This window comes from Agrobacterium salinitolerans (assembly GCF_027498475.1).
Lineage (GTDB): Bacteria > Pseudomonadota > Alphaproteobacteria > Rhizobiales > Rhizobiaceae > Agrobacterium > Agrobacterium salinitolerans.
Window position 1 is genome coordinate 342407 of record NZ_JAPZLN010000001.1, and the last position, 226471, is coordinate 568877.

The window sequence follows — 226471 nt, forward strand, 5'->3', positions numbered from 1 at the left end:
CTTGCTAGCTGAAGGCGAGACCATTTCCGACGAAAAGCTCTTGCAAGTGCTGGGAGCCGACTACGCGTATATCAGGGGGTTGAGCTATCGGCAGATGTTCCAGCGTCTTGAGGACTTGGTTGGCCTCCGCAGGCTGCGCGGTATGGGCAATCCGACCACCGCAAAGGCCAAGTTGTCGTGAAACACGACAAATCCGGGGTCAAATGGCCCCGGAGCCCCTTTCACACAAACCTTCACTTTTTCAACGGAGCAATTTCATGCTTAGCGACACATTAGCCGATGCCGAGAGCGCCATCTACCAATACCAGACCGAATGGGCTGAAATGTACCGGCCTTTGACCGCCGAAATCAACGAAATCCGTTGCCGGATGGTCCTGCTTCAAATGAAGCTCGATCAGATGGTTCCCAACGAGTGGCTTGAACGCAATCCGATCTATGCAGCCGCGAAACAAGGAAATCCCGAGCTTCATGACCGATTTATGCATTGCAAAGACGACAGCGTGCTTGAAGACTACCGGCGAGACTATGCAGTGTATCTTTCAGGTCACTCGAAGGCTTAGCCTCGTAGATCGTGCAATTCGGTGGCCTCGCCATCTCCCGGTGCAGCACACTACGCGGATACTAAGGCGAGTGATGGCGAAGGCGGCCATCTGAATAGCCGCTTTAAGCAAACCTCAATCACCGCCAGCTATGGGGACCGGAGCAATTCGGTTCCCATTCGGCATAAGCGGATATTCGCAATGACACCATCAGAACTCAAAGAACGCATCGCACGACTGCAAAAGCCGCTGGCCTATTTGGAGGGCGGTGTCTCCCTATACGCGGGAGCAGCCACATATACCGCGATGTTCAGCATGGACCGTTCTAAAAGGATCAATTCGTATTTCGTGCGCCCTGACCTGAACTTGCGGAAAAAGGTATTGCCGGAACCGCAGTTTTACGCGCAATTGAATGCAATTGTCGGTTTCGAATTCATCACCCGGCAGGATCGGATAGCGTCGGACCTCTTGGCCCGCAAGCATAAGCCGGAGACGAGCAAGTTCGCCGATGATGCGGAGTACGAGGAAAGCGAGCGCCAGAGGCTGTCCGACTTGACGCTCGAACACAATGTCCCGATCCTCCGGTATGCGTTGCGTTGGGAACAAGACGGCTCGGAAGAGAAGTTCGCAGGTGCATTGCTGGCGACACAGCAACAACAGTTTATTTTTGAGTTAGCGAACAAGGGCTGATCTTTCGCCCGAAGAAATCGCAAATCGACGTGTAGGTCGAAAGCACTTAGAAGCCATAGTCCTCGTAGATCGTGCGATCTCGCAGCTTCTCCAATGCCGAATTTTCAAGGCATTGCTGATTGAAGATGCTTTGAACGGCCTTCGATGATGGCGGGGTTGCAAGCCGAGGAATAGTCCCGGTGAGCGGCAAACCGGAAAGCTCCGGCTCTTCGACAATCCGTCCAGTCATCGCGGTTGCTTCCAGATATGCGTTAACCGGCATTGGGGCCGAGAACGTCTCATCGCGGACAAGCTCGATGCCGAGCATGGGACGCAGCGCCATGATGTCGGAAATCCACAGCGGTTGAAACACCGGCCCGCCATCGCTGAGATTATGCAGGGCATCGACGGCATGCCCGCAGAGCCGGCTCCGTGTCAGTAGCATGACGGCTTTGCCATTGGGCTCGTACAGCCGAACAACCGGCGGGAAATTCGCATTCGGTCGTGCATGCCATTGAAGGCGGCGCAGCAGGGTTTTCGGGAACACGCGCCGGTATCGCCCCGCCTGGTCCATCTCGTGAACGGCGACATTTTTGCCCTCGGTCAGCGCAAACAACAAAATAGCCCGCCACGACACCGCCGACAGATAGCTGCGCTGGTGCATTTCTCCGTCGATTTCGTAGCGCAAGCTCAGCGATGTGCCTTTGCGTTTGATCTTGTAGAGGCGTTCGGCCCCCACATGTAGGTCGGTCATGAACAGCATGGCCAGGTCAATTTGCGCCTGCGTAAGCTTGTCGGCGTGATCGCCGGGTGAATGGTCTTGCATCAGGTCTCCGCTCGGTTTAGGCGGAAACAAAATTCCAGATGGCTCAAAGGGCGAGTTCAAAGACACGACCGGACAAATGGCAGAGGTTGCGCATGCTTGCGGGGGGCAGGCCCGGCGGGCGACGCATGTCAAGCAGAAGCACAGAGGCATCAAGGAATGCGGCCCAGCCCGAAAACAGTGTTGCGCAGCGCCCCGCACCGAACGCGCGTCCGTGACGCTCTTTGATGACATTACAGCAACGCCGGAACGCACGAAGGGCATGGGATCATTTGATCCCATGCCCTTCGGATGCTTGCCCGGTAAAAACTGCGCAGTTTATGCGGACTTGCGCAGCATCTTGCCGCGTTCGACGGCGGCGGCGGTCAACTGCGCGTCAAGCTCGCCAGCCCGGACAGCCTCAACGAGCGTGTCGATGACCTTCGGCAGCGCCGAAAGCTCGCCGATCTCGACAGCGTTCTTGTCCTTGGCGAATTCGATGGTCTTGCCCGCATAACGCAGTGCGAAAAACACCTTGCCGTTGCCGTCGATGAACCAGCCCTGGCGCACGCGCTTGGGTGCTTCGAGCTCGACACGGACACCTTCGGCGTTCTTCTTGCGCACGACATGCGTCGGCGTGAATGCCTGACCGGCGATCTTCGCTTCCGCCATCTGCTTCTGCTCGGCCAGTGCGGCAATCATCTTTTCCCGCGAACGCTGCACCGGATCGGCGGTTGCGCGAGCCGGAACGGCAGAAGTGAGCTTGAGAGCCTTGAGGTGAGACATGCTGTGATCCTTTCCGAAACCATTGAACGTGTTTCCCGGATACAGCCGTCTGCCAAAAGGGCGAGCAAAGAGTTTCTGGAAAATCCATCCACTTGGGAGACATGGTACGCGGCTTTGGTGTATTTAGAGCACCAAAGGGGTCGTACATGACAAAGCAGTTCTACTCGGTAAGAACCGGAAAGAATAAGAACGCGGCTGGCTTTCCGCTTGAAGTCATCAGAGATTTGTTTTTTCGATTGTTCAAAGATCTCCGGGCTGAAGGTTATTTCAATGAATATCTCGGCTGGTACTGCGTCGATCAGGGGGATGTGCCGGGTCTGATATTATCTCCCGATCTTGACATGATGCTGAAGCTTCGAAAAGACGGACTTTGGCCCATTGACGAAAAGTACGCCTTCTACACGGAAGACGATTTACTTGACATCATCGAGTACCTTTTTTCCGTTGTCTCCAAGCCAATAGATGGGACATATCACTCGTTTAGCGACTGCGGCATGCATTGGGAGACCTTCAACAAGCATGAGGGCGAGAAAGTCTTCCGTGAAAAAATCAACGACCTTCTCAACCTCTATCAGGGAAAGTTTGAGTTATCAGAAGTTGGCGATGTTCTGCACAAGCCCGATCGGGGGTTTGAGGCCATTTTTGCAGCCGACACACCGACCAACGACAAAAATATCCGCGGTCGCATTGACGCGGCGATTACGCAGTATCGTCGCCATGGGGCAAGTCTCGATGACCGGCGACAAGCAGTTCGTGATCTGGCCGATGTCCTTGAGTACCTTCGGCCGCAGGTGAAAACTGTTCTCGACAACAAGGACGAGAGCGACCTGTTCAATATCGCCAACAATTTCGGCATCAGACATCATAACGATAAACAGAAAACCGGCTACGACGCTGCCCTGTGGCTAAGCTGGATGTTTTATTTCTTTTTGTCGACCATTCATGTCGTGCTGCGAAAGATGAACCGTGACAATGAAGAGCGGGAAAGCGCGCGAAAATAATCTCGATGTGGTTGCGCTGTCAGCGAGACGCATAGACGCCACAGGAACGACGTCCTGCCATTTCAGCAGCCCTAGCATGTTTGCGCTACGACGCGCGTCCGTGAGCGGATCAGTTCTTCGCCGGAGCTGGATGCTCATCGATCATTGAAATAATTGTAGGATACTCTCCGCATTGCTGTTAGCGATCTGCAGGGACTGGATCGCAAGTTGTTCCTGCGTCTGGAGTGCTTTGAGCCGCGTAGACGCCTCGTTCATGTTGGCATCGACAAGACGGCCAATCCCCTTGTCTATGCTGTCCATGAGCGTCTGCGCGAAATCCTGCTGCATGTCGATGCGTGTCTTGACCGCGCCGAGCGTGCTAGCACCGGCTATGACCTTTTGCAGCATGGCATCCACGCCGGTCAGGTAGTTGTCGAGGTCGTTGGCGGGGTCAGTGATATCCACGTCGAGAATATCAAAATCCGGAGCAGGGCCGATGTTGTCGGTGACGTTGCCGATCTGAACGAACGCCCGTCTCCCTGCATCGGGATAAAGGGTCTTGTCGATCTCGAACAGGATGGATGCGCCGCTCGCCGTCACGTCGAGCCCTTCGCCGTCAAGCGCGTAGTCCAGCAGTGCCGCCATGTCGGCGGCTGACGCGATTTTGCCGTCCGATGTGCCGAGCGCCGTATCCACCATGTCCCGCGTGACGGTGACGGTCGTGGCCGGATCGCTCCCTACCTGAATGTCGAAGCTGAATTCGACATCGCGATAGACGGTGAAGGGGCCTGAAAAGCCGAAACTCCATTGCGGATAATCGTCTGCAAGCTCCGAGGTTGCGCCGTTCTCAAGTCCCGCGCCGAAATTCCCCGGAGCGAAATTCGATGTGACCCCGGAAAGCTCGATGCTCGAATTGGACGAGCCGGTTGCCTCGACGCTCTGGATACGCACGCCGTTGAACAGCGTGATAACTCTCGCCACATCGTTGATGGTGCCGAATGCGTATCGCAGCACGTCGGCGAACTCCGCATCATTCGACACCGTGCCATCTGATTTCGAGAGAGCCGAATTGATCGTGTTTGCGTCGATGGTGACGGTATAGCTATTGCTGCCATCAACCAGTAGGTCGAAGCTGATCGTATCGGTTCCCGACAAGCTAAAAGCGCCGGTTAAATCGAAATCCTGATATCCAGGGTCTCCATACGTCGTGACATTGCTACCGCGAAACCCGCCAATAGCGCCGAGCGAGCGGATATCTTTCTGCAAGACACCGCCGCCGCCGACATTGAACAGGCTGAGATCGGCAACATCGATATCCGTGGTGCCGACCCGCACGGAGCCATCAGAAGATCGTATAAACGATGACGTGATGCTCGTCGACAGCGAGGACAGTTCCCACAGGTTCTCCGGTGCATCCGTATTCACCCAGTTCACGCCGTTGAAGCTCGCCGATGTCGCGATGGAAACGAACTGGCCCTTGAACTGGTCAAGCTCGGTCTGGATTTTGGCTCTGTCCACGCCGTCTTCCTTGGCCGCAACCAGCTTCGCCCGGAACTCGCCAAGTGCATCAATCGTGCTTTCCATGCTCGCATAGGCGACATCGACCTTGGCGGCACCAAGACCCAAAGCGTCCGACACGGCGGCGAGCGCCATGTTATCCGAGCGCATTGTCGTGGAGATCGACCAATAGGCCGCGTTGTCCGCTGCGGTTTGCACGCGAAGCCCTGAACTTACCTGTCGCTGTGTGTCGGCCATATTGCTGCCAATCATGCGAAGGGTTTGCAGCGCTGCCAGTGCCGAGGTGTTCGTCAGAATGCTGGTCATATGATGGGCCTGCGGTGGATGTTGCCGTTATCCGTCAGCCGCACCAGTGTCCCGCTAAATGTCTTTGCACTCGACGGAAATTAACCTCTTGTTAACCGTACAGGCCGCAGTAATCTCAACGAAACCTGCGGTGATTTGCGCCGTAGATTTACAACTCATTCCCGCAAGCCAAACCCTTACGCTGGTGTAGACATTTGCACCCGGCGCTCCTCACGCTCGCCCGCTCGATAGCTCCATGTTAGCGGATTGCAACATGAGGAGGCCGCTATGGGCACCGAAGACAGCAACAACAGCACCTTTCCGATCCGGGCCTATTCCTATGTGCGTATGAGCACCCGCAAGCAGCTTCGTGGTGATAGCTTACGCCGACAGCTTGAACGGTCGAAGGCGTTTGCGGACGAGCACTCTCTGCTTCTGGACGACAGCTTGCAGGACTTGGGTGTCAGCGCATGGAAGGGTAGGAACTTCAAAACCGGCGCGCTTGGCCGGTTCCTTGCGATGGTCGAGAGCGGGCAAATCCCCAAGGGTAGCTATCTGCTGATCGAAAGCCTCGACCGGCTATCGCGCGAAGCCGTGCCGGATGCGCTGACGCTGTTCATGGCGATCATCAACGCGGGCATCGTCATCGTGACACTCGGTGAGGACCGGCAGATTTACAGCCGCGACCGGCTTAATGGGGATTGGACCAAGCTAATTATCGGGCTTGCGGTGATGTCGCGGGGCCACGAGGAGAGCCAGACCAAGAGCGAGCGCATCAGCGCGGTCGCAAAACGGAAGCGGCAACAGGCCCGCGAAGGCAAGGGCCAGATCACCGGCATCACGCCCGCATGGATCGACGCCGAGCGGATCGATACGAACCGTTACGCCTTCACGCTGAACCACCATGCCGCAACGCTGAAGGCAATCTACGAGATGGCGGCGTGCGGACTTGGTGCGACGGTGATCGCCCGCAAGCTCAATGCCGATGGCGTGCCGGCCTTCAAGAGCAAGGATGGCTGGTATCAGAGCATCATCAAGGCGCTTCTAACCCGGCACGATGTCATTGGCACATTCCAGCCGCACCGGATGCAGAACGGCAAGCGCGTGCCGGATGGTGATCCAATTGAGAATTATTTCCCTGCCGCTATCGACAAAAATTTGTTCCTGCGCGTTCAGACCATGCGAAGCAACCCCGGCAGACCGGGCCGCAAGGGCAACGCATTCGCCAACCTGTTCACCGGGCTTTGCCATTGCGCCCATTGTGGCGGGACGATGACGATGAAGATGAGCCGAGTCAAAGGTAATGAAAACGGCCGCTATCTGGTCTGCGCGAACTATGTGCGCGGTCATCGCTGTGCCGATGGCAATCGGCATTTCCGATACGAGCCGCTGGAGGTCGCGATCCTTGATCACGTCAGGGAGATCAACCTGGCCGAAACGCTGCAAGCGGAAAGGTTCGATGATGTGCGCCGGGAGCTTGATGAGACCATTGCCGGATTGACGCTTGAACTGGAAGAGCTTCGCAGAAAGGAGCAGCGTCTGGCACAGTCTATCGAAGACGAAAGCAAGCCGCTGGATGCCATCGTGGCGTTGCTGAAGGCCCGGCAGGCCGAGCGTCAGCTTGTCGAAGCCGAGCTACGGCACCAACAGGCAGAACGCCAGCGCCGGACAATTCGGCACGAACAGTCCTCGGAAACCTGCGACCGCATCGGTAGGCTGCGAGACGCGTGGGAGCGGGCCGATGACGTGACCCGATACGACCTTCGCTCGGAGGCGCATGCTGCCATCAGGGAAATTATCACGGAAGTCAGCTTTGACAGCGGCGATTATTCCGCAACATTGATCGTGGAAAATGGGATCGCCGCCTACGGCATCAAAGGAGGCCGCATCAGCGGATGCTTCCCGGCGTTTGCGGCGTGACGCCGATGCTCACCATTCCTTGTGATCGGGTCTCAATTGATCCTTGCGGCGCTCAGTGCTGACCTGACCATAATGCTTGTCGATCATGGCAATAGAGGTGCGGGTGTTGCGGGCGATATCATAAACATCGACACCGCGAGCGATCATCTCGGAAATATAATAGTGCCGCAACGAATAGGTGGTGCGTGCCACGCCACGGAAATCCTGCTGCAAGTCGCATACTTTCAGTAGCTCGGAAAAGCCCTTCTTGAAGCTTTCGATGCGTTTCCCGGTATGATCGGCGAAAACGGGATCATCATCACGCGGTTCCCGGCCAACTTCCCTTTCGAACGCATCCCACAGCGCATGAAGCCATGGGATGACGGACAATTGCGGGACGACGGCACCGTGCTTGCCTTTGCCCTGAACCTGAAAGCGAACATCCTGATCTTGCAGTTTGCCCTGTCGCGCCGAGCGGAAGCCGACGACATGACCCCAATCGAGGTTTTTAAGCTCCGTTGGCCGCATTCCACTGCCAGAAGCGATTTCGATATGGGCGTGCAGTTTCAGCCTGTCGGAAATGACATGCATATTTTGCCGGAATTGCCGCCATACACGGCCATCCCTACCACGGATTAATTTTCCCTGCCCGCTATGATCTGGATAGATGCGTTGCAGGCTGGTGCCGATAAGAGTTTCGAATTCTTCCGGCGTAAAGCTTGGACGGCTATTATCGATGCGTTTGCGAACCTTGATGTCGGCTATTTCCAGCTTGCCGCAATAGCCCCATTTGAGAGCCTGCTGAAACAAGGCCCGTACGATGGTCAATTCACCCCTCTGCCGACTGATCGACGGCACCTCATGGCGCGCTGTGCGACGGAGGATTTTGCCATTGCGCTCATAACGGATGAACTCGATATCCTTGCCGGGGCCGCTGACCCAATAATTCCGCCGCCATTCCACATAGCGTTCGATATCCGGCTCGCGGATGGTGTCGATGGGCTTGCTGCCGAAAAAGCCGACGAGATATCGACGAATGACCGGGGGCCAGTCGCGAGGGTGGTACTCGCTGCGGTCGTTACGTTCGCTTTCCGCGACCACGAGCTTGATGAATTCCTCGGCCACCTCTGCGAATGGGCGCACAACAGCGGTGAAACCATTCTTCACGCGATAGTTCGCCTCGCTCCATATCTGGTAAGCCCGGTGATGCGCTTCGTCGTAATTGTCTGTTTCGAGGCTTTTTCGAACTTGCTTACCGCCTGCGGAAAACCGCACCGACCAGATGGTGCCACCGGGGCGCTGAAAGAGGGTAAAGGGTTGTTTGGGCTGCTTTGCACGCTGCAACATGACGCTCTCCGAAATCGGTTACGTTGCTAGCACGCCTGCGTTAAAGCTGCGCTAACCTGCAACCGCAGAAGGCGTGACGGGCCTTGAAGGAAAAGAGCAATTTTGCGGGCTGTGCTAGACGTGTGCTAGCGTATTTCCAGCACAAGCTAGATCAAAGGACTTTTCAAAAACTTAGCGTTTTCAGCAAGTTAATGGTGCCCGGAGGCGGATTTGAACCACCGACACGCGGATTTTCAATCCGCTGCTCTACCAACTGAGCTATCCGGGCACTTCAGGTCCTTGAAGAACCTCCGCTTTTGGCGGGCGGGGCTGTTTGGTGCCCCGAAAGTGAGCGGGGTTATAACATCTTGTTCGGACATGGCAAGCGCCCTTGCGAAGTTTTTTGACAGTTTTTTCACGGCGCCTGTGGATGGCTCGAAAGTCTACCCGGCGAAGGCCGGATTGCGGCGGAAAACCCGCTCCTGGGCATCCGCCGGGCCAGCGGGTGCCGGCGCGGCAGGTAGCGACTTACGCCCCCTCATTGCGTCGTGCGGCAAGGCCAAGCGCGAAAGGCACAACGGCCACCAGCGCCGCCATGACGGGCGAGGAAGCGAAGATGCGGCTGGCAAGCGAGGTGACGGCCACGGAGCGCACCACCGTCATCAGGCGGGAATTCTCGCCGTCGCGCTCTTGGTGGGGCCGTGCGGGCGCGTGGCGGGAATGCTGGGCAGCCTCCAGCCGTTTGACATCGCGGCGGATCTTGTCGACCTGTTTGCGAAGCTCGTCCAATTCGGCGCGCAGCGACGGGTCGATGGTATTTGCGGTCCGCGTTCTCCTGGCTGCGGGTTTTTCCGCCTTTGCTTCGGCAGCTACAGCTTCGGCCTCTTCCTCCAGTTCGGCCAATTCGTCGTCCAGGTCGGATGGCTTGTCGAAACCGTGGGATCGCAGTGGTGCTTTCATCGTTGTCTCCTGACGCATGCTAAATTGCTGCGGCGGGCAGTTTTGCCCGGTCAGCCCCTTCAACGTCTCAACTGAGCAAAGGATGCACGGAAAGCGGGGAGGCAGACATAATAAAACAGGCCCCGAAGGGCCTGTTCAATGTCTCGCGTGAAGCCTCAGGCCGCCTTGGCGGCGCTGGCATAAGGATCGAAGCGACCGTAGAAGGTCTCGCCCTTGGCGGCCATCTCCTTCAGCAGCGGCGTCGGCCTGAAGCGTGGGCCATAGGTCTTGCTGAGCTTTTCGGCGAGTGCCACGAAGGTCTTGACGCCCATGCCATCGATGTAGGACAGCGCGCCGCCGGTATAAGGTGCAAAGCCGAAACCGAGGATGGAGCCGACATCTGCCTCACGCGGATCGGTGACGATGCCTTCTTCCACCGTGCGGGCGGCTTCCAGCGCCACGGTGACGAGGAAGCGCTGTTTCAGTACCTCCATATCCACCGCTTCAGGCTTCTGCTGCGGATAGAGGTCCTTCAGGCTGGGCCAGAGGGATTTCTTGGCGGGCTTTTGCGGATAGTCGTAGAAGCCCTTGGCGTTCTTGCGGCCGAACCGGCCCTCGCCTTCCACCAGCTTCTTCACGAGTTCCATATGGCGCGGATCAACCGCCTTTTCGCCGAGATCGGCGACGGTGGCTTTCAGGATCTTGTAGGAAAGATCGATCGCCACCTCGTCGTTCAGCGCCAGCGGGCCGACCGGCATGCCGGCGAATTTAGCGGCATTTTCGATCATGGCGGGCGGAACGCCTTCGATCAGCATGTCGTAACTTTCCGCCATATAGCGCAGCACGCAGCGATTGACGAAGAAGCCGCGTGTATCGTTGACGACGATCGGCGTCTTTTTGATTTTCGCCACGTAATCCAGCGCGACGGCGAGCGCCTTGTCGCCCGTTTCCTTGCCAAGGATGACTTCCGTCAGCATCATCTTCTCGACAGGCGAGAAGAAGTGGATGCCGATGAAATCCACCGGGCGCTTGGAGTTCTTCGCAAGACCAGTGATTGGCAAGGTAGAGGTGTTGGAGGCGAAGATCGCTCCTTCAGGCAACACGGCTTCCACGGCCTCGATGACGGCCTTCTTCACGTCGCGGTCCTCGAACACGGCTTCGATGACGAGATCGGCGTCGGAGAGCGCGGCGTAATCCGCTGTCGGGGTAACGAGGTCGAGCAGGGCCTTGCCTTCATCCTGCGTCAGCCTGCCCTTGGTTATGGCGGCCTTGACGCTTTCCTCGCAATGGCCCTTGCCCTTGTCGGCGGCTTCCTGATCGCGATCCACCAGCGTGACGGGGATACCGGCTGCGGCGGTGACATAGGCCACGGCAGCACCCATGAAGCCCGCACCGACGACGCCGACCTTCTTGAACTCCGTCTTCGGCTGGCCGGCCGGGCGGCGTGCGCCCTTGCCCAGTTCCTGCATGGAAATGAACAGCGAGCGGATCATGCCGAAGGCTTCCTTCGAGCGCAGGATTTCGGTGAAATAACGCTGCTCCACCTTCAACGCGGTATCGAAGGGCAATTGCAGGCCTTCATAAACGCATTTGAGGATGGCGAGGGCGGCCGGATAGTTACCGGCGCTTTCCCGACGCAGGATCGCCGGAGCGGCAGGCCAGAGCTGGGCTGCGGCCGGCGTCCAGATGCCGCCGCCGGGGGCCTTGAAGCCCTTTTCATCCCAAGGTGCGACCGGCTTCAGGCCGTCCTTGATCATCTGCTTTGCGGTTGCGACCAGCTGATCCGGCTCCACCACCTGATGAACCAGCCCCATGGCCTTGGCGCGCGCGCCGGTCAGCGACTGGCCGGTCGTCATCATCTGCAAGGCGGATTGCGCGTCCGTCAGGCGCGAGACGCGCTGGGTTCCGCCGGCACCGGGGAAGATGCCGACCTTAACTTCCGGCAGAGCGATCTTGAGGCTCTTGGCACTGGAGGCCACGCGGCCATGGCAGGCGAGCGACAATTCGAATGCGCCGCCCATGCAGGTGCCGTTGATGGCCGAGACCCAGGGCTTGCCGTTGGTCTCGACCTTGCGGAACAGGCCATTCATTCTGCCGACGAGATCAAACAGCTTTTGGGCCGCTTCGTCCGGATTCTTCGCCTTTTCCTCGTGGTAAAAGGAGAACATTGATTTGATCATCGAGAGATCGGCGCCCCCGGAAAAGGTGCTCTTGCCTGACGTGAAGACCACGCCTTTCACGGCGGCATCGGCTACTGTGGCATCCACGATAGCGTTCAGTTCTTCGAGAACGTCTGACGTGAAGACATTCATGGATTTTTCCGGCATGTCCCAGGTGACGAGGGCAATGCCGTCTGCGTCCGTCTCGATGGTGAAATTGGTGTAAGTGCTCATTTGGGATTCCTCTTCCCTCAAATTTCCCTGCGGTTACGACAGTCCGATTGCAAGGCCGATACAACTGACCACAAGAACGAGAAACACGATCAAGCCCCAACGCTCTGCCCGGAGCCGTCGGATGTGGACAGGGGAAACAGGGCGGATGGACGCCCTATGATCCTGTGCCATATCCTTTTCCAGATTGTGCCGCGCCAGTTGCTGTTCGATCTCATTCTTGGGCCGCTCGTAAACCTCGCGCCTCATGGCCTGCCTCAAACCCGCTCGATAACCGTCGCCGTGCCCATGCCCGCGCCGATGCAGAGTGTGACGAGCGCGGTGTTCAGATCGCGCCGCTCCAGCTCATCCAGGACAGTACCGAGGATCATCGCGCCGGTTGCGCCGAGCGGATGGCCCATGGCGATGGCGCCGCCATTGACGTTCATCCGATCATGGCTGATGTCGAAAGCCTGCATGTAGCGCAGGACGACGGCGGCGAAGGCTTCGTTGAGTTCGAAAAGATCGATATCGGCAAGCGACATGCCGGTCTTTTTCAGAAGCTTTTCGGTGACGTCCACCGGGCCGGTCAGCATCAGCGCCGGATCGGAACCGATATTGGCGAAAGCCCTGATGCGGGCGCGGGGTTTCACACCCATCGCCTCGCCGCCCGCCTTGGAGCCGACCAGCACGGCGGCGGCGCCATCGACAATGCCGGAAGAGTTGCCAGCGTGGTGCACGTAGTTGATCCGCTCCACCTCCGGGTGGGCCATGATGCCGACGGCTTCAAAGCCACCCATTTCACCCGGCATCTGGAAGGAAGGATTGAGGGAGGCAAGCGCCTGCATATCCGTGCCGGGGCGCATGTGCTCGTCGCGATCAAGGATCGTCAGACCGTTCTGGTCCTTCACCGGAATGACCGACTTGTTGAAATAGCCCTTTTCCCAGGCATGCGCCGCGCGCTTCTGGCTCTCGACGGCATAGGCGTCGACATCGTCACGGGAGAAACCGTATTTGGTGGCGATGAGATCAGCCGATACGCCCTGCGGCATGAAGAAGGCCGGGAAATTGACCGAGGGGTCCATGTACCAGGCGCCACCGGACATGCCCATGCCGACGCGCGACATGCTTTCCACCCCGCCGGCGATGACGATATCGTCCGAGCCGGCCTTGACCTTGCCGGCTGCGAAGTTGATGGCATCGAGACCCGAGGCGCAGAAGCGCGAGATCTGCATACCCGGCGCCTTGTTGGAGTAACCCGCCTCAAAGGCGGCGGCTTTCGGGATCACCGCGCCGGCATCCATGACAGGATCGACGCAGCCCATGATGATGTCATCGACAGCAGAGGTGTCGAGCCCGTTGCGATCGCGGATGGCTTCCAGCGTCTTGGCGGCCAGGCGAACGGAGGGCACCTCATGCAGGCTGCCATCCTTCTTGCCGCGTCCGCGTGGGGTGCGGACATGGTCGTAGATAAATACGTCGGTCATAAACTCTCTCCCTGCGGCGTGTTTACCGCCAACCTTCTCAGAATGCTTCCGCAGCCAGTTCCATCATGGTGTCCGCGCCGGTTTCGATGCGGGCCTTGCGCAGCGCCGTTTCCGGCATGATGCGCTCCATGTAAAACTTCGCCGTGACAAGCTTGGTCTTGAGGAAATCCTCGTCCGAAGTGCTGCCTGCCGCTAGCGCTTCACTGGCGGCTTTCGCCATGCGCGCCTGCATGTAGCCCAGCACCACGATGCCGAAGAGATGCATATAATCGGTCGAACCGGCCCCGGCATTGTCGGGCTTGGCCATGGCGTTCTGCATGAACCACATGGTTGCGGCCTGCAGGTCGTTCAAGCCCTTCTTCAGGCCCTTGGTGTAAAGGCTGAGCTTTTCATCAGCGCGGTTTTCCTCACAGAAATCGCCGATTTCCTTGAACAGTGCCATGACGGCGCGGCCGCCATTCATGCCGAGCTTGCGGCCCACCAGATCGAGCGCCTGAATGCCGTTGGCACCTTCGTAGATCATGGTGATACGCGCATCGCGGACATATTGGCTCATGCCATGTTCTTCGATGTAGCCATGGCCGCCGAAGACCTGCTGCGCCATCACGGCGTGGTCGAAGCCCTTGTCAGTAAGCACACCCTTGAGTATCGGCGTGACGAGGCCGAGCAGGTCATCCGCTGTCTGGCGCTGTTTTTCATCAGCGGCGCGGTGGGCGATATCGGATTGCAGCGCCGTCCACAGCAGGAAGGCGCGGCCCGCCTCGTTATAGGCCTTGATGGTCATCAGCGTGCGGCGGATATCCGGATGCACGATGATCGGATCGGCCTTCTTGTCCGGGAATTTCGCGCCGGAAAGCGAGCGGCCCTGAATGCGCTCTCGGGCATATTCGACAGCGTTCTGATAGGCGATCTCACCGACGGAAAGACCCTGCAGGCCGACGCCAAGGCGGGCCTCGTTCATCATCACGAACATGGCCGACAGGCCCTTGTTCTCCGCACCCAGGAGATACCCCGTCGCACCATCATAGTTCATGACGCAGGTGGCGTTGCCGTGAATGCCCATCTTGTGTTCGATGGCGCCGCAGGTGACGCCGTTGCGCTCGCCGAGCGTGCCGTCTTCCTTGACCAGGAACTTCGGCACGATAAACAGCGAAATGCCCTTGGTGCCTTCTGGCGCACCTTCGATGCGGGCGATCACCAGATGAACGATATTGTCAGTCATGGAATGTTCGCCGGCGGAGATGAAAATCTTCTGGCCGGAAATTTTGTAGCTGCCGTCAGCCTGCGGCACCGCCTTGGTGCGCAGAAGACCGAGATCGGTGCCGCAATGGGGTTCGGTGAGGTTCATGGTGCCGGACCATGTGCCACCCACCATATTCGGCAGATAGGTTTCCTTCTGTTCCTGCGTGCCGTGCACGAGGATCGCAGCGATCGCGCCCTGCGTCAGGCCGGGATACATCATCAGCGACAGGTTGGCGGACGACATATATTCCCCGATGGCGGCATGCAGCGTGTAGGGCAAGCCCTGTCCGCCAAATTCCGGCGGCACGGCAAGACCGATCCAGCCGCCCTCGCAATAGGCGTCATAGGCATCCTTGAAACCATCCGGCACCGAAACCGAACCGTCATCGGCGCGCTTGCAGCCCTGTTGATCACCGGAAAGGTTGAGCGGGAAAAGCCGCTCTTCGGCAAGCTTTGCGGCTTCACCGGTAATGGCCTCGATCATATCGGGGGTTGCGTCCTCGAAGCCGGGCAGGTTGTTATACCGCTCGAGGCCAAGAACGTCGTTCAGGATAAAAAGCGTGTCTTTAACTGGGGCCTTGTAAACAGGCATTACCGATGTTCCTCCGCATCGTGGGCGCCGGCGATAATCCGGCCGATATGGGATGACAATATTTGACGTGCGCGTAAACGTCAAATAAATTTCGGCGGAATATTCCTTCTCCTTTTTCGCGCAACGTATATCCGGCCCGGCGTCAGGCGGCCATGCGCCGTAAAAGTTAAAAAATTCCGACCATAGTTAACCACTTCTTTACCACGTTTCGTGAATTCTCCCGACAGAGGTAACTGCTTCGTACTCGGCGCATTTTCCTCAAACGGGGGCAAATACCGGCTCTGGAATTGCTGCATGTTGCGGCGACGGCGTGTTCAGGCAGGCCACGTCGCGACATATAACCGGGCACAGCGGGCGGAAGCGAAGCGAGCGAAAAGATGAACGGATTGCGATCGAAAAACCAACAGCCAAGCGACAGGTCGTCTCTTGATGCTCTCAATCGCACCATTGAAGGCCTTGAAGCCCGCATTGAGGGGCTGATGAGCCAGAAATTCCCGCGCGATCCGCGATCCGCGAGCGCTCAGGCAGAGCCCAAGACCGAGGCCTATGCCGCGTCGCGTGAGCCCCGCGCTGCCGTTACGCCACCGCAGCTTGATCCCGTCAACGAAATCCGCCAGCGCCAGCGTCTTCTCGAGGCAAGCTTCCAGCGCCCGCAGGAACCCGCCGTCCGCCCGGAACGGACGATTACCCGGCCGCTCGCGCCGGCATATGGCTCGAGGGAAACCCAGCAGACGGCCGCTCCCGCGCCGCGCGCCCGTGCCATGCCGCCCCATCAGGAACCGCAGCGCGATGACGCAGCCCTGCAGGAGATCGCCCAGGCGCTGGTCAATCTGCGGCACGAGCTGAAGCACGATATTGCCGAGGGCGTTGCCCGCGAAGCGCAGGGACTGCGTGCCGAAATCCGCAATATCCGTGCGGTGGCGGAAGACCAGCAATTCATCGGCGATCTGCGCGACGACATTGCGCGGTTGGCCGGCAGCATCGACCAGCTCGGCAATCTGGCGTCCCCTGACGCTTATGGCCTGCGCAACGAATTCGAGGACCTGCGCGCCACCATCGACCAGCTGGCACGCGAAGACAGCGTACACCGGATCGAAAACCGCTGGAACAATGTGGAAGACACGCTGCGCGGTTTCGACGCCGGCGCGTTGCAGGATGAGATCGTTTCGCTCGCTTATCGTCTCGATGACATCAAGACGCAGCTTGGCGGCATGAGCAACAATCCGGCCGTGCGCGTGCTCGAAGACAAGCTGATTGCGATTGCCAGTGCCGTGGAGCAGCTCGGCAAGCACATTCAGCCGAACGAAGCGGCCTTTACCGAACAGTTTTCCGGTCTCGACCAGCGGCTGGATGAAATCAGCCGCGCCATTGCCGCATCCGGCACGCGCGCCAATGCGCAGGCAACGGACAATGCGCTGGCGCAGCGTCTGGAGAACCGGCTGAACGGCCTTGCCGAACAGCTTGGCGACATCAACCGCCTTGCCGCCGCAAAACCTGAACCGGCGCCGGACCTCACCGCCCGCCTTGAAGCGCTGGCCGGCAAGATCGACGAACTCAGCACCGCCCGCGACGCCGCGCAGTTACATGAGCGGCTAGACCAGCTGTCGCTGCTTCTGGAACGGTCGCAGCGCCCCTCGCAACAGGCGGAACTGACCTCTTTCCTCAGCGATATTTCCCGCAAGATCGACGCGCTGGATCACGGCGCCGTCAATGACGGCTTGGCCGAGCGGCTCGACCTGCTCTCCCGGCGGATCGAGGACCTCGATTATCGTTACAGCCAGCCGCAGCCGGCATCGGACCTCAGCGAAAGCGCTTTCTCGCGTCTGGAAGAGCGGCTCGGCAACATTGCCGCCCGCCTCGACGAGACCGCCCATGCCGCGCCCGCCGACAGCCATGCGCTCGCAAGCCTCGAAAACCAGATCGCCCATCTCTCGACGCTGATCAGCCAGCCGGTGCAGATGCAGGCCGCGGCCATGCCGCCTGAACTCGACGCCCGCATGGCGGCCATCGAAGACTACATGGCGTCCAACGACGAATATATCATCGAGGCAGCCCGGCAGGCGGCCGAGGCCGTTTTGGACGCCTATACCCGCAACAATCTCTCGGCCGGCGCAAGCCTTGCCGACATGAGCATGCTGACCGATCTTGCGACCGATCTGCGCAGTCTCGAAGCCTTGAGCCGCAATACCGAAGAACGTACGCACCGCACATTCGAAGCGCTGCATGAGACGCTGGTGCAGATTGCCGGCCGGCTGGACAACCTCGACAATGCTCCCGTCTACCGCGAACAGGCCGCGCAGCGCAGCGTTGCGCAACCTGGGGCAGTCCCCGCGCGCGAACATGTGTCCATGCCGGCCGCCATCTTCCCGGAAGAGGGTTATATTGCCGAAGAACAGGCCATTCTCGACGCCGACGAGAAGGATGCGGACGCCATCGTGCCTCCTGCTGCAGCGAAACCCGCGAAGGTGGAAAAAAAGAGCCTGCTCGCCGGCCTGACGAAGCGTTTCAAAACGGGTACTGCAAAGACCGTCAAAGCCGAAAAAGAACCGATATCGGCCTCCTCCTCCTCCCGCACGCAGGTTGAGCCCGCCCCGTCGCTCGATCCGATCGACGTTCTGCCTGCCGGTCAGGAGAACGAACTTCTGGAGCCTGGTTCGGGCGCGCCCGATATCAAGAAAATCCTCGAGCGCGTTCGCGCCAGCCAGGTGGCCGCCAGCGGCAAGGCCGCAGACGCTGAAGGACGGACGGATTTCATTGCCGCCGCCCGTCGTGCAGCGCAGGCCGCCGCCATGGAAACATCGCCGGAGAAGCTGGACACAGGCAAGAAGAGCCGCAAGACCGACACCTCCACGCTTTCGCGCTATCGTCGCCCGTTGCTGCTCGGCATCGGCGCCATTCTTCTGGCAATGATGGCCATGCCGCTCGTCAAGACGCTGATCGGCGGCGCGGAAGCTCCGGCGCCGATCATCGAGCAGAAGACGGACCAGGGCCCGGTTTCCGCGCTTCCCGAAACGGGTGAGAAGGCCGTGACCATTCCGTCCGATCTCGCCATCGATCCGGAACAGGCCGCATCCGCCGACAGCATCGAAAACACCGCACCGGCGGAAAATATCATCGATCCACGCACCATCGGCGGCGCGCCGCTGCCTGACGAGCCGCCGGTTGCCGACGTTCCCGCCGTGGATGCGGCAAATTCCGGCACCGTCGCGCAGAACGAACCCTCGGCTCCGGCACAGGTTGCCGCCACGACTGTTCCCGTCCAGGACGCCATCACCGTTCCCGCCGGCATCGCACCCGCTTCGCTTGCCGAAGCGGCCGCCAAGGGGGACACGCAGGCGCTGTTCGAGATCGCAGCCCGTTACACCGATGGCCGCGGCGTTGCCGCCGACCGCACCGAGGCGGCAAAGTGGTACAAACTCGCCGCAGATCGCGGCCTCGCACCCGCGCAATATCGCCTCGCCAATCTTTACGAGAAGGCGAACGGCGTCGAACGTAACCTTCCCGAAGCCAAGCGCTATTACACGCTGGCCGCGGAACAGGGCAATGCGGGCGCCATGCATAATCTCGCCGTCCTGCTCGCTTCCGATGCGGCCGGTCAGCCGGATTTCGCCGCCGCCGCGCAATGGTTCATCAAAGCCTCCGACCTCGGCGTTCGTGACAGCCAGTTCAATCTCGCTATTCTTTATGCACGCGGCAGCGGCGTGAAGCAGGACATCGAGGAATCCTACAAGTGGTTCGCCATCGCAGCCAAGGATGGTGACGCCGACGCCGCCCAGAAGCGCGACGAAGTGGCGGGGGCCTTGAACCCGCAGCAGCTTCAGAGCGCAAAGGCCAAGGTGGACGCCTGGAAGGTCAAGCCGCTTTCGGAAGACGCCAACAGCGTCAACCCGCCTGAGGAATGGGCTGGCAAGGAGGGCGTGAAGACCGCCTCCGTGGACATGGAAAAGGCGATCCGCAACATTCAGGCGATCCTGAACAAGAACGGTTTCGATGCCGGCCAACCTGACGGCAAGCTCGGCAAGAACACCGTGACGGCCATCAAGGACTTCCAGAAATCCGTGGGCCAGACCCCGGACGGGCGCATTACCAACGAACTGGTCACCGCGCTTCTCGCCCGCAACAAATAAACATTCAAGAACCGGCGAAGCGGCCCTTTGGCCGCTTTCGCTCAGCCCGGCGCAGGAATGTGGTCCGTTGCCGACACACGGCCGCTATCTTTCCAAATTATCAACGTATTTGCCGTTGAATGTTGACAGGTCAGGCCCTCGTGGGCATGACGGATGAAGATCGGGCATGCCCGGTCTTTTCAGACAGAAAGTGTAAATCGCGGCGCGGCCCCCTCACCCGGACAAGCCATGCCGCCCGGAACCATTTGCCCGAGGTCCGAGCCGTGACTGTCTATCTGCCGATCGCAGAACTGTCGGTGAATATTTTCATCATTCTCGGCATGGGCGCGGCCGTCGGTTTTCTGTCCGGCATGTTTGGCGTGGGCGGCGGCTTTTTGATTACCCCGCTTCTGATTTTCTACAATATTCCGCCTGTGGTGGCCGTGGCGACGGGCGCGAACCAGGTGGTGGCTTCCTCCGTTTCCGGCGCGATCACGCATTTCCGGCGCGGCACGCTCGATGTCAAGCTCGGCACCGTCCTGCTCGTCGGCGGTCTTGTGGGCGCGACGGTCGGCGTCTGGATATTCTCATTCCTGCGCAGCATCGGCCAGCTCGATCTCATCGTTTCGCTCCTCTATGTCATCCTGCTCGGCGCCGTCGGCGGCCTGATGCTGAAGGAAAGCATTTCGGCGCTCCGCCGCGCTGCACGCAACGAAGCCGTGACGTTGCGCCGGCCGGGCCATCATAATTGGGTGCACCGCCTGCCGCTGAAAATGCGGTTCAAGAAATCGAAGATCTATCTTAGCATCATTCCCGTCGTCACGCTGGGTTTCGCCATCGGCATCCTCACCTCCGTCATGGGTGTCGGCGGCGGCTTCATCATGGTGCCGGCACTGATCTATCTTCTGCGTATTCCGACCAATGTGGTCGTCGGCACCTCGCTGTTCCAGATCATTTTCGTGACCGCCTATACGACCGTCGTTCAGGCAGCGACCAACTATTCCGTCGATGTGGTGCTGGCCTTCATCCTGATGGTGGCGGGTGTCATTGGCGCGCAATATGGCGTGCGCGTCGGCCAAAAACTGCGCGGCGAACAGCTGCGCGCCCTGCTGGCGCTTCTCGTCCTCGCTGTTGCGCTTCGCCTTGCCGTGTCGCTGGTGGTGCGCCCGGAAGACCTGTTTTCAGTCGCCGTTGGGGGGTTAGGTTATTGATCCGCCATTTGCTGCTTGCCGCCCTTGCGCTGGCCTCATGTCTTTCCCTCGGACAACCGGCTTCGGCCCAGACGCCGCCGCTTGCCCTGCCGCCCGGTCCGCAGCAGCCGCCGCTGCAGGAAAACATCGAAATCGGCGCATCGACCACCGAAATTCCCATCGCTTCGGATTTTCGCGGCGCGGATTTCACCCTCTTCGGCGCACTCAACAATACCGACCAGCTGCTGCTGGCCATCGGACAATATGACATTGTCGTAACACTGGAAGGGCCGAGCGACTATATGACCGTGCGCAAGAAACAGCGCGTGGCGGGCATATGGATCAATACCAGTGCCATCACCTTCACGCCGCTGCCGGAATCCTATTCCATGGCCAGCACGCGCAATACCGCCGACATCGCCTCGCCCGGAACGCTCCGCGCCATGGGGCTCGGCGTCGACCATCTGTCACTGAAAAGCGCGGTCTTCTCCGGCGTGCCGGACAATGTTTTCGACTTTCAGGAGGCTTATCGGCGTCTGAAGCTTTCCAGCGGCATCTATCGCAACGACACAACCGGGGTGCGGCTGGAACGCACCGGCCTGTTCTGGGCGACTTTGCGCCTGCCGGCCAACGTGCCGAATGGCGTGCATACCGCCCGCGCCTATCTCTTCAAGAGCGGCAAATTCATCGCCCAGCGCGAACTGAAACTGCGCGTCGTCAAGACGGGCATGGAACAGGCGATCACCGATGCCGCGCATCAGACGCCGCTTGCCTATGGCGCGCTCTGCGTTCTACTGGCAGTCGTGACCGGCTGGGGCGCCAGCATCATCTTCCGCAAGGACTGATCCTTTTTTCCCGAAAAAGAGAGTGTCTGCCTTCCCAGCCGGCGAAGATAGCATTCGCTTCCGCCAACGGTTTGCGGTAAAATTCAAGGCGTTACAACCCCGCACCCAGGTTATGGCGGTATGTGCGGTTGTGACGGGGATGAAAAGGAGAAATGTCATGTTCAAGCACATTCTCATTCCCACCGATGGCTCGCCGCTGGCGCAGATCGCAATCGACCAAGGGTTCGCTCTCGCCAGGGAGGCAGGCGCAAAGGTGACCGTGGTGACGGTATCGGAACCCTTTCACGTGATTGCCAGCGATGTCGAGGACATTGCCGCCATTGCAGAAGAGGAATTTCACCGCTGCGAGGAAGCGGAACATCTGCTGAGGGATACGCAGGCGCACGCCGCCGCCATGGGGCTCGATTGCGAGGCCCTGCTTGCGCGCGCGGGGCGGCCGGACGAAGCGATTATCGAAATCGCCGACAAGAGCGGCTGCGATCTCATCGCCATGGCCTCGCACCGACACAGGCGCTTCGTGGAGTTGCTGCTCGGCAGCGTCACGGCCAAGGTGCTCAAGAATTCGAAGATACCGGTGCTGGTCTACCGGCAATAGAGCGTTTCCGGTAACTACGTAGCGGTCTTACGTTCGGAAAATACGCTCAGCCGATGAGATTTGAAAATCGCACAGAATAGATGCGGTCCCGCCCCATCAGATGCGCGACGAGCGCGGAGTGATCGAAGAGGCCGCGCATCGCCTTATGGCGCAAATCCAGCCCGCCGCTCATCACCCCGAAAGCCGGCATCAATAGACGCGAACCGTCTGTGGCGAAACAGGGCCGTCGCACCGTCTTTTCGCGGCGGCGGACCGTGGCGGAGGGATGCAGGTGCCCGGCGATTTCGCCGGCGGCATCTCCCGGTTTCGGCTCGTGGCGGAAGACGAGAGCGCCGTAAAACATCTCGTCCACCGAAGAGCCCGGCAGATCGACCGTACCATCGGGATCATGGTTGCCGTTTATCCATATCCATTCGCGGCCACGCGCCATCTCGCGAATGAGTTCGCGCAGCGGCAGCGGCAGATGCTGCGAGCCGACGCGATCATGGAAATTGTCACCGAGGCTGACGACGATCCTCGGATCGTAGCGGCTGATCAGCGAGGACAGGATTTTAAGCGTGGCGATGGTGTCGTAGGGCGGCAGCATGGAGCCGCGCCGGGCAAAGGCCGCGCCCTTTTCCAGATGCAGATCGGAGACGACCAGCAGCGAGAGGTCAGGCAGATACAGCCCGCCCAGCGGGTCGCACCAGGCGGCAACGCCATTGATGACGGTCTCGCTGCCAAGGCATTCGAAGCCATTGGAAAATCTGTCGCTCAATGTCAGCCGGCTCAGCAATGTTGTCGTCGTTCCTTCAATGGGTCTTTCAGGACATCGCCTCGGCGATCAGCTCATCGGCAGCTTCCGCCAGCACATCGTCCATCGCTTCGCCCGCCACCGTCTCCCGGCCGATTTCCAGCATGACCGGAACGGCAAGAGGTGAGACATGCTCCAGCGCGCGATGCGTGGTGTGTCCCTTGATTCGCTTCAGCATATCTCCAAGACGGCCAATGTCCAAAAGTCCTGCCGCGGCATCGCGCCGCGTGGCTTCCAGCAGGATATGATCCGGCTCATGGCTGCGAAGAACGTCATAAATAAGATCGGCCGACACGGTCACCTGCCTGCCGGTCTTTTCCCTGCCCGGATGGCGGCGTTCAATGAGGCCGGAGATGACGGCGCAGTTGCGGAAAGTTCGTTTCAGCATGAAGGATTCGTCGAGCCACGCCTCCAGATCGTCGCCCAGCATGTCCTCATCGAGCAGGTCGGCGAGCGACAGCCGGTTGGATTTCAACCGCATGCCGATATCCGCCATGGCCCAGATGGCGAGCGAGTAATCTGTGGCGACGAAACCCATAGGCTTGGCGCCCGCGCGTTCCAGCCGGCGGGTCAGAAGCATGCCGAGCGTCTGATGCGCCAGCCGCCCCTCGAAGGGATACATGACCATGAAGAACCGCTTGCGGAATGGGAAGGTCTCGACCAGCAGCTCATCGCGCTTGGGAATGATGGACTTTTCCTTCTGGATTTCCAGCCAGTCGCGCACCTGATCCGGCAGCGCCTGCCAGCGGGCAGGATCGGCAAGCATGGAGCGCACCTGATCCGCCAAATAGGTGGAAAGCGGAAACTTGCCGCCAGCATAGGAGGGGATTTTCGGGTCCATGGAAAAGGCCTGCGAGACCAGGCATTCGTTCTCGCGGATACCTTCAAACCGCAGCACCTTACCGGCGAACAGGAACGTATCGCCTTGCACCAGCTGCTCGAGGAAATGTTCTTCCACCTTGCCGAGCGACATGCCGCCGCGCCCGACCGTGCCCTTGGCGTTGCGTTTGACCATGCGGACATTGAGTTCCGCGGCCTCAACGATGGTGCCGAGGTTCAGGCGATATTGCTGGGCGACAGCCGGATTGGAAACGCGCCAGCGGCCATCCTTCATCTGGCGGATGCGGGCGTAACGTTCATAGGTGCGCAGCGCATAACCACCGGTGGCGGTAAAATCCACCACCCGGTCGAAGGTGGGGCGCGGCAAATCGGCATAGGGCGAGGCGCTGGTCACTTCTCGATAGAGCTCATCCGCATCGAAGGGTTCGGCGCAGGCCATGCCGAGCACATGCTGGGCGAGAACATCGAGCGCGCCTTCGGCAATGGGCGGGGTATCCTGCGCGCCGATGTAATTGGCATCCAGCGCGGCCCGGCACTCCATCACCTCGAAGCGGTTGGCGGGAACGAGGATCGCCTTTGAAGGCTCGTCCATACGGTGATTGGCGCGCCCGATACGCTGGGCAAGACGGCTTGCGCCTTTTGGCGCGCCGACATGCACCACCAAGTCCACATCGCCCCAGTCTATGCCGAGATCGAGCGTAGAGGTCGCGACAACAGCGCGCAGCTTGTTTTCCGCCATCGCCGCCTCCACCCTGCGGCGCTGGCCGGCATCCAGCGAACCGTGATGCAGTGCAATCGGAAGGTTGTCGTCATTGACGGTCCAGAGTTCCTGGAAGACCCTTTCCGCCTGTGAGCGCGTATTCACAAAGACCAGCGTGGTCTGATGCCGCTTCAACGCCTCGTACAAGTCCTTGCCGGCATAACGCGCAGAATGGCCGGACCACGGAATGCGCTCTTCCGTTTGCAGAATGGAGATATCCGGCTTTGCGCCCCCTTCGACCGTGATGAGGCCGGCCGGCGGCTCGCCCTGTCCCTGCGGCGCAAGGTAACGGCGCAAATCCATCGGATCGGCGACCGTGGCCGACAGGCCGATAAAACGCACATCCGGCGCGTGCCTGCGCACCCGCGCGAGCGCCAGCGACAGCAGATGGCCGCGTTTGGATGTGACGAGCGAGTGCAACTCATCAAGCACCACATATTTCAGGTCGCGGAAAAAGCGCTCCGCCTCCTTATTGGCAAGCAGCAGTGAGACCTGCTCCGGTGTCGTCAGCAGGATATCCGGCGGCCTCACCTTCTGGCGCTGGCGTTTCGCCTGGGGCGTATCGCCGGTGCGGGTTTCGATGACAATCGGCAGACCCATTTCGGAAACGGGTTTGGTGAGATTTCGCTCGATATCGACTGCAAGCGCCTTCAGCGGCGAGATGTAGAGGGTGTGCACGCCGACAAAGCCGGAGCCGGGCGGAACCTTGCCGCGCTCTGTGAGAGCGGTGAGCGAGGCCAGGAAGCCACCCAGCGTTTTGCCTGCGCCTGTTGGGGCGATCAGGAGCATGTTTTCCCCGCCCCTCGCCCGTGCCATCAGCTCCAGCTGATGGGCGCGCGCAGACCACCCTTTTTCGGCAAACCATTTCTGGAATGGAAGGGGCAAGGTGCCGACATGCGTGCCGGACGTGGGAGACTCGGTATGTTTCACCCCTTCAAGGTAGTGAAAAACCTGAGAAAAAGAAGAGCGCTCCAGCGACGCTTGACAGGAAATCAGAATCGTGGATAAATAATATCCACGACACAGCAACAAGACGTGAGGAACTAATGAAACTCGGCGACGGCGTTGAACAGGCCATTCACAGCGTGGGCATGCTGGCGGGACTTTCAGAAGGCGGCGTGTTATCGGCAGCGGCGCTGGCGGAATTTCACGGCGTTTCCACGAGCTATCTTCTGAAGCACCTGCAATCACTGTCCAGCGCGGGTATTGTCGCCACGGTGCCGGGGCCTAAGGGCGGATATCGTCTGGCGCGACCGACCGACAAGATCACCCTGCTTGACATCGTTCTGGCGGTCGAAGGACCGCAGCCGGCGTTTCGTTGCGCGGAAATCCGCCAGCGCGGGCCGAACCCGCTGCCCGGCCGTTATTTCACCAAGCCCTGCGGAATCAATGCCGCGATGTTGAAAGCAGAGAAAGTCTACCGGGCCGAACTCGCCAAAACCACCATCGCCGATATTCTGGGTGATCTTGCTGCCAATGATGATGGCGGGATTGCCGCGCGTGGCTGCGCCTTTCTGGACATGAATGAGCGCAAGACGACGATGCGCTGAACCCGAAAACGAGACCCGGAATAACCACCAATCACGTTCCCGGATGGCATTGCCGCTTCCCGGACCGATGACACACGCCTTAAACCAACCCAACCAACGGAGAAACACATGAAAACCCGCGTCAACTATGCCAAAGCATCCCCCGAAGCTTTCAAGGCCATGATGGCTTTTGAAAATTATGTTCAGACCAGCGGTCTTGAGCGCCGCTTCATCCACCTCATCAAGCTGCGTGCCTCGATCATCAACGGCTGCGCCTTCTGCGTGGACATGCATGTGAAGGAAAGCCGCCATGACGGGCTTTCCGAACAATGGATCAACCTGATGAGCGTCTGGCGCGAATCCCCCGTTTATACCGAACAGGAACGGGCTCTGCTTGGCTGGGTGGATGCGGTGACGAAGATTGCCGAAACCGGCGCTCCGGATGATGCCTTCGAGACGTTGAAAGCGCATTTTTCCGATGAGGACATCGTGAAAATCACGGTTGCGATCGGCGCAATCAACACCTGGAACCGCATCGCGGTCGGCTTCCGCTCGCAGCATCCGATCGACGCGGCTGCGAAGGCGGCCTGAGCACCCTTGACCGCCTCGAACGACCGCTACATGGCGATGTAGCGGTCGTTTCTGTGGTTGACGGCGAGCGTGAGGTTCATGACCAGCGCGCCGAGAATGGAACAAAGGATAACGAAAGGCGTCGCAACGAAGAAGGAGCAGGCGAGAACCATGCCGTCAAAGGCGAGCTGCACGAGGCCGGCGCGCCAGCCGAAGCGATCCTGAAGATAGAGCGCCAGGATGCCGAAGCCGCCGAGGCTGGTGCGATGCCGGAACAGCGCCAGCATGCCGGCCGCCACCGTCAACCCGCCGAACAGTGCCGCGGCAATCGGGTTGATGCTCTCAAAGGCAAAGAAGCCCGGCATATATTCGGAAAGCAGCGCCGTCATGGCGATGGCGCAGAAGGTCTTGACCGTGAATGCAAGGCCGAGGCGACGGAAGGCGAGATAATAAAACGGCAGATTGACGAGGAAGAAGACCGTACCGAAGCTGAGATCTGCGCCGTAATGCACGAGAAACGCCAGACCGACCGTACCGCCCGTCAAAAGGCCAGCAGCGGAAAACAGCGTGACGCCGAGCGAAACCAGCATGCTGCCCGCGAGAACGCCCTGCGCGTCCTCCAGCAATGAATGACGATCCGGCGCGGAGGCCCAAAGGTTCAGTCTCCTGCCTGCGCTCGTATCATCCATGCACTTTTCCCCGAATTTTGGTCTCTACCGAGCTATTGCGCTGAAGTGCTCCGGATTTCAACCACCTTTGCTCAACGCACGACGATGTATCTATCCGAGCGGTGATTGATGGCCAGAAACATGTTGAGGACAAACGCGCCGACAATCGAATAAACGACGGTCGCCGGATCGATGACGAGGAAGGCGCAGAGCATCACGAAGGCATCGAAGGCGAGCTGGATGAGACCGGCGCGAATGCCGAAGCGATCCTGAATATAGATGGCGAGAATGCCGATACCGCCAAGGCTGGCGCGGTGGCGATAGAGCGCCAGCAATCCATAACCTAGCAGCAGGCCGCCGAGCAACGCCGCCCAGAGCGGATTGATGCTATCGATCACCATCCAGCGGGCTTCCACTTCCGTCAGCACAGAAACAAGGCCGATGGCGATGAAGGTCTTGAAGGAAAAGGCAAGACCGAGGCGGCGGAACGACAGGTAATAAAACGGCAGATTGACGAGGAAGAACAGGAGGCCGAAGCTGATGCCGAAAGCATAATGCAGGAGAAAGGCGACGCCGGCGGTGCCGCCGGTCAGAAGGCCGACCTTGTTCAGAAGATAAAAGCCGAGCGCCGAGACGATGGCGCCGGTGACGATGCCCTGCACGTCCTCCACCGGCGCATGTTTGGCCGGATCGGAACTCCACATGCCGTAAACGCTTCTCGTTCTGCTCACGCTTTTTTCCTCAGCTTCAGGCATATTTTGCACTGCAAAAAACATCTGAGCAAGATGGATATGTAAGGAAGCCTGACCTATCGCAAAAATGGCAAGAAACGAAATGTTCAGGCTTTGGCACGGGCAAGAAAAAGAATGCCGGAAAGGGGTTTTCCGGCATCCTTGCGAATGGTGGTTTTACGGATTTCGATGAGGGAAAAGCCGGCCCGCTCAAGAAGGTCGGTCACGTAGCTCTTAGAATGGGCGTAACGAAGGGATTCCCGAAGCACGAAACCGTCTTCCTCCCCCGCATCCTCCACCGAAAAGGCGAAAAAGCCTGAAGGCGCAAGCAGGGCGGAAACGAGCGGCATGACAGCCTCGAGACTGCCGAGATACATCATCACATCGGCGGCGGCGACGAGGTCGGCACGGTGCTGCGCGAGCGTGGATGTGAAGAGCCCCGAGGCCTCCGGCTCCAGCGAAAGATCGGCCTGGTCGAGATGATCGTAAAGCCCCTTTTCCTCCGCCTTGCCAAGCATGTTCTGGGAAATATCGAAACCTTCCAGCCGGTTTGCGAAAGTGCGGATTTCAACGCCAAGGAGACCGGTGCCGCAGCCAATATCGACAATAGTATCGAAGACGCCGCCTTTCGCCGCCTTGCCGATCAGTTTCGCCAGCTTTTGCGGCACGCTGTAATCCAGCTTTTCCACGAGCGAGGTTTCGAAACGGTCGGCGTAATCGTCGAACAGCCCTTCCACATAGCGGCTGGGCGGTTGCTCCGGCGTTTCGGCGGCGCCGAGAACCGCGAGTTTCAACTCGGCTGCAAACAGTCCTTCGGCGTCCAGTTCAGCGACTTTCCCGTAAGCCGCCACGGCTTTTTCAGTTTCGCCCGCTTTTTCGTGATATTCCCCGAAGCGAAACCAGCCCGCCGTCCACTGTGGCGCAAGTTCAAGCGCCTGCTCCATGAGTTCGGCGGCGGCGGGATAGTCACCGCTCTCCGCCAGCATGCGAGCATAGTCAGCCCGGCGGTCGGCAATGACGTCACCGGAAGAAAACTGGTTTGGGGCCATTCAAGATTCCTGAGAAGATGCCGGCTGTCATTTATCAAGCCACAAAAAAACTCAAGTCCTATTTCATGGGCCTGCGTGGAATTGACGAATATGACGCGATATAGTCGCCGAAACTTGCATCGAAGCGTCGTGCTTTATATGTCAGGATAAAATAGGAGACGTGCTGATGGCCGGTGAGGTCAACAAAATGCTGGGTGACACGGTGGCCCGTACCGTGGTGAAACTGCTGGTGGTTTCATTGCTCGTCGGCTTTCTGATGGCTATCTTCGGATTGACGCCATGGAACATCATTTACGGCGCGCGCGATTTCGTTGTCGACCTGTGGCGCAGCGGTTTCCATGCGCTGGGCGCAATCGGCGACTATCTGATCCTCGGGGCAACGATCGTCATTCCGGTTTTCATCATCCTGCGCCTCCTGAGCTACCGCCGCTGACATGACCGATACTTCGCTTCACACGCTTACCCGGCGCGGTTTCGTGCTGCTTTCCGCCGGCTCCGTTCTTTCCGCCTGCGTGTCCATGCCCACCAACAAGGGCATCCCCTCCGGCACCCGTGACGAGACGGCCGCGGCGCTTCCCATGGTCAACGATCTGCGCCGATCCAAGGGGCTTTCGCCGCTTGCCATCAATGGCGCGGCAAGCGGTGCCGCCGCCTATCAGGCCGGCCGCATGGTCAAGGCGCAGAAAATGGCGCATCTTATCGGCCTGACCGACAGTTTCCTGGTTCGCATGAAGGAAGGCAATGTGCCGCTTCCGGCAGCGGAGAACGTGGCCGCCGGGCAGGACAGCGTCGAGCGGGTGGTCAAGGCCTGGATCGGCTCACAACATCACCTTGAAAACATGCTTGGGCCTTATAACGGCCTCGGCGTCGCGGTCGCCTATGATACGGCCAGCCGCAACCGGCCCTATTGGGCGATGGTGCTCTGCGCCTGAGGCAAAGCGGCGGGAACCACCATCTTCCCTCATTCCTGTTCCCCGGAACAAGCCCGAGGATGTCACAGGGATGAGGAAGGAGAACCTCCTGAGGAAGCGCTACCTCAACCGTCCAGATCCGCTCTCAACCGAGCTTGCGATCCGCCCAGCGGTCCACCGCGCTATCACGCAAGTCGCGAATGGACTGTACGCCCTCGCGGGCGACCAGCTTCGACAAGCCCTTGACGATGGCCGAGGGCAGGCCGGGGCCTTCATAGACCATGCAGGAATAGAGCTGCACGAGATCGGCCCCTGCCCTCACCTTTTCCAAAGCGGTCTCGGCCGATGACACACCGCCGACGCCGATGATCGGCAGGTTGCCGCCGACGCGACGGCGCATCTTGGCGAGAACCGTGGTGGAAAGCTCGAAGAGCGGCTTGCCCGAGAGACCGCCTGCCTCGCCCTTGTGCGGGCCCGGCCTCAGGCCTTCTCGGGAAAGCGTGGTGTTCGAAACGATCAGGCCATCGAGATCATGAGCGAGCGCCTCTTCGGCGACATCGTCCAGCCCCTCTTCGGTGAGATCCGGCGCGATCTTGAGGAAGACCGGGATGCGTTTGCCGAAGCGTTCGGCTTCCACTTTTCGGCGTTCCAGCACGGCGGCGAGAAGCGCGGCAAGGCTTTCGCGGGCCTGAAGATCGCGCAGGCCGGGCGTGTTGGGCGAGGAAATATTGACGGTGAAATAGGATGCCACCGAATAAAACGCTTCGATGCCCTGCACATAATCGGCGATGCGGTCTTCGCTATCCTTGTTGGCGCCGATATTGACACCGACGATGCCGCGCAGCTTTGCCTGCTTCAGGCGCTCCAGCGCAGCGGCGTGGCCTTCATTGTTGAAGCCAAGGCGATTGATGACACCTTCGTCCTCGACCAGACGGAAGATGCGCGGCCTGGGATTGCCGGATTGCGCCTTGGGCGTGACGGTGCCGATTTCGGTAAAGCCGAAACCGAGCTTGAGGAGCGGCCCCGGCACTTCCGCATTCTTGTCGTAACCCGCCGCCATGCCGAGCGGATTGGGGAAGACGAGGCCAGCTACCGTCTGCTGCAGACGCGGATCGTGCGGCACCATGCAGGTGGGCAGGAAGCCGCTTTTCAGCGCAGCAACGGACAGGCCATGGGCCTTTTCCGGATCGACCAGAAACAGGCCCTTGCGGCCGACCGAGGAAAATAATCCGCCCATCACAAAATCTCCGGAAACTGGTGCTGGCCGTCGTGACCGAGCGAAAGCGGCGTTTCCCAAAGCACGGCGGTCAAGGGAAGAGGCGCATAAAGATGCGGGAAAAGATCGCCGCCTCTGGAGGGTTCATAGACCAGCTTGTCGCCGAGGGCCGCGCCGTCGACGGCGATCAGAAGCAGATCGACCTGGCCGGAAAAATGCCGCGCGGCGGTCTCTGCCGCCTGTTTCGCCGTTGAAAAATGAATGAAGCCGTCAGTCAGGTCGATGGCCGCACCTTCGAAGACGCCCTTCGCCTTGGCCGCGCTCCATAATGTCTCCGGCACGATTTTATAGATGATCGCGGACGTTTCCTGCATAGGGCTCTCCAAGGCTTTCCACTCAGCGGGATTTGCCGCAAAGCTCGAAGATTGTCCACAGTTTCCACGGCATTTTATTGCGGAGAACCTGAAAGACCGCCTGTCCACAAGCTTTTCCTTGTAATGCGGGACCGATTGGCGCAACCTTTGGCGGAGGAGCCGGATGTGTTTCGACCATCGGCAAACGGGAGTGAGCCAGTATCAGAAAAAGAACCGCATAACGCCCTTGGGAGGGGGCCAGAATGTCGGAACTTGTCATTATCATAGCAGATGACCACCCGCTTTTTCGCGGTGCCCTGAAACAGGCCGTATCCGGCCTCGACGGGCAACAGAGCATTATTGAAGCCGGGGATTTCGAGGCCGCCCGCAGTGCAGCCGCAGCGCGCAACGACGCCGACCTCATGCTTCTCGACCTCGCCATGCCGGGGGTCAGCGGATTTTCAGGCCTGATGGCGCTCCGGGCGGAATTCTCCAGCCTGCCGATCGTCATCGTTTCGGCAACGGACGATGCGACCACCGTGCGCCGCTCCATCGAACTCGGTGCTTCCGGTTTCATTTCCAAATCCTCGGGTATCGACGATATCAGGGACGGCATCCGCGCGGTTCTGGAAGGCGATGTCTGGATACCGTCGGGCCATCAGGGCGACAAGGAACAGGATCCTGACGTGGCCGATCTGATCGGCCGGCTCAGAACGCTGACGCCACAGCAAAGCCGGGTTCTGGGCATGCTGGCCGAAGGGTTGCTGAACAAGCAGATCGCCTACGAGCTCAATGTTTCCGAAGCCACCATCAAGGCGCATGTCTCCGCCATCCTGCTGAAGCTCAAGGTCGACAGCCGCACCCAGGCGGTGATCCAGCTCGCCAAGATAAATACATCGGCCATGGTGGCGTAGAAAAGGATTTTATTCCTTTCCTTGCTTTACTTCTGACCGGATATGGTCTAGATTCCGGTCAGTAAAGGACAGGAGCTTTCCGCTATCGGCTCCACTTGCGGGCTTTCTATCATGCTGTCACACGAGACGATCTGGAGCGCCATCGATACGCTTGCCGAACGCCACCAGCTAACGCCTTCGGCATTGGCGAAGCGCGCCGGCCTCGATCCCACCTCGTTCAATAAATCGAAACGCTTCGGGCCGGATGGCCGCAAACGCTGGCCTTCGACGGAATCCGTCTCCAAGGTGCTGGAAGCGACCGGGGCAAGTGTCGACCAGTTTTTCGGTTATGCTTTCGGCAGGGCGCAGGCCATGCAGCCTTCCGGTGCCGACAATGCCATTCCCCTGCTCGGTTTTGCGCAGGCAGGCTCCGGCGGTTTTTTCGACGATGGCGGTTTTCCGGCGGGTCAGGGCTGGGATGTGGTGGAGTTCCCCTCGTCTCCCGAGCGCAAGCAGGGCGTCTATGCGCTGGAGGTGCAGGGCGAGAGCATGATGCCGCTCTACCGCGACGGCGACATCCTCATCGTGGAACCCGGCGCACAGGTGCGGCGCGGTGACCGCGTGGTGCTGAAAAGCCGCGACGGCGAAGTGATGGCCAAGGTGCTGGCGCGGCAAAGCCCCAAAAACATCGAGCTTCTTTCGCTCAACCCGGAACATCCCAACCGCAGCTTCGACATGGCGGACGTGGAATGGATCGCCCGCATCATCTGGGCCAGCCAATAGGCCGGCAATTGCCGGCGATATCGGTCTACAGGCCGAGCGTTCTGACCGCTGCTTCGACAGTCATGATCTTCGCACCACCGGAAGATGCCCTGCGGATGAGAGCCTGAAGCCTGTCTTCCGGGCAACCGTAAAAAGTCGGTTTCAGTGAAACATCATGGGTGAAGATGACGAGCCAGCCACCCTTTTCCAGAACATCTTCGAGCCATCTGCCGGCAGCATCCAGATAATGCGGGTCCGGCCGCAATTCAACGGCGGCGAGATTATGCGGATCGACGCTGCCGCGATTGATCCCCGGCATAATGCCGCGGGCGGTCTTGAACCGTCGACGCAACAGGGGCTGCATGAGCGGCGAGGCCATGCCGAAAGGAATTGAGAAATTCCGCCCGTGACGGCCTCCATCGAACGATCCGAGCACCCTTTCGTTGCGGTCGAAATCCTCTTCAAGCCCGCGCCGTGAAAAACTCGACAGTTTGCGATGAGAAAAGGTGTGACAGGCAAGCTCGTGACCGGCCGCCGCCAGTTCCAAACAGCCTTTTGTGGAAATCATCTCCTGCTGTTCGTCGTACCTGTCGATGAAAGTGCCCGCGATGTAAAACGTCCCGCGAGCACCCTCGTCTTCCAGAATACGGGCGCCCTTTGTCCAAGCGCTCGCCGGCACATCGTCGAATGTGAAGGACACGATCGGCTCGGACGTTTCGATCCGCACCGCCGGTCCGGGGAAATAGCGCACCAGCCGGTTATTGATCCGGTCTCTAAAAGTCCCGATTTTTTGCGTCATACAAAGCCCCCCGGCCTGTCTGCAAATTACTGTCCCTCTTCGAGTATGTCGTAAGCCTGATGCCTCAAACAATAGATTGCAATCAGAAGAGAAGACCAGATAGGCCCGGTTCCGGTAAAGAAATTACTCTCTAGACACGAAGAAAGTAGCGCATACACCCAAATTCTCGCAAAAAGTCGGGTCAGGCCCGAATCCGCGCCCTTGTCCACCGCCGTGCGGAAATCATTCGCCGGTATAATGACCAGCCAGATGACGGTGAGAATGAAGGCAGGCAAGCCGCCGTTCAGCAAGCTTTCGACATAACCATTATGGGCATGGAAGGCTGAGACCGCCCAGGTGCCGGCAATATCAGCCTGCGACAGGAGCCGGTCACTCATCCAGAAGGCCTGAAACCCCTGACCGAAGATCGGCGATTGCGCGAAAGTGTCGAAGGATAGCCGCCAGATGTCTGTCCGCCCGGTGAAGGTGGAATCGATGCCCAGACTTTCGACAAAATTTTGTATGCTCGGGAAATAGGTGGAGCCGACCGCGGATATGTTGATGAAGGCCAGAAGACCGCCAATCATCAGTAGAGTGCGGTGGGCATGTCTTTCCATGATCCAGATCAGCGCTACGGTGACGGGCAGCAGCATGGCCGCGGTTTTTCCGTTGGTCTTCCAGAGGAAGAACCCTGAAAGCAGCGTGATGGCCAGGCCGCCCAGCGTCGACCAGGCGTTGCGCAGGTAAAGCCCGATCATGAAGAGAATGATCATGGCCGGAGCGGCGGCATTCTTGTGATTGAAGATACCGCGCCAGTCACCCGCCAACGCTTTTTCATCGAGATCATAGGGCTGATGGATCGAGCGCGAGCTGAGGAAGATCACACCCAGATAACACAGCGCCAAGAGAATGATGGCGAAGATGGCCATCATCCGGTCGAACTGCCGCCGGTCGCGCGGCATGACGACAAGGACGCTGGTGATGAAGCATAGGAGCGCCGTGAAGATCAGGCGTTGCAGCGACGTGCCGGGCTGGGTTCCAACCACCGAGCATATGGCCAGCCAGAAGAACAACAGCAGAATGGGCAGCCGCGGCCGCAGCAGAAGCCCTGTCAGCCGGTGGCGCAGCGCAAAAACGCCGAGGATCAATGCAATCACGAGGCCGGTCAGCTGGTTTGCGGCGGCGTGCGGCACGGGCGGTACTGCTAGATTTTCGAAAGGCGCGACGGAAATCCAGATATAGAGCATGGTGGCGACGAAAAAAAACGCGTCGCGCCGGCTGCCGGTAAAGGATATGGCGCCGCCTTGCGCAGAGACGGGCTGCGGATCAGCCAAACGCGGCATGGTCGCCTGCATCGGAAATGGATCGTCGGATCATTGGCCTGCCTTGTGACGAAGAACGAAACCCTTCTGATACAGGGCCATGTCCAAATAACCATAAACAGTCATTATCGTCATTATTATGCAATTGCTTTAACCCTCTCTTACCTCAAGAGGGATAAGACAGGATAAACTGCCATTCATACGGATCGCGGACTTTCACATTATTGGCCAGTTGCGGCTTTTTCAGTTCGCTGAATTCTAAAAAAGCAGCACAGCCATTTTTGAATTCGTCCGGCAATGCCGGAAAACATGGAGAATGAGGTGTCGTTCAATACGCCGCGGCTCGGCCATCTAGTCAGACTGGGATTGACCTACATGGCGTCCGGCGGGGCGCTCCTCATGTCCAGCGCCGCCCAGCTTCTGACCTTCGCGCTGCTTGCCCGCCATCTCGGCGTCGAACAATTCGCGCTTTATGCCTCCATCACGGCCGTCACCAATCTCGGCGTCCAGATCTGCGGCATCGGCTCGCAGGAATCGCTGATCCGCCGCGTCGCGCAGGATCGCAGCATGTTTCCCGTCATGCTCGGCCACAGCTATCTCTTGAGCGCCGCGACAGGCGTCGTGCTGACGATCGTCGGCATGGTGACGATCCCGGTATTTTTCCCGACCTCGGAAACATTGCTGCACACGCTGATCACCACCTTCCTGATTCTGTTCACGAACCTCGTCCTCCTGAAAGTCATCTCGCTTTCCACGCAGAGCTTCATCGCCCATTCCGACTTCGCCTCCGCCAACAAGCTGGAAGTGATGTTTGCCGTCGCCCGAACCATTGCCGCGGTGGTCGCCTGCCTCATCTTCAAGGTAGAGACCGTAGAAGCCTGGGCGCTGTGGAACCTTGCGGCCCACACCATTGCGGCCATGATCTCGGTCAAGGCAATAGCGAGACTCGGCAGCCCGGTGTTCCGCATCGTGCGCGAGGAAATCCGCATCGGCATCCTGTTTTCCACCCAGTTCCTGTTCAAGGCCGTGCGCGGCAATGCCGATATTCTCGTTCTCGGCGCCATTGCCAGCGCCGAGGTGCTGGGCAGCTACTCCATCGCCCGGCGCATTCTCGACAGTTCCTATCTCTCCGTCGAGGCCCTCAACCGGCTGATCTATCCCGGCTCGGCTTCCGCCGCCCTGCAGGGCATCAGCAAGACCATAGAGCGCGCCTATAACGTGCTGAAGGCCGCGCTTTTCATCGCGACCGGCAGCGCGTTCGTCATTTTCATCATCGCGCCATTCCTGCCGCTTTTGTTCGGCGATGAATATGTTTCGCTGCCCATCATCACCCGCGTGCTTTGCTGGGCGGTTCTGCCCATGGCTGTTGCCGCCACCGCGCTCGAGGCGCTCGGCGCATCCGGACGGCAGGATATTCGCGCGAAGATCTGGAACAGCGGCAACCTCATCGGCTCCGTCGTCGTCGCCTTCTTCACATGGTCCTTCAGCATTTCGGGAACGATCGGCAGCTATTTCATGGTGGAAACCGCCATCGCCGCCGCCGTGTGGATCGCGCTTCTGCGCCTGCGCCGCAATGAAGAGGTTTTCGCGCCAGCCAAATAAGAGCTGGCATAGGAGCCGATCTGGTGGCCGGCTCTCCCTAATAGAGCCCATAAGGGAAATAACGCCGGTAGATTTCTTCCAGCCTGCCGTTACGGGAAAGGGCCGCCAGCGCTTGATCGAAAGCCGGAACAAGCACGTTGTCGGGATCGACGGTCATGATGGATAGGCCTTCACCGAGAAACCTGTCGGACATGTAGGGACCGCCGTAGAGTGCGCAGCAGCCTTCGGACGCGCTTCCGGAAACCCAGAAAGGCAGACGCAGACCGTCGGCGAAAATGGCGTCTACCTTGCCTTTCTTCACCGCGTCATACATCGGTTCGTAGCCGTCGAAGCCCTCAGCCGCGGCCTTTGGAAAGAAAGCCTTCAGCATCTGTTCGTGCCGCGAGCCAGCAACCACACCCACCTTCTTTCCCGAAAGCGCATCAGCACCGGAGCCGGTGAATTTCGCCGCCTTGTTCACCGCAAGACGGGCGGGCATCAGGAGATAGGGCCGCGAGAAGGTAAAACTCTTGCGCAGGTCGGCGGTAGTGGCGAGGCCGGAAATCACAGCTTCGCCCTCGCCCAATTCCAAAGCCGCCTCCAGCTCGTCAAATGGCAGCGCCTGCACCTGGCATTTGCTTTCGACCTTCAACTGAGCGCAGATTTCACGCACCAGATCGACATGGAAACCCGCAAGCCGGCCTTCCTGATCGGTAAAATTGAAGGGCGGGAAATCGACCGACATCAGAAATCTGATGCGGGGAACGGAAGAAAGATCGCCGCCCGGAAACCGCTCCTGCGCATCGAAAAGCACCGGCATCCGGTTCCCGTCCGACAGGCCTTCTGCACGCACATCGCTAAAAAAACCAGTAAATTGTAAAGCGAAAGCTAAAGTAAATCCGAAACTTATATTCCGCGTTACATTCGTCATTCTCATCTATACTATCCGTGGCAGGAAGTTGGGCGTTACCATGACGGCGGCGGCGATGCATGGATTATTTTAGGCAATATACACGAGATTCGTTTCGCATGACGCCGGCGACACGAAAAATTGCATTTTCCCACGCCAGTGAAAATCCACTCCCAACCGCTTCCGAACAGGACCAGACCGGACAGGTCCGCTTTCTCTCTTCGCTGGGATTGGGCGGACCCTATATCGAGGCATTCGAACAGCGGGCTCTGGAAAATGGCTCAACTTTGGAGGAGGAATTGCTGGCAAGCGGTCTCGTCACGGCGGATGCCTATTTCGGCGCTTTCGCCAGATTCCTTCGGTTGCCGTTTCTCCCGGAAATCGGCCCGGATCGCGTGACGGACTTGAACGGGCTGGACACTCAGCTCTCCGAACCAAGGTTCCTGCGGCTGACACCGCTGAACGGCACGCCAACGCTGCTGATTGTGCCGGAACTGGCGCGGATGGCGTCGCTGAAAAACATGCTGGATCAGCGCCCGCGTCTTCTCGACGATTTTGCCGTGACAACCCCGCAGGCCATGCGCGGCGCAATCTGGAAAGCGGGCGAGACCCGTCGCTTGGCGGAAACCCAACAGCTGCTTTTCAACACGGCGCCACACCATTCCGCCAGGATCACGCTTCACGGCGAGCAGGGTTTTTGCAGCGGCGTTCTCCTTACCCTGCTTATTCTGTCGCTGGTGTTTTATACGGAAGCGGCATTTACGTACCTGCATGCCACCCTGACGATGCTTTACCTCTTGACCCTGCTTTTCAGGCTGTTCGCGCTCTTCCATCTATCCATGGAAAAGGACGCCACCTTGCCTCTTCGGCAGGAAAGCCAATTGCCTGTCTATACTGTTCTGGTGGCGCTTTACCGGGAGGAGGACGTCGTCGGGCAGCTCATCGGCGCATTGGAGCGTCTGGACTGGCCCAAATCCCGACTGGACATAAAGCTTGTCTGCGAGGCAGACGACGGTGCGACAATTGAGGCGATCCAGCGGATGAATCCCGGGCCGCATATAGAGGTTGTCAGGGTGCCGCCCTCCTTACCGCGCACCAAACCAAAGGCCCTGACTTACGCGCTTTCCGGCGCACGCGGCGCATTCGTTGTCATCTATGACGCCGAGGACCGGCCCCATCCGCAGCAATTGCGCGAAGCCTATAGCGCCTTCCGCAACCAACCCGACGAGCTAGCCTGCCTGCAGGCCCCGCTTATCATCAGTAATGCTTCTTTCTCCTGGCTCAGCGCGTGTTTCGCATTGGAATATTCCGCCCTCTTCCGCTGCATCTTACCTGCCCTTGCCGCACATGGCTTGCCGCTGCCGCTTGGCGGCACCTCCAATCATTTCCGGACCGCCGTGCTGCGGAAGGCTGGCGCCTGGGACCCCTATAATGTAACGGAAGACGCCGATCTCGGCCTCCGGCTGCATCGGCTGGGTTATCGTTGCGGCGTTATCCGGCGACAGACGCTGGAGGATGCGCCGACCTCACTATCCGTGTGGCTGAACCAGCGAACACGCTGGTACAAGGGCTGGCTGCAAAGCTGGCTGGTGATGACCCGTGCGCCCTTTGCGACCGCGCGCGGCATGGGATGGTTTGCCTATGTGGTCTTTCAACTGCTGATCGGAGGTATGCTTCTGTCGTCGCTGGCGCACCCCCTGCTCTTCGTTTCGCTGGCATTCATGACCATCGCTCTTCGGGAAAATGGCGCCGACCTGTTGCTCTCCTGGCAGGGTCTTCTGTTTTTTATCGATGTGCTGAATATCGTCGGAAGCTACACGATCTTCGTCCTGATGGGCCGCAGCAGAATGATCGCCTATGAAAGACGGCATGTCGGAAGGCGGTGGCTGGCAATGCCCGCATATTGGCTGATGCTGTCCATCGCGGCCTGGCGGGCCGTGGTGGAACTCAAGACCAAACCCTTTGCATGGAACAAGACGCCACACGCGCCAGCCGTCAAAAATACCTCATGATCCGGTATCTTCGATAGAACCAAAACAATCGAGATACTTGTTTCGAGTAACGGCGGCTCACGGCTCCTATCACATTGCCGCTGCCAGCAAAGCCGCCTCAGGCCTTACGTTACCGCCGTCATCGATAACGCGAGCCGTTCCTTGCCGAACAAAGCTCCTCCTTCGGCAAGGTCCTTCATTTCATCTTGAAGGCGACCGAACCGCTCTACTTGGCAACGAGCTTGTTCTTAATCAGGCCGACGATGATCTGCACGATCAGACCGCCGACACCGCCGCCAACCAGCTGGCCGGCGAGAGCGCCGATATCCACGCCACCGGCTGCCGCGTCTCCCGCCGCGCCGAGCAGCGAACCGAGCACAGTTCCGCCGCCGAGTCCGCCGATGGCGCCCGCAATCAGATTGCCGAGCGAACCAAGATCGGAGTCCTTCACTATCTTTCCGCCCGCCGTGCCACCTACCGCACCGCCGACGATCTGGGCCAATATCGAAGCAAGATCCATGTCATCCTCCTCAGTCGTTTCCCCGACCATTCGAGGAAACAAAGCCTCTTATTCATGTCTGGGCAGGTTGAACCGAACCGGCATGGCCGGCCTTCTCTTCCTCGCCGAAGATTTTCCAGATCGCGGCTCCGATGGCGCCGCCGAGGATCGGAGCGAGCCAGAACAGCCAGAGCTGCTGCAGCGCCCATCCGCCAACGAACAATGCCTGTCCCGTGGAGCGGGCCGGATTGACAGATGTGTTGGTGACCGGAATGGAAATCAGATGAATAAGGGTAAGGGCAAGACCGATGGCGATCGGCGCGAAGCCGACCGGAACCCTGCCATGTGTCGAACCCAAAATAACGATCACGAAAAACGCCGTCAGGATGACTTCGATCAGCAGCGCCGATACGAGAGAATATCCACCCGGCGAGTGTTCGCCATAACCATTGGCGGCAAAACCGCCAATGTCAGCCCCCGCCTTGCCGGTGAAGATGACATAAAGCGCCGCAGCTGCGACGATCGCCCCCAGAACCTGCCCCACGATGTAAGGCAAGAGGCTCGCCGCCGGGAATTTACCCGCAACGGTGAGGCCGACTGAAACGGCCGGATTGAAGTGACCGCCCGAAATGCCGCCTACCGCATAGGCCATGGTCAGAACCGTCAGACCGAAAGCGAAAGCGACGCCAAGGAAGCCGATGCCGAGCTCTGGAAAGGCTGCGGCAAAAACCGCACTGCCGCATCCCCCGAACACGAGCCAAAAGGTTCCCAGAAATTCCGAAAGAAGTTTGCGACTCATAACACTTCCCCTATGTTACGACCGCATCAACTATTACGTGCAATTTAATTGTAGTCAAGCTAAATCACATATTCGCTCGGTCCGCGAATGTAACGGCGGCAAGAGGCCTATTATTTGCTGGGGTGGAATTGGAGCGGGTGAAGGGAATCGAACCCTCGTATTCAGCTTGGGAAGCTGCTGCTCTACCATTGAGCTACACCCGCACCGCGCATAAGACATCGGATAGTTCGCAGCGGGTGTCAAGCACCCGCCGGGTTCGTTATTCGGCGCGGAAATGCTTGGAGAGCTTCAGTCCTTGGGCCTGATAGTTGGAGCCGAGGCCGGTTCCGTAGAGGCCTTCCGGTTTTTCCAGCATATGCTCGTAAACAAGCCGACCGACGATCTGCCCGTGTTCGAGGATGAAGGGCACTTCGTGGCTGCGCACTTCGAGCACGGCGCGGCTGCCGGTGCCGCCCGCCTGCGCATGGCCGAAGCCCGGATCGAAGAAGCCGGCGTAGTGCACACGGAATTCGCCTACCAGCGGGTCGAAGGGCGTCATTTCAGCCGCATAGAGCGGCGGAACGTGGACAGCTTCGCGCGAGACGAGGATATAGAATTCGTCCGGGTCGAGGATCAGTTCGGCGCGGCCGCGCGCGTAGAGCGGCTCCCAGAAATCGAGAACGTCATGCTGGGCCTTCTTGTCGACATCCACCACCGCCGTGTGATGTTTGCCGCGATAACCGATCAGTCCGTTTTCGCCGAAACCCTTGAGGTCGATCGAAAGCGCGATGCCGCCGCCGGTCACGTTGGGCGTGTCGCTGGCGACCAGCATTTCCGTCTCGTGCAGCTTCAGCAGTTCACTTTCGTTGAGCAGCGAATGGCCGGTGCGGAAGCGGATCTGCGACAGGCGCGAGCCGCGTCGCACGACGATCGGGAAGGTGCGCGGGCTGATTTCCAGATAGAGCGGGCCGGCATAACCCGCCGGTATCTTGTCGAATTCCTGCGCGCCGTCAGTCATGACGCGGGTGAAGATATCGAGGCGGCCGGTAGAGCTTTTCGGATTGGCCGACGCCGACATGTCCGCCGGCAGCGCGAGGCTTTCCATCAAGGGGACGATATAAACGCAGCCGGTTTCCAGCACCGCGCCCTGGGTGAGATCGATCTCGTGCAGGCTCAGACGATTGAGCTTGTCGATCACCTGGGTTCCCGGACCGGGCATGAAGCTGGCGCGCACGCGATAGGCCTTCGAGCCGAGCCTGAGATCGAGGCTGGCGGGCTGGACCTGATCAGCATCGAGATCGGCCTCGCTCTTCAGCTTGCCGCCCGCAAACAGCGCCCGGATTGCGCCATCCGCCAAAATGCCCGTGGTTCTGGTCATGGTTGTCATTCCTTTTTACGGCGACAAAACCAAAAGGAAAGCATTGACGCAAGCCGATAACGGCAGTATGGCAAGCTTATCCCGTGGTGATTTGGCCGGTCGGCTTGCAGCCACGTTAAACAAGTGGCTAAAAAGACCGGGTGCTAGGAACCGGTCTGCTTTTGCGGCCGGTTTTTTTGTTTTGAAGGGGATCACATGAGCAATAAATGGCGCCCGGCAACCCAGCTGGTTCACGGCGGTACGCTACGCTCACCGTATGGTGAAACGTCGGAAGCAATCTATCTGACCCAGGGTTTCGTCTACGAAAACTCCGAGGCCGCCGAAGCGCGCTTCAAGGGCGAAACAGACGGTTTCATCTACGCCCGCTATGCGAGCCCTACCAATGACATGTTCGAAAAACGCATGTGCCTGCTGGAAGGCGCTGAAGACGCCCGCGCGCTTGCCTCGGGCATGGCCGCCGTCACCGCCGCCATCATGTGCCAGCTACGCGCCGGCGATCACATCGTTGCCGCACGCGCCCTCTTCGGCTCCTGCCGCTGGGTGGTCGAGACGCTTGCGCCGAAATACGGCATCGAATGCACGCTGATCGACGGACGCGATCTCGGCAACTGGGAAAAGGCGATCCAGCCGAACACCAAGCTGTTCTTCCTCGAAAGCCCAACCAACCCGACGCTCGAAGTGGTTGATATTGCCGGTGTGGCGAAACTCGCCAACCAGATCGGCGCGAAAGTGGTGGTCGACAACGTCTTTGCGACGCCGCTTTTCCAGAAGCCGCTCGAACTCGGCGCGCATATCGTCGTGTATTCGGCAACCAAGCATATTGACGGTCAGGGTCGCTGCCTTGGCGGCGTGATCCTTTCCGACAAGAAATGGATCGAAGAAGAACTGCAGGATTATTTCCGCCATACCGGCCCGGCCATGTCGCCTTTCAATGCCTGGACGCTTCTGAAAGGTATCGAGACGCTGCCGCTGCGCGTCAAACAGCAGACGGCCAATGCCGGCAAAATCGCCGATTTTCTCGCGGAGAACGACAAGGTCGCCAAGGTCATCTATCCCGGCCGCGCCGATCACCCGCAGGCGGACATTATCGCCCGGCAGATGTCGGGCGGTTCGACGCTTGTGGCTTTCGAACTGAAGGGCGGCAAGGAAGCGGCCTTCAAGCTGCAGAACGCGCTTGAGATCGTGAAGATTTCAAACAATCTCGGCGACGCCAAGAGCCTCATCACCCACCCCGGCACGACGACGCACAAGAACCTCACTGACGAGGCGCGCGCCGAGCTCGGCATTTCCGGCGGCACTCTGCGCCTTTCCTGCGGCATCGAGGATACCGACGATCTCCTGGAGGATCTGGCAAAGGGTCTTGCGGCCGTTTCGGCCTGAGAATTCAATCGGCAAGTCGCCATGGCCTGACCGCGTGTCGGGCCATGGTTCGCCTGTCCAGCCCGAAAGACCGCATCAGGCAACCAATATTTACCTTTACCGTTATCCCTAACGGTGGAAAAAAGCGCATCAGGAGACGCCTCCTGCCCGTCAAGTCATTCATTTTCTTGACGATAGCCAGAGCCTATAGTGTAGGATACGGCGGCAGGCATAATATCGAGGTGTGGCGCGTATGTATCGTGCTCTGACAAGGGATATCGAGGTAACGGTCGATCCGTATTATCTCGAGGAACAATCCGACCCGGATGACGATCGTTACGTCTGGGGCTACAAAGTCGTGATCGCGAACAATTCCGATATTCCGGTCACCCTCGTCAATCGCTACTGGCACATCACCGATCAGAACGGTCAGGTGGATGAGGTCTATGGACCGGGCGTCGTGGGTGAGAAGCCGCATCTGAAACCGGGCGACAGCTACGAATATTCCTCCGGCTGCCCGCTGGATACACCTTCCGGCCTGATGTTCGGCCATTATGAAATGGAAACGGAAAATGGCGAGGTGTTCAACGTCACCATACCCGCCTTTTCGCTGGATTCACCGGGTCTGATGCGGGTTCTGAACTGACCACGCGCCCGGCAAATGAAAAAGCCGCACTCTTTATAGGGCGCGGCTTTCTATTCAGGCATTTTCAAATTCGCTGACATCGTAGCGATAGGTGGTGGAGCAGAACTCGCAGGTCACGGCGATAGCGCCGTCTTCCTCGCTCGCCTTGATCTCCTCGGCAGTGAAGCCTGACAGCACACCCTTGATCTTGTCCCGCGAGCAGCTGCAACGGTCGAAAACCGCCTGCGGATCATAGATGCGCACGCCACTCTCATGGAAAAGCCTGAAAAGCAGGCGTTCCACCGGCACCTGTGGATCGGTCAGTTCGTCGGTATCCACCGTGTTCAACAGCGTGACGGCTTCCGTCCAGGCATCGTCCTCCTGCACCTCGTGACCGCTTTCATCGCCGTCACCGCCATGCAGGTCACGCATACGCAGCCGTTCGGGCGCCTGCGGCAGGAACTGCGCGATAACGCCGCCCGCACGCCAGCCATGACGCGGCTTGCCTTCGCCATCACGGTCGAAGAACTCGGCAACGCCCAGCCGCACGCGGGTGGGAAGCTGTTCCGACTGGCGGAAATAGACGCCGGCAATGTCTTCCAGCGAGGAGCCATCGAGCGGCACAATGCCCTGATAGGGCTGCATGCCCGCACCCTGATCGATCGTGAAGGCCAGAATGCCGTTGCCGAGCAATTGCTCCGGCGAGGTTGCACCTTCCGCAACCGCCGCCGCCAGCCGTTCCTCATCGAAACGGGCATAAGCGCGCATGCTTTCCGGCGCGGTGAAATCCGCGACCAGAAGATCGACCGGACCATCGCCCTTGGTCTGAAGCGTGAGCTTGCCGGAAAATTTGAGCGAGGTGCCGATCAGCGCCGTCAGAACGGTCGCTTCCGCCAGCAGGCGGGCGACCGTCGGGGGATAGTCATGCCGCTCGAGAATGGCGTTCAACAGCGGACCCACCTGCACGGCGCGACCGCGCACATCCAGACCTTCGACCTGAAAGGGCACTACCTTATCGTCGCCAGCAAAATCGAGATCGTCCAGTTCAACCGTTACATCTGCCATGTCATACTCCTTGGCGCAGCCGTGGCGCCGCTACCGTCCAAAAGTCCGGCTTTCGAAATGTGCTTTTTTCGCTTGTCGCACAGAGACCCGGGAAGAGAAACCGCTTCCGGGGAAAAACGTGCAAATCGTGATGATGGCCCGCCAGCAAAACCGACGAGCCTCTTCGAAGTCCCACAGATGGTAATCTATACGGTCAAGTTCAAGCACCCGGCGTGACGCGTGTCAGGCCGGGCGACTGCTCATCAAATGACGCCCATGCACCATGCGATGATGGACTTCTGCGCGTGGAGGCGGTTTTCCGCCTCGTCGAAGACGACGGATTGCGGACCGTCGATCACGGCATCCGTTACTTCCTCTCCGCGATGGGCCGGCAGGCAATGCATGAACAGCGCATCTTTTTCCGCCTTGGCCATCAGAGCTTCATTGACTTGATAGGGCTGGAAAATGTTGTGGCCGCGCGCCTTGTGTTCCTGGTTCATGGACACCCAGGTATCGGTGACGACACAGTCCGCACCCGCAACGGCCTTGTCAGCGTCGTGGCACAGCATGATCTCGCCGCCATTATTGCGCGCCCAGTTCAGGAACTTGTCATGCGGTTCGGAGCCCATCGGTACGGCCATCGTCATGCGGTAACCGAAACGGGCCGAGCCTTCCACAAAGGAATGCAGGACGTTATTGCCGTCACCTGTCCAGGCAATGGTCTTGCCTTTGACTGGGCCGCGATGTTCTTCGAAGGTCATGATATCCGCCATGATCTGACAGGGGTGCGTGTCATCCGTCAGGGCGTTGATGACCGGTACCGTCGCATGTTCGGCAAGCTCCAGCAGGCGCGAATGATCCGTCGTGCGGATCATGATGGCGTCGACGTAGCGCGACAGCACCTTGGCCGTGTCACCGATCGTTTCGGCGCGACCGAGCTGCATTTCCGTACCAGAGAGGAAAAGCGTCTCGCCGCCGAGCTGGCGCATACCGACATCGAAGGAGACGCGCGTGCGGGTGGACGGCTTTTCGAAGATCATTGCCAGCATCTTGCCAGCTAGCGGCTTTTCCGCCGTTCCGGCCTTGGTGGCGGCCTTGCGTGCGCGGGCATCGTCAAGAATTGCCCGCAGATCCTGCGAGCTGACGGCCGACAGGTCGAGAAAATGTTTAGGTGAAGCCATTTCAAACTGTCCCATGCTCGCGAGCCTCGGGGAAGAGGCCCGCTATTTATTGTTTCCTCAGGCGATCTTTGCCTGTTTCACTGTCAGTGAAGCGGCGGCCGCTTCCACGCGCGCCAAGCCCTCGCGGGCCTCTTCCGCCGTGGTGACGAGCGGCGGCAAAAGACGGATGACGTTGTCGCCCGCCGGCACACCCAGCAGATGCTCGGCGCGCATGGCCTGCAACAGCTCACCCGAGGGAACCTTCGCCTTGATGCCGAGAAGCAGGCCTTCGCCGCGAATCTCCTCGATGACATCGGGATAACGATCTTTCAGCGAAGCAAGGCCCTGACGGAAAACCAGCGCGACATCACGAACCTTTTCCAGGAAGCCCTCGGAGAGGACGACATCAAGTACGGCGTTACCAACAGCCATGGCCAGCGGGTTGCCGCCATAGGTGGTGCCATGCACGCCTGCCGTCATGCCGGAAGCGGCATCCGCCGTCGCAAGGCAGGCGCCGAGCGGGAAGCCGCCGCCGATACCCTTGGCAACCGCCATAATATCCGGCGCAACACCTGTCTGCTCATAGGCAAAGAGCTTGCCCGTGCGGCCGACACCAGTCTGGACCTCGTCGAAAATCAGCAGCATGCCATGCTCATCGCAGAGCGACCGCAGCAGCTGCAGGAATTCCTTGGCTGGTGCGCGAATACCCCCCTCACCCTGAATGGGTTCGATCAGCAGCGCGGCCGTCTCGTCCGTGATAGCGGCTTTCAGCGCATCAACGTCACCGAAGGGCACCTGGTCGAAACCCTCGACCTTGGGACCGAAACCTTCGAGATATTTCTGCTGGCCGCCGGCGGCGATCGTCGCGAGCGTGCGGCCGTGGAAGGCGCCTTCGAAGGTGACGATGCGGAACTTTTCCGGATGCCCCTTGGAATAATGATAACGGCGCGCCGTCTTGATCGCGCATTCCAGCGCTTCCGCGCCGGAATTGGTGAAGAAGACCTTGTCTGCGAATGTCGCTTCCGTCAGGCGCTTTGCAAGCTTTTCCTGGCCCGGCACTTCATAAAGGTTAGAGACGTGCCAGACCTTCTCGGCCTGGGTCTTGATCGCCTCCACGAGGTGCGGGTGGGCGTGACCCAGTGAATTGACCGCAACGCCGGCCGCAAAATCCAGATATCGTTCGCCGCTTTCCGTGAACAGCCAGACGCCCTCGCCTCGCTCGAAGCGCAGGGGGGCTCTTGCAAACGTATCGAACAATGGCGCGGCGGCTTCGGCCATGGCTGTATCACTCCTTGCGCGGTTGCGCTGTCAGACAGTTGTCAATAGGCTTTCGGGGTTATCCCTCGCCTGAAAATCAAAAATGCCGCCTCGCGGCGGCAGGGGCACTATTGTCACTTCGCCTGCCGATGTCAACAAAAGTCCGCGTTTCTCGGGCGTCTCAAGCCCTAGTAGGTGGCGGTGGATGAGGCCCAAGGTGTTGCCTTTCAGACTCAACTCGCCAGCAAGTTGGGGAAAACCGGAAAATCGATTCGAGATGATTCCCACGACTCTTGCCACGGAGTCTGCGTGGCACTAGGTTAATCGCTAATTACTAGACTGCATTGCGGCGGAACTAGTCACCGAAAATCAGGCAGAAACCACGCTCGCGGCACGCCCGCGAGGCGGAGATGGATTCTGCCGACATTATACGCGACGAGCGGAGAAGCGGCATGAACTGGACAGACGAACGGGTCGAAAAACTCAAGAAATTGTGGTCCGAGGGACTTAGCGCCAGCCAGATAGCAGCGCAGCTGGGCGGTGTCAGCCGTAATGCCGTCATCGGCAAGGTCCACCGTCTCAACCTGCCGGGTCGCGTCAAGGCCGGCGGCCCGGTCACTTCGGCGCGTTCCGCGCCCAAGCGCGCCGCCGCTCCTGCCCCGCGCGCGACGAATTTCGCGGGCCGTGTCGGCACAGCGCCTGCTCGGGTTCTGACCCGTTCCAACGCAGCAACGGCTCTTCAGGAAGAGATCGGCATCGAGACCGCGGAAGTCCTCGATTACGTTCCTTCCAGAAACGTCGTCACCCCGATTTCCCGTCGCCTGACGTTGACGGAACTGACGGAGCGCACCTGCAAGTGGCCGGTCGGCGATCCCTTGAAAGACGATTTCCATTTCTGCGGTTGTGAAGCGCTGGAATCGTCACCCTATTGCAAGTTCCATGCGAAACTCGCCTACCAGCCGGTAAGCGAACGTCGCAAAGCTTGAGTGTTGCGGCACGCATTCGACACTCAAAAACTACGGGCCTTCGGGCCCGTTTTTTTATGGCAAAACTCAAGGCGGTCCCGGAATGGGCGCACGCTGTTTGAGAGGCGCTCCCAATTCCTCTTCTTCCGCCTTCTGCGGATGTAAAATCGCGACACGCCCTTGCGGCAAATACTTTGAGTTCGTCGGCGACGTGCCGCGCCATCCCTCCTGTCTGGTTTCACCGCGCAATCCGACTCTCAGCAGACCGTCTGTCGCCTTCAAAAACAACAAGGACACGCGTTGGGGAAGGTTCGAATTCAGAAGGCCCGCCACCATCCCGGCTGCGGGCCTTCTGAATTTTGGGAATTTTTCCCGAGTGAAACCATCGGTTTCGGTTTCCTCAGGCTTCCATTGAATATCCGGCGCCGCGCACGGTGCGGATGACATCTTGCATATGCGAAAAATTGAGCGCCTTGCGCAGACGTCCGACATGCACGTCGACGGTGCGTTCGTCCACATAGATATCGTGACCCCAGACGCCATCCAGCAATTGTGAGCGGGAAAACACCCGGCCGGGAGAGGTCATCAGGAATTCCAGCAGGCGGAACTCCGTTGGGCCGAGGCGCACTTCGCGGCTCTTGCGGTGAACGCGATGGGTCTCGCGATCCAGTTCGATATCGCCGCATTTCAGCACCGAAGACAGAACCTCGGGGCGAGCCCGGCGCAGCATGGCCTTGACCCGGGCCATGAGTTCCGGTGTCGAGAACGGCTTGACGACATAATCGTCGGCGCCGGTGGCGAGGCCGCGAACCCTTTCGCTTTCCTCACCGCGCGCCGTCAGCATGATGATGGGCAGGCGTTCGGTTTCCGGCCGCATTCTGAGCCGACGGCACAGTTCGATACCGGAAACGCCGGGAAGCATCCAATCCAGGATAAGAAGGTCTGGAATACGTTCCTGCAGCCGAATTTCGGCCTCGTCTCCACGGGGTATCGTGTCGACGTCATATCCCTCAGCCTCGAGATTGTAACGAAGCAGCACGCTCAGCGCTTCCTCATCTTCCACAACTGCAATCTTGGGCACCATATACTAACTCCGCAAGCCGCTGCCTGTCTGTTACTCGGTCACCGAACCGAGCGTGTTGGAACTGTCATCCTTAGGACGCTCGCCTTCCGGCTGGCTGCCGGTGGTCATGTAATAGATCGTCTCGGCGATATTGGTGGCGTGGTCGCCGATACGCTCGATGTTCTTGGCGCAGAACAGAAGATGCGTGCAGGTAGTGATGTTGCGCGGATCTTCCATCATGTAGGTCAAAAGCTCACGGAAGAGCGACGTGTACATGGCGTCGATTTCCTCGTCGCGCTCGCGGATGGCATTTGCCTTCTCCGCCGAACGTGTCGAATAGACGTCGAGGACTTCCTTGAGCTGTACCAGCGCCAGTTCCGAGAGGTGTTCGATGCCACGGGCGAGCTTGCGCGGCACGCCGGTGCCGGCAACCGCGATGACACGCTTGGCAGTATTCTTACCGAGGTCGCCAACGCGTTCGAGGTCCGCTGCAATACGTAGCGTGCCGATGATCTCGCGAAGGTCTGCAGCCATCGGCTGGCGCCTGGCGATGGTGACGATGGCCTTGTCGCCGATCTCACGCTCGGAATGATCGAGGATCGCGTCGTCGGAAATGACCTTCTGGGCGAGTGCGGCGTCGGAGTTGACGAGCGCACGCACGGCATCGGCGCACATCTGTTCCGCCAGACCGCCCATTTCGGCGATACGGCGCGTCAGGAATTTCAGTTCGTCGTCATATGCCGACAGAATATGCGAATGGGTCGTTGTCTGTGTCATGGTCTAGTCCTCCGGCTTGGCCTGCATGCGCGTGCCCGGAAGCGGGCACGGCAGAGGCACCAGTCTTGTTCGGTTTCGATAAAGCGCCGGCCGGGATCAGCCGAAGCGGCCCATGATGTAATCCTGCGTGCGCTGGTCGTCCGGATTGGTGAACATCTTGTCGGTTTCGTTTTCCTCGACAAGGTGACCAAGGTGGAACATGGCCGTGCGCTGGGAAACACGCGCCGCCTGCTGCATGGAGTGCGTGACGATGACGATGGTGTAATTGGTGCGCAGCTCGTGGATCAGTTCCTCGACCTTTGCGGTCGCGATAGGGTCGAGCGCCGAGCAGGGTTCGTCCATCAGGATCACTTCCGGGCTGACGGCAACCGCGCGGGCGATACACAGGCGCTGTTGCTGACCGCCGGAAAGACCCGTGCCGGATTCCTGCAGGCGATCCTTCACTTCGTTCCAGAGGCCGGCCTTCTGCAGGCTCTGCTCGACGATCTGGTCCATATCCGCCTTGTTGCGGGCGAGACCATGGATGCGCGGACCGTAGGAAATGTTTTCGTAGATCGACTTCGGGAAAGGGTTCGGCTTCTGAAACACCATGCCGACGCGGGCGCGCAATTCCACGACATCGATTGCCTGATCGTAGATATCGTCGGTGTCGAGCGTGATTTTTCCGGTCACCCGGCAACCGTCGATCGTATCGTTCATGCGGTTCAGGGTGCGCAGGAAGGTGGATTTACCGCAGCCAGACGGGCCGATCAGCGCCGTCACCGTATTTTCGCGAACATTCAGGTTCACGTCGTAGAGCGCACGCTTTTCGCCGTAATAAACCGAAACGTCCTTGCCGATCATCTTGTATGAGACTTCATTCATTTTCTTGTCCAGCGCCTTTTCAACTGCTGCTTCCGACAACATGTTCATTGCTCAATCTCCCTCTACCAGCGCCGTTCGAAGCGGCGACGCAACAGGATTGCGCCAACATTCATGACAATGAGGAACAAAAGCAGGATGATGATAGCGCCGGATGTCCTTTCGACAAAGGCACGCTCGGCTTCGTTCGCCCACATGTAAATCTGCACCGGCAGGGCCGTGGACGGATCCATCGGCGTTGTCGGGTAATTCGCGACGAATGCCACCATGCCGATCAGGAGCAGCGGCGCCGTTTCGCCCAGCGCGTGGGCGAGACCGATGATGGTGCCGGTGAGGATGCCGGGCATGGCGAGCGGCAGCACATGGTGGAAGATCGTCTGCATCTTGGAAGCGCCGAGGCCGAGGGCGGCGGCGCGGATAGACGGCGGCACGGCCTTCAGGGCAGCGCGCGTCGCAATGATGATCGTCGGCAGGGTCATCAGCGTCAGGACGAGGCCGCCGACCAGCGAGGCCGAGCGCGGAAAGCCCATGAAGTTGATGAAGACCGAGAGGCCGAGCAGACCGTAAACAATCGAAGGAACGGCCGCGAGATTGTTGATATTCACCTCGATAAGATCCGTCAGACGGTTCTTCGGGGCGAATTCCTCGAGATAGATGGAGGCCGCGACGCCGATCGGCAATGACAGCACCAGCACGATCAGCATCATGTAGAAGGAGCCGATCAGCGCCACACCCACACCCGCTGCTTCCGGACGGCTCGACGCGCCGTTGAAGAAGATGCCGGTATTGAAATGTTTGCCGAGCTGGCCGCTTTCGGCGAGCTGGTTCATCCAGCCGAGCTGCTGGTTAGAGATGCGGCGATTGGCTTCATCCGCCGTCAGATCGACCTGGCCCTTGAAGGCGCTGTCGACATCCCCCGAAGCGAGAAGCGTGACGGTGCGCGTGGTGCCGATAACGGCGGGATCGGCAACGACGATGTCGCGAAGCTGCGTGCGCACGCTGTCGGAAATCAGCAGGCTGACGGCGCGTAGGCCGGCGCGGTCCGTCGGCGCAACACCAAGAACCTTGGCGACCGCATCGCGGGCGACGACGGGATAATTGGCCGTCATCAGCTTTGTCGGGTTTGTGGCGCGTTCATTCTTCGGATCGATGATCTGTTCGGAAAACTCGACCGGAACGGTGATCATCGTCTGCTGGAAAGCGGTGTAACCCTTGGAGAAAACCGACCAGAGCAGCAGGAAGAGGAAGATGAGGCCGAAGGAGATCGCCGCGATGCCGTAGGCGCGGAAGCGGCGTTCGGCGGCATAACGGCGCTTGATGCCGATATCACGGCGCGTGGCCCTGTTGACGGCGCTCGCGCCGGCTGCGGGAGAAACGATGTCGGTCATTCATATTGCTCCCGGTATTTGCGCACGATGTAAAGCGCGTAGATATTCAGGCAAAGCGTGATGGCGAAAAGCGTGATGCCGAGCGCGAAGGCGACCAGCGTCTGCGGCGAGGTGAATTCGAGGTCGCCGGTGAGCTGGCTGACAATCTTGACGGTGACGGTGGTCATCGGCTCGAAGGGGTTGAGCTGAAGACGGGCCGCCACGCCGGCGGCCAGAACCACGATCATGGTTTCGCCGATGGCGCGCGAAGCCGTCATCAGCACGGCGCCGACGATGCCGGGAAGAGCGGCCGGAATAATGACCCTCTTGATCGTTTCGGAACGCGTGGCGCCAAGACCGAGCGAACCGTCACGCAGCGAGCGCGGCACGGCGGTGATGATATCGTCCGACAGCGACGACACATACGGGATCAGCATGATACCCATGACGAAGCCGGCGGTGATGACGCTCTGCGCCTGGATGAAATTGGCGTAGTCGCCCGTCGCCAGACCATTGATCTGCGTGGAGATGTCTCTGAGGAAAGGACCGACCGTCGTCAGCGCGAAGAAACCGTAGACGATGGTGGGAATGCCGGCGAGCACTTCAAGCAGCGGCTTTGCCATGGAGCGGAAACGCGGCGAGGCATATTCCGCCATGTAGATCGCCGAGAAGAGACCGACCGGAACCGCAACCAGCATGGCGACGAAACCGATATAAAGCGTGCCGGCGAGCAGCGGGATTAGGCCGAACTGGCCGGCGGAGTCTGTGGCACCCGCCGCAGCAAAACGCGGATCCCAGACCGTTCCAAAAAAGAACTGGTGCGCCGGCACCATGGTAAAGAACTGGATCGCCTCGGTCAGCATCGAAAAGACGATGCCGATGGTCGTGAGAATGGCGATGGACGAAGCGACGAGCAGGGCCGCGAGAATGACTTTCTCGACCTTGTTGCGCGCCCGGAAACGCGGCGCGATCGCACGCAGCGCATAGGCGGCGCCACCGAATGCGGCCAGCAGGACGATGGCGATCATCGCGATGCGGCTGGTGGCGGTCATGCTGTTGAGCGTGTGGGCGGCATCGATCATGAAACGCTCGGGATCACCGGCGATTGCAACACCCTTGGAAGCCAGAAGCGGCCGGACCGCGGCCGTATCCGCCTCGACCTGCGCGGTTTCCTCCGGCGTCAGCCGCTGCAGGCCACGGGCGATGGAGGTCACCATGCCGTAGGTCAGGCTCTGCTGCGCTTCGGACTGCGCGCGCACATCCTCGGGAAAATCGCCGCGCACCGCCGAAGTGACGAGCAACGGGCTGACAATGAGCCAGGCGCAGAGAATGAACGCCGCGGGCAGCACCGCCCAGACGACCGCGTAAGAGCCGTGATAACCGGCACGGGAATGCATGTTGGACGGGCGACCGCCAGACAGGGCGACGGCGCGCCGGCTGCCGAGCAGATAGCTGCCGATGCCGATGAGCGCCAGTAGCAGCAAAAGGATCGATGTGTTCATTAGAGTTCCCTCGGCGTGCCTCAAGGGCACGGTGCGATATCGGGCAAATCAAAAAGTCATCAAAACGAGACCGCTGGACCATGCCGTGATGCCTGCCGCCTGACTGTATCATCGTCTGGCAAGCGTCAAGGTTGATACATCCTATCCATCTGAAATCCATCGACAATCATGTGGATGGCGATGAATGGGAACTATCAACCGCGGACGACGGCCCCAGCGAGGCTGAATGAGGGGCACAGCAAAGCCGCGCCCCTCCTTCTTCATTACATCGTGGAGCCGGCCGAGAACTTCGAGCGGATTTCTTCACGCTCTGCGTCGGGGGCGGCAACCAGGCCGTAGTTGGCGAGCGGGGAATCCGGGCCGATCATCTCGTCGGACGTGAAGAACTCGACATATTCCTTAAGACCCGGGATAACGCCCAGGTGAGCCTTCTTCACGTAGAAGAACAGCGGGCGCGAAACCGGGTACTTGCCGCTGGCAACGGTTTCGGTGGACGGAACGACGCCCGAAACGGTCGCAACCTTCAGACGGTCAGCGTTGTTTTCATAGAAAGCGAGGCCGAAAACGCCGAGGCCGGTCTTGTTGGCGTCGATACGAGCGAGCGTTTCGGTGTAGTCGCCGTCGATATCGACAGCTGCGCCGTCCTTGCGAACTGCAACGCACTTTGCAGCGGCCTGCTTGGCGTCGGTGATGAGCGTCTTGATGACGTCGGTGGCGCCGGCTTCCTTGCAGCCGTCAGCCATGATCTTCTCTTCGAAGACTTCGCGCGTGCCGTGCTTGGAGCCCGGGATGTAAGCGGCGATAGCGACGTCAGGCAGTTCCTTGTTGATTTCCGACCACTTCTTGTAGGGGTTGGCAACGAGCTTGCCGTCCTTGACGACTTCAGCGGCGAGCGCAAGGTAAAGATCCTTCGGCTCCAGCTTGATGTCCTTGTTGGAAGCGTCCATCGCAAAAACGATACCGTCGTAACCGATCTTCACTTCCTGAACGTCGGTAACACCAGCAGCCTTACAGGCGGCCAGTTCGTCGGCCTTGATCTTGCGCGAAGCGTTTGCGATGTCGATGGTGCCTTCGCCGACGCCGGAGCAGAACGCCTTCAGACCGCCGCCCGTGCCGCCGGACTCAACAACCGGAGCCTTGAAGTTCGGGAAGGTTTCGGCAAAGGTCTCGGCAACAATCTTGGCGTAGGGCAGAACCGTGGAGGAACCGGCAACCTGGATCTGGTCGCGAGCAGCGGCGGCGCCAGCGAAGGCGACAGAAGCCACCAGAGCTGCTGCGGAAAATTTAACGATGTTCATTTGTCTCTCCCGTCGTGGGCTTTGTTGTGGACGCAGCCGATAGCGACACTCGCTCTTAGCTTGCGCTCGGCGACCTTTTCTTAACCACCGTAGCCACTTCCTTTTATGTCACTTTGACGAAAGATTTGTGACAATTTAAACTATTGATTTTATTTATAAATATTTACCACATCAAAAACAGATGCATATTTTATGTCAAAATCTGACCGTGAAGTCCGTGCCGCTGCCCAATTCCGATTTAATGATGAGGCGGGCGCGATGGCGGGTGAGGATGTGCTTGACGATGGCAAGGCCGAGACCCGTGCCCTTTTTCGACCGGCTGTCGGCGACGCTGACACGATAAAAACGCTCTGTCAGGCGGGGCACGTGTTCGGCGGGAATGCCTGGCCCCTTGTCGATGACGCTCACCTCCACAGGTTTGCCGGGTTCGGCCCGCAACCAGACATCCACGACCTTGCCTTCCTGGCCGTATTTGCAAGCATTTTCAACGAGATTCTGGAACACCTGCACCAGTTCGTCGCGATCTCCCTGCACTTCCGCCGGCCGGTCCGGCAGGTGCAGCGTGATGGTCACCTCAAGCTCGTCGGCAAGCGGCAGCAACGTATCGCGCACATGGCCGATGACGGGAACGAGATCGACCCTCTGGTCCGGCGCGATATTTGCACGCAGTTCCAGCCGCGAAAGGGACATGAGATCGTCCACCAGCCGGCTCATGCGGGTTGCCTGATCCAGCATGATGGCGAGGAAACGTTCCTGCGCCTTGGGGTCGTTGCGCGCCGGCCCCTGCATGGTTTCGATAAAACCGCGCAGAGAGGCAAGCGGCGTGCGCAATTCATGGCTCGCATTGGCGACGAAATCGCTGCGCATACGGTCGATGCGGCGAAGCTCCGAGACGTCGCGGAAGGACAGGATGTAAAATGGCGGGCCTACTCCCTCACCCACATCCGCACGGGCGATGCGGACGATGAAGACCCGTTCGGAAGGGAAGCGCTCCGAATGTTCGACCTGATTGGGCTGGCCGGTGGTGATGGTTTCGCGAATGACATCCAAAAGGCCGGGAGAGCGCAACCGGGCGGAAATATGCGCGCCGGCAGGCAACTGGCCGAAGGCGCGCTCGGCCGCGCCGTTCTGGAACAGCACGCTGGCGTTCCTGTCGAGCATGAAAACGGGCGTGTCCAGAACCGCGAGCCCCGCCCTTACGCCGGAAATGACGTTTTCGCCGGGCACTTCTTGTTCATCCGTCTCGGCAGCCGGACTTCCGTCCTTTGCGGAATCTGGCACCGGGCCCTCCCGGCCGGTGAGGAGGGCAATAACGGCGCAAAGCCACAGGGCGGCGGGCATATAGGGCGTGTTAAGCTCGGCAACGGCCACGATGGCGAGCATACTGACGATGAGAAGGGGCAACCAGTTCCGGCCGAGCTTCTTTCCCAAACGCCTTAATCCACCATCGCCTTCCATGACTGCCATTTAAGCCTGCTCTTTCCACTTTCATCTGACAGCGCATCGAAATCTCATAGGCCAGCTTCATGACAGAGATTCATCACCGCGCATTTTCCACAACGTATATGCGCGAAATCGACGCCGCAATTGCCCTCGCCGCCGCGGGCCGGTCAAGCGGTTCTGTTTCACTTGAATTCTGGCAACGGATGTGAACTCATTGGCGTTGAGTTGCCTTTACACAACAACGGCCGGAGGAAACCATGGGCGAAGAAACGAAGAAGCGGACGGTCGATATCACCGTAGACGGCAAACTGCGCAGCTTCGACATCGACGATCCCGTTCTTCCTGACTGGGTTGAGGAAAAGAAACTTTCCGCCGGCAACTTTCCCTACGACAAGAAGATGAAGAGGGAGGACTACGACACCACTCTCGAGGCGCTGCAGGTGGAGCTTGTCAAGGTGCAGTTCTGGCTGCAGACCACCGGCAAAAGGGTGATGGCGGTTTTCGAGGGCCGTGATGCGGCGGGAAAGGGCGGCGCGATCTTCGCGGCGAGGGCCTATCTCAATCCCCGCTATGCGCGCGTGGTGGCGCTGACCAAGCCGACGGAAACCGAACGCGGCCAATGGTATTTCCAGCGCTATATCTCGCATTTTCCGACCGCCGGCGAATTCGTTCTCTTTGACCGCTCCTGGTATAACCGCGCCGGGGTCGAGCCGGTCATGGGGTTCTGCACGCCGGAGGAACACAAACGCTTCCTCAAGGAAACGCCGCGCCTGGAAAAGATGCTGGTCCACGACGATGTTCATCTGTTCAAATTCTGGCTCGATATCGGCCGCGAAACGCAGATCGAGCGCTTTCATGACCGCCGCCACAGCCCGCTGAAATGCTGGAAGCTTTCGGATATGGATATAGCGGCGCTGACGAAATGGGACGACTACACGCAAAAACGCGACGAAATGCTGGCAAATACCCACACCGACGACGCCCCCTGGACGGTGGTGCGCGCCAACGACAAGCGCCGCGCACGGGTGAACCTCATCCGCCACATCCTTCTGGCGCTCGATTATGAGGGGAAGGACAAAAAGGCGATCGGCGAAATCGACAACAAGATTGTGGGATCGGGGCCGGATTTTATCAAATAGGACCCAAAACGCTGACAGGCGCCTCCTTTCGAGACGCCTGTTTTTCTCTTACTGGCCCGGCAGAATGCGCACAGAATAAAGATTAACCGGGCGGCCGCTGCCATCGATATCGCTGTTGATGAAGATCTTGCCCGGCGCATTGGGGGCGAGAGATCTTTCGAATGTCGTATTTAGCAGCATGTCCGCGCGCTCGGCCGTGGCGGTGAAGCGGTGGCGGGAGCAATCGCCCAATGTCGCGAAATCACAGGCAACGGAAACCTGGGTCTGCCGGTCGCTGGAGGATTGCAGCGTGATCGAAATGGTCGAGGACTTGCCCGCCATATCCCGCATCACCTCCACCGGAACCTCGACGCTGACGGCGCCATCCTGCGAGACACTCCTCGAGGTCAGCTTTATCGCCTTGCCGGCGGGTGTGGCGATGTTTTCCACATTGGCGCGCGGGCCGGCCGAAACACCGGAACCGCCACGCTCCGCGTTGAAGATTTCCACCCAGTCATCGGAAAAACCACGGCCGGCGGAAAGGCGCGGCGCGGGCTCCGTCCCGTTGAAATCCTCCGCCTGCACCTGCGCCGGCGGATTGGGCACGCTGGTATCGCGCTGCTCCGGCGAGAGCAGGAGGCCAGAGGAATAAACCCACCAGGCGCCGAAACCGATGAAGGCCAGAAGCGTCACGTAGATGAAAAGCCGGGCGAAAAGCCCCCGGCGTTTGCGGCGGCCCACCGCGCCTTCCGGGCGGAAGGCAAGCGAAGAATCGCTGGCGCGGGAGCCTCTCTTCGGCGGCTTTCCATTGCGCTGTCCCGCATTCAACGGCGCCGGAGCGACGGCAGCACCCGGTCGAACATCTCGCGTTTCACCACGCAGTTCCGGCTCAACACCCAAATCGCCGTGGTGAGGCGTCTGCGAAACGGGATCGACCGCGTGATCATCCTGTGCCGGACTTTCCGCTACTGGCGGACGCAATTGCTGTTCCACCATATCCAGAAGCCGGTTGCGCTCTTCATTCTCGATCTGGTGGATCAGCCCTTCAAGCCGCTGGCGCTGCTGGGCGACAAGCTGCGGATCGTCTATGCCCTGCTTGCGCAGGCCCGCTTCCAGCGCCTGACGGGAAGATTGATAAATCCGCGCACGAACTTCGGCGTTCGATCTGTCCGATTTTTCCAGAGCATTTCTGATTGCCGTTTCCAGTCCGCTCACGACCGATCCTTGTTCTATTGCGCTTTGCAAAAATATGCGGCGCTGCGCCATGGGTTCACGATTCGGTAACGGCTATACCGCCCCTCCGCAAGCTTCGTTTATGATAAAGACCGGATTGATTTCAGGAAAATCGATCCATTGTGGCGCTACGAACGCAGATTCGAGAGGCGAATGCCGTGCTGTTTTCGCTTTCAATCTGCTGCTGAACGCGATATTGACTTACGTGCGCGTAAACGTAATTCATGGGAGGAGACATGCTACCGTCCGTGCTGAAAGACAATCTGCGTCTTCCGGTCATAGCATCACCGCTATTCATCATTTCACATCCGCAACTGACGCTGGCGCAATGCAAGGCCGGCGTCATCGGCGCTTTCCCGGCACTCAATGCGCGGCCTGAAAGCCAGCTTGACGAATGGCTGGCAATGATTACCGAGGAGCTTGAGGCTCATAACCGGGCCAATCCCGAGCGCCCGGCAGCACCCTTCGCGGTCAACCAGATCGTGCACATGTCCAATCGCCGGCTGGAACATGACCTCAGCCTTTGCGTGAAATACAAGGTGCCGGTGGTGATTTCCTCACTTGGCGCGGTGCCGGAGGTCAATGCGGCCGTGCATTCCTATGGCGGTATCGTGCTCCATGACGTCATCAACGACCGCCATGCCCGCTCCGCCATTCGCAAGGGTGCGGATGGGCTTATCGCGGTGGCGACGGGTGCCGGCGGACATGCGGGCACGCTTTCACCCTTCGCCCTCGTTCAGGAAATCCGCGAATGGTTCGACGGCCCGCTGCTGCTGGCCGGCGCCATCGCCAATGGCGGCTCCATTCTCGCGGCGCAGGCCATGGGCGCGGATATGGCCTATATCGGCTCCCCTTTCATCGCCACCGAGGAAGCGCGCGCATCCGAAGGCTACAAGCAGGCGATTGTGGAAGCGCAGGCCAAGGATATCGTCTATTCGAACTATTTCACGGGTGTGCATGGCAACTACCTGAAAAGCTCGATCGTCGCCTCGGGCATGGACCCCGACAATCTGCCCGAAGCCGATCCTTCAAAAATGGACTTCGAAACAGTCTCCGGCGGCGCCAAGGCCTGGAAAGATATCTGGGGCGCGGGGCAAGGAATCGGCGCCGTCAAGGCGGTGGAACCGGTGGCGGTGCTCGTCGATCGCTTGGCAAATGAATATGAAACGGCCAAAAAGCGCATCTGCGGGAAAGGCTGAAGTCTCGGGCGGACAATGGACAGGCAAAGCTTTTTGCGGAAATTTCAAAACCAGCACATTCAAGGCTTGAAATCCGTGAACATTGCCTGTATCAGCCCGCCATGAAGCTGATCCGCAACAAGCGGGTCAAAATCGGGCCGCTTTAGCTCAGTTGGTAGAGCACGTCATTCGTAATGACGGGGTCACGTGTTCGAGTCACGTAAGCGGCACCATTTCTTCCTTCCAAGGAGTGATCATTACTCGATCAACGCGTCCATGCGATTGATCTTCGCATTGCAACGACCTTGCCGGTCAGAGCGAGATTTGAAACCAAATTGCGGTTATACACGTTGACTGGCCAGTGATCACAAACTGGAAAGCCAATCCTCGTGGACGTCATTCGTATTCTCATCGCCATCATCCTCCCGCCCGTCGGCGTATTTCTTCAGGTCGGGCTCGGCCTGCATTTCTGGCTGAATATTCTTCTGACGCTTTGCGGTTATGTTCCCGGCATCATCCACGCGATCTGGGTGATCCTGCGGAGATGACACCCGCGCTCATCGGCGATCGGACGTCCGCAACATTTTAGTACGTGATTAAATTCTTATTGGATGTTGGAACTTCGTCTTCTCCTTCACGTTATGGTGATGACACCAGCCAAGGAGAAAATCATGAACCAGATCATTTACATCGTCGGCCTCGTCGTCATCGTTCTGGCGATCCTTTCGTTTTTCGGCTTCCGCTGATCCCCGTTGTCAATTCGCTTGCTTGCGCATATCCTAAGTGACAGTGACACACGGCTGCGTTCATGGGTTGCTTTGCTGTCGGGTGTATTTCGGGATCGCGTTGCTCTGGGAGGTGCACGATGAAGAACGAGAGATGGACAGAACCTGTCGAGGTCAACCTTGAGGCGAAGGGCAAGAGTGTCATCGCCGGCCCCTTCGAAGCGCTGACATTGTTGACGGAAGGCTGGCCCAGGATTGGCGGATTGAGCTTCGTGAAAGCCAGAAGCGCCTGCCGTGCCGCCCTTGACGGACGAAAATCGCCCGAAGAAGCGCGCAAATGCTTCACCGATGCGGTTTCCGAGATGCAGAAAAATCCGCATTGATGCACCCAAAAGAAAACGGCTCCTGGAAAGGAGCCGTTCTTTTGTTTGCGACGCTTTCGATGATTAAACAGTCGGAAGCGCATTCTCCTTGGACCTTACATCCAATATGGTGCGACGCCATAATAGTCATAGACCTTACGGTCCCTGGCGTTTAGCAGTTCGTTATCATCGAGATTGGCGAAGTGAGGCGCATTTTCGATCTTTTCCTTGGTGAGGTCGATACGATAGCCGTCGAGTTCTTCGTCGTAATGCAGCTTTTCCCACGGCAGCGGATAATAATCGTCGCCGATGCCGAGGAAGCCGCCGAAGCTCAACACCGCATAGGCGACGCGCCCGCCGCGCTTTTCGAGAATGATGCGCTGTATCGAGCCGATATGCTTGCTGTCGGCTCCATAGACACGGGTGCCTTCCACCTTGTCGCTGGCGATCAGGCTCGGCGTATCCTTGACATAGGGGTCCTGTCCGACGCGGGGTTCCTGATGCAACATGATAGTTTCCTCCATCGATTTCTTCGTTGGTGTCACGCCTGGTAAACCCCGGCACCCGGCAAATCGTTCCGAAGAGTTTCCGGCTTCGTGACCGGATTTTTTTGAAGGAGGAGGGAACGAAACGGCGCCTATTGGCGGATTTTCTGCCAGACGGAAGGGGAAACGCCGACCATCTTGCGGAAGACGCGGGAAAAATGCGCCTGATCCGAAAAACCGGCGGCAATCGCGATATCGGTCAGCGCCATGTCCGGCCGCATCATCAGTTCCTTGACGCGATCGATGCGTGCCTGCATCTGCCATTGGTGCGGCGGTACACCGGTGGAAGCCTTGAAGGCGTGGCTGAAATGGGCTTGCGACAGGTTGGTGAGTTCCGCAAGTTCCTCCAGCCGGATCGACCGCAGGCAATGTTCACGGATATAATCGGTCGCGGCCCGCAATTGCCAGGCGGCAAGCTTGCTGCGTTTCCTGACCGGCTCCCTTTTCACCTTCAGGAAGTCCGTCAAGAGCGCCAGCACGAGGCTTTCGCCGTAGAGGTCATGCAGCGGATCGGGACTATCGCATTCGGCGGCGATCAGCCGGGCGAGCGCCAGCAGGCGTTCATCCTCGAACATCAGATGCGGGTCGAGCAGGCTGTGCGGATCGAAGCCCTGCGCCAACCGGGCGCCCAGCAATCCCGCATCGAAATGCAGATCGAGATGGCGCACGAAGGAGACATTGCTGAGTTCGGCGTGCACATCGAGATCGGCGGGCACGAAGGAAATCCGGTTCGCCCTGGACGAGCCGTAAGTGTCGCGGCGGCAGCGGTTCATCATGAAACGGCTGTCATCCGTCCCGTCCATATCCAGCAGGAAAACGAAACGCGGATCCTTGCCGACATAACGGCCGCCCGCCTTCGGGGCACAACGCACATCCCAGAGATCGGCGACGACGCCGTTCCACACCCGCGAACGCGGCCCGCCGATAACAGCGAAACCCTCGATCTCATTTTCCATCCGCACGCGGAAAGCCATGGCCTCTCGATCCCGCAGGGCGCCATGGCGCCACTATAAACATGATAAATCTATTCATGTTTATAGTGGCAAACTGCTTACCCCGCAACTGCCGGGCTTCGGCCAAGCATTACCACTTCTTGGAAAGCTTGAAGGTGACGGTGCGGCTATCGCCCCAGCCGCAAACGGAGACGCCGGCGCAGCTTTTCACATATTCCTTGTCGAAGACATTGGCGACGTTGACTGAGGCCGTCCAGTCGTTCTTCTCATAGCGGATCGCGGCATCAAAGACCGCAGCGTCTGGAACACGCAGCGTATTTGCCTCATCCGCCCAGGATTTACCCTGATACCGTACGCCGCCGCCGAGGCTCAGCCCATCGAGTGCATCATTGGTGAAGGTATAGTCCAGCCACAGCGAGGCGGTTTGGGTGGGCACGATCCAGGGCGATTTGCCGATAAGGTTCGGGTTGGCATCGCGGGTAATCTCGAGATCCGTATAGGAATAGGAGGCGAGCGCCTTCCAGTTCTCGCTGAGATTGGCTTTGGCCTCCAGCTCAAAGCCAGTGGATTCCACCTGCCCGAACTGACCGCTCGTGGTTATGCCGCCGGCGGTATAGGACACGATGGCATTGTCCTTGACCAGCTTGAAGACGGAGGCCGTGATGCTGCCGTCGAAGAAGCTCGGCTCGTATTTGATGCCGGCTTCGAACTGATGCCCTTCCTCCGGGGACGCCGGGGTGCCGTCGGCAAGCGTATCGATCAGCGGATTGAAGAAGGTGGCGGCCGAGATATAAGGGGTCAGACCATTATCGAATTCATAGGCCAGACCGGCACGTCCGCTCAGCGCGTCGTCATTGGAGCGGCGGGAAACACCCGCCGGCAGCCTGTTGTTCAGTTCCGTATCGACATAATCATAACGGCCATTCAGCGTGACCAGCCAGCCATCGCCAAACCGCAACTGATCCTGGGCATAGATGCCGATCTGCTGCTGGGTGACGATATTGTCGGCATAAACGAAGTTCGTTCCCTGTGTCGAGCCATAGACCGGCTTCTGCGCGCCGATCGCATTCGATCCGCAGCAGGCCTGCACCTGATCCAGCCGGTAATATTTATAATCAAGGCCGAACAGCAGCGAATGGCTGACCGCGCCGGTATCGAACTGGCCTTCGACGCGGTTGTCGCTGCCGAAGCTGTCGACCTTCGACAAACCGTCATAACCGAAGCGGGTCAGCATATAGTCGTTGGTGGTGGGATCGAGGATCGGCTGACCGTTGGCATCGGCATTGGCCCAGCCGCCCGGATAGGGCCCTTTCTCATGCTTGTGGAGGTAGCCATAGCGGGCGTTCTGGCTGATCTTCCAGCCGTTGTCGAATTCATGGCTGACCTCGTAACCCACCATGGACTGGTAGACGCGGCCATTATCGATATCCGGCTCGCCATAAAAGGCCTTGCGGTCAAGCTTGCCGAAGGGGGCGTCGACCACGGTGCCGACATAGGGCAGGAAACCGTTGCCGATATGAACCTGATCAAGCGCCGAGAAATAGCCGTAGAGCGTGGCGCTTGTCTGTGCGTCCGGCTCGAAGGTGATCTGCGGCATGATGAAACCGCGCAGATCCTCGGAATAGTCAGTGTAATTGTCGCCGCCCGAGACCTTGCCGGTGACGCGGTATTTCCACACGCCTTCACCATCGACCTTGTCGCCGAGATCGAAACCGAAGAAGGCATTGCCGAAATTATTGATGCCGATTTCCGTTTCGCGCACCGGCTCATCCTGCGGGCGCTTACGGACCATCTGCACGATACCACCGGGATTGGCGCCACCGTAAAGCACAGAGGCGGGGCCCTTTAGAACTTCCACGCGCTCCAGACCGTAGGCATCCATCTGGAAACCGCCGAAACCGTAGCTGAACAGGTTCAGACCATCCAGAAACACGCCCGTCTGGGTGGCCTGGAAGCCACGAATGTAAAACCAGTCCGTGTCGGGGTCGGCGCCGAAAGGCTCCGCCGTCACACCGGGGGTATAACGCAGCACCTCGTCGATTTTCGTCACCGCGCCGCGGTCATCCATTTCCTGGCGGCCGACGACCGATACGGATTGCGGAATATCCTTGGTTTCCGTCTCGGTTTTCGAACCGCTGGCGCTTTTCGTCGCGACATAACCCCGGACCGGGCCAGTCGCGTTTTCCGCGCCCTGCCCTTCAACGGTAATCTGCTGCAGAACGGTCGTTTCCTGCGCGTGGCCCATCACGGGCCCCATCAGAACAACGGCAGCCGTTCCCAACAGCAGACGGCTCAAAAACATCCCATGCAAATTTTTCAAGATATGCCCCGAAACAGATCGCAGCCGGTATCATATCCGACAGGCCGCAGCGCCTCAATTAAGATGAGTGTTTACATCAGGATTAAGGCGGGATGCTTGTCGTTTTCGGGGCTGATTTGAAGCTTATTGGCTTCTCACACAGTTTTAGACCCGCCATTTGTGAGGGCGGACATGGAATCAGCCCTTGCGTCGGCCGATCCTCGCAAGCAGCACCACAGGGAGCATGCCGATGACGACAATCGCCAGAGCTGCGATAGACGCCTCCTCATAGGTGCCGCGTGCCGCTTCACCATAAAGATGGGTGGCGAAGGTTTCGAAATTGAGCGGGCGAAGGAGAAGCGTGGCGGGAAGTTCCTTGACGCAATCGACGAAGATCAGCAGTGCCGCCGCCGCCAGCGAAGCCTTGGAAAGCGGCAGATGAATCTGGCGGAAGGTCTGGGTCGCGGAACGCCCAAGCGTGCGCGAGGCGTGATCGAAGGATTGCGGGATGCGGCTGAGCCCCGCATCGACACCACCAGCGGCAATGGTAAGGAAACGGGCGCAATAGGCATAGATGAGGGCCGCACCACTGCCGATGAAGATAAGGCCGGTAGAAATGCCGAACCAGTCACGCATGGTCTGATCTACAAAACGGTCGAAACCGCCAAGCGCGATCAGCACGCCGATGGCGATGACCGTGCCCGGGGCCGCATATCCAACCGTCGAAAGGCGATAGGACCAGCGCGCGAGACGTCCCGGTGCAAGCCGCATTGCGTAAGCAACCGCGAGCCCGAGGATAAGGGTGATCGCCGTCGCCAGCCCGGCAAAGAGGATGGTGTTCGCTGCCTCGTCGGCAAAGCGCGCCGACAGGCCGCTGAAGCGGAACCGCTTCCATGCCTCGATGAAGAGATAGCTCGCCGGCGCCACGAAGCCGATCAGGACCGGCAGGCTGCCAAGCGCAAAGGCCGCCCAGCCCTTCGGGCCGGTCAACCGCAGCGGCTCCAGTTCCCTGTTTTTCTGCGCCGAAACCGCATAACGCTGCCTGCGCCGCGCCCAGCGCTCCAGCGCCACGAGGGCAACAACGATGAACAACATGGATAGCGCGATCTGCGCCGCACCCGGCAGGTCAGATTTCGTGACCCAGGTGGTGTAGACGGAAACGGTGAGAGTGCGGACGCCAAGGAACTCCGAAGCGCCTATATCATTCAGCGCTTCCATCAGCGCAAGACTGATGCCGACCGCAATCGCTGGTCGCGCCAGCGGCACTGCCACCTTGAAGAAGGCCGCGCGTCTGGAAACGCCGAGCGTTCGCGCCGCTTCCAGCAGGTTTCCCGCCTGCGTCAGGAACATGGCGCGCACGGGAATATAGACATAGGGAAACAGCACGAAACCGAGAAGGACGATGCAGCCCGTCATGGACCTTATGTCCGGCAGACGGAACTCACGCGGGCTGGAATAACCGAGCAGCCAGCGGATCGCACCCTGCACCGGTCCTATCGGATGCAGAATATCCAGATAGGCGTAAGCGACGATATAGGTGGGCATGGCCAGCGGCAGCAGCAGCGCCCATTCCAATATTTTGCGGCCGGGAAAATCATAAGCGGTGACCAGCCAGGCGGCATAGGTTCCGACGACACCGGCCAGCAGCCCGACCCCGGCGAGAAGGATCGCCGTATCCGGAAGCGCCGTCCAGAGCACGGTCGAGCCGAGATGCGCCCACAGGCCGTCCGAGCCCTGCACCGCCTGCGAAACAAGCGCCAGAACTGGCACCATGGCGCCACAAACCGCCAGCAAAGAAAGGCCCAGCCACCAGAAGGTGGAGGAAAACCTGGCTCTCGCCGGGGGGGTCAATGGCTGGATGGCGTCTGGATTCATGTGCTTCTGGAAAATACGCGGAAAGGCGTCCGCGGGTGCGAACGCCTTCCACATTGTTATCGTCGACTGGCCTTACTTGTCGAAACCGACCTTGTCGACCAGCTCGCTCGCCTGCTTGCGATGCGAGACGATTTCCGTGAGCGGCTTGTTGTCGATCTTCAGCGTGCCGAAGGAAGCGATGATCTCGTTGAGAGCCGCGCCCTGCTTGACCGGATATTCGTAGTTGGCTTCAGCATAAATCTTCTGGGCTTCGTCGGAGACGAGATATTCCAGAAGCTTGACGGCTTCCGCCTTGTTCGGAGCGTTCTTGGCCACGGCTGCGCCGCTGATATTGACCTGCGTGCCGCCATTTTTGAAGGTCGGCAGAACCACCTTGATGGCATCGCCCCACTTCACCTGCTCCTCGCCGCCCTTGCCCGAGCGCATCAGGCCGACATAATAGGAGTTGGCAATGCCGATATCGCAAATGCCGCCGAGAATGTCCTTGGCAACGTCACGGTCGCCGCCGCCGGCCTTGCGGGCCAGGTTTTCCTTGACGCCGGCAAGCCACTTTTCGGTGTCCGCAGCGCCGTAATGGGCAATGTAGTCGGCAAACAGCGCCGTGTTATAGGGATGCTGGCCGGCGCGAATGCAGACCTTGCCCTTCCACTGCGCATCCGCCAGATCTTCATAGTTGAAGGCGGCGAGATCGAGATCCTTCGCTGCGTAGAGAACACGGGCGCGCATGGACAGCGCGAACCAGTGACCCTTGGCATCGCGAAGCTCAGCGGGAACAGCCTTGGTCAGGGTCTCGGATTCGACCGCCTGGGTGACACCCTTTTCGGCGAGATCAACGAGATTACCGGCATCCACCGTCATCAGAACGTCGGCAGGCGAGCTTGCGCCCTCGCTCAGAACGCGCTCGGCAAGACCATCCTTCAGGAACACGGTATTGACCTTGACGCCGCTCGAGGCAGTGAAAGAGTCGAGCAGCGGCTGGATCAGGCCCGGTTCGCGGGTGGTATAAATGTTGAGTTCAGCAGCGCTGGCCGTTCCGGCCGCAAAGGCAACCGTGCTGGCAAGCAGGGCGAATCTCGTAAATTTCGTCATGTTTTGTCTCCCTCTGCGATAGCGGCAATATGGAGGAGCAGACATCATACATGACGCGCCAAATCAAGTTTTATTTCTCTGTTTTCAAGGCGGAATCGATCACCAAGAGTTGAAAATGAAGCGAGAATAAGCATGCAAATCCGCTCACTCAACCTCCAGTAAATATCAACACTCCCTTGGGATCGATACCGAAGCGCACCGTCTTGGTCCGGGTGGGTGTGCGCTGCATCGTCCTCACACGCAGATCTGCCGAAAGTCCGGGCACGGCTATGCCAAGCTGCTCGATCTCCCCGAGGAAGACACGGCTCGATATTTCGCCGGCAATTCCTTCTTTCGCCGCACCGTCCTCGATGATCGAAATCGCATTTGGGCGAACATAGGCAACGGCGGCGAGACCGTCAGGCAGATCGAACGCATCGCCCAGAAGCCCGAGCGGCGTTTCGACGCGGCCCTGTCTCATCCGGCCCTCGATCTTGTTGAAGGCGCAGAAAAAATCGGCCGCATAACGGGTTTTGGGATGATCGTGGATTTCGTAACCCGTACCGCTCTGCACGATGCGACCTTGCTGCATCAGAACCACACGGTCGCCTGCGGAAAGCGCTTCTTCCGGATCATGGGTGACCATGATCGCCGTGGTGCCCAGCTGCCGCAGGAGCCCGAGCGTTTCCTCACGCACACTGTCTCGCAGTCCCCTGTCCAGATTGGAAAAGGGTTCGTCCATCAGAAGTAGGCCCGGCTGCGGGGCAAGCGCGCGGGCAAGAGCCACACGCTGCTGCTCCCCGCCCGACAGCGTATGCGGATAACGTTTCGCCAGTTCCTGCAGGTGAACATGTTCGATCATTTCCGCAGCACGACGACGCGCCTCCGCCTTCGGCAGCGACCGTAGACCGAACATGACATTCTGTTCCACGGTCAGATGCGGGAACAACGCATAGTCCTGAAAGACGAAACCGATATTGCGCTTTTCCGGCTCCACGAAAACAGCGGGACCGGCAACGACAGCGCCGTTCAGGGAAACGCTGCCATGGTCTGATGTCTCCACACCCGCCACGATGCGCAGCAAGGTCGATTTTCCACAGCCGGAGCGCCCCACCAGGCAAATGATTTCGCCGCGTTCGACGGAAAGATCGATATCGGACAGCACATCCGTATCGCCGAATCTCTTCCCGACCGATTTCAGTTCCAGCGCTACTCTGCCTGCCATTTCCAATCCTGCCCTGCTTTGCGAATTATGTTGATCGCTCAAATCAGGATTAAAGTCAAAAAAGCCTGGCGAAATGCGTTTCTCCTCATGGATTGGCGCAATGTGCGGCAGCAATATTGACGTTTACGTTAGAGTTAAATAAGCTTTGCCGACAAGATGGACGTTAAGGGATTACGCGTCTATCATTCGTCACCGGGGAGCGAGAGGAGCGGTCGATCCGGTGACGCCACACGGGGTTCCCTCAATCAGGCTGATTGGGCCGCCTGAATGCGGGCGCTTCGTGAATGTCAGGCAGCACAAAGCGCCTCTTCGCGGTTCATCGAACGCGCGGCGCGACAAAGACTCTGGGAGGAGCAGCATGAGTGAATTGTCCCTGGGACATCCGGAGAATGTCGGTGTTACCAAACGCTGGCTGGCATCCTATCCGCCGGGCGTGCCTTCAGAGATCCCCGCCTCGACAAATGCCTCGCTCGTCGACCTTCTCGAAAAGAGTTGCAAGCAATTTGCCGATCGCAAGGCCTTTTCCAGCATGGGAAAGTCCCTGACCTATCGGGAACTGGACGCCGAGACCCGCGCGGTCGCTGCCTGGCTGCAGTCCAGAGGGTTGGAAAAAGGCGACCGGGTTGCCGTGATGATGCCGAATATCCTGCAAAATCCCGTCGCGGTTTATGGAATTCTGCGGGCGGGCATGGTCGTGGTCAATGTCAACCCGCTCTATACCCCGCGCGAACTGGAACACCAGCTGAAAGATTCCGGCGCGAAAGCCCTGTTCGTGCTGGAAAACTTCGCCCATGTGGCGCAGCAGGCGGTACCAAAAACCGCGGTGCGGCATGTGGTCGTCGCCGCGATGGGCGATCTTCTCGGCCTCAAGGGTCATATCGTCAATCTGGTGGTTCGCAAGGTCAAGAAGCTGGTGCCCGCCTACGCCATTCCCGGCTCGATCAGCTTCAAGGCCATGCTGAAGGAAGGCCAGGGATTTTCCTTGAAGCCGGTTAGCCTCACGGCACAGGACATCGCCTTCCTGCAATATACCGGTGGAACGACTGGCGTCTCAAAGGGTGCGGTTCTCACCCATGCCAACCTTCTGGCCAACAAGCTTCAGATCAGCCTGTGGCTGGACGCCGCCTTCAACGGCCGAAAGGACCGCCCTGATGTTCTGAACTTCATCTGCGCGCTGCCGCTCTGTCACATCTTCGCATTGACGGTGAATTCGCTGATGGGCATTGCGCTCGGCGGCCACAATCTGCTGATCGCCAATCCACGCGACATTCCCGGCTTCGTGAAGGAACTGACGCATTATCAGCCGCATATTTTCCCCGGCATCAACACGCTTTTCAACGCGCTGATGAACAATGAGGATTTCCGCAAACTCGATCTGTCATCGCTCATTCTGGTTCTCGGTGGCGGCATGGCCGTGCAGAGGCCTGTCGCGGAACGCTGGCTTTCCATCGTCGGCTGCCCGATTGCCGAGGGTTACGGCCTCTCCGAGACATCACCCGTTGCAACGGTCAATCGTCTCGATTCCACGGAATTCAGCGGCACCATCGGCCTGCCCATCTCCTCTACGGAAATCGATATTCGCGACGAGGACGGCAAGAGCCTGCCAACAGGTGAAGTCGGCGAGATCTGCATTCGTGGCCCGCAGGTCATGGCCGGCTATTGGCAGAGGCCGGATGAAACCGCGAAAGCCATGACGGCGGACGGCTTCTTCCGTTCCGGCGACATGGGCTTCATGGACGAGCGCGGTTACACCAAGATCGTCGACCGCAAGAAGGACATGATCCTCGTTTCCGGTTTCAACGTCTATCCGAACGAAGTAGAGGAAGTGGCCGCCAGCCATCCGGGCGTGCTGGAATGCGCCGCAATCGGTGTTCCGGATGAACATTCCGGCGAAACCGTTAAGCTTTTCGTCGTCAAGAAGGACCAGTCGCTCACGGAAGCGGAACTCAAGGCCTTCTGCGCCAAGAGCCTGACCAACTACAAAAGGCCGAAAATCATCGAGTTCCGCACCGAGTTGCCGAAATCGAATGTCGGCAAAATCTTGCGGCGCGAATTGCGCAATCTGAACTGATTGTCACGCGCAATGGGGAGAGCCGGGCGACCGGCTCTTTCTTTCGTCCCGGCCCTTTTCTTTTATCAAAGTCGCCTTGATTTGGCCGCCTGAAAAAGAATAGTTTCCTCATCCTTCCACGGAAGCCGAGGAGCACAAGATGCAGGCCACCATCGAAAAACTGAAAGCAACGGCGAGCAGCACAGCCGCAACCGATCTGCGCGCCGCCTTTGCGGCAGACGACAAGAGATTCAGCCGTTTCAGCGCCAAATTCGATGACCTGTTGATGGACTACTCCAAATGCGCCGTGAATGAGGAGATCGTCACACTTCTCGAACAGCTCGCGCGCGAAGGCGGCGTCGAGGCCAAGCGCGAAGAAATGTTCTCCGGCAAGGCGATCAACTTCACCGAAGACCGCGCCGTGCTGCATACGGCGCTACGCAATCGCTCCAACACGCCGGTTCTCGTGGACGGCAAGGACGTGATGCCCGATGTGAACGCCGTTCTGGCGGCCATGGGCAAGTTTGCCGATGCGATCCGTTCCGGCTCCCTCAAGGGTGCGACCGGCAAAAAGATCACCGACGTCATCAATATCGGCATCGGCGGCTCCGATCTCGGCCCGGTCATGGCGACGCTGGCGCTCGCACCGTTCCATGATGGCCCGCGCGCGCATTTCGTTTCCAACATCGATGGCGCGCATATTGCCGATACGCTGAAGCTCATCGACCCCGAGACCTCGCTCTTCATCGTGGCGTCGAAGACCTTCACCACCATCGAGACGATGACGAACGCCGCCACCGCGCGCCGCTTCATCGCCGAGAAGCTCGGTGAGGCTGCCGTCAAGCATCACTTCGCCGCCGTTTCCACCGCGCTGGAAAAAGTTGCCGCCTTCGGCATCGAAAGCGACCGCATCTTCGGTTTCTGGGACTGGGTGGGCGGACGTTATTCGATCTGGTCGGCCATTGGCCTGCCGCTGATGATCGCCATCGGCCCGGATAATTTCGGCAAGTTCCTGGATGGTGCACATGCCATGGACAGGCACTTCCGCGAGGCACCGATCCGAGAAAACCTGCCGATGCTGCTCGGTCTCATCGGTTTTTATAACCGTAACGTGCTGAATTATCCGACACGCGCAATCCTGCCTTATGACCAGCGGCTGTCGCGTTTCCCCGCCTATCTGCAGCAGCTCGACATGGAGTCGAACGGCAAGGGTGTGACCATCGACGGCACGCCCGTCGAAGGCCAGTCCGGCCCGGTCGTCTGGGGTGAGCCCGGCACCAACGGCCAGCACGCCTTCTATCAGCTCATCCATCAGGGCACGAGCGTCATTCCGGCGGAATTCATGATCGCCGCCAATGGTTTTGAGCCAGAACTGCGCCACCAGCACCAGCTTCTCATCGCCAATTGCCTGGCGCAATCGGAAGCGCTGATGAAGGGCCGTACGCTTGCAGAAGCGAAAGCCCAGCTCACCTCCAAGGGCATGGAAGACAGCCAAGCCGATTTCATCGCGCCGCACCGCGTCTTCACCGGCAACCGCCCGTCCATCACCTTCGTCTACGACAAGCTGACGCCTTTTGCGCTTGGCCGCCTCATCGCGCTTTACGAACACCGCGTTTTCGTCGAAGGCGTGCTGTTCCGTATCAACTCCTTCGACCAATGGGGCGTGGAGCTTGGCAAGGAATTGGCAACCGGCCTGCTTCCCGTCGTCGAAGGCAAGGAAAGTGCGGCGGGCCATGACAGCTCGACGCAGGGACTGGTGAAGGCGCTAGCGGGTCTGGCGGGCTGAGGTTCGTTACGACCAAGATCCAAAAAAGCCGGAGACACCTCCGGCTTTTTTAATGGGGCGGCTCAAATATAAAGCGCGGCCATCTTGCGCCACGCACCCGCACGGTGGGCGCGGCCGTCCCAGACGTGCATCCGATGCCCCACCTGCTTATCCGACAGGACACGGCTCAGATGATGATTGTTGTCCAGAAACGGGTCGGCATCGCCGATGGTGAAGACCATGTCGATACGCCGCAGGTGATCAAGCCGCCATGGGCAGTCAAGGCCCGGAAGAAAGTGGCTGGGTGTATGGAAATAGACGTCGTCGTCGTAATAACCGTCTAACAGATCGCCGAAGGATTCCACCTTCATCGTCAGATCATACCGACCGGAAAAGGCGACGAGCTTGCGAAAAAGATGCGGGTGGCGAAAGACGAGGCTGGCGGCCTGAAATGCACCGAGACTGCAACCCTGCACAATGGTGCTGCCGTGAGGATTTTTCTCTGACATCAGCGGCAGCACTTCGTTCAGAATATACTCTTCGAAAGCGGCATGGCGGCGAATGCGATCGGCGGGATGATGCCAGGCCGCATAGAAGGTCTCTCTGGCCAGCCCCTCTATGCAATAAAGCTGAAGGTGGCCCGCCTCCAGCTTGTCAGCGAGACTGCCGACAAGGCCCAGTTCCTCATATTCGAAAAATCGCCCGTCGCGTGTCGGGAACATCAGCACCTTCGCACCGGCATGACCGAATATCAGGAGCTCCATGTCACGATGGAGCCTGTGACTATACCAACGGAAATATTCGCGTTTCATGGCACCTTGAAAAACCGTCTGACCTTGTCCTTATGGACCGCATCTTGCGATGCGCTGTCAGGGTAATCGAAATGTCCGGCGTCGAGGATGAAGATTTCATTAAATTTCGATTCTGGCAAAGCATTGGCCACGGCGAACTGGCAAGGTGGCGCCACTGCCGGATCGAAAAGCGCAGGCGCGACCAGCATCGGGACTTTTATGCGGGCGGCAGCACAGGCGGCATCGAACAGGCGCAGCGTTTCGAGCACATGGGCGTGGGTCTTGGAATAGGCCTGGACGGCATCCGCGCTGCCAACAGTCGGTAACGTCAACCAGAACGGCCTGTGGCCGAATGTCGGCACGACAAGGTGGCCACGATCAATGCGCTTGTCGAAAGGAATGGCCAGGGCACCGATGCCGCCGCCGAAACTGATGCCGCTGTAACCCACCCGCCCGTCCAGCCAGGGATAAAGGCTTATGAGCGTGGAAACGGCAACCCACAGATCGTCAACGCAGCCGCCGATGACGTAATCGTCCTTCCTGTCGATATTATAGAGAACATGTAGGGCCGGATCGGACGAGATCGGCGGACAGGTGCTGAGCGAAAGCCCACGAAAACAGGGAAACAACACGGCCGTCTCTTCCACGGGCACGTCAAAATCAGGAGCCTCGCGACCGCCATAACCATGGCCAACAACGAGGCCGCGACGCACCTGTCCCTCGCGCGGCAAAAGCAGCCATCCGCCGATGCGAAAACCGTCGGTGGATGTGTAGGTCAAATCTAGGACATGCCAGCGGGGGTCGCTGAGCCTGCTCTTGCGCAGCACCGGCCGGGGATCCGTGGCGAGCGCGCGGCGATAGCGCTTTTTCCAGAAATCATCGAAGCCGGGTGGCGCCTCGGGCGGGGTGATGGCCAGCAGCTGTTCACGCTGCATGCCATAGGTCGGGTCGAAATCAAAAGGATGGGACTTGGGAACGCTCATGCGACGCTTGTTTCGTGAAAAAACAGCGGACACAAGCTTCATAATATCGAAATAACGGTTTTTTACGGCTTTAGCGCCGGGAAGAGTGTTGAACCACTCGTTCAAAATGGTTCAACCGCGCCCATCACAAACCGATTTCATGCGCAAAGGGCGGATTTGCCCCGGCCCGCGAAACGGTGACTGCCGCAGCCTTTGCCCCCAGCGCAAGCGCCTTTCTGATCTGCTCTTCCGTCAGGGAGGCAACCTGCGCCTTGGTGAGAAGACCCTGCATTTTCAGCGAAGCCAGAATGCCGGCATCGAAGGTGTCACCAGCACCAACGGTATCCACGACCTCGACGCGTTCAGAGGCGACTTCAACCTTCAAGCCGGAGGTGTAGCCCACCGCGCCCTTAGCGCCACGGGTGACGACGACCAGCTTTGCACCGTGATGCAGCCAATGGCGGGCAAGCGTGTCCTCATCCCCTTCAAGACCGAACCAGGCGAGGTCCTCATCCGAGAACTTGACGATATCAGACATGGCGGCCATGCGGCGGATGCGGGCCATATGCGACTGCTTGTCCTTGATGAAACCGGGGCGGATATTGGGATCGAGCGAAATGACACGGCTTTCATGCTCGCGTGTCATCAGCGCCTCATAGGTGCTGCCGCAGGGCTCCGGGATAAGGCTGATCGCGCCGAAATGCAGCGCCTCGCAATCCGCGCCCAGTGCCGGAAGCTCCTTCTCGGTAATCATCCGGCCAGAGGTGTTCTCGTCGTAGAACGCATAGGTCGCATGACCTTCCACCAGCTTCACGAAGGCGATGGTGGTCGGGCGCGAAAGGGTGGCGCAATAGCTGAAATCGACATTGCTGGCGCGCAGGGTTTCCCGCAGGATATCACCCATCATGTCATCGGAAAGACCCGTGAAGAAGGCGGAAGGAACGCCGAGACGCCCCAGCGCAATCGCCGTATTGAAGACCGCTCCGCCTGCATAGGGGGCAAAACCCGCCTCGCCCAGCGTCGTCTGCCGGGGCAGCATGTCGATCAGGGCTTCACCACAACACAGGATCATTACGGTCCTCCTCAAAACAGCAAATCAAATGAACTTAAATCGATTTAGACGAAGATCGATCGGAAGGCCAGCCACAAGCTGGGCTGGCCACATCCGAAATCACGATTGCGGCAATTCGCTGACGCCGCCGTGCTTTGCCGACCAAGGCAGTGGGTTGTCGAGGAAGGCTTCAACCTCTGACAGGGTCTTTTCGTCGAACAGTTTTTCAGCGCGGGCAACAGCCAGAACATCGCGCCAGGTCGTCAGATAATGCAGTTTGACATTGCCGTTGGAAAAGCGCGCTTCAGCCTCTTCGAAGATGCCGTAATAGAACAGCGCGATGCCATGATCGACAATGCCGCCAGCCGCCCGGATAGCATCGATGAAGGTGAACATCGACCCGCCGGCCGTCGTCAGATCCTCGATGACCAAAACGCGAGCGCCTTCCGGCATATGGCCTTCGATCTGGGCGTTGCGGCCGTGGCCTTTCGGCTTCTTGCGGCAATAGATCATCGGCAGGCCGAGGCGCTCGGCGAGGAAGGCGGCAAAGGGAATGCCTGCCGTTTCACCGCCGGCGACACAGTCGAACTTCTCGAAACCCGCCTCGCGCATCACCGCCGCCGCCGCAAAATCCATGGCTGCGGAGCGAATGCGCGGGAAAGAGATCAGCTTGCGCATGTCGATATAGACAGGGCTCTTCATGCCCGAGGCAAAGGTATAAGGGCTTTCGGAATTGAAATGGACAGCCTTGATTTCCCACAACATTTTCGCAACCAGTTCCGCAACGACGGTGCGATCGGTGAATGTGAAGTGGTTCATAGGCGTTCTCCTTTTAGGCCTTGGTTTCTCGCTCCGAAAACCCGGATGGGTGTTCGGAAAGCACGCGTCTTTGTTCGGTATGCCGTCGCCCGCCGAGGTACTGGCAGACCATAACAAAACCGCCGGCAGTGCCGGCGGTTATAAAATCAGTCTACATCCCAATGAAGCGGGAACATCGGGTCAAATACGGTGACCGGCCCCGCGCCCGTCTCGATCTTGGCCGGGAATGATACCGGCTCGTCGCGCTTGACCAGCGTGATTGTCTCCTCGTTCGGAGCCAGCCCATACCAGGCCGGGCCGTTGAGCGAGACGAAGGCCTCCAGCTTGTCGAGGGCGTTTTCATCCTCGAAGACATGGGCAAGGCAGCTCATGGTGTTGATCGAGGTATAGATGCCGGCGCAGCCGCAGGCGCATTCCTTCAGCGGGTCCACATGCGGAGCGGAGTCCGTGCCGAGGAAGAAGCGCGCGTCGCCCGACGTCGCAGCAGCCCGCAGCGCAAGCCTGTGCTCCTCGCGCTTGGCGACGGGCAGGCAATAATAATGTGGCTTGATGCCGCCAACCAGAATGGCGTTGCGGTTGATGATGAGATGATGGGTGGTGATTGAGCCGGCGATGTTGGCCTTGGAAGACTTGATGTAATCCACGCCGTCGCGGGTGGTGATGTGCTCCATCGTCACCTTGAGCTCCGGCAGGCGCTGGCGCAGCGGTTCCAGAACCGTATCGATGAAGGCCTTTTCGCGGTCGAAAATATCGACCTCCGGCGTCGTTACCTCACCGTGCACGCAAAGCGGCAAGCCGATCTTCGCCATGCGTTCCAGAACCGGCATGGCCTTGTTGAAATCGCGCACCCCGCCGTGGGAATTGGTGGTCGCACCCGCCGGATAGAGCTTGACGGCAGTGATGAGGCCGCTTTTTTTGCCCTCTTCCACATCGTCGGCCTGCGTGTCCTCGGTCAGATAGAGGGTCATCAACGGCTCGAAACGGTCACCCGCCGGAATTGCCTTGACGATGCGTTCGCGATAGGCGCGGGCGTCGGCCGTGGTAACAACCGGCGGCACCAGGTTTGGCATAATGATGGCGCGGGCGAAATGGCGGCTCGTATCCCCGATCACCCCTTCCAGCATGGCGCCATCGCGAAGATGCAGGTGCCAGTCATCAGGGCGGCGCAGGGTGAGCGACTTCATCGGGATACCTCGGAGCATGACGGAATTGGCGCCCGCTTAGCATCTTTTGCCGCGGGAAAACAGCCGCCAAAGTTCATCGGGCGGCTGTAAATGTCATTTTTTTAAAGCATGCCTCAGATGTTGCCCGCTTCCGGACCCCAGACATCGGTCATGGCAAAACCATCGGCCAGCGGGTCGAAGGGATCGAGGCCAACCTGGTGCAGACCGAAGGTGAAGCCGCGTCCGGCAATGGTCGGAATGACGGCAGGTCGGCCCGCCACCTCGGTGACGGCGGAGAGGCCGACATCGAATTCCGAACCGATGATCGAGCGGGATTTATATTCATCTCCCACCTTCACCTTGCCGCGCGCATAAAGCGTTGCAAGATTGGCGGAGTTGCCGGTACCACAGGGCGAGCGATCCGCGCGGCCTGGCCACATGGTGGTGCAGGTGCGGATCGAGCCATCGGCATCAACGTCCCGGAACATCACATAGGCGACGCCTGATATTGCCGGGATTTCCGGATGCACGACGGTCATTTCACGGTTGACCAGATCCTTCAGGATCATGCCGGCCGAGACCAGCTTGGCGGCATTGGCCTTTTCGATCGTGAGCCCGATCTGGCGGACATCCACCAGCGCATAAAAAATGCCGCCGTAGGAGATATCCATCGTCACCTTGCCCCATTCCGGCGTGTCGATGCTGACATCCAGCTCATGCACGAAGGACGGCACCATGGTCAGCTTGACCTTTTCGCAGCGTCCGTCACGGCAGGTGGCCGTCGCTTTGACGAGACCAGCGGCCGTTTCCAGAATGATGACGGTTTCCGGTTCCTGCATCTCGACCATGCCGCTTTCCAGAAGCGCGGTCGTCGCGCAAATGGAATTCGAACCCGAACTGGCATGCGCCTGATCCGGCTGGAGAATGACGAAGGCGGCGTGCGCATCGGGATGTTTCGGCGGCAGGAGCAGGTTGACCGACCCCATGGGCGTACCGCGCGGCTCCAGCGTCAGGAAGCGGCGCAAGGCTTCCCCTTGCGGATCGGTGTTCATCCAGTGCAGCTGTTCGGCCACGGTGTTGCCGGGAATTTTCGGCGCGCCGCCAGTGACGACACGGCCGATTTCGCCTTCGCAATGAACATCGAGAAGCTGGAGGGTGCGTTTCCAACGCATGGGGTCTACTCCGGAAGTTGGGTTGTTGGCCCGACCATACAGATAAAAATACAAGCTGTATACAAATCTGCGGGAGTGTGGTGACAAAAGCGCCTGACGTTTCCGCCACCCCCGGTCGTATCGTGGCTTAGCGACTACGGCATTCCGCCCGGTTTCGATTTGCGGCGGCATCGCAGTTGACCCTTGACGACTGAAGCGCCTGATCGTCCACCACGGAACCGGCTGTATCGCCCACCGACCCGACGGTGTTTTCCACAGAGCGGCCAAGCCGCTCCACCTGCCTGCCATAATTTTCCCGCGTGCGCGGATCGAAGACCGCGATCGGCGCACTGACCACCACGCTGGCCGCCGTTCCGACGGTTTGCGCAGCACCGATACTGACGGCACCCAACGCTTCGCCTAGGCCGACATCGGAATCCGTCACCGTCTGGCCCGCAATAAGACGGTCGCCGATCAGGCGGACGACCTCGGGGCTCTCGGCAAATTTTCCGTGATTCAGACGATCACCGGATTGCAGCTTGGTGAGATCGAGAACGGTGATGCCAGCTTTTTCCAGCTGGCTGCGATAGGGCTCCACGGAAGGATCGATCTGGCCGAGGCGATCGACATTGCCGGAAATGCGACGCGACAGGCTGAGCGCGCGGTCATCCTGCGACACGAAGAGGGTGAATTTCGGCGGCGTTTTACCGAGGCTGCTGAATTGCCGGCTGAACACGTCGACATCGAGATCCGGAGCAGCCAGAATGACATTGCTTATCTTGGGATCAACGCGGCCGTTGCGGATGGCCATCTGGCGCAGCGCCTCCACCGCAAGCCAAGTGCCCATGGAATGGGCCATGACGGTGACTTCGCGTATGGATTTATCTTTCGCCAGCCGCGTCAGCATCTCCTCCAGCGAATCGCGGGAATAGTTGGTGCTTTCCTTATCGTAATTATAGTCGAAAATGCTCGCGCGCGACGGCCAGGTGAAGACCACTGGAACGACATCCGTGCCGGAATCATGGACGATCTGGGCGAAGCGATAGACGGATTCCTCGTAACGATTGTTGAAACCATGCACGAAGACCAGCACACGGCGGTCCTTTGCGATATGCTTACTGATCCAACTTCTGGTTTCTGCTTCGGAGAGAATGGGCTCAACCGCAACCGTGGTGAAATCCTTCAGCGGATTGGGTGGCAGTTTTTTCGGCCATTGCACCTGACCAACCTTGCGGTTGGCAGCAGGCGGAATGGAGACCGTGACCGCATCGACCTTCAGCCCCGTTCCCCGCTCGCCGCCGAAAAGAACCGCGGGATTTTCGGACGGGGCGCGCGTTGTCGCAACGAGGAGATTGACCGGCGTCGTACCGGCCACAGTTTGTCCCGTCGGTGTCATGACCCCGATGGGCCGCCCGCCGCAGCTTGCAAGCAGGGCGACAATCGCGATCATGGCGACGAAGCGAAGGGGCATCACATCACTCTCCTACAACCCTGAGGCAGCTCGATAGCGGCCGGGTGGAGAAGATTTTCTACCGGAGGCGGAACAGTCGCGCCAGCAACCTAAGCGGAGTGGCGGGCACTTTCCCCAGCGGTGTGTCCAAACGGACCCAATTGCCGGTCGAAAAACCGGCAAGAGGACCACCTGTTTCAACGCCTATTGCTGGGGTCGCATCGTGCCCTTTTCCCGCAACGCCTGATGCCAGGACAACGCCTCTTCGATGAGATGCGGCGTATGCCCGCCCCGCGCTGTCGCCCGGTGATAATAGCCAGCCAGCGCATCGCGATAATCGGGATGGACGCAATTGGCGATGATGACAGCCGCACGCTCGCGAGGTGCCAGCCCGCGCAGATCGGCAAGCCCGATTTCGGTGACGAGGATATCGACATCGTGTTCGGTATGGTCGACATGGCTGACCATGGGCACGACGCTTGAGATCGCGCCACCCTTGGCGATCGACTTGGTAACGAAGATCGACATATAGGCGTTGCGGGCGAAATCGCCCGAGCCGCCGATGCCGTTCATCATATGCGTCCCGCCGACATGGGTGGAATTGACGTTTCCGTAGATATCGAATTCCAACGCGGTGTTGATGCCGATGATACCGAGGCGGCGGATGACTTCCGGATGGTTGCTCACCTCCTGCGGACGCAGGATCAGCCTGCTTTTGTAATCGGCCAGTCGCGGCATGACCTGCTCGTTCATGGCAGAAGACAGCGTGATCGACGAACCGGAAGCAAAGGTCAGCTTGCCAGCGTCGAACAGTTCGAAGGTCGAATCCTGCAGGACTTCCGAATACATTTTGAGATCGTGAAACGGCGTATCGATGAAACCATGCATGACAGCATTGGCAATGGTGCCGATACCGGCCTGAAGCGGCTGGAGTTCGTGGGTCATGCGGCCATGACGCACCTCGTTCAACAGAAAGTCGGTGAGATGGCCGGCAATCGCCTTGGTCTCGTCATCCGGCGGCAGCACCGTGGAGAAACTGTCGCTTTTGTCGCTCAGCACGATGGCGGCGATCTTTTCCGGCGGCACCGGAATGAAAGGCAGACCGACGCGGCTATCCGTCGCGACAACGGGAATGGGCATACGGGTTGGGCGCTTGGCGGGAATGAAGATATCATGCAAACCCTCCAGCACCTCGGGCTGCGACAGGTTGATCTCGACGATGACCTTATCGGCCAGAATGGCGAAGCTTGCGGAATTGCCGACCGAGGTTGTAGGCACGATGCCGCCCTCCGCAGTGATTGCCACGGCCTCGATAATGGCGACATCGACGCCGTGGATCTGGCCGCCGCGCAATTGCTCGACCGTTTCGGAAAGGTGTTGATCGATGAACATCACCTTGCCGTCATTGATCGCTTTTCGCAAAGCCGGATCGGACTGGAACGGCATGCGGCGCGCCAGCATGCCGGCCTCGACCATTGTCTTGTCGAGATCGTTGCCGAGGGAGGCGCCGGTCATCAGGGTGATTTTCATGGGGTTCGTCTTGGCGCGCTCGGCCAGCGCCAGCGGCACTGCCTTGGCTTCACCGGCGCGCGTAAAGCCGCTCATGCCCACCGTCATGCCATCCTGAATGAGACTGGCGGCCTCTTCGGCGCTGACGATCCTGTTCAAGAGGGACGCGTTGCGGATACGCTTTTCAAGCATGCAATTCTCCATGATCTGTCATCACGATGGCACGGCATTGGTCGGCCACCTTTCGGCGACTATGGCGTGCCGTTTCATCGATGAAACTGACATAGATCAAGGGTGCGCACGGAACCATGGTTCCGATGTATCACATCCCGTTCAACAAACCAGAAGTGGCGCATCCCCGCGACAAGCAACGGGGGTCTTCTCACCACCGCAACCCTGTAATCGGCAAAGAACCTCGCACCCTACACCGGGAACAGGCACGAGGCGAAGGTCATCCCCGTATAACACGGAAACGTCCGGTGTCAGGGACCTTCGCAGACAGGCGCCTGACCGAGCACGAGCTGCCCAACTTCCGCGTCATAGGCACGCAGGCCGAATGCACCAAGGCTTATGATCCGGTAACAGGGATTGCCGCCCGTCCACAGCGGATCGACAACATCGATATCGGTGATGAAACGATGCGCGCAGGCCTGACCGGAACTATAGGCGATGCCTTCGGCGGTCGTCCCTGCCATCGGCACATGTATATGGCCGAAAATGATGTGACGTATTCCGGCCGGATGAGCGGCGAGCCGGCGCATGACAGCACCGTCATCATGCATACCGATATGTTCGAAATGGCGGATGCCGCAATCCATCGGCGGGTGATGAATGAACACCGTCACCGGCAGGTCGTCCGCGCTTTCCAGCGCATTCTCCAGCCATGCCAGACGATCCGCGCCATACATGCCGCCGATGACATCGGCCTCGTGGCTGTCGAGAAACAGCAGCCGACCGAATTCCGTGTCGATGAAGGACTGGATATAGCCGTTGTCGTCACGCGGCTGCTCGGGAAAGGCAGCCACGAATTCCGGTCGACGGTCGTGATTGCCGAGCATCAGCCGCACAGGCACGGAGACCGGCGCGAGGATGTCTCGCAGCAGTTCATAGGCTTCCGGCTCGCCGTAATTGCAAAGATCACCCGTCATCACAAGAAGATCGGCGTCGGCGTGTTTTTCGACAATATCGGCCACCGCCGCGCACAGCTGCTTTTCCGGATCGACGCCGTTTACAGCAATGCCGGGGGGTACGAGATGAGTGTCGGTGATCTGGATGATCTTCATAACAGGGCTTTCTGCGCAAAATAGCTGCGGGAACGGATTTCCCCGCAGCCTTTTCAATGGTTTTGCTTATTTCAGCAGGGCGTTGGTCTGCTCGACGATCTGCTTGAGACCGTCTTCCGGCGTCACCTCACCGCGCATGACGGTGCCGATGATGTCGCGCTGGGTGCGCCAGATGCGGACGGAATCGCCACCCGGATAACCGGCCCAAGGCAGAGAACGATCAGCCTGAAGCGAAGCGGTCTTCACATTCGGGTTCTCGACATAATAAGGAGCGAGGAAGTCCGGGCCGGTGGCCAGCTTGTTGGTCGGCAGGTAACCGGTGATGCGAACGATGGTGTTCTGTGCTTCCGGACCGGTGATCCACTTCAGGTACTTCCACGCCGCGTCCTGCTTGGCCTTTTCCTGGGTCAGAATAACAGCCGAGTTACCGCCGGTCGGAACACCGCCCTTTTCCTTGTTGTCGAGCGGGAAGGTTGCGGTCTTCAGCTTGAAGCGGTCGCCGACCAGACCCTGGATCGTCTGAACGTGGGCGGGCGTTGAGAAGATAAAGCCGGTGAGGCCTGCACCGAACTGCTGGCGAGACTGATCCCAGTCGAGCAGGTTCTGACCACCTTCGGTGACGAACTGACGGGTCATCTTCAGGGCGTTGAGGCCGATCTCGTTGTCGAAGCCAACGGTCTTGGCCTTCTCGTCAACGAGCTTTCCACCCTGTTCGACGATGAGCGCCTGCCACAACCAGTCGTCCGGCCAGCCGTTGATGTCGTAGCTCATGCCGGCGAACTTCGGGTCGAGCGCCTTGATCTTCTTGGCGAGAGCAATGAGCTCAGCAAAGGTCGTCGGCATCTTGTCCGGGTCGCCGCCAGCCTTGGTCACGAGGTCGGAGTTGATGTAGATGATCGGCGAGGACGCATTGACCGGCAGGCCGTACTGCTTGCCGTCGATCTGGCCGAGGGCGGCCATCTTGGGGCTGTAGTTCTTGTCGAGGAAAGCCTGACCGCCTTCAGCCTCAATGAACGGGCCGAGATCGGTGATCTGGTTGCGCGGTGCGAGCGTGTGAACGAGTTCAGCCGTCAGGTTGTAACCCGAGAAATAAACATCCGGCAGATTGCCTGTGACGGCGGAGCGCAGAACCTGCTGCTGGCCTTCATTGTAACCGGCGGCCGGAGCGAGGAAGTTGATCTTCACATCAGGGTTCTTCTTCATGAATTCATCGGCCAGCGGCTGATGGAATTTGGTGAATCCCGGCAGATTGTAAAGAACATTGAGCGTGATTTCGTTGGCCAGAACCGGCTGTGCGAGGCCAGCAAAAGCCATGCCAAGAGCCAGACCGCCCATCACAGCGCGTCGGTTGAGTTTCATATCAGTCTCCAGAAAGGTTGTGAGGAGGAAATCTGAGCGGCGTCACTTGACGCCGGTCATGGTAATACCGGCGATGAAATGCCGCCGTGCGAGGAGGAAGCACAGCACCATCGGCGCGGTAATCAGTGTTGCGCCCGCCATCAGCGCACCGTAATTGGCGCCGGATTCGACATCCGCGAAAAGCATCATGCCAAGCGGCGGCGGGGCGAGATTGGTGTCGGAGACCACGATCATCGGCCAATAAAGGTCGTTCCAGTGGGCAACGAGCGAAAAGATCGAAAAAGCGGCAAGCGAAGGCAGAGAACCGCGAAGGACCAGCCCCCAGCAAATCTCCATTTCCGAGAACCCGTCCATGCGGGCGGCCTCGATGATTTCATTCGGATAGCTGCGGAAGGACTGGTTGAACAGGAAGATGGCGAAGACCGACAGGAAGAACGGCATCATCATCGCGAAATAGGTATTCAGCAACTCTGTCTTGGCCAGACCGACAAAGAGCGGCAAGGCGAGCGCCTGAATGGGAACGCAGAGCGCGGCAATAACAAGGCCCAGCAGCAGCTTGCGGCCCGGAAACCTGAGCTTCGCCAGCGCATAGGCGGCCGGAACCGATGTCAGGACCTGTACGACGAGAATACCGACGCAGACGATGACGCCGTTCAGCATGAAACGCGCCATCGGCACCTGACCCGCCGCCCGTGCATAATTGTCGGCCGCGTCAAATTTCTGCGGGATGGGCCAGAGCGACACATCGAAAATCTCTGCCGGCGAGCGGATAGAGGTCAGCACCATCCAGTAGAATGGCAGGAGCATCACGAAAGCGCCGAGAGCCAGTACGAGATGCGGGAAATATTTGCGGAGTGCGGCCATCAGTAATGCACCTTCCGGTCCATATGCAGCGTCTGGCCGATCGACAGGATCAGCACGATCACGAGGAAGATAATCGTCAGCGCGGCGGCATAACCGGTATTGGAATATTCGAAACCTTCGAGATAGAGGTCGTAAAGCAGGGTCTCGGAACCGGAGCGGCCCTTGGTCAGCACGGCCACCGTCTCGAATACCTTGAACGCGGAGATGGAGGTGGTGACGACAACGAACATGGTGGTCGGCCCCAGCATTGGCCACGTGACGGTCAGAAAGCGATCAACCGGGTTCTTCGCGCCATCCAGCCGCGCCGCCTCATGCAGATCCTTCGAAATGGCCGTGAGGCCAGCAAGGAACAGCACCATGTTGAAACCCAGGATCTGCCAGACGCCCATCAGCGCCATGGTGGGAATGAGGAGCACGGGATTGGAGAGAAAAGCGACGGGCTCGAAACCCAGCCATTTGATCGCCGCGTTCACTGGCCCAAGCGAAGGGTGCAGCAGGAACTGCCATACGGTCGCCATGGCGACGAGGGTTGCGGTGACGGGAAGGAAATAGGCCACCTCCCAGAAAGCGCGGCTGCGCTTGCGATTATACACGAGCAAAGCGACGCCGAGCGCCAGAAACACACCGAAGGGAATGACGATGAGCGCATAGATGGCGGTATTGGCCAGAGAGCGCAGGAAAACCGGGTCCTGAAACGCCTTGACGAAGTTTCCAAGGCCGACAAAGCGGGTGGAAAGCGAACCGAGCTGATAATCGGTGACGGCAAAACCGGCCAGAACGAACATCGGAACGATATAGATCGCCAGCAGCAGCAGGCTTGCGGGAGCAGCGAACATCAGGCCGCGCCAGATCATCCGCCGGTCCGCCTTTGAAAGCCGCGGGCGAGCCTTCGCGCGCGCGGCCGTGGAAAAATCGACCGCCGTCATGCCGGCACCCGCTCGCGCACCGTCACCTTGCGGCGCAGACCGTCGGCCGCAAAAAGATGCGCGCGTTCCGGCGCAAAGCCGAGATTCATCACGCAATTCATATCCGCGCCCACAGCATCGCCGGCGCCCTGACGCAGGGTGATGGCGACCGTCTCATCGCTCAGCAGGCGGCAGCTCACAAAGCGGTCGGCGCCATGGGTTTCGCTGCGCACCACGCGCACGGCAAAACCTTCTTCGCCCGGACGCAAATCCTCGGCGCGAAGGCCGAGCGTCGCCGGGCCGGCATCACGGCCAGCACCTTCAATGCCGAGATCGCGTCCAAAAGCGGCGATCTTGCCTTGCGCATCGATTTCGACCGGCAGCAGGTTGATCGAGGGCGTGCCGATAAAACGCGCGACCGTCAGCGTCGCGGGCTTGCGGTAAAGCTCGTCCGGCGTACCAAGCTGCTCGATACGGCCTTCCGACATCAGCGCGATGCGGTCGGACATGGTCATGGCTTCGATCTGGTCATGGGTGACATAGATGAATGTTGCGCCGAGCCGGCGGTGCAGGCCCGCCAGTTCCTCACGCATATGGGCGCGAAGCTTCGCATCGAGGTTGGAAAGCGGCTCGTCCATGAGGAAGGCTGCAGGTGAACGCACCAGCGCCCTTGCAAGCGCCACACGCTGACGCTGGCCGCCGGAAAGCTGCGCCGGCTTTCGATCCAGCAGATGCGCGATCTGCAGCGTCTCGGCCGCCTGCTCGACGGCGGCATCGATCTGCTTCAATGTTTCCGCCGGCGCTGCAAAGCGTCCGATCAGCGGCAGGCGGGCAGCGAAAGGCAGGCGCCGCATGCGCAGCGGCGTCGCAATGTTCTGGCGCACGCTCATATGCGGATAAAGCGCATAGGATTGGAACACCATCGCCAGATTGCGATCGCTCGGATCAACCTCCGTCACATCCTGTTCACCGATGGACACCGAACCGCGATCCGGCGTTTCCAGCCCCGCAATGATACGCAGAAGCGTGGACTTGCCGCAGCCCGACATGCCGACGAGAGACAAAAACTCTCCAGGGCGGATGGAAAGATCGATCTCTTTCAGAACATCGTCGGCCCCGAAGCCCTTGCCGATTCCTGAAAGTTCAAGTGATTGTGGCGTCATTCTGCGCTCCTTTTCTGGAGCGCATATGCTTTTATTGTATGACAATATGACGAAGGTTTGAGGAAGGTTCGATGACACTCGAAAGCCCGACAATCTCGGACTATCGGAAAACCCTTTGGTACAGGCCCTCAACCAAAACCACTAATATTTAGGGGGTATTGCTCAAATATTCCCCACTAGCATTTATAGACTGAGAACCGGGTCGGCAGTGCCGTTTTAAACGGCGGCGAGAATCACATGCGGTCGTAATTTTCCGGAATCGAATCCGCAAACACCTTGTCCGTTTCCAACGCGGCTTTCACCCCGGGGGCAGCTGATGAAGGGGTGATTTTAGCACATATTCGGAACGTTCGGAATTCGCGCGGCCCTACGGAGCCTCGAAGCATCCGTCTGAAGGAGTTGCCAATACCAGCGATATCGCGCGTGAGAGCGATTGTTTCAGGACTTCATTTTATCGGAAGAGAAATGGCGCACCCGAAGAGATTCGAACTCCTGACCCCCAGATTCGTAGTCTGGTGCTCTATCCAGCTGAGCTACGGGTGCGTGCCGTTCCGGTCGTTTCCGGTGGCGTGGCGATCCTCTAAAACGTCCTCATTCCGAATGCAAGCGATTTCGCTTCGAAATTGTCATTTTTCCGCAGCAATTCATGTATCTAATTGATTTTATTTGAAATTCCATGAGGATCATTTTCCACGGGCCAGATACCATGTCCGTTTGGGTGTGGAGAACGATTGTGCGAACCCGCTGCGGAGCAGGTTTTTCAGGCGGTTCTAGCCGCCTGTACGGAAGCGGCGCGGTCGGCGATCTCGATGCGGAACTGCGTGCCGGGACCGGGCTTTTCGACGAGCGCGATCGTGCCGCCATGGGCAAGCACGAGTTCGCGGGCAATGACCAGCCCGAGGCCCGTGCCGCCGGAGCGGGCCGAACCCCTGAAAGCGGAAAACAGGTTCTCCTTCGCCTTGCGCGGCATTCCGGGTCCATTGTCATCGATGACGATGCTGACAACGCTGCCAGCCCTCTGGGCCGAGATGGAGAGGTGTCGAAGCCCGGCATTCGCGGTATCGGATTGCAAGGCCTGAACGGCATTGCGACAGAGATTGTGGATGACCCGGAAGAGCTGCTCGGAATCCGCATCCACCGTGAGATCGGAGGGAACGCTGTCCTGAAACTCGATGCCACTATCCGGATCGAGCGCCAGAATATCGCGCACATCCCGCACCAGAAGGCTCAACTGCACCATCTTGCGTTTCGGCGCGCCTTCGGTCGCCTGGCCATAGGCCAGAACCTCGCCGGTATAGGCCACGGCGCGGTCGATGGTGCGCAAGAGTTTCGGCGCGAAGCTCCTGACCATCGGGTCCTTGGCATCCACCAGACGGTCTGACATGAGCTGGGCGGAGGAGAGGATATTGCGCATGTCGTGGTTGATCTTCGAGACCGCGAGGCCGAGATCCACGAGGTTCTTCTGCTGCCGCAGGGTCTTCTGCAGTTCGGTCTGCATATCGGCGAGGTGGCGGCCGGCAACCGATAGTTCATCCGTTCCCTCATCAGGTACGAAAATCCGCTCGGGATTGCCCGGGTCCTCGGAGAAGTTCTGCATGCCGAGCGTCAGCCGGCGTATGGGCCGGATCATGATGCGGTTGATGGAGATGAAGATCAGGCCTGCGGTGATCAGCGACAGGACGATGGAAATCAGGAAAACGTTGCGGGCATAAGCAAGCATTGCCGCCCTAAGCTTGTTTTCGCCAAGCACCAGTTCGATGATCGTGTCGCTGTCGCCGACGACGTCGAAAACGCGGATGATGCGGTTGCCGCCGAACAGCAGGGTGGAAAAGGCGTCCCGCACCGCCGCCACCTGCGAAACGTCGGAAAGATCATATTGCTCATCGACGCCCGGCGGCGTTTCCGCCACGGCGAGCAAGCGCGACGTGCCGTCCTTGCGCAGGGCGATAAGCTTCGCTCCGGTTGCCATCAGCGTGTCGTTCTGCACGCTTCTCGGCAATTCAGCCTGCAGGCCGTCGATGACAGCCCCGGCGGCCGCAGCCGTATTCAGACGGTCGCGCAACCATGAAAGACGCATATTGGCGACGGAAGGTACGAAGATCAGCACTTCGGCGATCATCACGAAGATGACTGTGAGCAACAGCAACCGCCCCGAAAGACCGGCGGTCAATCCCGGCATGCAATGCACCCGATCGTCTTGCGTGCGGTCCAAGCTGTCTACGCCTTTAGAAAACACCGGGCCCATGATCCTGTATGCGCGCCGCTGCTTGCGTGGAACGGCTCGGTTTATATGCAGTGATGATAATAGGACCTAATGGATATTTTTCCAATGCACTGCAAAATAAAGGTTTTCATTGCCGGAAAAACAAACGCCGCCCGGCAGGGGCGGCGTTCGAAAATGAGCCGGTCTGAAGCGGACCGCTTGTCGTCTAAAACTCCTGCCAGTCGCCATGCGCGGGTGCCGCCGCAGGCTGGGCATTGAGCGCGCGGCTGACGCTGTTCATCAATTTACGGGCCGGAGACGCCACTGCCGGTGTCCTGCCGGAGACCGCCACCGGACCGGCGGAGACCGCCGTCGGTCTCGCGGGCTGCTCAATGCGGGGGCTGCGCTGCACATTCTCCACGCCAACGTTAAAGCGCGCCACGAGCGTCACGAGATGGTCCGCCTCGCTGCTCAGCTTGTGGGTTGCGGCCGAGGTCTCCTCCACCATGGCGGCGTTGCGCTGCGTTACCTGATCCATCTGGTTGATGGCGGTATTCACCTCGTGCAGTCCGGTGGACTGTTCCCTGGCGGCCGTGGCGATCGAGTGGATGTGCTCGTTGATTGCCAGAACGCGGGTCTCGATCTCGCTCAGTGCGCCGCCAGTTCTTTGCACCAGCGATACGCCGCGCCCGACCTCCTGGCCCGATTTGGTGATCAGCGCCTTGATGTCCTTCGCAGCGGTTGCGGATCGTTGCGCAAGTTCTCGCACCTCCTGAGCGACGACGGCAAAGCCCTTGCCCGCCTCGCCTGCACGGGCGGCTTCCACACCGGCATTCAGCGCCAGCAGGTTCGTCTGGAAGGCGATTTCGTCGATGACGTTGATGATCTGGCTGATTTCGCGCGAGGCATGCTCGATACGATCCATGGCGGACACGGCGTCGCGCACGACATTGGCGGACTCCTCCGTCTTCTGCTTCGTTTCGGCAACCATGGCGCTGGCTTCCTGCGCACGATCGGTCGAATTGCGAACAACGGCGGTAATCTCATCCAGAGCGGCTGAGGTTTCCTCCAGCGCCGCCGCCTGCTGTTCCGTCCGCTTCGACAGGTCATCGGCCGCCGAGCGCAATTCGTTCGCGTTGCCGCTGATGCCTTCCGTGCTGCCGCGCACTTCGCGCATCGTCTCGCGCAGCTTGGTTAGCGTCTGGTTGACGTTCACCTGAAGTTCGGCGAAAACGCCGCGGAACTCGCCATCCATTCTCTCCGTCAGATCGCCCCGCGCAAGGCCTTCAATGACGCGGCTGGTCTCGGACACGCCATTATGGACCCCGATGAGGAGCGAATTGATCGTCGCGGCAAAACGATTGAGGTTGTCGTCGCCATAATCCTTGTTGATGCGGCGGCTGAAATCGCCCTGGGCCGCAGCGTCGACGACGATGGCCATGCCGGCCTGCAGATCGTCGCTTTTCGCGCGCATGGCGGCTTCCTGCGCATTCATGCGGCGCACTTCGCTGCCGTTTTTCTTGAAGACCTCGACGGCCGCGGCCATTTCGCCGATTTCATCGTTGCGGCCGAGATAGGGGACGGCGGCGTCGAGATTTCCGTCGGCCACAGCATTCATCACCTGCGAAACCCTGCGGATGGGTGCGCTGAGTTGCCGCGTTCCCATATACAGGCCGAAGGCCGCTCCCGCGCCGACACCTGCAACCGTCACCGCGACAATCACCCAGAATATGGCGGTGCTGAAAGAATCGACCCCCGCCTTCACGACTTCGAGTTCGGCAAGGTCGTTTTTCACGACACTGTCGATCTCCGCCTGATAAGCCTTGCGGTTGGTGCGGTTAGCCTCGTTATTACCCTGCTGGTTGGCCGCCTGGGGCCCGACTTCCTTACCGAGACGGACCGTCTCCAAGCGGAAGGACCGAAACTCCTTGGATCGGCTGACAAGCTTGTCGAAACTCGCTTTTTGCTCGGCCGGCACCAGCGGGGCCCAAGTAGCGATCAGCTTTTCCATGGCGTCGAGATTTTTCACCATGCCGTTAGCAAAGGGGGTGGCCGCAGCCACATCGGCGGCCGCATAGATACCGCGCGCGTCCATGACGACTGCCGTCACCAGTCGGTTGAGCGCCTCTCCCTTATAAGCCCTTTCGGCGGCTTTCTCGAAATGATGCGAACGAACCCAGAATTCGTTGATCGCATAGATGGACAGACCGCCAATGGTACAGGCAACAAGGCTCATCAGCCCGACAAGTAGATTGATACGACCGCGAATTCTCAACTTCGTTCCCCCAACAAAAACCAGCTGCGCGATGAAAATGGGAAGCTGGCATAACTTTTCGCGTCACAAGATTTATCAATGCCGCGTTAAGAAAGAATTTCGGATTTTACCGATGACGCGCTGGAATTGGCCTCTATCGGCTGTCGGCGAAGAAGATGGCGATGCGTTTTCCGCAAAAGGTGAAGCGCGAAAACCCCTTCGGCAATTGACTTTGCTCGGCCTATGCCCTTATAAGCCGCGCACGCTCGGCCATTGAAAGCTCGCCCAGGCGGGGTTAGCCGTGCAAAAAACGAAACGCTCTTGCAAATTATTGCAAATTCAAGAAGGGCCGCACACCGCGGTATTAAATAAATGTCGAAGCGTACTTACCAACCGTCCAAGCTCGTCCGCAAGCGTCGTCATGGCTTCCGCGCCCGTATGGCTACCGCCGGCGGCCGCAAGGTTCTCGCAGCCCGCCGTGCGCGCGGCCGCGCTCGTCTTTCGGCTTAATTGCCGTCTCTGTGACCCGGTGAAAGTCGCGGGCACATGAGTAAGACAGGAAAACTGCCCGGCCGGCTTAAAAACCGGTCGGATTTCCTTGCCGTTCAGGCAGGAGAAAAACGGCGGGGAGGCAGCTTTCTTCTGGAAGTGCTTGACCGGAAAGCCCCGGAAACCGAGCCTCGCGTCGGTTTTACCGTAACGAAAAGACAAGGCAACGCGGTCGAGCGAAATCGCATGCGCCGCCGTCTCAAGGAAGCCGTCAGGCTTTCTGCCGGGGTCGCAATGAAGCCCGGTCATGACTATGTGATTGTCGCCCGCAGGGACGTGCTTGATACAGCCTTCCCGAAACTTCAGTCTCTCCTTAACGAGCGAATTGAAGGAACGGCGAAACCGAAACGGTCCCAGGAGACCCGCTCCAGGAAAGAATGATGGAAAAGAACCGCAATTACTTCATCGCGATAGCCCTTTCGGTTGTCATCGTCCTCGCCTGGCAATTCCTTTATATGAATCCGCGTATCGAGCAGCAGCGCCGCGCCGAAGAGGCCCGCCAGGCGCAGCAGCAAACGACGCAGCAACAGCAGCCTGCGCCGGGCGCCGCACCGGGGGCCGCCGTTGAAGGCGCACCGCCCGCATCCTCCCCGCAGGCCGCCGCCACCGCGACCCGCGAAGAGGCAATCGCAAAGACCCAGCGTGTCGCCATCGAGACCAGCGCCATCGCCGGCTCGATCAACCTTACCGGCGCCCGCTTCGACGACATCCGGCTCAAGGACTACCATGAGACCGTCGATGACTCGAGCCCGATCATCACGCTGTTCTCGCCCTCCGACACCAAGGAGGGCTATTTCACCGAACTCGGTTACGTTGCGGCACAGGACGTCGGCGGCGTGCCCGGCCCGACCACCGTTTGGACGCTTGCCAACGGCGACAAGCTGACGGAAACCACTCCGGTCACGCTGACCTACACCAATTCCAAGGGCGTCATCTTCTCGCGTACGGTTTCGATCGACGAGCATTATATGATCTCGGTGGCCGACAAGGTAGAAAACCCGGGACAGGCTGCGATCTCCTTCGCCACCTATGGCCGTGTGACGCGCAACAACAAGCCCGCGGTTCCCCCGGTCTTCGTCATCCATGAAGGTTTCCTCGGCGTCTCCGGCAAGGATGGCAGCCTGACGGAAGAAAAATACAAGGACGTCGAAGAAGCGCCGGTAACAGTTGCAAAGGCGACCGGCGGTTGGCTCGGCATCACCGACAAATATTGGGCCGCGGCCATCGTTCCGCCGCAGACGACACCGTTCGAGACGCGCTACTCGCACATCACCGGCAATCAGCCGAGCTACCAGGCAGACTTCAAGAGCGATGCCCTGACAGTCGAGCCCGGCCAGTCGATCGAGCTGAAGAGCCTCGTCTTTGCCGGCGCCAAGGAAGTGCCGCTGGTCGACCGTTACGAAACGACCTACGCCATTCCGAAGTTCGACCTTCTGATCGACTGGGGCTGGTTCTACTTCATCACCAAGCCGATGTTCAAACTGATGGATTTCTTCTTCCGTTATTTTGGCAATTTCGGCGTGGCGATCCTGCTCACCACCATCGTCGTCAAGGCTCTCTTCTTCCCGCTCGCCAGCAAGCAATATGCCTCCATGGCGAACATGAAGCGCGTGCAGCCGAAGATGGAAGAGCTGAAAGCCAAGCATGGCGATGACCGCATGGCCATGCAGCAGGCGATGATGCAGCTCTACAAGGAAGAGAAGATCAATCCGGTCGCCGGCTGCTGGCCGATGCTTTTGCAGATCCCGGTCTTCTTCGCGCTCTACAAGGTCATCTACGTCACCATCGAAATGCGGCATGCGCCGTTCTTCGGCTGGATCCACGACCTTTCCGCGCCGGATCCGACGTCGCTGTTCAACCTGTTCGGCCTTCTGCCTTACGACGTGCCGCACTTCCTGATGATCGGTGTCTGGCCGCTTGTCATGGGCATCACCATGTTCCTGCAGATGCGCATGAACCCGACGCCCCCCGATCCGACGCAGGCGATGATCTTCAACTGGATGCCGCTGATCTTCACCTTCATGCTGGCCTCCTTCCCGGCCGGTCTGGTCATCTACTGGGCATGGAACAATACGCTCTCCATCACCCAGCAGGCCGTCATCATGAAGCGCCAGGGCGCCAAGATCGAGCTGTTCGATAACATTAAGGGGCTGTTCAAGCGAAAGCCGGTGCAATCGAAATGAGTGAGACCGGCACGGCAACCGAAAAGCCCCTGTTCGGGCGACCCTGGATTTTCATTCGCGGCGTTCCCGCAATGAAATTCCTGCCGCCCGAAGGGCCGCCGGAGATTGCCTTCGCCGGTCGTTCGAATGTCGGCAAGTCCTCGCTCATCAATGCGCTGGTGGGCCACAAGGGGCTTGCCCGCACGTCCAATACGCCCGGACGCACGCAGGAACTGAACTATTTCGTTCCGGATGGTTATTCCGGCGAAGCGGGCGATCTGCCGCCGATGGCGTTGGTCGACATGCCCGGTTACGGTTATGCGCAGGCCCCCAAGGATCAAGTCGACGCCTGGACGAAGCTCGTCTTCGATTATCTGCGCGGCCGGGCGACGCTGAAGCGCGTTTACGTGCTGATCGATTCCCGCCATGGCGTGAAAAAGAATGACGAGGAGGTTCTGACCCTGCTCGACAAGGCGGCCGTTTCCTACCAGATCGTGCTGACGAAGACGGACAAGATCAAGGATGCCGGCGTTCCGCGGCTGATCGGTGAAACGCTGGAGAAAATCCGCAAGCGTCCCGCCGCCTATCCGGAAGTTCTCGCCACATCCTCGGAAAAATCATTCGGGCTGGATAGCCTGCGGGCCGAGATCGTCAGAACGATCTCTCTTTGAGGGGCATGCCTCTCAGGCGATGGTGAAAAGCAGAACGGCGGTCCAGAGCATCGCCGTCAACGCCAGAAGGCGCCAGAAGCGCACGGAATGCCAGACCTCCGAAAATATGGCTGCGAACATGCTGCCGCCCCGTAGCGGCTGGCCCCTGAACGGCAGGCCGGAGCGGCTCGGGTCCCGTTCCAGCAGCACGGCGACGGTTGCGTTTTCGCGATATTCGGTTTCCGCCAGATTGTCCCGCCAGCGCCTGACCATGGCCGCAAACTGGCGGTCGCGTTTGACGCGCTTGGCAAGCTCCGCCATGCTTTCCGGCGGCAGCGCACCCAGCACATATTCGCCCGCAAGCACTTCATCCTGCAAGCCGCTTTGCTTGTCTCGATCGGGTGCCGTCATGTGGTTTCTCGCTCCTCGGTCGTTCAGGTCAGCATCGCTCCCGCGGCGCGCGACATCACCTGTCACCCTGAATTAACCCCTCCCCTTTTCGGTGTAAGGCTGGTCCCATTGGACCTTTATGTCAATCTCATTACGGGACCGGGACAGCCAAAAAAAAGAAATTTGACCGTTGCCGACACAATAAGGCCAGGAGGTTATTTCATCCGTCAAAGACTTGCTTTAGAGCGGTGGCAGGCTTTCAACGGCCGCAACCACAGACCGAGGTTTTTAGATGACGTCTTCCGAAAGCGAAACTCAGGCGCGGCTGCTCGCACAGGCTCTGCCTTTCATGCAGAAATACGAGAACAAGACCATCGTGGTGAAATATGGCGGTCACGCAATGGGGGATTCCACGCTCGGCAAGGCTTTCGCGGAAGACATCGCCCTTTTGAAGCAATCGGGCATTAACCCCATCGTTGTGCATGGCGGCGGCCCGCAGATCGGCGCGATGCTGACCAAGATGGGCATCGAATCGAAATTCGAGGGCGGTCTGCGCGTCACCGACGCCAAGACGGTCGAGATCGTCGAAATGGTCTTGGCCGGCTCGATCAACAAGGAAATCGTCGCCCTCATCAACCAGACGGGCGAATGGGCGATCGGCCTGTGCGGCAAGGATGGCAACATGGTCTTTGCCGAAAAGGCGAAAAAGACCGTCATCGATCCTGACAGCAATATCGAACGTGTGCTCGATCTCGGCTTCGTCGGCGAAGTCACCGAAGTCGACCGCACCCTGCTCGACCTGCTCGCCAAGTCGGAAATGATCCCGGTGATCGCCCCGGTCGCGCCCGGCCGCGATGGCGCCACCTACAATATCAATGCCGATACCTTTGCCGGCGCGATTGCGGGTGCGCTTCACGCCTCGCGTCTGCTGTTTCTCACCGACGTTCCCGGCGTTCTCGACAAGAACAAGGAACTCATCAAGGAACTCACCGTCTCGCAGGCGAGTGCGCTCATCAAGGACGGCACGATTTCCGGCGGTATGATCCCGAAGGTCGAGACCTGCATCGACGCCATCAAGGCCGGTGTTCAAGGCGTTGTGATCCTCAACGGCAAGACGCCCCACTCCGTCCTTCTGGAAATCTTCACGGAAGGCGCCGGCACGCTCATCGTGCCCTGATGTGCTTCAGGTGGCGGACGGCAAGCCTGTCCGCCACAACTGACATTCAGCCGAATGCCAAAAGCGACAGCACGCCCACGACAATCAGCAGGCAGCCGGACAGTTCGAGCCGGTTGATCTTCTCCTTGAAGAAAAGCACGGTCGAGGCGAAGGCGAAGAGCATCTCCACCTGCGCCAATGCCTTCACCACGGCGGCCTGCTGCAGGGTCATCGCCGTGAACCAGCCGAACGAGGCCGTTGCGCCCACGAAACCGACCGCAAGCGACGGTTTCCACACCTTGGCGATGCGCCGCAACTCTTCCCGCTCGCGCCAGACGATCCACAGGAACATCGACACCGTCTGCATGACGATGACGACAACCAGAGTAAAGCCCGCCTGCATCATCGCATCCGGAGTGGGAAGGCTCGGCGCAAGCGCGAGCGACGCCGACCGGTAAGCGACTGATGACAGGCCGAAGAAAGCGCCCGAGGCAAGACCGATACCCGCTGTCCGGCTGAAGATCGAGGTGAAGAAGGAAGCGGGCGTGACTTCCGTGCGCGCCACCGAAATCAGCATGACGCCGGCGACCGAGATGGCGATGGCCGCCAATGTGCCGCCATTGACGCTTTCCCCGATGAAAATAAGCGCGAACAGTGCCGCCTGCGCCGGTTCTGTGCGGGAATAGGCCGTTCCAACCGCGAAATTACGGAAGGAGAACAGGTGCACCAGCAGGAAGGTGGCGGCAATCTGCGCCATGGCGCCGACCGTCGCCCACACGGCAAAGGACATGTTCGGCACCGGCAGAGGGCGACCGAGCCCGAAATGCAGGAAAGCAAGATAAGCGAGAGCGAAAGGCATGCCGAACACGAAGCGCACGAAGGTCGCGCCCGTGGTGCCCATCATGCCTTTGAGGTGCTTTTGCAGGGTCGAGCGCAGGTTCTGCAGGAACGCGCTTGCGAAAGTGATGCCAATCCAGAGTTCCATGGTCTTGGCGGTATCATGCGCGAGAGCCCGCAGCCAAGCCCGATTTTCTGATCAATCGTCGTCTTTTCGATTTTCTTCGGCCTTCGAAACAGGCATAAAGCAGCCCATGGACACAAAGCCGAAAAACCTGCCCGAAGCCGCCGATTTCGCCCATGTGAGCGAATGGGTCTTCGATCTCGACAACACGCTCTATCCGCATCACATCAATCTGTTTTCGCAGATCGACCGTAACATGACGGCCTATGTGGCGGAGCTTCTGAAGCTCGATCCCGACGAGGCGCGGGCGCTGCAGAAGCGCTATTATCACGACCACGGCACGACGCTTCAGGGCCTGATGATCCATTACGGCATCAGCCCGGACGAGTTTCTGGAACGTGCCCATGCCATCGACTATTCGGCGCTGAAACCGCATCCGGAACTTGGCGAGGCGATCAAAGCTCTGCCGGGCCGCAAATTCATCCTTACCAACGGCAGCGTCAAACATGCGCAGGCCGCCGCCGGTGCGCTTGGCATTCTCGATCATTTCGAGGATATTTTCGATATCGTCGCCGCCGCCTATCTGCCGAAACCGGCCAGCGCGACCTATGAGAAGTTCGCGGCGCTTGCGAAGCTCGACACGCAAAAAGCCGCCATGTTCGAGGATTTACCCCGCAATCTCGCGGCGCCCAAGGCGCTTGGCATGAAGACCGTGCTGCTCGTCCCCGCCAATCTCGAGGGCGTCGTCATGGAACGCTGGGAAATCCCGGCCGTCACGGATGCGCATATCGACTACATCACCGACGATCTGACCGGCTTCCTGACGAAAACCATCGCAGGCTGAGCAGCAAACATTACCGAAGCTTCATACACCTTACCGATGTTTAAGTGGTGGGGCTTGCTGGACGTCACTATCTTCTCTTCAGGGACACCAAAGAAAGGTAATGACGATGACCACACGAAAAATCGCCCTGTCTGCTCTTGGCGCAGCCCTTGTGCTCAGCACGGCCGCAACGGCAAGTTTCGCCGCACCCGGCAAAGGCCATAAGGATCGCATGCCAATCCGCCAGGAGGCCGCCTTCGTTCACCTCCTAAAGGTTGCGGATGCCAACAAGGACGGCAAGATTTCCAAGGAAGAATTCGCCGCCCGTCAGGACGCGCTCTTCACCGAGATCGACAAGGACAAGGACGGCTCGATCACGCCGAAGGAAATGCGTGAGTATCGCCAGGCGAAAATGGAAGCTTTCCGCGCCGCCAATCCCCGTCCCGAGCGTGAGGAGGCCAAAGCCGAAGACGGCAAGGGCCCCGAGGGCAAGCGCGCCGAAAGACATGCCGAGCGCGAACATGGCGGCCGTTTCGGCCATCAGGGATGGGGCAAGCATGGCGGCAAGGGCGCAGGTTTCGCGCTGATCCGCTGGGCCGATACCGACGAGAACGGTCAGGTCAGCAAGGCCGAATTCACCGCCGCCGGCGAAAAGATGTTTGAACGGCTGGACAAGAACAAGGACGGCGTCATCTCCATCGACGACATGCCGGACCGCCCGTTCCTTTAACCCGCGAAAGAAAAGCCCGCTCAAAAGCGGGCTTCAGACTGCTGACAAACCCCTGGCGTGAGCTGGGGGTTTATGATTCATTGGGACATGTTGAAGAAACCTGCTCCTGAACAGACCGCTCTCGAGATGGTGACGCTCGATAGTCTGGTCCCGAAAGATCACCTGCTTCGCAAGATCGACGCGGTGATCGACTTCTCATTTATCCATGATCGTGTTGCCGGTCTTTACTGTGCCGACAACGGCCGTCCGCCGCTCGATCCCACACGCATGTTCAAGGCGCTGTTCATCGGCTACCTGTTCGGTGTTCGCTCGGAGCGGCAGTTGATGCGCGAGATCGAGGTGAACGTCGCCTATCGCTGGTTTCTGCGCCTGAAGCTGACCGATCCTGTCTTCGATGCCTCGACGCTGTCGCAGAACCGCCGCCGTCGCTTCAACGGGACGGAGGTTGCCCAGGATATCTTCGATGCCATCGTGGAGCAGGCGATCCGGCATGGTCTGGTGGATGGGACCGTGCTCTATACGGATTCGACCCATCTGAAGGCCAATGCCAACAAGGGCAAATACGATCTGGCCATGCTCCAGAAGTCGCGGGCCGATTATTGGGCCGATCTGGATCGAGCGATCGAGGCGGAGCGCATATCCCATGGGCAGAAGCCGTTGAGGGAGAAACAGCGCGAGCCGGAGGTGAAGGAGACGAAGGTCAGCCGTACCGATCCCGATAGCGGTTATATGGTGCGCGACGGCAAGCCCAAGGGCTTCTTCTATCTCGATCACCGCACTGTTGACGGCCGCCATGCGATCATCACCGATACGCATGTAACGCCGGCCAATGTGCATGACAGTATCGTCTACCTGGAGCGGCTCGACCGGCAGCGCCAACGCTTCGACTTTCATGTCGGGGCGGTCGGGCTGGACGCAGGCTATGCCACGGCAGGCATTGCCAAGGGTCTGGAGGACAGAGATATCCTCGGCGTGACCGGCTATCGCAACCCGACCCCGCCCAAAGACGGGATGATGCGCAAGTCGAAGTTCGTCTACGAACCAGAGACCGATGGCTACCACTGCCCTGAAGGACAACTGTTGACCTATGCGACGACCGACCGCAGCGGTTACAGGCACTATCGCTCAGACCCCTCCATCTGCCGTGACTGCCCGCTTCTTGCCTCCTGCACGTCCAATGCCGGCTCGATACGAACCATCACCCGGCATGTCTGGCAAGATGCACGCGAACGCACGGATGTTCATCGAAAGACGGCGTGGGGCAAGGCGATCTACAAGCGGCGCAAGGAAACGGTGGAGCGCTCCTTCGCCGATGCCAAGCAGCTCCACGGGCACCGCTATGCCCGCTTCCGCGGCTTGATCAAGGTTAGATGGCAGTGCCTGCTCGCCGCGAGCGCCCAGAACATCAAGAAAATAGCGATGGCGCTCACGAAAGCACCCAAACCCGCCTGGGGATGAGGAAACGAGGCTCATCTTATCTCCCGTTCACCCGCAAAAGACGACAACAAAACGTCATCATCCCGAAAAAGAAAAAACCCGCCGAAAATATCGACGGGTTTGTCAGCGGTCTGAAGCCCGCTCAAAAGCGGGCTTTTTTCTTCAATGCAGGCTGACGGTCTGGAGATCGTCTTCGGCAGCCTTGAAAAACGTACTGGACCGGTTGTCCGTCAGGAGGATCGGCGTACCATCTGCACCGAACAGCGCCCAAAGGTCCAACTGCGGATCGAGATCGGGCGCTTCCGGGAAACAGCGGCTGACGTCTTCCGCGCGAATCTTGCGGATATATCCCACTTCTCCTTCGCCGATATGGGCGAGCTGGGATTGGGTGAGACGCGCATGCGCTTCTTTCAACAGCATATTTCAGCCTCCTTCTTCACGCCGAGCGATTCGTGTCGGATTCCGGCGTTCATGGTCTACTCTGAGACGGAAATATTAATTTTCTTCACCACGTTTGAAATTTCCGGCCGGACCAGATCGATGGAAAGAAGGCCGTTGCGCAGGCGCGCCTCCCTGACCTGCATGCCGTCGGCAAGCACGAATACCCGCTGGAACTGGCGCGCCGCGATTCCGCGATAGAGAAAATCGCGCTTCTCCTGTTCCTGCTGGCGGCCGCGGATGACAAGCTGGTTATCGGCCGTCGTGACATCCAGATCGTCCTGCGAAAAACCGGCAACCGCGATGGTAATCCTCAGGCGCTCGGGCACGTCATCGTTGCCGGGCAGACGCTCTATGTTATAGGGAGGATAGCCGTCATTGGCCTTAGCCATGCGCTCCAGCGTTTTTTCCATGGCATCAAAACCCAGCAAAAGCGGGTGGGTGAATGGCGTCATGCGGCTCATGTCTCTTTTGTCCTTGCAACCAAGCGACGTTTCGCGGCCCCGCTTCCGGCAGCCTTGCCGGTCAATCGCACCGGCCCCTGCAATATGGGAAGCACAACCGCAATACGCAAGACGCGGCGACGAGCAAAGGGGATACCGGGGAATGAGGCTTGACAAGTGAGCACCCGCCGCTCGAAAAAAGCGCTCATCTCAACGGCGGGCAAGACATGGCAGAACGCAGAAAAATCATCATCGACACCGATCCGGGCCAGGACGACGCGGCGGCAATCATGCTCGCTTTTGGAAGCCCTGACGAAATCGACATTCTCGGGCTGTGCGCCGTTGCCGGCAACGTTCCGCTGAAACTGACCAGCCGCAACATCCGCATCATCTGCGAATTGTGCGGCCGCACCGATATTCCCGTCTATGAGGGCGCGGAGAAGCCGCTGGTGCGCAAGCCCATCACCGCCGAGCATGTTCACGGCAGCACCGGCCTCAACGGCCCGGTTCTCGATGAGCCGACCATGGAAGCGCAAAAGCAGCATGCGGTCGATTTCATCATCGAAACGCTGATGCGCGAACCGGCCGGCACGGTGACGCTCTGCACGCTTGGCGCGCTGACCAACGTGGCGCTGGCTCTCCTCAAGGCGCCGGAAATCGCCGATCGCGTCAAGGAGCTGGTGATGATGGGCGGCGGCTTCTTCGAGGGCGGCAACATCACACCGGCGGCGGAATTCAACATCTATGTCGACCCGCAGGCCGCCGATATCGTCTTCCGCTCCGGCATGCCGATCGTCATGATGCCGCTCGACGTCACCCATCAGTTGCTGACGACCAAGGCTCGGGTCAGCCGCATTCGCGACATTGGCACGCGGCCGGCCATCGCCATGGCTGAAATGCTGGAATTCTTCGAACGTTTCGATATTGAGAAGTACGGTTCGGATGGCGGTCCGCTGCATGACCCGAGCGTCATTGCCTATCTCATCAAGCCCGAGTTGTTCGAAGGTCGCGAATGCAATGTCGAAATCGAGGTCCATTCCGAGCTGACCATGGGCATGACAGTGGTGGACTGGTGGAATGTTACCGAACGGCCCGCCAACGCCCGTGTGATGCGCAAGGTGGACGCCGACGGCTTCTTCGAATTACTGACGGAACGTTTCGCCCGTCTGTGACGGAATACGAACACCAAAAAGGGCCGCTGGTATCCCCAGCGGCCCTCAGACCGCTGACAAACCCGTCGATATTTTCGGCGGGTTTTTTCTTTTTCGGGATGATGACGTTTTGTTGTCGTCTTTTGCGGGTGAACGGGAGATAAGATGAGCCTCGTTTCCTCATCCCCAGGCGGGTTTGGGTGCTTTCGTGAGCGCCATCGCTATTTTCTTGATGTTCTGGGCGCTCGCGGCGAGCAGGCACTGCCATCTAACCTTGATCAAGCCGCGGAAGCGGGCATAGCGGTGCCCGTGGAGCTGCTTGGCATCGGCGAAGGAGCGCTCCACCGTTTCCTTGCGCCGCTTGTAGATCGCCTTGCCCCACGCCGTCTTTCGATGAACATCCGTGCGTTCGCGTGCATCTTGCCAGACATGCCGGGTGATGGTTCGTATCGAGCCGGCATTGGACGTGCAGGAGGCAAGAAGCGGGCAGTCACGGCAGATGGAGGGGTCTGAGCGATAGTGCCTGTAACCGCTGCGGTCGGTCGTCGCATAGGTCAACAGTTGTCCTTCAGGGCAGTGGTAGCCATCGGTCTCTGGTTCGTAGACGAACTTCGACTTGCGCATCATCCCGTCTTTGGGCGGGGTCGGGTTGCGATAGCCGGTCACGCCGAGGATATCTCTGTCCTCCAGACCCTTGGCAATGCCTGCCGTGGCATAGCCTGCGTCCAGCCCGACCGCCCCGACATGAAAGTCGAAGCGTTGGCGCTGCCGGTCGAGCCGCTCCAGGTAGACGATACTGTCATGCACATTGGCCGGCGTTACATGCGTATCGGTGATGATCGCATGGCGGCCGTCAACAGTGCGGTGATCGAGATAGAAGAAGCCCTTGGGCTTGCCGTCGCGCACCATATAACCGCTATCGGGATCGGTACGGCTGACCTTCGTCTCCTTCACCTCCGGCTCGCGCTGTTTCTCCCTCAACGGCTTCTGCCCATGGGCTGCGCGCTCCGCCTCGATTGCCCGGTCGAGATCGGCCCAATAATCGGCCCGCGACTTCTGGAGCATGGCCAGATCGTATTTGCCCTTGTTGGCATTGGCCTTCAGATGGGTCGAATCCGTATAGAGCACGGTCCCATCCACCAGACCATGCCGGATCGCCTGCTCCACGATGGCATCGAAGATATCCTGGGCAACCTCCGTCCCGTTGAAGCGACGGCGGCGGTTCTGCGACAGCGTCGAGGCATCGAAGACAGGATCGGTCAGCTTCAGGCGCAGAAACCAGCGATAGGCGACGTTCACCTCGATCTCGCGCATCAACTGCCGCTCCGAGCGAACACCGAACAGGTAGCCGATGAACAGCGCCTTGAACATGCGTGTGGGATCGAGCGGCGGACGGCCGTTGTCGGCACAGTAAAGACCGGCAACACGATCATGGATAAATGAGAAGTCGATCACCGCGTCGATCTTGCGAAGCAGGTGATCTTTCGGGACCAGGCTATCGAGCGTCACCATCTCGAGAGCGGTCTGTTCAGGAGCAGGTTTCTTCAACATGTCCCAATGAATCATAAACCCCCAGCTCACGCCAGGGGTTTGTCAGCAGTCTGAGGGCCGCTGGTATCCCCAGCGGCCCTTTTTATTTGAAGTCAGGAAGGCCTGTCAGAACTCCGTCCAGTCATCCTGCGCCAGCGCGTTTGCACCGCTGGTTCTCGGACGGGCGCGAGGAGCCGCAGCCTGCGCCCTTGCCGGAGCGGCGGGTGCGCGCATTGCCGCCGCCGTGGCGCGCAGTTGCTGGCTGGAATGGCCGCCGGAAACGGAGAAACCGGCCACGAGCGACTTCAGCGTTTCGGCTTCGCTGTTCAGCGTCACGCTGGCCGCCGTGGTTTCTTCCACCATCGCCGCATTCTGCTGGGTAACCTGATCCATCTGCGTGACAGCGGAATTGATCTCTTTAAGGCCTACCGCCTGCTCGCTGGCGGAGGCGGAAATCTGCCGTATCAACTGGTTGATCTGCAGAACCTGATCGGCGATCTTTTTCATCGTCGCACCGGCCTTGCCGACCAGTTGGACGCCCTCGTCCACCTGGGTGGCCGAGGTGTTGATGAGGCCCTTGATCTCCTTGGCCGCGGTGGCGGACCGCTGCGCCAGTTCGCGCACCTCCTGTGCTACGACGGCAAAGCCCTTGCCGGCATCACCGGCGCGCGCGGCTTCCACACCCGCATTCAGCGCCAGAAGGTTGGTCTGGAAGGCGATCTCGTCGATAACGCCGATGATGCGGGAGATTTCGGCAGAGGATTGCGCGATGCCTTCCATGGAGTTCACGGCCTGCTGCACGACTTCACCCGATTTGCCCGCATCGTCGCAGGCATGGCTGACGGCTCCGGCCGCCTCTGCGGCGTTTTCCGCGCTGGAATTCACCTGCGCGGTCAGCTCATTGAGGGCGGCGGCGGTTTCTTCCAGGCTTGCGGCCTGCTGTTCCGTGCGGTGCGAAAGATCGCTGGCTGCGCGGGTGATCTCGCCGGTGCCGTTGCCGATGCTGACGACGGTTGCGTTGACCGTGGAAACGGTTTCCTCGAGGCTGGCGAGCGCCGAGTTGAAGTCCTCGCGCAGCTTCGCATATTCGCCGGGGAACTCGTCTTCGATACGGTAGGTGAGATTGCCCTGCGAAAGCGCATTGAGGCCAGCACCCAGCACGCCGACAATGTGCTGCTGCATGCGGCTGTTTTCAGTACGCTCGGATTCCGAGCGCTGGCGCGCCGTTTCCGCGTGACCACGCTGGGCCTCGGCTTCGGCCTCCATCTCGCGGATACCGGCAAGCTTCGCGCGGAAACCTTCAAGTGCAGTAGCCACCGCACCCGTCTCATCCCGGCGCTCCTGTCCGGAAACCGGTACATCGTAGCGACCGTCGCTCAGCGTCCTGACGTCGGAAACCAGCGAGGCAAGCGGATTGCGGACGAAATGGCGCACGGCGAAATAAAGCGCAGTGATGACGGCAGCGAGAATGACGATCGCGCCGATGATCATCATGTAGGTCTGTTCCTGAACCGGTGCGTTCAGGGCCTGATGGGGAATATCCACCAGCACCACCCAGGTCGCGTTGAGACCCGGAACGGCGAAGGGATAGACGAGACGGTTATAGGGCGCGTCCGTATCGAGGCCGAGATTTTCAATGAGGCCCTGTTTGCCGGAGGTAATCGCCGCCTGCACGGTGCTCGCACCGTCTCCGTCGTAAGCCTTCATGTTCTGCTCGGGCGTCGGCGGCACCAGCCACTGGCCGCCCTGCGAAACGAGCGTTACGCGGCCGGTTTCGAAAGGATGCAGCGCCTGCAGCTTCTGCGACAGCGAGGCCAGCGAGATATCGACACCCGCCACACCAATCATCTTGCCGTCCGACATGACCGGATAGGCAAGCGAGGTCATGGTTGTGGGTACTTCCGTGCCTTCGGCGAGATAAGGCTGGGTAATGGCGCCCTTGCCGGATTTGGCGGCGAGCGCATACCATTCCGCCGCATAATCGTTCTTGAAGGTCGAAAACTGGATGTCGCCCTTCTGGGTCTTCGACCAATAGGGGGCAAACGCGCCGTTTTCATTGGTGCCAAGATCGAGCCTGCCCGCAATCTCCGTGCTCTGTCCATCAAAAAGGCCGAGCTGCTCGCAAAACCAGCTTCCGAAAGCAAAAGTATTCTGCTCGACATTGGCCTTGAGGATGTTGACGATGCCGGGCCGGTCCATCGATTTCGCCTGATGCGCGCGGCCGATGACGCCGGCCATGGAGCGTGCGGCGCTGCCGAGTTCGCCCACATCGGCGGCGATCACATTGGCGATGGCGCGCGCTTCGGTATTGGCCTGATCCATGGTCAGCGCGTGCACGCGCTCACTCGTCTGGGAAATGAGAAAGGAATTCGATGCAACGAGAACCGTGGTGATGGCGCAGCCGGTTACGAGGATCAGCTTCGTCGCAAGCGACTTCACTTGGAAATTGAACATTTTGGCCTCGATCAAATCGCCCGCCCGAAGAAGGCTGACGTCAACGGATGATAAATCTCCGTCATGGAGGCCCGTCCGCAGGGGACAGTGCGCTGCAGCGCGACGAGGTGAAATTAGAAGAAGATTGCTAATTAAACCCTAAAATTACTTCGCCGCGCCAAGCATAATCAGTGTTCGTAGTGGGCCGAGATGACTTTCCATGCATCTTCGGCCGTTTCGGCGAAATGCAGCAAATTCATATCATCCGGTGCAATGGTGCCGAAATCCGCCAGGAATTTGAAATTGATTACCGATCGCCAGAACTTCTCACCGAACAGGACGAGCGGAATGGGCTCCATGCGCTTCGTCTGGATAAGCGTCAACGTTTCGAAGAGTTCATCAAGCGTGCCGAAACCGCCGGGAAAGATCACCACCGCTTTCGCCCGCATCAGGAAATGCATCTTGCGAATGGCGAAATAGTGGAAGTTGAAGCTCAGCTCCGGTGTTACATAGGGGTTCGGCGCCTGCTCGTGTGGCAGGACGATGTTGAGGCCGATAGACGGGCCGCCGGCATCGGCAGCGCCGCGATTGCCCGCTTCCATGACACCGGGACCGCCGCCGGTGACCACGACATATTCGAGGTGATCTGATTTCGCGGCATAATCGGTGCAGAGACGGGCAAATTTGCGCGCCTCGTCGTAATAAACTGAGGATTGCTCCAGATTGCGCTTCTGCGTCTCGTTGCGCGCCGCCCAGGCCTCGCCGCCGGGTTCAGGAATACGGGCGCCGCCGAACATGACGACGGTGGATTTGATGCCCCGCTCGGCCAGCGCCATTTCTGTCTTCAGAAGTTCCAGCTGAAGCCTGACGGGACGCAGTTCCTCGCGGCAGAGAAAATCCATGTCCGCATAGGCAAGCCGGTAGGACGGGGAATCCGACTGTGGCGTCCTGGGAATGACCTCGGCCTGCTGCTTGTCCGCAGAGCTGCGCTTCAACGGGTCCCATACCCCGTCCTTGCGCCGCAATTTGCCGTTTTTCAGTCGTGTCATTTCCATGCCTTTCGTCTGACGCGCCAAATCACCCAAATCACATTGACGCCTTTCCAACACTCCCTTAGATCAAATGACCAAAGCCTTCCAGCGGCGCGGGACCATCCGTGACCACGAACACCACGCGACATTCAAGGAATTTTCCATGAGCCTTACGGATCTAACCTCCCTCGAAACCATCATCGAAACCTCATTCGACAACCGCGATGGTGTGAACGTATCGACAAAGGGCGAGGTTCGCGACGCCGTGGACACATCTCTTCAACTTCTCGACAGCGGCAAGGCGCGCGTGGCCGAAAAGCAGGCTGACGGAAACTGGAAGGTGAACCAGTGGCTGAAAAAGGCCGTGCTTCTGTCCTTCCGCCTGAACGACATGGAAATCGTGACCGGCGGACCGGGCGAATCCACCTGGTGGGACAAAGTGCCGTCGAAGTTCGAAAACTGGGGTGAAAACCAGTTCCGCGCCGCCGGTTTCCGCGCCGTGCCGAACGCCGTCGTGCGCCGCTCGGCTTACGTTGCCAAGAACGTCGTGCTGATGCCGTCCTTCGTCAATCTCGGCGCCTATGTCGATGAAGGTACGATGGTCGATACCTGGGCGACGGTCGGCTCCTGCGCGCAGATTGGCAAGAATGTGCATCTTTCGGGCGGCGTCGGTATTGGCGGCGTTCTGGAGCCCTTGCAGGCGGGCCCGACGATCATCGAGGACAATTGCTTCATCGGCGCCCGTTCGGAAGTCGTCGAAGGCTGCATCGTGCGCGAAGGTGCGGTTCTCGGCATGGGCGTGTTCATCGGCAAGTCGACCAAGATCGTCGATCGCGCCACCGGCGAGATCACCTATGGCGAAGTTCCGCCCTATTCCGTCGTCGTTGCCGGCACCATGCCGGGCAAGCCTTTCCCGAACGGCGAACCGGGCCCAAGCCTCTATTGCGCCGTGATCGTCAAGCGCGTCGATGAAAAGACCCGCTCCAAGACCGGCATCAACGAGCTTCTGCGCGACTGATATAAGCTGATACCATGACCACGACCGATCCCGTTGCCAATCTCGCCGCCCTCATCCGTTGCCCTTCGGTAACGCCTGCGGAAGGCGGCGCGCTTTCCCTGCTCGACACCCTGCTTTCGCCGCTCGGCTTTGCGGTGGAGCGTGTGATGGCGACGGAGGCCGGCACTCCTGACGTGGAAAACCTCTATGCACGGCTCGGCACCGAAGGTCCGCATCTGATGTTTGCGGGCCATACGGATGTCGTTCCCGTGGGTGATGAGGCCGCATGGAGCCATCCGCCCTTTTCGGCAGACATCGCCGGTGGGGAAATGTACGGTCGCGGTGCGGTGGACATGAAAGGCGGCATCGCCTGTTTCGTGGCGGCCATTGCCCGCCATATCGAAAAACACGGCAAGCCGCAGGGGTCCGTTTCTTTCCTGATTACAGGCGATGAGGAAGGCCCGTCGATCAACGGCACTTCCAAGCTGCTGGAATGGGCAGCCGCCAGAGGCGAGACATGGGACGCCTGTGTCGTGGGCGAGCCGACCAATCCCGACCAGCTGGGCGACATGATCAAGATCGGCCGCCGGGGTTCGCTCTCGGGCCGAATCACGGTCCATGGCGTTCAGGGCCACGCCGCTTATCCGCATCTCGCCGACAACCCCATTCGCGGTCTTTTGCAGCTTACCCATGCGTTGATGCATCCGGCCTTCGATCACGGCACGGATGATTTCCAGCCTTCCAATCTGGAAGTGACGACCGTCGATACCGGCAATGCCGCCACCAATGTGATCCCGGCGCGGGCGACGGCGGCCTTCAACATTCGTTTCAACGATAGCTGGACAGCAGAGAGCCTGCGGGCGGAAATCATCCGCCGCCTCAATGCCGCCGCAGCCGAAGGCGAGCTTCGCCCCGACCGGGCTCCGGTCAAATATGAGATCGTCTGGGCGGACCGTCCGAGCCACGTCTTCCTGACCCGCAACAATGCGCTCATCTCGTCACTGTCAGGCGCGGTTGAAGCCGTAACCGGCAAGGAGCCCAAGCTTTCGACCACGGGCGGCACCTCGGATGCGCGCTTCATCAAGGATTATTGCCCTGTCGTGGAATTTGGCCTCGTCGGGCAGACCATGCATATGGTCGACGAGCGCGTGGCCGTTGCCGATCTCGAGATGCTGACACGCATTTACGAGACCTTTATCGAACGCTGGTTCGCCCATGCCGACGGCAAGTGAAATAAGGCTCTATCTGACAGGCCTGTGGCTTCTGCTGCTCGGCGATCATAATGGCGCGCGGTATCTCGATCTCTCCGAGCGCGGCATGTGGCGATCCTTCTATTCGGCGCTGTGGTGCCTGCCGGCCATGCTGGTTTCCTGGCTGTGGCTGCGCGCCGCCTATCTCGCCAGCTATCCGCCCGGAACGGGAACGGGCTTCATCTTCTTTTTCCGTCTGGCGATGGTCGAAGCCATCTGCTGGATCGTGCCGCTGCTGTTGATCGGCATGTTGCTCTATGCCTTTGGCGCCCGGGAAAAATTCGCACCGCTCGTCACCACCGTGAACTGGCTGTCGCTGCCCTTTTCTTATGCCTATGCGGTTCTCATCCTGATCGCATTCTTCCTGCCGCCGCTGCAGGGGTTGATCGCCATTCTCTGGCTGGCACTGCTTCTGTCGCTGGTCTTTGCCTTTTCGCGGATCGTGCGGTTCTTCATCCGCGACCAGTCGCTGCTCGTCTCGGCCGTCGTCATGACGCTGTTGGTGCCCGCCATGTTGCTGTCGGAAGCATTGCAGCGTTTTCTCGGCGTCTATCCGGCCTGAGAGGCAGTGAGGCTTCAGGTCAGTCCGCGTCTTCCGTCACTTCGACTTCGGGGCGGCGGCGCGGCGGAATGACATCGGGATAATCGACCTGCATGAAATAAAGACCGTCCGGCGGCGCAACGGGACCGCAGGCCTTGCGATCTCGTGCCTCCAGCGCTGCACGCACATCATCAGGCGTCATAGTGCCTTCACCTGCCATCTTCAGCGTGCCGGCGAAGGAGCGTATCTGATTATGCAGGAAGCTTTGCGCGGTCGCGCGGATTTCGATGAGGTCGCCGTTGCGGGTCACGTCCAGCCGGTCGAGCGTGCGCACGGGGCTGTTCGCCTGACAATGCACGGAGCGGAAGGTCGTGAAATCATGCCGGCCGACCAGCATCTGTGCGGCTTCATGCATGCGCTCGTGGTCCATATCCTTCGATACCCACCATGCCCGCTTGTGCTCCAGCGCCAGCCGGGATTTGCGACAGATGATGCGATAGAGATAATGGCGGCGCAGCGCTGAAAAACGGGCGTCGAAATCTTCGGTCACGGCTGCAGCATCGAGCACGGCCACGGCCTCCCCGGCCATGGCGAGATGCGCGTTCAAGGCATTGCGGAGCTTGTAGGGTTCCCAATCGCGGGAAAGATCGATATGGGCGACCTGTCCAACGGCATGCACGCCGGAATCGGTGCGGCCGGCACCGCGAATGGAGACGCTCTCTCCCGTCAACGAGCGAACCGCAGCCTCCAGCGCGCCCTGAACCGAGGGGCCGTTATCCTGTCTCTGCCAGCCGTAATAAGGCGTGCCGTCATATTCGACGGTCATGCGGAAACGTGGCATCAGCCGAGCCTCGTTGCGGTCGGAACCGGTGTGCCACGCACGAAATCGGCCGCCGACATCGGCTTGCCACCCGCCTTCTGCAAACGGGTGAGCCGCACGGCGCCGCTACCGCAGGCAATGGTCAGAGCATCGTCGAGCGCTGCGCCCGCTTCTCCCATTCCGCTTGCCAGTTCGGAGGCCAGAACCTTCATGCGTTCGGGTTTGCCGCCGATATTCATCTCCAGCCATGCGCCGGGAAACGGCGAAAGCCCGCGAATGTGGTTATGGACATCCTGTGCGGGCCTTGAAAAATCGATACGGGTCTCGCCCTTGTCGATCTTCGCGGCGTAGAGCACGCCCTCTTCCGCCTGCGTGACGAGGGGCAGGTCGCCTGCCTCCAGCTTGTCCATCGCCTGCCGCATCAACCGCGCACCCGCCAGCATCAGGCTGTCATGCAGTTCGCCCGCCGTCATATTCTCGTCGATCGCGACCTTTGCGGTGAGCGCGACGGGGCCGGTATCGAGCCCCTTTTCCATTTTCATCACCATCATACCGGTTTCGGCATCGCCGGCCATGATCGCTCTCTGGATGGGGGCAGCCCCGCGCCAGCGCGGCAGCAGGGAGGCGTGACCATTATAACAGCCGAGACGCGTGCCGGAGAGGATCGCTTCGGGCAAAAGCAGACCGTAAGCGACGACGACGGCTACATCGGCGTTGAAATCCCGGAACTGCTGGCGGTCTTCCTCGGCCTTGAAATTTACGGGCGTCAGCACGGGCAGCCCCAGCAATTCGGCTGCCTGATGGACCGGCGACTTCTGCAAATCGAGACCACGGCGGCCGCCGGGACGCGGCGGCTGGGTGTAGACGGCAACGATCTCGTGGCCCGCATCCACCAGTGCACGCAATGTGGGAACGGAAAAATCCGGCGTGCCCATAAAAATGATGCGAAGAGACATCGTCGCCCCCTTCCCTGTCGTCCACTCCAGCCCAAAGAGGCCGGATCAGATCTTTGCGCGGGCCGCTTTCGTGAATTTCTTGATGACCATGTCGCGTTTGAGCCGCGAAATATGGTCGATGAAGAGAACGCCGTTCAGGTGGTCGATCTCATGCTGCAGGCAGGTCGCGAGCAGACCATCCGCCTCGACCGTCTGCTGCTTGCCGTCACGGCCGACATATTGCACGGTGAGCGACGCTGGGCGCTCCACCTCGGCATAATAATCGGGGATGGAGAGGCAGCCTTCCTCATAGGTCGAGACATCGTCCGACACTTTGAGGATTTCCGGATTGATGAAAACGACCGGAGCCTTTTCTTCACCTTCGCGTGCCACGTCGATCACCAGCATGCGGCGTGGCACGCCGATCTGAATGGCGGCGAGGCCGATACCCGGCGCATCATACATGGTTTCGAGCATATCGTCGGCAAGGCGCAGCACCTCAGCATCCACCTGTTCGATGGGCTTGGATTGCTGACGCAACACGGGATCGGGCAAAATTATAAGCGGTTTGATGGTCATGGCTTCCCATAACGTATCTCTTGCGCGGAGGAAATAAAAAACACGAGGTTCAAACCGCCTCCGGCATGTGCCCCGCCTGACTCATTTCTGCCGCAGGAATGTTCTTGTTTTGATCTTACGAATCATTGGAAATCTGTTAGATTTGGCCATGAGCATAGACTTTTCAGTTCTCCTTCAACCCGCGCTGCGGGCCGGCTCCGTCGATATCAGCTTCGGCGCGCTTCTCGCTGCCGCGGTTTTCGGCCTCGCCGTGGCGTGGCTTGTGACGGCAAACCGGTCGAAAAAGGCTGGAGCCGATGGTGAAATCTCCGATCTCCTGAAAACACAGTCCGAATTGCACGGGCGGATCGCGGCCATGGCGGAAACGCTTGGCACGCGCCAGACCGAGATGAGCCAGACGCTGAACCAGCGCCTCGACGGCATGTCGCAGCGCCTTGGTGAAACGCTCACCGAGCAGACCCGCTCGACCCATGAAAATCTGAGCCGCCTTCAGGAGCGCCTGGCTGTCATCGATGCCGCGCAGGGCAATATTCAGGATCTGGCAAAAGACGTTGTCGGGCTTCAAGCCATTCTTTCCAACAAGCAGACACGCGGGGCCTTCGGGCAGGCGCGCATGGAAACGCTGATCGCCGATGCGCTTCCCGCCGGGGCGTTCCAGCTCCAGCCGACGCTTTCCAACGGTTATCGGCCCGACTGCATCATCAAGATGCCGAACAATGCGCCAGCACTGGTCATCGACGCCAAGTTTCCGCTGGAGGCATGGAATGCAATCAAGGCGGATGAGACACCCGAAACCAAACGCGCCGCCGTTCAACAGTTCCGCCGCGATATGGAAGTGCATATTCGTGATGTGGCCGAGAAATACCTCATCCGCGGCGAGACACAGGATACGGCCTTCATCTTCGTGCCCTCCGAATCGATCTTCGCCGATATTCACCAGCATTTCGAATATCTGGTGCAGCGCGCCCATCGCGCCCGGGTCGTCATCGTTTCGCCGTCGCTGCTGATGCTGTCGGTGCAGGTCATCCAGTCCGTGCTCAAGGATCAGCGCATGCGTGAGCAGGCGCATCTCATTCAGGGTGAAGTCGCCCTTCTGATGGACGATGTGCGGCGGCTGGACGACAGGACGCGCAAGCTGCAGGCCCATTTCGGGCTGGCCCAGAAAGACGTCGACATGATGCTGATCTCCTCCGACAAGGTGCTGGCGCGGGGCCAGAAGATCGAAGGCCTCGATTTTTCGCCGACGGAAAAAGAGGCTTCGCATGGAGAAATCGAGCAGGCCCGGCGCTTTGCGGAAAACCGGGCCGGTGCGGCGAAATTGCGGGTAGTTGACGACGAGTGATCGTCTCGGGCAAAGTCGCCGCCTTGCTCAAATTTCATACGGACCCAGCGCCCCATGATTACTGTTTTCGGTTCCATCAACATGGACCTCGTCGCCACCGCCAAACGCCTGCCCAAGCCCGGTGAAACCGTGACGGGCGAGGCCTTTTCCACTGCCGCCGGTGGCAAGGGCGCCAATCAGGCGCTGGCCGCGCGACGTGCGGGCGCCACGGTGAAGATGGCGGGGGCTGCGGGCGATGACACCTTTGCCGCACCGGCGCTGACCTTGCTGCGCGACGCCGGCACTGATCTCTCACTGGTGAAGACCACGCCCGGCCCTACGGGGACGGCAGTGATCCTTATCGGCGAAGGCGGGGAAAACATGATCTCGGTCATTCCCGCCGCCAATGGTGAAGTCTCCGCATCCGACGCCGCGAAAGCCCTGGCTGAAATGTCGGCGGGTGATATCTTGATGTTGCAGTTTGAGATACCCGCGTCCGCTATCGAAGCGGCGCTGACGGCTGCGAAGGCAAAGCGCGTCACCACCGTCATCAATACTGCGCCACTGACCGCGGATGGACCGCGCCTTGCGGGCCTTGCCGATATTGTCATCGCCAACGAAACCGAGTTCGAATTGCTGGTCGGAAAGAACGGCCTTTCCGCTTCTGAGCGGGAAAATGAACTGAAAACCCTGCACGACAGGACCGGCCAGACATTGATCGTAACGCTTGGCGCAGACGGCGTGATCGCCATGCGCAACGGCAAGGTTTTCCGGGCTTCCGGCCTCAAGATCGAGCCGGTCGATACGGTCGGTGCGGGCGATACTTTCTGCGGTTATCTTGCCGCCAGCCTCGATCAGGGGATGGATTTCGAAAAGGCGCTGAAGCGCGCCGCTGTCGCAGGCTCGCTCGCCTGCACGCGCGCCGGCGCGCAGCCTTCCATTCCGCTTGCAGCGGAAGTGGATGCGGCTCTCTGAGGGATATTTTCGTTAGCGCATTTTCCGGACGTAAAACCGCTGCGCAATTTTACTGGAAATGCTTTAGCGACGGATGAAAGTGAGATAGGCCGAGCTGCGGCCTTCTCTTTTCGCCTTGTTCTCGTAGCGCGTGCCCGGCCAGTTGGCATAGGGCGTGCGCCAGTCGTCAGCACTTGTTGCCGTCCATTCGAAGCCGCCGTGGCGGGCGCAATGCTGCAGCGTCCAGTTGACGTAGGTATCGATATCGGAAGCAAAGCAGAACTTGCCGCCGGGCTTCAACACACGATGGAAACGGGCAAGATTGACGTCGGAGACAAAACGGCGCTTCCAGTGCTTCTTCTTCGGCCACGGATCGGGATAAAGCAGATCGATATGATCGATCGATCCCTCGGGCAGCCAGTCCAGCAATTGCGTTGCATCATCGTCGTAAAGGCGGATATTCATCAACTCGCGTTCGCGCACGGCGGCGAGCAGCTTGGCCATGGAGTTGACGAAGGGCTCGACGCCGATGAAACCCGTCTCCGGGTTTTCAACCGCGCGGTGAGCGAGATGCTCGCCGCCGCCGAAACCAATCTCCAGACGGATCGGCCGCACATCCGCGGGAAAAAGAGCGGCAAGATTTTGCGGCGGGGCGCTTTCCAGATCGATTTTCAGCAAAGGCAACAGGTTCTCGATTGTATCGACCTGCTGATTGCGTAGGGGCTTACCCTTGCGTCTGCCAAAAAACGCTTCCGTCGCGCGCGAACGCCGTTCTTCCGTCATCTCATACTCTCAACAACAAATAGATTTAACCCGCACAGCACCACGTTGGGCACTGTGCGGGTTACAAAAGGTGCAGTCGGTATCTCTCAATCGCCGCCGAATGACAAGCTTAGAAAGAGCCGCGCCTTCTCCGGACGTAAAACCGCTACGCAGTTTTACCGGAAATGCTTCAAGCGCTCAGAGCTTCCTTAAGCGGCTTCACCAGATCCAGCTTCTCCCAGGAGAAGGAGCCATCGCGGCCGGCCTTCCGGCCGAAATGGCCATAGGAGGAGGTCTTGGCGTAGATCGGCTTGTTAAGATCGAGATGACGGCGAATGCCCGACGGCGACAGGTCCATGACCTTGCGGATCGCGGCTTCGACCTGATCTTCGCTGACCTTGCCGGTGCCATGCAGATCGACATAGATCGACAGCGGCTGGGCGACGCCGATCGCATAGGAAATCTGGATCGTGCAGCGCTCCGCCAGACCAGCAGCCACGACGTTTTTGGCGAGATAGCGGGCGGCATAAGCGGCGGAACGGTCGACCTTGGTCGTGTCCTTGCCGGAGAATGCGCCGCCGCCATGGGGAGCAGCACCGCCATAGGTATCGACAATGATCTTGCGGCCAGTCAGGCCGGCATCGCCATCCGGACCGCCGATGACGAACTTACCCGTCGGGTTGATATACCACTGGCAATCGTCAGCGATCTTCAGGTCACCCAGAGCTTCGCGAATATAGGGTTCGACGACCTCACGCACCTTCTTCGAGTCCCAGCTGGCATCGAGGTGTTGGGTGGACAGAACGATGGACACGGCTTCCGAAGCCTTGCCGTCGACGTAACGAACGGTCACCTGGCTCTTGGCGTCGGGGCCGAGCTTTGCCGCTTCGCCCTCACCGCTCTTACGGGCGGTAGCCAGCAGCTGCAAAATGCGGTGGGAATAATAGATCGGCGCCGGCATCAGGTCCGGCGTTTCCTTGCAGGCGTAACCGAACATGATGCCCTGGTCACCGGCGCCCTCGTCGCCCTGCTTGTCGGAGGCGTTATCCACGCCCTGCGCGATATCGGCAGACTGCGGGTGCAGGAGAACGTCGATCTTGGCGGTCTTCCAGTGGAAACCATCCTGCTCATAGCCGATATCGCGGATCGCCTTGCGGGCGGCGGACTTGAACTTGGAAGGGTTGATGACCGGGTGGCCAGCGGCGTCCTTGAGAACCTTGCCGTCCTTGTCCTTCTTCAGAAGCGTGTCGGGAACGCGAACCTCACCGGCGATAACGACGCGGTTGGTGGTCGCAAGCGTTTCGCATGCGATGCGCACGGTCCACGGGTCAACGCCCGTCTTGGACGCTTCACGATAAATGAGATCCACGATTTCATCGGAGATACGATCACAAACCTTGTCCGGATGACCCTCAGCCACGGACTCGCTGGTGAACAGATAATTGGCACGCATGCGGGATTCCCCTCAAAGAACGGTCTTGGAGTTTGTTAGTCATTTCGGCCGTGAAAAACAAGGACACAACCACATAAATATATCTTTATGTGAGAATTCCTTTCTAATCGCGCACAAAAAAACGGTCCTTGCGGACCGTTGAGTGCCCGGCATCCCGTGCCGGAAATTTTCTGCGTCGCGCGGGCTGCGCTTACTCGGCGTCACCCTCAGCGGCGAGCGCCTTGACGAGATCGACGAGACGGCGGCGAACCTTCGGATCGGCGATCTTCACGAAGGCGCGGTTCAGCTGCAGACCTTCAGCCGAGGACAGAAAGTCGACCACGTAATTGGAGCTAGAGGCTTCTGCCATACCGGTCGTGCCACCGGCCTGATCGCCGGGTGCATCCTCGAAGAAAAAGGAAACGGGCACATTGAGAATACCGGAAATATTCTGGAGGCGGCTGGCGCCGACGCGGTTCGTGCCTTTTTCATATTTCTGGATTTGCTGAAAGGTAATTCCGAGGCTTTCGCCAAGCTTTTCCTGACTCATGCCCAGCATGGTTCTGCGAAGGCGAATTCGGCTTCCGACATGAATGTCGATCGGGTTAGGCTTTTTCTTATTCTCGGTCATCATGCGGTCCTGACACTCGGAAAGGGTTGATATCTCGCTTCATTACATTTCGAAGAAATGAGTCGGCAATTCGACAGCGTCTAAACTTGTTTTACGACTGACGTATTCACTATGCAATTACAGGGGTTCCCGGTCAATTCTAGCGCCGAGCGAAACTCAAGGCGGGAAATACCGCAACGATCATCAAGATAGAAAAAATCAACCAGAAATACGTCCGATGTGTGTCGTAAGTAAATGCGTCGTTTGACCCACCACTCAAAGTGGCGTCAACAATTCCCACCCGACCGTAATCGAGCCCCGCAATAATGCGGCCATAGGGGTCTATGACGGCTGAAATCCCGGTATTGGCGCCGCGAATCACCGGCACGCCCGTCTCAACGGCCCGGACTCTCGCCTGCAGAAAATGCTGATAGGGGCCAGGCGTATCACCGAACCAGCCATCATTGGTCACATTCAGGATGGCGGCCGAGCCGGCTAGCCCCGGCGTCATCTCACCCGGGAAAATGATCTCGTAACAGATGAGAGGATAGAAGGTCTTACCCGAAGGAAGAGTGAGCGGCGTGCGCGAGGAAGCGGCGGAAAAGCCTCCCGGCAAAGCGATGACATTGTCGATGCCGAATTCCCGCAGGATACCTTCAAAGGGAACGTATTCGCCAAAGGGGGTCAGATGCACCTTGTCGGTCGCGCCGATGATCTCGCCCTGGCTGTCGATCGCATAGACCGAATTGTAATAACGCGGCGGACGGCCTGCACCCTGATCTTCCATTCTGACGGCGCCGGTGAACAGCACCTGCCCATCCTCCAGCGTTTTGGCGATTTCCGCCAAAGCATCCGGATTTTGCGTCAGAATGAACGGCACGGAGGTTTCCGGCCAGACGATGATATCAGGGCGCGTTTTCCCTTCGCCCGGCGGCAGAGCCGAGAGCCGCAGATGCTCGCCGAAAATCTCCGCCCTGTCCGCGTTCAGCATCTTGCGTGACTGATCGATGGAAGGCTGCACAATCCGAACGGTCAGTGCGTCTGCGGGCACCTCCGCCGGCGTCTGGAGACGGTAAAAGCCATACCCGAAATGGCCGGCCAGCAGCAGGCCCGCCACAGCGAGACCCGGCCACATGCCTTTTTTCGTGCCTATCAGTGCGGGCGAGGCGAAGATGAAAACCGCAAGCGTCGTTATGCTGAAAAGGCCAAGCAGATGCACCGATTGCATCATGATCGGGACGGGCATGATGCCGTAGCCAATCGCGTTCCAGGGAAAGCCGGTGGCCAGGAAGCTGCGCAGCCATTCTGAAAAACCGAACGCGGCAGCAAGTGCAGCGATACGGCCGAGGCCCTCCGACCAGAGGAGGTTGGCTGCCGCAACCGCAAAACCGTAAAACAATGCCAGAAAAGCGGGGAGGCCAAGAATGGCGAGCGGCAGCGCCCAGGCGAATTCATCGGCCTCCAGCAGAAGAGCATTGCCGAGCCACCATAGGCCCGCCACGAAGTAACCGAGCCCGAAACACCAGCCGATGCCGAAGGCCGGCATGACGCGGCTGAAGAGGCCGCCCCCAGGTTTGCCGGTGCAGCCGTCCACGAGCCAGACAAGTAGGGTGAAAGAGAAAAACAGCGCCGCGAAAAAGCCGAATGGAGGCAGAGCGAGCGCCCCGACCGCACCTGCAGCAATCGCCATAACTGCGCGGCTCATGCCGCCGGCCAGCATTACCCTGCCTGCAAGACGCTCCATGCCATCTCCGTTTATGCGCGTCGGGAAAAGCCCGCAGCCGACAAGGCCGCGCCGCGGAATTTTCCCTCAGACCCGACGTAAAGGAAAAAAGATTCGCAGTCCACAGGAGGCATGGCGACCGAAGCGCCATATGTTCTTTTCGACGCCGAACACGGCCTTCATAGCTGCCGGATTGAGAGATGTCGAAAAAGGGCGCGACGGGGAAAACCCCGTCGACCTTTCTTAATCGGCATTCTGCTGATGCGTGATGAGGCGAACATCGGGCGCAGGCAGCGCAATCACCTCATTGGCGTCCGCTTCGCCCGGAGCGCGATCATCCTCACCTTCGGAGCCGTGATCCCGGACGATACGAACGCCCTTGATGCGCCTGCTATCGGCATCGAGTATCTGGAACTCGAAACCTGGCACGGCCCGAACCACCTCGCCCTTGGCCGGAATACGGCCGAGCGCGAAGAAGATGAGACCGCCGAGCGTATCTATTTCCTCCAGGTGTTCACGAACATCGAATGCCGGACCGATCGCCTCGGCAAGTTCGGTGAGTTCCGCACGTGCATCCGCGACAAGCACATCGGCGGAAAGACGCGAAAACATCGCCTCGTCCTTGTCGTGCTCGTCATCGATGTCGCCTATGACCATTTCGACGATATCCTCGTGGCTGACGAGACCGTCGGTGCCGCCATATTCATCGATCACCAGCGCAAGCTGGGTTCTCTGGGCCTGCATCGTCTTCAAAAGGTCGGAGGCCAGCATGGAGGGCGGCGCAAAAAGAATTTTGCGAACCAGTCCGGCATCGGCGACCGTCTGCTCCAGATCGACACGTCCCAGGTCGAAATTCGGCCGCGGTGAACGCGGCGCCTTCACCTCACCGAAAGCAACGCTTCGCGAACCGGCCCGGCGTTTGTTGCGGGCCTGCTTGGCGACATAGGCCAGCAGATCGCGAATGTGGATCATGCCCTTCGGGTTATCCAGCGTCTCGTCATAGACAGGCATACGGGAACGCCCGGTTTCCTCGAAGAGGATCAGCGCCTCGCCGATCGTCATATTCTCATTGAGGCCATCAATATCCACGCGAGGGATCATGATGTCTTCGACCCGAACCTCGCGGAAACGCAGGATATTGTTGAGCATAGCCCGTTCTTCGGGCGAAAAGGCCGCACCGATTTCGGTGTCGTCCATCAGCGCGTCGGTCAAATCCTCGCGCAGGCGCTCGCCCTGAGATGGTTTCAGCAACCGTGCGATGCGTGACCAGATGGTCGATTTCGGTTTGGCATTGTAGTCCTGACGTAAGTGACTACTGCCCTCCTCCGAAGAGGACTGCTCGCCGTTTTCTCTGCCCTCATTGGCAGGTCGTGCAGAATGTTCGTTCATGGCTCCAGACAATATTTAAAGCGGTTCCTGACCCGCGTAAGGATCAGATAGGCCAAGCACCGCCAAAATGCGAGTCTCAAGCGACTCCATTTCTTCCGCTTCTTCCTCGTCCATATGGTCATAACCGAACAAATGCAGGAACCCATGAACGAGCAGATGGGTCAGATGATCCTCGAAACTCTTCTCAAGTTCAAGGGCTTCGCGCTCAACCGTCTCGCGCGCGATGACGATATCGCCCAGCATGGGGCCCGGCATTCCGCCCGGCTCCAGCGGAAAAGCCGGGAAAGACAGGACATTGGTCGCCTTGTCCTTGTCACGCCATTCGGCGTTGATTTCCCGGATATTTTCGTCGTCAGTGAAGACCAGCGACAGCTCCACTGGCATTTTCGGGAAGGGTTGGTCCTCTTCCCGCTTCAGGAAATCGACCGCCGCATCCAGCACCCTGGTGGCAAAGGCAGCCAAGTCCTCTTCCGAGGACCAGCCTTCGGCCTCGACGCTGATTTGAATATCCAGAACTGTCATCGTCTTTATGTCAGTCGCCCTTCAGGAGGCTCTCATCCGGCACCGCCGTATGGGACTCATAGGCCCGGACGATACGCGCCACCATCGGATGGCGAACAACATCGACGTCCTTGAAGCGCACGACGGACACGCCTTCCACATCGCCAAGGATTTGCAGGGCCTCGACAAGACCGGATTTCACGCCGCGCGGCAAATCCACCTGGCTCGGGTCGCCGGTCACGATCATGCGGCCGTTCTCGCCAAGGCGGGTAAGGAACATCTTCATCTGCATGGTCGTGGTATTCTGGGCTTCGTCCAGAATGACGGCGGCGTTGGCCAGCGTGCGGCCGCGCATGAAGGCGAGCGGCGCGATTTCGATGACGCCCGCCTGAATGGCGCGCTCCACCTTGTCGCCCGGCATCATGTCATAAAGCGCGTCGTAAAGCGGGCGCAGATACGGATCGACCTTTTCCTTCATGTCGCCCGGCAGGAAGCCAAGACGCTCACCCGCTTCGACGGCGGGGCGTGAGAGGATGATGCGGTCAACCGCACCGCGCTCCAGAAGCTGCGCCGCATGAGCGACGGCAAGATAGGTCTTGCCGGTGCCGGCGGGACCGACACCGAAAACCAGTTCGGATTGCTCCAGCGCCCGCATATAGACGTCCTGCGTCGGCGTGCGGGCAGCGATGGTCTTCTTGCGTGTGGAAATCTGCGCCATGGAAATCTTCGCCTTGCGTTCCATCGTCGGCAAGGTCAACTGGTCGTCCGCGGCCACAGCCATGCGGATCGCGCCTTCGACATCGGAAACCTCGGCGGTTCCGCCCTTGAGCAGCCGTTCATAAAGGAAATCCAACGCCCGACGAGCCTGATTGGTGGCAACGACATCGCCGGTGATGGCGACGGAATTGCCGCGCGGTCGAGCGTCGATATTGAGGCGCTGCTCCAGGAGCTTCAGGTTCTGATCGAACTGACCGAATAGCTCTCCCGCTATCCTGTTATTCTCGAACGTGAGGACGAAGTGATTGGCGTCGGTCGCGGCTTGGCGTGGCTGGCGCGATGAATTTGATACCAATTCGTGTGCGTTCAAGCGGTCAGGCTCCTGTCCCAATCAGTGTCGGCTCCTCACTCTAACTCCCTGCCACCTCGGCAAACAAGCTGTTTGGACCCGTTGCGGTGATTCGTACATTAACAATGTCACCGATTTTCAACGTCTTTGCATCAAGATTCACGGATTGCAGCCACGGAGAGCGACCTATCAACTGCTCAGGCATGCGACCGGGCTTTTCCAGCAACACATCCATGGTTTTTCCGACCAGCGATTCAGCAAATTCCTTCTGCTGCCGCAGCAACAGGGCCTGCAATCTTTCCAGTCGTTCGGCCTTCACCTCTTCCGCAACCTGATCGGTGAGATCGGCTCCCGGCGTGCCGGGGCGGGTGGAGTATTTGAACGAGAAGGCCTGCGCATATTTCACGGTCTCGACCATCGCCATCGTATCTTCGAAATCGCGATCCGTCTCGCCGGGGAAGCCGACAATAAAATCCCCCGACATGGCGATATCAGGGCGCGCGCTCCGGATTTTTTCAATGAGCTGGATATATTCCTCACCCGTATGGCGACGGTTCATCGCTTTGAGAATGCGATCCGAGCCGGACTGAACAGGCAGGTGCAGATAGGGCATCAGGATGCGCAGATCGCGATGCGCGCCGATCAGGCGCTCGTCCATGTCGCGCGGATGGCTGGTGGTGTAGCGAAGCCGTGCAAGGCCGGGAATTTCCGCCAGCCTGTAGAGCAGTTCGGCAAGGCCCCATTTCTCACCCTTCGGGCCTTCGCCCTGCCAGGCATTGACATTCTGCCCGAGCAGCGTGATCTCGCGCACGCCGGCATCGACGAGCTTCATCGCCTCATCGACGATCTGGCGCACGGGGCGGGAGACTTCCGAACCGCGCGTATAGGGGACGACACAGAAGGTACAGAACTTGTCGCAACCTTCCTGCACGGTCAGGAACGCCGTGACGCCGCGTGTCCGCAATGTCGCTTTCTCCGCGACCGGCAGGTGCTCGAACTTGTCCTCAACCGCATATTCGGTCTCGATGACGCGCTCACCGCCGCGCACCCGCTTTAAGGCGTCAGGCAGGCGGTGATAGGTCTGCGGGCCGATCACGACATCGACGGCGGGCGCGCGGCGCAGGATTTCCTCGCCTTCCGCCTGCGCGACACAGCCGGCAACGCCGATCATGAATTCGCGGCCCTGCTCTTCGCGCGATTTTTTCATGTCGCGCAGGCGGCCAAGCGCCGAATAGACCTTTTCAGCCGCCTTTTCACGGATATGACAGGTGTTCAGCAGAACCAGATCCGCCTCGCCCATATCCTCGGTCTGAACGTAACCGTCCTTCGCCAACGCATCGCTCATACGGACGGAATCGTAGACATTCATCTGACAGCCATAGGTCTTGATGAAGACCTTTCGGCTGTTCGAACCGTTGCGGGCGATCATGGGTGTGGCGTCAAGGCCAAGCGTTTCCTGGGTCATGGCGGCTATCTAGTGTTTTTCCCGGCCAGATTAAACAGAAAAATGCCGGAAAAGCTACGATCTCGCTAATTCCGCCAGCCGCCGCGCAGGCTGAAGGCCAGCATGGAGCGGATGGCGGCGGCAACATCGGTCGCCAAGCGCTTACGGTTATCCGTGCTGTGGAACGGAACGCTGTCACCGAATGTCACGTCGACATCGATGGCGCCGGCCCTGATGATGCCGAGCAGATGCGGCACGAGCGTGATGCTGCCCGGCCAGGCGGCGATGACGCGATGGTAACGCCCCATTGCCATGCCCTGCACCCTTGTATAGGCAATGGCGACCGGCTGGACATAAACCAGCTTTCCCGGCACCTGTTCAGCGGCGGTGGAGGCCGCGCCGAAGAGCGAGGATTTGACGGCGAGCATGCGGTTACCGTCCGAGGTGGTGCCTTCGGGGAACAGGACGACAATTTCGCCATCCGCCATGCGACTGGCGATCTCGCTCACCTGCGCGCCGGTGCTGCGCTTCTGCTCACGCTGAACGAAGATGCTTTTCTGCAAGCGGGCGAGCCAGCCGAACACCGGCCAGTCCCGCACCTCGGTCTTGGCAATGAACACCACATCGGCAATGCTGCCCAAAACGAGGATATCCTTCCACGAGGCATGATTGACCGCCAGCATCAGCGGTTTCGCCCGCTCCACATCGCCGTGCACATGAACGCGGATGCCGAGGACATGGCAGGCGATGCGATGCCAGAGGCGCGGAATGCGACGGCGAAGCCGCCAGTCGAAGGCAAGGCCCAGCAGTTGAAGCGGCAGCAAGACAAGCGTGACGATCAGTAGAATGACCGCAATATAGGCTGTCCGGAGCCACATCATGGGGAAAACGCCCGCTCGTTCACCGGGGTCTCAACGTTCGTCTGGCTTCAACGGCACGCCGTAAAGTTCCAGCCGGTGATCCACGAGCTTGAAGCCGTGTTCACGGGCGATCTTTTCCTGAAGGGCCTCGATCTCGGCCGAATGAAATTCGATGACCACGCCGTTCTTCAAATCGATCAGGTGATCATGATGTTCTTCGGGCACGGTCTCGTAGCGCGAGCGGCCGTCGCGAAAATCGTGACGCTCGATGATGCCGGCATCCTCGAACAGCTTCACCGTTCTGTAGACGGTGGAAATCGAGATGCGCGGGTCCACGGCGGAGGAACGGCGGTAAAGCTCTTCGACATCGGGATGGTCGGCTGACTCCTGAAGGACGCGGGCGATAACACGGCGTTGATCCGTCATCCGCATGCCGCGTTCGGCACAAAGCTCCTCCAGCGTTTTCGAAAGGTCTGTCACGTCTTCTGGCCTTTTGAGACTCGCGGTTTGCGGCTTTCGCCGAAAAAATGCCTGTCGCAGGGAACTAGCGAAGATCGCGGCGCATGACAAGCGCCGTCGACTTCGTTCCATCCTTGGCGGTGTAATAGGCCTTGCGTTCCGCGACAGTTTTGAAGCCGAGCTTCTTATAGAGCCCGACGGCGGAGGCGTTATTATTATCCACCTCGAGAAACATGGTTTCCGCGCCGCGCATCATCGCCTCGCGGATAGCCGATTGCATCAGACGCCAGCCGAGCCCCGCGCGTGCGAACTTGTCGGCCACGGCAACGGTCAGGATTTCCGCCTCGCCCGCCACTTCCCGCGCCAGCACGAAACCACCGAGCGGCTTGCTGAAAAAGGCGTTGGTCTGGCGTGCGACAGCACCGAAAACAGCCCCTTGCGTGAGCAGGCCGGAAAACTCCCCGTCGTTCCACGGGCGCGGAAAGCGCAGCGCATGCAACTCCGCCACCGCGGCGCAATCCTCATGCTGCATCGGCACAATCTCGAAATAGGGTTTCCAGGTCAGATAGTCGTCAAACATAACAGGAATCGGGCATCACGGGAATCATTCGCACAGGCTGACGAATGCCCTATCAGGCAACGCCCTGACGTGCCAGCGCAAAACCGGTCTGCGGCCGGGCGTCCGGCCCGCGCAGGTAAAGCGGCGAAGGTTTCGGCTGGCCAGCCGGCTTACGCGCAGCAGCAAACGCGACCGAAGCGACCGGGAAGTGATCCGGCCCCGAACCCGCCTCCGACCCTGCCAAAAGCGGCGCGGCTGAACCGATGACGACGCCGTCGAAACAACTAGTGGCCGTTCGGGCGTCGTCCAGAGACAGAAGCGCGGCATCGCGCAGCGGCGATCCATCCGCACCGAATGTCTGGAGATAGGCTTCGCCGCGCTTGGCATCCAGCGCAACGGCCACGGGCCGGCCGGGATTTGCAAGCAGATGATGAAGCGCCAGCGTTTCAAGCGTGGTGACGCCCACGGCCTCGACGCCGAGCGACAGGGCAAAGCCGCGCGCGGCGGCGACCCCGACGCGGATACCGGTGAAAGACCCCGGCCCGATGGTCACGGCGATGCGCCCGACATTCTGGAGCGACAGTTGCCCCTGCTCCAGAGCACCGTCGATCACCGCCATCAACCTTTCGGCATGGCCCTTGCCGATCGTTTCGCATACCTCGCCGAGCACCCTGTCGGAGACGCTGTCATAAACGCAGGCGGAACAATCCACACCTGAGGTGTCGAGTGCGAGAACAATCATGATGGCCTGGCTTGCGCTTTTATACCGCTTCGACTTCGCGCACTTCCGGCACGAAATGGCGAAGCAGATTCTGAACGCCGTGTTTCAGCGTGGCGGTGGAGGACGGGCAACCCGAGCAGGCGCCCTTCATGTTCAGGAACACCGTACCATCGCGGAAACCGCGGAAGGTGATATCGCCGCCATCCTGCGCCACGGCGGGGCGGACGCGAGTATCCAGCAACTCCTTAATGGTGGCGACGATGGTTTCGTCACCCTCTTCGAAGAACTCGCCTTCCTCATCCGAGACTTCGGCCGCAATCGCCGTACCCATGATCGGCCGGCCGGACATGAAATGTTCCATGATCGAGCCGAGGATGGCAGGTTTCAGATGCTGCCATTCCGCATCGTCCTTGGTCACGGTGATGAAATCAAAACCGAAATAGACCCCGGTCACACCCGGAATGGTGAAAAGGCGTTCCGCCAGGGGCGAGGCCTGCGCCTGCGACGCATTGAGAAATTCCGCTGTGCCGCTTTCCAGCACCACCTTGCCCGGCAGGAACTTCAGCGTGGCGGGATTGGGCGTGGCTTCCGTCTGAATGAACATCGTCGTCTCCTTCGAGGCCGCGGTTCACGCCCCGTAATTTAGAATTCTTCCAAAAAATACGCCCGGCGAAGCTACACTTCAAGCCCTGACATGATAATTACATTCAAGAAATCGTCAGCCCCTAAATCTTGCCCCAACCCCGGCGTCAGCAGAGTGCGTCGATTTCCTCGTCCGACAGCGTATCCGGCAGTACGGTGACGGGGATCGGGAAGGCTGCCCCTCGCCCGGCGATGGAGGAAACGAGCGGTCCCGGCCCTTCTTTGGTCGATCCCGCAGCCAGAACGAGAATCGCGATATCGCGGTCTTCCTCGATCAACCCGTGGATCTGCTCGGTTGCGCTGCCTTCACGGATCACCGCTTCCGGCTCGATGCCGATGGTCTCACGCACCTTCTGGGCAATCTTCGCAAGCGTGGCTTCCGCCTCCTCCCGCGCCTCGGCCCGCATGATCTGCTCGACACCCAGCCATTGCTGGAAATCGCCTTCCGGGATCATGTAGAGCAGTACCAGACCGCCATTGGAGTTCTTGGCGCGACGACCGGCATAGTGCACGGCCCTTTCGCATTCCGGTGTGTCATCGATAACAGCGAGAAACTTGCGACGATGCCCTTCCAGACGCGACAGCCGTTTTGAAACCATTCTGCACTCCCTAGGTCCGCCGTGATCCGCAAAACCGCCCGACGGTTCGGGCGGAGATTATATCAAATCACGGCAGGCGCAAACCGCCAGCCGCATTCGCGCAGCAGCGACCTGTCAGCGCAGGAAGCCGATGATGTCGCGCACTTCGTTCATCGTCTTTTCGGCAATGGTGCGCGCCCGCTCGCCGCCTTGGCTGAGGATGGCGTCGATATGGGTCGGGTCATCGAGAAGGCGGCGCATCTCGTTGTTGACGGGGGCCAGAACATGGACGGCAAGCTCGACCAGGGCCGGCTTGAAGGCCGAGAACTGCTGTCCGCCGAATTCGGAAAGAACATCCGCCTTGGTCCTGTCGGAAAGCGCGGCATAGATACCGACGAGGTTTTCGGCCTCGGGGCGACCCTTCAGGCCTTCCACTTCGCTCGGCAGCGCATCCGGATCGGTCTTTGCCTTCTTGATCTTCTTCGAGATCGCATCGACATCGTCCATCAGATTGATGCGCGACAGATCGGAGGGATCGGACTTCGACATCTTCTTGGTGCCGTCCTTCAGCGACATCACGCGCGGCGCCGGACCACCGATCAGCGGCTCCACCATAGGGAAATAGGCGTGCACCGGCTCATCGCCCACGGTGATATCCAGCCCGAGGCCCGCCTTGCGGATATGGTCGCCGAAATCGATGTTGAATTTCTGGGCTATATCGCGGGCAAGTTCAAGATGCTGCTTCTGGTCGTCGCCGACAGGAACGTGGGTGGCGCGATAAACAAGGATGTCCGCGGCCATCAGGCTCGGATAGGCGAGCAGTCCAAGCGACACCTGCTCGGTATTCTTGCCGGACTTGTCCTTGAACTGTGTCATGCGCTCCATCCAACCGATGCGCGCCACGCAGTTGAACACCCAGGCCAGTTCGGCATGCTGCGGCACCGCCGATTGGTTGAAGACGATGTGCTTCACGGGGTCGATGCCGGCGGCGATAAAGGCGGCCGCAATCGAGCGGGTCTGGGCCTTCAGGTCGGAGTGAACGAGTTGGGCGGTGATGGCATGCATATCGACGACGCAATAGATGCAGTCGTTATCTTCCTGCAGCGCCACGAATTTGCGGATGGCGCCGAGATAATTGCCGAGATGCAGATTGCCGGTCGGCTGGACGCCCGAGAAAACCAGCGGCTTGAATGCGTTCATTGTCGTCCTCGAAAAGGCTTGTGGAGGGCCCCGCCCCATGGTTGGAATTGCACGCGCGCTTATGCACCCGCAGCCCCCAGCAATCAAGCGGTTTCAGGGCATGTCAGCCGCGCGGTTCCAGAAGATCCCAGCGATTTCCATAAGGATCGGCAAAGACCGCAACGGAGCCGTAAATCTCATGGCGCGGCTCTTCCAGAAAGCGCACACCGCGCGCAATCATGGTTTCATAGTCACGTGCAAAATCGTCGGTATGCAGGAAAAATCCGACGCGCCCGCCGGTCTGGTTGCCGATAGCAAGCGTCTGCGGCTCACCATCCGCCTCGGCAAGCAGGAGGCCGCCGCCCTCGGTTCCTTGTGGCTTCACCACCAGCCATCTTTTGCCGTCGCCAAGCGGCTGATCGGAAAGGCACTCAAATCCGAGAACGTCGCAATAAAACGCCTTCGCCCGATCGTAATCGTCCACGACAAGCGTGACGAGCGCGATGCGGCGGTTCTCGGCAAAGCACATCAGCCCGCCTCCGTCTCGATGTTCTTCTTGCCGCGCTTGCGGATGGCTCGTTTGACCATACCGATATCGGCGCCGCCGGAAACGAAAGCGAGCACGAAATAAACCAGCATGGCCGCGAAGACGAGAGCCATGATGGTGCCTGCCCGCACGAAAATGGACGAAGCGGAAGACAATTCGAAAGTCAAATAGGTCAGCGCATAGTGCACGAAACCGGCCATCAAGGCCGCAGCCAGCAGCAGGCGTGGAATGCGGGTGAGCAGTGGAATATCCACCTGCCAGTGACCGCGCCACAAAAGCATGCCGAACAGCAGGGTGGCATTGACCCAGCCGGCGGTGATTTCGGCAATGGCGATGCCCGGGCCTCCAAGCCGCGGAAACAGTGTCAGCGCCAGGGAAACGTTCACGACGACGGAAATCGCCGCGAAGATCATCGGTGTGCGCGTATCCTCGCGGGCGAAGAAGCCCGGAATGAAGGCCTTGATCAGTACGAAAGCCGGCAGGCCCAGACCGTAAATGCCAAGGATTTGCGCGACGGTGACGGTGGCCGAAGGCGAGAAGTTGCCGCGCTCGTAAAGAAAACGAACGATAGGTTCCGCCATTACCAAAAGGGCGGCAGCAGCGGGCAATGTCAGGAACAGTACGAATTCGACCGAGCGGTTCTGCAGGCTTCCCGCCTCCACCATGTGCCCGCCGCGCAACGCCCGCGCCAGTTCCGGCAGAAGCACGGTGGCCACCGCGATGCCGACGACACCGAGCGGCAGCTGGTAAATCCGGTCGGCATAGGCAAGCGAGGAGATCACGCCTTCGCCGGCCGATGCGATATTGGTGTTGATCAAAAGATTGATCTGGGTGATGCCGCCGGTGATGGCTGCCGGCAGGGCCAGAACCAGAAGGCGCTGCACGTTCTTCGTCAGCCGCGGCCTGCGGAAACCGATGCGCATGCCGGCATTGCGCACGGCGATCCAGACGATGGCGAGTTGCACCAGACCCGCCGCCATCACGCCCCACGAGAGCGCATAACCCACCTGCAAAGGATCGTAATTCTTCCACCATGCCAAGGCGAGCACGCCGATGAGGATGATGTTGAGAAAGACAGGGGCGATCGCGGCCGCGAAATAACGGTGCAGCGAGTTCAACATGCCGCCCATCATCGCCGCCAAAGACATGCAGGCGAGATAAGGAAACATGATGGTGGCGAGATGAACGGTGTTTTCGAATTTCACCGGGTCTTCCAGAAAGCCCGGCGCAATAACGGTGCGCACGATGAACGGCATCGACAATTCCATCAGAATTGTCAGGGCCAGAAGCACGGTGAACAGAACGCCGAAGACCTCTTCGGAAAAACGTCTTGCGCCCTCCATGCCGTTCGCCTCGATCTCCTTGGCGAAAAGCGGCACGAAAGCCGAGTTGAACGCACCTTCGGCAAAAAGCCGCCGAAAGGTGTTGGGAAACCGGAACGCGGCGTTGAAGGCGTCGGCCACAGGCCCCGTGCCGACGGCGGCGGCCATCAGGGTTTCGCGCAGGAAGCCGAAAATGCGGCTGCCGAGCGTGGCGGTGCCAACGGTGGCGAACTTGCCGATCAGGCTCATGATATCAAGCCTTCGCCGTGCGCGCGGCCGGCAGAGCCGCCACGTCTGGATGGGCGATGATGCCGTTCGGCATGCGGTCGCGCAATTCGTCTTCCTGCTCGCTCATCACAGCCTTCAAGCGCTGCGCAATGCTGGCCTGCCGATTATCATTCGTCACCTTCTGGCCGAAGAGGTCAGTCACATAAAAGGTGTCGATGACCTTTTCGCCGAAGGTAGTGATGCGGGCAGAGTGAATATCGAGCGACAGATCGGCGATAACGGCCGTCATATCCGCCAGAAGCCCCGGTCGGTCGAGGCACTCGACCTCGATGACAGTGAATTTATTCGAAAGCCCGTTGGAAATGATGACCGACGGCGGAATGGTGAAAGCGCTCTTCTTCTTGCGGCTTTTGGTGCGCGTGGCGATCATTTCCGGGAGGCGCTGCTTGCCGGACAGGACCTCCTCGATGAGCTTACCGATATTATTGCCGCGCCGTGTCTCGTCCTCATCGATCGGAAATTCGCGATTGATGAGGATCGTATCCAGCGCCCGCCCGTCGGACGTCGTGAAGATTTGCGCATCGGCGATGTTTGCGCCCGCCGCCGCGCAGGCGCCGGTGATGATGGATAGCAGGCGCGGATGGTCCGGCGCCAGCACGGTAATCTCCGTAATGGCATGGAAGGAGTGGGTGCGCACCATGGTCGACAGCGCTTTTTCCTGCTTGTCAGCCTCGCGGATGAAGCGAGTGTGGCGCACCTGGTCTTCCAGCGCCACTGTCAGCAGATAGGGCTCATAGTGCAGCTTGGTGTATTTGCGCCGCGCCTTCTGCCCCCAATCCTCAAGGGCGTCGTATAGCGCCTGCCGGGCGATCTGCGCGCGCTCCTTGCGGGAAACTTCCGAGAACCCGCCTGACAGCAGCAGTTCGGTTTCGTAATAGAGCGAACGCAGCAGCTGCCCCTTCCAGCCGTTCCAGACGCCCGGGCCGACGGCGCGAATATCGCAGACCGTCAGAATGAGCAACATCTTCAGCCGCTCCATGGATTGCACCTTGTCGGCGAAATCGGTGATGGTCTTGCGGTCGTGCAGGTCGCGCGTCTGGGCGACCATGGACATCAAAAGATGCTGCTCGATCAGCCAGACAACCGTTTCGGTCTGTTTGCCGGTGAGGCGGAAACGCTGGCAGAGCTTGCGGGCGACGCGGGCACCGGCAATCGAATGATCCTCCTGCCGACCCTTCGCCACATCGTGCAGCAGCACGGCCACATAAAGCGCCTCGCGTTCCTCGACGCTTGGCATCAACTGGTTGGCGAGCGGATGGGCGTCAATGGCCGTTCCCTTGTCCACTTCCGACAGAACGCCGACAGAGCGGATCAGATGCTCATCCACCGTGTAATGATGATACATGTTGAACTGCATCATCGCGACGATCTTGCCGAATTCGGGGATGAACTTGCCGAGAACGCCGGCCTCGTTCATGCGGCGCAGGGTCAGCGCCGGATCGCGCCGCGAGGTGAGGATCGACAGGAAAAGCCGGTTTGCTTCCTCGTTTTCGCGAAGCTCGTCATTGATGAGCGAGAGCGAGCGGGTGACCACGCGCAGCGCATCCGGGTGCAGTTCGAGATTGTTGATATCGGCGATGTGGAAGAGCCGGATCAGATTGACCGGGTCGTTCTTGAACACATCGGGTTTGGCGAGCGCAATGCGCCCCCGGTCTTCCACAAACTCCACCGAGCCCGGAATCTTGCGGACGCGGTGGGCGAAGCGGCTTAGCACGCCGGAAAGGCCGGGCACGTCTTTCGCCTGACGGTCCTCCAGTGCAGCGCAGACGATGCGGGTCAGATCGCCGACATCCTTCGCCACGAGAAAATAATGCTTCATGAAGCGCTCGACGGCGGAGAGGCCGGGTCGCGGCTGATAGTTCAGCGCATCGGCAATTTCGCGCTGAATATCGAAAGAGAGGCGTTCCTCTGCCTTGCCGGTGATGAAATGCATCTGGCAGCGAACCGCCCAGAGAAAATCATCGGCCTTTTCGAACAGCTTCAGTTCTGATCTCGACAGGACGCCGAGCTTCACCAGATCCGCCGTATCGCGAACGTGGTAATAATATTTGGCGATCCAGAACAGCGTGTGCAGGTCGCGCAACCCGCCCTTGCCTTCCTTGACGTTCGGCTCCACCAGATAACGCGTATCGCCCGCCTTGCGGTGGCGCTGGTCGCGCTCGGCGAGCTTTGCGGCGATGAATTCCGGACCGGTGCCGGTAACGACTTCCGACTCGAAGCGTTTTTCCAGATCGTCGGTCAGGGATTTTTTGCCGCAGATCGCCCGCACTTCCAGAATGGCGGTGCGGATCGTCATATCTGATTTGGAGAGGCGGATGCATTCATCCACCGTGCGGGTGGCGTGTCCGACCTTGAAACCGAGATCCCACAGCAGATAGAGCACGAACTCCACGGCTTTGTGCATATCCGGCGTATTCTTGGCCGGCAGCAGGAACAGAAGGTCGATGTCCGATCCCGGCGCCAGCGTGCCGCGACCGTAACCGCCGACCGCAGCGACGGCAATGTGTGGCGCATCTTTCGGATAGACATATTGGCAGGTGAGATCATAAAGCGTTTCGATCAGCCGGTCCTGAAGCCAGGAGATGCGCCGGGCGCAATCAATGCCACTGCCATCGGTTTTCAGCAGTTCCCGCGCCTTTTCCCGGCCTTCCGTGCTGGCCTTGCGGAAAAGCGGCAGCAGGTCGGACCTGATATCGGCGATGCGCTTGCCGTCCTCCTTGAAGATGACGTCACAATCGCGCTTCAGCGCCGAGACATCGAGAATGTCGGAAAAATCCAGGTCCTTGATGGCCATCTATGCCGGTATCCATGTCCTGTGGGAAATCCCACCACTTGCGATGGGAGTGTCCTATAGCGAGTTTTAAAGCCGATGGACAGGCACTCTATCCCTTCAAGCCTTGCCAAGTTCTTTCTTCAACGCATAGAGCGCGTCCAATGCCTCACGCGGTGTCATTTCGTCCGGGTTGAAGCCCTTCAGAGCTTCCTCCACTTTCGAGGGGCCTGCCTTGCGGGTTTCCTCGCGGCGAACCGCAATCTGGAACAACGGCAGGTCGTCGATCAGCTGGCTCGCCGGGTTCTTGCGGTCGGCATCCTCGAGCTTCGTCAGTACCTCACGGGCACGGTCCACGACCGATGCCGGCAGGCCTGCGAGACGCGCGACCTGAATACCGTAGGAACGGTCCGCGGCACCCGGCCCGACCTCATGCAGGAAGATGACATCACCTTCCCACTCCTTCACCCGCATCGTGGCATTGGAAAGGCGGCCGAGTTTTTCCGACAGCACCGTCAGCTCGTGGAAATGGGTGGCGAAGAGGCCACGGCAACGATTGACCTCGTGCAGATGCTCAACCGCCGCCCAGGCGATGGAAAGACCGTCAAAGGTCGCCGTGCCGCGGCCGATCTCGTCCAGAATGACCAGCGAACGATCCGTCGCCTGATTGAGAATGGCGGCGGTTTCCACCATTTCCACCATGAAGGTCGAGCGGCCGCGCGCCAGATCGTCCGATGCGCCGACACGCGAGAAAAGGCGATCCACGACGCCAATATGAGCAGCTTCCGCCGGCACGAAAGACCCGATCTGCGCGAGGATGGCTATCAGGGCATTCTGGCGCAGAAAGGTCGATTTACCGCCCATGTTGGGACCGGTGAGCAGCCAGATGGCACCGTTTTTGCCGTTATTGACGGCCGACAGATCGCAATTATTGGCAATAAACGGTCCGGCGGATTGGCGCCGCAAGGCCTGCTCCACCACGGGATGGCGCCCGCCCTTGATGGAAAAGGTCATGGAGGCATCGACGATCGGGCGGCAATAGGCCTGTTCGGTGGCGAGATAGGCAAGGCTCGAGGCGACATCGATCACCGCAAGCGCCAGCGCACCGGCCTTGATCGCTTCCGCCTGTTGCACAACAGCCTTGACCATGCGCTCGAAGGCTTCCAGTTCCATGGTCAAAGCCTGCGCAGCGGCGTTGGCAATGCGGCTTTCGAGATCCGCAAGCTCGGTGGTGGTGAAACGCATGGCGCCGGCCATGGTCTGGCGGTGGATAAAGCGCGCCTTGGCCTCATCCGTCGTCGTCATCACATCGGCATTGCCCGCCGTGACCTCAATGAAATAACCCAGCACATTGTTATGCTTGATTTTGAGCGACTTGATGCCGGTCTCATCGGCGTATCTCAGCTGCAGCCCGGCGATCACACGACGTGACTGGTCTCGCAGCGCCCGTACCTCATCGAGTTCGGAATTAGCGCCTTCGCGCAGAAATCCGCCATCACGCTTCAGAAGCGGAAGTTCATCGGCCAGCATCGAGCCGAGCATGGCTTCCAGACCACCCGGCAGGGCTTTCAAATCCGCGAGCGCCGCGGCAAGCTCATCCGGCAACAATCCCTGATCGAGAATGGCCGCGATCTTTTCTGCCGAAGCAAGGCCTTGCCTGATGGCGCCGAGGTCGCGCGGGCCGCCACGCTCCAGCGCAAGACGGGAAAGCGCACGCGGCATGTCCGCCACCTGTTTCAGCGCATCGCGCAGGCCATCGCAAAGGGAGACGTCATCGATGAGATAGGCGACCGCATCGAGACGGGCATTGATCCTTTCCGGATCGGTCAAGGGAGACATCAGCCGTTCGGCCAGAAGCCGAGCACCGCCGCCCGTCACGGTGCGGTTGAGGGCATGCAGGAGCGATCCGTCCCTTTCGCCTGACAGCGTCTTCACAAGTTCCAGATTGGCGCGGGTGGCGGGATCGATGAAAAGCGTGGAGGCCGCGCTTTCGCGTTCCGGCGCGCCGAGTGGCGGGCGTTCGGCAATCTGGGTTTTTTCGACATAAGCGACGGCAGCGGCGGCGGCCGCCAGTTCCACGCGCGAAAAAGTGCCGAAACCATCAAGCGTCGAGACATTGAAATAGCGCGCAATGCGCCCTTCCGCCGTGGCGCTGTCAAAGAGGATCGCCGGCTGCGGCACCGCGACCCGGCCCAGCACATCGAAAACCGGCCGCAGCTCTTCATCATGGAACAGGCTATCGGCGACGATCAGCTCGCGCGGATCGATGCGCCAGATATCGGCCAGAAGCCGGGTCAGCGTGGTTTCCGCCAGACGGAAGACGCCGGTGGAAATGTCGATCCAGGCGAGCGCGAACTGCGCCTCCGCACTACCCCGAATACGGGCCAGCGCCATCAGATAGTTGGATTCCGTCGGCGACAGCAGCTTTTCTTCGGTCAGCGTGCCGGGCGTGACAAGTCGCACCACATCACGCTTGACCACCGATTTCGAGCCGCGCTTCTTCGCTTCCGCCGGGTCTTCCACCTGTTCGCACACGGCGACACGATAACCGCGCAGGATGAGTTTCTGGAGATAGTCATCCGCCGCATGGACGGGGACGCCGCACATCGGGATATCATGACCCATATGCTGGCCGCGTTTCGTCAGCGTGATGCCGAGAGCGCGGGAAGCCTCCACCGCATCGTCGAAGAACAATTCGTAAAAATCGCCCATGCGGTAGAACAGCAGCGAACCGGGATTGTTCGCCTTGATCTCGATATATTGCTCCATCATCGGAGTGGCCGTCGCGCGGCTCTCTTCCGAGATCAGGGAAGCGGTTGTCAGAACGTCCGTCAATGGCCTGCCGATGTCATATCGTGTTGCGGAAAAGAGCGCCGACACTAGCGGCTTTGCCCGCACCAACACAACACACACGGCACCGCTGCCCACAGGAACATCCTGAAGGTCTCGATCAAAACCCGGTCAGCCGTTGATGCGTTCGGCCTCGCCGCCATAATAGCTGATGTAACGGCCGGCGATGGACGAAACCGGCAGGACCACGAGCACATCCGTGGTGTTGAAGGCATGATCCACGACCGCGCCGGAGCCGAACATGGCGCCGAGACGCATATAGCCCTTGATCAGCGGCGGCATGGCGTTCAGCGCCTTGCGGGCGTTCAGCGCCTCTGCCGGCACGAGGTCCATCTCACGATAAAGCTCGGGAAGGGCGAAAGCTTCCCACTCGCCTTTGGCCAGACAATTATGGTGCAGGAAAGACAAAGCAAGCGCGTGGGCTTCCGGCTGCACGCCGGGAAAGGAGGCGCAACCGATCATGGCATCCATGCGGTGTTTGACGGCATAGGCCCAGTTGCCCTGCCACAGAAGTTCCACGGTGCGCTTGGTGCGATATTCCGGCAGCACGCAGGAACGGCCAAGCTCCATGAAGCGCTTGCCGGGATGGCGCGCGACGAGACCGGCAATATCGAATTCGCTGGCGGAATAAAAACCGTTATTGGCAAGCGCGATTTCCTGCCGCAGCAGGCGATAGGTGCCGACGATCTGGTCCTCACTATCGCCTTCAATCGCCTTGTCGAGCACGAGAAGATGGTCGCAGACGCTGTCCCACGCATCGATGTCGCGCTCGCGGCGCATCGCTTCCGCGGGAAGCCGCGCCTTCATTTCCTCGACGAAAACCCGATAACGCACGGATTGCGCGGCATCGATTTCGCGTTCATTTCTGGCGAGCCGCGTTTCCAGCGTGCCTATGCGGCCGAAAAGACCCTCATTGTCCTGAGTTGTCTCGGGACGGGGGCTAATGACAACATTGTTTTCACAAATGTCGTGATTGAGGATTTCGGCAACCATGGGGAATCGCTCCGCCACCAAACAATTTTCCTGTCATAAATCACTAATTGACGACAGAATAGTGACAAAACGCCGCCAGTGCGAGTCTGTCAAGTTATGACAGCGACAGCCGTTTCACCCCCACCAGGCGGCGAATTTCCTCAATCAGCCGTCGCGGATCGGCAGGCTTGGCCAAAACCGCGCCGACACCAGCCTTCAGCAGGATTTCGGCGGTCGCGTCACTCGCATCTGCGCTGAGCACGATGACGGGAATATTTCTTTCGCCCTTCAGCGTATGGAGAAGCTCGGGAAGAACATTGAGCCCCTCGCCGCCCGGCATGTTGAGATCTGAGACGATGAGATCAGGGAGGCGGGATGCCCCCGGCTCCACAGATTGCCGCAACGCTTCAAAGTCCTCGACAGCGCGGACGATGTAGCCGCCTTTTTCCAGAACGACGCGAATGATGCGCTGATTGACGGCATCATCTTCGGCAACGAGTATCTCGATACCGCTCCCCCCTTCCGTCACCCGCGAAGAAAAACCCACATCCGGGTGGTTGTCGTTTATGGCGTCGCGCCGCTCAATGCCGCGCAGACGGCCGCACAGGACGTCGATCAGGGATTTTTCCCGCAACGGCCGAATCAACCAGGCATCGAAGGCCACATGCATGGTCGACGGCCGCTCTTCGGGGCTGACCAACAGCGTGCGGCGGACATTCTGCTGCGGCCAATCTTTCAGGGCATCCCTGAACAGCGGCGAACTGCGCTGGTCGACGATGATATCGGTAAGCTCGACCGGCCGCGTGGCAGAACCCTTCCTCAGTTCTTCCAGATCCTCAGGCTGATGAATGAGCGTGCATCGACCGCCGAAAGCCTCGATCGCCTCCATCGTCACCGCCGCCGCCACGCCTTTTGGTGCGATGAGCAGGACATTTGTATGCCGCAGGCAATTACGCCGTCCTGGATCCGCCATTTCGGCAGGGGCGCCCGCCGGGCGAAACGCCAGTTTGAAAGTACTGCCCTTGCCCTTGCGGCTCGAGACCGTGAGATGGCCGCCGAATTCCCGCACGATACGGGCGGAAATCGCAAGTCCGAGGCCCGTACCGGCGCTTCGTTGCGACAAAGGGCCTGCCTGTTCGAATTCCCCGAAAATACGGGTCTGTTCCGCCCGGCTCATGCCCGGGCCGGTATCTTCGACGGTGATGTGCAACTCGTCGTCGGACATGCGCGCCCGGATGACGACGCCGCCTTCCTGCGTGAATTTGACGGCATTGCCGAGGAGATTGAAGAGGACCTGACGTAGCCTCGCCGGATCAAAATCGAGATGATCAGGCACATTCGGCGCGACGAAAGAGGTGATCTCTATGCCTTTTTCATGGGCGCGATGGGCCAGCATCTCGACGATGCTCTCGATCAGCCGGCGCAGGTTTTCCGCGCGCGGATTGAGCCTGAAGCGGCCGGCCTCCATGGTCGAATAATCCAGAAGATCCTCGACAAGCTGCACCAGCGACTGGCCGGATTGGCGCATGCCATCGAGATAATTTCGCTGCTCTTCGTTGAGCCTCGTCTTCGACAGAAGATGGTTCATGCCCAGCATACCGGAAAGCGGCAGGCGGATTTCATGGCTTACCGTTGCAAGCAGCCGCGCTTTTTCAGCATCGGCCTGTTCGGCGCGCAGCCTGGCGTCTTCCCTTTCGGCCAGCGCAAGCCGCTCCTCGGTCACATCCCGGGCAATGCTGCTGATGAGAAGACGGCTGCTTGCCAGATCGCGGGTCACGACATCATGCCAGGAAAAGATGCGCTGGCCGAACGGGGTCGCGATCTCCACATCATAAGCATGGACCTTGTCGCCCGGACGGAAAGCGATGCCGATTTCCTCGCAGCTGAGCCCTTCGGGCGCGGCGCAGCCGGTGATTTCCCGAAAGACCCCGTTCGCCTCGACAATGCGCCGGTTCATGTCGCGGACCACGACGATATCACCCATGAATTCCTGCATTTCGGCAATCAGCGAGCGGTTTTGCGCTTGTCTCAGCCGGAGATCGGAACCTTCATCCAGCGCAGCGGGATGCCGGGAAGGTTCGCCGAAGAGCGCGTAGAGCAGGACGCCGACGAGCACGGCGCCAAACAAGGTCGCCAGCGCGACGGTAACCGCGTAAGGCATGGCAAGCGCAATCAAGGCGGCGGAAAAAGCCCCGAGCGATAACGACACGGCGACATAGAATGCGATCGATCTGGCATCGGGCGCATGTTCTTCATCCGCATGGCGCGTTATTGCCTCGACACGATCCGCCGGCTGCGCCGCCGTCGCGGTCAGGCCCAGCTCATCTGAAACTTTTTGACGAAGTCTTGTCAGTTCGCTCATAGGCAACCGCTACCACGGCAGCGGTTTTGATATGTTTGGCTGAAACCCTAAAATTTTACTTTTTAGCCGTCCGGGCGTGCAAAAACTCGTCGAGAATGACGCAGGCTGCACCGATGGTTATGAAACTGTCAGCCAGATTGAAGACTGCGAAAGACCATGTCTGCGTGTGGAACAGGATATAGTCGATGACATGGCCGTAAAAAAAACGGTCGAGCAGATTGCCGGCAGCACCTGCGATGATGAAGGCGAAACCGAGATGGGCAAAGGTACGGTCCTCCGCCGTCTTTCGCCACAGCCACAAGACGAAGACCACGATGACGAGCCGCATGCTGACGATGAACCAGCCGTGCATGTCCTCCAGCATCGAAAAGGCCACGCCGAGATTATAGGTGCGATAAAGCGCCAGGAACGGGACAACGGGAACCACCTCCTGCAGCGGCAGATAGGCTTCGACCAGCTGCTTGACGATCTGATCCAGCACCAGCGCGGCGGCGATCAGCGCGAAAGCCGGGCCGAATTTCGAGAACAATGCCGCTTTGGCCATTACGTCACCGGTGCGAGTTGGAGGAGATGTCGCCGCGCCTCAAACAGCATGACGGCGGTTGCGATGGCGAGATTGAGGCTGTCGGCGCGGCCCTGCTGGGGAATGCGCGCCAACTGGTCGGCCTTGCCGGCGAGTTCCGGCGGCAGGCCGGATTGTTCGTTGCCCATCAAGAGCACGACCGGCTTTCCGGCGTAGTCGATCTTTCGATAGTCCACCGAACCGGCCAGATGGGTGGCTACGACGCTGACCTGCGCCGATTTTTTCCAGGACAGGAATTCCTCGGCCGAAGCGCGGGCGATGGGGGTGGCAAAGACCGACCCCATGGTGGCGCGTACCGTTTCCAGCGAAAACGGATCGGTGCAGTCGCCGACAAGAATGACGCCCGAAGCACCCGCCGCATCGGCAGTGCGGATGATGGTGCCCAGATTACCGGGATCGCGAACCCGGTCGAGCGCGATGTAGGTCTCGCCCTTTTCCGGGCGGATCTCCTTCAGCGGTTTCCATTTCTGTTCAAAAATACCGACGACCATCTGCGGATTGTCGCGGCGGGTGATCGAGGCGATGACCTTTTCACTGACTTCGAGAACCAGTCCGCCCGACGCGACCGTTTTGACCGCCGCCTGCTCCACCAGCGGCTTGCCCTTGGCGGCCTTTGCGTAAACCAGCGTCTTGATCGTCCAGCCCAGTTCGAGCGCGTCAATGACCAGCTTCAGGCCTTCCGCCATGAAGGTGCCGGTCTCTTCCCTACCCTTTTTCTGTGTGAGCGCCTTGATGTCCTTGACGATGGGATTGGCAAGGCTGGTCACTTCCTTGACCTGGCCAACGCGGCGCGTGGTATTTTCGCGCATATCTTTCATCATTTCGGCTCCCAGCGGCTGAACAGCGATGTGGACAGCACACGGCCCGGCGTCTTGCCATCAAGCCCGGCCTCGCGAATGACGAGCTCGCCGGACGCGACGACACCGCCGGCGCCGCGCATGGTTTCACGCATCAGCTCATGCATCGAATAGAAGCTGGCCCTGATCGAATAGGCCGTCAGCACAAGGCCGAGCGCCTTGGGCGACAGGATTTCGCGGCAGATATCCAGCATCAGCGGCAGATGGTCGAATAATTGCCAGACTTCGCCATGGGTGCCGCGGCCGAATTTCGGCGGGTCGGTGAGGATGATGTCGTAGCTGCTGCCCCGGCGTTCCTCACGCTGGATGAACTTCATCGCGTCTTCACAAATCCAGCGGATCGGCGCCTGCTCGAGCCCGGCAAGTGCCTGATTTTCCTTGGCCCAGCCAATCGCCTTCTTGGAAGCATCGACATGGGTGACTTCAGCGCCTGCGGCCGCCGCGACCAGCGACGCGACGCCGGTATAACCGAAGAGGTTCAGCACTTTCAGCGGGCGATCGGCCTTTTCGACGGCATGTTTCAGCCATTCCCAATGCACGATCTGTTCCGGAAAGACGCCGACATGACGAAAGGCCGTGAAGCGGCCGAGAAATTCGATGCCAAGCAGGGAAAGGGGCCAGGTTTCGCCGAGCGCCGCCTTCGGGAAGCGCCAGCGGCCCATGCCATCCTCATCCGTATCGCCGGTAAAGACAGCATCGGCATTCTGCCATACGCGGTCCGGGATCGAAGGCTTCCAGAGAGCCTGCGCCTCGGGGCGAACGATGCGGTAATCGCCATATTGTTCGAGCTTCAGGCCGTTACCGCTGTCGATCAGGTGAAAATCACCCGCGCCGCTCGATTCCAGAATGACAGGAACCTGTTCCGCTGGCAGTTCACCGGTGCGATGCTTGAGGGGCCGCGCGGGCACCTGTTCAACGGCCACCACCGGAATGGCCTTTTCCCTTGGCGCAGGTCTCGGCACGCTGCGGACTGCGTCCGGCTCGCGCTTCTTCGGCGCCGTATCCGTGCGCCGCGCCGGCTTTGCGGCATGGACCTGTTTTTTTTCGCTCCCGGCACGCGCACGATTGCCCGGCCGGCTGTCTTTTTTCTTCAATGGAAATCTTTCCGCTTCTGCCCGCGTCTTATTGCGCCAGCAAATAGCATTCCGCACGCCGCTCGACTAGAGCCGCAGCAACTGTCGGCACCATCACTTTGCCGGGAGTTGTCCCGCATGCGGCAGTTGCCCTGTGGTGGCCGCCTTCTGGCGGTTCGCCTCATCGTGCCAGCGAACGGCCTCTTTTGCTTCGATACGGGCACGTTTGCGATGTTTGCCCTGCGCAAACCATGTGGCCGCCGAGCCCATGAGAACGCCAAAAATGACCGCCAGAAACAGGAAAACAAAAAACGGCGCGGTGAAGGACAGAACGCCGTCTTCCGGCCGGAACGGATTGAGCGCCAGGGTTACCGACTGACGATTGGCCACGCAAAGGATGACGAGGATGATCGCCAGTGGAAGCAGGATGATGAGGTTGATGATTTTTTTCGACATCCGACAATACTCCATCGCTGCGGGCGTTTCGCAGGCTCCTTTTCAGTCGCCCGGCGTCAAGAACGATCAATCGTCCTCTTCGTCGCCCATACCCGGGTTCAGGCGCTCGCGCAGTTCCTTGCCCGTTTTAAAGAAAGGCACCCATTTTTCCTCGACGAAAACCGACTCACCCGTACGCGGGTTCCGGCCCGAGCGGGACGGACGGTTCTTCACCGAAAATGCGCCGAAACCACGAAGCTCGACGCGATTTCCTGCCGCCAGGGCATCGGTGATTTCATCCAGCACCGCGTTGACGATGTTTTCCACGTCACGGTGATAAAGGTGCGGGTTACGCGCAGCAACGATCTGCACCAGTTCAGACTTGATCACGGTTGCCCCCTGAAAGAATTGGATTTTTAACGCGGCTCAACCTGCCAAACGGAAACAAGACCGTCAAGAAACAACTTGTCCGCACCGAGCTGGCTGGGGCCTGCGAAGGGAATTAAATCATCATATCCCAGAAGTTTCGCTATTTGCGCAACACTAAAAAGCCCAAAAGGCGAACGGGACGATGGCGCGCGCCATTCGACGATCGGTAAATCCTTGGCAACACCGCGTGTTTCGAAATAGCTGCGAATTTCCTTTTCGCCGCCGAGCGTATCGACGAGCTTGTTGGCAAGCGCCTGCCGGCCGGTGTAAATTGATCCGTCCGCCAGTTTCAGCACGTCCTCGCGCGGCAATTTGCGACGGTCGGCGACAAGATCGACAAACCAGCCGTAGCTGTCCATCACCATGGCGCGGATCATGGTCTTTGCCTCTTCGGGCGCCTCATGGAAAGGCGAAGGCTCGGCCTTCATCGGTGACGACTTGATTTCCTGCAGCGAGACGCCGAGCTTGTCCATCAGCTGGCCGATCTGGGGGTATTGGAAAATCACCCCGATCGAGCCGGTGATCGAGGTTTCACCGGCAATGATGACATCGCCTGCCGATGCGATCATATAACCGGCGGAAGCGGCAAGCGTGCGGACATCGGACACAACCGGCTTCTTTTCGGCCACACCTCTGATAGCCTTGAAGATGCGCTCCCCGCCATAGGTGGTGCCGCCTGGCGAGGAAATCGACACGATCAGCCCTTTGACATTCTCGCTCCTAGCGATCTTGTCGAGCCGCTCGAGCAGTTCGGTATTATCGGTGATCAGGCCGGAAACCTCGACGCGGGCAATATGAGGGTTCGCACTTTGCTGCGGTCCATCCCATAAAAACCGGTAAAGACCGAAAGCGCCGGCGACAAGCAGCAGAACGGCGGCAATCCGCCAGAAACTCAGCTTGCGGCGCAACCGCCTGCGATCCGCTATCGCCATGTTGTCCATAAAAACCCCTGTCATCCGCTTTTGCGCTTCAGGCCATATGGTTCTTCTAACGCGAAGCCGCAAGGAAACAATAAGGAAACCAGAATTAAGATAAAATTCGCATTTCCCTTGCACCTATCCAGACAAAAACCATATTGGCAGGACAAAGCACACATGCCAAAGACATTTAGATAGAGACACAAGCTTCGATGATGCGCCATTATGGCGCCCTAGAGGCATTCCGGACCCGCTCTTATGCTCGAAAGACTCCGCGAACCCGCGCCAGCATTTTCGCTGCGCAATGACCAGAACGGCGCCTATGACACCGCGCTGCGGCATTCCACGCGCGTGAAGCGGCTGAAGATCATTCTGCCGCTCGGCGCGGCAATCATTTCGCTCGCCTTCATCGCGGTTTCGGTTATCCGAACCTGGGCCCCCGACGAAGTCTCTCTTGAGAGCGCACGAATTGAAGACGGCAAGATCGTGATGGAAAAGCCTGCTGTCGCCGGCCGCAACGAGAAGGGGATCGATTATTCCATGAACGCCGACCGTGCGTTGCAGGACATCGCCAACCCCAATCTCATGACGCTTGAAAAGGTTCTGGCGGCAGTGCCGGTAAACGACAGTGTTGCGCAGGTGATCGCCCAGGAAGGCATTTTCGACCGGGCGACCAACACGCTGAAGATGACTGCGCCTTTTGACATCAATCTCAGCAATGGCATACAAGCGAAGTTCCAGTCTGCGGATGTCGATCTGAAGGCCGGAAAAATGAGCAGCAAAGAGCCGGTTTCGATCAAAACAAACGACGGCTCGATTGTTGCGCAATCGATTGACATCGCCGATAATGGCAAAACAATTACATTTTCGGGGCAGGTACGGGCACGTATCGCTGCATCCAATATCAAGAATGAAGGCAAGTGAGAGCCCGGTCCAGATGATGCAAATTTCCCGTCCCGTTTCCCTCGGCAAATCCGCCGGCCTTGCAGCCGCAGGTCTTGTTCTTTCGTGTCTTGCAACTGTGGCCTTCGCCCAGAACACCACCAGCAACATGCAGGGCGTCAAACTCTCCGGCGACCAGCCTATCGCGATTGAAAGCGATCAGCTCGAGATTCGCGATCAGGAGCGCAAGGCCTATTTCACCGGCAATGTGAAAGTGGTGCAGGGAACGACCACCCTTCAGGCTGGCAAGATGACGGTGAATTACAAGGGCGAGGGTTCTTCGCTCACCAGCGGCGACGCCAATATCGAAAAAATCTTCGTCGACAATAATGTCTACCTGACGTCCGAGACCCAGAAAGCCACGGCCGACCACGGTGAATTCGACATGGCGGCGCAGACCTTCATTCTGACGGGCAAGCAGGTCGTGCTGTCTGAAGGTACGAATGTCTTCACCGGCTGCAAGCTGACCGTGCTGATGAATACGGGGCAGGCCAAGCTGGAAAGCTGCGGCGGCCCTGTTCGGATCATGCTTGATCCGAAATCCCAGAAAAAACAGTAGTCTTTCCTCGTGAAGATACCCTCGATCTCAAAGATATTCGGCGGCGGGCGCGATCGATCCGCGGACGCAGCCTCGCCGGTGGACAAGACCCCCTATCAGGGCACGCTGATCGCGCATGGTCTGACGAAGACCTATAATACGCGCCGCGTCGTCAACGGGGTTTCGCTGGTCGTGCGCCGTGGCGAAGCCGTGGGTCTGCTCGGCCCGAACGGCGCCGGAAAAACCACCTGTTTTTATATGATAACGGGCCTGGTGCCCGTCGATACCGGCAAGATCGCCATCAACGGCAATGACGTCACCACCATGCCGATGTACAGGCGCGCCCGTCTCGGCGTCGGTTACCTGCCGCAGGAAGCTTCGATCTTCCGGGGATTGACGGTCGAGGAAAACATCCGCGCCGTACTGGAAGTGCATGAGCCGGACGCTGCCAAGCGCAACCGCAAGCTCGATGAGCTGCTGGAAGAGTTTCATATCGCGCAACTGCGGAAATCGCCGGCCGTGGCGCTTTCGGGCGGCGAGCGGCGGCGTCTGGAGATTGCCCGCGCGCTCGCGACCGATCCGACCTTCATGCTGCTGGATGAACCCTTCGCGGGCGTCGATCCGATTTCGGTCAGCGATATCCAGAATCTGGTGCGGCACCTGACAGCGCGTGGCATCGGCGTTCTCGTGACTGACCACAATGTCCGTGAAACGCTCGGCCTCATCGACCGCGCATACATCATCCATGCCGGCGAAGTGCTGACGCATGGGCGTCCGGACGATATCGTCAACAATCCGGATGTGCGCCGCCTCTATCTCGGCAATAATTTCAGCCTTTGAGACCTGGAGCCGGACGGCGAAGCCTGTGTGCGGTTTTGCTTGAAATCCGGCTCTAATTATATGATCTATATCATGATTTAGGATTTCAGGTCGTTTCGGCTTTAAATCATCATGATCGGCACGCGAAAGATTCTTCATCGCGCCCGGCCCTGACGCTTGACCAAACAAAATAAAAAAGCAATTTTTGGGCCAAGTCCTGTCGTCTCAGTAAAATTTCTGGAAAATCAGACGATGGAGAAGCTGTAAGGGGAGTTTCGCGTCCGCCATGGCATTGTCTGCCAGCCTTTTGCTGCGTCAAAACCAGTCTCTCGTGATGACACCGCAACTGATGCAGTCCATCCAGCTGCTTCAGATGACGCATTTCGAGCTGACGCAGTTCATCGCGCAGGAGGTAGAGCGCAATCCGCTGCTGGAAATTGCGGCAAACGATGGCGATTTAAGCAGCGATACACCTGTAGACGCGGAGAGTTTTGGCGACGCCGATAGCGAAAGTTCGGAGAGATCCGCCACGGTGACGTCAGACAGTGACGACTGGTACGGCGACCGCGCCGCAAATCTCGGCGAGCAACTTGACACCAGCTTTGAAAACGTCTTTCCCGACGATGCCGAGCCCAGAAAGGCCGATGCGCCCGAACTGGCCGGCCAATGGAAATCCATGCCCGGCCAGGAGTCGGGAGAAAGTTACGATCTCGACGATTTCGTTGCGGCCAGACAGAGCCTCGGCGACCATCTCAATCAGCAACTGCCGCTGGCCATATCCGCCGCCGAGGACCGGATGATCGCCGATGCGCTGATCGGCCAGCTTGACGAGACCGGCTATATTGCGGCGGATGCCGTCGACGACGTCGCCGAACGGCTGGGGGCGGCTCCATCGGCGGTCGAACACGTTCTGAAGACGCTTCAGGGCTTCGACCCACCGGGTGTATTTTCCCGTTCCTTAAGCGAATGTCTGTCGATCCAGCTTGCCCAGAAGGATCGGCTTGACCCGGCCATGCGGGCTTTCGTCGACAATCTGGAACTTCTGGCGAAACGCGACTTCGCCTCCTTGAAAAAAATCTGCGGCGTCGATGAGGAAGATCTCCTCGACATGCTGGCGGAAATCCGCACGCTCAATCCCCGCCCCGGCGCCGGTTACGATTCGATGGTTTCGGAGACCATCGTTCCCGATATTATCGTTCGCCCCTCTTCCACCGGCGGCTGGCTGGTGGAAATCAATCCAGAGACCCTGCCGCGCGTGCTCATCAACCAGAGTTACTTCGCCGAGGTGTCGAAACATAAGGCGCGCGCGGGCGAGGATCAGGATTTTCTGGCCGAATGCATGCAAACGGCCCATTGGCTGACCCGCAGCCTCGACCAGCGCGCCCGGACGATCATGAAGGTGGCGACGGAAATCGTTCGCCAGCAGGATGCCTTCCTCGTCAATGGTGTCGACCAGCTGCGCCCGCTGAACCTCAAGACGGTGGCCGACGCCATCAAGATGCATGAATCCACCGTCAGCCGGGTGACAACCAAAAAATACATGCTGACGCCGCGCGGGCTGTTCGAACTGAAATATTTCTTCAGCGTCTCGATCAGCGCCGTGGAAGGCGGAGACAGCCATTCGGCGGAAGCGGTGCGTCACCGCATCAAGGCCATGATCGCGCAGGAAGCCGCCGAGGCGGTTCTTTCAGACGATGATATCGTCGACAACCTGAAAAAGAGCGGCGTCGATATCGCCCGGCGCACCGTCGCCAAATATCGGGAGGCGATGAACATCCCCTCCTCCGTGCAGAGGCGTCGGGAAAAGAAGGCGTTGGCCAAGCTGGCTGTATTCTGAGCGGTAGCCACGAACAACGTTTATGGCGGTTTTTTGCCGCACCATTGACTCTTGCCACGGCAGCGGCTAGAAGCCCGCCGCACACGTCAGCAAGGTCATTTGTAACGGATTCATCTCCACCGTCCATGGGCGTAAAATTCGAATGAGGGCTTTTTAAGGTCTTCGAAACGCTTGGATGCGCGCGCGGCTTGACGTAAGCTGGTACTCGCAAATCACTACAAAAAGGAAAATTTCCATGAGTGTGCGTGTATCTGGTAAACATATGGAGATCGGTGAATCTTTCCGGCAGCGGATTGAGGACAATATAGGTCTGGCGGTTACCAAATACTTCGATGGGGGGTATTCAGGCCAGGTAACCGTGGAGAAATCCGGATCGCGTTTTGCCGCCGATTGCAAGCTGCATCTCGATACCGGCGTTGTATTGCACGCGGCGGGTCAGGCAAATGATCCGCAGGCGAGCTTCGATGCCGCCGCAGAGCGGATCGAGAAGCGCCTGCGCCGCTACAAGCGCAAGCTTAAGGACCACCATAATGGCGCCAATGGCATGTCGCAGGAAATCGCCTATACGGTGATGGATGCTGTTCCCGATGAGGACCACGAGGTTCCTGACGATTACGCACCCACCATCGTTGCGGAGAGTTCCAAACAGATTAAGACGATGTCCGTCGCCAGCGCCGTGATGGCGCTCGACATGACGGACGAACCGGTTCTGCTGTTCCGCAGCCCGGGCAAGGAATATCTCAACATCGTTTACCGGCGTCATGACGGCAATATTGGCTGGATCGACGCGGAAACGATCAAGAGCTGAACAGTCTGACAAGACGTGGGAGGCAGGGCGCGAAAGTGCAGTCTGCCTCCTGCATCGTCTCGATGGCATGAAGGAAAAAGAGAATGGCGTTGGCAGATTTGCTGCAACAAGATGCGATTATTCCCGCCCTCAAGGTGAATTCCAAAAAGCAGTTGCTTCAGGAGCTGGCCGCAAAGGCAGCCAGAATTACCGGAGTCTCGGAACGGGAAGTTTTCGACGTCATCCTCCAGCGTGAGAAACTCGGCTCCACCGGTGTGGGCCACGGTATCGCCATTCCGCATGGCAAGCTCAACAGCATCCATCAGATCACCGGCGTCTTCGCACGTCTTGAAACACCGGTCGATTTCGAAGCGCTGGACGACCAACCGGTCGACCTGGTTTTCCTGCTGCTCGCACCCGAGGGCGCCGGCGCGGATCATCTGAAGGCCTTGTCCAGAATCGCACGCGCCCTGCGCGACCCTGAACTGGTCGCCAAACTGCGCGCTACCGATTCCGACACGGCAATCTACGCTTTCCTCAATCAGGAGCAAGCAACAGCGGCCTGATCGCGGGTTCCGCCTTAGTTTTAACGGCAATAAAAAACGCGCCCTGAAGGCGCGTTTTTTATGACGTAAGGACAGAAGCCTTACGCGTCCTTTTCATTGAGAGACGAAGTGCCCGGCTCAGAGGATGCTGCAACGTCCGCCTTCGGGCCGCCCTTGGCAACGCCGACCATCGCCGGACGCAGGACGCGATCGCCTATGGTGAAACCAGCCTGAACCACCTGCAACACGGTGTTGTTTGGAACCTTAGTGTTGGGAATCTCAAACATGGCCTGATGGAAATTCGGATCGAATTTCTGGCCCTCGGCATCGATCTTCTTCACACCGTGGCGTTCCAGCGTCGACAGCATCGAGCGTTCGGTCATCTCGACACCTTCGATCAGACCGTTGAGACCGGCTTCGCCGTTGGTCTTTAGCTCATCGGGAATGGCTTCGAGCGCGCGGCGAAGATTATCGGAAACGGCGAGCATGTCGCGTGCGAAACCGGCCAGGGAATAGGCCTTGGCATCCTTGACATCGCGCTCGGTGCGACGGCGAAGATTGTCCATCTCGGCCGCAAGGCGAAGGAATTTATCGCGCAGATCGGCGTTCTCAGCCTTGAGCAGCTCGACCGGATCGGGTTCTGCCGTTTCGGCCTGTTCTTCACCTACCAGGGCAGGATCGACAAACTCTTCCGCGACGTCCGCGTCAGGTCCGGGCTTTTTTGTATCGTCGGTCATGACGTTCTCCAGATTTGAATATTGTTGGTTGCGCCCGATATCGAGCTTTGACGGGCAAAAATCAAGGCTTGCGGCGAAAAGCTTGCCGCATTCTCTGACCTTTGAGGGCCTGTCCTATCTTTGCTTGCGGGAAAGGCGCGCCATGATCTGCGCGGTATAATCCACCATCGGCACGATACGGGCGTAATTCAGCCGGGTCGGGCCGATAACGCCGACCGCGCCCACGACACGATTGTCCTCGTCACGATAGGGCGCGACGATCAGCGACGAACCGGACAGCGAAAACAACTTGTTTTCCGAGCCGATGAAAATCCTGACGCCTGAGCCGCTTTCCGCAAGGTTGAGGATTTCGATGAGATTTTCCTTACGCTCCAGATCGTCGAACAGCAGGCGCACTCGATCGATATCCTCTTCACCGGCGAGGCCTTCGAGCAGGTTGGAGCGACCGCGAACGATGAGACGGCCGAGCTTGCCCTCTTCATTGTCTCCCGCCCACACCGCAAGACCACGTTCCACGAGGTCCTGCGCCAATATGCCGAGTTCCGATTGCAGTTCCGCCTGCTGCGCCTGAAACTGACCGCGCAATTCATGCAGCGTCTGACCGGAGAGATGAGCATTGATGAAATTCGCAGCCTCGGTCAATTGCGACGAGGAAATACCGGCCGGCAATTCGATGATGCGGTTTTCGACCTGATTGTGGTCACCCACCAGCACGGCGAGCGCCTTGGTGGGCTCCAGCCTTATGAATTCCACATGTTTGAGGATGACATCGTTCTTGGCGGTCAGCACCAGGCCGGCGCCACGCGACATGCCGGAAAGCATGCGGCTTGCTTCCGTCAGCAACCCTTCCAGCGACTGTTCGTGACCGGCGACCGGCCCGATCTGGCGGTCGATACTAGCCCTCTCCTCGGCGGGCAGATCGCCCACCTGCATGAAGGCATCAACAAAGAAGCGCAATCCCGTCTGCGTGGGCAAACGCCCGGCGCTGATATGCGGCGAATAAATGAGGCCGAGCTCCTCGAGATCGCTCATGACATTGCGCACGGAGGCAGGCGAAAGCGACATCGGCAGAAGTCGCGACAGGCTGCGCGATCCGAGCGGTTCGCCCGTATCGAGGTAACCTTCGACGATGCGCCGGAAAATTTCCCGAGACCGTTCATCCAGCAGCGATGCCTGATCTTGTGATAGCGGTGCGGAAAAACCCATTTCGTCCGTTCTTTGTCGTTCAAACCAGCTTGCATCAATATAATGCGTTGCAACGCCGCGGCAAAATGGAAATTGGCTTTGCAAAAGCCCGGACCTCGCCTTAGAAGGCAGGGACCAACATGGAGAGTGGATCATATGCGGCCTTCAGGCAGAAAAACCGACCAGATGCGCAAGGTTTCCTTCGAACGCAATTTCTCGAAACATGCCGAAGGCTCCTGTCTCGTGAAATTCGGCGACACGCATGTACTCGTCACCGCAAGCCTAGAAGAAAAGACGCCACCGTGGCTGCGCAACAGCGGCAAGGGCTGGGTCACCGCCGAATATGGCATGCTGCCGCGCTCCACCCATGAACGCATGAAGCGCGAGGCCGCTTCCGGCAAGCAGGGCGGACGCACACAGGAAATCCAACGCCTCATCGGCCGCTCGCTGCGCGCCGTCGTCGACCTGCAGGCGCTCGGCGAGCGCCAGATCAGCATCGACTGCGACGTCATCCAGGCCGATGGCGGCACCCGCACCGCCTCCATTACCGGCGCATGGATTGCCCTGCATGACTGCCTGAAATGGATGGAAACCCGCAACATGATCAAGGTCGAGAAAGTTCTGAAGGACCATATCGCCGCGATCTCCTGCGGCATCTTCGCCAACCAGCCGGTGATCGATCTCGACTATCTCGAAGATTCCTCGGCCGAAACCGATGCCAATTTCGTCATCACCGGCTCGGGCGGTATCGTCGAGGTTCAGGGAACGGCTGAAGGCGCGCCCTTCTCCGAGGAAGAATTCCTGACGCTGCTCGGTCTCGCCAAGGCCGGTTGCAGCGAACTGGTCGCCCTTCAGAAACAGGCGATCGCCTGAGCCGACGGGAAAGAACCATGCGCAAGCTCGACACCAGAACGATCGTTGTCGCCAGCCATAACAAGGGCAAGATCGCCGAAATCGCCGATCTGATCGGCCCTTTCGGTTTCTCCGCCAAATCTGCGGCGGAGCTGAACTTCTCAGAACCGGACGAGACGGGCACCACCTTCGAGGAAAATGCCGCCATCAAGGCGCTTGCCTCCGCGAAGGCATCAGGCCTGCCCGCCTTGTCCGACGATTCCGGTCTTGTTATCGACGCGCTTGACGGTGCGCCGGGTGTCTATACCGCCAATTGGGCGGAGACGGCCGATGGGACGCGCGATTTCGCCATGGCGATGCAGAAGGTCGAGGATGCGCTGGCCGAGCGAGGAGCTTCGAACCCGGAGGATCGCACCGGCCGCTTCGTCAGCGTGCTGTGTCTCGCCTGGCCGGACGGGCATGTCGAATATTTCCGTGGCGAGGTGGAAGGCACTGTTGTGTGGCCGCCGCGCGGAACGAGCGGTTTCGGTTATGATCCCATCTTTAAACCCGAGGGGTATGAGACCACATTCGGCGAAATGAGCGCGGATGAGAAACACGGCTGGAAACATGGCGACGCCTTTGCATTGTCGCACCGCGCCCGCGCCTTCAAGAAATTCGTAGAAACCTGCCTGGAGGCATGAACCCGATGGTCGGGGAGCACCAACTTTCTGCCCCCGGCGCATCGCTTCTGCCGGACACGGGCGATCCCGGTTTCGGGATCTATCTGCACTGGCCGTTCTGCGCGGCCAAATGCCCCTATTGCGATTTCAACAGCCATGTCCGCCATCGGCCGGTGGATCAGGAGCGGTTTACCGCAGCTTTCCTGCGTGAAATGGAACATATGCGGACGCTGAGCGGCCCGCGCGTGGTCACCAGCATTTTCATGGGCGGCGGTACGCCCTCGCTGATGGACCCGCAGACTGTTGGCGCGCTACTGGATGGCATCTCGCGTTTCTGGCACGTGCCTGATGGTATCGAGATCACCATGGAAGCCAATCCTTCCAGCGTCGAGGCGGAACGGTTTCGCGGTTATCGAGCGGCGGGTGTCAATCGTGTCTCGCTCGGCGTGCAGGCACTGAACGACCGCGATCTGAAATTCCTCGGCCGCCTGCATGATGTCGCCGATGCCTTGAAAGCCATCCGGCTGGCGCGGGAGATTTTTCCGCGCATGTCCTTCGATCTCATCTATGCCCGCCCGAACCAGACGGTGGCCGAATGGGATGCCGAACTGAAGGAGGCTGTCTCCTATGCCGTCGACCATCTGTCGCTCTACCAGCTGACGATCGAGGAAGGCACGCCCTTTTATGGCCTCCACAAGGCCGGCAAGCTCATCGTGCCCGATGGCGAGCATTCGGCCGTGCTTTATGAAGCGACGCAGGAAATCACCGAGCGTTACGGCATGCCCGCCTATGAGGTTTCCAATCATGCCCGGCCCGGCGCCGAAAGCCGCCATAACCTGACCTACTGGCGCTATGGCGATTACGCCGGCATCGGCCCCGGTGCGCATGGACGCCTGACGCGTGGCGCTTCCAAGCTCGCCACCGCCACCGAGCGGCATCCCGAGACCTGGCTCGAAACAGTAGAGCGGGAAGGCCATGGCATGGTCGATCAGGAACTGCTTGGCGTCGACGAACAGGCCGACGAATTGCTGCTGATGGGGCTTCGCCTGCGCGAGGGCATCGACCTCGCCCGCTGGAGCGATCTTTCCGGCCGCGACCTTGACCCGGAAAAAGAAGAGTTTCTTCTCCAGCACGGTTTCGTGGAGAGGATCGGCAATTCCCGCCTGCGCTGCACACCATCAGGCATGCTCATTCTCGATGCCGTGGTGGCCGATCTCGCCTGCTGACTCTCGCAATGCCCTGCATAAACCATAGACAGGACGACAATAAAAAAGAAGCGGCCCGAAGGCCGCTTCTTTTTTATGCGTTGTTTTCGTTGATCAGGCGTTTCAGAAGCTCAACCTCGTGGCCGAGCTTGGTGTCGCCGGAAATCAGATCTTCGATCTTGCGCACCGCGTGAAGAACCGTGGTGTGGTCGCGACCGCCGAAACGGCGACCGATCTCGGGAAATGAGCGCGGCGTCAACATCTTTGCCAGATACATGGCGATCTGGCGCGGTTTGACGATGACGCGGGTACGGCGATTGGAGACCAGCTCCTGCCGCGACACATTATAGTGCCTGGCGACGATGCGCTGAATGTCCTCGATACGGACACGCTTGGCTTCACCGCTGCCAACGAGGTGCGACAGCAACTCATCGACACGGTCCACCGAGAGGTTCGGCTCGAAAGAGCGCCGGAACATCAGCTGGTTGAAGGCGCCTTCAAGCTCGCGACCGCTCGCCGTCACGCTCTTGGCCACATGGGTCAGGATTTCGTCCGAAATCTCGAAAGACGGATCGTCCTGACGCGCCGAGCCCATGCGACGGTTGAGCATTTCGTAGCGCATGTCGTAATCGGGACCTTCGATCTCGATCGCCATACCGCCCTGAAGACGGGAACGGACACGCGGATCGAGCGATTCCAGCTCCCAGGGCGCACGGTCAGCCGCGACAACGACCTGCTTGGCGCTGTCGAGCAGCATGTTCAGCAGGTGGCAGAATTCGTGCTGGATCATCTTGCCCTGCAGGAACTGCATGTCGTCGATGACGAGAAGGTCGATATTGCGCAGCGTGTCCTTCAGCGTCAGCGCATCATTGTCGCGGATTGCGGTCGCGAAACGCCACATGAAATATTCGGCCGTCAGATAGACCACACGCGGATTGCGCGGGCTGTCGATGGCGGCATTGGCGATGGCCTGCAGAAGATGTGTCTTGCCAAGGCCAACACCCGCATGAATGAACAGCGGATTGAAGCGCACGGCGCCGGCGCCGGCTTCGGCAATCGTCTTTGCCGCCGCAAGCGCGACACGGTTGGAAGAGCCTTCGACAAAGGTGTCGAAGGTGAAACGTGTGTCGAGCGGCGAGCCGAACAACGGCCCGGAACCGCCCTGACGCAGGGTCGCCTGCGAAGCCGCAGGCTGCGCCGCAGGCGACGTCGCGGGCTGCGACGGAATGAAGGACTTGTTACGTTGAGCCGCGCCGACCTCCGGAACGGGCTGCGCCCTTTCCTCGGTCTGAGCCGGACGGACCGGGCGGCTGGCCGAGCGGACCAGAATCTCCACCTTCAGCACATCCGGATCCTCGCTCTGGACGAGGTTCGTAATCAGATCCATGTAACGGTTATTGATCCAGGATTTCAGAAAAGTCGTCGGAACGGTAAAACGAACGACGCTTTTCGAAACAGAATGGAGTTTGAGCCGTGCAAACCAACTCGCATAGACTTCCGGACCAACCTGTGCCTTGAGCCGCGCGCTAAAACGTTCAAACAGCGCATCGTGCGTCATTGCCGATTTGTCCCCTGCCGCATCTGAGCAAGCTGCATCACGCGTCTTTGGTGCGCGGTCCCCATCAGCCACAGCACCCATCGCCAAATTCAATTGCATATTGCCGCCTTTCAAATTGCCAATCATAGCCTGACGATCAAAGATCGATCGCCAGAGATCCCCCTCGTTATTTTTGCCCCCAGCGTTCCCCTCGAAAGAACGTCAAAGACGAGTACTTGTTTGCGAGCCGGTTATCCCATTTCCCTCCCCCTCATGGAGAGGCCTGCGACACGCTAAAACGCTCCTTTCGCTACAACCTTAAGGCGCATTCTTGAGGACAAAAAACTCCTGCCCGTTCCGGAGACCGAAACGGCGCAAAAAGCTCCATGACCTGAAAAAACGGACCCCGAAAGACCCGCCAGCAAGAAGGTGAATATCGTCGATACGATCATCGAGATAATCTGTGGACTGAGATCCGCACCCCTTGTTGAAATGCATTTAGGCAGGATCATGGGGAGAGATCAATGGCGTTTTTTCTGCAAAAACTCAGATCGGCCATTGACTCGCAAAGGCCGTTTTGCATCACCGACGGGGTGCTAAGCAGAATCGCTTATGAATCAATGAGATTCAATTTTGGCATTTTTTGAGAGCCGATTTTGGCAAAAAAATAAAAATCTTCTTGACTCAAAACTAGCTGCGACTTCCGTAGAGAAAGCCTCCTAGCTTTCTGAAGACCTCCAGCAAGCTATTGTTTTTATTATAAATTTCCTGTCGTCCATCTGACATGCGTTTGTCACGTTACGGCAGCAATGGTTAACGGACAGTTAGAATCACAAAAAGCCCGGTCAAAAGACCAGGCTTTTTGAATAATTATTTGTGATTAGCCGGATTAGGCGGAAAGAGCCTTAACGCGCTGTGCGAGACGCGACACCTTGCGGGATGCCGTGTTGCCATGCAGAACGCCGCGGGTCGCTGCGCGCTGGATCTCAGGCTGGGCTGCCTTCAGAGCTTCGGTGGCGACTGCCAGATCACCGGTAGCGATTGCTTCCTCGACCTTGCGGATGAAGCCGCGAACGCGCGAACGGCGAGCCTTGTTGACTGCGGTACGGCGAGCGATCTTGCGGGTCGCCTTTTTCGCCGAAGTTGTATTGGCCATGTATGCCTCTCTTCGAATTCAAACCAAATTCCGCAACCATAGGATCGGGTCGTTCGAAGACCTCACGTAACCCAAGAATGCGGGAGTAATTTCGGACAAGCCGGATGGCTTTCCTTAACCGTGGGCGGGCATATACCGCTAAAGCTTACGCCCGTCAACGCGCAAAACGCTTAAAAGCGCCGATATTCCGAATCCTTAGCGATTCCGGAAAGCGGGTTTGCGCTTTTCGACGAAGGCGGCCATGCCCTCCTTCTGATCCGCCGTGGCGAACAGCGACTGGAAGGATCGTCTTTCATATCGCAGTCCTTCCGAAAGCGGGACTTCAAAGGAGCGGTTGACGCTTTCCTTGGCCATGAGAACGGAAGCACGCGACAGGGAAGCGATGCGGGTTGCCGCCTCCACCGCCTCATCCATGAGATTTGCAGCCGGTACGACACGCGACACGAGGCCGGCCCGCTCGGCTTCCGCCGCGTCCATCATGCGTCCGGTCAGAACCAGATCCATGGCCTTCGCCTTGCCCACTGCCCGTGTCAGCCGCTGCGAGCCCCCCATGCCGGGAATGACGCCGAGGGTGATCTCCGGCTGGCCGAACTTCGCCGTCTCCGAAGCGATGATGAAATCGCACATCATCGCCAGTTCGCAGCCGCCGCCGAGCGCAAAGCCGGATACGGCGGCGATGACCGGCTTGCGGGTGGCCGCAACCTCGTCCCAGCCGCCGAGAAAATCGCCGACATAGGCATCGACGAAATCCAGCCCCTGCATTTCCTTGATGTCAGCGCCCGCCGCAAATGCCTTTTCCGAGCCCGTGATAATAATCGCACCGATGGAATCATCGGCGGAGAAGGAAGAAAGAATGTGCCGCAGCTCTTTCAGAAGCACCGAATTGAGGGCGTTGAGCGCCTTGGGTCGGTTGAGGGTGATGATGCCCACCTCATCGCGTTTCTCGACCAGTATCGTTTCATAGTCCACGGCAATCTCCTCTTCTCCGTAATTTGCGGCACCGCTATTTCTGGCAGGCGGCGCAATAAAAGGTAGAACGACCGGCCTGTACCACCCTTTCAACCGTACCCCCGCAGCCGGGTGTCCGGCAAGGCTGGCCTTCCTGGTCGTAGACCGAAAAGGAATGCTGGAAATAACCGAGCGTTCCGTCCGTCTGTATATGGTCTCGCAATGAGGAGCCGCCCGCGGCGATCGCATCCGCGATCACGACGCGGATTTTCTCCGTCAGATCGATGAGCTGCGCTTTGGGTTTGCCACCTTTCGTCACCAGCGTTCCCGCTGCCCGCAAGGGTGAAAGATGCGCGCGCCACAGCGCCTCGCAGACATAGATATTGCCGAGACCGGCAATGACCTTCTGGTCCAGCAACGTGCTTTTAAGAGGCTGGCTTTTGCCCGCAAACCGGCTTGCCAGATAATCGGCGCTCAGCGCATTGCCGGTCGGCTCCGGGCCAAGTTCTGCAAAAGCGGGGTAAAGATCGAGCCTGTTGCGCTCCACCAGATGCATGAAACCGAAGCGGCGCGGATCATTATAGATGACGCAGACGCGCTCTTCCCCTTTATCCAGATGAAAGACGACATGGTCATGCTTGCCGTTCTTGGAACGGGCATAATGAAACGTGCCGGGCGCTTCACCGCCCTCACCCATTTCCGCCTCAATGCGGAACGAGCCGGACATGCCGAGATGGGACACGATCGTCAGCCCGCCCTCCAGCTCGATGAGGAGATATTTCGCCCTGCGCCCAAGCGAGATGATCGTCTTTCCCTCAATAAGCTCTGCGAAATCCTCTGGAAACGGAAACCGCAGATCGGGGCGCCCGAGATGAAGCTTGCGGACCTTTGCACCTTCCATGGCAGGCGCAAGGCCGCGTCTGACCGTTTCGACTTCCGGCAATTCTGGCATCTGGCTTATCCGACAGTTTATCGTTAGGACCATGTGGTCTATAGAGTGCACGCGAAATGTCGCGCCCAGGCGATGCGGCAACAGATAGCGTTGCCATGGCGTTTCCGCTATGGTCCGCCACGCAATAAATATGGAGACAGACGATGACCGACGCCCGTACCACTGCCCAAGGCGGCATGGAAACGTCCTATGGCTTCCACAAGGTGGACGAAGGCAAGAAGCAGGGGCTGGTCAACGAGGTCTTCCATAAGGTGGCCAAGCGCTACGACATCATGAACGATGTGATGTCGGCCGGCCTGCACCGGCTGTGGAAGGACGCCATGGTCTCCTCGCTTTCGCCGCGCAAGGATCCTTCCTACAAGATCCTGGACGTAGCGGGCGGCACTGGCGATATCGCCTTCCGCATCATCGAAGCCTCCAACCGCCTGGCGCACGCCACGGTTCTCGATATTAACGGCTCGATGCTGGCCGTCGGCGAGGAGCGCGCAGCAAAAAAGAAACTTTCCGGTAATCTGACCTTCGTTGAGGCCAATGCCGAGGAACTGCCCTTCGAGGCGAATACATTCGACGCGTATACGATCGCATTCGGCATTCGCAACGTGCCGCGCATCGATGTCGCGCTGAAGGAGGCCCATCGCGTGCTGAAACGTGGCGGACGGCTGCTTGTGCTGGAGTTTTCCGAAGTCGAAATGCCGCTGCTTGACCGCGTTTATGACGCCTGGTCATTCAATGCCATCCCGCAATTCGGCAAGATGATCACCGGTGATGCCGAGCCCTATCAATATCTGGTCGAGTCGATCCGCAAATTCCCCAATCAGGAGGATTTTGCCACGATGATCCGCACCGCCAGCTTTTCCCGCGTCACCTATACCAACTATACCGGCGGCATCGCCGCCCTGCATTCCGGCTGGAAGCTCTAAGACCATGGCCGGCAGACGCAGGAGACAAGCATAAGCATGAGTACTTTGGGCGCATATTTCCGCCTCGCAAGGGTTGGCTGGGTTCTCGTGCGCGAAGGTGTCGTGCTGGCCCTGCCTTCCGATGACCTGCCTGCTCCCGCCCAATTGTTAAAAGCGCTGCTGAAGCCTTTCGCCCGCAGCAAGGCGAAAAGGGCGCAACGCAGTGACCGTCTGGCGGTGGCTGTCGAGCGGCTTGGCCCATCCTATGTGAAGATGGGTCAATTTCTCGCCACCCGGCCGGATGTGGTGGGCGCCGACTTCGCCGACGATCTCGCGAGCCTTCAGGACCGCATGGCCTTCTTCCCGGCGGCTGCGGCGAAGGCGAATATCGAGGGCTCGCTCGGACGGTCGGTATCCGATCTCTACAGGGAATTCGGCGATCCGATCGCCGCCGCCTCCATCGCCCAGGTGCATCCGGCCATGGTGGATACGCCGAAAGGGCCGCGCAAGGTGGCCGTCAAGGTCATTCGTCCGGGTGTTCGCCAGCGTTTCCAGAACGATCTCGAGGCGATGTATCTGATCGCCGATCTGCAGCAGCGTTTCGTCCGCTCCGCCCGCCGCCTACGCCCCGTCGAGGTGACACGCACGCTGGAGCAGACCACCAAGATCGAGATGGATCTGCGGCTCGAGGCCGCCGCTCTTTCCGAACTTGCGGAGAACACCAAGGACGATCCCGGGTTCCGGGTTCCCGAGGTCGATTGGGAGCGCACCGGGCGTGATGTCGTCACCATGGAGTGGATCGACGGCGTCAAGATGTCGAACATCGAAGGGTTGAAGGCCGCCGGCCATGACCTGAACAAACTCGCCGACACACTGATCCAGTCCTTCCTGCGGCACACGCTGCGCGATGGTTTTTTCCACGCCGACATGCATCCCGGCAATCTCTTCGTCGACGCTGAGGGCGAGATCGTCGCTGTCGACATGGGCATCGCCGGACGTCTTGGCAAAAAGGAACGCCGCTTCCTTGCCGAAATTCTCTACGGCTTCATTACCCGCGATTATATGCGGGTGGCTGAAGTGCATTTCGAGGCCGGTTACGTGCCGGGCCATCACGATAAAGCCAGTTTCGCGCAGGCGATCCGCGCCATTGGCGAACCGATCCACGGCCAGCCGGCCGAGACGATCTCCATGGGCAAGCTTTTGACGCTGCTGTTCGAAGTGACCGAACTTTTCGACATGGAAACGCGGCCGGAACTCGTGATGCTGCAAAAGACCATGGTGGTGGTGGAAGGCGTATCGCGCATGCTCAATCCGCGATTCAACATGTGGAAGGCGGCAGACCCGGTCGTCGGCGGCTGGATCAGGGACAATCTCGGCCCGAAGCGCATCGTCACCGATCTGAAGGACGGTATGAAGGCGGCCCTCAAGCTTGCCGAGGCAGCGCCGGAGATCGCGGCCAAGACGGAAAAGCTGCATTCCGAACTGATGTATATGAGCGAAAACGGCCTGCGTTTCGACACGCAGACGGCGGAAGCCATAGGCAAGGCGGAAGCGCGCCACACCAAATGGGGACGGGCGGCACTCTGGGTCATAGCGCTGACGCTTGTTTACATCGCAATCAGGATAAGCTGAACATTTCGGCACCGGTGAGTGCCATGTTTGTGTAATGCATTCGAGCGATAAAGGCCTGATCTCCAATCGAGACAGGTGATCGATGCGGGGGTAAGGGCTGCTTTGACGCCGGCGCGAAATTGCGCCGGCGGTATAGACGAATGATGCCGGACGGGATTTGATTTTGATGGCAAAAGCGCAGGTATTGAAAGAGGCTCTTTCCTATTCTTCCTGGCCGCTGGTGTTTGTCGGCGGCCTCGTGGGGTCCCATTTCGCTTTCGCGGGCAGCCATCCGATCGCTGCGTTTCTGGCTGTTTATGCCGGCGCGGTTTTGAGCCTGTTTCTTCTGGAACGTTATATTCCCTACGAAATCCAATGGCTTGAGGGTGACGGCGAGACAATGACCAGCATCGGTCACACGCTTTTGACCAAGGGGCTCGTGCAGCTCGCTGCCGCCGCAGCGGCAATCTTCCCGATGCTGGCTGCCAATGTGCTGCAGCCGCTCGCCGCCATGCGGTTCGACCTGTGGCCATCGCATCTGCCAATGGTGGTTCAGGTCGCGCTTGCGGTGACGGTTGCCGAATTCGGCCTCTACTGGGCCCATCGCATCGCCCATGAAACCGTGTTCTTCTGGCGCTTCCATGCGCTGCATCATAGCGTCGTGCGGCTGTGGGTCGTCAATACCGGCCGCTTCCATGTGGCCGATTCCCTGTTCAAGATCGCGCTCAGCCAGATACCGCTTTATTTCATGGGTGCACCGCTCCAGGTATTCTGGTGGCTCGGCGCCGTTACCGCATTCATCGGTATTTTGACCCATTGCAACGTCGATATGAAAACGGGGCCCCTTGATTACGTGTTCAGCACCCCGCGCCTGCACCGCTGGCACCATTCGAAACAGCTTCCGGAAGGGAACACCAACTACGGCGAAAATCTCGTCTTCTTCGATCTGATCTTCGGTTCCTATCATAACCCCGACAGGCCTTCTTCCACCGATATCGGCATCAAGGGCAAGATTGCGAAAGGATTCCTGCCGCAGCTTCTACAGCCTTTCACCAAGGAAGGCGTCCGCCAGATCGTCGGCAAGGACACCAAACTCGACTGAACCGAAGACTACAGGGCGCGCGCAGTATCGATCACGATACCGAGTTCGCCCCGCAGTTTCCTGGTCAGGCCGGCTGCGACAAGCTCATAGGAACGGCGCACATAGTGTTCCAGCTCTTCCTGTTCGAGCGGCGAATGCTCGGCAATCGATACCCATTTGCGTTTGGCGAAATAGGGCGCCTGCCCTATGCCTTCCAGCGAGGTCAGTATTTCGAAGCTCTCTTCCGAGCATTTGACGACCAGCCGCCAGTCCTCCCGCTCGCCAAGCACGGCAAAGACCTTGTCGCCGACCTTGGCGACATGCGAATCCCACTGATCGACGAAACGCACGCCCGGCCAATCGCCAAGCACTCTGTCGAATGTCTTGCGATCGAACAGGCTCATGCGAGTTTCTCCGCAATAAGGGCTGCCAGACGTTTTGCGACTTCCGCCTTGTCGAGATCCGGCCAGGCATCGATACCATCAGCCGAAATGATCTTCACGCTGTTGCGGTCTCCGCCCATGATGCCGGTTTCCGCCGAAACATCATTCGCGACGATATAATCCGCGCCCTTGCGCTCCAGCTTCGCCCGGCCGTTCCTCTCGACATCCTGCGTTTCGGCAGCGAAGCCCACCACAATTTTCGGGCGCTTTTCATGATGGCCGACGGTTTTGAGAATATCGGGATTTTCCGTCAGTTGCAGCGCCGGCGGCGCATCGCCCGGTTGCTTCTTGATCTTCTGTTCCGACGAGCCCATCACCCGCCAGTCCGCGACCGCGGCGACCATGACGGCGATATCCGCCGGCAGTCTCGATATTACCGCATCGCGCATCTCCTCGGCACGCTCGACATGGATCGTCGTGACCTCGGCAGGATCGGCGATGGTGACCGGGCCGGAAACAAGCGTGACCTCTGCCCCCAACTCAGCCAGAGCCGCCGCAATGGCATGGCCCTGCTTGCCCGAGGAGCGGTTGGCGATGTAGCGCACCGGGTCAATCGGTTCATGCGTGGGGCCGGAGGTCACGATGGCCGTTCTGCCCTTCAGGGGCTTTGGCCCCTCATCCAGCAGTGCGGCAACGGCTTCGACGATCTGCAACGGCTCGGCCATGCGGCCAAAACCCGCCTCGCCCTTCTCCGCCATCTCGCCGGCCATCGGACCGATAAAAAACACACCGTCTTTTTTCAGCGTTTCGACATTACGCAGCGTGGGCTTTCCCGCCCACATCTTCGGGTTCATCGCCGGTGCCGCCAGCACCTTTCGATCCGTCGCGAGAAGGACTGTGGAGGCAAGATCGTCTGCCAGACCATTCGCCATCTTCGCCATCAGATCGGCGGTGGCGGGTGCGACCAGCACGAGATCGCAGTCGCGCGCCAGCCTGATATGGCCGACATCCTGTTCATCCTGCCGGGAAAAAAGCTCGGTGAAGACATGCGTGGCGGACAGCGCGCCGACAGCAAGCGGGGTGACGAATTCCTGCGCGCCCTTCGTCATGACCGGCGTCACCTTCGCGCCGCGCTCTTTCAGGCGACGGATGAGATCGAGGCTCTTATAGGCCGCGATGCCGCCGGAGATAATAAGGAGAATATGCTTGCCTGAAAGCGTCATGATGCCGGACCAGTTTCCCATTTCACCGGGAAACTAAGCCCTTGGCATACAAAGTGCAATCACGCCTTTATCAAGCCGCCTTGGCGACGTGATATTCCTTGATCGCGACCATCTTGATCGCCGGAAACCGCTCGGACTCATAGCGCAGCGAGAAGGCGTCCTGCGCAAGAAACACCGGATCGCCATCCAGATCGCGGGCGATATCGCCGCGCTTGACGTTGAGGAACTTTTCCATTTCCGCCGGCTGATCGGAAGAAATCCAGCGGCAGACCGAAAAGCGCGACATTTCGAAGGAGACCGGCAGGCCGTATTCGCCCATCAGGCGCTCCTTCAACACGTCGAGCTGCAGCGCGCCGACGACACCGACGATGGCCGGCGAGCCGTCTTCCGGCGAAAAGAGTTGTACGACACCCTCTTCCGCCATCTGTTGCAAGGCTTCCTTCAGCTTCTTCGCCTTCATGGCGTCTTCAAGCCGCACGCGGCGGAGAATTTCCGGCGAAAAGTTCGGCACGCCCTGGAAAACCAGGTTTTCACCCTCGGTCAGCGTATCGCCGATGCGGAGCGTGCCGTGGTTCGGTATGCCCACCACGTCACCCGCAAAGGCCGTATCGGCAAGCTGGCGCTGCGAGGCGAAGAAGAACTGCGGCGCAGTGAGGCCCATCTGTTTGCCGGTGCGAGCAAGCCGCGCCTTCATGCCGCGCTCCAGCTTACCGGAGCAGATGCGGGCAAAGGCGATGCGATCTCGATGGTTCGGGTCCATATTGGCCTGAATTTTAAAGACAAAGGCCGTCATTTTTTCTTCAGCCGCATGGACGGTGCGGGTATCCGCCACCTGATCGCGCGGCGGCGGTGCGAAATCGCCAAGCGCATTGATGAGGTCACGGACACCGAAATTGCGCAGCGCCGAACCGAAGAATACCGGCGTCATATGACCTTCGAGAAACGCCTGACGATCGAAAGGACGGCAGGCTTCCATCGCCAGCTCCGTTTCTTCGATGAAGGCGTTGCGCTCATTTTCCGGCAGGCGATCGGCAACCGCCTGCGGACCGTTGACCGGCATGGCTTCCACCTGGGTATCGACGCCACGGAATGTGTTGTCGGCGAGATTATAGGCGCCGCAGAAGGTCTTTGCCCGGCCGACCGGCCAGGTGATGGGCGCTGTGTCGAGCGCGAGCTTCTCTTCCACCTCATCCAGAATCTCGAAGGGGTCGCGGCTTTCGCGGTCCATCTTGTTGATGAAGGTGATGATCGGAATATCGCGCATGCGGCAGACTTCGAAGAGCTTCAGCGTGCGCGGCTCGATACCCTTGGCGGCATCGATGACCATGATCGCCGCATCCACCGCCGTCAGCGTGCGGTAGGTGTCGTCGGCGAAGTCCTCGTGGCCGGGCGTATCGAGAATGTTGAAGACACGGTCGTTATATTCGAAGGTCATGACCGAGGTGACGACCGAAATGCCGCGCTCGCGCTCGATCTTCATCCAGTCCGAACGGGTCTGGATGCGATCCTTCTTCGCCTTGACCTCACCGGCAAGCTGGATCGCTCCGCCGAACAGCAGCAGTTTTTCGGTAAGCGTGGTCTTACCCGCATCCGGGTGCGCGATAATAGCAAAGGTGCGGCGGCGGGAGACCGCCTCGGCAAGTGTTTCGGCCATCTGACAAATCCTGTGGAATTGCGGGCTATCTAGCGTTTCAAGGCCACATTTGCAATTGACCTTGCCGCGATCTCGGCAAACTAATGCGGCATGACCCTTCAAAACGACAATCGCCCCCCTCTCCGGCTTGTCCGCCTCGCCAATGGCGCTGACCTCGAATTGCCGTCCTATGAAACCCGTGGCGCCGCCGGCATGGACCTGCGCGCTGCCGTACCTTCCGGTGAACCGCTGACTCTGCAACCGGGCGAGCGGACGCTCGTTCCGACCGGTTTCATTTTCGAGGTTCCGCAAGGTTATGAGGCACAAATTCGTCCGCGTTCCGGCCTCGCCATCAAGAACGGCGTTACCTGCCTCAACTCTCCCGGCACGGTGGATAGCGATTATCGCGGTGAGGTGAAAGTCATCCTCGCCAATCTGGGCCAGGAGGTTTTTATCATCGAGCGCGGTATGCGCATTGCGCAGATGGTGATCGCACCGGTAACCCAAGTTGTTGTGAGCGAGGTGACGGAGACCTCCCAGACGGCGCGGGGCGCCGGCGGTTTCGGCTCCACCGGCGTTTAGCGACACCGCTGGGACAGACGCGTGGAGTGATTGTCTTTACCCGGCAGTTTCGCTATTGATCTGGCGGATTTTCCGGGAAACACGATCATGACGCTGACGACCCTTTTCGCCTATGCCACCGCCCTCTTCATTGCCGCCGCCATTCCCGGCCCCGGCATGACGGCGATCGTGGCGCGGGCGCTGGGTTCGGGCTTTCGCGAAACCTTCTTCATGGGTCTGGGGCTGGTGCTGGGCGACATGATTTACCTGACCGCTGTGATCCTGGGCTTGGCCTTCGTCGCGCAGACCTTTCAGGAAGCCTTCATGGTGCTGAAATTCGCGGGCGCAGCCTATCTCCTTTATATTGCCTGGAAGCTTTGGACCGCCGGTCTGCTGCCGCAGGAGCTGAAGGCGAAGAAGAGCACCAGCATGTCCATGTCCTTCCTGTCCGGACTGCTGATTACGCTCGGCAACCCGAAAACCATGCTTTTTTATGTGGCGCTGGTGCCGACGCTGATCGACATCCGCATGATAGGAGCTTCGGAATATGCGACACTTCTCGCCATCAACTTCGTCGTGCTGATGGCGGTTCTCCTGCCTTACATCCTGCTTGCGGCCAAGGCGCGCAACCTCCTGAAAAGGCCGAGCGCCTTGACGATCCTCAACCGCACGGCGGCGGGTATTCTGGCCGGAACAGCGACCATGATCGCGATCCGCAGCACATAAAACAAATTCTTGCGTTTATGCGATTTATCGTGAAATTATTCCTGCAATTTGGAGATATTCGGACGAACGTTCGCTAGCTTGCGAAAGCTATTGCTCCTATTCTGCCGCTCAAATCTTGCGGTCTTTACACAGGAGAGCATCATGCCCGAAGCCAGAAAGCCCGGACGCGGACGCGTCTATTCCTCGATTACGGAAACAATCGGCGACACACCGATCGTGCGGCTCGACAAGCTGGCGAAGGAGAAGGGCGTAAAGGCCAACCTTCTCGCCAAACTCGAATTTTTCAATCCCATCGCCTCCGTGAAGGACCGCATCGGCGTCGCCATGATCGAAACGCTGGAAGCGCAAGGCAAGATCATCCCCGGCAAGACAACGCTGGTGGAGCCGACCTCCGGCAACACGGGCATCGCGCTTGCCTTCGCCGCCGCAGCAAAGGGCTACAAGCTGATCCTGACCATGCCTGAAACCATGTCGGTTGAGCGTCGGAAAATGCTGGCTCTGCTCGGCGCCGAACTGGTGTTGACCGAAGGCCCCAAGGGCATGAAGGGCGCCATCGCCAAGGCGCAGGAATTGGCCGCGACCCTGCCTGACGCCATCATTCCGCAGCAGTTCGAAAACCCCGCCAATCCTGATATTCACCGCAAGACGACAGCTGAAGAAATCTGGAACGACACCGAAGGCACGGTCGATATTCTCGTCTCTGGTATTGGCACCGGCGGCACCATCACCGGCACGGGTCAGGTGCTGAAATCCCGCAAGCCCGAGGTGAAGGTGATTGCGGTCGAACCTGCCGACAGCCCGGTTCTTTCCGGCGGCAACCCCGGTCCGCACAAGATCCAGGGCATCGGTGCCGGTTTTGCACCTGCCATCCTCGATACCGGCATTTATGACGAGATCGTCACCGTGACCAATGACGAGGCTTTCGAAACAGCACGTCTGGCGGCAAGGCTGGAAGGCGTGCCGGTCGGCATCTCCTCGGGTGCGGCGCTGGCGGCGGCAATTAAGGTCGGCGCGCGGGAAGAAAATGCCGGCAAGAACATCGTCGTCATCATTCCTTCCTTTGCGGAACGCTACCTTTCGACGGCGCTTTTCGAAGGCCTTGGGCTTTAAGCCACGCTTTCAAGCGCAGTACGATTGCGCGCCCAATTTGCGAATTGTCTTACGTGCCGCCGGCTCCGCTGGCGGCACAATGTTTTTTGAGGCAGGGCGCAAAGGGACGCCTTCTAGGGCAATTCCAGTTTAAGCGGAATCGTTGGACGGCCCCTACCTCCTTGTTTCTAAACATTTTCCGGACGAAAAACCGCTTGATATCTCTACTGGATGCTCTGGGCCGCCGCCGTCAGCCTTTCGCCAGCGATACGATAGGACACAGCTTCCGCCACGTGGATGCGGCCGACCGTTTGTTTGCCATCCAGGTCGGCCAGGGTGCGGGCAACCTTGAGAATGCGATGATAACCGCGCGCGGAGAACTTCAACCGCTCAGCCGCATCGCGCAGCAATTGCAGCCCGGACGCATCCGGCTCGGCATATTTTTCTATTAAGGTCGTCGTGCAGCGGGCATTCGTGCGAATGGCGGCAAATCCCGCCGCCGCGTAGCGTTCCTGCTGCGCAAGGCGAGCCCGGGCGACACGGCCGGCCACTACCGCACTCGGCTCGGACGCGACGGGGCGGATGAGATCGGCGGCGGAGACGGCGGGAACGTCGATACGGATATCGATACGATCCAGCAGCGGACCGGAAATGCGGGCCTGATAATCCGTCACACAACGCGGGCCTCGGGCACAGGTGAAACCCGGCTCTCCCGCCATGCCGCAGCGGCAGGGGTTCATCGCCGCAACGAGCTGGATTTCCGCGGGATAGCTGACGCGATGATTGGCCCGCGCGATGATGCATTCGCCAGTCTCCAGCGGCTGGCGCAGCGCATCCAGCACCTGGGGTGAGAATTCCGGGAACTCATCCAGAAAAAGAACGCCGTGATGGGCAAGCGAGGCCTCCCCCGGTTTGGCCCGCAGCCCTCCGCCGATCAGCGCGGCCATGGTGGCGGAATGGTGTGGCGTACGAAACGGTCTGCGGTCCGACAGCTTGCCGCCCGATAATTGGCCGGCGATGGAGTGAACCATGGACACTTCCAGCAATTCCGCAGCCTCCAGCGGTGGCAGAATTGAGGGCAGCCGAGCGGCGAGCATGGATTTGCCAGAACCGGGCGGGCCAACCATCAGCAGATTGTGGCCACCCGCAGCCGCCACTTCCAGCGCGCGCCGGGCCGTCTCCTGCCCCTTGATATCGGCCAGATCCGGCAGATTGACCGGATTGGCACGGATGGCAGGTGCGGGGCGCGACAGAAGCTGGGTGCCGCGAAAATGATTGGCGAGCGCAATGAGACTACGCGGGGCTAGAATATCGATGCCGGCGCCGGCCCAGGCCGCTTCCGGCCCACTTTCGGCCGGGCAAATCAGCCCCTTGCCGAGCGCATTGGCGCCGATGGCCGCCGGCAGCGCGCCCGAAACCATGCCGATCGTACCATCGAGATTGAGTTCGCCGAGAACCACATACTGGCTGAGCGCTTCCGCCGGTATGGCACCCAGAGCAGCCATGAGGCCGAGAGCGATTGGAAGGTCGAAATGCGACCCTTCCTTGGGCAGATCGGCAGGCGCCAGATTGACGGTGACTTTTTTTGCCGGCAAGGCCAGACCTGAGGCATGCAGGGCGGCCTGCACCCGCTCGCGGCTTTCGGCGACCGCCTTGTCCGGCAGACCGACAATCTGGATACCGATCTTTCCGGGTGCAACCATCACCTGCACCTCGACTGGCACGCCCTCTATGCCCTGAAATGCAACCGTATTGACCCTTGCCACCATGGCCTGCCCCCGCAAACCGGCCGCGTCATCTGAACTTCATGTTCCAAGGCAGCCGCCCGCAAGCAACGTGCCACAGAGAAAAGAATAAAACAAGAACACCTAGAGAACAATTTCTCGCATGCGATGTATTTTAGTTGTATCGAGTTGTACGCATGGAACAAACCGGGAGCGATTGAGATCGCTTCAGAACTCCTGAGCGTCGCGCTTTTTCTCGATCGCGTCCCACAGCAGGCTCGCCACATCGGCGCCGCCGAATTTGCGCACTTCGCGAATACCGGTTGGTGAGGTGACGTTGATTTCGGTGAGATAATCGCCGATGACATCGATGCCAACGAAGAGGAAACCGCGCTCCCGCAGGGCAGGGCCGATGCGGCGGCAGATTTCCTTTTCACGCGCCGTCAGCTCCGTCGGTTCAGGTCGGCCGCCGGCATGCATGTTGGAGCGGGCGTCGTTTTCCGCCGGCACGCGGTTGATTGCGCCAACCGGCTCGCCGTCTACCAGGAGGATGCGCTTGTCGCCCTTGCGGACGTCAGGCAGATATTGCTGGGCGATGTAAGGCTCGCGGAACATCTGGCCGAACATCTCCAGCAGAGAGGAGAAGTTGCGGTCGTCGCGCGCGGAATGGAAGACGCCTGCACCACCATTTCCGTAAAGCGGCTTGAGGATGATATCGCCCATTTCATTGCGGAAGCGGGCGATTTCCTCCACGTCCTTGGTGATCAGCGTCTTGGGCATCAGATCGGCGAATTCGGTGACGAAAATCTTTTCCGGCGAGTTGCGGACCCAGGCGGGATCGTTGACCACCAGCGTTTTCGGATGAATGCGCTCCAGCAGATGGGTCGAGGTGATGTAAGCCATGTCGAATGGCGGATCCTGACGCAGATGGATGACATCCATCATCGACAGATCGACACGCTCCGGTTCGGACAGGGAGAAATGGTCGCCTTTGATATCGCGCAGTTCCATCTGCTCAACAGTGGCGTAAATCTTGCCATCACGCATGGAAAGGCGCTCCGGCGTATAATGGAACAACCGATATCCGCGCGCCTGCGCCTCAAGGCTCATGGCGAAGGTGGAGTCACCGGCGATATTGATGCCGGAGACATGATCCATCTGGATCGCGACGTTCTTGATCTTCGCCATGCGAATGTTCCTCTTGCAGCATGCGGACGCTTTGCGGCCCGCGGTGCCCATTGCCTCGCCTTTTCAAGCTTCCCTGCAGGACCAGGAGAAACCCGGAAATGCTTCAGAAAACCCTGAAGATGTAGGGCAGCGACCCTTCAAAGGCAACGGCTGCAAGCGGTGGTTTGTGTGAGTTTTATTGAACCTTCACAATTCTGCCGGCGGAGCCTTGCGGGCCCCGCCAACCGCAATGTTTTATGGGTTCAGGCCGCCAGCTTATAGGAACGGCCGGCAAACAGCTTGTTCTTGACGCGATAGGCAAAAGCCAGCGCCTTGGGGAACGGACGGCGCATGAAGGCGACCTTGCGAACATAATCATCCACCCGCCAGGTGGCCCATGTTCCAGCCCGAAAATAGGCGACGTCGCCGACCCGCAGGATGCTAACCGAACCGTCTTCGGCCGTCACATGCACCTCGCCTTCCAGAATATAGACGGTTTCATCCCAGCCGAAGAACCATCGGAATTCACCAGCCGTACAATCCCACATGGCGGTGCTTGAAGCACGGTCGCCGCTTCTGGAATGATCTGCCGCCCGCGCCTGAGGATTGCCGGAAATGATCCAGTCCGGATTGATGGGCGCCGGTTGAAGCCGCAGATCGGTGCAGGACGCGCTGACAACAGCCTCATCTTTTGACCCGCGCAAATAGGCCGGCAAAATCGGCACCGTGCGGATCGCCATGGTTGCCGCGGCAGCGAACATCATTTTGAAGGACATATGAGAAAACCCCCGTGAAATATTGGAGGTCTTCTATCATCGGGATCGTAACAAAGCGGTTTTGACAATCGGCGCAATTTTAGTCATCGCGCCGATTTCTGCGATGCGCTCAGGCCGTCGCCATTTGCGCGGGCTGCGCCGCCAACTGCTCCGCTTTGCCGGCGATACGCTTGCCGGTTTCGCTGGAGAAGAAATGCAGTTTTTCCGGCGCGATCGTGACCGAGAGCGCAGACGGAACCTCGACATCCGGCGGGAAGGCAACGGTCAGGTTCTGTTCGCCGATCATGCCGTGGATGAGACGCTGCGAGCCCAGTTCCTCGATATAATCGACCCGAAGCGGGAAGCCCTGCTCACCTGCCGCAGCGAGGCGGAGATCTTCCGCCCGCATGCCAACCGTCACCGACCCTGACGCAGGTGCGAAACCGTTGAGCGCAAAGAGCGACGGACCGATGGCGAGGCTATCACCATGCAACTCTGCGTTCAGCAGGTTCATGGCGGGAGAGCCGATGAAACTCGCAACGAAGGTCGAGGCAGGGGTGTGATAGACATCGAGCGGTGCGCCGATCTGTTCGATACGACCGCCATTCAACACCACAAGACGATCGGCCAGCGTCATCGCTTCCAGCTGATCGTGAGTGACATAAATCGAGGTGGTGCCGAGACGTTTTTGCAGGCGCTTGATTTCGCCCCGCATGGAAACGCGCAGCTTGGCGTCGAGATTGGACAGGGGCTCGTCGAACAGGAAGGCCGCCGGTTTGCGCACGATGGCGCGGCCCATGGCCACACGCTGCCGCTGGCCGCCGGACAGGGCGCGCGGCTTGCGGTCCAGATAGGGTTCAAGCTGCAGCATGCGCGCGGCTTCAGCCACACGCGCATCGATCTCCTCCTTCGGCGTCTTGCGGTTCTTCAAACCGTATTCCAGGTTCTGTCGCACCGACATATGCGGATAGAGCGCGTAGTTCTGAAACACCATGGCAATATCGCGGTCTGCCGGATCGGCCTGATTGACCACCCGGTCGCCGATCTTCACCGTGCCTTCGGAAATATCCTCAAGCCCAGCAACCATGCGCAGGAGCGTGGATTTGCCGCAGCCGGAGGGGCCGACAAGAACGATGAATTCACCGTCCCTGATGTCGATATCGACGTGATGCACGGCACGCACGCCGCCATGATAATCCTTGCAGACCTGACTGATGTCTATCGCGGCCATTTCGGTCTCCTTATTTATCGCTTTCGGTCAGGCCCTTTATGAACCAGCGCTGGAAAATGACGACGATCAGCACCGGCGGCAGCATGGCCAGCACGGCGAGCGCGAAAGCTTCGTTGTAATCGGGAATTTGCGAACCGACCCAGACCTGCAGGATCGACTTGATGCCGCGCATCAGGGTGAAGAAGCCCTCATCCGTCGTCATCAGCATGGGCCAGAGATACTGGTTCCAGCCATAAACGAACATGATGATGAAGATCGCCGCCATCATGGTGCGGGACAGCGGTATGAGAACGTCGATGAAGAATTTCACCGGACCCGCACCATCGATACGGGCAGCCTCCAGCAACTCCTCCGGCACCGATTTGAAGAATTGCCGGAAATAGAAGGTGCCCGTCGCCGAAGCGAGAAGCGGCACGATGAGGCCGGTATAGGAGTTCAAAAGGCCGAGTTTGCTCATCACCTCATAGGACGGCATGATGCGCACTTCGAGCGGCAGAAGCAGCGTGGTGAAGATGATCCAGAAGGCGAGCGTTGCGAACCGGAAGCGGAAATAGACGATCGCATAGGCCGCGGTCATCGACAGCACGATCTTGCCGACGGCAAAACCGATGCCGAGGATCAGCGAATTCAACACCATGTTGAGACCCGTGATCTGCCCGGTAAAGCCGCCCTTCTGGGTCAGGACCTTTTCATAAGTCTCGATGAAATTGTCGCCGGGAACCATCGTCAGACCACTGCGGTGAATTTCCGCAGCGGTATGCGTGGAGGTCATGAAGGCCACGATGACCGGCAATATCAAGAACAGCGCGCCGATGATCAGCACGAGATGATCGAGGGGCTTTGTCTTGTACATGGTCTTTTCCCTCAATTGTAATGGATGCGCTTTTCGATGAAGCGGAACTGGATGATGGTGAGAACGAAGACGACCAGCATCAGAATGACGGACTGGGCGGAAGACCCACCGATGTCATTGCCGCGGAAACCGTCCAGAAACACCTTGTAGACCAGCGTGATCGGATTATTGGCTGCCTTGTCCTTCACCATCACGTCGATGACGCCGAATGTGTCGAAGAGCGCATAGGTGATGTTGATGATCAGCAGGAAGAAGGCCGTGGGCGCCAGAAGCGGCATGATCACCGTCCAGAACCGTCGAAAACCCGAGCGGCAGTCGATGGCGGCGGCTTCCCGCACCGAAACCGGGACACCCTGAAGCCCCGAAAGGAAGAAGATGAAATTGTAAGGAATCTGCTTCCAGACCGCAACGACGATCATGGCGAAGGCCGTATCGAAATAATTGAGGCCGACCTTCATGTCCCAGCCGAGAAACGCGGCCATTTTGACGAAGGGGCCGATATGCTGGTCGAAAAACATCATGCCGATGAGACCGGCGACAGGCGGCGCGATGGCATAGACGGAAATCAGCAGTGTCTTGTATGTCGAGCTGCCGCGAATGACCGCATCCGCCTTGACGGCGAGCAGCAAGCCAAGCGCCAGCGAAAAGAAGGTGACCAGCACGGTGAATACAACCGTGAATTTGGCGATGCTGAGATATTCGGGGCTGAAGATCGCATCGGAATAGTTGGCAAATCCGACGAAGGAGGCGCCAAAACCGAACGGGTCTTCAATATAAAAGGACGAATGTATGGCCTGAACCGACGGCCAGTAGAAGAAGATGAAAATCACCGCAAGCTGCGGCGCCAGAAACAGGTAGGGCACGTAGGACGAGGAGAACTGCACGCGCTTCATGCCGGCGTCGGCAGGTTTTGCTGGCTTTGCAGCCTTTGCGGACCAGCCGGACAAAAACCGACGCGGTTGAGACGATGAATAGGCCACGCTTGCGCTTCCTTATCCAAGAGCGAGCCCCCTTCCGTGGGAAAGGAGGCTCGGCAATGGTCATTGGTTTCGTAAAGATCGATCAGCCGGCCGTCTTGGCGAAACGGGCGAGCAGGTCGTTGCCTTCCTTCTCGATGATGTCGAAGGCGTCCTTCGGCGCGACTTCGCCGGAGAAGATGCGGTTATATTCGCGTTCCATGACAGCGCGGATCTGCGGGTAGAAGCCGAGGCGGTAACCCTTGGACCATTCACCACCCGGCAGCGACAGCTGCTGAATACCGACTTCGGCGACCGGCTTTTCCTTGTAGTAGCCTTCAGCCTTCGCCTTTTCGTAAGCGGCCTTGGTGATGGCGACGTAACCGGTTGCCTTGTGGTAGAAGACCTGGATTTCCGGCGAGGTCAGGAACTGGAAGAAGTCGGCCACGCACTTGTTTTCGGCTTCAGACTTGCCCGACATTGCAAAGAGCGCAGCGCCACCGATGAAGGAGTTGGTGCCGGCGCCCTTGATGGAACCCCAGTAGGGAAGGAAGGTTGCCGAGAACGGCATGGTCGCCGTCTTCTGCAGGCCGCCGAAGGAACCCGAAGAACCGATCCAGAAGGCGACCTTGCCTTCTTCGAAGGGCTTCTGGTTGTCGTTCCAGCCGGCGCCGTAATAGGCGAACAGGCCCTTGTCCTTCCAGTCCTTCAGCTTGTCGAACATCATGACGAGGTTCGGGTCGGTGACCTTGAGCTTGGTGTCGGTGACGCTGTCGTAACCGTTATTGTTGGTGGCGAACTGGATGTTGTTGCGGGAGAAGAAGTTTTCCGTGAACTGCCAGGTCAGCTGCGACTGGACGAGCGGAATATAGCCGGCTTCCTTAAGCTTCGGCGCCACCTGCTCGAACTCTTCCCAGGTCTTCGGCGCTTCGACGCCGGCCTTCTTCAGGGCTTCGTCGTTGACATACATGATGGGAGCGGAGGAGTTGAACGGCATGCCGACGAACTTGCCGTCAGCGGCAGCATAGAAATAACGAACGCCGTTGATGAAGGCGTCGCGGTCGAACTTGTAGCCAGCCTTGTTGATGAGGTCTTCGGCAGGAATGACAGCGCCCTTGGCGTTGATGATGGTGGCGGCGCCAGCGTCAAAAACCTGGAGGATATTCGGCTGCTCGCCGGAGCGGAAAGCGGCGATGCCGCTGGCCAGGGCTTCTTCGTAGGAGCCCTTGGAAACCGGCGTCAGCGCACATTCTTTCTGGGCTTCGTTGAACTTCTGGGCGACTTCGTTGATGACTTCGCCATTGCGGCCGCCCATGCCGTGCCACCAAGTGATGTTGGTCGCAGCCATGGAAGATGTTGCCGACATGCTGACGGCCACCGCGGCCATGGAAATCTTCTTCAACATTACTAAATCCTCTCCACCATTTATTGGGATGAGGATGCGAATAGAGGCGTTCCATGACGCCTCTTTGACAGTTCCGTGTCAGATTTATTACAGCGCGTACGGACAATCTCAGCCGGCTATACGATTTATGGGTCGGGCCGGATTTCCCACGACCGTTGCACCTGGCGGCACATCGCGCGTCACCACCGAACCGGCGCCGACAATTGCGCCGTCACCGATGGTGATACCGGCCAGAATGATCGCTCCGCCGCCAATCCAGACATCGCGGCCAATCGTGACGGGCTTTGCGATTTCAATTCCCTGCGCGCGCGGAACCGGGTCCAGATGGTGCTCCGCACAATAGATCTGCACGGCGGGACCGAGCATCGCGCCGTCGCCTATCGCGACCTTCGCAGAATCGAGAATTGTGCAGCCGGCATTGAGATAGACATTCCTGCCCAGCGTGACGTTGAGGCCGTAGGCGCAATGAAACGGCGCCTCGATAAATGCCCCTTCACCCGCAGAAGCAAAAAGGGCCCGCAGTAGCGGCCCGATGGCACCGCGCTCATCCGGCTGCATGGTATTGTGCTGGTGAACCGCCCGTCGCACATGGCCGCGCAGCAAATCCAGTTCGGCATCCATGCAGTTGTACCATTCGCCCGCGGCCATCTTTTCCCGCTCGGTGGACATTGGCTTTCCCCTCCCTCTTAAAATGCGTCGATAAAGTGCTGCGGCAGGCGTCGTGGCAGAATGGCGACAATATCGAAGCGCAGTGAAAGACGGTCGGCATCCTTGCGACGGGAGAGCCAGAGATCGGCAGCCGCGCGGATGCGCTGTTGCGAATGGAAACCGACGGCATTCACCGCGCTCTCACCCGAAGCGCGCGCCTTGACCTCGATGATGGCAACGAGATTCTTCTTGCGGGCGATGAGATCGATTTCCCCCAGCCGGGTGCGATACCGAATGGCGAGGATGCGATATCCTTTCGCCAGCAGATAAAGTGCGGCCCAATATTCCGCCGTGTGGCCGCGCCGCTCGGCATTACGCCTTTTGTTCCTTTGCGCGTCAGCCGCCATTCCTGTCCTTCATATCCAGCAGCCGCTGATAAAGCTCCTTGCGCGGCAGGCCTGTCAGCTTCGCCGCTTCACCGGCAGCCTTGGCGGCGGACATGGTCGAGACAAGATCTTTCAGGAGCTTCTCGACATCCTCGATATCGGGAATGTCGTCATAGGAGGGTGGCTCCACCAGCAGCACGATCTCGCCCTTCACCACACGATCCTCGTCATAATAATCGGCAAGCTCGCTGAGCGTGCCGCGCCGAAACTCCTCGAAAGTCTTGGTCAGTTCGCGGCACACTACGGCGCGCCGGTCGCGGCCAAGCACTTCCGACGCCACCTTGACGGTGGCGCCAATGCGGCGCGGCGATTCAAAAAAGATCAAAGTGGCGGGGATTTTCGCAAGTTCGGCAAAACGGTCGCGCTTGCCGCGATCCTTCACCGGTAGGAAACCCGCAAACAGAAATGCATCGCTCGGCATACCGGAGCCGACAAGAGCGGCAAGCGGCGCCGATGCGCCCGGCACCGGCACGACGCGATGGCCTGCCTCAAGCGCCAGCTGGCCAAGACGATAACCGGGATCGGACACCAGCGGCGTTCCGGCGTCCGATACCAGTGCCACGGATTTTCCGGCCTCCAGCGCGGCAATGAGCTTCGGTCCCGCTTCATTGGCATTGTGTTCGTGATAGGCGAGCGGACGCGTGCGGATGCCATAACGCTCAAGCAGGATGCGGGTGACGCGGGTATCCTCGCAGGCGAGAACATCGGCCGAGGCCAGCGTTTCCAGCGCGCGGATGGTGATATCTCCGAGATTGCCGATGGGTGTGGCGACGAGATAAAGCGCCGGCTCCAGCGGCCGCGCCGGAACGGTGGCCGTGCCGATCCTGAATTCCTTCGCCGCCTGTCTGGCATCACTGTTCGATATTTCCTGCGTCACACGGCTTCCAATCATTCTGGCCGACCCTTGCCGGCCGGTCGCTCCGGTTTTTTCCTTTATGGGCAATAGAAAACCGGCGAACAAGGTCCATCGGCGGTCCCAACCTGTGGATCATGTTGTATAGCAGTAAAATGAGCCGAGGCAGATGAACTCGGCTCTTGCATTTTCTGCAATAACTCTGCCATTTTGCCCGTCCACATTGTCCGGCTTTTGCCGGTGAAGACTCTTCTTGCCGATCCGGCGGTGGCCGGTTCGCAACGTTGAAAGCGGTAGCGTCCATGCGTATTACTCTTGAGCGGTCGAACCTTCTGAAATCGCTGAACCACGTCCACAGGGTCGTCGAGCGTCGCAACACGATCCCGATCCTGTCCAACGTTCTGCTGCGCGCCTCCGGCGCCAATCTGGACATGAAGGCGACCGACCTCGATCTCGAAATCACCGAAGCGACGCCGGCCATGGTGGAACAGGCGGGCGCCACAACCGTGCCGGCGCATCTGCTTTATGAAATCGTGCGCAAGCTGCCGGACGGTTCCGAAGTGCTTCTGGCCACCAACCCGGACGGCTCCTCGATGACGGTTGCCTCCGGCCGTTCGAAATTCTCGCTGCAATGCCTGCCGGAAGGGGACTTCCCCGATCTGACCGCCGGCACCTTCAGCCACACCTTCAAACTGAAGGCGACCGACCTGAAGATGCTGATCGACCGCACACAGTTTGCGATTTCGACCGAAGAGACGCGTTATTACCTCAACGGCATCTTCTTCCACACCATCGAGAGCAATGGCGATCTGAAGCTGCGCGCTGTCGCGACCGACGGTCACCGCCTGGCCCGCGCCGATGTGGATGCGCCATCCGGCTCCGAAGGCATGCCGGGCATCATCATCCCGCGCAAGACCGTGGGCGAACTACAGAAGCTGATGGACAACCCTGAACTGGAAGTGACGGTTGAAGTATCGGATGCGAAAATCCGCCTGACAATCGGCTCTGTCGTTCTGACCTCGAAGCTGATCGACGGCACCTTCCCGGACTACCAGCGCGTGATCCCGACCGGCAACGACAAGGAAATGCGGGTCGATTGCCAGACCTTCGCGCAGGCTGTCGACCGCGTCTCGACCATTTCTTCCGAGCGCGGCCGCGCCGTGAAGCTCGCGCTCACCAACGGCCAGCTAACGCTGACCGTCAACAACCCGGATTCGGGCAGTGCGACGGAAGAAGTGGCTGTCGGCTACGACAATGATTCGATGGAAATCGGCTTCAACGCCAAATATCTCCTCGACATCACCTCGCAGCTTTCCGGCGACGACGCGATTTTCCTGCTGGCAGACGCCGGCTCGCCGACGCTCGTACGCGACACCGCCGGCGACGACGCGCTTTACGTTTTGATGCCGATGCGCGTTTGAAACGGGAATTTTCCGCAAATTTCATCGAAAAGCCGGTGGAACGCTTCACCGGCTTTTCTTGATTCGGCATGACTTCTTAAGCCGTAGACGAATTTTTCCAGTTACGACATTTTGCCTTGTTTTTGCGCCAAATGGGATCAACATTGCGTAACAGTTTTTTGACAATGACCAAATGCATCTGAGGGAACTATGGCACTTAACCTGAAGCAACGGCTTGAACAGAAATTTGAGGAAGAAATCCGCTTTTTCAAAGGTATGGTCAGCCAGCCGAAAAAAGTCGGAGCCATTGTTCCGACATCGACAATCACGGCGAAAAAAATGGCGAGTGTCATCAATCCCCATTCTGGCCTGCCGGTTCTCGAACTCGGCCCGGGCACGGGCGTCATCACCAAGGCCATTCTGGCGCGCGGCATCAAGCCGGAGAACCTGACGGCAATCGAATATTCGACCGATTTCTACAACCAACTGCTCCGGAGCTATCCGGGTGTCAATTTCGTCAATGGTGACGCCTTCGATCTCGATGCGACGCTTGGCGAGCACAAGGGCCAGATGTTCGACAGCGTCATCTCCGCCGTGCCGATGCTGAATTTTCCGATGGCCGCCCGCATCAAGCTTCTCGACGAATTGCTGAAGCGCGTGCCGCATGGCCGACCCGTGGTGCAGATATCATACGGTCCGATTTCCCCGATCGTCGCGCAGCCGCACCTCTACCATATCCGTCATTTCGATTTCATCGTGCGCAATATTCCCCCGGCGCAATTGTGGACCTACACGCGGGCCTAACGTCCGGGCAGAATGGTCGAGCCTGTCATTTCCGGGTCGTGACGGATGGTCAGGGTGTGGATTAGCCCTTTCCATCACCCTTGAGGACCGATTGCCATGCATGCGCTCTATATCACCCACCCCCAGGTCAAGATTGATCCGGCTATTCCCGTTCCAGAATGGGGGCTTTCGGAAAAGGGTGCTGAACGGACGCGCGAGGCGAGCCGCCTCCCCTGGGCGAAAGCATTGCGACACATCGTTTCCAGCGCCGAAACCAAGGCTATCGAAACCGCCCGTATCCTTGCCGAGACATCCGGCGCGGAAATAGAGATCGTCGAGGCGATGCATGAAAACGACCGGTCGGCCACGGGCTTCCTGCCGCCGCCGGAATTCGAAAAGGCGGCGGACTGGTTCTTCGCCCATCCTGAAGAAAGTTTTCACGGCTGGGAGCGGGCAATCGATGCGCAGGCGCGGATCATGGGAGCCGTCAAGGCCATTCTCGACCGACACGACCCCCGGCAGCCCATCGCCTTTGTCGGCCATGGCGGTGTGGGCACGCTTCTGAAATGCCACATCGAGGGCCGCGGCATCAGCCGCGCCGAGGACCAGCCGCCGGGCGGCGGCAACCTTTTCCGCTTTTCCATCGCCGAATTTTCACTTGCAGCCTCGTCCCCCACATGCGACTGGACGGCAATGGAAACATGGCAGGGATAAGACAATGACCGCGCGCGAAAAACTCATCGTCGGGCTGGATGTTCCGACTGTGCAGCAGGCCGAAGACATCGTTTCGAAAATCGGCGACGAGGTTCTGTTCTACAAGATCGGTTATCAGCTGGTCTTCGCCGGCGGTCTCGAATTCGCGCGTGACCTTGTCCAGAGCGGCAAGAAGGTCTTTCTCGACATGAAGCTGCTCGATATCGACAATACCGTCGCCTCCGGTGTCGAAAACATCGCCCGCATGGGCATGTCGATGCTGACGCTGCACGCCTATCCGAAAGCGATGCGCGCTGCCGTCAAGGCCGCTGAAGGCTCCGGCCTTTGCCTGCTGGGCGTCACCGTGCTCACCTCGATGGACGACGTCGATCTCGCCGAGGCGGGTTATGCTTCTGACGCCCGTTCGCTGGTGCTGCGCCGGGCGGAGCAGGCACGCGAGGCGGGCATGGGCGGCATCGTCTGTTCGGCGGAAGAATCGACTGCCGTGCGCGAAATCCTCGGCCCAGACCTTGCCGTGGTCACCCCCGGCATTCGCCCAGCCGGCGCGGATATCGGCGATCAGAAGCGGGTGATGACGCCCTATGACGCCATCAAGGCCGGTTCGAGCCATCTGGTTGTCGCCCGCCCCATCGTCAGGGCGGAAGACCCGAAAGCGGCGGCCCGCGCCATTCTGGACGATATGCTGCGCGCCAGCTTTCCAGCCAATCAGTAACCGCAACCGGAGGAGATGAAATGGCAAAGGGATATTGGATCGCCCAGGTCGATGTACGCGACAGCGAGCGTTACAAGGACTATGTCTCCACAGCCAAGCCCGCCTTCGAGCGGTTCGGCGCCAATTTTCTGGCTCGCGGCGGTTCGGTGACGGAACTGGAAGGTAAGGCGCGTGCGCGCAACGTTGTCATCGAATTCCCGTCCGTCCAGCATGCGATTGACTGCTACAACTCTCCCGAATACCAGGCGGCGGCTAAAATCCGCCAGGAAGTGGCAGATGCGCAGATGATGATCGTCGAAGGAATTTGAGGACCGTCAACCGCATTTCCCAAACTAGCCTCAAGCCTTGCGACAACCGCTCTTCACGCGCGCGTAGCTTTGGGCTAAGAGACTGAAAAACGCTTTATCGACAGCTTCTGAGGAGCCTCCCATGACCTTGGCCAACCTTCCACCCCTCGTCACCGTTTTCGGCGGTTCGGGTTTTGTCGGGCGGCATGTCGTGCGGATACTTGCGAAGCGCGGTTACCGCATCCGCGTCGCGGTGCGCCGCCCGGATCTCGCCGGTTTCCTGCAGCCGCTCGGCAATGTCGGCCAGATTTCCTTCGCCCAGGCGAACCTGCGTTATCGCGATTCCATCGTCAAAGCCGTGGAAGACGCCGACCATGTGGTCAATTGCGTCGGCATCCTGACCGAAAGCGGTCGCAACACGTTTGACGCCGTACAGGAATTCGGCGCGAAAGCCATTGCTGAGGCGGCCCGCGACGCGGGTGCGACACTGACGCATATCTCCGCCATCGGCGCGGACGCCAATTCGCCGACCGGTTATGGCCGCACCAAGGGCCGCGCCGAGGCCGCCATTCATTCCGCCCTTCCTGACGCCGTGATCCTGCGCCCGTCGATCATATTTGGACCGGAAGACGATTTCTTCAACAAGTTCGCGAAGATGGCCCGCAGCATGCCGTTCCTGCCGCTGATCGGCGGCGGGAAAACCAGGTTCCAGCCTGTTTATGTCGAGGATGTCGCGGAAGCCGTCGCCCGTGGCGTCGATGGCAAGCTAAAGCCAGGCGCGATCTATGAACTCGGCGGTCAGGATGTCATGACGTTCCGTGACTGTCTCGAGGCGGTTCTTGCCGCGACCTACCGGCAGCGTCCTTTCGTCAACCTGCCTTTCGGCGTCGCGTCGATGATTGGCAAGATCGCTTCAATGGTACCTCTGATTGCGCCGCCGCTGACGCCCGATCAGGTAACCATGCTGAAAAAAGACAATGTCGTTTCCACTGACGCCGAAAAGAACGGCTTGACGCTGGAAGGTATCGGCATCACCCCTGTTCGCGTTGCGTCGGTTCTGCCTTCCTACATGGTGCAATATCGCCCACACGGCCAGTTCTCCAATGCCGGAAAAGCGGCCTGAGGCCTGCCTTCAGCCTCATCGCTCATAAACGAAAGCGGGAGCCATTCCCGCTTTTTGTTTTTGCGCAATTCAATCGCAACCAAACCGCTATTCGCGCATTTTCCCCTCAACTGCAGGGGAGGTGTTGAATGAACTAAGGCTGCGTTGCAAAGCCGGCTAAAAGTTAACGGTCGTCCGGGCTCCACAGGCAAGCGTGGCACAAGCGCAACTGTGGAAAAGACTTCGCATTAACCCGGTATTCAACAAGCTGCTTTATTGATATTCGCCACATTCCAAACATATCCCGAACCCTCAATTCACACACGGCGGCATGATCCGCGCGAACGAACGTCTGAAAGGCAATCATAAAATGGGCAGATCTATCGCACTCTTTTTTGCGTGTGCGGCTTTGGTGGTTCTGGCGGGTTCTTTCATGGCGCCGGGAACGGTTGCAGCGGGCAAGAGCGGTTGCGCTCCAGCCTATGGCGTCGACCCCTGCGCAACGGCTTCGATCAGCACCAACTGATCGGACTTTAAAAGTTTCAAAGAAAAAGCGCCGCCGGTTCTCCGGGGCGCTTTTTTGTTCGTTGCGAGCGCAGATTATTGCCGCCGATGGCTCACCCCAGCACAAGAAGCGCGATCAGTCCCAGCGAACCGATGACGATGCGCCACCATGCGAAGGGTGCAAAGCCTCGCCGCGATACGAAATCCAGCAGAGAGCGAACGACGAAGAGGCCTGAGACAAAAGCGGCGATGAACCCCACGGCGATCAGCGCGCCGTCATCGAAGCTCAGCGCATCGCGGTTCTTGTAGAGATCGAGCGTGAAAGCACCGAGCATGGTCGGCATTGCCAGAAAGAACGAAAACTCGGCTGCGGAGCGCTTGTCCGTTCCCATCAGCAGCGATCCGACGATTGTGGCGCCAGACCGCGACGTGCCGGGAATCATCGCAAGGCATTGAAAGAGGCCGATCTTGAAGGCAAGCGACGGCGGATAATCCATGATGTCGGTATATTTCGGTTTCAGCGGCATACGATCGACCGCAAGCAGGATGACGCCGCCGACGATCAGCACCGCACAGATGAGCATCGGCGTTTCAAACAGCACGGTCTTGATGAAGTCATGCGCCAAAGCCCCGATGATCGCCGCCGGCAGGAAAGCGAGAGCAACGGCCAGCACGAAGCGGCGCGCTTTCGCGCTTGTCGGCAAAGCGAGCGCAATCGACACAAGCTTCTGAAAATAAACAAGGAGGATCGCAAGGATCGCACCAAGCTGAATAAGAACGGCAAAGGTGTTGCCGGGGGATTTGAAGCCTAGGAAATGCCCGGCCAGCAGCACATGCGCCGTTGAGGAGACGGGGATGAACTCCGTCAGACCCTCGATAATGCCCAGCAGAAGTGCGCTGATGATCGACTGGTCACCCATGAGATATCCTTCTTTTCAGGGGAAAGCGGCAATGGAAGGTAATAAAGCGCGACGCGTTCGACCGAACCGGTGCGACGCACTTTAAATTTTTGTTTTTATGCACGTCTTTGCCCCAAAACCGCTGCACACTTTTGGGAGACATGCCATAGCGTTAAACTTGTTTTAAAGTAGCCGAGTTCTTATAGCGTCTTGATGAAGCGAAACTGAAAAAGTTTTTCGGCAATGCCGATCATGACAACCAATCGTAAAAATTGAGTACCGATGCCAACTCTCTATCACTCTCCGATGTCGACCGCATCCCGGTTCGTTCGTCTGATCCTTGCGGAATACGGGTTCCAGACCGATCTCGTGGAGGAGCAGCCATGGGAAAGACGGCGAGAGTTTCTGGCGCTCAATCCTGCCGGTACCTTGCCGGTCTATCTGGACGACAATATGCGCTCGCTGAGCGGGCCCTATGTGCTTGCGGAATTTCTTGACGAAACGCACGGGGTTCTGAAGCGCGACCGTCGGCTTCTTGCCGAAGACCCGTTTCAGCGCGCTGAAATCCGCCGGCTGACGGAATGGTTTCTGCAGAAGATGGAAAACGACGTGACCCGGCCGCTGGTGCGGGAACGGGTCTATAAATTGCAGATGACGGCGGCGCAGGGTGGCGGACCGCCGGATTCCAAGCTGCTGCGCACCGCCCGCAACAATATTCGCCAGCACATCAAATATCTGGAATGGCTGGCCGGCTCGCGCACCTGGCTGGCCGGCGACCGGTTGAGCTATGCCGATCTTGCCGCGGCTGCCGCGGTCTCGGTGCTGGATTATCTCGGTGAGATCAACTGGCTCGAAGCGCCGATTGCCAAGGAATGGTATCAGCGGGTGAAATCCCGGCCTTCCTTCCGGCCGTTCCTCAGCGAACGCATTCCCCGACTTGCCCCTTCTTCCCACTACGCCGATCTGGACTTCTAAGGTCTGCCCATCCGGTTATTTGCTGCGGCGTGCGGCTGTATGTAAAGCATGTCGTTGTCCCGAAACCGCTGCACACTTTCGGGCGACATGCATTATATATGCCGCAGATTAACCCGCAGGAGACACGACCATCGACGTCGCGAGCGAAAAGCAGCGAATACGCGCGCATAAACTGACGGACTTCGTTCGTCGGGAAGCGCTTTCACTTGGCTTCGATCTCTGCCGCATCACTACCCCAGACAGCATTCCGCTCGCACCCGAACGGCTGAGACAGTTTCTGGACAATGGCTATCACGGCACGATGGCGTGGATGGAGGAAACCGAGGCCCGCCGGGCAGAGCCGAAAACGCTCTGGGGAGACGTTCGCTCCATCGTCATGTTCGGGCTGAACTACGGTCCGGAAGAAGATCCACGCGGCCTGCTTTCCCAACCCGACAAGGCGGCCATTTCGGTCTATGCCCGCAATCGCGATTATCACGACGTCATCAAGGGGCGGCTGAAAGAAATCGCTACCCGTTTTGCCGCGCGTGCCGGCGAGCACGTAAAGGTCTTTGTCGACACCGCACCCGTAATGGAAAAACCGCTTGCCGCCGCCGCCGGTCTCGGCTGGCAGGGCAAGCACACCAACCTCGTCAGCCGCACCCATGGTTCGTGGCTATTTCTCGGCAGCATTTTCACCACGGCCGAACTCTGTCTTGACGAGGCTGAGAGGGACCATTGCGGGTCGTGCCGCGCCTGTCTCGATGCCTGTCCGACGGCCGCTTTCCCCGCGCCCTATCAACTGGATGCGCGCCGCTGCATTTCCTATCTCACCATCGAGCACAAGGGGCCGATCCCGCACGAATTTCGGCCGATGATCGGCAATCGCATCTATGGCTGCGACGACTGCCTTGCCGCCTGTCCGTGGAACAAATTCGCAGCCAGCGCCTCCGAGATGAAATTGCAGGCGCGCGAGGATTTGAAGGAGCCTTCCATCGCCTCCCTACTCACGCTCGATGACGCCGCCTTTCGCAGTTTCTTCAGCGGCTCGCCCGTCAAGCGCATCGGCCGCAATCGCTTCATCCGCAACGTACTGATCGCGGCGGGCAACTCTGCCGACCGGCAATTCGTGGAACAATGCAAGGCGCTTGCCGAAACAGACCCTTCGCCGGAGGTGCGCGGCATGGCCGCATGGGCTTTGTCACGGCTTATGGACAGGGACGAATTCCGTACATACTCTGCCGGTCGCGCCCCGGAGCCTGATCCGGAGGCCGAAATGGAATGGCAACTGGCAGAGGCGTGACGCATGCATGTGATGATTTTCGGCGCGGGATATTCAGGAAAAGCAATCGCTAACGCGCTAAAGACCGAAGCAGCAAGCGTTTCCGGCACCACACGCAGCCAGAACAGGTTCCCAGACCTCGCCGCCGCAGGCATGACGCCGTTGCTCTTCGACGGTGTTCAACTCAACGACGAACTCGTCGCCGCAATGGGCAATGTTACCCATCTCGTACAATCCGTCGCGCCGGGCAAGGATGGCGATCCGCTGCTTGCGCTTCTGGGCGGCGATCTGAAAAAGCTCATGCCCGATCTGAAATGGGTCGCTTATCTTTCCACCGTCGGCGTTTATGGCGATCATGGCGGCGCCTGGGTGGACGAGACAACGCCCTGCCGCCCGGTCTCCGCGCGATCCGTGGAACGGGTGGCTGCGGAAACCGCCTGGACTGCGGCGGCGGAAAAGGCGGGTGCGCCGCTTTCCATCCTGCGCCTTTCCGGAATTTACGGCCCCGGACGCAATACCTTCATGAATTTCGAGAAGGGAACGGCGCGGCGGCTAGTGAAGAAAGATCAGGTATTCAATCGCATCCGGGTCGAGGATATCGGTGCAGCACTTGCCTTTCTTGTAGCGAAAGACGAACGTGGCATCTTCAACGTGACCGACGATGAACCCTGCCCGCCGCAGGATGTGGTGAGCTTCGCAGCAGCGCTGATGGGGGTGGAACCGCCACCCGAACAGGCCTTCGAGACCGCCGATCTGACGCCGATGGCGCGCTCTTTTTATGGCGAGAACAAGCGCGTTTCCAACGCCAGAATACGCGATCTCGGCTTCGATTTCCGCTTTCCGGAGTACAGGCTCTCCCTCAGACAATTGTGGGAAAACGGCGTCTGGCGGGGCTGAAAAATCCCCTGTCGAAAAGTGATGAAAAATCCTTCCAAGCCCGCTTTTGCGGATGGTTTTCGTCTCATTTCAGCCAATTAGGATTTTATTAACCGCCCAAAAATCAGTAAATTCAGAGTAATTAGAAAAATATTTCACTTACATTTCGTGAACCAGATTCACGAAGTCGTGACCTGCAACAGCATTTCGATTAACTATTGATTCCGCGTTATTTTTTCCACTTTTTTCTTAAAGCACGCTCTGACAGGCTCCCGGCTAACGATCACGAATATTACAGGCTGTAACGGTTCGTGATTTGAGCTCAGCTTTTTTTCGCCATTTTTCCCTCGCCCTACAATCTCGCATCAAAAGGCGTTCAGGCCAGTTCATGGCCGTTTAGCAAGGGCACAATCAATCGGCGCGGGGCCGATTTTCAGGGAAGTACAGTTTGTTGAATATCCGTCGTATAACTTTCACCGCTGCAACTATCGCCGCCTGTTCCATCATTGCGCCTCTTCAGGCGAATGCGGCAAATGGTTGTGGAGGCGCATCGTGGTATGCGTTGACCTCCAAGACTGCTTCGGGTGAGCGCATGAACGCTGCCCACCTGACCGCTGCCCACCGCTCTTTGCGGTTCGGCACCAAGATCAAGGTGACCAATGCGCGCAATGGCAAGGCCGTTGTGGTGCGTATCAATGACCGCGGGCCGTTCATCAAGGGTCGCGTTCTCGATCTTTCCAAGGCGGCCGCCAAGAACATCGGCATGATCAATTCCGGCACCGCCAAGGTCTGCTACGAGATCGTCAAGGCCGATTGAGCCTTGCCCTCGCCGCCATTCGCGTCTACCAACCGGGCTTAGCACAAGAACGAGGTAGACAATGCGTTTAGGCGGGCGTTTGGCCGGAGCAATCGAAGTATTGGCGGATATTGAGGGACGCAGGCGTCCCGTCGCCGATGCTCTGAAAGATTGGGGCCTTGCCCATCGTTTCGCCGGTTCCGGCGACCGGGCCGCAATCGGCAACATCGTTTATGACGCGCTGCGCATGAAGCTCTCGCACGCCTGGCTGATGGATGACGACAGCGCCGCCTCTCTCGCCTATGCGGTTCTATTGCGGCAGTGGGGCAAAAGCTTTTCGGACCTTGAGGCGGAATTCGACGGCGACAAATTCGCGCCCACCGCACCCGATGCGGAAAGGCAGAAGGCCTTCCTCTCCCGTTCCCTCGGTGACGCACCGGCCTATATCCAGGGCGACATACCCGAATGGTTACAATCTTCCTTCGAAACCGCCTTTGGAGAGCGCTGGCTCGCAGAGGCGCAGGCGCTGAATGAGCGGCCCACGCTTGATCTGCGCGCCAACACCTTGAAAGCGACCCGCGACAAGGTGCTGAAGGCGCTGGAGGAGAGCGGCGCGGAAGCCACGCATATCGCCCGGCAGGGTGTGCGCATTCCCGCCGGCCAAGGCCCATCCCGCCTACCGAATGTCACCGCCGAACTGTCCTTCCAGAAGGGCTGGTTCGAAGTGCAGGATGAGGGCTCGCAGATCGTCGCCGATCTTGCCGGTGCTCGGGAAGGCGAGCAGGTCCTCGATTATTGCGCCGGTGGTGGCGGCAAGACTTTGGCCATGGCCGCCAGCATGAACAATAAAGGTCAGGTCCACGCTTTCGATGCCGATCGCAAGCGGCTCGCGCCGATCATCGAGCGGCTGAAGCGTGCCGGTACGCGCAATGTGCAGGTGCATGACCGCGCAGCGGGCCTTGCCCCGTTCCAGGAAAAATTCGACCGCGTTCTGGTCGACGCACCCTGCACCGGCACCGGAACCTGGCGCCGCCGTCCCGACACCAAATGGCGCCTGACGGCGCGCAATCTGGAAGAACGCGTGCAGCAGCAGGGCGAGGCGCTTTCGCAGGCCAAGGGTTTCGTGCGGCCCGGCGGCGAGCTGCTTTATGTCACCTGTTCGGTTTTGCCTGAAGAAAACGAACAGCAGGTCGGACGTTTCTGTAAGGAAAATCCAGAATTTACGATCGGTTCTGCACTGGAGCGCTGGCATTTGACTTTCGGCGGCCACGCGAACAAACCGCATTCCTCCGACGGCAAGACAGTGACGTTAACGCCTGCAACCACAGATACGGATGGCTTCTTCTTCTGCTTGATGAAGCGCAAAGCATAGTACCGTCTTTGCAAGCACCGATTTTTCTTGGAATACGACGCCGGGTCTTGTTTCTAAGCATTCTAAACTAGAATGTTTGACACAAGTTTATGATTGGGTCAGAACTCGCTTGCCGCGGCGCGAAGTCATTTCGCGCCTGTCGAAGGAGAGGGATCATGATCCGCAAAACCATTCTCAGCGCTTCTCTTGCGCTTCTTGCCGCATCTGCGGTTTTCACCGCGCTTCCCGCCCGGGCTGCCACCGATGCGGCGGCCGTCGTCAAGCATTACGCCGATGTCGCGCATGCGAAATATGAGGATTCGCTGACCACGGCGAAGGCGCTGGACAAGGCCATCGATGCGCTGATCGCAACGCCGAGCGAAGAAGCCCTGAAAGCCGCCCGGGAAGCATGGATCAAGGCCCGCGTTCCCTATCAGCAGTCGGAAGTCTATCGTTTCGGCAACCCGATCGTCGACGATTGGGAAGGCAAGGTGAACGCCTGGCCGCTGGATGAAGGCCTGATCGACTATGTCGACGGCTCCTACGGGACGGAAAGCGACGAGAACGAGCTTTACGTCGCCAACATCATCGCCAATCCGAAGATCAAGATCAGCGGTGAGGAGGTCGACGCCTCCAAGATCACCCCCGAGCTGATCGAAAGCCTGCACGAGGCGGGCGATGTCGAAGCCAATGTCACGACCGGTTACCACGCCATCGAGTTTCTGCTCTGGGGTCAGGATCTGAACGGCACCGGACCGGGCGCAGGCAACCGCCCCTACACTGACTACGACAAAGCAAAATGCACGAACGGCAATTGCGACCGTCGCGCCGATTACCTGAAATCCGCTTCGACCCTGCTGATCAAGGATCTTCAGGAGATGGTGGATGCCTGGGCGCCGGAGGGCGAAGCCACGAAGACATTGGAAGCCGATCCGAAAGCGGGCCTCACCGCCATCCTCACCGGCATGGGTTCGCTCTCCTATGGCGAGCTGGCGGGTGAGCGTATGAAGCTCGGCCTTCTGCTGCACGACCCGGAAGAAGAGCATGATTGCTTCTCCGACAACACCTACAATTCGCATCTTTACGACGCGATCGGCATCGCCTCGGCCTATACCGGTGACTACACCCGCGCAGACGGAACGAAGATGACGGGCGCCTCGCTGTCTGAACTGGTCGGCGCTAAGGACAAGGCTCTGAACGACGAGATGCTGGCGAAGCTGAACAAGACGCTCGACGCCATGCACGCGATGGAAAAGCGCGCGCAGACCGTCGAGGCCTATGACCAGATGATCGGCGAGGGCAACAAGGAAGGCAACGCCGTGGTTCAGACGGCCATCGACGGCCTGCTCGACCAGACGAAGACTGTCGAACGCGTCATTGCGGCGCTCGATCTGGGCAAGATCGAGCTTGAAGGCTCCGACAGCCTCGACAATCCTAACACCGTCTTCAAATAAGCGGTAAAGCGGGCCGTGGATCGCCGCGGCCCGTTATTCTCCATCCACCCTTGTTTTCATGCAATTTTTGCCGCCGCCGATCCGCAAGCCATTCTTCTTCGCCGCGGCAGCCTGCCTTGCAGCGTCGACGGCGCTTGCCGAACCGCTGCGGGACGATCTGACGGAAAAAGATCGAAGTCGCGTACTGGCCGTGACCGCGCCAACGACGTATTTTACCAGGCCGGAACCTTTCGAGGCCATGTCAGGCGGAGCGACGACAAGTGTCGGCAAAGCCGACAGCAGCGCGTTTTCACATCCTTCCACCACCATGCCGCTCGAGCGAAAGCAGGATTTCAAGCTCGGCAATGCGCTGTTCCAGAAGCTCTGGGTCTCCTCCCCTTCTTCCACACAGGCCTCGGATGGGCTCGGGCCGCTTTTTAACGCACGTTCTTGCCAGACCTGCCATGTCAAGGATGGCAGGGGTCGACCGCCCCTTGCCGGAGAAGACGCCGTCTCGCTGTTTCTGCGGCTGGCGCGACCGGCCCGCAACGAAGCCGAACGACAGGCCATTGCCAGCCACCAAGTGCTGAATTTTCCCGATGAGACCTATGGCCGGCAGCTTCAGAACCTGGCCATTCCCGGCCTTGCAGCCGAAGGCAAGCCAGTCATCACCTATAGGGAAGAGCCGGTTCAATTCGCGGATGGCGAGGTGGTGATGTTACGCAAGCCCGACTATGCCGTGGCGAATCTGCAATATGGCCCGCTTGGCGCCGACACGGCGCTTTCAGCGCGCATTGCCATGCCCACCCTCGGGCTGGGCCTGATTGAGGCCATTGCCGAGGCCGATATTCTGGCCAAGGCCGACCCGAACGACAACGATGGCGACGGCATTGCCGGGCGTCCCGCATGGGTCAAAGACCATCGCACTGGCGAGGTGAAACTCGGGCGGTTTGGTTGGAAAGCGCAAAATGCGAGCGTGCGCGACCAGAGCGCCAGCGCCTTTTCCCACGATATCGGCATTTCCACGCCGGATGCGCCGAATGCCTATGGCGATTGCACCGAGGCCCAGAAGGACTGTCTTGCCATGCCGACCGGCGTGCAGCCCAGGCTCGGGCCGGTGGAGGCGCCCGATCCGGTTCTCGATCTCGTCACCTTCTATACCGAAAACCTCGCCGTGCCGCGCCGCCGCAACGTCGATGATCCGACGGTCCTGCAGGGAAAGCAGCTTTTCTACGCCTCCGGCTGTACGGCCTGCCACACCCCGAAATTCGTCACCCGCCGCGACGCCGCCGACCCCATGCATGCTTTCCAGCTGATCTGGCCCTATTCCGATTTTCTGCTGCACGACATGGGCGAAGGACTTGCCGATGGCCAGCAGGTGGGCGAAGCCAGCGGACGGCAGTGGCGAACCCAGCCGCTCTGGGGCATAGGCCTCACCCAAAAGGTCAATGGCAACGGTTTTTACCTGCATGACGGCCGGGCGCGCAGCCTGCCGGAAGCGATATTGTGGCATGGCGGCGAAGGGCAAAAAGCGCGAAACGCCTTCGCCGCCTTGCAAAAATCCGACCGGCAGGCTTTGCTGGCCTTCTTGGAGTCCCTTTGATGAAAAATACCATGCGAAAAATTTCCGGCGTCATGTCCGTATTGGTGCTTCTGACCACGCTTCCGGCGAGGGCGCAGGATGTCGAACTGATGCCGCCGCCGCCGCTCGACCCGGTTAAGGTGCAGAGTGTGATGGAAAAGGCGGTAAACGGCTTCATCCGTCCCGGTTATGACCACTTCCGGCAGTCGGCGAAGAGGCTGGAAGGCCGCATGAACGCTTTCTGCACCGCTCCCTCGGAAACGACGGCGGCGGCTGCCAAGGCTGCCTTTGTCGATACGGTGTCAAGCTGGTCGACAATCGAGATCGTACGTGTCGGCCCTGTCATTGAGAAGAACCGTTTCGAACGGGTGCTTTATTACCCCGACAAGAAGGGTCTCGGGCTGAAACAGGTGCAGCGCTATCTCACCGAAAAGGATGAAAGCGTCACGAGTGCGGACGGCCTCAGCGGCAAGAGCGTTGCGGCGCAAGGGCTCGGCGCTCTTGAGTTCGTGCTTTACGGAACAGGAGCGGAAGAGCTGCTCGACAGGAAAGGTGATTTCCGCTGCCGCTACGGCGCAGCTATCGCCGGCAATATCGCCAATGTGGCGGCGGAACTTTCCGACAGCTGGAATGCGTCCGACGGTGCGCAGAAAAACTGGACGGAGCCCGGAGCGGACAACCCCGTCTTTCGTGATGAGCGCGAGGCGCTTGTTGCCCTGCTCGGTATTCTCGTCCACGGCTCCGAAGCCATCCGCGACCAGCGGATCGAAACCTTCTACAAGGGACCGGACAAGGCAGGTTTTCCCCGCACCGCCATTTATTGGCGCTCCGGCCAGACCTGGCAAAGCATTTCCAGCAATATCAAGGCGGTTCAGACCCTGCTGCACACGGCGGATATGGTCGAACTCGTACCGCCGGATCAACGCTCCATCGTCAACTCCATCGATTTCATCGCCAAATCGATGATCCGCGTTGCCGGGACAATCGATACGGATGTGCAAAAAGCGCTGGATCAGGACGATCAGCGCGCCAAGGTGGATTATCTGCTGCTCAATGGCAAAGACCTGATCTACCGCCTGAACGATCAATATGGCGGCGCGATCGGCCTCAGTTCCGGCTTTTCCTTCGCCGATGGAGATTGAACCGATGATCTCCGGCGCCACACGGATGCTGATAGATCGGCGCAGCTTCATCAAGGCGGCAGGAGCTCCCTTTCTCGCCGCGCTGGCTCCCCGTTCACTTTATGCGCTCGAACGGGCGGACGCGGTCTTCGCTTCCGCCTTTCGCGCCCGTGACGGGTCCTACGGCATTGCGACGGTGAGCGAAGGCGGCGAGATCATCGACCGCGTCGCGCTTCCTGCCCGCGCCCATGGAATGGCGACGAACCATACGACCGGCATGACCGTGGCCTTTGCGCGCCGGCCCGGCACCTTCTTCATGGCCTTCGATCCCGCGCGGCGCGGCGAACCGATTGTGATGCACACACCGGAAAACCGCCACTTCTACGGCCACGGGCAATTCTCACCCGATGGCGCGATCCTTTACGCCAGCGAAAACGACTTCGACGGCAATCGCGGCGTTATCGGTCTCTATGACGCCCGCAACGGCTTTGCCCGCATCGGCGAATATGATGCGCATGGCATCGGCACACATGACATGACGGTAAGCGATGACGGCCGGCTGATCGTGATTGCCAATGGCGGCATCGAAACCCATCCGGATTTCGGCCGAACCAAGCTCAATATCGACAGCATGCAGCCGTCCCTCGTGCTTCTGGACGCCTCGACCGGACAAGTGATCCAGAAACACGCCATGCCGGAGCAGCTTCGGCAGCTTTCCACCCGTCATGTCGATCTCGGCGATGACGGCCGTATCTGGTTCGCCTGTCAATACGAGGGACCGCGCAACGATCTTCCGCCGCTTGTCGGCCATTTCTCCAAGGGTGAGGATGTGGCCTTCGTCGATCTGCCGGAAGAAACGACGGTGCGTCTCGCCAATTATGTCGGGGCCATTGCCGTCAACCGGCGCGATGGGCTGGTGGGACTGACCTCGCCCAACGGCAACGCCGCCGTGACGCTGGATGCGAAAACCGGGCGCGTCGTTTCCGAGACGACCGTGCGAGAAGCGGCAGGCGTCGCGCCCGCCGCGAGAGGCATTGCGGTATCTTCCTATGACGGATTTTTCAAAACCCGGCGCAGCGACGTGGCGTGGGACCAGCACATCGTGCGTTTGCCCAGCTAAAATACTGAAAAGAAAGGGGAACAAAAGCCCGCCCTTTGCATTGGACGGACTATGAGAAACCTTGCCGTCTATATCGTTTTTGTGGTTGTCGTTGTTGCCGTGGGGGCGCTGATTGGCGTCAACAATGTGCCCGGCGAATGGTATCAATCGCTGCAGAAGCCCTTCTTCAATCCACCCAACTGGATTTTCGGGCCCGTCTGGACCGCGCTTTACGTGCTGATCGGCATTGCCGGCGCACGGACATGGATCCGCAAGCCGATGGGGACGCGCATGCGGCTCTGGTTCACGCAGATGGTGCTGAACTTCCTGTGGTCTCCGATTTTTTTCGGAATGCAGAGCCCGGCAGGTGCGCTCATCATCATCATTCCGATGCTGATCTGCATCGTCGCCTTTGTGGCGCTCACCTACCGCCGTGACCGCATATCCATGTGGCTTTTCGTGCCCTATGCCGTATGGGTCGCCTTTGCCACGGTATTGAATGCGAGCATAGGCATGCTCAACTAAACTGTTTTCGTATTCCCGAAAGGAAACCGGGCTCCACTTTTTCTGGAAATGTTCTAATTCTCCGCACCGCCCTTGCCTTGCCTGCCGCCACGCGCCATGTCAGTTTGCGATGAGGCAGAAGCAGGCAGGTAGGCCATGGAGATCACGGATCCCGGCGATTTTCGTCAGCGGATAGAAAGAAGCTTTGCGCGGCAGGGCGTGGTGCAGGCGATCAGCGCCGAGATCAGCCGTATCGAACACCGTCTGGTGGAAATCGAACTGCCTTTTCATGAAAAGCTGACGCAGCAGCACGGCATATTGCATGCGGGTGTCATCGCCGCGGGTCTGGATACGGCCTGCACCTATGCCGCCTATACGATCATTGAGCCGGAAGCCTCGCTGCTGACCATCGAATTCAAGGTCAACCTCATGTCGCCCGGGCGCGGTGAGCGGTTCCTGTTTCGCGGCGAGATCATCAAGCCCGGCAACAATCTGATCGTGGCGGATGGTCGTGCCTATGCCCTGTCCGATGGGCCGGCAAAGCTGATCGCCTCCATGACGGGCACGATGATGGTGGTGAAGGGTCGCGAGGATATTATCGGATGAGCTACCGGCTTTCGCATGTTGCGGATAAATCCGTCCTCTTCGTCATGGCGGCCTCCCCCGAATACGGGCCCCATCTTCAGGCGCGCATTGCACCGCTGATGACCGGTATCGGCCCGGTCGAGGCGGCGATTGCAGTCACGGCCGTTCTTGCCGGTCTCGATGCGGCCGATCACCTGCCGGACCTCGTCGTTTCGCTCGGTTCCGCCGGTTCGCGGACGCTGGAGCAAACCGGCGTCTATCAGGCCATTTCCGTTTCCTATCGCGACATGGATGCCTCCGCCTTCGGTTTCGAAAAGGGCTGCACGCCGCTGCTCGATCTGCCCGCCGAAGTGGCCTTGCCTTTGCGGATACCGGACATTGCCGAGGCGCGGCTTTCCACGGGCGCCAATGTCGTTTCAGGCGAAGCCTACGGGCTGATCGACGCCGATATGGTGGAAATGGAAACCTTTGCGGTTTTAAGAGCCTGCCAGCGCTTCGGCGTACCGCTCGTCAGTCTGCGCGGCATTTCCGACGGCAAGGAGGATGTGAACCATGTGGACGACTGGACGGAGTACCTGCACGTCATCGATGAAAAGCTGGCGGATGCCGTCGACCGGCTCTGCCGCGCCATCGAGGACGGCGTGATTGCCCTTTAGAACCTTGCGATTTTCGCAAATTTCCGCCCTTTGACGCCCGCTTCCGGGTTGCCTAAAGCCCCGCTTTTCTTTAAAGGCTCGCCATGACCCAGATAGCCCATCCCGACAGCATTCTCATCATCGATTTCGGCAGCCAGGTGACGCAGCTGATTGCGCGCCGCATCCGCGAAGCCGGGGTCTATTGCGAAATCCATCCGTTCCAGAATGCCGCAGAGGCGTTCGAGAAGCTTCAGCCCAAGGGCGTGATCTTCTCCGGCGGCCCCGCATCCGTGACGGCGGAAGGAAGCCCGCGCGCACCGCAGGCGGTGTTTGACAGCAAGGTTCCGATCCTCGGCATCTGCTACGGCCAGCAGACGCTCTGCACCCAGCTCGGCGGTACCGTTGAAGGTGGCCACGCAGCCGAATTCGGCCGCGCCGATATCGACATCAAGAAGGCAAGCCCTCTGTTCGACGGTTTCTGGGAGCAGGGCAAGAGCTATCCTGTGTGGATGAGTCACGGTGATCGCGTCACGAAGCTGCCGGACGGTTTCGAGGTGATCGCGACTTCCGAGAATGCACCTTTCGCCATCGCCGCGGACGAGAAGCGTCACTATTACACCACCATGTTCCACCCGGAAGTGGTGCATACGCCTGATGGCGGCAAGCTGCTTTCCAACTTCGTGCACAAGATCGTCGGGCTCAAATCCGACTGGACGATGGCCGCCTATCGCGCCGAAATGATCCGCAAGATCCGCGAGCAGGTCGGCACCGGCCGCGTGCTCTGCGCGCTTTCCGGCGGCGTCGATTCCTCCGTTGCGGCCATCCTCATTCATGAGGCGATCGGCGACCAGCTGACCTGCGTTTATGTCGACCACGGCCTGATGCGGCTTGGCGAAAGCGAGCAGGTCGTCGGCATGTTCCGCGATCATTACAACATTCCGCTGGTGCACGTTGACGCCGCCGATCTGTTCCTCGGTGAACTCTCGGGCGTTTCCGATCCGGAAGTGAAGCGCAAGACCATCGGTCGTCTGTTTATCGAAGTCTTCGAGGCCGAGGCGGCCAAGATCGCCGCCGATGGCAAGGGCGCACCCAAATTCCTTGCGCAGGGAACGCTGTACCCTGACGTCATCGAAAGCGTCTCCTTTTCCGGTGGCCCTTCGGTCACCATCAAGAGCCACCACAATGTCGGCGGTCTTCCCGAGCGCATGAATATGCAGCTCGTCGAGCCGCTGCGTGAGCTCTTCAAGGATGAAGTCCGCGCACTTGGCCGTGAACTCGGCCTGCCGGAAAGCTTCATCGGCCGCCATCCCTTCCCAGGTCCGGGTCTCGCAATCCGCTGCCCCGGCGCGATCACCCGTGAGAAGCTCGATATTCTGCGCAAGGCCGATGCGATCTATCTCGACGAAATCCGCAAGGCTGGTCTCTACGACACCATCTGGCAGGCCTTTGCCGTGCTGCTGCCGGTACAGACCGTGGGCGTGATGGGCGATTACCGCACCTACGACTTCGTCTGCGCGTTGCGCGCCGTAACCTCGGTGGATGGCATGACGGCGGATTTCTATCCCTACGACATGAATTTCCTCGGCCGTGCCGCAACCCGCATCATCAACGAAGTGCGCGGCATCAACCGCGTCGTCTACGACGTGACGAGCAAGCCGCCCGGCACGATCGAGTGGGAATAAGCGAAGGCGGAGCAATTCCGCCTTCCGTTCATCTTTTGTTCTTTATTTTATCACCTCACAATGATAGGTTTCCGGCCTTGGCATAAGGCTGTGGAGCATCGTCATGGAGTGCGAGTTGACGGACGAAAGAGCCTTGAGGCAGCTTTGCTTTGATGGGCTGGAGCCGCAGAAAATACGACGCGTCAATCCACGCTTTCGAAACAAGCTCCTATTGCTGCTGAAGCCGCCACGGCAATTGGCGGAAAGAATGTTTGCCGATGCGTCGCATCATGCTCTGGGTCGGACAACCCGTGAGGCATATCCCGCCGAGCTTCTGCACATAACCCTGCTGTGTTTGGGATGTTTCGAGACGATCCCTCACGGACTGACAAGCAGACTGAAGGCGGCAATGGGTGCGGTAAGCGCGCGGCCTGTTCCGGTCATCTTTGACGGAAGTGCACTTTTTGGCAATCGCAACAGTTTGGTCCTACGAAACGGTGGTGATCAGCCGGAGATCCATGCCCTGGTGAGGCTGCTGCAACGGGCGCTTCGACAGGCGAACCTTCCCTATATCCCTGCACCATCTTTTACACCGCATATCACGATGATTTATAGCTGCGGGAAGATGGAACCGATGCCAGCCGGAAAGCCATATAGCTGGCTTGCGAGTAATTTCGAGCTTGTTTTCAGCCATAATGGCGAAACCCGACATGAGTCCCTTGGACGCTTCGCACTCTCCGCAAAAGCGGATCGGTATGAGCCGCTCGAAAGTCAGCTACATCTACCGCACAAACTGATCGATCCTAGAAAACGACCGAACCGGAAGCAGTCGGAACGCTAAGGCGCGCCAAAATATACTCACGGGCGAGGCGAAATCGCCTCGCTACAAACGATAGCAGCTTAGAGCTGAACCTTGTCGAAAGCCTTGCCGTCGATGCCGAGAGCTTCTAGATCGGCACGGGCGGGCTTGCGATGTGCGCGAACAGCGGCCGAAACCGAGAGCGCTGCACCGAGAACGGCGAAGGTTTCACCGAAGAAGTTACGCGATGTCTTTGCAACCTGACGCATTTTAATCTCCATCTTTGTTGCCCAGATAATGGGGATTTCAGGCATCTTCTACAACTCTCGATGTAGCAGGGAAGCCATGCAGCTTTGCTCGCGCTCGTTTGGATGTCAGCCACCTCGATTTTGCATAGCTCAAGCATTATGAGGGATGAATCGACGCAAGGCGCCTCAGGCGGCAGCTTGAATAAGATGGATATTTTGTTATGCCGGAAGGCTTGAAGACGAAGAGGCGATAGCATGACGGTCACGATTTACGGCATCAAGAATTGCGACACGATGAAGAAGGCCAGAAGCTGGCTGGAGACGAACAGCGTCGACTATTCTTTCCATGACTACAAGGCAGCCGGTATCGACCGCGCCCATCTGGAAACATGGTGTGATGCCGCCGGCTGGCAAACGGTTCTCAACCGGGCCGGCACGACCTTCAAGAAACTCGATGACAGCCAGAAGGCCGATCTTACCCGCGAAAAGGCCATCGGCCTGATGCTGGAGCAGCCCTCGATGATCAAGCGTCCGGTGCTGGAGGCGAAGGGCAAGATAACCGTCGGCTTCAAGCCGGAAATCTATCAGACCCTTTTTGCCTGAACGCAGCCCACCATGTCCAAAACGACCCGCGCCACCCAGATGCTGACCAAGGCCGGCATCGCCTTCACCACCGTGACCTATGATTACGACCCGAATGCCGATCGCATCGGGCTGCAGGCGGCCGAGGCGATCGGTGAGGCGCCACATCTGGTGCTGAAGACACTGATGGCGGAGCTGGACGGTAAGCCGGTCTGCGTCATTGTCCCCTCCGACCGCGAGGTGAGCATGAAGAAGCTTGCCGCCGCCTTCAGCGGCAAGTCCGCCAGCATGATGAAACCCGCCGATGCGGAGCGGGCGACCGGTTACCATGTCGGCGGCATCAGCCCTTTCGGGCAGAAGAAGCAGGTGCCGACGGCCATCGAGGCCGCGGCCATGGCGCATGATTGTGTCTACATGAACGGCGGGCAGCGAGGCTTGCAGGTAAGGCTTTCGCCACGCGATGCCCAAAAGGCGCTGAAGGCCATTGCGGCACCGCTGGTCGCCGATTGACGCGCGAGGGGCACGCCTGAAAGCATTTGGCTTTCGGAAGGAATGGGCTATGGTCGGCGCCTCCTATTGAAATAGACGAAGGCAGATCATGACCGTTTCCCCCATCGATCCCGTCAAACTGGAAAAACTCGCGGAAGTCGCCGTCAAGGTCGGCTTGCAATTGCAGAAGGATCAGGATCTGGTGATCACTGCACCGCTGGCGGCCCTGCCGTTGGTCAGGTTTTTGACCAAGCATGCCTATATGGCGGGCGGCGGGCTGGTTACCACTTTCTATTCCGACGAGGAAACCACGCTTTCGCGCTACCGCCATGCCAGCGACGCGAATTTCGACCGGGCTTCCGGCTGGCTCTATGAGGGCATGGCCAAGGCCTATGCCAATGGCGCAGCGCGGCTGGCGATTGCCGGCGACAACCCCATGCTGCTGGCCGAAGAGGACCCCGCCAAGGTGGCGCGCGCCAACAAGGCCAATTCCACCGCCTATAAGCCGGCGCTGGAGAAGATTTCCAACTTCGATATCAACTGGAACATCATTTCTTACCCCAATCCGTCCTGGGCAAAGCAAGTCTTCCCCGGCCTCACCGAAGATGAAGCGGTGCGCAAGCTCGCGGATGCCATCTTCGCCGCCTCGCGGGTGGATGTGGCCGATCCCGTCGCCGCATGGGCGCAGCACAATGCCAATCTTGCCAAGCGCTCCGAATGGCTGAATGGCGAACGCTTCTCCGCGCTGCATTTCACCGGCCCGGGCACCGACGTAAAAATCGGTCTGGCGGATGGCCACGAATGGCACGGCGGCGCTTCCACGGCCAAGAACGGCGTGACCTGCAACCCGAATATTCCGACCGAAGAAGTGTTCACGACGCCGCATGCGCTGCGTGTCGATGGTTATGTGTCCAGCACCAAGCCATTGTCGCATCAGGGAACCCTGATCGATGATATCCAGGTGAAGTTCGAAGCCGGTCGCATCGTCGAAGCCAAGGCTTCCAAGGGCGAAGCTGTGCTGAACAAGGTGCTCGACACCGATGAGGGCGCGCGACGTCTCGGTGAAGTGGCGCTTGTGCCGCATTCCTCACCGATTTCAGCAAGCGGCATCCTGTTTTATAACACGCTGTTCGATGAAAACGCCTCGTGCCACATCGCGCTTGGCCAATGCTATTCGAAATGTTTTCTCGACGGCGCCTCGCTGTCGCAGGATCAGATCAAGGCGCAGGGCGGCAATTCCAGCCTTATCCACATCGACTGGATGATCGGTTCCGACAAGGTGGATATTGACGGCGTTAAGCCAGATGGCTCCACGGTTCCTGTCATGCGCAAGGGCGAATGGGCCTGACGGCCCCCTACCTCGGCAACTGGCTGCGCTGACTGAGCCAGATGCTGAAAAGCACGGCAATGAACCCGGCGATCTGCGTTGGCGCAAGGCTTTGACCGAGCGCCAGCCAGCCCAGCAAAGTTGCAACGACCGGACTTAAGAAGCCGAGCGATACGGCCGCGGAAGGTTCGATGCGGGCAAGCCCACGAAACCACAGAAGATAGGTAAGTGCTGCACCGATGAGGCCAAGATAGGCCATGCCGAGAACATTGGCCGCCGTTGGCGCCGGCAAAGCCGGCTCCAAGAGATAAGCGACCGGCAAAAGAAGAATGCCGCCGGCCGTCAATTGCCACGCGGTGAAGGTGAGGTTCGAGACGGGCGGGCGCCATTTGCGGGTCAGCACCGTTCCGAAGGCCATGGAGACGGCGCCGGCAAGGCCTGCGGCAACACCGATACTATCAAGTGCCGCGCCGGGCGTCAGCACCAGAAGCGCAACACCGGCAATGCCGAGAAAACCGGCGACGATGGCGAGCGGCCGCACCGGTATTGAGAGAAAAAGCCGCGACAGAGCGATGACGATGAGCGGCTGCACCGCACCCACCGTGGCTGCGACACCGCCCGGCAGTCGATAGGCTGAAACGAAGAGCATCGCCCAGAAAAACGAAAAATTCAGCGCACCGAGAATGAAGCTGCGCGGCCACCAGATACCCTGCGGCAGCTTTCGGACGAGAAGCAGCAGCAGGACACCGGCCGGCAAGGCGCGCAGCATGGCGACATGCAGCGGATATCCATGCGGCAGGAATTCCGTTGTGACAAAATAGGTGGTTCCCCAGATGGCGGGAGCAAGTGCTGTCACCAGCACATCGGCTAAGTAGGTCGTATTTTTCTTCATATCAAGAATCTCTATATCAAGATAAATCCAACTTAGTCGATTTTATCTTGACGTCAAGATATCAATTGTTATGCCTTGGTGATGAGCGAAGAACCGTTGGACCACGTCGATCACATTCTGGCGCAGTGGCGCAGGGAGCGACCCGATCTCGATGTCGATCCCATGGGGCTGCTCGGGCGCCTGAACCGTCTTTCCACCCATCTCGGCCGCGAGGTAGAGGCGGCGCTGCTGAAGCACGGGCTTTCCTCTTCCGCTTTCGATGTACTGGCGACATTGCGGCGCTCCGGCTCACCCTACAGGCTCTCCCCCGGCGATCTCCTGGCCATGACGATGGTGAGTTCCGGCACCATGACCAACCGAATCGACCAACTCGAGAAAGCCGGCCTGGTGGAACGTATCCACAACCCGAACGACCGGCGCAGCGTCCTGATATCGCTGACGGAACGGGGCCTTGCGATTGTCGAGGAAGCGGCAGGCGCTCACGTCGAAAACCAGCAGCGCCTGGTCGCCGGCCTCAGCGAAGAAGACCGTGCGACGCTGAACCGACTGCTGAAACGGTTTTTGCGAGATTTCGAAGAATAGGCCTTTTTGGCCGACAAACACACAATGCCTCCGTGATGGCGCTTGTTTCGCTTCAGAAAATCCTGTAAGCAATTTCTCATAAACCTGTACTACAGGTTGGAGGAAAAATGTTAAACGCCATTTCGCATGAAGCCGGTCTCGTCAGCAGCACGGTCGGCGCTATCACCCGTCATATCCGCGAAAACGAACTCGCACCCGGCGCGAAGCTCCCTAGCGAGCTTTCGCTCTCGCAGCAGCTCGGTGTCTCCCGCACCGTCGTTCGTGAGGCTTTCCGGTCTCTGTCTGCCATGCGGCTGATCGACGTGAGCGCCGGCAAGCGGGCCACTGTGGCGACGCTGGATCACGGTGCAATGTCATTGATGTTCGAACATGGCATTCACACCGAACAGATCAACATCCAGCAGATTTACGACGTACGCCGCACCATCGAAGTCAGAACCGTGACGCTTGCGGCGCTGAGGCGCACCGATGCGGAGGCGCTGACCATTCTCGACCATGCCAACAATATGGAGCGGGATTTCGGCGACAACGACAAGGTCATGGAACACGATCTTGCTTTTCACATCGCCATAGCCAGGGCCTCCAAGAACCCGGTTTTCGAACTCATTCTCGCCGCCTTCCAGAATGTGACGCGTCAGACCTGGCCGATCGGCTGGAAAAGCCGCACATCCGATGCGCAGCGCCATGCCGCAAGCGAGCTTCACATCGCCATCGGACAGGCCATTGCCGCCGGCGATCCGCAAACGGCTTCAACACTGATGGCGCGGCATTTCGATGAAAGCGTGCATGCGCTTCTGGCCGCCGGCATCGCCTGATTTTTCAAACACCGTTCCAGGCGGAACACGACCTGCCTCTGGAGGAGATACTTCATGAAAATCACGAAACTTGAGACCGTCCGTGTGGCGGAACGGGCAAACCTGCTCTGGGTTCTGGTCCATACGGATGAAGGTATTACCGGGCTTGGCGAAACCTTTTATGGCGCCGAGACGGTGGAAACCTATGTCCATGAATATATCGCGCCCCGGGTAATCGGTCGCGACCCGCTGCAAATCGACCTCTTGGCGCAAGACCTTGTCGGTTATCTCGGCTTCCGTTCCTCGGGCGCGGAAGTGCGCGGCAACTCCGCTTTTGACATCGCGCTGTGGGATATTTTCGGCAAGGCCACCAACCAGCCCATCGCCCAGCTGCTCGGCGGTTTCAGCCGCAGGGAAATCCGCACCTACAATACCTGCGCAGGCACCGAATACATCAAGAAAGCGACCGGCCAGCAGACAGCCAATTACGGCCTTTCCGGCGGCAAGGACTATGACGATCTGAACGGCTTTCTGCACCGGGCCGACGAGCTTGCCCATTCGCTGCTGGAAGACGGCATCACCGCCATGAAGATCTGGCCCTTCGATGCGGCGGCGGAAAAGACGCGCGGGCAATATATCTCGATGCCGGACCTGAAAAGCGCGCTCGAGCCGTTCGAAAAGATTCGCAAGGCGGTGGGCGACAAGATGGATATCATGGTGGAGTTCCACTCGATGTGGCAGCTTCTGCCCGCCATGCAGATCGCCAAGGCGCTTACCCCCTACCAGACCTTCTGGCACGAAGACCCGATCAAGATGGACAGCCTTTCCAGCCTGACGCGTTATGCCGCCGTGTCGCCAGCGCCCATTTCCGCATCCGAAACGCTCGGCTCCCGCTGGGCCTTCCGTGACCTGCTGGAAACAGGTGCAGCCGGCGTGGTGATGCTTGACATCAGCTGGTGCGGCGGACTTTCGGAGGCGCGCAAGATCGCCTCCATGGCGGAGGCCTGGCATCTGCCGGTCGCGCCGCATGATTGCACTGGCCCGGTCGTGCTCTGCGCCTCCACGCATCTGTCGCTCAATGCGCCGAATGCGCTGGTGCAGGAAAGCGTGCGCGCCTTCTACAAGACCTGGTATCGCGATCTCGTCACCGCATTGCCTGAGGTGAAAAACGGCATGATTACCGTGCCGCCGGGCGCCGGCCTTGGCATGGAACTGCACCCCGATATCGAAAAGACCTTCACTGTCAGCCGCCGTTTTTCGGATACGGCGTCGATCTGATCAGAACAGGCTGCCCTGATTACCCGGATCGGAAGAAGCCGGTTTCGCCGGCTTCTTTTTTGGCACTATGGGGTTATCGGGGGACGGTGCGCCCTCCCCCGTCGTGATGGCCGAGACGCGGCCATCGGCAAATTCCATCGAGACCACAGCACCTGAAGCGATAGCTGCCGCACGCGTCAACGGCCGGTTCTCTTCGTCACGGATCACGGCATAACCGCGTTTCAGCACGTTTTTATAAGACAGAGATTGCAGGATGCGGTCATGAGCGGCAAGGCCCGCGCGGTTCTGCGCCATGCGGTGCAATACGGCGGTATCGGCCCGACGCACAGCAGTGACGACCCGCTCCTTCTGCCGCTCCACCTGGCCGAGCAACCGGGCGGGAAGCGAACGCAGCGCGGAATCGAAGGCATCGACGCGGCCTTTGCCCTGCAGCAAACGGCGCTCCACCAGGGTCTCGGCCCGGCGCATACGTTCGGTGACGCGTTGCCTGTGGTGTTTGAGACCGTTTAGCAGGGTCTCCGGTCTCAGCCCCGAAGCGGAACGTTCGAAGGCACGGCGCTTGTTCAGCGTCGTCAATTCCAATCCCCGGCCAAGACCGCTTGCAGCCTCATCGAAACGGCGGCGCGGCAGGGCCAGAAGCTGATCGAGTGACGGCAATGCACGCACCAGCGCCCGCACGCCCTGGCGGCGATTGTCCATCTGCCGCGAAACCGAACCGGCAAGGCGCGCGGCAAGGCCGGAAAGCTGCGCTTCAAGTTCCGCACGCACCGGCACGGCCATTTCGGCGGCGCCCGTCGGGGTTGGCGCACGCACATCGGCGGCGTAGTCGATCAAGGTCGTATCGGTTTCATGCCCGACGGCGGAAATCAGCGGGATTTCGCTTTCGGCAGCGGCGCGTACGACGATTTCATCGTTGAAACTCCAGAGGTCCTCCAGACTGCCGCCGCCGCGTGCGACAATCAGTACGTCGGGCCGCGAGATCTCACCGCCGGGCTGAAGTGCGTTGAAACCGCGAATGGCGTTCGCCACCTCCTCGCCCGAACCTTCACCCTGCACCTTAACCGGCCAGACGACCACATGGACCGGAAAGCGATCGGAAATGCGGTGAAGGATGTCGCGAATGACAGCGCCCGTCGGCGAGGTGACGACGCCGATGACATGCGGCATGAAGGGCAGCCGGCGCTTGCGAGCCGCATCGAACAGCCCTTCCGCCGCCAGCCGCCGACGTCGATCTTCCAGAAGCGCCATCAGCGCGCCGGCACCGGCCGGCTCGAGACTTTCGATGACGATCTGGTATTTCGAGGAGCCGGGAAAGGTTGTGACCTTTCCGGTGGCGATGACTTCCATGCCCTCTTCGGGGCGGAACTTCAGCCGCGAGAAGGTGCCTTTCCAGATCACCGCGTCGATACGGGCGCGGTCGTCCTTCAGCGAGAAATACGCGTGCCCGGACGAATGCGGACCACGATAGCCGGAAATCTCGCCGCGCACCCGCACCTGCTCGAACGCCGTCTCCACCGTGCGCTTGATGGAACCCGACAGTTCGGAGACCGAGAACTCGGCAAGATTGCTCAATGCTGCGTGGGAGAAAATATCGCTCATGCCCGTTTGTAACCAAAACCCGCCGATTCGGAAATGCCGGCGCCGACCAGCCTCATTTTAACGACGTTGAAACCATATCCTCAACTAACGAGTTAGGAAGATGAGGATGGGAGGAGGAAACAAGGGTTCGTTAGGGAAAACGGCGTTAAGCCTTCCCTCAGGCCCGACAATCAAAGAGGAGGCGGCATCATGATTTTTCTTACCGCCACAGTGCTCGGCGTAACCGCAGTTGCGCTCCGTTCGGTTTTCAGCATCGTTTTCATCTGCATGATGGTTATCGGTGCCTATGGCGTGGCGATTGCACTTTCTTCCACGGCCGTGCCCTTGATCTCGCTGCTTCTGGCGCTCGCCGGTTACAATTTCGGTGTCGTGGGTGTCGTTATCAGCCTTCTGGTGCTGCAGCGCCCGCGTTCCACCAAGCCAACCCTCTAAAAGTACATCGCCTTGAGGCTTCCGCACTTTGCACTGACCGAGATCGGCGGACTGGCCGTTGATCTCGTCGTTACCTGTCTGCTTATTTTCTATCTCGGCGTCGATCCGCTTGCCGCCCGTTTGCCGGGCGCCGCAACGGGGCTTGTAACAAGCTGGCGGCTGAACCGTTCGTATGGTGAGGCATCAGCCAGGCTGAACAGCTTCCTGACAAATGCCGTCACGCTTACCTCACGGATCGTCAGCGTCGGGCTGTTTGCCCTGCTGCAATGGCGCAACCCGCTGGTGCAGCCGCTCGTCCCGCTTGCTTTTTCAGCACTCGCAGCATTTGTGCTGGCGCTTTACGGCTATTGGCGGCTTCAAAAGCAACGGCAGGATCAGGACTAAACTGTCTCCCAGCCATCCTTTTCCGCTGCCCGGTAGATAGCGTCGATGAAAAGCTGGTTCTTTCTCGAGCTTTCCAGCGTCACGACGTCGCCCTCACCCTTCGCCGCACGGGCAAAGGCCTCCGCCTCCAGTTTGTATTGGCGGCTATCCTGAAACCGGAAGATTTGCGACTGATTGTGGGCCTGATTGGTCAGCTCGATCTCTTCCGCACCCCAGCGATTGGCGTTGAACGGAGACTTGACCTCGATATACCCCTCAGTGCCATGGAAAACCATGAGCTGACGGGCGGCAAGCTGTGTGGCCAGATAAAAACTCAGTTCGAAATCGCCAAAATCGGCCCGGACACTGGAATAGATATCCGTGCCGAATTCTTTATCGCGCTCGACGGTGGCCTGTACGCGCCGGGGTTCCGCGCCGGTAGCGAAGCGGGTAACGATGGTCGGGTAAACGCCGATATCCGGCAAGGCGCCGCCACCCAGTTCGGGAATATTGCGCATATTGCCGGGATCGCGGTTGAAATAGCTGAAAGCGCCCTGAACATGCTTCAGTGTGCCTATCGCGCCGGACGCCAGCAGTTCCTTCACCTTCGCCCAGACGGGCGCATAGGTGACCATGAAGGCTTCCGAGATGATAACACGGTTGCGGTCACGCGCGGCGATGAGGGTATCGATCTCCTCGGCCTTCAGTGCAATCGGCTTTTCGCACAGAACATGCTTGCAGGCATCGGCGGCCTTGACGGTCCATTCCACATGCTGCGAGGTCGGAAGCGGAATATAGACGGCGTCGATAACATCCGACGCCAGCATCTCCTCATAGGAGCCGAAGGCGTGGGGCACGGAAAAACGATCCGCCACCGCGCGGGCCTTGGCGAGGTCACGGCTGGCGATGGCGCTGACCACGCAGTTTCGCGCATCCTGCATCGCCGGGATGACGTGATCCTGAGCGATTTTCGCCGTTGAGATTATTCCGAAACGCAGCATTCCATTCTCCCGCTCTGCCATCGTTGGAAACTTACCATCGTCACACGGCCTGGCAAGCCGCGCATGCATGACAGAGCAGCGTATGGCTGAATTTGTCCTGTCTTTGTCGGAATACCTGCTTTTCTCCAAGCTAGATAAGAGGAATTATGCTATGCATGAACCCAATGGAGAAACATGAAATGTCCTCTTCTCGTACAGCGCTGCTTGTCATCGACGTTCAGGAATCCTTTCGGCACGCCCCTTACTTCGAAGAAAGCGAGCTTGCCGCTTATCTGGAGAAGCAGCAGGTGCTGATCGACGGCGCCAAGGCTGCGGGCATTCCCGTCGTGCAAATCTTCCATGTCGATGGCGACAGGGCTTTTTCAAAAGACAGCGGCTATATCCGGGCGCTGGAGGGTGTGCGGATTACCCCAGATGTCACCTTTCACAAGAACCGCCATTCCGCTTTTGCCGGCACCGGCCTCGAAATCTGGCTGACGCAGAAGGGTATCAACCGGCTGATCGTCTCCGGTATCCGCACCGAACAATGCTGTGAAACCACCACCCGTCACGCTTCCGATCTTGGTTATAGCGTCGACTACGTCACAGAAGCGACGCTGACTTTCCCGATGACACATGCTTCCGGCACCGTCTTCAGCCCCGACGATATCCGCAAGCGGACCGAGCTGGTGCTGGCTGGCCGCTTTGCGCGCATCGTGACCGTCGACGACGCACTTGCCACCGTGGAAGAGGCGGCCTGATGGATAAAGGCGGCACACGCACCATTCCCTTTTATACGCTTGTGCCGCCCCATGCGCTGTTGCTCGATATTGCCGGTCCGCTCGAAGTGATCCGTTATGCCAACGGGGAACAACGGGACATCCATTTCGACTGCCGCTACATTGCTGCGACTGACAAACAACAATCCTCCATCGGCCTTGCGCTTTCAGGGCTGGAGAGCTTGCCCGCGACCCTGCCGGAAAATGCTTTCCTGCTGATCTCGGGCAGCACGTCACGCTTCGACAACGATCCGGAGACACGGCGAGAGCGGCAGGCGCTGGTGGCATGGCTGCGCCGCGCGGTGCGCCCTCATACGACAGTCATTTCCATCTGTTCCGGCGCGCTGCTGGCGGGCGAAGCCGGGCTTTTCGACGGGTGCAACTGCACGACCCATGCCGATTGCGTTGAAGGGCTGCGCCGCGTCGCGCCGCTGTCCCAGGTGGCTGAAAACCGCCTTTTCGTCGAGGATGGCAACCGCTTCTCAAGCGCCGGCATTTCCACCGGTATCGACCTAATGCTGCATGTGGTTTCCCGGCTGACATCCCCGGCGGTCGCAGCGCGTATTGCCAAAACCATGGTGGTTTATCTCAGGCGCAGCGGCAGCGATCCGCAAATCTCCCCGTGGCTCACCGGCCGCAACCACATCCACCCCGCCATTCATCGGGTTCAGGACCGTGTGATGGCCGAGCCGGCGCAGGACTGGTCGCTGGAACGGCTGGCCGATATTGCGGCGCTCAGCGAAAGGCATCTGTCGCGCCTGTTTCGCGAGCATACGGGCATCAGCGTCATCGACTACGTCAACCTGATGCGGGTCAATCTCGTCCGCGACATTCTCGCCAACAGCCGCCTGGATATGGAAGCCATTGCCGAGAGGGCCGGTTTTGCCTCCGCCCGGCATTTGCGGCGTGTCTGGCAACAGCATAATCGCTTCCCTCCCAGCCACTATCGCGGTTTTCAGGCCTGATAATCTCAGACCCTGCCGCTGCCTGATGAATGCCATCAAAGGAATTGAATGGTTATGCAGACTGGCAGTTGCTAACCTTGGGGCAAAGTCAGCAACAGGAGCATTCCTCGTGGAAAAACGAAGCCTTGGCCGCACCGGCCTCTCCATCGCCCCGATCGTCTTCGGTGGCAACGTCTTCGGCTGGACAGCGGACGAGAAGACTTCCTTTGCCCTGCTCGACGCTTTTTTCGACGCCGGGTTCAACGCCATCGACACGGCAGATGTCTATTCCGCCTGGGTGGATGGGCATGTGGGCGGCGAGTCCGAGGCGATCATCGGCAAATGGCTGAAGCAATCGAGCGTCAAGCGCGAGGACGCGGTGATCGTCACCAAGGTCGGTTTCGACAATCGCGGCCAGAAGACAGGGCTGAGCGCCAGGTGGATCGCAGAGGCTGTCGAGGCTTCGCTGAAGCGATTGCAGACTGACTATATCGACCTCTATCTCGCCCATAAACCGGATGCGGACGTGCCGCTGGAAGAGACGCTTGCCGCCTTCGCAAAGCTGAAGGAACAGGGGAAAATCCGCGCCATCGGCTGCTCCAACTATTCCGCGAGCAAGCTTCAGGAGGCGCTGGACGTGGCCGCGAAGAACAATCTTCCGCGTTATGATGTGCTGCAGCCGGAATATAACCTCTATAACCGCGCGGATTTTGAAGGTCCTCTTGCCGATCTTTGCGTCAAGGAAGAGCTCGGCGTCATCAACTATTACAGCCTCGCCGCCGGCTTTCTGACCGGGAAATATCGCGCCAAGGCCGATACGGAAGGTGTCGCCCGCAGCTATCGCGTCGGCGAATATGTCAACACACGTGGTCTCGCCGTTTTGGGCGCCATGGATACTGTGGCGGTACAGACCGGGGCCAAGCTCGCGGATATCGCGCTGGCCTGGCTGTTAAGGAAAAAGGCGATAACCGCGCCGATTGCCAGCGCCACCAGCCTGTCGCAGCTTGAAAGCTTCAAACGCGCCGGCGATCTGAAGCTCACGGATGAGATGATGACCCTTCTCGACAAGGCGGGCGTATAAGATGGAACTCACGATTCGCGACGCAGAGCCGGCTGACCGGGCGGAATGGCTGCGCCTCTGGAACGATTATCTCGCCTTTTACGAGGTTGATCTTGCCGATGATGTGACGGAACACACCTGGGCGCGTATCCTCGATCCCACATCCCGTGTTTCCATGCGGGTGGCCATGCTCGGCAAGCGCATGGCCGGTTTCGCCATCCACCATTTCCATGATTCCACCTGGGTGAAGACACCGGACTGCTATCTGGAGGATTTATTCGTCGATGGCGAAATCCGTGGCAAGGGCACGGGCCGGGCGCTGATGGATGACCTGATCACTATTTGCAAGGACAAGGGCTGGTCACGGCTTTACTGGAATACGGACGAGCATAATCACCGTGCCCAGAAGCTTTACGACAGCTACGTCAAAAGCGACGGCCATATCCGCTATCGCATCAAGTTCTGATCAGCCCCGGTAGCGGAAAAAATCCACGAAAGCCCTCAGCGCCGGGCGCATCTGCCGGCGTGAGGGATAATAAATGTAAAAACCGTCGAAGGGCGCGCACCAGTCCTCCAGCACGCGGATCAGCTTTCCCTCCCTGATATCGTCCTCGACACGCTGCTCAAAAACGAAGGCAAGCCCTGCGCCGTCAATCGCCGCCCGTCGAATGAGGCTCTGGTCCGACAGGATCAGCGGCCCTTGCACATCGACCACCAATGGCTTGCCATTCTTCTCCAGTTCCCAGCGATAGATAAGGCCGCTAGCGAAACGCCGGCGAATGCAGCGATGCCGAATGAGATCCCTGGGATCGCGTGGCGATGGATTTTCCGCAAAATAGGACGGAGAGCCAACAATTGCGCCGCGCCACGCGCCGCTGGCTTTAACCGCAATCATATCCGCATCGAGGTGCTCCCCGAGCCGCAGCCCGGCATCGAAACCTTTTGCGACAATATCCTCGAAGCGGTCGTCGGTTGAAATTTCGAGTGAAATATCGGGATAGAGCCGCAGGAATTCACCCAGCCGTGGCACGATGAGGTCCTCGGCGGCCAGTCTCGGCAGAGTGATGCGCAGGGGGCCGGCCGGTCTCCCGCCATGCTCGGCGAGGGTCTCGATGACCGCATCGATATCCGCAAGTGCAGGGCCAAGCGTCTCGAGAAGCCGCCTGCCCTCCTCTGTCGGTGAGACGCTGCGGGTGGTACGATGAAGCAGGCGTAGCCCAAGGCTCGCCTCCAGCGATGACACCGCATGGCTGACGGCGGAAGGGGCAATGGCAAGTTCGGCGGCGGCCTTGCGAAAGCTGCGGCCTTCGGCAACGGCGGCCAGAACGGCCAGCTGGGAGAGTTGCACACGGTTCATTGTTCTAAATGATAGAACAACCCACACGGATTTGCAGCGATTATTTTTATCGCCATGAGACGCTATTTTCTAACCACGCCCCTAGCGATGGGCGGTTCCTTATGGAAGGACGTACAAATGAAAAAAAGAACCCTCGGAAACAACCTTTCCGTTTCGGCGCTTGGCCTCGGCTGCATGGGTATGACCCATGCCTATAGCCCGACCGGCGATGAGAGCAGCGCAATTGCAACGCTGCACCGCGCCGTCGAACTCGGCGTTACCTTTTTCGATACGGCGGAGGTTTACGGGCCTTACAACAACGAAATCCTTGTCGGCAAGGGTTTGAAGCCCTATCGCGACAAGGTGGTCATCGCCACCAAGTTCGGCTTCAAAATCGACACCACCAAACCCGCTGGCCAGATGATGGTAGGCACCGACAGTCGCCCGGAAAATGTGCGCGCCGTCGCCGAAGCCTCTCTCAAACGCCTTGGCGTCGATGAGATCGACCTGTTCTACCAGCATCGCGTCGATCCGAATGTTCCGATCGAAGACACGGTCGGCGCCATGGCCGAGCTGGTGCGACAGGGCAAAGTGAAGCATCTCGGCCTGTCGGAAGCGAGCGCCGAAACACTTCGCAAAGCGCACGCTGTTCATCCGATTGCGGCCATTCAGAGCGAATATTCGCTATGGACCCGCGACGTGGAGGAAAACGGCGTGCTGGAGACCTGCCGCGAACTCGGCATCGGTTTCGTCCCCTTCAGTCCACTTGGACGCGGCGCTTTGACTGGCGCATTGAAGACGCTCGACGGACTTGCATCGGACGACTTTCGCCGCGGCCTGCCGCGTTTTCAAAGCGAAAACTTCGACGCCAATCTGGCGCTCATCAAGCTTCTGGAGGACATGGCGACTGAGAAGGGCGTGACCGCCGGACAACTGGCTCTGGCCTGGGTTCTGGCGCAGGGCGACTTCATCGTTCCTATTCCCGGCACGACAAAAATCGCCAATCTGGAGAAGAATGTTGCCGCGGCGGAGGTATCGCTGACGGCAGAAGAAGCCGCCAGCCTCGGCGCGCTACTTTCGCCCGCAAAAGTCGCCGGCGCGCGTTACCCAGAACAGATGTCACGGATGGCCAATCGCTAGAAACAAAAAGCCGCGGCAACCGCCGCGGCTTTTTTCATTCCGACAGATGCCCTCAGGCTCAGGCGCGCAGGACGCCGCCCGTCGATTTCTCGACATTGCCGACGATCTTGGCCGTCAAGGCTTCGAAATCCTCGTCCGTCAGCGTCTTGTCGACCGGCTGGATCTGGACCTCGATGGCTACCGACTTGCGGTTTTCGCCGAGCGATGCGCCTTCGAAGATGTCGAAGACGTTGACGCCGGCGATCAGCTTGCGGTCGGCGCTTGTAGCCGCCTTGATGATGGCGCCCGCTTCCACCGACTTGTCGACCACGAAGGCGAAGTCGCGCTTCACCGCCTGGAAGGGCGAAAGCTCAAGCGCAGGCTTGGTGCGGGTTGCCTTCTTCTTCGGCTCCGGCATGGCATCGAGATAAATCTCGAAACCGCAATAGGCGCCGGAGACATCCAGTTCGGACAGCGTCTTAGGGTGGAATTCACCGAAATAACCAAGCACGACCTTCGGACCCATCTTGATGGTGCCGGAACGGCCGGGGTGATACCAGCCGGGGGCGCCGGCTTCGATCTGCACATTGGCCATGGGCAGGCCGCAAGCTTCTAGCACCGAAAGCGCATCGGCCTTGGCGTCATAAACATCGACCGGCTTACCGCCGCCCTTCAAAGCATTGGACCACATGCGGCCGCTACCCGCCAGCGAGGCCGTGCCACGACGAACACCGCCGGCAACGCGGCGTTGCTTATCAGGTGTATCGCCCTCATAGGTGCCGGAAACCTCGAAGATCGCGACGTCACCATAGCCCTTGTCGGCATTGCGCTGTGCGGCGGTCAGCAGGCCGGGCAGCAGCGAGGGCCGCATGTCAGACATATCGGCCGCAATCGGGTTTGCGAGCTTCAGGGCCGGTGAACCGCCGCCGAAGAGTTTCGCCTGCGCTTCCGGGATGAAGGACCAGGTGACGGCCTCGAGCATGCCGCGGCTTGCCAGCGCACGGCGCGCGGTGCGGGTGCGGATCTGCAGCGTCGTCAGGATACGGCCGTTGACGGCACCGAAGCTTTCCAGCGGTTCCGGCTTGATGTTATCGACGCCATGAATTCGCATGACTTCTTCCACCAGATCGGCCTTGCCATCAACATCCGGGCGCCAGGACGGCACGGTGACGGATACGCGCTCGCCCGTTCCCTCGACGCCGAAACCGAGACCCTTGAGAATGGTGAGACTCTCCTGCGCCGACACTTCCAGACCTGTCAGGCGCTTCACCTCCGTCAGCGGGAAATCCACGACCTTTGGCTGATGGCCCTTGTAGCCAACGACTTTGGCTTCCCCGGCAATGCCACCGCAGAGTTCCAGAACCAGCTCGGTGGTGCGTTCCAGACCCGGAACCATATATTCCGGATCGACACCGCGCTCGAAACGATAACGCGCATCTGTGATGATGCCGAGCGAGCGACCGGTCTTGGCGATGTTGATCGGATCCCAGAGAGCGGATTCGATCAGCACATCGACCGTTTTTTCGTCACAGCCGGAATGTTCGCCACCCATAACGCCGCCAATGGACTCGAGGCCTTTTTCATCGGCGATGACGACATTGTTCGGACCGAGCTTATATTCGCGCTGGTCGAGCGCGAGGATGGTCTCGCCTTCTTTCGCACGGCGAACCGTGAGATCGCCCTTGACCTTGGCGGCATCGAAGACGTGCATCGGCCGACCCTGATCGAAGGTCATGTAGTTGGTGATGTCGACAAGCGCATTGATGGGGCGCAGGCCGATTGCCATCAGGCGCTGCTGCATCCATTTCGGGCTTGGGCCATTCTTCACGCCGCGCACGATGCGCAACGAGAAGCCGGGGCAAAGGGCAGTGTCGTCCAGTTCCAGCCTCACGTCCACAGGCGTTGCGCCTTCCACCTTGAAGGACGGCGCGGGTCTCGTCTTCAGCTTGCCGAGACCGGACGCGGCGAGATCACGAGCAATGCCATAGATCGAGGTGCAGTCGGGACGGTTCGGCGTCAGGTTGATTTCGATGACCGGATCGTCGAGACCGGCATAGGTGGCGAAGGACGTGCCGACAGGGGCATCCTGCGGCAGATCGATGATGCCGTCATGATCGTCGGAGATGTTGAGCTCCTTTTCGGAGCACATCATGCCGTGGCTTTCCACGCCGCGTATCTTGCCGACTGCAAGGGTGACGTCGATGCCCGGAACATAGACGCCCGGACGCGCGAGCGCACCGACGAGACCGGCGCGTGCATTCGGCGCGCCGCAGACGATCTGCACCGGTTTGCCGTCTCCGGCATCGACCATCAGCACCTTGAGGCGGTCGGCCTCGGGATGTTTTTCGGCGGAAACGACCTTGGCGATGACGAAGGGCTTGTAGGCCGCCTTGTCATCGACGTCCTCGACCTCGAGGCCAATTGCCGTCAACCGTTCGCAGATCTCGTCCAGCGTCGCATCGGTTTCGAGATGCTCTTTCAGCCAGGAAAGAGTGAATTTCATGTCTTTGCTCCTTGGCTAACCGGATTAAACGCTCAGACCGCCGAACAGCGTCGGCATGTCGAGCGGGCGGAAGCCGTAATGGGTCATCCAGCGGACATCGGCGTTGAAGAAATCGCGCAGGTCAGGCATGCCGTATTTCAGCATTGCGATGCGGTCGAGGCCCATGCCCCAGGCAAAGCCCTGATATTCATCCGGGTCAAGCCCGCCGGCGCGCAGCACATTGGGGTGCACCATGCCGCAACCGAGGATTTCCATCCAGTCCGTGCCTTCGCCGAACTTCACGATTGGGCCAGAACGGTCGCACTGGATATCCACCTCGAAGCTCGGCTCCGTGAAGGGGAAGAAGGACGGGCGGAAGCGCATGACGACGCTGTCGACCTCAAAGAAGGTCTTGCAGAATTCTTCCAGAATCCAGCGCAGATTGCCAACATGTGCCTTCTTGTCGATGACAAGGCCTTCGACCTGATGGAACATCGGCGAATGCGTGGCGTCGGAATCCTGGCGATAGGTTTTGCCCGGAATGACGATGCGGATCGGTGGCTTCTGGCTTTCCATGGTGCGGATCTGCACGGGCGAGGTGTGCGTACGCAGCACCTTGCGCTCGCCGTTTTCATCCGGTGGCAAGAAGAAGGTGTCGTGCATTTCGCGGGCCGGATGACCTTCCGGGAAATTCAGCGCCGTGAAGTTGTAATAGTCGGTTTCGATATCCGGACCTTCGGCGATCGAGAAACCCATATCCGCGAAGATAGCGGTGATTTCATCGACGATCTGGCTGATCGGATGAATGCGGCCACGCTCGGCCGGAGACTGGCGCACCGGCAGGCTGACATCCACCGTTTCCGCCTTAAGCCGGGCGGCGATGGCCTCATCCTTCAGCGCGTTCTTGCGCTCGCTAATGAGGTCGGTGATTTCGGTCTTGAGCTGGTTGATGGCAGCGCCACGGGTCTGGCGCTCTTCCGGCGTCATGCTGCCAAGCGTCTTCAAAAGCTCCGAAACCGAGCCTTTCTTGCCAAGCGCGGAGACGCGCACGGCTTCGATGGCCGGCTCGTCGGCAGCGGCGGCGATCTCCGACATCAGTTGCGATTTCAAGGTATCAAGTTCAGTCATCTTTTCCTGCCTTGCTGGACTTTTTTACAGCGGCGTCGGTGTTCACAGCATTCATCAGATAGTCGGTCGCCATGATAAAGCGTCGCAGATCACTACCCATCCGCACGCGCCCGATCAACCGGGCAAGCGGTAAAAATCGCCCGAGAATGCGGGTCAGGCGGCTTAATTCTTCGACTGCCCGCAGTGGGGCGTTTTCAAGCCAGCGTGAAAAGGCCGCATCGCGGGTTTTAGGGGCATCACAGGCACGGGTCGCGACCTGCAGAAACAACAGCCAGATATCGCGGGCCTGCGCCGTTTCAAGCGGCATGACCTCCTGCGGGCGCTCCTCGAAATCCATGAAACCGACACGGCCGTCCTTTAAAAAGAAATCACGCACATGCGGGCGACCGTGGCAGAGGCCTGCAGCATGCAGCTCGCCGAGCGCTTCTGCGGATTTCACAAGCAAGGCGTCATGCTCCACCGGATCGGACGACTTCAGCGCATCCATCCGCTCCATGATCGTTGGGCCGACATCTCCCAGCACCACCGCCGTGCGTGAAGAATAGATCAGCGGCGGAACCGGGAAGCCGCGTTGCTGGAACTGCTGCAATGTTTCCAGTTCTCGCTGCATGAGGCCGGCACCGTCAAGCGGCTCGGAAGGACGAAGAAAAGTGTAGGGCAGAAGTTTCGACAGCAGCTTCTGCATTTTCATCCACCAGGTCACCCGTTCCGTGCCCTGCCGTTTGATCCACACCGTCAGCTGCGAAAGCTCGACCTTCTGAATGCGCCGGTCACTTTTCAGGAGGACGCGCATCACGGTTGCGATGTCATCGTCTTCGAGATGAACGCGAAAACCTTCCGCTTCCACAACCTCACTTTTATTGACCAGCATTTCCATCCACCAAGGGTTTCGCTCCAAACGGCGTGAATACTCCAACTCTTCTAAATTTCTAAATTAAAAAATACCGATGGAAATTATCAGCAGCTCAAAACGAAAAACCCGCGCCGGTTTCCCGACGCGGGTTTCAAATGAACAACAGATTGTCCGCGCCGTAATTACTTTACAGCGGTTTCAAACTCGTTGGCCGTGCCGGCATCCTTGAGGTACTCAAGCGCCTTCTTCGCTGCTTCGACGAGCGCGCCGAATGCTGCCGGCTCATGGATAGCCATGTCGGACAGAACCTTGCGGTCGACTTCGATGCCAGCCTTGTTCAGGCCGTCGATGAAGCGGCCATAGGTCAGGCCGAATTCGCGAACAGCAGCGTTGATACGCTGGATCCACAGAGCGCGGAAGTTGCGCTTGTTAACCTTGCGGTCGCGGTAGGCGTACTGCTTGGAACGATCCACGGCAGCCTTTGCTGCGCGGATGGTGTTCTTGCGGCGGCCGTAGAAGCCCTTGGCTGCCTTGAGTGTCTTGGTGTGCTTGGCGCGGGAAGTTACGCCACGTTTTACGCGTGCCATGTCATGATCTCCTTAAAGTGTCCAAAAGTGCGGAAAAGTCTCAGAGACCGTTCGGCAGGTAGTTCTTGACGACCTTCTTGCCGTCAGCTTCGGCGAGAACCATGGTTCCGCGCGCGTCGCGAATGAACTTGTTGGTACGCTTGATCATGCCGTGGCGCTTACCGGCGGCAGCTGCAACAACCTTGCCGGTGGCGGTGATCTTGAACCGCTTTTTTGCAGCGGACTTCGTCTTCATCTTGGGCATTTTGCTACTCCGTTTTTGTATCGAAACAGGCAGACGAGGCCTATTTCAAGCTATTCAGGAACGGCCTCGGCATGCCCTGCCGGACCGTTCGGACGCGCGCTTATAACCGCAGTCGGCTAAAAGCGCAACGGGGAAAGCAAACTTCCCCTTGCGATGGCTATTCATGCGGCCTTAAAAGGCTGGCGCAAGTTATTTCGGGGCGAGAACCATCATCATCTGACGGCCTTCGAGCTTCGGCTCGGCTTCCACCTTGGCAATCGCCTGGGTGTCTTCCTTCACCTGGAGGAGAAGCTTCATGCCGAGTTCCTGGTGGGCCATTTCACGGCCACGGAACTTCAGCGTCACCTTCACCTTGTCACCTTCGTCAAAGAAACGGTTCATCGCCTTCATCTTCACGTCATAATCATGCGTGTCGATGTTGGGGCGCATCTTGATTTCTTTGACTTCGACGATCTTCTGTTTCTTGCGCGCTTCAGCGGCCTTTTTCTGGGTCGAGTACTTAAGCTTGCCGAGATCGAGGATCTTGCATACCGGCGGCTCTGCGTTCGGCGAAATCTCGACGAGATCGAGACCGGCCTCTTCCGCCATTTTCAAAGCCTGATCCGTCGGCATGCTACCGAGGTTCTGGCCCTCTTCATCAATAAGCTGAACTCTGGGAACCCGAATTTCCCGGTTGGAGCGCGGCCCCTCCTTGACGGGGGCATCGGCTTTGAAAGGTCTGCGAATGGTCGTATTCTCCTGATCTGTTTCTGGATCACGTCAACAAAAAACAGCTTGTTTGGTACAAGTGGCGGAAATGTCGTTATTGCCGCGGCGAAGTCAATAGCATATCTGCCCGAAAAGATCACCTGTTGCCACGGATTTTGCAAATACGCCGCCGATATTGCAGGAAAATCAGGAGAATTGCATATACATGACCGAACAAGCCATTGAATTTCTGCATATAGGAATGGGCGATGACGCCCGCAACATTGCCTTCCTTCATCGCCGCGCAACATCGCAACAGGACGCGCCCATGCTCGTCTGGTTGGGCGGATACCGTTCCGATATGACGGGCACCAAGGCAATTGAGCTTGACCGCTTCGCCGCGGACAACGGCCTTGGTTGCCTGCGCCTCGATTATTCCGGGCACGGGGCTTCCGGCGGTGATTTCAACAAAGGCACGATCTCGAGATGGCTCGAAGAGGCACTAGCGGTGGTGCGTGCAAAAGCGCCGTCACGGGTCATTCTCGTTGGCTCGTCGATGGGTGGATGGATTGCATTGCGCATGGTCGAGGAGCTTCGCAAGGCGGGCGGCGCACCCTCCGTCGCCGGTCTGGTTCTCATCGCGCCTGCGCCGGATTTCACGCAGGAGCTGATAGAGCCGAGCCTTTCGGATGCGGAAAAAGCCTCTCTCGCAGAACGGGGTTACTTCGAGGAACATTCGGAGTATAGCCCCGAGCCCAACATCTTCACCCGCGCACTGATGGAAGACGGAAAGCAGAACCGCGTGCTCACGGGCATCATCATCACCGGCTGCCCCGTCCACATCCTGCAGGGCATGCGTGACCCAGACGTTCCCTATCAGCATGCTTTGAAACTCATCGAACATCTTCCTGCCGACGATGTGGTGCTGACGCTGATCCGCGACGGAGACCATCGGCTTTCCCGACCGCAGGATATCGAGCGGATGCTCGCAGCTGTCAAAGCCCTTGCAATATAGGCATTTGCGCAACGCTCTTAACCATATTCAGCGAGTCTTGAGGGCCGCCGTTTGCTAATGATTGACTCGCACCCCCGATCCCTCTTAACTTTTCATTAAGAATTTAAGGGACGGGTTTCATGATGAACGCACCGCTGGCGCGTGCGCTGCTGTTTGCAGTTGCCGCCGGGCTAATGACTGCCGCCTCCGCCACCGCGGAAACCAAGGGAAGCCCTTCCATGGTGACGGGCGGTATTACCTCCCAGCCGATCGGCCATTACGAGTTCTGTCAGAAATATGCCGACGATTGCAACATCCGCAGCAAGGTCACGCCGCCGCCGCGCGTTACCGAATATGGCTGGGGCGTCATTCGCGAGATCAATACGTCCGTCAACACGACCATCGTGGCGATGACCGACCAGGAAATCTACGGCAAGGACGAGGTCTGGGAATATCCGACGACCGCCGGCGACTGCGAAGATTTCGTGCTGCTGAAGCGCAAGAAGCTGATCGAGCGCGGTTTTTCCGTCGCCGATCTGCTGATAACAGTCGTGCGCAAGCCTGACGGCGAAGGCCATGCCGTGCTGACGCTCCGCACCACGGACGGTGATTACATTCTCGACAACCTCACCGACGACGTGAAGCTGTGGACCGACACCAACTACACCTATCTGAAGCGACAGGCGTCCTTCAACACGGGCCGTTGGGTCTCCATCGAGGATGGCCGCGACGTTCTGGTTGGCGCATTGCGCTGACGCTTAAAGTTCCGCGTCTGAGAGATTGGAGCCCGCGGTAGCGGGCTCTTTCTTTTCTCACCCGTTACCGATGATAATACCCGCCGCGAGCACCAGCGAACCACCCAGCACCACCTGAAATACGGCGCGAAGAAACGGCGTTTCCATGAAACGGTTCTGAATGAAGGCGATAGCCCAGAGCTCCACGAAAACAACGATGGCGGCAATCGCCGTTGCTGTCCAGAAATGCGGAATGAGATAGGGTAGCGCGTGGCCGAGACCGCCAACGGCCGTCATGATACCCGAGGCCAGGCCGCGCTTCAGCGGTGATCCACGGCCGGAAAGCTTGCCATCGTCGTGGGCGGCCTCTGTGAAGCCCATGGAGATACCCGCACCGACGGAGGCGGAAAGACCGATGAGAAAGGTCTGCCAGGTATCCTGCGTTGCAAAGGCGGCCGCAAAGATCGGCGCGAGCGTCGAAACGGAACCATCCATCAATCCCGCGAGACCGGGCTGCACATAGGTCAGAAGAAATTGCCGCCTTGCGGTTTCCGCCTCTTCGGTCTTGCCATCCTCATCGAGATGTTTCTCTTCCAGCATCTGCGCGATGTCTTCATGCCCCCGCTCCGCCTCGGCCAGATCGCCGAGGAGCTTGCGCGTCGAGGCATCGCTGGTGCGTTTGACGGCCTCATCGTAAAAACGGATTGCCTGGGCTTCCATCAATTCGGCCTGGCCGCGGATTTTTTCCAGCGACAGATTCTTCACCAGCCAGTCCGGGGTGCGCTCATAAAAACCACGTACATGTTCGCGACGGATGAGCGGGATCGTCTCTCCGAAACGGCGGCGATGCATGTCGATCAGCACGTTTCGATGCTGCTGCTCAACCTCGGCCATATCATCGAAGACTTTCGCCGATTGCGGATATTGCACACGCAGATGATCGGCATAGGAACGATAGATGCGGGAATCGTCTTCTTCAGACGAAATTGCGAGCGCTAGGATTTCCTGTTCGCCAAGGGAAGAAAAGGGACGTTTGGACAGGGAGAAAAGACTACGAAACATGGCTGAAACCTTTTTTAGAATAATTCTAAATACATCTCCGCCGCGACAGGATCAAGTCATTTTAGAATAATTCTAACAAGGCAAAGGGTCGCATTGCGGGTCGCATCGCAGCAGGGTAAATTCGCCCAAAAAGGAAACACCATGCAGGACGACATTGCGGCCAGAGCCACCCACAGCGCGGAAATTCAGGACAGGGCGGAAAAAGCCATGGCTGCGATCGGCGTGGATGCCGGATTTATCGATGTGTTGGTGGAAACATTTTACGGACGCGTTCTCGCCCATCCCACGCTCGGCCCGGTTTTTGATGCACGGCTTGACGGGCGCTGGCCGGAACATATGACAAGGATGAAACAGTTCTGGGCGGCAGTGGCCTTCAAGAACGGCGGTTACGGCGGCAAGCCCGTGCAGGCGCATCTCGGCGTAAAGGGCATGTCGGCGGAGCTTTTCCCGCAATGGCTTGCGCTTTTTTCAACCACGCTCGACGATATCGCGCCGAGCAGACAGGCCCATGACTGGTTCATGGAAACGGCCGAACGCATCGCCAGAAGCCTGACACTTTCGCTGTTTTACAATCCCGCACTGGACGACCCGGCGTTGATGCGCAGCAAATGATACGGAGAGACGTGAAGAAGCAACATTCGCCAAGCATTACCGATGATCACGCAAGTTTCGAACATTCCCTCTTGATGACCGCAAGGATAAATGATTAGTAGCCGGCGGGAGGCGTACCGTACGGTTCGCCCGTCATATGCAGACATAGCAGGGCTTATCGACATGGATCGCAGATCATTTATCCGCAAGGCGGGCGCTCTTAGCGCCGGTGTTACAGCAACGGCGCTTGCCGCTCCGGCCATTGCACAGGAAAATCCCAAGATCACCTGGCGCATGACATCGTCCTTCACCAAGGGCCTCGACATTCTTTTCGGGGCCGGCCAGATCGTCGCCGACCATGTCAAGGAAGCCTCCGGCGGCAACTTCGTCATTCAGCACTTTGCCGGCGGTGAAATCGTGCCAGCGTTGCAGGCGGCGGACGCGGTGACGGCCGGAACCGTCGAAATGGCGCATACCTGCGCCTATTATTACGTCGGCAAGGACCCGACCTTCGCACTCGGCACCTCGGTTCCCTTCGGCCTCAACGCGCGCCAGACAAATGCCTGGTTCAATCAGGCCGGCGGCAATGAGCTGCTCAATGAATTCCTTGCCCAGCACAATATCTATTCGATCCTTCTCGGCAATACCGGCGCCCAGATGGGCGGCTGGTTCCGCAAGGAAATCAACACGATCGATGACCTCAAGGGTCTGAAGATGCGCATTGCCGGCCTCACCGGCCAGGTGATGCAGAAGGTTGGCGTGACACCGCAGCAGATCGCCGGCGGCGACGTTTATGCCGCGCTGGAAAAAGGCACGATCGACGCTACCGAATTTGTCGGCCCCTATGACGACCAGAAGCTCGGCTTCTACAAGGTCGCAAAATACTACTACTATCCGGCATGGTGGGAAGGCGGCCCGGCCGTTCATGCCTTCGTGAACCTGCAGAAGTTCAATGAACTGCCCGAGAACTACAAGCGCATTCTGAAGGATGCCTGCGCCGCCGGCAGCGCCAGCATGCTGGAACGTTACGATGCGCGCAATCCGCAAGCCCTGAAGGAACTCGTGGCGCAGGGCGCTATCTTGCGCCCGTTCAGCCAGGAAATCCTCGATGTCTGCCATAAGGCGGCGCAGGAAACCTACGCGGATATTTCGGCCAAGAACGAGAGCTTCAAGAAAATCTACGAGAGCCAGCAGGCCTTCAAGAAGGACGCTTATCTCTGGGCGCAGATCGCTGAATATACCTACGACACCTACATGATGATCCAGCAGCGTAACGGCACGCTCTGATTCCCATCATTTCCCGACGATCTTCAAACGGTCATCCGGCATCTGCCGGGTGGCCGTTTTGTTTGGCGAGACCAGCTTCCATACCTGCCGTTCACGCCAGTCCACCGGGCTCATGCCGGTGACGCGGCGGAATTCCCGGTTGAAGTTGGACTTGGTCTGGAAACCCGAGGAAAACATGATCGCCGTTACCGATTGCTCCGTCTCTTCCAGCAGCCGGCACGCTTCGCGGATACGAAGTTGGTTGACATATTGCGAGACATTGATGCCGAGGGAACGATTGATGGCCCCGGAAATCTGCCGGCTTGGCAGGCCGAGGCGTCTGGCCAGCCGCGTCAGATTGAGGTTCTCGTCACGGTAAAGCGCCTGTGTTGTCATCAGTTGGTCGAGGCTTGCCACAATGTCTCGATCCTGTTTCGATGGTTCCACCGAAAGCGGCGATTCCTCAGCAAGCTCTATAGCCGCTTGCGGTGCTTTGCTTTTTCCAGCCATAGCGGCCATCAGACCGATCAACAACAGCCCGAAAAGATTGGCATTGCTGACGAGTGCGGCGACATTCTCTCCGTGCGCCCCTTCAAAATCGAGAAACACCAGAAGGTCGAACAGTGCCGAAACGCAAAGGGCAATGGCAGCAATGATGAGCGCCCCATGCGCCGAACTGACGCTGGCGAATTGCGCCTCGTCCAGCCCATCCGGCCCCCTTCCTCCAAGAAGAAGCAGTGCGGCGGCATGGCCGACAAAGATGAGGATCAAGGCAAGATCGATCGCCACCGGCAGGGCGAACTCGAGAACGATGATCAACAGAGGCGAGAGCACAAGACCTGCCAGCATCGTCCTTCTGCTGTCTGCCCCGACCCTCA

The 226471-nt window shown here is 59.2% G+C and carries 214 protein-coding genes, 4 tRNA genes, 4 pseudogenes and 1 riboswitch (2 of these 223 cut by a window edge); of the genes and pseudogenes, 93 read left to right on the plus strand and 129 right to left on the minus strand.

Annotation, left to right across the window (positions count from 1 at the left end; genetic code table 11):
• From O9X91_RS01610 to O9X91_RS01620, 3 genes are all read left to right on the plus strand, one after another.
• A protein-coding gene (locus O9X91_RS01610) for an AAA family ATPase (protein ID WP_269834271.1) crosses the window boundary here: on the plus strand, positions 1 to 181 show its end. It extends 503 nt beyond the left edge of the window; the window shows 181 of its 684 coding nt (coding positions 504-684); its start codon lies off the left edge, out of view; the stop codon is at positions 179 to 181.
• 76 nt (positions 182 to 257) lie between these two features.
• Positions 258 to 560: a hypothetical protein gene (locus tag O9X91_RS01615; RefSeq protein WP_107341390.1), complete on the plus strand. Its 303-nt coding sequence runs from the start codon at positions 258 to 260 to the stop codon at positions 558 to 560.
• Positions 561 to 740: 180 nt separating this feature from the next.
• Positions 741 to 1229: a hypothetical protein gene (locus O9X91_RS01620; protein WP_107341391.1), complete on the plus strand. Its 489-nt coding sequence runs from the start codon at positions 741 to 743 to the stop codon at positions 1227 to 1229.
• Positions 1230 to 1275: 46 nt separating this feature from the next.
• Here the strand turns inward: O9X91_RS01620 and O9X91_RS01625 are convergent, their stop codons facing one another.
• Together O9X91_RS01625 and O9X91_RS01630 are read right to left on the minus strand one after the other, a co-directional pair.
• Positions 1276 to 2034 carry a DUF2958 domain-containing protein gene (locus O9X91_RS01625; RefSeq protein ID WP_269834272.1) on the minus strand — a complete coding sequence of 253 codons (759 nt, stop codon included), beginning with the start codon at positions 2032 to 2034 and terminating at the stop codon, positions 1276 to 1278.
• 315 nt (positions 2035 to 2349) lie between these two features.
• Positions 2350 to 2796, minus strand: coding sequence for a hypothetical protein (locus O9X91_RS01630; protein WP_107341393.1), 447 nt, complete (start codon positions 2794 to 2796; stop codon positions 2350 to 2352).
• A gap of 146 nt (positions 2797 to 2942) precedes the next feature.
• Here O9X91_RS01630 and O9X91_RS01635 point away from each other — a divergent pair, with 146 nt between their 5' ends.
• Entirely contained in the window at positions 2943 to 3797 is an 855-nt protein-coding gene (locus O9X91_RS01635) for a hypothetical protein (RefSeq protein WP_107341394.1), read from the plus strand.
• Positions 3798 to 3938: 141 nt separating this feature from the next.
• Here the strand turns inward: O9X91_RS01635 and O9X91_RS23930 are convergent.
• Together O9X91_RS23930 and O9X91_RS23935 are read right to left on the minus strand one after the other, a co-directional pair.
• A pseudogene (locus tag O9X91_RS23930) lies at positions 3939 to 4190 on the minus strand (flagellin); the annotation flags it as partial.
• 1020 nt (positions 4191 to 5210) lie between these two features.
• Positions 5211 to 5600: pseudogene (locus tag O9X91_RS23935) on the minus strand (flagellin N-terminal helical domain-containing protein); the annotation flags it as partial.
• 267 nt (positions 5601 to 5867) lie between these two features.
• Here O9X91_RS23935 and O9X91_RS01645 point away from each other — a divergent pair.
• On the plus strand, positions 5868 to 7499 hold the full coding sequence (locus O9X91_RS01645; protein ID WP_269834274.1) for a recombinase family protein: 1632 nt from the start codon (positions 5868 to 5870) through the stop codon (positions 7497 to 7499).
• Between the two features lie 9 nt (positions 7500 to 7508).
• Here O9X91_RS01645 and O9X91_RS01650 read toward each other — a convergent pair whose 3' ends face one another.
• From O9X91_RS01650 to O9X91_RS01680, 7 genes are all read right to left on the minus strand, one after another.
• Positions 7509 to 8825 carry a tyrosine-type recombinase/integrase gene (locus O9X91_RS01650; RefSeq protein WP_107341397.1) on the minus strand — a complete coding sequence of 439 codons (1317 nt, stop codon included), beginning with the start codon at positions 8823 to 8825 and terminating at the stop codon, positions 7509 to 7511.
• A gap of 192 nt (positions 8826 to 9017) precedes the next feature.
• A tRNA-Phe gene (locus O9X91_RS01655) sits at positions 9018 to 9093 on the minus strand.
• Positions 9094 to 9332: 239 nt separating this feature from the next.
• A complete protein-coding gene (locus O9X91_RS01660) occupies positions 9333 to 9764 on the minus strand; it encodes a hypothetical protein (RefSeq protein WP_077985431.1) in 432 nt (143 codons plus the stop codon).
• 155 nt (positions 9765 to 9919) lie between these two features.
• Positions 9920 to 12136 carry a 3-hydroxyacyl-CoA dehydrogenase NAD-binding domain-containing protein gene (locus tag O9X91_RS01665; protein WP_269833360.1) on the minus strand — a complete coding sequence of 739 codons (2217 nt, stop codon included), beginning with the start codon at positions 12134 to 12136 and terminating at the stop codon, positions 9920 to 9922.
• 33 nt (positions 12137 to 12169) lie between these two features.
• Complete coding sequence (locus O9X91_RS01670; protein ID WP_142912703.1) at positions 12170 to 12382, minus strand: hypothetical protein; 213 nt, start codon at positions 12380 to 12382, stop codon at positions 12170 to 12172.
• An 8-nt stretch (positions 12383 to 12390) separates the two neighbouring features.
• Complete coding sequence (locus O9X91_RS01675; RefSeq protein ID WP_077985390.1) at positions 12391 to 13599, minus strand: acetyl-CoA C-acetyltransferase; 1209 nt, start codon at positions 13597 to 13599, stop codon at positions 12391 to 12393.
• A gap of 37 nt (positions 13600 to 13636) precedes the next feature.
• The gene (locus O9X91_RS01680) at positions 13637 to 15433 is read right to left on the minus strand and encodes an acyl-CoA dehydrogenase C-terminal domain-containing protein (RefSeq protein ID WP_142912702.1); all 1797 of its coding nucleotides are present in this window, start codon (positions 15431 to 15433) and stop codon (positions 13637 to 13639) included.
• A 377-nt stretch (positions 15434 to 15810) separates the two neighbouring features.
• Between O9X91_RS01680 and podJ the strand changes: the two genes are divergently transcribed.
• The 4 genes from podJ to O9X91_RS01700 all read left to right on the plus strand — a co-directional run bounded on the left by podJ (position 15811) and on the right by O9X91_RS01700 (position 22169).
• On the plus strand, positions 15811 to 19560 hold the full coding sequence (gene podJ, locus O9X91_RS01685; RefSeq protein WP_142912700.1) for a cell division protein PodJ: 3750 nt from the start codon (positions 15811 to 15813) through the stop codon (positions 19558 to 19560).
• Positions 19561 to 19823: 263 nt separating this feature from the next.
• Positions 19824 to 20750, plus strand: a complete 927-nt coding sequence (locus O9X91_RS01690; protein WP_077985387.1) for a sulfite exporter TauE/SafE family protein — start codon at positions 19824 to 19826, stop codon at positions 20748 to 20750.
• A complete protein-coding gene (locus O9X91_RS01695) occupies positions 20747 to 21574 on the plus strand; it encodes a TIGR02186 family protein (RefSeq protein WP_077985386.1) in 828 nt (275 codons plus the stop codon). The genes O9X91_RS01690 and O9X91_RS01695 overlap by 4 nt, the downstream gene beginning before the upstream one ends.
• 157 nt (positions 21575 to 21731) lie before the next feature.
• On the plus strand, positions 21732 to 22169 hold the full coding sequence (locus tag O9X91_RS01700) for a universal stress protein (RefSeq protein WP_077985385.1): 438 nt from the start codon (positions 21732 to 21734) through the stop codon (positions 22167 to 22169).
• 46 nt (positions 22170 to 22215) lie between these two features.
• Here the strand turns inward: O9X91_RS01700 and pdeM are convergent, their stop codons facing one another.
• Positions 22216 to 22944 carry a ligase-associated DNA damage response endonuclease PdeM gene (pdeM, locus tag O9X91_RS01705; RefSeq protein WP_269833361.1) on the minus strand — a complete coding sequence of 243 codons (729 nt, stop codon included), beginning with the start codon at positions 22942 to 22944 and terminating at the stop codon, positions 22216 to 22218.
• Between the two features lie 28 nt (positions 22945 to 22972).
• The gene (locus tag O9X91_RS01710; protein ID WP_269833362.1) at positions 22973 to 25492 is read right to left on the minus strand and encodes a ligase-associated DNA damage response DEXH box helicase; all 2520 of its coding nucleotides are present in this window, start codon (positions 25490 to 25492) and stop codon (positions 22973 to 22975) included.
• A gap of 116 nt (positions 25493 to 25608) precedes the next feature.
• Between O9X91_RS01710 and O9X91_RS01715 the strand changes: the two genes are divergently transcribed.
• Positions 25609 to 26112, plus strand: coding sequence for an RrF2 family transcriptional regulator (locus O9X91_RS01715; RefSeq protein ID WP_077985383.1), 504 nt, complete (start codon positions 25609 to 25611; stop codon positions 26110 to 26112).
• A gap of 108 nt (positions 26113 to 26220) precedes the next feature.
• The gene (locus O9X91_RS01720) at positions 26221 to 26682 is read left to right on the plus strand and encodes a carboxymuconolactone decarboxylase family protein (RefSeq protein WP_077985382.1); all 462 of its coding nucleotides are present in this window, start codon (positions 26221 to 26223) and stop codon (positions 26680 to 26682) included.
• A gap of 26 nt (positions 26683 to 26708) precedes the next feature.
• Here O9X91_RS01720 and O9X91_RS01725 read toward each other — a convergent pair whose 3' ends face one another.
• From O9X91_RS01725 to O9X91_RS01735, 3 genes are all read right to left on the minus strand, one after another.
• Positions 26709 to 27350: a YitT family protein gene (locus tag O9X91_RS01725; protein ID WP_269833364.1), complete on the minus strand. Its 642-nt coding sequence runs from the start codon at positions 27348 to 27350 to the stop codon at positions 26709 to 26711.
• A 71-nt stretch (positions 27351 to 27421) separates the two neighbouring features.
• Complete coding sequence (locus O9X91_RS01730; protein ID WP_035236585.1) at positions 27422 to 28033, minus strand: YitT family protein; 612 nt, start codon at positions 28031 to 28033, stop codon at positions 27422 to 27424.
• 134 nt (positions 28034 to 28167) lie between these two features.
• Positions 28168 to 29109, minus strand: coding sequence for a class I SAM-dependent methyltransferase (locus O9X91_RS01735; protein WP_269833365.1), 942 nt, complete (start codon positions 29107 to 29109; stop codon positions 28168 to 28170).
• Positions 29110 to 29275: 166 nt separating this feature from the next.
• Here O9X91_RS01735 and O9X91_RS01740 point away from each other — a divergent pair, with 166 nt between their 5' ends.
• A complete protein-coding gene (locus tag O9X91_RS01740; RefSeq protein ID WP_003493739.1) occupies positions 29276 to 29542 on the plus strand; it encodes a DUF6460 domain-containing protein in 267 nt (88 codons plus the stop codon).
• 1 nt (position 29543) lies between these two features.
• On the plus strand, positions 29544 to 30041 hold the full coding sequence (locus tag O9X91_RS01745; protein WP_077985380.1) for a CAP domain-containing protein: 498 nt from the start codon (positions 29544 to 29546) through the stop codon (positions 30039 to 30041).
• A gap of 124 nt (positions 30042 to 30165) precedes the next feature.
• On the opposite strand, the gene O9X91_RS01750 is transcribed toward O9X91_RS01745, so the two are convergent.
• Together O9X91_RS01750 and O9X91_RS01755 are read right to left on the minus strand one after the other, a co-directional pair.
• On the minus strand, positions 30166 to 31257 hold the full coding sequence (locus O9X91_RS01750) for a quinone-dependent dihydroorotate dehydrogenase (protein ID WP_269823398.1): 1092 nt from the start codon (positions 31255 to 31257) through the stop codon (positions 30166 to 30168).
• Positions 31257 to 31610 carry a DUF952 domain-containing protein gene (locus tag O9X91_RS01755; protein ID WP_142912694.1) on the minus strand — a complete coding sequence of 118 codons (354 nt, stop codon included), beginning with the start codon at positions 31608 to 31610 and terminating at the stop codon, positions 31257 to 31259. Before O9X91_RS01755 ends, O9X91_RS01750 begins: the two co-directional genes overlap by 1 nt.
• Before the next feature lie 242 nt (positions 31611 to 31852).
• Between O9X91_RS01755 and O9X91_RS01760 the strand changes: the two genes are divergently transcribed.
• Complete coding sequence (locus O9X91_RS01760) at positions 31853 to 32503, plus strand: response regulator (protein WP_137409734.1); 651 nt, start codon at positions 31853 to 31855, stop codon at positions 32501 to 32503.
• Between the two features lie 111 nt (positions 32504 to 32614).
• Positions 32615 to 33265, plus strand: a complete 651-nt coding sequence (locus O9X91_RS01765; RefSeq protein WP_059759480.1) for a S24 family peptidase — start codon at positions 32615 to 32617, stop codon at positions 33263 to 33265.
• 25 nt (positions 33266 to 33290) lie between these two features.
• Here O9X91_RS01765 and O9X91_RS01770 read toward each other — a convergent pair whose 3' ends face one another.
• Together O9X91_RS01770 and uppY are read right to left on the minus strand one after the other, a co-directional pair.
• Positions 33291 to 34043, minus strand: coding sequence for a polysaccharide deacetylase family protein (locus tag O9X91_RS01770; protein ID WP_142912693.1), 753 nt, complete (start codon positions 34041 to 34043; stop codon positions 33291 to 33293).
• A gap of 26 nt (positions 34044 to 34069) precedes the next feature.
• On the minus strand, positions 34070 to 35365 hold the full coding sequence (gene uppY, locus O9X91_RS01775) for a Wzy-type polysaccharide biosynthesis protein UppY (RefSeq protein ID WP_142912692.1): 1296 nt from the start codon (positions 35363 to 35365) through the stop codon (positions 34070 to 34072).
• Between the two features lie 288 nt (positions 35366 to 35653).
• Between uppY and uppX the strand changes: the two genes are divergently transcribed.
• Entirely contained in the window at positions 35654 to 36946 is a 1293-nt protein-coding gene (gene uppX, locus O9X91_RS01780) for a Wzx-type polysaccharide biosynthesis protein UppX (protein WP_165691358.1), read from the plus strand.
• A gap of 37 nt (positions 36947 to 36983) precedes the next feature.
• Here uppX and O9X91_RS01785 read toward each other — a convergent pair whose 3' ends face one another.
• Positions 36984 to 37745, minus strand: a complete 762-nt coding sequence (locus tag O9X91_RS01785; RefSeq protein WP_077985426.1) for a transporter substrate-binding domain-containing protein — start codon at positions 37743 to 37745, stop codon at positions 36984 to 36986.
• 170 nt (positions 37746 to 37915) lie between these two features.
• On the opposite strand from O9X91_RS01785, the gene O9X91_RS01790 reads away from it, so the two are divergent.
• Complete coding sequence (locus tag O9X91_RS01790; RefSeq protein WP_269833366.1) at positions 37916 to 39847, plus strand: glycosyltransferase family 2 protein; 1932 nt, start codon at positions 37916 to 37918, stop codon at positions 39845 to 39847.
• A gap of 205 nt (positions 39848 to 40052) precedes the next feature.
• Here the strand turns inward: O9X91_RS01790 and O9X91_RS01795 are convergent, their stop codons facing one another.
• The 4 genes from O9X91_RS01795 to O9X91_RS01810 all read right to left on the minus strand — a co-directional run bounded on the left by O9X91_RS01795 (position 40053) and on the right by O9X91_RS01810 (position 42481).
• The gene (locus O9X91_RS01795) at positions 40053 to 40346 is read right to left on the minus strand and encodes a hypothetical protein (protein WP_162520452.1); all 294 of its coding nucleotides are present in this window, start codon (positions 40344 to 40346) and stop codon (positions 40053 to 40055) included.
• A gap of 52 nt (positions 40347 to 40398) precedes the next feature.
• Complete coding sequence (gene aqpZ / locus O9X91_RS01800; RefSeq protein ID WP_269833367.1) at positions 40399 to 41124, minus strand: aquaporin Z; 726 nt, start codon at positions 41122 to 41124, stop codon at positions 40399 to 40401.
• 129 nt (positions 41125 to 41253) lie between these two features.
• Positions 41254 to 41327 (minus strand) — tRNA-Gly (locus O9X91_RS01805).
• A 56-nt stretch (positions 41328 to 41383) separates the two neighbouring features.
• Positions 41384 to 42481, minus strand: a complete 1098-nt coding sequence (locus O9X91_RS01810; protein WP_269833368.1) for a 2'-deoxycytidine 5'-triphosphate deaminase — start codon at positions 42479 to 42481, stop codon at positions 41384 to 41386.
• A 73-nt stretch (positions 42482 to 42554) separates the two neighbouring features.
• Positions 42555 to 42633: riboswitch (SAM riboswitch) on the plus strand.
• A 43-nt stretch (positions 42634 to 42676) separates the two neighbouring features.
• Between O9X91_RS01810 and O9X91_RS01815 the strand changes: the two genes are divergently transcribed.
• Together O9X91_RS01815 and apaG are read left to right on the plus strand one after the other, a co-directional pair.
• On the plus strand, positions 42677 to 43861 hold the full coding sequence (locus O9X91_RS01815; RefSeq protein ID WP_077985373.1) for an O-succinylhomoserine sulfhydrylase: 1185 nt from the start codon (positions 42677 to 42679) through the stop codon (positions 43859 to 43861).
• 232 nt (positions 43862 to 44093) lie between these two features.
• A complete protein-coding gene (gene apaG / locus O9X91_RS01820) occupies positions 44094 to 44486 on the plus strand; it encodes a Co2+/Mg2+ efflux protein ApaG (RefSeq protein ID WP_003503545.1) in 393 nt (130 codons plus the stop codon).
• A gap of 54 nt (positions 44487 to 44540) precedes the next feature.
• Here the strand turns inward: apaG and O9X91_RS01825 are convergent, their stop codons facing one another.
• The 3 genes from O9X91_RS01825 to O9X91_RS01835 form a co-directional block, all read right to left on the minus strand.
• Positions 44541 to 45530: an Hsp33 family molecular chaperone gene (locus O9X91_RS01825; RefSeq protein ID WP_077985372.1), complete on the minus strand. Its 990-nt coding sequence runs from the start codon at positions 45528 to 45530 to the stop codon at positions 44541 to 44543.
• A 242-nt stretch (positions 45531 to 45772) separates the two neighbouring features.
• Positions 45773 to 46690, minus strand: a complete 918-nt coding sequence (argF, locus tag O9X91_RS01830; protein WP_003519982.1) for an ornithine carbamoyltransferase — start codon at positions 46688 to 46690, stop codon at positions 45773 to 45775.
• A 57-nt stretch (positions 46691 to 46747) separates the two neighbouring features.
• Positions 46748 to 47947, minus strand: a complete 1200-nt coding sequence (locus tag O9X91_RS01835) for an aspartate aminotransferase family protein (RefSeq protein WP_142912668.1) — start codon at positions 47945 to 47947, stop codon at positions 46748 to 46750.
• 431 nt (positions 47948 to 48378) lie between these two features.
• Here O9X91_RS01835 and O9X91_RS01840 point away from each other — a divergent pair, with 431 nt between their 5' ends.
• Positions 48379 to 48912, plus strand: a complete 534-nt coding sequence (locus O9X91_RS01840) for a GcrA family cell cycle regulator (protein WP_077985369.1) — start codon at positions 48379 to 48381, stop codon at positions 48910 to 48912.
• 379 nt (positions 48913 to 49291) lie between these two features.
• On the opposite strand, the gene phoB is transcribed toward O9X91_RS01840, so the two are convergent.
• The 7 genes from phoB to phoR all read right to left on the minus strand — a co-directional run bounded on the left by phoB (position 49292) and on the right by phoR (position 57226).
• On the minus strand, positions 49292 to 49975 hold the full coding sequence (gene phoB, locus O9X91_RS01845) for a phosphate regulon transcriptional regulator PhoB (protein WP_003493692.1): 684 nt from the start codon (positions 49973 to 49975) through the stop codon (positions 49292 to 49294).
• Positions 49976 to 50005: 30 nt separating this feature from the next.
• Positions 50006 to 50731, minus strand: a complete 726-nt coding sequence (phoU, locus tag O9X91_RS01850) for a phosphate signaling complex protein PhoU (protein ID WP_077985368.1) — start codon at positions 50729 to 50731, stop codon at positions 50006 to 50008.
• Positions 50732 to 50827: 96 nt separating this feature from the next.
• Positions 50828 to 51643 (minus strand): phosphate ABC transporter ATP-binding protein PstB, encoded by an 816-nt coding sequence (pstB, locus tag O9X91_RS01855; RefSeq protein WP_077985367.1) that lies wholly within the window; start codon positions 51641 to 51643, stop codon positions 50828 to 50830.
• Positions 51644 to 51657: 14 nt separating this feature from the next.
• Positions 51658 to 52980, minus strand: coding sequence for a phosphate ABC transporter permease PstA (gene pstA, locus O9X91_RS01860; RefSeq protein ID WP_077985366.1), 1323 nt, complete (start codon positions 52978 to 52980; stop codon positions 51658 to 51660).
• Positions 52977 to 54461: a phosphate ABC transporter permease subunit PstC gene (gene pstC, locus O9X91_RS01865; protein WP_142912665.1), complete on the minus strand. Its 1485-nt coding sequence runs from the start codon at positions 54459 to 54461 to the stop codon at positions 52977 to 52979. Before pstC ends, pstA begins: the two co-directional genes overlap by 4 nt.
• Before the next feature lie 263 nt (positions 54462 to 54724).
• Positions 54725 to 55759, minus strand: coding sequence for a substrate-binding domain-containing protein (locus O9X91_RS01870; RefSeq protein ID WP_142912664.1), 1035 nt, complete (start codon positions 55757 to 55759; stop codon positions 54725 to 54727).
• Positions 55760 to 55954: 195 nt separating this feature from the next.
• On the minus strand, positions 55955 to 57226 hold the full coding sequence (gene phoR, locus O9X91_RS01875; RefSeq protein WP_142912663.1) for a phosphate regulon sensor histidine kinase PhoR: 1272 nt from the start codon (positions 57224 to 57226) through the stop codon (positions 55955 to 55957).
• A 233-nt stretch (positions 57227 to 57459) separates the two neighbouring features.
• On the opposite strand from phoR, the gene ppk2 reads away from it, so the two are divergent.
• Positions 57460 to 58341, plus strand: a complete 882-nt coding sequence (gene ppk2 / locus O9X91_RS01880; RefSeq protein WP_142912662.1) for a polyphosphate kinase 2 — start codon at positions 57460 to 57462, stop codon at positions 58339 to 58341.
• Positions 58342 to 58389: 48 nt separating this feature from the next.
• Here ppk2 and O9X91_RS01885 read toward each other — a convergent pair whose 3' ends face one another.
• On the minus strand, positions 58390 to 59535 hold the full coding sequence (locus O9X91_RS01885) for a hypothetical protein (RefSeq protein ID WP_162520450.1): 1146 nt from the start codon (positions 59533 to 59535) through the stop codon (positions 58390 to 58392).
• A gap of 254 nt (positions 59536 to 59789) precedes the next feature.
• On the opposite strand from O9X91_RS01885, the gene O9X91_RS01890 reads away from it, so the two are divergent.
• The 4 genes from O9X91_RS01890 (at position 59790) to O9X91_RS01905 (ending at position 61839) form a co-directional block, all read left to right on the plus strand.
• Positions 59790 to 60752 (plus strand): NAD(P)H-dependent flavin oxidoreductase, encoded by a 963-nt coding sequence (locus tag O9X91_RS01890; protein ID WP_137409728.1) that lies wholly within the window; start codon positions 59790 to 59792, stop codon positions 60750 to 60752.
• Between the two features lie 136 nt (positions 60753 to 60888).
• Positions 60889 to 60964, plus strand: a tRNA-Thr gene (locus O9X91_RS01895).
• A gap of 156 nt (positions 60965 to 61120) precedes the next feature.
• Positions 61121 to 61279, plus strand: a complete 159-nt coding sequence (locus O9X91_RS01900; RefSeq protein WP_020811433.1) for a YqaE/Pmp3 family membrane protein — start codon at positions 61121 to 61123, stop codon at positions 61277 to 61279.
• 317 nt (positions 61280 to 61596) lie between these two features.
• The gene (locus O9X91_RS01905) at positions 61597 to 61839 is read left to right on the plus strand and encodes a DUF982 domain-containing protein (RefSeq protein WP_137409720.1); all 243 of its coding nucleotides are present in this window, start codon (positions 61597 to 61599) and stop codon (positions 61837 to 61839) included.
• Positions 61840 to 61934: 95 nt separating this feature from the next.
• On the opposite strand, the gene O9X91_RS01910 is transcribed toward O9X91_RS01905, so the two are convergent.
• The 6 genes from O9X91_RS01910 to O9X91_RS01935 all read right to left on the minus strand — a co-directional run bounded on the left by O9X91_RS01910 (position 61935) and on the right by O9X91_RS01935 (position 69783).
• A complete protein-coding gene (locus tag O9X91_RS01910) occupies positions 61935 to 62327 on the minus strand; it encodes a PRC-barrel domain-containing protein (protein WP_162520449.1) in 393 nt (130 codons plus the stop codon).
• 128 nt (positions 62328 to 62455) lie between these two features.
• The gene (locus tag O9X91_RS01915; RefSeq protein WP_269834141.1) at positions 62456 to 63337 is read right to left on the minus strand and encodes a helix-turn-helix transcriptional regulator; all 882 of its coding nucleotides are present in this window, start codon (positions 63335 to 63337) and stop codon (positions 62456 to 62458) included.
• 109 nt (positions 63338 to 63446) lie between these two features.
• Positions 63447 to 65636: a TonB-dependent siderophore receptor gene (locus O9X91_RS01920; RefSeq protein ID WP_269834142.1), complete on the minus strand. Its 2190-nt coding sequence runs from the start codon at positions 65634 to 65636 to the stop codon at positions 63447 to 63449.
• A gap of 177 nt (positions 65637 to 65813) precedes the next feature.
• Positions 65814 to 67490, minus strand: coding sequence for an ABC transporter permease (locus O9X91_RS01925; RefSeq protein ID WP_269834275.1), 1677 nt, complete (start codon positions 67488 to 67490; stop codon positions 65814 to 65816).
• A 72-nt stretch (positions 67491 to 67562) separates the two neighbouring features.
• Entirely contained in the window at positions 67563 to 68579 is a 1017-nt protein-coding gene (locus tag O9X91_RS01930) for an extracellular solute-binding protein (RefSeq protein WP_269834144.1), read from the minus strand.
• Positions 68580 to 68727: 148 nt separating this feature from the next.
• Complete coding sequence (locus O9X91_RS01935; protein WP_269834276.1) at positions 68728 to 69783, minus strand: ABC transporter ATP-binding protein; 1056 nt, start codon at positions 69781 to 69783, stop codon at positions 68728 to 68730.
• Positions 69784 to 70141: 358 nt separating this feature from the next.
• On the opposite strand from O9X91_RS01935, the gene O9X91_RS01940 reads away from it, so the two are divergent.
• Together O9X91_RS01940 and pgi are read left to right on the plus strand one after the other, a co-directional pair.
• A complete protein-coding gene (locus tag O9X91_RS01940; protein WP_269834145.1) occupies positions 70142 to 71854 on the plus strand; it encodes a long-chain fatty acid--CoA ligase in 1713 nt (570 codons plus the stop codon).
• Between the two features lie 139 nt (positions 71855 to 71993).
• Positions 71994 to 73619: a glucose-6-phosphate isomerase gene (gene pgi, locus O9X91_RS01945; protein ID WP_080791449.1), complete on the plus strand. Its 1626-nt coding sequence runs from the start codon at positions 71994 to 71996 to the stop codon at positions 73617 to 73619.
• A gap of 62 nt (positions 73620 to 73681) precedes the next feature.
• Here pgi and O9X91_RS01950 read toward each other — a convergent pair whose 3' ends face one another.
• From O9X91_RS01950 to O9X91_RS02025, 16 genes are all read right to left on the minus strand, one after another.
• On the minus strand, positions 73682 to 74410 hold the full coding sequence (locus tag O9X91_RS01950) for an esterase family protein (RefSeq protein ID WP_077984457.1): 729 nt from the start codon (positions 74408 to 74410) through the stop codon (positions 73682 to 73684).
• Complete coding sequence (locus tag O9X91_RS01955) at positions 74407 to 75372, minus strand: acetylxylan esterase (RefSeq protein WP_142912654.1); 966 nt, start codon at positions 75370 to 75372, stop codon at positions 74407 to 74409. Before O9X91_RS01955 ends, O9X91_RS01950 begins: the two co-directional genes overlap by 4 nt.
• Before the next feature lie 124 nt (positions 75373 to 75496).
• Complete coding sequence (locus O9X91_RS01960) at positions 75497 to 76423, minus strand: carbohydrate kinase family protein (RefSeq protein WP_142912653.1); 927 nt, start codon at positions 76421 to 76423, stop codon at positions 75497 to 75499.
• Between the two features lie 99 nt (positions 76424 to 76522).
• Positions 76523 to 77221 (minus strand): orotate phosphoribosyltransferase, encoded by a 699-nt coding sequence (locus O9X91_RS01965; protein ID WP_077984455.1) that lies wholly within the window; start codon positions 77219 to 77221, stop codon positions 76523 to 76525.
• A 146-nt stretch (positions 77222 to 77367) separates the two neighbouring features.
• Positions 77368 to 78405 carry a dihydroorotase gene (pyrC, locus tag O9X91_RS01970; protein WP_142912652.1) on the minus strand — a complete coding sequence of 346 codons (1038 nt, stop codon included), beginning with the start codon at positions 78403 to 78405 and terminating at the stop codon, positions 77368 to 77370.
• Positions 78406 to 78518: 113 nt separating this feature from the next.
• Complete coding sequence (locus O9X91_RS01975) at positions 78519 to 79556, minus strand: 4-hydroxyproline epimerase (protein WP_003503625.1); 1038 nt, start codon at positions 79554 to 79556, stop codon at positions 78519 to 78521.
• A 127-nt stretch (positions 79557 to 79683) separates the two neighbouring features.
• A complete protein-coding gene (locus O9X91_RS01980) occupies positions 79684 to 81006 on the minus strand; it encodes an alpha/beta hydrolase (RefSeq protein ID WP_137409708.1) in 1323 nt (440 codons plus the stop codon).
• A 183-nt stretch (positions 81007 to 81189) separates the two neighbouring features.
• Positions 81190 to 82686: an acetyl-CoA hydrolase/transferase family protein gene (locus O9X91_RS01985; protein ID WP_142912651.1), complete on the minus strand. Its 1497-nt coding sequence runs from the start codon at positions 82684 to 82686 to the stop codon at positions 81190 to 81192.
• Positions 82687 to 82976: 290 nt separating this feature from the next.
• Positions 82977 to 83777, minus strand: a complete 801-nt coding sequence (locus O9X91_RS01990; protein WP_142912650.1) for a phosphodiesterase — start codon at positions 83775 to 83777, stop codon at positions 82977 to 82979.
• 66 nt (positions 83778 to 83843) lie between these two features.
• On the minus strand, positions 83844 to 85136 hold the full coding sequence (locus tag O9X91_RS01995) for an ABC transporter substrate-binding protein (protein WP_077984449.1): 1293 nt from the start codon (positions 85134 to 85136) through the stop codon (positions 83844 to 83846).
• 42 nt (positions 85137 to 85178) lie between these two features.
• A complete protein-coding gene (locus tag O9X91_RS02000) occupies positions 85179 to 86000 on the minus strand; it encodes a carbohydrate ABC transporter permease (RefSeq protein ID WP_077984448.1) in 822 nt (273 codons plus the stop codon).
• A complete protein-coding gene (locus O9X91_RS02005) occupies positions 86000 to 86926 on the minus strand; it encodes a carbohydrate ABC transporter permease (RefSeq protein WP_077984447.1) in 927 nt (308 codons plus the stop codon). The genes O9X91_RS02000 and O9X91_RS02005 overlap by 1 nt, the downstream gene beginning before the upstream one ends.
• Positions 86923 to 88068, minus strand: a complete 1146-nt coding sequence (locus O9X91_RS02010) for an ABC transporter ATP-binding protein (RefSeq protein ID WP_162520447.1) — start codon at positions 88066 to 88068, stop codon at positions 86923 to 86925. Before O9X91_RS02010 ends, O9X91_RS02005 begins: the two co-directional genes overlap by 4 nt.
• 466 nt (positions 88069 to 88534) lie before the next feature.
• Positions 88535 to 88611, minus strand: a tRNA-Arg gene (locus O9X91_RS02015).
• A 217-nt stretch (positions 88612 to 88828) separates the two neighbouring features.
• Positions 88829 to 90247, minus strand: coding sequence for an ATP-binding protein (locus O9X91_RS02020; RefSeq protein ID WP_162520446.1), 1419 nt, complete (start codon positions 90245 to 90247; stop codon positions 88829 to 88831).
• 250 nt (positions 90248 to 90497) lie between these two features.
• Positions 90498 to 92546, minus strand: coding sequence for a methyl-accepting chemotaxis protein (locus tag O9X91_RS02025; protein ID WP_142912649.1), 2049 nt, complete (start codon positions 92544 to 92546; stop codon positions 90498 to 90500).
• Between the two features lie 351 nt (positions 92547 to 92897).
• On the opposite strand from O9X91_RS02025, the gene rpmH reads away from it, so the two are divergent.
• The 4 genes from rpmH to yihA are packed head-to-tail and all read left to right on the plus strand — an operon-like array spanning position 92898 to position 95907.
• On the plus strand, positions 92898 to 93035 hold the full coding sequence (gene rpmH / locus O9X91_RS02030) for a 50S ribosomal protein L34 (RefSeq protein ID WP_003493611.1): 138 nt from the start codon (positions 92898 to 92900) through the stop codon (positions 93033 to 93035).
• A gap of 36 nt (positions 93036 to 93071) precedes the next feature.
• Entirely contained in the window at positions 93072 to 93455 is a 384-nt protein-coding gene (gene rnpA / locus O9X91_RS02035; RefSeq protein WP_077984445.1) for a ribonuclease P protein component, read from the plus strand.
• Complete coding sequence (yidC, locus tag O9X91_RS02040; protein WP_137409703.1) at positions 93455 to 95257, plus strand: membrane protein insertase YidC; 1803 nt, start codon at positions 93455 to 93457, stop codon at positions 95255 to 95257. Before rnpA ends, yidC begins: the two co-directional genes overlap by 1 nt.
• A complete protein-coding gene (gene yihA, locus O9X91_RS02045; RefSeq protein WP_035263945.1) occupies positions 95254 to 95907 on the plus strand; it encodes a ribosome biogenesis GTP-binding protein YihA/YsxC in 654 nt (217 codons plus the stop codon). The genes yidC and yihA overlap by 4 nt, the downstream gene beginning before the upstream one ends.
• Positions 95908 to 95919: 12 nt before the next feature.
• Here the strand turns inward: yihA and O9X91_RS02050 are convergent, their stop codons facing one another.
• Positions 95920 to 96297 carry a hypothetical protein gene (locus O9X91_RS02050; RefSeq protein ID WP_137409702.1) on the minus strand — a complete coding sequence of 126 codons (378 nt, stop codon included), beginning with the start codon at positions 96295 to 96297 and terminating at the stop codon, positions 95920 to 95922.
• A 271-nt stretch (positions 96298 to 96568) separates the two neighbouring features.
• On the opposite strand from O9X91_RS02050, the gene argB reads away from it, so the two are divergent.
• Positions 96569 to 97453, plus strand: a complete 885-nt coding sequence (gene argB, locus O9X91_RS02055; protein WP_142912648.1) for an acetylglutamate kinase — start codon at positions 96569 to 96571, stop codon at positions 97451 to 97453.
• Between the two features lie 46 nt (positions 97454 to 97499).
• On the opposite strand, the gene O9X91_RS02060 is transcribed toward argB, so the two are convergent.
• Positions 97500 to 98417 (minus strand): DMT family transporter, encoded by a 918-nt coding sequence (locus O9X91_RS02060; RefSeq protein WP_137409701.1) that lies wholly within the window; start codon positions 98415 to 98417, stop codon positions 97500 to 97502.
• Positions 98418 to 98523: 106 nt separating this feature from the next.
• Between O9X91_RS02060 and O9X91_RS02065 the strand changes: the two genes are divergently transcribed.
• The 3 genes from O9X91_RS02065 to O9X91_RS02075 all read left to right on the plus strand — a co-directional run bounded on the left by O9X91_RS02065 (position 98524) and on the right by O9X91_RS02075 (position 101404).
• On the plus strand, positions 98524 to 99237 hold the full coding sequence (locus O9X91_RS02065) for a pyrimidine 5'-nucleotidase (protein ID WP_142912647.1): 714 nt from the start codon (positions 98524 to 98526) through the stop codon (positions 99235 to 99237).
• 100 nt (positions 99238 to 99337) lie between these two features.
• A complete protein-coding gene (locus O9X91_RS02070; protein WP_142912646.1) occupies positions 99338 to 99946 on the plus strand; it encodes an EF-hand domain-containing protein in 609 nt (202 codons plus the stop codon).
• An 87-nt stretch (positions 99947 to 100033) separates the two neighbouring features.
• A complete protein-coding gene (locus O9X91_RS02075; protein WP_269834264.1) occupies positions 100034 to 101404 on the plus strand; it encodes an IS1182 family transposase in 1371 nt (456 codons plus the stop codon).
• A 141-nt stretch (positions 101405 to 101545) separates the two neighbouring features.
• On the opposite strand, the gene O9X91_RS02080 is transcribed toward O9X91_RS02075, so the two are convergent.
• Both O9X91_RS02080 and O9X91_RS02085 read right to left on the minus strand, forming a co-directional pair.
• Positions 101546 to 101803, minus strand: a complete 258-nt coding sequence (locus O9X91_RS02080; protein ID WP_003520040.1) for a BQ00720 family protein — start codon at positions 101801 to 101803, stop codon at positions 101546 to 101548.
• A 56-nt stretch (positions 101804 to 101859) separates the two neighbouring features.
• A complete protein-coding gene (locus O9X91_RS02085) occupies positions 101860 to 102285 on the minus strand; it encodes an Hsp20 family protein (RefSeq protein ID WP_137409699.1) in 426 nt (141 codons plus the stop codon).
• Positions 102286 to 102491: 206 nt separating this feature from the next.
• Here O9X91_RS02085 and O9X91_RS02090 point away from each other — a divergent pair, with 206 nt between their 5' ends.
• Positions 102492 to 103436: a nucleoside hydrolase gene (locus O9X91_RS02090; RefSeq protein WP_077984438.1), complete on the plus strand. Its 945-nt coding sequence runs from the start codon at positions 102492 to 102494 to the stop codon at positions 103434 to 103436.
• Positions 103437 to 103595: 159 nt separating this feature from the next.
• Here the strand turns inward: O9X91_RS02090 and O9X91_RS02095 are convergent, their stop codons facing one another.
• From O9X91_RS02095 to O9X91_RS02105, 3 genes are all read right to left on the minus strand, one after another.
• A complete protein-coding gene (locus O9X91_RS02095) occupies positions 103596 to 104966 on the minus strand; it encodes an IS1182 family transposase (RefSeq protein ID WP_269834277.1) in 1371 nt (456 codons plus the stop codon).
• Positions 104967 to 105071: 105 nt separating this feature from the next.
• Positions 105072 to 107399 (minus strand): methyl-accepting chemotaxis protein, encoded by a 2328-nt coding sequence (locus tag O9X91_RS02100; RefSeq protein ID WP_077984476.1) that lies wholly within the window; start codon positions 107397 to 107399, stop codon positions 105072 to 105074.
• Between the two features lie 167 nt (positions 107400 to 107566).
• Positions 107567 to 108427, minus strand: coding sequence for an LOG family protein (locus O9X91_RS02105; protein ID WP_137409698.1), 861 nt, complete (start codon positions 108425 to 108427; stop codon positions 107567 to 107569).
• Positions 108428 to 108572: 145 nt separating this feature from the next.
• Between O9X91_RS02105 and dapD the strand changes: the two genes are divergently transcribed.
• From dapD to O9X91_RS02120, 3 genes are read left to right on the plus strand one after another with little or no spacing between them, the layout of a single operon-like run.
• Complete coding sequence (gene dapD / locus O9X91_RS02110) at positions 108573 to 109427, plus strand: 2,3,4,5-tetrahydropyridine-2,6-dicarboxylate N-succinyltransferase (RefSeq protein ID WP_142914220.1); 855 nt, start codon at positions 108573 to 108575, stop codon at positions 109425 to 109427.
• Between the two features lie 14 nt (positions 109428 to 109441).
• Positions 109442 to 110638 carry a succinyl-diaminopimelate desuccinylase gene (dapE, locus tag O9X91_RS02115; RefSeq protein WP_142914219.1) on the plus strand — a complete coding sequence of 399 codons (1197 nt, stop codon included), beginning with the start codon at positions 109442 to 109444 and terminating at the stop codon, positions 110636 to 110638.
• A complete protein-coding gene (locus O9X91_RS02120; protein WP_142914218.1) occupies positions 110622 to 111218 on the plus strand; it encodes a hypothetical protein in 597 nt (198 codons plus the stop codon). Before dapE ends, O9X91_RS02120 begins: the two co-directional genes overlap by 17 nt.
• 19 nt (positions 111219 to 111237) lie before the next feature.
• On the opposite strand, the gene truA is transcribed toward O9X91_RS02120, so the two are convergent.
• From truA to def, 3 genes are read right to left on the minus strand one after another with little or no spacing between them, the layout of a single operon-like run.
• Positions 111238 to 112038, minus strand: a complete 801-nt coding sequence (gene truA / locus O9X91_RS02125) for a tRNA pseudouridine(38-40) synthase TruA (RefSeq protein ID WP_077984434.1) — start codon at positions 112036 to 112038, stop codon at positions 111238 to 111240.
• Positions 112038 to 112973 carry a methionyl-tRNA formyltransferase gene (gene fmt / locus O9X91_RS02130; protein WP_269833572.1) on the minus strand — a complete coding sequence of 312 codons (936 nt, stop codon included), beginning with the start codon at positions 112971 to 112973 and terminating at the stop codon, positions 112038 to 112040. Before fmt ends, truA begins: the two co-directional genes overlap by 1 nt.
• A gap of 45 nt (positions 112974 to 113018) precedes the next feature.
• Entirely contained in the window at positions 113019 to 113531 is a 513-nt protein-coding gene (gene def, locus O9X91_RS02135; RefSeq protein ID WP_077984432.1) for a peptide deformylase, read from the minus strand.
• A gap of 148 nt (positions 113532 to 113679) precedes the next feature.
• Here def and O9X91_RS02140 point away from each other — a divergent pair, with 148 nt between their 5' ends.
• Both O9X91_RS02140 and O9X91_RS02145 read left to right on the plus strand, forming a co-directional pair.
• On the plus strand, positions 113680 to 114873 hold the full coding sequence (locus O9X91_RS02140) for a DNA recombination protein RmuC (protein ID WP_162520626.1): 1194 nt from the start codon (positions 113680 to 113682) through the stop codon (positions 114871 to 114873).
• Between the two features lie 54 nt (positions 114874 to 114927).
• Complete coding sequence (locus tag O9X91_RS02145) at positions 114928 to 115827, plus strand: ribokinase (protein ID WP_077984430.1); 900 nt, start codon at positions 114928 to 114930, stop codon at positions 115825 to 115827.
• A 63-nt stretch (positions 115828 to 115890) separates the two neighbouring features.
• On the opposite strand, the gene trmB is transcribed toward O9X91_RS02145, so the two are convergent.
• From trmB to sppA, 27 genes are all read right to left on the minus strand, one after another.
• Positions 115891 to 116589, minus strand: coding sequence for a tRNA (guanosine(46)-N7)-methyltransferase TrmB (gene trmB / locus O9X91_RS02150; RefSeq protein WP_269826125.1), 699 nt, complete (start codon positions 116587 to 116589; stop codon positions 115891 to 115893).
• A gap of 169 nt (positions 116590 to 116758) precedes the next feature.
• Positions 116759 to 118021 (minus strand): methionine adenosyltransferase, encoded by a 1263-nt coding sequence (metK, locus tag O9X91_RS02155; RefSeq protein ID WP_077984429.1) that lies wholly within the window; start codon positions 118019 to 118021, stop codon positions 116759 to 116761.
• A gap of 190 nt (positions 118022 to 118211) precedes the next feature.
• On the minus strand, positions 118212 to 118631 hold the full coding sequence (locus O9X91_RS02160) for a helix-turn-helix domain-containing protein (RefSeq protein WP_077984475.1): 420 nt from the start codon (positions 118629 to 118631) through the stop codon (positions 118212 to 118214).
• A 139-nt stretch (positions 118632 to 118770) separates the two neighbouring features.
• Entirely contained in the window at positions 118771 to 120354 is a 1584-nt protein-coding gene (gene lnt, locus O9X91_RS02165; protein WP_142914213.1) for an apolipoprotein N-acyltransferase, read from the minus strand.
• 222 nt (positions 120355 to 120576) lie between these two features.
• Positions 120577 to 121722 (minus strand): hemolysin family protein, encoded by a 1146-nt coding sequence (locus O9X91_RS02170; protein WP_269833573.1) that lies wholly within the window; start codon positions 121720 to 121722, stop codon positions 120577 to 120579.
• Between the two features lie 15 nt (positions 121723 to 121737).
• Entirely contained in the window at positions 121738 to 122244 is a 507-nt protein-coding gene (gene ybeY, locus O9X91_RS02175; protein WP_137409694.1) for an rRNA maturation RNase YbeY, read from the minus strand.
• Between the two features lie 10 nt (positions 122245 to 122254).
• Positions 122255 to 123310, minus strand: coding sequence for a PhoH family protein (locus tag O9X91_RS02180; protein WP_077984425.1), 1056 nt, complete (start codon positions 123308 to 123310; stop codon positions 122255 to 122257).
• A gap of 40 nt (positions 123311 to 123350) precedes the next feature.
• Positions 123351 to 124754 (minus strand): tRNA (N6-isopentenyl adenosine(37)-C2)-methylthiotransferase MiaB, encoded by a 1404-nt coding sequence (gene miaB / locus O9X91_RS02185; RefSeq protein WP_162520625.1) that lies wholly within the window; start codon positions 124752 to 124754, stop codon positions 123351 to 123353.
• Positions 124755 to 124819: 65 nt separating this feature from the next.
• Positions 124820 to 125614, minus strand: coding sequence for a lyso-ornithine lipid O-acyltransferase (gene olsA / locus O9X91_RS02190; protein WP_077984424.1), 795 nt, complete (start codon positions 125612 to 125614; stop codon positions 124820 to 124822).
• A 30-nt stretch (positions 125615 to 125644) separates the two neighbouring features.
• On the minus strand, positions 125645 to 126073 hold the full coding sequence (locus tag O9X91_RS02195) for a Fur family transcriptional regulator (protein WP_142914212.1): 429 nt from the start codon (positions 126071 to 126073) through the stop codon (positions 125645 to 125647).
• A 64-nt stretch (positions 126074 to 126137) separates the two neighbouring features.
• On the minus strand, positions 126138 to 126632 hold the full coding sequence (locus O9X91_RS02200; protein WP_077984422.1) for a GNAT family N-acetyltransferase: 495 nt from the start codon (positions 126630 to 126632) through the stop codon (positions 126138 to 126140).
• Positions 126633 to 126684: 52 nt separating this feature from the next.
• The gene (gene tsaB, locus O9X91_RS02205; protein WP_269833574.1) at positions 126685 to 127353 is read right to left on the minus strand and encodes a tRNA (adenosine(37)-N6)-threonylcarbamoyltransferase complex dimerization subunit type 1 TsaB; all 669 of its coding nucleotides are present in this window, start codon (positions 127351 to 127353) and stop codon (positions 126685 to 126687) included.
• 19 nt (positions 127354 to 127372) lie between these two features.
• A complete protein-coding gene (locus O9X91_RS02210) occupies positions 127373 to 127936 on the minus strand; it encodes a NifU family protein (RefSeq protein WP_077984420.1) in 564 nt (187 codons plus the stop codon).
• Between the two features lie 145 nt (positions 127937 to 128081).
• Entirely contained in the window at positions 128082 to 128573 is a 492-nt protein-coding gene (locus O9X91_RS02215; RefSeq protein WP_003503758.1) for a universal stress protein, read from the minus strand.
• A 114-nt stretch (positions 128574 to 128687) separates the two neighbouring features.
• Positions 128688 to 129752 carry a tryptophan--tRNA ligase gene (trpS, locus tag O9X91_RS02220; protein ID WP_077984419.1) on the minus strand — a complete coding sequence of 355 codons (1065 nt, stop codon included), beginning with the start codon at positions 129750 to 129752 and terminating at the stop codon, positions 128688 to 128690.
• A gap of 103 nt (positions 129753 to 129855) precedes the next feature.
• Positions 129856 to 130260, minus strand: coding sequence for a VOC family protein (locus O9X91_RS02225; RefSeq protein WP_137409692.1), 405 nt, complete (start codon positions 130258 to 130260; stop codon positions 129856 to 129858).
• Positions 130260 to 131849 carry a murein biosynthesis integral membrane protein MurJ gene (murJ, locus tag O9X91_RS02230; RefSeq protein ID WP_142914210.1) on the minus strand — a complete coding sequence of 530 codons (1590 nt, stop codon included), beginning with the start codon at positions 131847 to 131849 and terminating at the stop codon, positions 130260 to 130262. The genes O9X91_RS02225 and murJ overlap by 1 nt, the downstream gene beginning before the upstream one ends.
• A gap of 4 nt (positions 131850 to 131853) precedes the next feature.
• On the minus strand, positions 131854 to 134682 hold the full coding sequence (locus tag O9X91_RS02235; RefSeq protein WP_142914209.1) for a [protein-PII] uridylyltransferase: 2829 nt from the start codon (positions 134680 to 134682) through the stop codon (positions 131854 to 131856).
• A 96-nt stretch (positions 134683 to 134778) separates the two neighbouring features.
• Positions 134779 to 137430 (minus strand): DNA mismatch repair protein MutS, encoded by a 2652-nt coding sequence (mutS, locus tag O9X91_RS02240; protein WP_142914223.1) that lies wholly within the window; start codon positions 137428 to 137430, stop codon positions 134779 to 134781.
• Between the two features lie 189 nt (positions 137431 to 137619).
• The gene (olsB, locus tag O9X91_RS02245) at positions 137620 to 138501 is read right to left on the minus strand and encodes a l-ornithine N(alpha)-acyltransferase (RefSeq protein WP_077984415.1); all 882 of its coding nucleotides are present in this window, start codon (positions 138499 to 138501) and stop codon (positions 137620 to 137622) included.
• A 94-nt stretch (positions 138502 to 138595) separates the two neighbouring features.
• Entirely contained in the window at positions 138596 to 140842 is a 2247-nt protein-coding gene (locus O9X91_RS02250; RefSeq protein ID WP_269834278.1) for a hybrid sensor histidine kinase/response regulator, read from the minus strand.
• 55 nt (positions 140843 to 140897) lie between these two features.
• Complete coding sequence (gene lspA / locus O9X91_RS02255) at positions 140898 to 141386, minus strand: signal peptidase II (protein ID WP_269833575.1); 489 nt, start codon at positions 141384 to 141386, stop codon at positions 140898 to 140900.
• Entirely contained in the window at positions 141386 to 142246 is an 861-nt protein-coding gene (locus O9X91_RS02260) for a TrmH family RNA methyltransferase (RefSeq protein ID WP_142914207.1), read from the minus strand. Before O9X91_RS02260 ends, lspA begins: the two co-directional genes overlap by 1 nt.
• The gene (locus O9X91_RS02265) at positions 142243 to 143376 is read right to left on the minus strand and encodes a class I SAM-dependent methyltransferase (RefSeq protein WP_142914206.1); all 1134 of its coding nucleotides are present in this window, start codon (positions 143374 to 143376) and stop codon (positions 142243 to 142245) included. The genes O9X91_RS02260 and O9X91_RS02265 overlap by 4 nt, the downstream gene beginning before the upstream one ends.
• 93 nt (positions 143377 to 143469) lie before the next feature.
• On the minus strand, positions 143470 to 143811 hold the full coding sequence (locus O9X91_RS02270) for a LapA family protein (RefSeq protein WP_162520623.1): 342 nt from the start codon (positions 143809 to 143811) through the stop codon (positions 143470 to 143472).
• A 66-nt stretch (positions 143812 to 143877) separates the two neighbouring features.
• Positions 143878 to 144204: an integration host factor subunit beta gene (locus O9X91_RS02275; RefSeq protein ID WP_219256707.1), complete on the minus strand. Its 327-nt coding sequence runs from the start codon at positions 144202 to 144204 to the stop codon at positions 143878 to 143880.
• A gap of 2 nt (positions 144205 to 144206) precedes the next feature.
• A complete protein-coding gene (gene sppA, locus O9X91_RS02280; protein ID WP_142914222.1) occupies positions 144207 to 145160 on the minus strand; it encodes a signal peptide peptidase SppA in 954 nt (317 codons plus the stop codon).
• Positions 145161 to 145394: 234 nt separating this feature from the next.
• Here sppA and lptC point away from each other — a divergent pair, with 234 nt between their 5' ends.
• The 6 genes from lptC to ptsN all read left to right on the plus strand — a co-directional run bounded on the left by lptC (position 145395) and on the right by ptsN (position 150625).
• Entirely contained in the window at positions 145395 to 146060 is a 666-nt protein-coding gene (gene lptC, locus O9X91_RS02285) for an LPS export ABC transporter periplasmic protein LptC (RefSeq protein ID WP_077984409.1), read from the plus strand.
• Positions 146061 to 146073: 13 nt separating this feature from the next.
• Positions 146074 to 146637: an LptA/OstA family protein gene (locus tag O9X91_RS02290; protein WP_077984408.1), complete on the plus strand. Its 564-nt coding sequence runs from the start codon at positions 146074 to 146076 to the stop codon at positions 146635 to 146637.
• Positions 146638 to 146670: 33 nt separating this feature from the next.
• Positions 146671 to 147456 (plus strand): LPS export ABC transporter ATP-binding protein, encoded by a 786-nt coding sequence (lptB, locus tag O9X91_RS02295; protein ID WP_373692769.1) that lies wholly within the window; start codon positions 146671 to 146673, stop codon positions 147454 to 147456.
• Positions 147457 to 147721: 265 nt separating this feature from the next.
• Entirely contained in the window at positions 147722 to 149272 is a 1551-nt protein-coding gene (rpoN, locus tag O9X91_RS02300; protein ID WP_142914204.1) for an RNA polymerase factor sigma-54, read from the plus strand.
• A gap of 235 nt (positions 149273 to 149507) precedes the next feature.
• A complete protein-coding gene (gene hpf, locus O9X91_RS02305) occupies positions 149508 to 150080 on the plus strand; it encodes a ribosome hibernation-promoting factor, HPF/YfiA family (protein ID WP_077984405.1) in 573 nt (190 codons plus the stop codon).
• An 83-nt stretch (positions 150081 to 150163) separates the two neighbouring features.
• On the plus strand, positions 150164 to 150625 hold the full coding sequence (gene ptsN / locus O9X91_RS02310) for a PTS IIA-like nitrogen regulatory protein PtsN (RefSeq protein ID WP_003503792.1): 462 nt from the start codon (positions 150164 to 150166) through the stop codon (positions 150623 to 150625).
• An 80-nt stretch (positions 150626 to 150705) separates the two neighbouring features.
• Here the strand turns inward: ptsN and grpE are convergent, their stop codons facing one another.
• Together grpE and hrcA are read right to left on the minus strand one after the other, a co-directional pair.
• Complete coding sequence (gene grpE, locus O9X91_RS02315; RefSeq protein WP_077984404.1) at positions 150706 to 151341, minus strand: nucleotide exchange factor GrpE; 636 nt, start codon at positions 151339 to 151341, stop codon at positions 150706 to 150708.
• A 114-nt stretch (positions 151342 to 151455) separates the two neighbouring features.
• On the minus strand, positions 151456 to 152547 hold the full coding sequence (gene hrcA, locus O9X91_RS02320; protein ID WP_142914203.1) for a heat-inducible transcriptional repressor HrcA: 1092 nt from the start codon (positions 152545 to 152547) through the stop codon (positions 151456 to 151458).
• A 135-nt stretch (positions 152548 to 152682) separates the two neighbouring features.
• Between hrcA and rph the strand changes: the two genes are divergently transcribed.
• From rph to hemW, 3 genes are read left to right on the plus strand one after another with little or no spacing between them, the layout of a single operon-like run.
• Positions 152683 to 153399 carry a ribonuclease PH gene (gene rph, locus O9X91_RS02325; protein ID WP_003503798.1) on the plus strand — a complete coding sequence of 239 codons (717 nt, stop codon included), beginning with the start codon at positions 152683 to 152685 and terminating at the stop codon, positions 153397 to 153399.
• A 17-nt stretch (positions 153400 to 153416) separates the two neighbouring features.
• A complete protein-coding gene (gene rdgB, locus O9X91_RS02330) occupies positions 153417 to 154061 on the plus strand; it encodes an RdgB/HAM1 family non-canonical purine NTP pyrophosphatase (RefSeq protein WP_142914202.1) in 645 nt (214 codons plus the stop codon).
• Between the two features lie 5 nt (positions 154062 to 154066).
• Positions 154067 to 155266 (plus strand): radical SAM family heme chaperone HemW, encoded by a 1200-nt coding sequence (hemW, locus tag O9X91_RS02335; protein WP_142914221.1) that lies wholly within the window; start codon positions 154067 to 154069, stop codon positions 155264 to 155266.
• Positions 155267 to 155339: 73 nt separating this feature from the next.
• Here hemW and dnaA read toward each other — a convergent pair whose 3' ends face one another.
• The 4 genes from dnaA to mutM form a co-directional block, all read right to left on the minus strand.
• On the minus strand, positions 155340 to 156803 hold the full coding sequence (gene dnaA / locus O9X91_RS02340) for a chromosomal replication initiator protein DnaA (RefSeq protein ID WP_244614278.1): 1464 nt from the start codon (positions 156801 to 156803) through the stop codon (positions 155340 to 155342).
• Between the two features lie 868 nt (positions 156804 to 157671).
• On the minus strand, positions 157672 to 157938 hold the full coding sequence (gene rpsT, locus O9X91_RS02345) for a 30S ribosomal protein S20 (RefSeq protein ID WP_006310170.1): 267 nt from the start codon (positions 157936 to 157938) through the stop codon (positions 157672 to 157674).
• Between the two features lie 195 nt (positions 157939 to 158133).
• A complete protein-coding gene (locus O9X91_RS02350) occupies positions 158134 to 158907 on the minus strand; it encodes an enoyl-CoA hydratase (protein WP_077983728.1) in 774 nt (257 codons plus the stop codon).
• 34 nt (positions 158908 to 158941) lie between these two features.
• The gene (gene mutM / locus O9X91_RS02355; RefSeq protein ID WP_142913702.1) at positions 158942 to 159838 is read right to left on the minus strand and encodes a bifunctional DNA-formamidopyrimidine glycosylase/DNA-(apurinic or apyrimidinic site) lyase; all 897 of its coding nucleotides are present in this window, start codon (positions 159836 to 159838) and stop codon (positions 158942 to 158944) included.
• 143 nt (positions 159839 to 159981) lie between these two features.
• On the opposite strand from mutM, the gene ubiE reads away from it, so the two are divergent.
• The 3 genes from ubiE (at position 159982) to olsE (ending at position 163450) form a co-directional block, all read left to right on the plus strand.
• Positions 159982 to 160758: a bifunctional demethylmenaquinone methyltransferase/2-methoxy-6-polyprenyl-1,4-benzoquinol methylase UbiE gene (gene ubiE, locus O9X91_RS02360; RefSeq protein ID WP_142913703.1), complete on the plus strand. Its 777-nt coding sequence runs from the start codon at positions 159982 to 159984 to the stop codon at positions 160756 to 160758.
• Positions 160759 to 160794: 36 nt separating this feature from the next.
• Positions 160795 to 162369 carry a 2-polyprenylphenol 6-hydroxylase gene (gene ubiB, locus O9X91_RS02365; RefSeq protein ID WP_142913704.1) on the plus strand — a complete coding sequence of 525 codons (1575 nt, stop codon included), beginning with the start codon at positions 160795 to 160797 and terminating at the stop codon, positions 162367 to 162369.
• A gap of 166 nt (positions 162370 to 162535) precedes the next feature.
• Complete coding sequence (gene olsE, locus O9X91_RS02370; RefSeq protein WP_142913705.1) at positions 162536 to 163450, plus strand: ornithine lipid hydroxylase OlsE; 915 nt, start codon at positions 162536 to 162538, stop codon at positions 163448 to 163450.
• Positions 163451 to 163458: 8 nt separating this feature from the next.
• Here the strand turns inward: olsE and O9X91_RS02375 are convergent, their stop codons facing one another.
• From O9X91_RS02375 to O9X91_RS02385, 3 genes are all read right to left on the minus strand, one after another.
• Positions 163459 to 163833, minus strand: coding sequence for an MmcQ/YjbR family DNA-binding protein (locus O9X91_RS02375; protein ID WP_142913706.1), 375 nt, complete (start codon positions 163831 to 163833; stop codon positions 163459 to 163461).
• Positions 163830 to 165035, minus strand: coding sequence for a bifunctional phosphopantothenoylcysteine decarboxylase/phosphopantothenate--cysteine ligase CoaBC (coaBC, locus tag O9X91_RS02380; RefSeq protein ID WP_269833576.1), 1206 nt, complete (start codon positions 165033 to 165035; stop codon positions 163830 to 163832). The genes O9X91_RS02375 and coaBC overlap by 4 nt, the downstream gene beginning before the upstream one ends.
• 70 nt (positions 165036 to 165105) lie before the next feature.
• On the minus strand, positions 165106 to 166689 hold the full coding sequence (locus tag O9X91_RS02385) for a peptide chain release factor 3 (RefSeq protein WP_077983734.1): 1584 nt from the start codon (positions 166687 to 166689) through the stop codon (positions 165106 to 165108).
• A 90-nt stretch (positions 166690 to 166779) separates the two neighbouring features.
• On the opposite strand from O9X91_RS02385, the gene dut reads away from it, so the two are divergent.
• The 3 genes from dut to cysK all read left to right on the plus strand — a co-directional run bounded on the left by dut (position 166780) and on the right by cysK (position 169065).
• Entirely contained in the window at positions 166780 to 167250 is a 471-nt protein-coding gene (gene dut, locus O9X91_RS02390) for a dUTP diphosphatase (RefSeq protein ID WP_137409673.1), read from the plus strand.
• A gap of 87 nt (positions 167251 to 167337) precedes the next feature.
• Positions 167338 to 167955: a LysE family translocator gene (locus O9X91_RS02395; protein ID WP_142913708.1), complete on the plus strand. Its 618-nt coding sequence runs from the start codon at positions 167338 to 167340 to the stop codon at positions 167953 to 167955.
• A 141-nt stretch (positions 167956 to 168096) separates the two neighbouring features.
• On the plus strand, positions 168097 to 169065 hold the full coding sequence (cysK, locus tag O9X91_RS02400) for a cysteine synthase A (RefSeq protein WP_077983736.1): 969 nt from the start codon (positions 168097 to 168099) through the stop codon (positions 169063 to 169065).
• Between the two features lie 203 nt (positions 169066 to 169268).
• Here cysK and O9X91_RS02405 read toward each other — a convergent pair whose 3' ends face one another.
• The 11 genes and pseudogenes from O9X91_RS02405 to rsmI all read right to left on the minus strand — a co-directional run bounded on the left by O9X91_RS02405 (position 169269) and on the right by rsmI (position 179121).
• The gene (locus O9X91_RS02405) at positions 169269 to 170813 is read right to left on the minus strand and encodes a YifB family Mg chelatase-like AAA ATPase (RefSeq protein ID WP_142913709.1); all 1545 of its coding nucleotides are present in this window, start codon (positions 170811 to 170813) and stop codon (positions 169269 to 169271) included.
• Positions 170814 to 170996: 183 nt separating this feature from the next.
• Positions 170997 to 171956, minus strand: coding sequence for a glutathione synthase (gshB, locus tag O9X91_RS02410; protein WP_137409651.1), 960 nt, complete (start codon positions 171954 to 171956; stop codon positions 170997 to 170999).
• 242 nt (positions 171957 to 172198) lie between these two features.
• Complete coding sequence (locus O9X91_RS02415; protein ID WP_142913711.1) at positions 172199 to 172711, minus strand: cupin domain-containing protein; 513 nt, start codon at positions 172709 to 172711, stop codon at positions 172199 to 172201.
• A gap of 109 nt (positions 172712 to 172820) precedes the next feature.
• Complete coding sequence (locus O9X91_RS02420) at positions 172821 to 173921, minus strand: sn-glycerol-3-phosphate import ATP-binding protein UgpC (protein ID WP_137409650.1); 1101 nt, start codon at positions 173919 to 173921, stop codon at positions 172821 to 172823.
• A gap of 10 nt (positions 173922 to 173931) precedes the next feature.
• On the minus strand, positions 173932 to 174774 hold the full coding sequence (gene ugpE, locus O9X91_RS02425) for a sn-glycerol-3-phosphate ABC transporter permease UgpE (RefSeq protein ID WP_003520108.1): 843 nt from the start codon (positions 174772 to 174774) through the stop codon (positions 173932 to 173934).
• Positions 174775 to 174785: 11 nt separating this feature from the next.
• Positions 174786 to 175754: an ABC transporter permease subunit gene (locus O9X91_RS02430; RefSeq protein ID WP_170985433.1), complete on the minus strand. Its 969-nt coding sequence runs from the start codon at positions 175752 to 175754 to the stop codon at positions 174786 to 174788.
• 82 nt (positions 175755 to 175836) lie between these two features.
• On the minus strand, positions 175837 to 177135 hold the full coding sequence (locus O9X91_RS02435; RefSeq protein ID WP_173987948.1) for an extracellular solute-binding protein: 1299 nt from the start codon (positions 177133 to 177135) through the stop codon (positions 175837 to 175839).
• Between the two features lie 132 nt (positions 177136 to 177267).
• A pseudogene (locus O9X91_RS23860) lies at positions 177268 to 177420 on the minus strand (DapH/DapD/GlmU-related protein); the annotation flags it as partial.
• A gap of 222 nt (positions 177421 to 177642) precedes the next feature.
• Positions 177643 to 177804 (minus strand): annotated as a pseudogene (locus O9X91_RS23865) (maltose acetyltransferase domain-containing protein); the annotation flags it as partial.
• 17 nt (positions 177805 to 177821) lie between these two features.
• On the minus strand, positions 177822 to 178190 hold the full coding sequence (locus O9X91_RS02445; protein ID WP_142913713.1) for a YraN family protein: 369 nt from the start codon (positions 178188 to 178190) through the stop codon (positions 177822 to 177824).
• Positions 178180 to 179121, minus strand: a complete 942-nt coding sequence (gene rsmI, locus O9X91_RS02450; protein WP_077983789.1) for a 16S rRNA (cytidine(1402)-2'-O)-methyltransferase — start codon at positions 179119 to 179121, stop codon at positions 178180 to 178182. The genes O9X91_RS02445 and rsmI overlap by 11 nt, the downstream gene beginning before the upstream one ends.
• 263 nt (positions 179122 to 179384) lie before the next feature.
• On the opposite strand from rsmI, the gene dnaN reads away from it, so the two are divergent.
• From dnaN to O9X91_RS02480, 6 genes are all read left to right on the plus strand, one after another.
• A complete protein-coding gene (gene dnaN, locus O9X91_RS02455; RefSeq protein WP_065654600.1) occupies positions 179385 to 180503 on the plus strand; it encodes a DNA polymerase III subunit beta in 1119 nt (372 codons plus the stop codon).
• A gap of 189 nt (positions 180504 to 180692) precedes the next feature.
• Positions 180693 to 181286, plus strand: coding sequence for a phospholipid N-methyltransferase PmtA (gene pmtA / locus O9X91_RS02460; RefSeq protein ID WP_142913714.1), 594 nt, complete (start codon positions 180693 to 180695; stop codon positions 181284 to 181286).
• A 96-nt stretch (positions 181287 to 181382) separates the two neighbouring features.
• Entirely contained in the window at positions 181383 to 181979 is a 597-nt protein-coding gene (locus O9X91_RS02465; RefSeq protein ID WP_142913715.1) for a histidine phosphatase family protein, read from the plus strand.
• A gap of 4 nt (positions 181980 to 181983) precedes the next feature.
• A complete protein-coding gene (gene pyrF / locus O9X91_RS02470) occupies positions 181984 to 182691 on the plus strand; it encodes an orotidine-5'-phosphate decarboxylase (RefSeq protein ID WP_142913716.1) in 708 nt (235 codons plus the stop codon).
• A gap of 20 nt (positions 182692 to 182711) precedes the next feature.
• The gene (locus tag O9X91_RS02475) at positions 182712 to 182999 is read left to right on the plus strand and encodes a DUF1330 domain-containing protein (RefSeq protein ID WP_077983790.1); all 288 of its coding nucleotides are present in this window, start codon (positions 182712 to 182714) and stop codon (positions 182997 to 182999) included.
• 121 nt (positions 183000 to 183120) lie between these two features.
• Positions 183121 to 184101, plus strand: a complete 981-nt coding sequence (locus tag O9X91_RS02480) for a complex I NDUFA9 subunit family protein (protein ID WP_077983746.1) — start codon at positions 183121 to 183123, stop codon at positions 184099 to 184101.
• Positions 184102 to 184697: 596 nt separating this feature from the next.
• Here O9X91_RS02480 and O9X91_RS02485 read toward each other — a convergent pair.
• The gene (locus O9X91_RS02485) at positions 184698 to 185504 is read right to left on the minus strand and encodes an undecaprenyl-diphosphate phosphatase (protein ID WP_077983748.1); all 807 of its coding nucleotides are present in this window, start codon (positions 185502 to 185504) and stop codon (positions 184698 to 184700) included.
• 261 nt (positions 185505 to 185765) lie between these two features.
• On the opposite strand from O9X91_RS02485, the gene O9X91_RS02490 reads away from it, so the two are divergent.
• From O9X91_RS02490 to O9X91_RS02555, 14 genes are all read left to right on the plus strand, one after another.
• Entirely contained in the window at positions 185766 to 186458 is a 693-nt protein-coding gene (locus O9X91_RS02490) for a glutathione S-transferase family protein (RefSeq protein WP_003520121.1), read from the plus strand.
• A 130-nt stretch (positions 186459 to 186588) separates the two neighbouring features.
• The gene (gene queG / locus O9X91_RS02495; protein WP_142913717.1) at positions 186589 to 187740 is read left to right on the plus strand and encodes a tRNA epoxyqueuosine(34) reductase QueG; all 1152 of its coding nucleotides are present in this window, start codon (positions 186589 to 186591) and stop codon (positions 187738 to 187740) included.
• Between the two features lie 3 nt (positions 187741 to 187743).
• Positions 187744 to 188616, plus strand: a complete 873-nt coding sequence (locus O9X91_RS02500) for an SDR family oxidoreductase (RefSeq protein WP_142913718.1) — start codon at positions 187744 to 187746, stop codon at positions 188614 to 188616.
• Positions 188617 to 189043: 427 nt separating this feature from the next.
• Positions 189044 to 189412, plus strand: a complete 369-nt coding sequence (locus O9X91_RS02505; RefSeq protein ID WP_077983751.1) for a septal ring lytic transglycosylase RlpA family protein — start codon at positions 189044 to 189046, stop codon at positions 189410 to 189412.
• Between the two features lie 61 nt (positions 189413 to 189473).
• Positions 189474 to 190763, plus strand: a complete 1290-nt coding sequence (locus O9X91_RS02510; RefSeq protein WP_142913719.1) for an RsmB/NOP family class I SAM-dependent RNA methyltransferase — start codon at positions 189474 to 189476, stop codon at positions 190761 to 190763.
• A 155-nt stretch (positions 190764 to 190918) separates the two neighbouring features.
• Positions 190919 to 192196, plus strand: a complete 1278-nt coding sequence (locus O9X91_RS02515; RefSeq protein ID WP_077983753.1) for an imelysin family protein — start codon at positions 190919 to 190921, stop codon at positions 192194 to 192196.
• 58 nt (positions 192197 to 192254) lie between these two features.
• On the plus strand, positions 192255 to 193778 hold the full coding sequence (locus O9X91_RS02520; protein WP_269833577.1) for a di-heme oxidoreductase family protein: 1524 nt from the start codon (positions 192255 to 192257) through the stop codon (positions 193776 to 193778).
• Positions 193778 to 194899, plus strand: coding sequence for an imelysin family protein (locus O9X91_RS02525; RefSeq protein WP_142913722.1), 1122 nt, complete (start codon positions 193778 to 193780; stop codon positions 194897 to 194899). Before O9X91_RS02520 ends, O9X91_RS02525 begins: the two co-directional genes overlap by 1 nt.
• A gap of 4 nt (positions 194900 to 194903) precedes the next feature.
• Entirely contained in the window at positions 194904 to 195998 is a 1095-nt protein-coding gene (locus tag O9X91_RS02530; protein ID WP_142913723.1) for a DUF1513 domain-containing protein, read from the plus strand.
• A gap of 51 nt (positions 195999 to 196049) precedes the next feature.
• Positions 196050 to 196502 carry a TspO/MBR family protein gene (locus O9X91_RS02535; protein WP_142913724.1) on the plus strand — a complete coding sequence of 151 codons (453 nt, stop codon included), beginning with the start codon at positions 196050 to 196052 and terminating at the stop codon, positions 196500 to 196502.
• Between the two features lie 135 nt (positions 196503 to 196637).
• A complete protein-coding gene (locus tag O9X91_RS02540) occupies positions 196638 to 197087 on the plus strand; it encodes a PaaI family thioesterase (RefSeq protein WP_077983757.1) in 450 nt (149 codons plus the stop codon).
• A complete protein-coding gene (locus tag O9X91_RS02545; RefSeq protein WP_137409635.1) occupies positions 197084 to 197722 on the plus strand; it encodes a 5'-methylthioadenosine/S-adenosylhomocysteine nucleosidase in 639 nt (212 codons plus the stop codon). Before O9X91_RS02540 ends, O9X91_RS02545 begins: the two co-directional genes overlap by 4 nt.
• A gap of 83 nt (positions 197723 to 197805) precedes the next feature.
• Positions 197806 to 199383, plus strand: coding sequence for a glutamine-hydrolyzing GMP synthase (guaA, locus tag O9X91_RS02550; RefSeq protein WP_142913725.1), 1578 nt, complete (start codon positions 197806 to 197808; stop codon positions 199381 to 199383).
• Positions 199384 to 199486: 103 nt separating this feature from the next.
• Positions 199487 to 200203 (plus strand): 2'-5' RNA ligase family protein, encoded by a 717-nt coding sequence (locus tag O9X91_RS02555; protein WP_142913726.1) that lies wholly within the window; start codon positions 199487 to 199489, stop codon positions 200201 to 200203.
• Between the two features lie 59 nt (positions 200204 to 200262).
• Here O9X91_RS02555 and O9X91_RS02560 read toward each other — a convergent pair whose 3' ends face one another.
• The gene (locus O9X91_RS02560) at positions 200263 to 200430 is read right to left on the minus strand and encodes a hypothetical protein (protein ID WP_003503889.1); all 168 of its coding nucleotides are present in this window, start codon (positions 200428 to 200430) and stop codon (positions 200263 to 200265) included.
• Positions 200431 to 200664: 234 nt separating this feature from the next.
• On the opposite strand from O9X91_RS02560, the gene O9X91_RS02565 reads away from it, so the two are divergent.
• From O9X91_RS02565 to O9X91_RS02575, 3 genes are all read left to right on the plus strand, one after another.
• Complete coding sequence (locus O9X91_RS02565; RefSeq protein ID WP_142913727.1) at positions 200665 to 201012, plus strand: ArsC family reductase; 348 nt, start codon at positions 200665 to 200667, stop codon at positions 201010 to 201012.
• Positions 201013 to 201024: 12 nt separating this feature from the next.
• On the plus strand, positions 201025 to 201501 hold the full coding sequence (ybaK, locus tag O9X91_RS02570; RefSeq protein WP_142913728.1) for a Cys-tRNA(Pro) deacylase: 477 nt from the start codon (positions 201025 to 201027) through the stop codon (positions 201499 to 201501).
• Positions 201502 to 201589: 88 nt separating this feature from the next.
• Complete coding sequence (locus O9X91_RS02575) at positions 201590 to 202828, plus strand: aminopeptidase (RefSeq protein ID WP_142913729.1); 1239 nt, start codon at positions 201590 to 201592, stop codon at positions 202826 to 202828.
• A 7-nt stretch (positions 202829 to 202835) separates the two neighbouring features.
• On the opposite strand, the gene pecM is transcribed toward O9X91_RS02575, so the two are convergent.
• The gene (gene pecM / locus O9X91_RS02580) at positions 202836 to 203699 is read right to left on the minus strand and encodes a 4-hydroxybenzaldehyde efflux transporter PecM (protein WP_142913730.1); all 864 of its coding nucleotides are present in this window, start codon (positions 203697 to 203699) and stop codon (positions 202836 to 202838) included.
• Positions 203700 to 203780: 81 nt separating this feature from the next.
• Here pecM and O9X91_RS02585 point away from each other — a divergent pair, with 81 nt between their 5' ends.
• The 3 genes from O9X91_RS02585 to O9X91_RS02595 all read left to right on the plus strand — a co-directional run bounded on the left by O9X91_RS02585 (position 203781) and on the right by O9X91_RS02595 (position 206353).
• Positions 203781 to 204281, plus strand: a complete 501-nt coding sequence (locus O9X91_RS02585; RefSeq protein WP_162520571.1) for a MarR family winged helix-turn-helix transcriptional regulator — start codon at positions 203781 to 203783, stop codon at positions 204279 to 204281.
• Positions 204282 to 204388: 107 nt separating this feature from the next.
• Positions 204389 to 205096 carry a FadR/GntR family transcriptional regulator gene (locus O9X91_RS02590; protein ID WP_077983772.1) on the plus strand — a complete coding sequence of 236 codons (708 nt, stop codon included), beginning with the start codon at positions 204389 to 204391 and terminating at the stop codon, positions 205094 to 205096.
• 54 nt (positions 205097 to 205150) lie between these two features.
• Positions 205151 to 206353, plus strand: a complete 1203-nt coding sequence (locus O9X91_RS02595) for a mandelate racemase/muconate lactonizing enzyme family protein (RefSeq protein WP_137409621.1) — start codon at positions 205151 to 205153, stop codon at positions 206351 to 206353.
• Here the strand turns inward: O9X91_RS02595 and xseA are convergent, their stop codons facing one another.
• Positions 206354 to 207952, minus strand: a complete 1599-nt coding sequence (xseA, locus tag O9X91_RS02600; RefSeq protein ID WP_142913732.1) for an exodeoxyribonuclease VII large subunit — start codon at positions 207950 to 207952, stop codon at positions 206354 to 206356.
• A gap of 189 nt (positions 207953 to 208141) precedes the next feature.
• On the opposite strand from xseA, the gene O9X91_RS02605 reads away from it, so the two are divergent.
• Entirely contained in the window at positions 208142 to 208384 is a 243-nt protein-coding gene (locus tag O9X91_RS02605; RefSeq protein ID WP_077983775.1) for a hypothetical protein, read from the plus strand.
• Positions 208385 to 208396: 12 nt separating this feature from the next.
• Complete coding sequence (locus O9X91_RS02610; RefSeq protein ID WP_142913733.1) at positions 208397 to 208768, plus strand: GtrA domain-containing protein; 372 nt, start codon at positions 208397 to 208399, stop codon at positions 208766 to 208768.
• On the opposite strand, the gene O9X91_RS02615 is transcribed toward O9X91_RS02610, so the two are convergent.
• A complete protein-coding gene (locus O9X91_RS02615) occupies positions 208765 to 209748 on the minus strand; it encodes a Gfo/Idh/MocA family protein (RefSeq protein ID WP_142913734.1) in 984 nt (327 codons plus the stop codon). The two genes, O9X91_RS02610 and O9X91_RS02615, sit on opposite strands and share 4 nt — an antisense overlap.
• 179 nt (positions 209749 to 209927) lie before the next feature.
• Here O9X91_RS02615 and O9X91_RS02620 point away from each other — a divergent pair, with 179 nt between their 5' ends.
• From O9X91_RS02620 to O9X91_RS02635, 4 genes are all read left to right on the plus strand, one after another.
• A complete protein-coding gene (locus O9X91_RS02620) occupies positions 209928 to 210488 on the plus strand; it encodes a cysteine hydrolase family protein (protein WP_142913735.1) in 561 nt (186 codons plus the stop codon).
• Positions 210488 to 211471, plus strand: coding sequence for a GlxA family transcriptional regulator (locus tag O9X91_RS02625; protein ID WP_142913736.1), 984 nt, complete (start codon positions 210488 to 210490; stop codon positions 211469 to 211471). Before O9X91_RS02620 ends, O9X91_RS02625 begins: the two co-directional genes overlap by 1 nt.
• 109 nt (positions 211472 to 211580) lie before the next feature.
• Positions 211581 to 212531, plus strand: a complete 951-nt coding sequence (locus O9X91_RS02630) for an aldo/keto reductase (protein WP_142913737.1) — start codon at positions 211581 to 211583, stop codon at positions 212529 to 212531.
• A 1-nt stretch (position 212532) separates the two neighbouring features.
• Positions 212533 to 212976, plus strand: coding sequence for a GNAT family N-acetyltransferase (locus O9X91_RS02635; protein ID WP_142913738.1), 444 nt, complete (start codon positions 212533 to 212535; stop codon positions 212974 to 212976).
• Here the strand turns inward: O9X91_RS02635 and O9X91_RS02640 are convergent, their stop codons facing one another.
• Positions 212977 to 213867, minus strand: coding sequence for a LysR family transcriptional regulator (locus O9X91_RS02640; RefSeq protein WP_142913739.1), 891 nt, complete (start codon positions 213865 to 213867; stop codon positions 212977 to 212979).
• Between the two features lie 117 nt (positions 213868 to 213984).
• On the opposite strand from O9X91_RS02640, the gene O9X91_RS02645 reads away from it, so the two are divergent.
• The gene (locus tag O9X91_RS02645; RefSeq protein WP_142913740.1) at positions 213985 to 214986 is read left to right on the plus strand and encodes an aldo/keto reductase; all 1002 of its coding nucleotides are present in this window, start codon (positions 213985 to 213987) and stop codon (positions 214984 to 214986) included.
• Between the two features lie 58 nt (positions 214987 to 215044).
• Here the strand turns inward: O9X91_RS02645 and pheT are convergent, their stop codons facing one another.
• The 6 genes from pheT to infC all read right to left on the minus strand — a co-directional run bounded on the left by pheT (position 215045) and on the right by infC (position 220985).
• Positions 215045 to 217468 carry a phenylalanine--tRNA ligase subunit beta gene (gene pheT / locus O9X91_RS02650; protein WP_142913741.1) on the minus strand — a complete coding sequence of 808 codons (2424 nt, stop codon included), beginning with the start codon at positions 217466 to 217468 and terminating at the stop codon, positions 215045 to 215047.
• Between the two features lie 24 nt (positions 217469 to 217492).
• Entirely contained in the window at positions 217493 to 218575 is a 1083-nt protein-coding gene (gene pheS, locus O9X91_RS02655; RefSeq protein WP_077983783.1) for a phenylalanine--tRNA ligase subunit alpha, read from the minus strand.
• On the minus strand, positions 218568 to 219446 hold the full coding sequence (locus tag O9X91_RS02660) for a lipopolysaccharide kinase InaA family protein (RefSeq protein WP_137409611.1): 879 nt from the start codon (positions 219444 to 219446) through the stop codon (positions 218568 to 218570). The genes pheS and O9X91_RS02660 overlap by 8 nt, the downstream gene beginning before the upstream one ends.
• Before the next feature lie 164 nt (positions 219447 to 219610).
• Entirely contained in the window at positions 219611 to 220015 is a 405-nt protein-coding gene (gene rplT / locus O9X91_RS02665; RefSeq protein WP_003493358.1) for a 50S ribosomal protein L20, read from the minus strand.
• Positions 220016 to 220055: 40 nt separating this feature from the next.
• A complete protein-coding gene (gene rpmI / locus O9X91_RS02670) occupies positions 220056 to 220259 on the minus strand; it encodes a 50S ribosomal protein L35 (protein ID WP_003493355.1) in 204 nt (67 codons plus the stop codon).
• A gap of 189 nt (positions 220260 to 220448) precedes the next feature.
• Positions 220449 to 220985, minus strand: coding sequence for a translation initiation factor IF-3 (gene infC, locus O9X91_RS02675; RefSeq protein WP_077224822.1), 537 nt, complete (start codon positions 220983 to 220985; stop codon positions 220449 to 220451).
• Positions 220986 to 221172: 187 nt separating this feature from the next.
• Between infC and O9X91_RS02680 the strand changes: the two genes are divergently transcribed.
• Positions 221173 to 221961, plus strand: coding sequence for an alpha/beta hydrolase (locus O9X91_RS02680; RefSeq protein ID WP_191217325.1), 789 nt, complete (start codon positions 221173 to 221175; stop codon positions 221959 to 221961).
• A gap of 119 nt (positions 221962 to 222080) precedes the next feature.
• Entirely contained in the window at positions 222081 to 222695 is a 615-nt protein-coding gene (locus O9X91_RS02685) for a transglutaminase-like cysteine peptidase (protein ID WP_142913744.1), read from the plus strand.
• A gap of 57 nt (positions 222696 to 222752) precedes the next feature.
• Here the strand turns inward: O9X91_RS02685 and mbfA are convergent, their stop codons facing one another.
• The gene (gene mbfA, locus O9X91_RS02690) at positions 222753 to 223736 is read right to left on the minus strand and encodes an iron exporter MbfA (protein ID WP_077984483.1); all 984 of its coding nucleotides are present in this window, start codon (positions 223734 to 223736) and stop codon (positions 222753 to 222755) included.
• 141 nt (positions 223737 to 223877) lie between these two features.
• Here mbfA and O9X91_RS02695 point away from each other — a divergent pair, with 141 nt between their 5' ends.
• Together O9X91_RS02695 and O9X91_RS02700 are read left to right on the plus strand one after the other, a co-directional pair.
• Entirely contained in the window at positions 223878 to 224348 is a 471-nt protein-coding gene (locus O9X91_RS02695) for a group III truncated hemoglobin (RefSeq protein WP_137409607.1), read from the plus strand.
• 162 nt (positions 224349 to 224510) lie between these two features.
• Entirely contained in the window at positions 224511 to 225614 is a 1104-nt protein-coding gene (locus O9X91_RS02700; RefSeq protein ID WP_077984484.1) for a TRAP transporter substrate-binding protein, read from the plus strand.
• 6 nt (positions 225615 to 225620) lie between these two features.
• On the opposite strand, the gene O9X91_RS02705 is transcribed toward O9X91_RS02700, so the two are convergent.
• Positions 225621 to 226471 carry the 3' portion of a helix-turn-helix domain-containing protein gene (locus O9X91_RS02705; RefSeq protein ID WP_269833579.1) on the minus strand. 244 nt of this gene lie beyond the right edge of the window, so the window shows 851 of its 1095 coding nt (coding positions 245-1095); the start codon falls outside the window, past its right edge — the gene reads right to left on this strand; the stop codon is at positions 225621 to 225623.

What these genes read in the sequence shown, in the direction of transcription:
- O9X91_RS01815 (WP_077985373.1), top strand. Translation starts at nt 42,677, where the DNA reads ATGAGCAATAAATGGCGCCCGGCAACCCAGCTGGTTCACGGCGGTACG.
- O9X91_RS01980 (WP_137409708.1), bottom strand. Translation starts at nt 81,006, where the DNA reads ATGCCCCTTCGCTTCGTCGCCATGATCGCGATTGTCGCCCTGCTTGCA.
- O9X91_RS01915 (WP_269834141.1), bottom strand. Translation starts at nt 63,337, where the DNA reads ATGGCTTTCCGCGTGCGGATGGAAAATGAGATCGAGGGTTTCGCTGTT.
- pstC (WP_142912665.1), bottom strand. Translation starts at nt 54,461, where the DNA reads ATGAACACATCGATCCTTTTGCTGCTACTGGCGCTCATCGGCATCGGC.
- ybeY (WP_137409694.1), bottom strand. Translation starts at nt 122,244, where the DNA reads ATGACAGTTCTGGATATTCAAATCAGCGTCGAGGCCGAAGGCTGGTCC.
- O9X91_RS02080 (WP_003520040.1), bottom strand. Translation starts at nt 101,803, where the DNA reads ATGCTGTTGAAAGAAGCGCATGCGCGTCTCACCCAATCCCAGCTCGCC.
- uppX (WP_165691358.1), top strand. Translation starts at nt 35,654, where the DNA reads ATGGAGAATGAGGTGTCGTTCAATACGCCGCGGCTCGGCCATCTAGTC.
- pecM (WP_142913730.1), bottom strand. Translation starts at nt 203,699, where the DNA reads ATGAAGAAAAATACGACCTACTTAGCCGATGTGCTGGTGACAGCACTT.
- mbfA (WP_077984483.1), bottom strand. Translation starts at nt 223,736, where the DNA reads ATGTTTCGTAGTCTTTTCTCCCTGTCCAAACGTCCCTTTTCTTCCCTT.
- pstA (WP_077985366.1), bottom strand. Translation starts at nt 52,980, where the DNA reads ATGACCGACATCGTTTCTCCCGCAGCCGGCGCGAGCGCCGTCAACAGG.
- podJ (WP_142912700.1), top strand. Translation starts at nt 15,811, where the DNA reads ATGAACGGATTGCGATCGAAAAACCAACAGCCAAGCGACAGGTCGTCT.
- O9X91_RS02405 (WP_142913709.1), bottom strand. Translation starts at nt 170,813, where the DNA reads ATGGTGGCAAGGGTCAATACGGTTGCATTTCAGGGCATAGAGGGCGTG.
- O9X91_RS02385 (WP_077983734.1), bottom strand. Translation starts at nt 166,689, where the DNA reads ATGGCCGAAACACTTGCCGAGGCGGTCTCCCGCCGCCGCACCTTTGCT.
- O9X91_RS01940 (WP_269834145.1), top strand. Translation starts at nt 70,142, where the DNA reads ATGAGTGAATTGTCCCTGGGACATCCGGAGAATGTCGGTGTTACCAAA.
- rnpA (WP_077984445.1), top strand. Translation starts at nt 93,072, where the DNA reads ATGAGTAAGACAGGAAAACTGCCCGGCCGGCTTAAAAACCGGTCGGAT.
- ubiE (WP_142913703.1), top strand. Translation starts at nt 159,982, where the DNA reads ATGACCGACGCCCGTACCACTGCCCAAGGCGGCATGGAAACGTCCTAT.
- pmtA (WP_142913714.1), top strand. Translation starts at nt 180,693, where the DNA reads ATGGCACTTAACCTGAAGCAACGGCTTGAACAGAAATTTGAGGAAGAA.
- O9X91_RS02075 (WP_269834264.1), top strand. Translation starts at nt 100,034, where the DNA reads ATGTTGAAGAAACCTGCTCCTGAACAGACCGCTCTCGAGATGGTGACG.
- O9X91_RS01990 (WP_142912650.1), bottom strand. Translation starts at nt 83,777, where the DNA reads ATGAAGATCATCCAGATCACCGACACTCATCTCGTACCCCCCGGCATT.
- O9X91_RS01960 (WP_142912653.1), bottom strand. Translation starts at nt 76,423, where the DNA reads ATGATCCTGTGTTGTGGTGAAGCCCTGATCGACATGCTGCCCCGGCAG.
- O9X91_RS02260 (WP_142914207.1), bottom strand. Translation starts at nt 142,246, where the DNA reads ATGATGAAAGATATGCGCGAAAATACCACGCGCCGCGTTGGCCAGGTC.
- mutS (WP_142914223.1), bottom strand. Translation starts at nt 137,430, where the DNA reads ATGATGGAGCAATATATCGAGATCAAGGCGAACAATCCCGGTTCGCTG.
- O9X91_RS01680 (WP_142912702.1), bottom strand. Translation starts at nt 15,433, where the DNA reads ATGCCTGTTTACAAGGCCCCAGTTAAAGACACGCTTTTTATCCTGAAC.
- O9X91_RS01910 (WP_162520449.1), bottom strand. Translation starts at nt 62,327, where the DNA reads ATGTTGCATCAGGAACCCCGCGTCGGACAGGACCCCTATGTCAAGGAT.
- O9X91_RS01965 (WP_077984455.1), bottom strand. Translation starts at nt 77,221, where the DNA reads ATGAACCACTTCACATTCACCGATCGCACCGTCGTTGCGGAACTGGTT.
- argF (WP_003519982.1), bottom strand. Translation starts at nt 46,690, where the DNA reads ATGGCTTCACCTAAACATTTTCTCGACCTGTCGGCCGTCAGCTCGCAG.
- lspA (WP_269833575.1), bottom strand. Translation starts at nt 141,386, where the DNA reads ATGGCCAAAGCGGCATTGTTCTCGAAATTCGGCCCGGCTTTCGCGCTG.
- O9X91_RS01720 (WP_077985382.1), top strand. Translation starts at nt 26,221, where the DNA reads ATGAAAACCCGCGTCAACTATGCCAAAGCATCCCCCGAAGCTTTCAAG.
- trpS (WP_077984419.1), bottom strand. Translation starts at nt 129,752, where the DNA reads ATGAACGCATTCAAGCCGCTGGTTTTCTCGGGCGTCCAGCCGACCGGC.
- phoR (WP_142912663.1), bottom strand. Translation starts at nt 57,226, where the DNA reads ATGGCAGTCATGGAAGGCGATGGTGGATTAAGGCGTTTGGGAAAGAAG.
- argB (WP_142912648.1), top strand. Translation starts at nt 96,569, where the DNA reads ATGACGTCTTCCGAAAGCGAAACTCAGGCGCGGCTGCTCGCACAGGCT.
- O9X91_RS01890 (WP_137409728.1), top strand. Translation starts at nt 59,790, where the DNA reads ATGCTACCGTCCGTGCTGAAAGACAATCTGCGTCTTCCGGTCATAGCA.
- O9X91_RS01650 (WP_107341397.1), bottom strand. Translation starts at nt 8,825, where the DNA reads ATGTTGCAGCGTGCAAAGCAGCCCAAACAACCCTTTACCCTCTTTCAG.
- rpmI (WP_003493355.1), bottom strand. Translation starts at nt 220,259, where the DNA reads ATGCCCAAGATGAAGACGAAGTCCGCTGCAAAAAAGCGGTTCAAGATC.
- O9X91_RS02000 (WP_077984448.1), bottom strand. Translation starts at nt 86,000, where the DNA reads ATGGCCGCACTCCGCAAATATTTCCCGCATCTCGTACTGGCTCTCGGC.
- O9X91_RS02010 (WP_162520447.1), bottom strand. Translation starts at nt 88,068, where the DNA reads ATGACGCCACAATCACTTGAACTTTCAGGAATCGGCAAGGGCTTCGGG.
- O9X91_RS02415 (WP_142913711.1), bottom strand. Translation starts at nt 172,711, where the DNA reads ATGTCCTTCAAAATGATGTTCGCTGCCGCGGCAACCATGGCGATCCGC.
- O9X91_RS02250 (WP_269834278.1), bottom strand. Translation starts at nt 140,842, where the DNA reads ATGAGCGAACTGACAAGACTTCGTCAAAAAGTTTCAGATGAGCTGGGC.
- pgi (WP_080791449.1), top strand. Translation starts at nt 71,994, where the DNA reads ATGCAGGCCACCATCGAAAAACTGAAAGCAACGGCGAGCAGCACAGCC.
- yidC (WP_137409703.1), top strand. Translation starts at nt 93,455, where the DNA reads ATGGAAAAGAACCGCAATTACTTCATCGCGATAGCCCTTTCGGTTGTC.
- O9X91_RS01760 (WP_137409734.1), top strand. Translation starts at nt 31,853, where the DNA reads ATGTCGGAACTTGTCATTATCATAGCAGATGACCACCCGCTTTTTCGC.
- O9X91_RS01810 (WP_269833368.1), bottom strand. Translation starts at nt 42,481, where the DNA reads ATGACCAGAACCACGGGCATTTTGGCGGATGGCGCAATCCGGGCGCTG.
- phoB (WP_003493692.1), bottom strand. Translation starts at nt 49,975, where the DNA reads ATGGTGCCCAAGATTGCAGTTGTGGAAGATGAGGAAGCGCTGAGCGTG.
- O9X91_RS01740 (WP_003493739.1), top strand. Translation starts at nt 29,276, where the DNA reads ATGGCCGGTGAGGTCAACAAAATGCTGGGTGACACGGTGGCCCGTACC.
- O9X91_RS02685 (WP_142913744.1), top strand. Translation starts at nt 222,081, where the DNA reads ATGATGAACGCACCGCTGGCGCGTGCGCTGCTGTTTGCAGTTGCCGCC.
- tsaB (WP_269833574.1), bottom strand. Translation starts at nt 127,353, where the DNA reads ATGATTGTTCTCGCACTCGACACCTCAGGTGTGGATTGTTCCGCCTGC.
- O9X91_RS01670 (WP_142912703.1), bottom strand. Translation starts at nt 12,382, where the DNA reads ATGAGGCGCGAGGTTTACGAGCGGCCCAAGAATGAGATCGAACAGCAA.
- lptC (WP_077984409.1), top strand. Translation starts at nt 145,395, where the DNA reads ATGCTCGAAAGACTCCGCGAACCCGCGCCAGCATTTTCGCTGCGCAAT.
- O9X91_RS01745 (WP_077985380.1), top strand. Translation starts at nt 29,544, where the DNA reads ATGACCGATACTTCGCTTCACACGCTTACCCGGCGCGGTTTCGTGCTG.
- ptsN (WP_003503792.1), top strand. Translation starts at nt 150,164, where the DNA reads ATGGCGTTGGCAGATTTGCTGCAACAAGATGCGATTATTCCCGCCCTC.
- def (WP_077984432.1), bottom strand. Translation starts at nt 113,531, where the DNA reads ATGACCATCAAACCGCTTATAATTTTGCCCGATCCCGTGTTGCGTCAG.
- rph (WP_003503798.1), top strand. Translation starts at nt 152,683, where the DNA reads ATGCGGCCTTCAGGCAGAAAAACCGACCAGATGCGCAAGGTTTCCTTC.
- O9X91_RS02635 (WP_142913738.1), top strand. Translation starts at nt 212,533, where the DNA reads ATGGAACTCACGATTCGCGACGCAGAGCCGGCTGACCGGGCGGAATGG.
- rpmH (WP_003493611.1), top strand. Translation starts at nt 92,898, where the DNA reads ATGTCGAAGCGTACTTACCAACCGTCCAAGCTCGTCCGCAAGCGTCGT.
- ubiB (WP_142913704.1), top strand. Translation starts at nt 160,795, where the DNA reads ATGAGTACTTTGGGCGCATATTTCCGCCTCGCAAGGGTTGGCTGGGTT.
- pyrF (WP_142913716.1), top strand. Translation starts at nt 181,984, where the DNA reads ATGACCGCGCGCGAAAAACTCATCGTCGGGCTGGATGTTCCGACTGTG.
- O9X91_RS01735 (WP_269833365.1), bottom strand. Translation starts at nt 29,109, where the DNA reads ATGGCCCCAAACCAGTTTTCTTCCGGTGACGTCATTGCCGACCGCCGG.
- O9X91_RS02480 (WP_077983746.1), top strand. Translation starts at nt 183,121, where the DNA reads ATGACCTTGGCCAACCTTCCACCCCTCGTCACCGTTTTCGGCGGTTCG.
- yihA (WP_035263945.1), top strand. Translation starts at nt 95,254, where the DNA reads ATGAGTGAGACCGGCACGGCAACCGAAAAGCCCCTGTTCGGGCGACCC.
- miaB (WP_162520625.1), bottom strand. Translation starts at nt 124,754, where the DNA reads ATGACCCAGGAAACGCTTGGCCTTGACGCCACACCCATGATCGCCCGC.
- O9X91_RS02545 (WP_137409635.1), top strand. Translation starts at nt 197,084, where the DNA reads ATGAGCTACCGGCTTTCGCATGTTGCGGATAAATCCGTCCTCTTCGTC.
- O9X91_RS02485 (WP_077983748.1), bottom strand. Translation starts at nt 185,504, where the DNA reads ATGGGTGACCAGTCGATCATCAGCGCACTTCTGCTGGGCATTATCGAG.
- O9X91_RS01985 (WP_142912651.1), bottom strand. Translation starts at nt 82,686, where the DNA reads ATGCTTGAAAAGCGTATCCGCAACGCGTCCCTCTTGAACAGGATCGTC.
- O9X91_RS02200 (WP_077984422.1), bottom strand. Translation starts at nt 126,632, where the DNA reads ATGTTTGACGACTATCTGACCTGGAAACCCTATTTCGAGATTGTGCCG.
- O9X91_RS01905 (WP_137409720.1), top strand. Translation starts at nt 61,597, where the DNA reads ATGAAGAACGAGAGATGGACAGAACCTGTCGAGGTCAACCTTGAGGCG.
- dapE (WP_142914219.1), top strand. Translation starts at nt 109,442, where the DNA reads ATGACCACGACCGATCCCGTTGCCAATCTCGCCGCCCTCATCCGTTGC.
- O9X91_RS01750 (WP_269823398.1), bottom strand. Translation starts at nt 31,257, where the DNA reads ATGGGCGGATTATTTTCCTCGGTCGGCCGCAAGGGCCTGTTTCTGGTC.
- O9X91_RS02585 (WP_162520571.1), top strand. Translation starts at nt 203,781, where the DNA reads ATGAGCGAAGAACCGTTGGACCACGTCGATCACATTCTGGCGCAGTGG.
- hemW (WP_142914221.1), top strand. Translation starts at nt 154,067, where the DNA reads ATGGTCGGGGAGCACCAACTTTCTGCCCCCGGCGCATCGCTTCTGCCG.
- uppY (WP_142912692.1), bottom strand. Translation starts at nt 35,365, where the DNA reads ATGCCGCGTTTGGCTGATCCGCAGCCCGTCTCTGCGCAAGGCGGCGCC.
- O9X91_RS02640 (WP_142913739.1), bottom strand. Translation starts at nt 213,867, where the DNA reads ATGAACCGTGTGCAACTCTCCCAGCTGGCCGTTCTGGCCGCCGTTGCC.
- O9X91_RS02525 (WP_142913722.1), top strand. Translation starts at nt 193,778, where the DNA reads ATGAAAAATACCATGCGAAAAATTTCCGGCGTCATGTCCGTATTGGTG.
- olsB (WP_077984415.1), bottom strand. Translation starts at nt 138,501, where the DNA reads ATGGTTGCCGAAATCCTCAATCACGACATTTGTGAAAACAATGTTGTC.
- O9X91_RS01715 (WP_077985383.1), top strand. Translation starts at nt 25,609, where the DNA reads ATGAAACTCGGCGACGGCGTTGAACAGGCCATTCACAGCGTGGGCATG.
- olsA (WP_077984424.1), bottom strand. Translation starts at nt 125,614, where the DNA reads ATGATGTGGCTCCGGACAGCCTATATTGCGGTCATTCTACTGATCGTC.
- pyrC (WP_142912652.1), bottom strand. Translation starts at nt 78,405, where the DNA reads ATGAAGTCGCTCACCCTGCGCCGCCCTGATGACTGGCACCTGCATCTT.
- O9X91_RS01795 (WP_162520452.1), bottom strand. Translation starts at nt 40,346, where the DNA reads ATGGATCTTGCTTCGATATTGGCCCAGATCGTCGGCGGTGCGGTAGGT.
- O9X91_RS02375 (WP_142913706.1), bottom strand. Translation starts at nt 163,833, where the DNA reads ATGAGCCTGTTCGATCGCAAGACATTCGACAGAGTGCTTGGCGATTGG.
- coaBC (WP_269833576.1), bottom strand. Translation starts at nt 165,035, where the DNA reads ATGACGCTTTCAGGCAAGCATATTCTCCTTATTATCTCCGGCGGCATC.
- truA (WP_077984434.1), bottom strand. Translation starts at nt 112,038, where the DNA reads ATGCCACGTTTCCGCATGACCGTCGAATATGACGGCACGCCTTATTAC.
- O9X91_RS01925 (WP_269834275.1), bottom strand. Translation starts at nt 67,490, where the DNA reads ATGAATCCAGACGCCATCCAGCCATTGACCCCCCCGGCGAGAGCCAGG.
- O9X91_RS01615 (WP_107341390.1), top strand. Translation starts at nt 258, where the DNA reads ATGCTTAGCGACACATTAGCCGATGCCGAGAGCGCCATCTACCAATAC.
- O9X91_RS02560 (WP_003503889.1), bottom strand. Translation starts at nt 200,430, where the DNA reads ATGCGTCAGGTTGCAAAGACATCGCGTAACTTCTTCGGTGAAACCTTC.
- metK (WP_077984429.1), bottom strand. Translation starts at nt 118,021, where the DNA reads ATGCGTGCCAATTATCTGTTCACCAGCGAGTCCGTGGCTGAGGGTCAT.
- pstB (WP_077985367.1), bottom strand. Translation starts at nt 51,643, where the DNA reads ATGAACATGTTGTCGGAAGCAGCAGTTGAAAAGGCGCTGGACAAGAAA.
- O9X91_RS02680 (WP_191217325.1), top strand. Translation starts at nt 221,173, where the DNA reads ATGACCGAACAAGCCATTGAATTTCTGCATATAGGAATGGGCGATGAC.
- O9X91_RS02060 (WP_137409701.1), bottom strand. Translation starts at nt 98,417, where the DNA reads ATGGAACTCTGGATTGGCATCACTTTCGCAAGCGCGTTCCTGCAGAAC.
- aqpZ (WP_269833367.1), bottom strand. Translation starts at nt 41,124, where the DNA reads ATGAGTCGCAAACTTCTTTCGGAATTTCTGGGAACCTTTTGGCTCGTG.
- O9X91_RS02575 (WP_142913729.1), top strand. Translation starts at nt 201,590, where the DNA reads ATGACCGTTTCCCCCATCGATCCCGTCAAACTGGAAAAACTCGCGGAA.
- O9X91_RS02170 (WP_269833573.1), bottom strand. Translation starts at nt 121,722, where the DNA reads ATGAACGAACATTCTGCACGACCTGCCAATGAGGGCAGAGAAAACGGC.
- pheS (WP_077983783.1), bottom strand. Translation starts at nt 218,575, where the DNA reads ATGACTGAACTTGATACCTTGAAATCGCAACTGATGTCGGAGATCGCC.
- dapD (WP_142914220.1), top strand. Translation starts at nt 108,573, where the DNA reads ATGAGCCTTACGGATCTAACCTCCCTCGAAACCATCATCGAAACCTCA.
- O9X91_RS01825 (WP_077985372.1), bottom strand. Translation starts at nt 45,530, where the DNA reads ATGGCAGATGTAACGGTTGAACTGGACGATCTCGATTTTGCTGGCGAC.
- O9X91_RS01770 (WP_142912693.1), bottom strand. Translation starts at nt 34,043, where the DNA reads ATGACGCAAAAAATCGGGACTTTTAGAGACCGGATCAATAACCGGCTG.
- ppk2 (WP_142912662.1), top strand. Translation starts at nt 57,460, where the DNA reads ATGGGCGAAGAAACGAAGAAGCGGACGGTCGATATCACCGTAGACGGC.
- O9X91_RS02555 (WP_142913726.1), top strand. Translation starts at nt 199,487, where the DNA reads ATGGAGTGCGAGTTGACGGACGAAAGAGCCTTGAGGCAGCTTTGCTTT.
- O9X91_RS01950 (WP_077984457.1), bottom strand. Translation starts at nt 74,410, where the DNA reads ATGAAACGCGAATATTTCCGTTGGTATAGTCACAGGCTCCATCGTGAC.
- O9X91_RS01660 (WP_077985431.1), bottom strand. Translation starts at nt 9,764, where the DNA reads ATGAAAGCACCACTGCGATCCCACGGTTTCGACAAGCCATCCGACCTG.
- hpf (WP_077984405.1), top strand. Translation starts at nt 149,508, where the DNA reads ATGAGTGTGCGTGTATCTGGTAAACATATGGAGATCGGTGAATCTTTC.
- O9X91_RS02290 (WP_077984408.1), top strand. Translation starts at nt 146,074, where the DNA reads ATGATGCAAATTTCCCGTCCCGTTTCCCTCGGCAAATCCGCCGGCCTT.
- rdgB (WP_142914202.1), top strand. Translation starts at nt 153,417, where the DNA reads ATGCGCAAGCTCGACACCAGAACGATCGTTGTCGCCAGCCATAACAAG.
- grpE (WP_077984404.1), bottom strand. Translation starts at nt 151,341, where the DNA reads ATGACCGACGATACAAAAAAGCCCGGACCTGACGCGGACGTCGCGGAA.
- O9X91_RS02595 (WP_137409621.1), top strand. Translation starts at nt 205,151, where the DNA reads ATGAAAATCACGAAACTTGAGACCGTCCGTGTGGCGGAACGGGCAAAC.
- O9X91_RS02435 (WP_173987948.1), bottom strand. Translation starts at nt 177,135, where the DNA reads ATGTTGAAGAAGATTTCCATGGCCGCGGTGGCCGTCAGCATGTCGGCA.
- O9X91_RS02520 (WP_269833577.1), top strand. Translation starts at nt 192,255, where the DNA reads ATGCAATTTTTGCCGCCGCCGATCCGCAAGCCATTCTTCTTCGCCGCG.
- ybaK (WP_142913728.1), top strand. Translation starts at nt 201,025, where the DNA reads ATGTCCAAAACGACCCGCGCCACCCAGATGCTGACCAAGGCCGGCATC.
- O9X91_RS01930 (WP_269834144.1), bottom strand. Translation starts at nt 68,579, where the DNA reads ATGACGAAATTTACGAGATTCGCCCTGCTTGCCAGCACGGTTGCCTTT.
- O9X91_RS01630 (WP_107341393.1), bottom strand. Translation starts at nt 2,796, where the DNA reads ATGTCTCACCTCAAGGCTCTCAAGCTCACTTCTGCCGTTCCGGCTCGC.
- O9X91_RS01725 (WP_269833364.1), bottom strand. Translation starts at nt 27,350, where the DNA reads ATGGATGATACGAGCGCAGGCAGGAGACTGAACCTTTGGGCCTCCGCG.
- O9X91_RS01840 (WP_077985369.1), top strand. Translation starts at nt 48,379, where the DNA reads ATGAACTGGACAGACGAACGGGTCGAAAAACTCAAGAAATTGTGGTCC.
- rplT (WP_003493358.1), bottom strand. Translation starts at nt 220,015, where the DNA reads ATGGCACGCGTAAAACGTGGCGTAACTTCCCGCGCCAAGCACACCAAG.
- O9X91_RS02120 (WP_142914218.1), top strand. Translation starts at nt 110,622, where the DNA reads ATGCCGACGGCAAGTGAAATAAGGCTCTATCTGACAGGCCTGTGGCTT.
- O9X91_RS02235 (WP_142914209.1), bottom strand. Translation starts at nt 134,682, where the DNA reads ATGGCCATCAAGGACCTGGATTTTTCCGACATTCTCGATGTCTCGGCG.
- O9X91_RS02140 (WP_162520626.1), top strand. Translation starts at nt 113,680, where the DNA reads ATGAGCATAGACTTTTCAGTTCTCCTTCAACCCGCGCTGCGGGCCGGC.
- O9X91_RS01675 (WP_077985390.1), bottom strand. Translation starts at nt 13,599, where the DNA reads ATGACCGACGTATTTATCTACGACCATGTCCGCACCCCACGCGGACGC.
- rpsT (WP_006310170.1), bottom strand. Translation starts at nt 157,938, where the DNA reads ATGGCCAATACAACTTCGGCGAAAAAGGCGACCCGCAAGATCGCTCGC.
- trmB (WP_269826125.1), bottom strand. Translation starts at nt 116,589, where the DNA reads ATGACGGAAGAACGGCGTTCGCGCGCGACGGAAGCGTTTTTTGGCAGA.
- O9X91_RS02070 (WP_142912646.1), top strand. Translation starts at nt 99,338, where the DNA reads ATGACGATGACCACACGAAAAATCGCCCTGTCTGCTCTTGGCGCAGCC.
- O9X91_RS01870 (WP_142912664.1), bottom strand. Translation starts at nt 55,759, where the DNA reads ATGAACATCGTTAAATTTTCCGCAGCAGCTCTGGTGGCTTCTGTCGCC.
- O9X91_RS02700 (WP_077984484.1), top strand. Translation starts at nt 224,511, where the DNA reads ATGGATCGCAGATCATTTATCCGCAAGGCGGGCGCTCTTAGCGCCGGT.
- O9X91_RS02395 (WP_142913708.1), top strand. Translation starts at nt 167,338, where the DNA reads ATGACGCTGACGACCCTTTTCGCCTATGCCACCGCCCTCTTCATTGCC.
- O9X91_RS02105 (WP_137409698.1), bottom strand. Translation starts at nt 108,427, where the DNA reads ATGACACGACTGAAAAACGGCAAATTGCGGCGCAAGGACGGGGTATGG.
- O9X91_RS02590 (WP_077983772.1), top strand. Translation starts at nt 204,389, where the DNA reads ATGTTAAACGCCATTTCGCATGAAGCCGGTCTCGTCAGCAGCACGGTC.
- O9X91_RS02605 (WP_077983775.1), top strand. Translation starts at nt 208,142, where the DNA reads ATGATTTTTCTTACCGCCACAGTGCTCGGCGTAACCGCAGTTGCGCTC.
- dut (WP_137409673.1), top strand. Translation starts at nt 166,780, where the DNA reads ATGACCCTTCAAAACGACAATCGCCCCCCTCTCCGGCTTGTCCGCCTC.
- apaG (WP_003503545.1), top strand. Translation starts at nt 44,094, where the DNA reads ATGTATCGTGCTCTGACAAGGGATATCGAGGTAACGGTCGATCCGTAT.
- fmt (WP_269833572.1), bottom strand. Translation starts at nt 112,973, where the DNA reads ATGTCTCTTCGCATCATTTTTATGGGCACGCCGGATTTTTCCGTTCCC.
- O9X91_RS02050 (WP_137409702.1), bottom strand. Translation starts at nt 96,297, where the DNA reads ATGACGGCACCCGATCGAGACAAGCAAAGCGGCTTGCAGGATGAAGTG.
- murJ (WP_142914210.1), bottom strand. Translation starts at nt 131,849, where the DNA reads ATGAGCCTGATCGGCAAGTTCGCCACCGTTGGCACCGCCACGCTCGGC.
- olsE (WP_142913705.1), top strand. Translation starts at nt 162,536, where the DNA reads ATGGCAAAAGCGCAGGTATTGAAAGAGGCTCTTTCCTATTCTTCCTGG.
- O9X91_RS02215 (WP_003503758.1), bottom strand. Translation starts at nt 128,573, where the DNA reads ATGGTTTCAAAACGGCTGTCGCGTCTGGAAGGGCATCGTCGCAAGTTT.
- O9X91_RS02540 (WP_077983757.1), top strand. Translation starts at nt 196,638, where the DNA reads ATGGAGATCACGGATCCCGGCGATTTTCGTCAGCGGATAGAAAGAAGC.
- lnt (WP_142914213.1), bottom strand. Translation starts at nt 120,354, where the DNA reads ATGGAGCGTCTTGCAGGCAGGGTAATGCTGGCCGGCGGCATGAGCCGC.
- hrcA (WP_142914203.1), bottom strand. Translation starts at nt 152,547, where the DNA reads ATGGGTTTTTCCGCACCGCTATCACAAGATCAGGCATCGCTGCTGGAT.
- O9X91_RS02100 (WP_077984476.1), bottom strand. Translation starts at nt 107,399, where the DNA reads ATGTTCAATTTCCAAGTGAAGTCGCTTGCGACGAAGCTGATCCTCGTA.
- gshB (WP_137409651.1), bottom strand. Translation starts at nt 171,956, where the DNA reads ATGGCGAAGATCAAGAACGTCGCGATCCAGATGGATCATGTCTCCGGC.
- O9X91_RS01755 (WP_142912694.1), bottom strand. Translation starts at nt 31,610, where the DNA reads ATGCAGGAAACGTCCGCGATCATCTATAAAATCGTGCCGGAGACATTA.
- cysK (WP_077983736.1), top strand. Translation starts at nt 168,097, where the DNA reads ATGCCCGAAGCCAGAAAGCCCGGACGCGGACGCGTCTATTCCTCGATT.
- O9X91_RS01625 (WP_269834272.1), bottom strand. Translation starts at nt 2,034, where the DNA reads ATGCAAGACCATTCACCCGGCGATCACGCCGACAAGCTTACGCAGGCG.
- O9X91_RS01995 (WP_077984449.1), bottom strand. Translation starts at nt 85,136, where the DNA reads ATGAAACTCAACCGACGCGCTGTGATGGGCGGTCTGGCTCTTGGCATG.
- xseA (WP_142913732.1), bottom strand. Translation starts at nt 207,952, where the DNA reads ATGAGCGATATTTTCTCCCACGCAGCATTGAGCAATCTTGCCGAGTTC.
- O9X91_RS02620 (WP_142913735.1), top strand. Translation starts at nt 209,928, where the DNA reads ATGTCCTCTTCTCGTACAGCGCTGCTTGTCATCGACGTTCAGGAATCC.
- rsmI (WP_077983789.1), bottom strand. Translation starts at nt 179,121, where the DNA reads ATGATTGGAAGCCGTGTGACGCAGGAAATATCGAACAGTGATGCCAGA.
- O9X91_RS02660 (WP_137409611.1), bottom strand. Translation starts at nt 219,446, where the DNA reads ATGCTGGTCAATAAAAGTGAGGTTGTGGAAGCGGAAGGTTTTCGCGTT.
- O9X91_RS02530 (WP_142913723.1), top strand. Translation starts at nt 194,904, where the DNA reads ATGATCTCCGGCGCCACACGGATGCTGATAGATCGGCGCAGCTTCATC.
- O9X91_RS02515 (WP_077983753.1), top strand. Translation starts at nt 190,919, where the DNA reads ATGATCCGCAAAACCATTCTCAGCGCTTCTCTTGCGCTTCTTGCCGCA.
- phoU (WP_077985368.1), bottom strand. Translation starts at nt 50,731, where the DNA reads ATGACACAGACAACGACCCATTCGCATATTCTGTCGGCATATGACGAC.
- O9X91_RS02535 (WP_142913724.1), top strand. Translation starts at nt 196,050, where the DNA reads ATGAGAAACCTTGCCGTCTATATCGTTTTTGTGGTTGTCGTTGTTGCC.
- pheT (WP_142913741.1), bottom strand. Translation starts at nt 217,468, where the DNA reads ATGAAATTCACTCTTTCCTGGCTGAAAGAGCATCTCGAAACCGATGCG.
- O9X91_RS02490 (WP_003520121.1), top strand. Translation starts at nt 185,766, where the DNA reads ATGCCAACTCTCTATCACTCTCCGATGTCGACCGCATCCCGGTTCGTT.
- ugpE (WP_003520108.1), bottom strand. Translation starts at nt 174,774, where the DNA reads ATGTACAAGACAAAGCCCCTCGATCATCTCGTGCTGATCATCGGCGCG.
- O9X91_RS01665 (WP_269833360.1), bottom strand. Translation starts at nt 12,136, where the DNA reads ATGAGCACTTACACCAATTTCACCATCGAGACGGACGCAGACGGCATT.
- O9X91_RS02500 (WP_142913718.1), top strand. Translation starts at nt 187,744, where the DNA reads ATGCATGTGATGATTTTCGGCGCGGGATATTCAGGAAAAGCAATCGCT.
- O9X91_RS02645 (WP_142913740.1), top strand. Translation starts at nt 213,985, where the DNA reads ATGAAAAAAAGAACCCTCGGAAACAACCTTTCCGTTTCGGCGCTTGGC.
- O9X91_RS02270 (WP_162520623.1), bottom strand. Translation starts at nt 143,811, where the DNA reads ATGTCGAAAAAAATCATCAACCTCATCATCCTGCTTCCACTGGCGATC.
- guaA (WP_142913725.1), top strand. Translation starts at nt 197,806, where the DNA reads ATGACCCAGATAGCCCATCCCGACAGCATTCTCATCATCGATTTCGGC.
- mutM (WP_142913702.1), bottom strand. Translation starts at nt 159,838, where the DNA reads ATGCCAGAATTGCCGGAAGTCGAAACGGTCAGACGCGGCCTTGCGCCT.
- O9X91_RS02225 (WP_137409692.1), bottom strand. Translation starts at nt 130,260, where the DNA reads ATGTGCTTTGCCGAGAACCGCCGCATCGCGCTCGTCACGCTTGTCGTG.
- O9X91_RS02095 (WP_269834277.1), bottom strand. Translation starts at nt 104,966, where the DNA reads ATGTTGAAGAAACCTGCTCCTGAACAGACCGCTCTCGAGATGGTGACG.
- O9X91_RS02420 (WP_137409650.1), bottom strand. Translation starts at nt 173,921, where the DNA reads ATGGCCGCGATAGACATCAGTCAGGTCTGCAAGGATTATCATGGCGGC.
- O9X91_RS02160 (WP_077984475.1), bottom strand. Translation starts at nt 118,631, where the DNA reads ATGACCGAGAATAAGAAAAAGCCTAACCCGATCGACATTCATGTCGGA.
- O9X91_RS01835 (WP_142912668.1), bottom strand. Translation starts at nt 47,947, where the DNA reads ATGGCCGAAGCCGCCGCGCCATTGTTCGATACGTTTGCAAGAGCCCCC.
- O9X91_RS02065 (WP_142912647.1), top strand. Translation starts at nt 98,524, where the DNA reads ATGGACACAAAGCCGAAAAACCTGCCCGAAGCCGCCGATTTCGCCCAT.
- O9X91_RS01935 (WP_269834276.1), bottom strand. Translation starts at nt 69,783, where the DNA reads ATGGCAGGCAGAGTAGCGCTGGAACTGAAATCGGTCGGGAAGAGATTC.
- dnaN (WP_065654600.1), top strand. Translation starts at nt 179,385, where the DNA reads ATGCGTATTACTCTTGAGCGGTCGAACCTTCTGAAATCGCTGAACCAC.
- O9X91_RS02465 (WP_142913715.1), top strand. Translation starts at nt 181,383, where the DNA reads ATGCATGCGCTCTATATCACCCACCCCCAGGTCAAGATTGATCCGGCT.
- O9X91_RS01975 (WP_003503625.1), bottom strand. Translation starts at nt 79,556, where the DNA reads ATGCGTTGGAAACGCACCCTCCAGCTTCTCGATGTTCATTGCGAAGGC.
- O9X91_RS01955 (WP_142912654.1), bottom strand. Translation starts at nt 75,372, where the DNA reads ATGAGCGTTCCCAAGTCCCATCCTTTTGATTTCGACCCGACCTATGGC.
- O9X91_RS02695 (WP_137409607.1), top strand. Translation starts at nt 223,878, where the DNA reads ATGCAGGACGACATTGCGGCCAGAGCCACCCACAGCGCGGAAATTCAG.
- O9X91_RS02210 (WP_077984420.1), bottom strand. Translation starts at nt 127,936, where the DNA reads ATGTTCATTCAGACGGAAGCCACGCCCAATCCCGCCACGCTGAAGTTC.
- O9X91_RS02475 (WP_077983790.1), top strand. Translation starts at nt 182,712, where the DNA reads ATGGCAAAGGGATATTGGATCGCCCAGGTCGATGTACGCGACAGCGAG.
- rpoN (WP_142914204.1), top strand. Translation starts at nt 147,722, where the DNA reads ATGGCATTGTCTGCCAGCCTTTTGCTGCGTCAAAACCAGTCTCTCGTG.
- O9X91_RS02020 (WP_162520446.1), bottom strand. Translation starts at nt 90,247, where the DNA reads ATGCCGGGATTGACCGCCGGTCTTTCGGGGCGGTTGCTGTTGCTCACA.
- O9X91_RS02510 (WP_142913719.1), top strand. Translation starts at nt 189,474, where the DNA reads ATGCGTTTAGGCGGGCGTTTGGCCGGAGCAATCGAAGTATTGGCGGAT.
- O9X91_RS02090 (WP_077984438.1), top strand. Translation starts at nt 102,492, where the DNA reads ATGGCAGAACGCAGAAAAATCATCATCGACACCGATCCGGGCCAGGAC.
- O9X91_RS01785 (WP_077985426.1), bottom strand. Translation starts at nt 37,745, where the DNA reads ATGCCGGTGCTTTTCGATGCGCAGGAGCGGTTTCCGGGCGGCGATCTT.
- sppA (WP_142914222.1), bottom strand. Translation starts at nt 145,160, where the DNA reads ATGGACAACATGGCGATAGCGGATCGCAGGCGGTTGCGCCGCAAGCTG.
- O9X91_RS01700 (WP_077985385.1), top strand. Translation starts at nt 21,732, where the DNA reads ATGTTCAAGCACATTCTCATTCCCACCGATGGCTCGCCGCTGGCGCAG.
- O9X91_RS01645 (WP_269834274.1), top strand. Translation starts at nt 5,868, where the DNA reads ATGGGCACCGAAGACAGCAACAACAGCACCTTTCCGATCCGGGCCTAT.
- dnaA (WP_244614278.1), bottom strand. Translation starts at nt 156,803, where the DNA reads ATGACGCACGATGCGCTGTTTGAACGTTTTAGCGCGCGGCTCAAGGCA.
- O9X91_RS01620 (WP_107341391.1), top strand. Translation starts at nt 741, where the DNA reads ATGACACCATCAGAACTCAAAGAACGCATCGCACGACTGCAAAAGCCG.
- O9X91_RS02445 (WP_142913713.1), bottom strand. Translation starts at nt 178,190, where the DNA reads ATGGCGGCTGACGCGCAAAGGAACAAAAGGCGTAATGCCGAGCGGCGC.
- O9X91_RS02615 (WP_142913734.1), bottom strand. Translation starts at nt 209,748, where the DNA reads ATGCTGCGTTTCGGAATAATCTCAACGGCGAAAATCGCTCAGGATCAC.
- O9X91_RS02005 (WP_077984447.1), bottom strand. Translation starts at nt 86,926, where the DNA reads ATGACGGCGGTCGATTTTTCCACGGCCGCGCGCGCGAAGGCTCGCCCG.
- O9X91_RS01730 (WP_035236585.1), bottom strand. Translation starts at nt 28,033, where the DNA reads ATGTGGAGTTCCGATCCGGCCAAACATGCGCCGGTGGAGGACGTGCAG.
- O9X91_RS01765 (WP_059759480.1), top strand. Translation starts at nt 32,615, where the DNA reads ATGCTGTCACACGAGACGATCTGGAGCGCCATCGATACGCTTGCCGAA.
- O9X91_RS02085 (WP_137409699.1), bottom strand. Translation starts at nt 102,285, where the DNA reads ATGAGCCGCATGACGCCATTCACCCACCCGCTTTTGCTGGGTTTTGAT.
- O9X91_RS02145 (WP_077984430.1), top strand. Translation starts at nt 114,928, where the DNA reads ATGATTACTGTTTTCGGTTCCATCAACATGGACCTCGTCGCCACCGCC.
- O9X91_RS01790 (WP_269833366.1), top strand. Translation starts at nt 37,916, where the DNA reads ATGGATTATTTTAGGCAATATACACGAGATTCGTTTCGCATGACGCCG.
- O9X91_RS02565 (WP_142913727.1), top strand. Translation starts at nt 200,665, where the DNA reads ATGACGGTCACGATTTACGGCATCAAGAATTGCGACACGATGAAGAAG.
- O9X91_RS01635 (WP_107341394.1), top strand. Translation starts at nt 2,943, where the DNA reads ATGACAAAGCAGTTCTACTCGGTAAGAACCGGAAAGAATAAGAACGCG.
- O9X91_RS02625 (WP_142913736.1), top strand. Translation starts at nt 210,488, where the DNA reads ATGGATAAAGGCGGCACACGCACCATTCCCTTTTATACGCTTGTGCCG.